Source organism: Acinetobacter sp. YH16056_T, assembly GCF_024605895.1.
GTDB lineage: Bacteria > Pseudomonadota > Gammaproteobacteria > Pseudomonadales > Moraxellaceae > Acinetobacter > Acinetobacter amyesii.
In genome coordinates, this window is sequence record NZ_CP094545.1 from 2,133,243 (window position 1) to 2,363,928 (window position 230,686).

The window sequence follows — 230,686 nt, forward strand, 5'->3', positions numbered from 1 at the left end:
TTGGTGGGTATTGCTTTAAAACAATCGCACATAGGCGGTATTCATTCATCAAGACGATTGCTTTACCTTTATGCCATTCAAACTGATTCAAAAATTTTAGCTGTCTTAAATGGACTAATGACCAACTACAACAGCAGTACACAAAGTGCTTGTGATGACTGGAATACTGAAGAATTGAAGCGCACCTTACACATCAGCAATCAAACCCATAAGGGCTTCCCTATTTTCTTAATCAAAGAGTCGAGCATTAGCAGCCATTACAATCACAAAAACTGCAAAGCGTCCGCTGAACATGACCAAGGTCGTTATCAGCTCAAATTTAATGGCAAGGAATACCCCATTCAACACATAAAAAAGACAGATCCTGACTTATAAGCTGATTAATTCACGCCTTTAAAATTTGAAAATGCGTTTAGGATTTAAGTAAAATTTCATCTTAAATTTATAAATAAACCAAAGTACCATTGAGTAAAAACTGCCAAAATTTTCACAACCATAATGAAAATGAATCAATTCAAATGAATTATATAAAAAGTCATATAGTTCATTGAAAATCATTGGTCGCTACACCTTTTTCCGTTATAATTTAGCGTTTTTAAATTTTATGTCAGCATCTCAAGCCAGCTTTAAAATTTTGTAAGACTTGCTTGATATGCTATTACCAAATCGAAATTAGGAGAGACTTGGTTGTGAGTACTCGTTTTATGACATCAGCTGAAATTCGCGAAGCTTTTTTAAGCTACTTTGAATCGCAAGGGCATACACGTGTCGCGTCGAGTTCTCTGGTACCTGCCAACGACCCAACACTATTGTTCACAAATGCTGGTATGAACCAGTTTAAAGACTGCTTCCTTGGTCTTGAAAAACGTGACTACGTTCGTGCAACTTCTTCACAAAAATGTGTCCGTGCCGGCGGTAAACACAACGACTTAGACAACGTTGGTTATACAGCACGTCACCACACGTTCTTTGAAATGTTGGGTAACTTCTCATTTGGTGACTACTTCAAACGTGATGCCATCACATTTGCTTGGGATTTCTTAACCAACGAAAAATGGTTAGGTCTGCCAAAAGATAAACTTTATGCCACTGTTTACCATACAGATGACGAAGCATTTGATATCTGGAACAAAGAAATTGGTCTAGACGCTTCACGCATTATCCGTATTGGTGACAACAAAGGCGAAAAATACGCTTCAGATAACTTCTGGGCAATGGGCGATACAGGTCCTTGCGGTCCATGTTCTGAAATCTTCTTTGACCATGGTGACCACATTTGGGGCGGCTTACCGGGCACTCCTGAAGAAGATGGCGATCGTTTCATCGAAATTTGGAACAACGTATTCATGCAGTTCAACCGTACTGCTGATGGTGTTCTGCATGCCCTTCCTGCACCTTCTGTAGATACAGGTATGGGCCTTGAGCGTATTTCTGCAGTTTTACAGCATGTAAACTCAAACTACGAAATTGACCTATTCCAAAACCTACTTAAAGCTGCTGCTGAAATCATTGGTTTAGATACCACTGAACTTGAAGCAAAAGCACAAGCAGAAAACAAACCAGTTGAATACCCTGCTTCACTTAAAGTTGTGGCTGACCATGCACGTTCTTGCTGCTTCTTGATTGCAGACGGTGTTAACCCGTCTAACGAAGGCCGTGGCTATGTACTTCGCCGTATTATCCGTCGTGCAGTACGTCATGGTAACAAATTGGGTGCAACAGGTTCATTCTTCCATAAAATGTTGCAGCCGCTGATCGACGTGATGGGCGCTGCTTATCCTGAGCTTGCTGCACAGCAAGCACGTATCGAAGCACAGCTTTTGAAAGAAGAAGAACAATTCGCAAAAACTTTAGAGCAAGGTTTGAAATTGCTTGAAGGCGAATTGGCTCAACTTAAAGGTTCAGTGATTCCAGGCGAAACTGTATTTAAACTTTACGATACTTACGGCTTCCCGACTGACTTAACAGCAGACATTGCACGTGAACGTGATTTAACGATTGATGAAGCTGGTTTCGAAGTCGAAATGGCGGCTCAACGTCAACGTGCGCGTGATGCTGGTAAATTTGCTGTCGACTACAACTCAATTGTCAAAGTTGAAGGCGAGACTCAATTTGACGGCTATGACGCAACTCAAGGCCAAGGTCAAATTGTTGCAATCTACAAAGACGGCGAACAAGTTGATGAAGTTTTTGAAGGTGACGAAGCACTAATCGTTCTAAACCAAACTCCGTTCTATGCAGAAAGTGGCGGTCAAGTTGGCGATACAGGTATCTTCAAAAACGAAACTGGTATTTTTGAAGTTCAAGACACCAAAAAATCAGGCGGCGCATTTGTACACCAAGGCATCGTGACCATGGGTAACTTAAAAGCGGCTCAAGCGGTTGAAGCGATTGTTAAAGCAGATATCCGTGCAGCAACATCGCGCAACCACTCTGCGACTCACCTGTTGCATGCAGCGCTGCGCCAAGTTTTGGGTACGCACGTACAGCAAAAAGGCTCATTGGTTGCCAGCGAACTTTTACGTTTTGACTTTGCCAATGATCAACCTGTTTCATTTGAACAGCTTCAAGAAATTGAACGCATTGTCAATGCTGAAGTGATTGCCAATACTGCTGTTTCAACTGAACTTTTAGACATCGATGCGGCTAAAGAAAAAGGCGCGATGATGTTGTTCGGTGAGAAATACGGTGACGAAGTACGTGTATTGTCTATGGGTACAACCAAAGATGAGAAAAACTTCTCTATCGAACTTTGTGGCGGTATTCACGTAAAACGCACAGGTGACATCGGCCTATTTAAAATCACTTCTGAAGGCGGTGTTGCTGCAGGCGTACGCCGTATAGAAGCTGTTACAGGCACAAAAGCAGTTGAAGTAGCACAAAAAGCGGATCGTGATATTCATGCAATCAACGATTTGCTAAAAGCTCAAAAAGACCAAACTTTAGAAAAAGTAGAAGCGCTTTCTCACACTGCATCTAGCTTGCAAAAACAAATTGAACAATTGAACCAAAAATTGGCAAGCTTCCAAGCCGCTGAGTTATTGAGTCAAGTTCAAGAGATTGCTGGCCGTAAAACATTAATCACCACGGTTCAAGGTGTAGATGCGAAATCACTTCGCAACTTGCACGACGGTGTGAAATCTAAGTTAGACAATGCTGTGATCGTGATCGCAGCGGTTGATGCCGACAAAGTGAGCCTCATTGCTTCGGTTGCTAAAGAATACACTGCTGCTGTAAAAGCAGGTGACATCATCAAACACCTTGGTCAAGAACTTGGCGGTAAAGGTGGTGGTAAACCTGATATGGCTCAAGGTGGTGCGCCTTATAGCGACAAACTTGAAGCGGTAATGACTGACCTCGTTGCATGGTTAGCTGCAAAATAAGACCAAAAGTCCTATAGCTCAAAGTGACTCACCTCCTTTGAGCAAATCAACAGGTTTAAGCAGTGTGTTTTTTAATGCTGGATCCTGCTTAAACACTGTTGATGCGTGAAAGCGCAAACTCAATCATCATGTTGAAACCAATATTCAACCTCTGGCTAAATGATGAAAATGGAGTCTAAAAGGCTGGGTTCATGTGAATCCCCTGCAGACACAAAGTATCTATTTGAACTCCTCCTACCTTGGAGTTCATAAGCTACGTGGTATATTAAAATCGCGCCGAAGTGCGGTCTTAAAATATGTGTAAGTGCTTTAAGTCTTTAGACTTATTTACTTGGTAAGGATAGTTATGGCATTAATCGTTCAAAAATATGGCGGTACCTCAATGGGTACTCCAGAGCGCATTTTAAATGTTGCTCGTCGTGTAAAGCGTTGGCATGATCACGGTCACAAAGTTGTGGTTGTTGTATCTGCAATGAGTGGCGAAACCAATCGTCTACTTGCTTTAGCGAAAGCCATTACCGAAACACCTGATCCACGCGAATTAGACCAAATGGTGTCTACGGGTGAACAGGTAACGATTTCTATGTTAGCAATGGCACTTAACTCTATTGGTGTTGAAGCTAAATCACTTACAGGTCGTCAAGTTGGTATTAAAACCGACAGCGCATTTACCAAGGCGCGTATTGAAGCGATTGATACAGATGTATTGACTTCAAACCTTGACGCTGGACGTGTCATTGTAGTGGCAGGTTTCCAAGGCTTTGATGCCGAAGGTAACACTACGACTCTAGGTCGTGGTGGTTCTGACACTTCAGGTGTTGCATTGGCAGCTGCACTTAAAGCTGATGAATGTCAGATTTACACAGACGTTGATGGTGTTTACACCACTGACCCTCGTGTCGCTCCAAAAGCGAAAAAAGTTGATCGTATTTCTTTTGAAGAAATGCTTGAAATGGCATCACTTGGTTCTAAAGTCCTTCAAATTCGCTCTGTAGAATTTGCCGGTAAATACCAAGTGCCTTTACGCGTATTATCAAGTTTTGATAATGACGATGATGGCGCATTCGACGAAAACTTTAAACAAAACGTCGGGACACTAATCACCACTGAAGCGGAAGACAACATGGAACAACCAATCATCTCAGGTATCGCGTTCAACCGTGATGAAGCTAAATTAACTATTCTTGGTGTACCGGATAAACCAGGTATCGCTTCAAACATCCTTTCACCAATTGGTGATGCCAATGTTGAAGTGGATATGATTATCCAAAACGTGGAAGAAGACGGTACAACTGATTTCACTTTTACAGTTAACCGTGGTGAATTACCAAAAGCGAAAGCTATTCTTGAAGCGACTGCACAAGAAATTGGTGCACGTGAAGTTGCAACTCGCGCAGACATCGTTAAAGTATCGATTGTTGGTGTTGGTATGCGTTCACACGCTGGTGTAGCAAGCAAAATGTTTACTGCTCTTGCAAAAGAAGGCATTAACATTTTGATGATCTCGACTTCTGAAATCAAAATTTCAGTGATTATCGATGAGAAATACTTAGAGCTTGCTGTACGTGCTCTACACACTGCATTCGGTCTAGATCGTGAAACAGGTGAATCAAGCGCGCGTGCTTAATTAACCTTGCTGTGTGTCAAAATTTGTCATTGTTAGACAGATTTTGAAAAACATCGTAAAAATTCAGAGCCACTATAGTTTTTTTTATAGTGGCTCTGTTATATTAAACCTGAGGATTTTAAAATTTACTCAGTTTGCGACTGTCACAATGATTGTTTCAGATGCACTGCTAAATTTTTTTGCTTTTACAAGTTATGAATTTTACATAACAGATCATTTGCAGGTTTTGCATTTTGCAAGGAGAGAAACATGCTGATTCTGACTCGTCGTGTCGGAGAAACATTAATGATTGGAGACCAAGTTAGCGTGACTGTACTTGGTGTTAAAGGTAATCAGGTTCGTATTGGCGTGAATGCTCCAAAAGAAGTATCTGTTCATCGTGAAGAAATTTACCAACGAATTCAACATGAACGCGCAATGCACGAACATCTCCAAAACATTGATCAAGAATATCAGCCATCTTTTGAAGAAACTGATTATTCACAAAACAACTATAATCGCTAAGATTTAAGTTGTTAAATGATAAAGCGGCTCATTAGGCCGCTTTAAATTTATCTAGAACATGCGTTTACTATATAAGTTCAACTGAGCTTAATTACTGCCCTTCTAGAACTTTACGTACGGGGCCAAAACTGCGGCGATGTTCATCAATCACCCCATACTGTGCAATCGCTTCGAAGTGCGCTTTGGTTGGATAGCCCTTGTGTTTCGCAAAACCATACTGTGGATATTTTGCATCCAGTTCAACCATTTCGTGGTCTCGAGTCACTTTTGCCAAAATACTCGCAGCCGAAATCTCTGGATGAATCGCATCACCGCCCACGATTGCATCACAGCTCATTGCTAAACCGGTTGGGACTTTATTACCATCGACCAACACGTGTTCTGGCTGTACATTGAGTTTTTCCACTGCACGACGCATTGCAAGTAATGATGCTTGCAAAATATTGATCTCATCAATTTCTTGTGCAGAACTTTCAGCAATCGCCCAAGCCAAGGCTTTTTCTTGAATCTCAATAAATAACTTTTCACGTTTTTTTTCAGTGAGTTTTTTAGAATCGTTTAAACCTTCAATCGGGTTATTTGGATCTAAAATGACAGCTGCCGCAACAACCGAACCCACCAATGGACCGCGACCCGCTTCATCTGCACCAGCAATTTTCATATATCTCTCACTCAAAATAAAATACGACCCTTAATTTGGATTTACTGATACTCAGCAAAACCATTGTCAGGGTCGTATAAAATGTTCTAAATCTTAGTTTTTAAATGTTTCAATCACGCAAGCATTTAAAGTATTTGTCACGATTTTAGCCGCAAGATTTGCTTGTGAAGTTTTATCCATTGCTGCTACAACCAAATCCGTTGCAGTCACGCTAGTTATCGCTTTCTCGCCTACACATGAACACACTTCAGTTTGTAGTTCAGATTTTTGAGTTTCTGTTAATAATTTTGAACCTGTTTTCCAGTAGCTGTTGTTATTTAGCTCAGTCACGCATTTCGCTTGAACACCCACTTTAACCGCCATCATTGCCAAGCTGTTTGCTGAAGTTGTACCTGTAGAACTTGTACCTGTTGTACCAGTCGCAGCACATGCAGAAAGAACAAGCGCTAATGGCGCTAGAACAGCAACTAATTTTTTCACGAATATTTCCTTTGTTCTGTTAATTAACGCGCATATTGTGCCCCAAATCACACACCATCCGATATGACTATTTAAAATAAATTCGGTAATTGTGTAGTTAATCATCAAAGCCTGTGTTGCATATTCACAACACAGTGTCCCGATTTTAAACGACGCATATTTTTGTGGTCTGTATTAGAATCTGCATAAGATTGAACGCTTAAATAATCAACATGAGCAATAACACACAATACTACACTCGAACAGCTCAGGTCTTACATTGGCTGATGGCGATCATATTCATCGTGGCATGGTTAATTGGCTTTTATAGTGGCAATTTTCTGAGTTATGACGTCGATGGTAGCTTTAAAGGGCAAGTCATTACCCTCCATAAAAATATTGCGACTACGATTATTTTTCTGGCGGTGATACGAATCTTTTGGCGCTATACCCACCCCACACCTGAATTACCTGACAGTATGTCATCCGGCATGAAAACCTTGGCACATTTGGGTCATTTAGCACTGTATTTTGTACTACTGGCTTTACCGATTACAGGTTGCTTATTTAGCTGGAGTGCAGGTCACCCTGCCCCTGTCTTGTATTTGTTTGAAATACCACGCTTGGTCCAAGATAATCCTGAATTACTTGCCATCGTGAAACCATTACATATTTGGATTTCTTGGGCAGCAGGCTTGCTCTTAGTGGTTCATATTTTGGCAGCACTGAAACATCATTTTATTGATAAAGACCATGTGCTCAAAAGCATGACACGACAACCAAAACCCTAACAAAGACAAAATAAAAGCCACATTATGTGGCTTTTATTGTGAGCATCATCTTTTAATTCAGCACTTGCTGAGCACAGCCACGCATACTATTCAAAACCGCTTTAGAAATCAGTTTATTCTTTTCAGTTTCATTCACTGCAGCAGTCATCAGATCTTTCGCACCAATATCATCCATAGCATGCTCACTCACGCACTGACAAATCGCAGCTTGATTGTCTTTTTTCTGTTGAGCACTCATAAACAACGCAGCACCTTTCCAAATTTTAGAAGTATTTAATTCTTGCGAGCATTGATATTCAATCACAGGCTTTAGCATACGCTGACTTAAACTTGATTTATCTGCACTAGCAGCGGATGAAATCAATACTGCGGCTAAAAATGTAATCGATGAGGCAAATATAGAGCGATTTGAATGAGATAAAAGCATGATTTAAACATAAAAAAGGCAGTGAATATTCACTGCCTGAGATTATACGCTGATTATTAATTCAACGCTTCAATCTTTTTAATCCAAGCTTGTTTTTCAGCATCTGAAATAAATGATGCTTCAAAAGAGTTGATTGCCAGTTGCTTTAACTCTGCATTGCTTAAATCAAGTGCTTTGGTGATCGCAACAAAGTTATCATTCATATAGCCACCAAAATAAGATGGATCATCTGAATTGACGGTCACATGCACACCTTGTTGCAATAGTCGGCGAATATTATGATCAGCCATATCATTCACAACACAAAGTTTTAAATTACTCAGCGGGCAAACGGTTAATGGCATTTTCTCTGCAATTAAACGCTGCATTAAGGCTGGATCTTCTTCTGAACGTACACCATGGTCAACACGATTTACTTTCAGTAGATCCAAGGCTTCCCATACGTATTCTGCTGGACCTTCTTCCCCTGCATGCGCAACGATAAGAAAACCTGCTTCACGTGCTTTGGCAAAAACACGTTCGAATTTTGATGGTGGATGACCCACTTCACTCGAATCTAAACCAACACCAATAATTTGATCTTTATATGGTAAAGCTTGTTCTAATGTTGCAAATGCTGCGTCTTCAGATAAATGACGTAAGAAACACATAATCAGATGTGAGCTAATGCCCAGTTTTACTTTGGCATCATCACAAGCGCGTTGTAAGCCATTCAAAACCGTTTCAAAAGCAACGCCACGATCTGTATGAGTTTGTGGGTCGAAGAACATTTCAGTATGAACCACATGATCTTCTGCACATTTTTCTAAATATGCCCATGCCAAATCATAAAAATCTTGCTCATGAATCAGTACATTTGCACCTGCATAATAAATGTCTAAAAAAGACTGTAAATTATGGAAGTTATACGCTTCTTTTAATTCTTCGACTGATTGATAAGGGATTGCAATATTGTTGCGTTGGGCAATTGCAAACATGAGTTCAGGCTCAAATGTCCCTTCAATATGCACATGTAGCTCTGCTTTTGGCAAAGCGCGAATCAGCTCAAGTTGATCCATCTTTTATCCTCATAAAAATAAAAAAGGGTGCAAACTGAGTTTACACCCTTTCGCTATTTGACAGTATTAACCGCCAAATGCAGCAAATTTTAATGCCCAAAGTGCAGCAATAATCCAGACCATATACGGTACAGTTTTCGCTTTACCTGTCAGCAATTTAACTAATGCATAGCTGATGAAGCCCATTGCAATACCGTCTGCAATTGAATAGGTAAACGGCATAAATACAATTGTTAAGAATGCAGGGACTGCTTCAGTAATATCATCCCACTCAATATGAACGATACCTTGAATCATCAACACACCAACAAACAATAATGCTGGCGCAGTTGCAAAACCTGGTACAGACTGAGCAAGTGGTGCTAAGAACAATGCCAAAATAAACAATACAGCAACTACAACTGCAGTTAAACCTGTACGACCACCGGCAGCAACACCTGCTGATGATTCAATATAAGGCGTAGTCGAAGACGTACCCAATGCCGCACCCGCAACAATTGCAGATGAGTCAGCAAATAATGCTTTCTTCAAACGTGGTAATTTACCGTCTTTTAATAAGCCTGCACGGTGTGATACACCGACCAATGTACCTGTAGAGTCAAATAAATCAACCAAGAAGAATACAAAGATTACGCCAATCAAACTTGCTGTGAATAGACCTTCGAAGTTCATTTGCATGAATGTTGGAGCGATTGAAGGAATAGCACCTACAACACCTTTAAATTCGTTGAAGCCCAGTAGGGTTGAAATTGCAGTAATCACCAAAATACTGATGATGATTGCACCACGTACTTTGAAGTGATGCATAACCACAACCATCAAGAAGCCAAGTAAAGCCAACAAGACAGACGGCTGTTTTAAATCACCCAGACTAACCAATGTTGCAGGGTTATCAACAATAATGCCGGCATTTTTCAAAGAAACCAGTGCAAGGAATAAACCAATACCGCCGCCGATCGCCAGTTTAAGCGACATTGGAATCGCATTGACAATCGCTTCACGGATTTTGAACATGCTGATAGCGATAAAAACAAGGCCAGAGACAAAAACAGCTGCTAAAGCAGTTTGCCATTCCACGCCCATACCCAAACATACAGAATAGGTAAAGTAAGCGTTTAAGCCCATACCGGGTGCTAAGGCAATTGGATAGTTAGCAACAAGCCCCATCACCAAACAGCCAATGGCTGCTGCTAGACAGGTTGCGACAAAAACAGCGCCATGATCCATACCCGTTTCGGACAAAATCATTGGATTGACAATAATGATGTAACACATTGTCAAGAAAGTAGTTACACCTGCAATGACTTCTGTTTTGAAACTGGTTTTGTTTTCGCTCAGTTTAAACAGACGTTCAAGCATGTTCTCGGAAGATGGATTAGGAGTCGTCATGACCTAGCCCCTATGAAGTAAACTTTATGCATATAAGCATTCCACAAAATTAATCATGTCATGTATTCATCATTAATTTTGTGTATGCCTAAGCAACGAATATGCCAATTCGGCAGATTGTAGGCTTTAAAAAATCCTATTTTCAACAACATACAACACGGTACAAATGTTGAAATTTGCAAACAAAAAAGCTGCATAAACCTATGCAGCTCCTCTATTTATGTCATTTAATTCGTATTTAATATCAATAAATACTGATCAAATTAATTTCGGCAAATTATAACACATTGATTTTTTAATGTTTCCACATTTTCATCGCTTTTCAATTTAGTAAATTTAAGACATTGTTTTCTTTATAAAGTTTCAAATTATTATATATAAAAATAAAATATCAATATTTAAACGAACACTTCAAGACCATGCTTGAGCTCAATGCAAAAGCAGCAAGATTGATTTTTTTTAGCGCATATAAGGTGATGCGCTCAAATCATCATTGAACACCTGATTAATTTCTTGCTGTCGCTTTAACTCTGCATTCTTATAAACACTAAACCCTAAAAACACAATGCTGAGTATAAAAATTGGTATCAGTATTTTTTTCATAACAAAATTTTATTCATGTTTAAATATTTAGCTATAATAACAAAAAACTTAAACAAAAAAGTGATGTATTTCACAATTTTATATCTTATTAAGTCATTTAATAAGCTATTTGTTCGATCAATGTTAACTTTGTAATATATTTTAGACTGATAGACAAGATAATAACTGAATGTTTTTTCGAAGCCTTTTCCGGAAAAAGCCTCAAATCATAGATCATTTCACCTGCGAAATTTAAAGCACGATCAATTTCACAGACCCACCATTACATCTCGAATGAAGAAGATAAAAAAAGCCGCTGAGTTCTAAGCAGCGGCTATTCATATTCTTTTCGGTCTAAGTTTTTCAATTTCGAAATTAAGCGGCTTGTTGTTCGTCTCGCTTAAAGACCAATTCGCCCTTTAAGCTACTCTCTGCATCGAAATAATAACCATCGGTATTGAACGACTTGATATCTTCAATACGTTCAATTTTATTTTCCAACAAATAACGCGCCATTAGGCCACGTGCTTTTTTGGCATAGAAGCTGATGACTTTATATTTGCCGTTCTTTTGATCCAGAAAAACAGGTTTGATGATTTCGGCTTTAATTTTTGATTCTTTGACCGACTTATAGTATTCATCTGAAGCGATGTTGACCAAAAGTTCAGAGCCGGCTTTTTCCAAATCGTCATTGATGAGATTGGTGATGGTATTGTCCCAAAACTCGTACAAGTTATGTCCACGTGGGTTTTGCAACTTGGTCCCCATCTCTAAACGATATGGCATCATTAAATCCAGTGGACGCAATAACCCGTAGAGGCCCGAGAGCATACGCAAATGGATTTGTGCGTATTGAAGGTCTGTATTTGCAAGTTGATAAGCATCTAAACCCGTATAAACATCACCTTTAAAGGCAAAGATTGCTTGACGTGCATTGGCAAAATCAAAATCAGGCTGCCAATCTCGGAAGCGTTCAACATTTAAAGTCGCAATTTTCTCACTGACACTCATCAAGCTTGAAATTTCACTTGCCGATAATTTACGTGCGACTGAGATCAATTCTTCAGAATGATCTAATAGCCGTGGTTGAGTGAATTTTTCAGTCGGTAAAGCGGTTTCGTAATCTAAAGTTTTTGCTGGAGAAATTAAAGCGAGCATAAACATCCTGATTAATTTTTAATTAAACAAACTATAACAGTAGAGCAATTTCAAAGCCAATCTGTGTTTTAGATAATATTAATCTGTAAACTATAGTCTCTCCCGCTTTCACATTTTAGTAATTATGTCAGAACAAATGTTCATTCAAGGGCCGATGGGTCAACTTGAAATTTTTGTTGATTATCCACAGGGTGAAGTGAAAGGATTCGCGGTAGTTACACACCCTCACCCATTGCAAGGTGGCACACCACAGCACAAAGTCCCTGTGCTTTTAGCGCAAATGTTCTTAGAACGTGGCTATGTAGTCTATCGCCCAAGTTTCCGTGGTTCTGGCCAAAGTGCAGGAATACATGACGAAGGCAATGGTGAAACCAAAGACACCATGCAAGTTATTGAATTTGCGCGTAACCTACATCCAAACCTACCATTTTATGCAGGCGGTTTTAGTTTTGGTGCAAATGTCATGACTAAATGCTATGCCCTATTGCCTGTAGAATTACAGCCTGTACAGACTATTTTATGCGGACTACCAACTACAACAGTTGCAGGTGTACGTCACTATGTGACGCCGCATATTAAGGGTGATATTTTATTTATTCACGGTGAAGAAGATAATGTCACACTATTATCTGACCTAATTCAATGGGCCAAACCGCAGCGCCATTTAATCACGGTTTTACCCGGTGCAAACCACTTTTTTACGGGTTATCTAAAACAGCTTCGTATCGCGATTTCACGCTTTTTAGTCTAGAAAACAAAAAATGAGTCAGCTTATCTGGCTCATTTTTTTTGCCTATTGACTGCTTAATTCAACAAATATTCCAGATAAATTCACCTATATCACTTTTCGATTTATCCATCATTTAAATGCATTGGTGATCATTATCTATTCAACATGTAATGACCTAAGCCGACGCTCGTTTAATTTTGATTACGCCTCAATTTTTTATCGAAAAACCAATAATTTACTTGTTTAAATGACTAACTACAGAAATAATACCCCAAAAAATTAAGATAAAATTTAGAGGGAAAAATGAAATTTATTGTTGCTGTGATTTTAAGTCTAGGCATTGCAGCTTTGGTTTATTATTTTAATTCAACGCCCTCCACAACAACGAATTTGCCTGCATCTACGGTTGCAACCAATGATGGTCCCAAAGCCTATTTGACTGCGTCATACAAGATGAATGTCAATGGTCGTGATTTTAGCTTAAAGATGGTCTATGACTTTCCCAACAGCCAAGTGTGTGAAGCCCAACTCAACAGCACTGACACCATGAATATGATTTCAACCTTTAAGCAACGCTGTTCAAGTGACTCGGTGTGTAAAGAAGCTGAAATTTCGTCTTGTTCATCTTTTACCGATCAAAAATATAAAGATATGCTCGATAAAAACTATCATGACACCCATTATATTTATTTAAGCGATAGTAAATTGACTGATCAACGTGGTGTGATCGTGTTTTGGGGACTCAATGAACAAGAGTCAGAAAAAATGTGTGACTATGTGAAAAAGAGCAATCGAACCATTAATCCAATCAATATTGAATGTCTATAACCTTGTTCAATACATTCTGTTAAAAAACAAAAAAGCAGCGCTATGCTGCTTTTTTATGGATGATTTTTAATTCAAATTTTCAGATCATTTCGTCATTTGTTTCCATTGAAACTCACTATATGACTCTTCTTCTTTTAAACTGTTTTCGACCGCTTGAGCCAATTGGTTCAATAGACTTTGCTCAGTAATACGATCTAACCAATCTTGGTCTTCATCTGGATAAGAGGTAATTTCACAGACTAGACGACCGGATTCATCCTGCCCCTGACATGTCACTGAAAGTGGCAATTCATGCTGATCGACACTGACTGCAATCTGATCACCACTTTGCGATAACGTTTGAAAGCCATATTTCTCAAGCTTACTTGCTAAAAACTCAGCCACTTGAGTTTGCGTATCAGCACTGCTTTCAACTCGATTTGAATCGCTATGGGCGGTGAATTGTAGTTTTCTCATGTATCTATCCAAAGACATTCTTGTTGTATGGTTTTAGCATAAGCAATTAAAACCAAACAGCCAAGCATTTGCTTGGCTGTTGTTGAATAAATATACAAATTTAGTGAATTATTTATTCACTTACCGCAATCGTTAAACCAGCTTGAGTCGCTAGCTCTGTAAATGTCGGGAAGCTGGTCGCAACAGTTTCTGTACCCACGATATTAATTTCACCCGAAGTACGTAAACCTGCCATTGAGAAGCTCATTGCAATACGGTGGTCATGATGTGATTCGATTTGACCACCTGTGAAGATTGCACCCCACTCACCCGCTTTGCCTTGACCTTCAATGATAATGCCGTCCTCGGTTGGCGTACAATCGATACCCATAATTTTTAGGCCATCTGCCATCACTTGAATACGATCCGACTCTTTCACTCGAAGTTCAGCTGCACCAGTCAAAATGGTTTGACCCTCTGCACATGCAGCAGCAATAAATAACGCTGGGAATTCATCAATCGCCAATGGTACTTGATCTTCTGGCATATGAATGCCTTTGAGTGTACGTGAACCACGAATACGAATATCTGCAATCGGCTCACCGCCAGCGATACGTTCATTTTCAACAGTCAGGTCAGCACCCATCTGTTTTAAAATTTCGATCACACCTGTACGTGTTGGATTAATGCCGACCGCTTCAAGTGTGACATCTGAACCTTCAGTAATCGCTGCACCCACCATAAAGAATGCTGCAGATGAAATGTCAGAGGGTACTTGAATGTCTGTACCGACTAACTTGCCGCCACCTTGAAGTGAAATGCGGTTGCCTTCTGTTTTCACGTCATAACCAAATGCACGAAGCATACGCTCTGAATGGTCACGTGTTGGTTCCGGCTCAGTGACAACAGTTTCACCTTCCGCCCAAAGACCAGCCAACAAAATACCGGATTTTACTTGTGCAGATGCCATTGGTAAGTCGTAGTGAATACCTTTCAGGTTTTGACTTCCGGAAATAGACACGGGCGGCGTACCACGCTCACCTGTAGTTTGAATTTGCGCACCCATTTCACGTAATGGTTTGGCAATACGTTCCATTGGACGTTTTGATAATGACGCATCACCCGTCATCACCGAATCAAACTTCTGTGCCGACAACATGCCTGAAAGCAAACGCATTGAAGTGCCTGAGTTACCCATATACAAAGCGCCTGCAGGTGCTTTTAAACCATGCATACCTACACCATGAATGGTGACTTCGCCGTTTTTAGGGCCTTCAATACTCACCCCCATATCGCGGAATGCTTGGAGGGTTGCCAAGGCATCTTCACCTTCAAGGAAACCAGTGACATGCGTTGTGCCTTCTGCAATAGCACCAAACATGATAGAGCGATGTGACACAGATTTATCACCTGGCACAGTAAATTTACCTTGGAATTGCTTTGGACCCGGTAAAATTTTGAATTGCTGTGTCGTCACTTTATTTTTCTCCATCAGTGGTTTCTTTGCGAGCATGTGATTGAAATGTTGGCGTGCCGCTTGTGCATGCCCCAACAGTCCCATCAACGCTTGTGAGTTTTCATCTTCAATCAGTTTGCGAAGAATAGCCAATTGTTTTTCGAAGCCATCTACCGCATTTAAAATTGCCTTTTTATTGGCAAAAAAGATGTCATGCCACATATGTGGGTCGCTTGCAGCAATGCGTGAGAAATCACGAAAACCGCCAGCGGCATAACGGAAAATATCTAAATTGTCTTCTCGGTTCGCAAGTTGCTCAACCAAGTTAAATGCCATCAAATGCGGAAGATGACTGGTATGGGCCAACACTTCGTCGTGTTTTTCCACATCCATGCAAATCACTTCCGCTTTGGCAGCTTGCCACAATTGAATCAGTTTCTCTACAGCCCAATCTGCACTGCTTGGTAAAGGTGTCAAAATCACTTTGTGATTAGCAAATAAATCTACCTTACCTGCATGCACACCTGTTAGTTCAGCCCCCGCAATCGGATGCCCCGGTACAAAACCAGCAGGTAATTTCTCACCATAGACTGCTTTCGCTGCATCAACGACATTGCCTTTGGTACTTCCAACATCGGTAATAATCGTCTGTTCGGATAGATAAGGCTTGATCGCTTCAAGGACTTTTTGTGTCGCACGTACAGGCAAAGCCAAAACAACGAGATCTGCACCTTTGACCGCTTCGGCAGGATCGCTATAACCCTGCTGAATAAGTCCTAAAGCTTTTGCATCTTCTAAAGTTTTTTGTGAACGCGTAGACGCCACAATTTCCTTAGCCAAACCTTCAGCAATCATGACGCGAGCTAGGCTTGAGCCAATCAGCCCAAGCCCAATAAAAGCAACTTTTTCAAATAGTGGCACAGACATGACTTAAGCTTTAGCCTCTAAGCCCAAAACTTTAGCCAAGGCAGCTAAGAATTTAGCATTTTCAGCTTCAGTCCCAATTGATACACGTAAATGCTCAGGGATACCAACTGGACGAACAATCACACCTTCTTTTAATAAAGCATTGAACGTCTGTGCAGGATCTGCTTTTACATTTACTAAAATGAAGTTGGCACGTGAAGGCACATACGCTAAACCTAAAGCATCAAAGCCTGACTCAAGTTGAGCCATACCCGCTTTGTTCACTACGCGTGATTTTTCAATAAATGCTTCATCTTTAAGTGCAGCAACTGCAGCCACCATTGCAAGATGGTTTACGTTAAAGGGTTGACGAATACGATTAAGGAAATCCGTCACTTCAACTGAAGCCAAGGCAAAACCAACACGTAACGCAGCCAAGCCATAACATTTTGACATGGTACGGCTAACGATTAAGTTTGCGTATTGATCTAAGAATTTTAAGCTGTTGAAGTTTTCTGGGAAATATTCCACATAAGCTTCATCTAAAACCACGATCACATTTGCAGGTACTTTTTGCATGAACGCTTCAAATTCAGCTTCTTCAAACCATGTACCTGTTGGATTATTTGGGTTCGCAATAAAAATTAATTTAGTATTGTCTTTAATTGCCGCAGCCATTGCATCTAGGTCATGTGAAAAACCTTTTGCAGGCACTTCAATCGCTTCAGCATTAATGGCTTGTGTCACCAGACCATACACAGCAAATGCGTGTTGGCTATACACCACAGAGTCTTGCTCTGAAACAAAAGCACGAGCGAAAATTTCTAGAAGATCGTTTGAACCATTACCTAACGTAATGCGGTCATGTGCAATACCAAATTGTTTTTCAACTTGGTCTTTCAAAATAAAACCGCCACCATCCGGATATCGACCAATTTCTGCAAGTTCAGCAGCAACCGCTTCTTTCACTTTGTCAGAACAACCCAATGGGTTTTCATTTGATGCGAGTTTTACGATATCTGTAATACCCAACTCACGCTCAAGTTCACTAATTGGTTTACCTGGTTGGTAAGGCTTTAGCTTTGCAATGCCTTCATTGGCTGGGACAAACGTCATTTTACACTTCCAGTTTTTTCAAATGATGAAGGTGATCAACTCCTGATGGAATTGATCACAGTTGTGATCTTAAAGAACAGCAATCGGATATGAACCCAATACACGAATTTCTTTAACCAATGGACGAATTTCTTCAATTGCCGCTTTCACGTTTTCTTGCTCAACATGACCTTCCAAGTCCACAAAGAATACATAAGCCCATTTTTCAGGCAAGGCAGGACGTGTTTCGATACTTGTTAAGCTAATATTATGCTTGGCAAACGGTGCAAGAATTTCAAGTAATGCCCCCGCACGGTCATGCGCAGAAATCAACAATGAAGTTTTATCATTGCCAGATGGTGGCACTTTTTCACGACCAATCACCAAGAAACGTGTGGTGTTTTCAGGATTGTCTTCAATATTGCTATGCAAAATCTCGAGGTTATAGATGTTCGCAGCAACTTCAGAGGCAATTGCCGCAGAGTGCCATTCATTACGAATACGGCGTGCAGCTTCTGCATTTGAACTGAGTGCAACACGTTCTACACCCGGATAATGTGCATCTAACCAACCACGGCATTGCGCCAAAGTTTGTTGATGTGCATAAATCTGTTTAATGCTGTCTTTTCGTGTATTTTCAGACACAAGGAATTGGTGATGAATACGCAGTTCCACTTCACCAATAACATTGAGATGTGAAGATTTAAAGCAATCTAAAGTATGGTTCACTACCCCTTCAGATGAGTTCTCTACAGGCACTAAACCATAGTGCGCACTGCCTGCTTCTACTTCGCGGAATACTTCATCAATCGTTGGAAGAGGGCGAACAACAGCGTCTTGACCGAAATGTTTTAAAACAGCCGAATGTGTATAAGTCCCAACTGGACCTAAGAACGCAATACTTTGCGGTGCTTCAAGGGCTAAACAAGCCGACATGATCTCACGGAATAAACGTGCCATTGTCACATCAGACAATGGGCCTTCGTTACGATCCATAACTTTACGTAAAACTTGCGCCTCACGTTCAGGACGATAAAACAATGGATTCTCTTCTGCAGCAAATTTTGCTTTTGCCACAGCTTCAGCTAGTTTCGCACGACGGTTGATAAGTTGTTGAATCTGCATATCAACAGAGTCGATATCTTCACGAATTTGAGCTAAGTCCAGAGAAGTCGGAGTGTTTTGATCATCGTTGATCATTGTTATGTCGCCCTTCAAAAAAATTTTGCAAACAGTATAACAATAGTTAGCTTTCAAATGTTGCGCAATACGACTTTGATGGTTTCAGCCTTAAAAACAGACAGTTGATTAAAGCTTCATCAGCTTAACTTAAGAGCCAAAACAGCCAAACTGATAGGTAAAGCCATAATTAAGGCAAATCTTACCTTTTGACGGCTTTATTGATCATTCATCTTGAGCAGCACAATAAATAGACCTTCTCTTTTCCTCCAAATTTGCATCAGATCCATCCCCTTGTATAAGCCCATCAATCAATTTGTTTCATTGGTCATTTCAGTTTTAAATTTTGCTCTCAATACTTGAAGCAAAATAAAAATTTCAAAACTTGGCTTTCATGGCATAGAAATAATTTGAAACTTAAAGATGATCTATATAAACACTTGGTCATTGATCGTTTTTTCAGTGACTTAATAGGCACTTTCATCTAGTGTTTACAGTCATTGACGCATTTATTACAAAAGACACAGGTAATTTTTTTCGTTGCTTTGTAGTCTAAATATCAGAAAAAAAATAACAGACCCATAGGTACAAGTATGCACAAGAAAATTGCAGTGTTAGTGACCTACGATTTTGAAGATATTGAGTACCTTGAGCCTGTGGAGGCCTTTCGAGCCGCTCGGCACAGCATTATCAATATCGAAGATCAGGTTGGAAAAATTGTTTACGGTATTAAACGCCGTTCCCAGATCACCATTGACCAGAGTATCGACGACGCCTCTGTACATGATTTTGATGCCTTATTTATCCCCGGCGGTTATTCCCCCGAGAAACTGGCTTTAGATGACCGTTTTATCTATTTTGTTCGTAATTTTGCAGATAGCCAAAAGCCGATTTTGAGCAGTTGCCATGGTCCACAGCTGTTATTAGAAGCTGGTGTCATACAAGGTCGCCATTTCGCCCAATCTGAAACGCTGAAATCTGCTTTGTTAAACGCAGGTGTGGTGGTGTCGGATCAATCGGTCGTGAATGATAATAACCTGTATATATCGTCGCGTAGTACTTCAGATACGTCTGAATTTATTGAAGTCTGTCTGCAAGTTTTGGGGCAACCGTCATTATCATAGATCTCAATATATTCACTCAAACTCAACCGCATAATCTAATTCACACACGCAAATCTATAGAAATACATCGTCTCTATAGAAATACATCCTAAAAAAAATAGCGAAGTCTTCACTTCGCTATTTTAATTTCAGCCTGATAATTTGCTTATCGACCTAAAATACTTCGTGCCACGATTTCTTTCATAATTTCATTGGTGCCACCGTAGATTTGCTGAATACGTGCATCGACAAAGAAACGTGAAATTGGATATTCCGTCATATAACCATAGCCACCAAATAATTGAAGTAGATTATGGGCCACTTTCATTTGCATATCGGTAGAAAAGCTCTTGAGTGCTGCTGCAGTTTCAACATCAAGTTTGCCTTGCATATAAAGCTCAACATTTTGATTATAAAATGCCGCTGTAGCCAATTCGTCAATCTTAGCCTGCGCCAATACAAAACGAGTATTTTGAAACTGTCCAATCGCCTGTCCGAACGCTTGACGCTCTTTGACATACTGCGTTGCCACATCAATGGAACCACGAATCGCACCAATTGCAGTCGAAGCAATCGCAGTACGTTCACGCGGTAACTCTTGCATCAAGTAAGCAAAGCCTTGTCCAGCTTGACCCAAAAGTTGCTCTTTCGGCACTTTGACATTGTCATAAAACAACTCTGAAGTGTCTTGCGCATGCAGACCAATTTTGTCGAGGTTAGTACCCTTCTTAAATCCATCCAAATGTGTATCGACTAAAAGTAATGACACGCCTTTGGCACGTGCTTGTGGATCGGTTTTCGCCGCCAATACCACTAGGTCTGCATGTTGACGGTGGTGTTTCAAAAAGTATGCTGGCATTAAACGAATCCATTATTGATATAAAAGAACGCTAAATCAAAGGCTTTGTAATGATTTTCAAGCTTTTTGGAGAAGTTGCAGCTTCTCCTAAAGCCTCGCCTGATCCGATGCCGTAATCGACAATTATTGCCTTCTATACCCACAGTGAAAAATTTACCAATCAACTGTTTGCATTCTTTAAAGGTCGTAACAAAGCTATCCCAATGGTCACTTGATATACATGTATAGCTTACACCTAACTGCTTCAATTTTAATTTAAGTCGTTTTGCAGTGGCTAAATCTCGGTTACCCCATACATAAGCAACAATTTCACCTGTTTCTCGATGATAGGCATAAATTAGCCATTGTTTATTTTGCTTATGACCAACAAAAGTCCAAAACTCATCTACTTCAAGGGTTTCATAATGACTTTGCTGTGCTCGAAGTTGATATTTTGATTGGCTAAGTGTCCGTAGAACTTTACCGATACTTACTCTTTCAATTTCTGCTATATCCCTGACACCACTGCCTCGCACCATGAGGTGTAATATTTTGGTTTTGATACCTGAGTGACAGCCTTGATAACTGAGAGCATGATCACCAATAAATTGACGTCTGCATATTTTACATTGGTAATTTTGCTTACCATCTACTTTTGTGCCATTTTTCTTTATACTGTCACTTAGGCAGGCTGGACACTTGATTTCTAGAGTTATTCGCATTTCTCTATTTTATCAAAATCCAACCTGCTTTTTTTCAGCATACTTTTTGAAACACCACCAAGGTTTTCGAACCGTTGAGCAGATAATGATCACCCTGCAAAATTGCACTACTGCGCATAGACTGTAAGTCCGAACCTGCACCCGGCTCTGTCATACCAATAGCACCGACCACTTCACCCGTGACCATTTTCGGCAACCAATATTGTTTTTGTTCTTCTGAACCAATGTGCAAAATATACGGCGCTGCAATTTCAGAATGGCATGAAATACCTGTCGATAATGCACTAAAACCTGCGCGAGCAGATTCTTCAACTAACATCAGTGAATAATGCGTTGGGACGCCATAGCCGCCATATTCTTCAGGCACATCGACACATAAAAAGCCATTTTCACCCAAGGCATTCCATACTGATCGCGGCATAATGCCTTCACGTTCCCATTGCTCATAATGTGGTGCGACATGCTCTGCCATAAAACGGCGAAAGTTATCTCGAAATAATTCTAAGTCTGCATCATAAGCCAGCATGTGTTTCTTCCTTGGTTAAGTTTGTTGTTTTGTTGAACTCCATCCTATTGCAGTTTAGAACAGCCGTCATGCCTAAAAACTAAAGCGTTCAAATTTGGCTTTAGTCCTGCATTAAAAAAGGAAGCCGAAGCTTCCTTTTTAAATGACATCTTTTACATCACAGCATCTGCCTTAGGCATGATGTGCATTGCCTTCTTCTTGCATCTGACGGTCAATTTCTTCAGGATTTGCTAAAGCAAAATCCAGTTTTTCTTTGTCTAATTGACCCACCCATTTTGCAACCACAATCGTTGCCAAAGAATTACCTACAAGGTTCGTTAATGCACGTGCTTCTGACATGAAACGGTCAATACCAAGAATCAATGCCAAACCAGCAACAGGAATATGCCCCACAGCAGAAAGTGTTGCAGCCATGACAATAAAGCCTGAACCCGTCACACCCGCAGCACCCTTAGATGAGATGAGTAGGACCAACAACAACGTGATCTGATGCGAAATATCAAGCGGTGTATTGGTCGCTTGTGCAATAAAGATCGCCGCCATAGTCAGGTAAATAGACGTACCATCTAGGTTAAATGAATAACCTGTTGGAATAACAAGGCCTACTACAGATTTTTCTGCACCAGCAAGTTCGAGTTTTTTCAACATACGTGGCAGTACAGATTCAGAAGAAGACGTACCCAGTACGATCAGTAACTCTTCGCGAATCATACGAATCATTTTGAGGATACTGAAACCGCAAATACGTGCAATTGAGCCAAGTACAAGGAAAATAAACAGCAAACAGGTAATATAGAAGCAGATGATCAACTGACCCAATTGCGCCAAACTACCGATACCATATTTACCAATGGTATAAGCCATCGCACCGAAGGCACCAATTGGCGCAAGCTTCATGATCATGTTTACAATGTTAAAGAATACATGTGCAATTTGATCAATAAACTTCAATACAGGCTTACCTGCATCACCAAGTTTATGCAATGCAAAACCAAATAATAAGGCAAATAATAGAACTTGAAGAATCTCACCCTCAGCAAACGCACCAACAACGGTGTTTGGGATGATATTCATAAAGAAATCTTGGGTAGATTGTGCTGCACCAGATTCAACATATTTAGAAATACCTGAAGTATCTAAAGATGCTGGATCTACGTTCATGCCTACACCTGGTTTTGCAATATTAATCACTGCAAGACCAATAATGAGTGCGATGGTCGAAACGATTTCGAAGTATAGTAAAGCGACGCCACCTGTTTTACCCACAGATTTCATGCTTTCCATACCTGCAATACCACTCACCACGGTACAGAAGATCACAGGTGCAATAATCATTTTAATCAGCTTGATGAAACCTTGTCCTAGTGGATAGAACAATTCACCCCAGCCTTTTACGTATTGCTCGGTACCATTGATAATTTGCGTGCCACTTGGTGAGAAATGCCCCACCAAAACACCCGCAATAATGGCAACGATCACTTGAAAATATAGTGACTTATAAATTGGTTTTTTAGCCATGACATTACTTCACGATATATTTCTGCTTCAAAGAAATATTCAGTTTTTGTCTATTTTCAAAAAATAAACAGCCCAAAACCCCTTTGTCTTCGACAAAAGAGCACCAAAGGTATTTGACTTAGCCAAATACAGAAAAACGAAATATGTATGGTGATTAAATAATCACATCAGGACCTGATATAAAATCAGCGCATTGATCAGGAGATGAAACACATACTAAAGTAGGTTAAATTTTACCTGTTTTTTAAGGGCTTGTTCTGCCACAAATGTTAATTTCGGTTAAATAATAGACCGAGTTTATTAGACGATAGTCTAAAGACATCCTTTTTTAAACCTGTTATGAGGCTGAAAAATACCAACTATAGAAGTAAACTATCCTTAAGTCCTAATTTTAAGCCCAGTATTTGCATGAACAATAAACGAAATATTTACAAAGATTTTGAACATCCTTTTGCGCAATTTGTCCGTATTGTGGGTAAAGGAAAGAATGGTGCACGTTCGCTCACTTATGATGAAGCCTACCAAGCGTTCAGCATGATCTTAAAAGATGAGGTTTTAGACGTTCAATTAGGCGCTTTCCTGATGTTATTGCGTGTAAAAGAAGAATCTGTCGATGAACTCACTGGCTTTGTCCAAGCCTCCCGTGATCAACTCAAGTTTAAAAAGCTTGATGTCGATTTAGATTGGTCATCTTATGCAGGTAAACGTAAACATTATCCTTGGTTTTTATTGGCCGCATTAACGCTGGCAAAACACGGCTACAATGTCGTGATGCATGGTGCTTCAGGTCATACCATTAACCGCCTTTATACAGAACAAGTATTAGAGTATTTGGGTTTTCCTATTTGCCAAAATGATACAGATGTGGAACAGCAGCTCAATCAGCGTCATTTTGCTTATATTCCGCTCGACGTCATTTCGCCAATACTCAGTGATCTAATTTCACTGCGCAATGTGATGGGTTTGCGTTCCCCAATTCACACCCTTGCCCGCCTAATAAATCCGTTTAATGCCAAAGCCACCATGCAAGCGATTTTCCACCCAGCCTATCGTGGATCACACCAACGTGCGGCATTCCAATTGGGTTATCAAAATAGTGCTGTCATTAAGGGTGAAGGTGGTGAATTCGAACGTAACCCCGATGCAAAAACCTTAATTTGCGGCATCAAGGATGGTGAAATGTATGAACATGAATTGCCTAAACTGACGGACAACCGCAGTCCCGTCGAAGAAGAACTCGATTTGGCCGTCTTTAAAGCCGTTTGGGACGGTCAACAGGTACATGAATATGGTGAAATCGCAGTCATCGAAACCATGGGAATTGCACTGTATACCATGGGCGCCGTCGCAAGTTTTGATGAAGCGATGCAAAAAGCCAAAGCGCTTTGGGCAGATCGGTTCTAATATAATTATTGTGGCTCTAGACTAGGAGAGTGAATCATTTCTCTGAATTCACTCTCCTATTTTTTCATATTTAACTGATGTTACGCGCGTAAAAGTAGTTACGCATTTTTAAAATGATTTTTTAAGTCTATTCGACGGAGTCTTGCATCTAGGGTTTGAATAAAGGGATTAGCCTTCGGCTGGAAGTACTTTTGTTTCGGCAAAAGTACCCAAAACCATTGTCATCCACAAAACTCGTTCACTACCGTCAAATTATCCAAAGTATCGCAAAAACATTTTTGATTAGAAGTAGCCCTGTCTCAAACACTTGCGGATGACGTTACCGCGTATCATTCTTTTATTTGAATCAAATTGCGCTTCTAATGTTACTGCGTAACATCAGTATTTAAGTTGATTTCTGACTTTAATTATTTCCCCTACTTATTCAGCTTTAATCGGAAAATAAAAATCCACCCAAAAAGGATAATGTTTTCCAGAGCGATGAATATTTTTCAATTCGAGTTGATCGCCGAGTTTAATTTGAATGTTATTCGACTCATATCGCCCAGACAAATAGGCATCTTTACGTTGCCCTACTAAGCTGGAACAATATTTCTGATGACTTTGAATTTTCGCGGATTTAAAAGCGGCTTTTGCCTTTTGAATTTTAATTCCAATCAGCAACATTGGCGAGCTATCATTTTTGATTTGTGTATATTGAGTTTTTGGTTCAACAAATTTGCTACTTGAAATAACGATAACCTGCATTAAACATTCAATTTTATTTTCAGCAAAAACCTGACCCGACAGCAAAGCAATCACTGTACTCATCAAGTATTTTAATTTTATTGATTTCATTTAAATATTTTTTACTTATTTTTAAGATTTTAAAAAGCCATATGATTGATCTAACCATATGGCTTTTTGAAGTGAATTCGATTAAACGAAACGAATGGGCTTGAACTCAGGTTCTTCCACATGCGAGTCGCAATGCTCATCTTCCTCTTTGGTCCCACGGTCGATATAACCGCTACGTTCGTCTTCTGGCAAATGTTTAATTTCCCATGCATACACCGCTTGCATACAAATTTGACGTTGTTCTTGAGTCAGCGCTACGCCATTTGGCCATTTACCAATTTCAATTGCCGTTTTTAATCGACCAACAATTTCAGGATCGAGTACGGCAAGCATCTGTTCAATATTCATAATTAATCCTGCTTTAATGAGTCAAAATCTTGGTTCCAGCCTAGCTTGGTACGACATGCCATATAGAAGTCATAACCAGGTGGATGTAATAAGTTGAGCTTAAATGGATGTTTGCGGATATGTAAACTATCGCCTATACCCAATGATACACTGTGTTGACCATCGGCACTGACCATCGGCAATACACGGTTTTCACGAATCAAAATTTTAATTTCACTTTGTCCGCCCACGACAATCGGCCGTGACGACAAAGTATGTGGATGCATTGGTACTAAGGCAATCGCATCCATACTTGGGTGGACAATCGGACCACCACCAGATAATGCATAAGCTGTAGAGCCGGTTGGTGTCGAAACAATTAAACCATCACTGTGTTGGCGGTATACATATTGCCCATCAATATTTAGTTCAAAGTCGATCATGTGTACCGATTTACCCGAGTGCAGCACAATATCATTTAAAGCCACAGCATCATAAATCGACTCGCCTTTCGAGCGAATTTCCATTTCCAACAAGAAACGTCGGTCTAGCTGAAACTCACCTTTGAGCACTTGATCTAACTTGAAAATCACTTCTGTCGGTTTGATATCGGTCAGGAAGCCCAAACGACCACGGTTCACCCCAATCACAGGGGTATTATATTTCACCAAGGCACGTGCGGCATGAAGCAATGAACCATCACCTCCGACAACGATCACCAAATCGACAACTTCACCCAATAAATTACGGCTGACCGTCTGAGTATTATTGTAGGGAACCAGCTGCGCTGTTTGCGTATCAAATACAGGATGTAATCCCAAACTCAAAATATGATCGTGGATCAAACATAGGGTTTCGATCACTGATGATTTGTCTGGACGACCAATCAACCCAATGTTTCGAAATGATTTATGTGAAATTTGCACCTGCGCTTTTGCTCCGCTTCGCCTCATTGGTATCATATCACTAACAGAAATGATTTAAAAAAACTTTAAAGTTTCGACTTTAGTGAAGTAGCTTCCAATATTTTGCATACATATAACAGTTTAAATATTGCAAAATACTGAAAAGCTTCGCATGATTAGCAAAATTTCTCAGGGTATTATCACTATTTATGAAGTCTGAACGTGGCATAGGCATAATTGCACTGATTTTTTCGCTGTTGATTATCGGCGGATTTCTCGTGTTCAGCATTTATCTTATTCGTCTAGATAATATTGTACGGGATAAATTCGAAGGTCAACGTTGGGACATTCCAGCCAAGGTATTTGCTCGTCCTTTAGAAATTTATACCAATGCGCCTGTAAGCCAAGCAGACCTCAACCAAGAACTGAAACTTTTGGGCTATAACGCTCAAGACAGCTATGCGAAAACAGGGAGTTACGTTACTTCTGGCAATGTGACCTATATCCATACGCGTGGTTTTGACTTTGGTGATAGTGTCGACCCTGAACAAGTCCTTAAAGTGACCTTTGGTGAAGATCAAATCACTGAAGTGAGTGCAACCAAGCCTTCAAGTAGTGGTATTGCCCGCTTAGAGCCGATGTTAATTGGTGGTATTTATCCTCAGCACAATGAAGACCGTGTGCTGATCAAACTTGATAAAGTGCCTAAGCCTTTAATCCAAGCTTTAATTGCTACCGAAGACCGCAATTTCTATCAACATCATGGTATTTCGATTCGTGGTACAGCACGTGCCATTGTGAGTAATGTCACAGGCGGAAAACGTCAAGGTGGTTCGACCCTCACTCAGCAATTGGTGAAAAATTTTTATTTATCGCCTGAGAGAACCATTAAGCGTAAGGCCAACGAAGCCTTAATGGCCATGCTGATTGAACTTCACTATGACAAAGATGAAATTCTTGAAGCTTATTTAAACGAAGTGAACTTAGGTCAAAACGGTAACTATTCCATCAATGGTTATGGTTTAGCCTCACAATTCTATTTTGGTTTACCCCTACGTGAACTAAATATTGCTCAGCAGGCGTATTTAGTCGGTTTGGTTCAAGGTCCAACTCTATTTAATCCGTGGAAAAACCCTGAAAGTGCGATTAAACGCCGTAATATTGTGTTGAACAATATGGTGGTGATGGGCTATTTAACTCAGGAACAATATGAAACTGAGTCTGCACGTCCATTAAATGTCATTACAAAACCAACATTGGGCCCTTCTCGCTTCCCAGACTATATGGATATCGTGCGTCGTCAACTGCGTACTGAATACCAAGAAAGCGATTTGACCAATCAAGGTCTGCGTATTTTCACCGCGATGGACCCGATTGCTCAAACTCGTGTACAAACTGCATTTAAAGAATCTGTGGCACGTTTAAGTAATGCCAATCCAGCACGCTTGAAAGAATTACAAGGCGCGGTACTGGTGTCTCATCCTGAAAATGGTGAATTGGTTTCAGCAGTCGGTTCAACGCAGGACTTTACTGGCTTTAACCGTACAATGGATGCTAAACGTCAAGTCGGTTCATTGCTAAAACCTGTGATTTACCTCAGTGCGATAGAATCAAACCGTTATAACTGGGCGAGTCAAATCGAAGACAGTCCTATCAGCATTCAAAGTGATGGCAAAGCTTGGACACCGAAAAACTATAGTGGTGGTGCACATGGTGTCGTACCAATGGTCGATGCCCTATCAAACTCTTATAACCTCTCTGCGGTACGCTTAGGTCAAGAGTTCGGTATGTCGACTTTTATTAACCATCTGAAAAAGTTTGGTGTGACTTCTAATATTCCAAGCTACCCTTCGATTTACCTTGGTGCTATCGATATGTCACCGATGGAAGTGATGAGTGTGTATGGCAACTTTGCAACCGGTGGCTTCAAATATCCAGTGAAAGCTATTCGTTCAGTGGTCGATGCCAATGGTCGTTTATTAGATCGTTATAGCTTAACGGTACAACCGACTATTGCACCTGATGCAGCCTTTATCTTGAACTACGGTTTACAACAAGTGATGAGTTCAGGGACAGGCCGTTCTGCTTATGCATCATTACCGGCTTCACTTAAACTTGCAGGTAAATCAGGGACAACCAATGATACGCGTGACTCATGGTTTGCAGGTTATTCAGGTAATTACTTAAGTGTGGTTTGGTTAGGTTTAGACAACAACAAAGTTACAGGCTTAACTGGTTCGTCAGGAGCACTTCCTGTTTGGACCAATGTCATGAAGCAGTTACGTCAAAAACCAGTTAATTTACGTCAACCAGACAGCGTACAGTGGCATTGGTTAGACCGTTATTCAGGTAATTTATCTGCGCAGCATTGTACAGGTGCGATGTATATTCCTCTGTCGCGTAACTCTATTCCAAATCAGGCTACGGCATGTGGTTCGACACAATATGAAGTAGAACCTTACACAGTTGATACTGAAGAGACGCAGCCAACTCAGGAACAAAATGATAGTTTAGGTGACTACATTCGTGAAAGTGATGTCGATAATGATCAGGGTTCATCTGATCAACCTCGCATCATCTCAAGTGGAGAGTATTCAAATTAAACTGCAAAACATTAAAGTTTTAAAAACGTTCAGTATTCTGAGCGTTTTGACGATCATTTTGGCAGGTTGCCAAACCATGAACGAACCTGAGCAAAAGCCGCCTGCTCCACCTGAAAAAAAGGCAGATATCCATGACTCTTCTGGGGTCATTATTACGCCATATGACCATCCAGAAATTAAACGTCAACGTATCGTTATTCCTGAACAGAAAACCCAAATTCAAAAGTTTGATGATGGCCGCGACTTACCTGCATTCAAAAAATTGATGCAAAGTACGCAAACTGCTTATGCCAATGGAAAATGGAATGAAGCTGAAAGTGCGGCAACTCAAGCACAGCGTTTGGCACCACAATCTGCGGAAACTTTTTTATATTTGGCAATGATCGCCAATCGAAAAAATCAACCTGCGAATGCAGAATCGTTGGCACTGCGTGGATTAAGCTATGCTCAAACCAAGCCGATGAAACAACAGCTTTGGAATGTTGTTTTAAAAGCTGGTCAAATGCAAAAGAAAAGCAGCACCATTCAAAAAGCACAACAAGCAATTAAAGCTCTTTAAGCACCCCGTAAAAAAGCTTGATCTTAATTGAGATCAGGCTTTTTTATTTAAAACATACTAAAAGTAAGCTTATTTCCAATAGTTACTTTAAGTCTAAAATATCGACTTTAAATACAAATTTAATTCAATACACACTTTAATTTAAAAACTGCGAATACCTGCCACCCCATAAGCATGATGTTGCTGTGAAATAGACAATAATTCAGGACGCATGCCACCTAAAGCAAAAACAGGGATTTCTATGCCTCGTGCAATCTCAGAAAAATGCGCCCATCCCATACCTTGCGCCTCTGGATGACTTTGTGTCGCCAGAACTGGGCTCATAAAAATAGCCTCACAGCCAATTTTTTGCGCATGCAGCGCAGAAACTTGATCATGACAAGCTGCGATATAGCGCTTCCCAAGCTGTAAATCACCTTTATTTTTTTTCAGCAATTGGTGCTGCTTAAGATGTAAAGCCGAAATATGTGCTTGCACCTCTGTAGAGAGTAATGACCATAGATCTTCATTAATTATCAGTTGTTTTAAAATCACGGTAGGTAATTGATTTAATGCCTCTGCATTTTCTGCGCTGGCATCGACTCGCCAATAATACAACAGCGTCTCTTTAAGCGTTTCAAGTGTTGGTAAATCGGCGGTGATTTTGATCTGTTGCTGCCAATATAAACGCTGCAAAATAGCTTGATTGGCCTTTGGAAAATTCAAACTCATGAGTTGTTGACGCGAATACCAGGCCCATGGCTTTTGGATTTCATTCAGCAACGCATGCGGGACGGTGGCATGAAATAAATGTAATTTCACAATGACATCATCATATTCATGTTGAATAAAATCAAAAGCATGCCAGTCATGTAAACCAATTCCAACCTCTTCAAAAATTTCACGACGACAAGCCTGTTCAGGACTTTCACCCTGCTCGACTTTACCGCCCGGAAACTCATGTTTATTGCCCTGATGTTGTTTTGCTTCACGCCAACCCACCAGTACTTTGTCTTGATGCAATAAAATCGCAATGGCGACATCGATTTGCGGTTTAGACATAGTTCCCTGCTCTCTACTCTGTTCCAATTGATATCTAAGTGTAAGCAAATTTATCTTTTTTATAAAATCCTAAAATTACCGTTGACAGGCCTATTCGATAATGATTATCATTTAAACCATTCAGAAATACACCACGGAGTCGACGGAATGAACGCACCATTTAGCCTTTTTACTCGTAGCAATGAAGCACACCACTCACTGCCAATGCTACATTCAAACAACCTTTTTGCTTTAGGACGTGAAATTCGCATTATGCATGCAGGTGAAGAATATCGACTACGTTTAACACGAAATAATCGCCTTATTTTGACCAAATAATTTCTGATAAAAATAATAATTATCAGCGCAATAAAAATAATCGTGGACACAAGCAGTAAGCCATTCGCTTACTGCTTTTTTAAGTTTTGTACTTAGTTAAATTAAGTTTTATAGCTACTCAAACTTAATTTAAATCGCAACACTCATCTTCCTCTCACAACACTCTTTCGCTAAATTCCTTAGAGCAAATCGTGTTTTTAACGGATTGGAAAAGTGAGTTGTACCTTTAAGCCACCAAGTTCAGATGCATCCACATTTAAATGGCCTTGATGTAACTGTACAATTTTTTGGGCAATTGAAATACCTAAACCTGAACCTTGCGTCTTCGTTCCCAATACACGGTAAAATCGCTCGCCAATGCGTTGCAATTCTGCGACTGTCAGTCCCGCACCTTGATTTTCAATCGTCCAAACCGCCTGCTGTGCTGTTACCGTTAAATCAATCTTTACCTGTCCTTGCTCAGGACTATAGCGAATTGCGTTATCGACTAAATTGCGTAGACAGCTAAACATCAACTCTGGGTTCATAGCAAACTGTACAGACTGGGTCTGTAGCTTCAATTCGATCTGTTTTTCTTCAATAAAAGGCTGTAAAGCGTCAAAGACTTGTAAACTCAGCTGTTCTAAGTCTTCTTGTTTTTTATCTAATTGCTCCGATTGCGTCGGGTCGAGCCGTGCCAAAATCAGTAGATTTTCCAACACGCGCGTTCCTCGATTAACATCGTGCTGTATGCTCAATAAATCCTGCTGAATGTCGGGATATTTTCGTTTTAATACCTGAAGTCGCATTTGAATCGCAGACAGCGGTGAGCGTAATTCATGTGAAGCATCGGAGGTAAAGCGTTGTTCCGCCTCTAAGGCTTGATCTAATCGACTTAATAAAAAATTCAGCTGTGTTTGGATCGGCTCTAGTTCTTGTAATACAGGTTCAGGTAAGACAATGGCTTGTAAGTCATCTACATTTTTTTCAGCGATTTGTTTTGAAAAAAGCTGTAAAACTTTCAATTGACGTTTAATCAAAATATGCAGTAATAGCCATTGGATCAACCAGACAATCAACAGAATCCCTGCATAGCCTAGTACGCTTTGCAGCGTTTCTCTGAGCCGTGTTTTCATCGGTTGAATGATTTGTACGCTTAATCCATCGTCCTGAAGTGCATAGCTACGCCAAAGCGCGCCTTCTCTCCATTGATAATGCAACCCTTGTTTTAAATTGGGCTGATGTTCAAATGCTGTGTGTTGTTCCGATGTGGTTAAGACTTGCGACCCTTGCATGAGTTGATATTGCATATCAAACTCTTCACTGAGTTCATCTATTTGTTCGTCTTGCTTCAGCGTGAGATCAGTAGCAGTGAGCATGTCAGCCACTTCGTCCATCAGGGCATCATGTACACTCATGATGTGATAAAGACCAAATCCCAACATCAGACACAGGGAGATTGCTCCCGCCCAAATTGCACTGAGCAGTGAGGTTTTAATCAGTTGCGACTGTAAGGAAATGCTTTTTTTATCACTCATAGACTTAACTTTGTTGTGGAAGATTCATGCGATAACCCAAACCTCTTAAGGTTTTGATGTAATCACTGCCAATCTTCTTACGCAATTGGTAAATAAAAACTTCGATCGCATTACTTTCAACTTCATCCCCCCAAGCATAGAGTGATTCTTCGAGTTGGCTACGCGTCATAATATGCTCAGGATTTAACATCATCTTATGCAAGATTTGATATTCACGCGATGTCAGCGTAATCAATTCCGCATTTTTACGCAGCGTTTTGGCTTGTACATCTAAACTTAAATCCCCGAAAGTCAGAGAATTATCACGCTGTTGATGATGCAAGCGTAATTGGGCACGTACCCTTGCTGACAACTCTTCCAAGCTAAAGGGTTTTACCAAATAATCATGAGCACCCAGATCTAAACCTTCTACACGATCTGCAATACTGTCCCGAGCAGTAATGAATAAAACTGGTGTAAGCGGATGCAACTGTACGATACGTTTTAAAATTTCATCACCAGTTACTTTTGGTAAGCCACGATCTAAAAGTATGCAATCATATTGATGTTGTTCTAAAGCCAAAATAGCGTGATCGCCGCGATCAACCCAATCGACACTATAGCCATCCATTTCAAGCCATGTTTTTATACTGTCTGCTTGGGATGCATCATCTTCTGCCAATAAAATTCGCATCTTACCTACCCTATTTCTATGGTTCCGACTTCAGTGTATCGAACTTTTGCTCATATCTACTCATATCATAAAAAAACCACAGCAAGCCGTGGTTTTTTATGGAGCAGCACTGAAATGAATAACAGGCTAAATTAAAATTTTACTTGATCGACATCAACTTCAACGCGTTTCGTCGGTTTGTAATCAATGTCGATTTCTCCAATGAGCGTTACCGGTGTTTTAGCTGAAATCGCTTTGCCTTGCCAAAGTTCATCATCAATATCCACTGTAATGCTGCCTGTGCTATCGCGGAACTGATATTTTTCATCGCCCATCGATTTCACAACATAACCTTTCAATTGAACTTTACTATCATCTTTTAAGCCTAAGGCATGTTTCACCGATGTGGTTTTCATCGGTGCAACTGCAGCCTGATTGACTACTGTATTCGCAACTGCCACTGATGCCACACCTGCAAATGCTAAACCACATACCAATTGAGTGAATGTTGTCATCTTCGGTCTCTCTTACTTTGTCTATTTCGATAGCGCTATTTAAACAAAGCAAGATGAGTCGAATCTTAAGCTGCAAAGACGTTTTTATTTATTTGATCGAACCATTAGTTGAGCGGTACGACACGCAGAACTTCCTCTAAAGTCGTCACCCCTGCAAGTACTTTACGCGCACCTGCAATTCGTAATGGCTCGACATGTTCTTTACGTGCCTGTGTACGTAATTGGGTTAGATCTGCATTGGCACCAATCAATTGTTTGGTTTCAATACTGAGTGGCATAAATTCATAAATCCCCACACGGCCTTTATAACCCGTTTGACGACATTCATCACAGCCCACCGCCTCGTAGACAAAATCAGGCATTTGTATCGCATATTCAAAGGTCAAATGTTTCCACTCTTGTTCATTGATAAAAGTCTCACGCTTACAATGTGGACAGAGTTGACGAACCAAACGTTGTGCCAAAACCCCTAAAATGGTCGCTGCCGTTAAAAAAGGCTGAATCCCCAGATCATGTAATCGCGTCAAACTCGATGGTGCATCATTGGTATGTAAAGTTGAAAGCACCAAATGACCTGTTAATGCAGCTTGGATTGCCATATTTGCCGTATCATGATCTCGGATCTCCCCGACCATGATAATGTCAGGGTCTTGACGCATTAAAGCCCGTACACCATCAGCAAAGCCTAAATCAATCCCTGTATTCACCTGCATTTGGTTAAAGCTCGGCTCTAACATCTCAATCGGGTCTTCAATCGTACAGACATTCACTTCTTCAGTTGCCAATTGCTTGAGCGATGAATAAAGCGTGGTGGTTTTACCCGAACCCGTCGGACCGGTCACTAAAATAATACCGTGACTATGACTGGTTAATGCTTTCCAATCATCCAACAGACGCCCTTCAAAACCGAGCTGTTGGAAACTACGTACCAAGACTTCAGGGTCAAAAATACGCATGACTAACTTTTCACCAAAGGCTGTTGGCAGCGTCGATAAACGTAGCTCTGTTTCTTGGCCTTTGGGTGTACGGGTTTTTAAACGTCCATCTTGCGGTTTACGTTTTTCAGCCACATTCATCCGACCTAAGATCTTAATTCGCGAGACCACGGCTGTCAGGGTATTTGCGGGCATGTTGTAGATGGTATGCAATACGCCATCGATACGAAAACGCACCTTTCCTGTATCTTTACGCGGCTCGAGGTGAATATCACTTGCACCTTGTTCGAAGGCAAACTGTAAGACCCAATCCACAAGCTTCACAATATGCTGATCATTGGCATCTGGATTTTGTGTATCACCTAATTGTAATAGTGCTTCAACGCCTTTATTTTCACGGTCATAACTCGATGATTTTTGCGAATTACTGACCGCACGACTCACTTGGTAATATTCAACCAAGTAACGCTGTAGTTGGTCTGGACTGAGTAATACACGCTGAATCTTACGTGGTAATACCGTTCTCTCTAAATTGGCAATCCATTCATTTTTATAAGGTTGATCCGTTGCAATCAGCACATGCTCATTTTGTAATTCAACCGCTAAAATGCGATTTCGTACTGCAAATTCCTGAGACATAATGGCTGTCAAAGCAGGCACATCAGCTTTTAGAGGATCGATAATATAAAACGGTACTCCAGACTTTTCTGCCAACCATTGGCAAAGTCTATTCAATGTTAAGGTAGACTGCGGATGACTCTGATCGACTAAATTAAAATTGGCAATCCATTGTAGAGGATGCCATTTCAACTGCTCACGCTGACGGTGCGTGGTTTGAATCAGTATTTTGTCCCGTTCAGTAATACGTCCATCTTTTTGTAATTGGTCTAAACACCAAGAAGTGTCAATTTCAAAATTAAAAGTCATTGTTCTATGTTCCCCAAACATAGGTTCACTATAACAAAACCAGCTGATTAAAACGCAATATTTTTTACTTAAATTATTAAGAAAAATTTAACTTAAATCATTAATTTTAATTAGTTAATTTTTAACATTCCCTTTTTTATGTTTTTCTATACTATATGCAACAGTCACAAATAATAGTGACGTAATTCATAATTTATTAAAGAGGGTAACATGAAATTTAAAATTTTAAGCCTAGCCATTTTTAGTTCCTTAATTCTAAGCGCTTGCGGCGGCGGCTCTTCAGACAATAGTTCTACTTCATCTGAAACTGGATCAGGAAATGGAGCTGAAACTAGTTCCGAAAATAATAAATGGTCAATCTACTCATCATCATATTGGGATGGAAGCGACAATTTATTCGAAAAAACACATTTCAATATTCAAAATAATACTATTTATTTCAATGTTGATTATTTAAGCAATAACAATGAAAATTATGACTTGAAATGGATAATTTCTGATTATTTAACAGACGAAGGCCTTTATACACCAGTGCTGAACAAAACCGAATATGGTTATAAATTTGCCAATTTAATTTCTAAAAATGATAGCCAATGGATTTTCACACCAGCATCTAGTCAAAACTTCAATGGTCTGAAACTGACTCAAAATTTCGAAGTGGTAAATTTAACAGGTAAAGAAATTGGCTATTACGTAGACACATTTAATTATCTTTCAGGTGCAGATACTACGTTAGCAACGAAGTTGGGCACATTCCCTAGTTTCTATTATTCAAAATTAAAAGGAAAAACTTTTCCTCAAGGTTCAACTTGCTTAAGACTGAAAACATCATCAAGTTCAAAAAATTATGTTGAACTCCTTGGTGACAACATTAATGGTTTTGATCCTACTGAATATTTAGATGACGGTTATACCATCCAAAACATAGCTTCTTATCCAGTTTATATTTCGAAAAATCAACCTGTAAATTATGATTTTGATGCTTATGTGCAGTTTAATCAAAATTATCGTTATGGCTCATACTATAAATCAGGGACCACTTACACATTGGCTAATGATATTAAAGACTATCAAGCTGACTTAGATGAGGCGATTCAAAATTATGGAAAGGATAGCCTGGAAGCAAAAGTTGAAACTAACTATGTAGAAGCAATCAAAAATGAATGCTCGCTATTTAACAATATCGCTAGTACTGAAATTGATAAATACTCTAAATTAAAGTAATTCGATTTCAAAAAAGATCAGGTTTAAAACCTGATCTTTTTAACTACTTAGAATTTCGTGTACGACTATTTTATTAGTGTCTACGCAAAAACGCACATTACAACCGCCAAACAACATGCCATATATACGTTCAACATCATGCTGATAAGCAGGACGTGGATCTAAACTCAATACTTGTTCCAGTTCTGCTGTTAATTGTTCGGTTAAATTGCCATTATTCAAAAATACCTGTTTTTGTTGCTCAGCGTGCTCTGACCAAATCACAGATTTTCTTTCTGGCTCATCCTGCGCATAACCGCTTTGCGCATCCATAACTGCATCTGAATATTGAATATAGGGTTTGATATCTAAAATTGGTGTTCCATCCAACAAATCACTACCGACAACATAGACACGTACCGATTTTCCAACTTTTTTCACCCCTTTGAGCTGCACAACCGACAAGCCCATAGGTGACGGTCGGTACATACTTCGTGTCGCAAATACCCCGATTTTTTGATTACCACCTAAACGCGGAGGACGAACTTGCGGACGAAATTTTGTCGAATCTGCATTTTTATTTTCATGAAACTGCCAAATCAGCCAAAGATGACTAAAATCATCAATCCCTTCGAAAGCCAATAAATCGTTATAAGGTTCCACCATTTCAATATAAGATTCGACTTGCACCAAATTCGGCTGACGTGGAATACCAAATTTTTCTCGGTAGGGAGATTTCATATACCCGATAATTGGCATTTTAAGCTCAGACATAATCACTTTTTCTGATAAGTTCAATTAAATATATTCAGTTTATCGAGAATGATTTTAGATTAGAATAGTAAGCTGTTCTAATTTGATAATTTTATTGAGACCTTTAATGGCTGCTTTTAACGTCGAAAAGATTACTCACGTCCACCATTGGAATGACACTTTATTCTCTTTTAAAACCACTCGCGATACTGCGTTACGTTTTAAAAACGGTCAATTTGTGATGATCGGCCTTGAAGTAAATGGTAAGCCTTTAATGCGCGCTTATTCTATTGCAAGCGCAAACTATGAAGAAGAATTAGAGTTTTTCTCTATTAAAGTTCCAGATGGTCCTTTAACGTCTATTTTACAAAAAGTAAAAGTTGGCGATGAAATTTTAGTATCTAAAAAACCTACAGGTACGTTGGTTCTAGATGACTTAAACCCTGGTAAAAACTTATACCTACTTTCTTCAGGTACAGGTCTTGCACCGTTCCTTTCTGTAATTCGTGACCCTGAAACTTACGAACGTTTTGAAAAAATCATCGTTGTACATGGTACACGTTTCATTTCGGAATTGGCTTATCAAGATTTAATCTTAGATGAAATTCCTAACCACGAATTCTTTGGTGAATTAGGCGCGAAAGAAAAATTGGTTTACTACCCTACGGTAACTCGTGAAGAATTCCATACTCAGGGCCGTGTAACTACTGCCATTGAATCTGGTCAACTTTTCGAAAAAATTGGTCTTCCACGTTTCAACCCTGAAACTGACCGCGCAATGCTTTGCGGTTCACCTGCATTCCTAGACGACGTTGCTGCCCTGCTTGACCAGCACGGCCTGAAAGAATCTCCTAAGATGGGCGTTCTAGGCGACTACGTGATCGAACGTGCATTCGTTGAAAAATAATTAGCTGTAAATTAAAAAGCGCATCTCATCATGCGCTTTTTTTTTATCTATATGCCACTAATGACTGATACAGCTATTTTTCTTCTTTTACCTTCAATTCATCAATAATTTTTGCTCTCCACTCTAAACCTTTCTCAGTAGCATCAGGTAATTCATTCGATAAATTAATTTCCACACTGTCATCTGGATATATATGTACAGCTAAATATTTTTTATCTTTTAAATTTTCATTCGTCAATGTGGGGACATTGGTTGCAATATGCTTTTTAGAGCTATTACCTTCTCCCCATTTAATATATTGAGCTCCTGTTATCACTGCTGATCTTTTCGTTCCACTACCTAGCCCTCCACCTAGCTCCTCTCCATTTAATTCAACAATATAAGGAATATAACTTGCATCATAACCATAAGATGTTGTCGTCAACACATAAGTTTTTGTTGAATGAGTATTACACCCTATTAAACTCATTGCTGAAAGCATAATAAACATTAAATTCGTTTTTAAAACTTTCATCATTATCCTTTAAAAAATATTGGGTTTTAATTTATTTAATTAAAAATAATAATCAAAGAAAATTAAAAATATTATCCATTAGAAACGAATAACCAAAAGGAAATTTTATCCTATTTATCACCATCAAGCTGCCAGTACACATACCCATCCATTCCAACATACCTCGAATGGCATCTACTTATTCAGTCAGATACCAAATCGTAAGACCCCAAGGGTTATCTTTAATCTCAGGCATATCTTCTCCTTGATTAAAATGGCGTTTTTCCATGTTATTCGCAGGACTATACCATTCACCTGTTTTAGGGCAAATTTAACCAAATCTTTTGGATAAATCATATGTGTTATTTCGCTATCATTTATCAACACACATCAGACAACACAAATCATTTCAGCTTCGATCAGTAAACTTGCCCCCTTCATTTGCGACTCTTTCAATCAAGTACCAATCTGTTTTCTCATAATATGTTTCATAAGTTTCTGGATCTATTGTAGTGGGAATTACACTACCAAAACCTCTATCATCTTCATTACTATGAGCCATAAATTCTATTCGGTTCGGCACAAATTCGGAAATATATAAATCTGTTATCGCAACTTTTTCATTCGATTTTACTTTAATACTTTGATTTATACGATAAATGGGATATGACACAGGAATATTAATTTTTGAAATATCAAATATTTCATCAACAATACTTTCTTGATTCCAATACGTTGGATAGGTATTTTCAATAATGAATGCCTCGGCCTTAGCCTTTGTATAAAAATCCCAACATTCTTTCACATTTTCATGAGGTAGTTCATCCATCCATTTTTTTGAAAACTCACTCATACCTTTGTCATTCGATCGAATCTCTGATGCGCAATCTAAATATGTTAGATCGCCTTCTTTTATTCTTATATAAGCAAAATCTAAAGTATCCATGGTTTTTCTTAAAAGCGGTAAAACCGTCCCTCCCCAATTGATGTCAACTTGCTCTGGCATTGGAAAATCCAGATAATTATAGGGTAGATTTCTCATATAAACGACAAACAGCAATTCCAAACGATCTAAAAAAGATTGATAGTTATTTCTCATGCTATAAAAAAATTCTTTAGAACTAAAATGTTCTAATAAATATAAAAATTTAGGATCGATTTTAAAATTCATATTCAGCCTAAAATTAATGCCCCGAAGGGCATGTTTTATTTATTCCTCACCATTAAAATACCAGTACACTTCACCCCAATCTGTTTCAGAAAGTGTTGGTAACATTTCACCTCTTAACACATGAACGCGTGAATCTTCTTGTGCAGGGGTTGTCCAATAGCCCGTTTTTGGGGATTTTTCGCCAGCTTTGACTTTTATTACAGTTAGATTCTCTTGGGTTACTTCAGATTAAGTATTATTTTTACGAGCCCATGCAACTATATCTTTAGGATAAAACAAATGTTTATGTAAAGAACTTTCATCCAAATCTAGTAAATAAACAAGAGCTGCTGCTTCAAAAGCCCAGTAACCAACATATGAATAATTATCTAAATTTAAATGACTATTGTACCAAAGTGTATTTTTATGCATTTGATACCAATCAGCCAAATATTCATCCAACAGTTCAATCGCATGATTTTTGTTATTTTTAATTATTACATTATCAATCACATCGCATAATATTGAAAAATTATAACTATATATCCCATCTCTTTCAGTATCTGGATGATTAGAATCCGTTAGTTTTAAAAACTTATTAATCACTTCATCTTCACTAAAAGTTCCTCCATCCTCGCCATTGATTAATTGTTTAATTGTAGATAATAAATTATTTTTATTTAGCAATACTGCTAAGCTAATTGTACTTAATGTAATAAAACCACCTTCACCACCAATAACAACTGATATACGCTGAATTATCAGGAGACTTTCCCTTGGGAGATTCTAGGCAGCCAACTTATAAAAGTCTTCGGCCATTTGATTTGGTGTCTTAAAACCCAAACCCTTTTGAATTCTTCGATGATTATAAAATAACTCAATGTATTTTATAATATCTGCTTTGGCTTCTTCTCTGGTTTGATAGTTGTAATGATGCACTAACTCATTTTTCAGTATTCCCCAAAAGCTTTCAATCGGTGCATTATCGTAACAGTCTCCGCGCTTGCTCATTGAACCTTGAAAACCATATTGCTCAAGTATATTTCGATATTCATGGCTGCAATATTGACTTCCTCTGTCTGAATGCACAATCAGTTCTTTGGTTGGTTTTTGATTGTGAATAGCCATATTTAGCGCATTACAAACAAGCTGTGTTGTCATGCGCTCATTTAAGCTATAGCCAACCACTTGCTTCGTGTAAAGGTCTTTTACCGCTGCTAAATACAGCCATCCTTCAACAGTCCATATGTACGTAATATCACTTGACCATGCTTGATTTGGTCTAGTCATTGAGAATTGTTGCTCCAGCAGGTTTTCATAGATCGCTCGATTATGGTCACTATTCGTAGTCCTTTTAAAACGCTTGTGTCGCTTACAATACAGGTGGTTCAGCGCTTTTATCTGACGTATAGCGTACATACTCATTTTTATACCCTGAGCTTGTAAGTATTTGGTTAATCGAATATAACCATAGCTCTGCCTTGTCTCCTCATGGGCTATTTTCACCAATATCGTCTGTTGATTTCGTTGAATCGTTCTTTTGCTCACGCCTCTCTTGAGCCAATCATAAAAACATGAAACTGAAACATGAAGTAATCGAGCCATTAAGGTAATTGGAAAAGAATATCTTTTTTGTTTCATATAGGCGTACCTTACTGACTTTCTTTGGCAAAGTACGCTGCTGCCTTTTTTAAAAATTCACGTTCCATTTCAGCTATTTTGAGCTGTTGTTTGAGTTTTTTATTTTCTTCGAGTAGAGCGTTTAGATCAGGTGAATACTGTTTTGTACCTGCTAAAGTTCCAGCCTTTGCTTTGGTATTCCAATTTGAAAGAGTTTGCATTGAAATGCTAAGTTGTCTAGGTGTTTCCGAGACATTGCCTTGATTGGCTTCAATTAATTTGATGGCTTCAGCTTTAAATTCTGTGGTGTAAGTCTTGTGTTTCTTGCTCATGGTAAACTCCTGATGAGTGTGTTTAGTTTACCAAGTTAAAACCTCCTGTTTTTTCAGCACACATCAAACTAATTCTTCTATTTCCTCATCATTTAAATAAACTTGTGCTGTGCTCATAAAATATTCTTTTAATTAATACTTCTTTTTTTAGAGATCCAATATTATCAAGTCCCGAAGGCATAAATTACTCTTCACCATCAAACTGCCAATACACATCGCCCCAATCACTTTCAAAATCAGGAAAAACATCTCCCAAGTTAAAGTATTGACGTGAGTTCACTTTAGCAACTGTAAACCAATAACCCTGTTGAGGACATTTTTCCCCAGCTTTAATTGAAAATTTATTATGATTTTCAAGAAAATTTATTACTGAAGTTTTGAGCTTGAATTTGTGATAAAATTCAACCAAATCTTTAGGGTAATATAAGTATTCATGTAAGACAGTATCATTCTCTATCTCTAACAGAATAACAGCGCACGCTGCTTCAAAAGCCCAGTATCCATAATAGCCACCTTCTGATTTATGAGTATCATGCCAAGGCGCACCTGATAAATCTTTGTACCAATTCTTTAAAAACTTACGGACAAAAGCTAAAGAAATTTCATTATCTTGATTTGAAAAGGCTTCACATAATAATAAGTAAGGTTTTGGTACTAATACTGTTGAACAATCATATCTATTTTCATCTGAAAAAGATAAATACTCTTCAATTAGCCAATCTTGAGCAACATTTTCTCTCATTTCTCCGTCAATTAATTTCGCAACTCTAGGTAGCAAATCCTTTCGGTGGAGTAAATAACACAAACTGATTAACCAAATACATGGACAATAGCCATCAATAGTAAATAATTCAAAAACTGGTAAGTTTATATTTTTATGATAACTTCTTAATTTACTTCCATATTGCTCATAATAGTCAATAACTATTTCAATTTGGCTTCTAATAAAAGGTAAACTATTGCCAGCTGTATATTCCAATATAAGCAGATTTAAATAGTCCTCTGCTACGATAGCATAAGAGTATACCCATCTTTCTTCTATTGAATCACCAACACCTGTAGGATTTACTTTAAAAGTTTCAATAGTGTTCAGAGTTTCCGCCTTTAATGTTTCATACATTTGAGGTGTAAGAAATTGTTGTCTTTTTATATTAACTAAATCCATTTTATGCCCAAAAACTGCCCCGAAGGGCATATTTTCACTTATTCTTCACCGTCAAACTGCCAATATACATCCCCCCAATCACTTTCAAAATCAGGGAATATTTCCCCTTGTTTAAAGTATTTACGAGTGTTTTCCTTGGCTACACTGAACCAATAACCTGATTGAGGACATTTTTTACCTGCTTGAATTGATACTTTTTGATATTTAGTTAGGAGGTCAATTTCAGCACTACTAGGTTTAAATGTACGATAGAACTCTATTAAGTCTTTAGGATAATAGAGGTATTCATGAAATTCTTTATCATTTTCTATTTCTAATAGAATAACAGCACAAGCTGCTTCAAAAGCCCAATATCCATAATATCCACCCTCTGATTTATGGGTATCATGCCATGGAGCTCCAGATAAATCTTTATACCATTTTTTTAAAAATTTGTTTAAATGCTTGAATGAAACTTTATTATCTTGGGTCACAAATGCATTGGATAACTCAAAATAAGGATTTGAAAAAAGGACATCTGAACAATCAAAACGGTTATCGTCATTAAAAGCCAAAAATTCCTCTACAATCCAATCTTTCCCTCCATTTTCTTGATCCTCTCCATCAACAAGGTTAGCTACCAACGGTAGTAAATCAGTTCTTTTTAATAAATAACAAAGGCTGATAATCCATATATATACACAATAGTCATCTAAAATTTCGATGTCAAAAACACTAAAATTATTATTTTTATAATAGGCTCTTTGTTTTAAAGAGAGTTCCTTGAATAATTCAATTACTTTATCAAATTCTAAGCGTAAATACTCAATCGGTTTACCAGCAGTATAGTCCAAAATAAGCAAATCAAACTGATATCTAGACGCTATCGAATAAGAGTCTATCCATCCTGCTTCGATATCATCATCATCATTTGATTCACTTAAAAAACTTTCTATGGCGCTGACAAGCTCACTCCTTGTAGATTGATAGTAACTTTCATCTAAAAATTGTTGTCTACGATTAAACTTAAATTCCATCATAAATAAATTTCCAATTATTTATTATTAACAACGATACTAATGTCTTTATCAGTCCAAACCTTTGTAGCTGTATGAATAGAATGTTCTTTATCAGTTACTGTTTGTTTAGATAAGAATTTAATTAATGCAACAGCATGTTCTACTACCTGCAATCCACTAAAAAAAATAACATATCTTTCATATCTTCTTTTTTTCAATATTATTGGAGCTAGCTTAATTCCTACTGATTTAACAAGACGATTTGTTATCCAATGATGGCTCATTTGAACTACTTTTCCACTAGAATCTCTATATTTTTCGCCACCTAAAGTTAGATTACGATTAGTTGAACTAGTGTTAGTACGGTTTCTAGAAGTTCTGCCAGATCTTTGTTGTTGTTGAGGTATTGATTTATCAATACCATTTTTATCATTAGCATCACCTAATAAATCTCTAAGTGAAGCAGCAGGATTTTGGCTACATTTAGCCTCAATAATTGCATATGGTTTTGCGTCATTATTATTTTTCTTCCAAACTCCATCTATACCACGCCCTCTACTTTTAATAGAAAATAGATTTACCATTTCCCCATTATCATTCAATTTATGAGAGTTTTTCGTTCCTATCTTATCATGTGTTGAAGTTCCCCAGCCTTTAATTTCTTGGCAATAGTAATCTGCCATATGCTCACCTAGAATACCTTTAAATTTATTAGATAAATTAGTTATAGCTGTTTGGCCTATTGACGAATTATTGGTACTGTTAGATTTGCCCTGATTTGTATTGTTTGCTTTTTGTCCACCATTTGCTGGAGAATTTGGCTTATTTGTTTGGTTCTTAGAATTTTTATTTGCATCTGCTGAAGTTTTTCTACTTTTTATTAGCCAGCCATCAACTTCCTTTTTAAATTCTTGTAATTGTTTACCTAAATTTTTTCGAATCTGATCAACATTTTTACGAGCTTCAGGGCTTAGCTGATTTAATACTTTAGGGTTTGTCAGTATCTTATCCAAATTTTTTTGTAATGCATTTAGATCTAGACACTTACGTATCAATTGCTCAGGATCACCTTTCCCTAGTTTTCGGATACCATCTAAAATACTATCCATTGGTAAAGCGCCTTTTTTGACACTTTTTAATGACATTTTGACAGCATCCCCACCACCTGGAACTAAGCCAATTAATGCTGTAATAAGATCAAACCATCCAGCAGGGCTAGCTGGATTTGCAGATAAAATGATAATCGCTTTAATAATATCTCTCGCGTCTACCAATTGACCTAAAACAGGTACACACCCAATTACCGTCTCCGCTAAAATTGCCCAACCACCAGTACTTTCACCTTTAAAGAAAGTCATAGTGTCTTTTTTTAAACTTTGTAGCCATCCACCGGGAACAGAATCTACAGAACGTTTATATTTAGCGACAGAGCCCATTATTTCGCTCCATTCTGTAAGTTATTTGTAAGTTTTTGATATGCTTCTTCATCTAATAGTGACCAAATATCATCGTCAATAGTGTCTGTATCTTCAATTTCTGCATCTAGGTCATCGGGAATGTCTTTTTTAAACTCTGACGGATCTTCCCCATAATAAATTTCAGATTTTCCTTTAGGTACATTTTCTAATTTAGCGTACCCTTTATCATCTAAAGTACCTTCTCTGTAACTTCCATCTTCAAAAAAGACTTTAAAAGGAGCCCCTTTAACTGGTGATAAATCATCATAATGGTAGTTCAATTCCATCCAATTTTGCATTTCACCTAATAATGGTAAAGTAATATTTTTTGGTTGAGCCGTACTTCCACCTGTAAATAAATGCTGCCCAGCCTTAACCTCAAACTTTCCACCCGTGGTAGGGAATATGCCAGAACCATTAATCTTGAGCTGTGATCCGCCTCCAGTCAGGATTATTTCTTTAGGACTGGTGATATAAACTACATCTTCCGTGGAAATAATTTGAATACCTTTTCGGGCAATCAGATCTGCCCCATCTCCTTGGGCTTGGATTTCAACTTTGCCTTTGCCTGCATAAGCTCGTAAGCCTTCTTGTGCTGCAAATAGACTGATCTTGCTTTGTGCATGGGCAATTAAGGATTTTTGACTGCTGAGGTTGATGCTATCCCCTGCACTTTGGCTGATCTGTCCATCTGCTGAAAGATGAACATCTTCCTGACTACTTACAGCAATTGAGTTTGGTGCAGATAAAATCATTAAGGCTTGTTTAAAGGCATCCGCCTTTTCTTTACTGCCTTTTTCGATTTGCCGAAGGAAGTTTTTTAAATTATCCAAGACTTCAAGTGGGTCAGTTTGTTGGTTTTTCGCCACTTCACTTAAGGCTTTACTGCTGTTTAAGTTGGCTTCGATTTGTTCTTTCGCCGCTTGTGCGTCGAGGTGCATTGCCGCTGCTTGTTGTTGTGGGTGTGTGCTGACAAGTAGCCCCTGTCCTGCACGTACTGCGCCCCATTGGTCGGTTCTCAGTTCAAAGCCTTCACCTCGCCCTGCACTTTCTGCGGTTTCTTTGGGATGACTAAGGTTACCGAGGTTAAGCTGAGTGGCACCATGGGTACTTTGTAATTGTGTTGATATTTGTCCAGTCGTGTCATCAAAGCGCAGTTGTCCAAAGCCTTCCCCTTGGACTTCCTTACTTTTTATTCCAGCTAGTTTTTTGGTGTTTGGCAGTTTGCCTTTACTATCAAATTGGGTCGGACTGCGCTGTGCTTCATGTATACGTCCCACCACAAATGGTCGGTCGATATTACCGTCAAAGAAATCGATGACCACGATTTCATTAATGCGTGGCAAGAAGCGTGCGCCATAGCCTTCACCGGCCCATGGAGTCAGTACATCTACCCATGCAGAGTCCGTGTCATTGTCATTGCTGCCTGCACCGCCATCATGGCTGTGGTCATCTCCACGGGTAAATAAGAAGCGGACTTTGATACGTCCCCATTCATCGACATGTATTTCTTCACCACTTGGTCCAACGACTTTGGCGCGTTGCGGGTGGGTGCTTGGACGGTGTTCGAGTGGGTTATATGCAGGAACGGTCGCAATATTGCGGCGTTGTAATGTGAGCTGATTGGCCTGACGCTCGGCCTGTTCATGGATCGGTTTAATGTTCCACTGACTTTGTTCAATCAGTTGATTAACTTGTTCAGTAAGGTCTTTGGGTAAGTTATTTTGGTTATAGAATTTCTTTTCTGTAATTAAAAATTGTTTGTCTGCACCACTATGTTGATCAATTTCAGGGTGTTCATTCAGTTCAAACCAATAACCCACTTGGGTATCACGCACGGTCGATTGTGCATTGAATTTTTTTGATTGTAGCTCGTGATAGCGCGTTAGGTTTTGATTCAGTTTTTCAATTTGGCTATTGGATGAAGCGGTAGCTTGGTCTTCGCCTTTTAAGTCTTGCATCCATGCAGGGCTGATATGCCATGCTTGTTCCAAACTTAAGCTGGCATTGTCTTGGCTTTGGCTATGCTGATGTTTACTTTGAACTGAACCTGCGCCTTCTTCTTGGCTGAGTCCATCGGCTTGCCAGCGCTGCACATGGACCGCAGTCGGTTGAATGCTACGCTCACCGATCAAGCTGGTGATGCTGTCTTGTTTTTCTGTGGCGCTAGAGCGATGAAAGCGGATGCTACGACGGCTGAGTGCTTGATATTGGCTATTGTCATCAATCAGGCGAAGTTTTTGTTTTTCAATTGGCGCTGAGGAATGCGGCACTTTCAACTGTGCTTCATCGATGAGCCAGTTGATACCCTCACTGCGCCAAAGACGCGTTAAAAAGTCATAATCGCTTTCATTCGACTGCATGATGAAAGGTCGTACATCATAGTTCTGACTTAAACCGCTTAGATCTAGCGTTAGACTGGCAGCAAAGAGCGGACTTTTGCTTTGCCATTCTTTAAAGAGAGTTTCACTGACATCGCGAACAGATTTGTTCATAAACACACGGCTGTTCCTGCGTTTATGCCACAGCGATGTTGCATCCTCTAAAGTGAGTTTATACAGCGTGAGTGAACCGTCACTCTGGCCTTGGGTGGCTTCGGTAATAATACCCGTGGTGCGGAAGAGTTCGCCCTGATCGGTCACTTGATCAACGGCGACTTGTACGCCAATAAATTGTTTTAGTGGAATAAGTGCATTCGTAGATAGGCAAATCAAAGTCGCTTGCAGGCCTTGGTTTAAGACATGCTCCCCATCAATACGTTGAATAAAAAGCTCGTCATTCAACGCAGGGTTGGAAAATTGCACATGAATGGCACGTTTTTGGGCGGATAGACCCAATTGTTCTAATACAGCAAATATTTTGCCTAACATAATAAAAATTCTAAATTGTAATCATGGAAATAATTTTGCTGCTAGTTTAGTCAAATTCATCAATAAACTTAATGCTTAAAACCATAGAAGATGTTTCGTTATGTAAAATCCACGATTCAAAAATTCACTTAAAAATAAAAAGCGGAGAACCCACTCACTAATTACTTCTTGCATATAAAATATTCACCAAATGGTCTTAGACCATGTACTTGCACCCAACGAACAGCGTCATGCACGCAACTGTAAAAATAGTTTTATCGTCTAATTAACATCGAGCTTAATGATCAATTTTTTAATATTATCTTTAAAAATAGTGGATTAATTTAAATTTAAGCTAGATTAAAAAACACACAAACCTTTCTTTCCTGTCTTGTAATTCACCTAAGATCCCCTATAATTCAAAAAAAACAGACAAGTCTGTCTATTTTGCTGCAAAAACCGAATGAATTTAACATTCAGAGGGTAACAATATAAATGAGAGAAAACGTATAAAACGTTCGAAATTCAAATCATTGACTTAAGCTAACAAAGTGAATGATTTGAACGCACAATTGTCAGCAAAGCGCGATTACCCAAATAATCGCGCTTTTTATTTTCTTAGAATCTTAAAGCATGTGAAAAAAATTGATGGTTAATCATTACAAATAAGTCGTCGCTAGATTTAAAAACCCCGATGCCTACAAGCAAATTTTAAGCGGTCAATTCCAAACGAATTAAGGTTTCAACTCGCTTCCAATAATCTGCTAAATGCATTTGGTTGGGGTCAATTTGGGCTTGGATGGTCATGCCATCCAAAATACTACACAGAAATGCAGCGAGTTGTTCAGTTTGCTGAATGCCCAGATTTTGCAAGGCAGTACTTAGTTTTGATTTAAGCCAGTCTTTATAATCGATCGCAGTTTGTACTGACGAAGGATAAACTTTAGATATTTCTTCTACTGCTTTTTGAAACATACAACCATTAAAATCTGCAGTATGAAACCAAGCATCGTACCAAGCAAAAATGGTTTTAATATGCGAAAGATGGTCTTCTGGATCACATTTTGCAATAGCAGCTTCAAGTGATTCCTGTAAATTAAGATTTCGAATCACGAGACATTCTTCAATTAATTTGGCTTTAGAGGGGAAATATTTATAAAACGTCATTTTAGCAACGCCCGATTCCCCAATAATTCGATCTATACCAATCGAGTTATAGCTATAAGAATTGAAGAGTTGGAGCGCAACGTTAATGATGTCTTGCTTTTTCGACATTTAATTTACCTGATGCACCAATGGGGCCTAAACATAAAGCTTTCAAGGTAGAAAACCTAATTTTTAAACATGATTTTCGCGCGCTATTGTAAAGCATAACTTAATTGGAGTCTGTAGATAAAACCTCAGCACCCTATTAAATACAGTCTGATTTCAGATGATTTATCGAATTAGCAGTCAGGAAAATTTCGTATAAAACTGACTGCTATTTTAATTTCAACTAGCGATTTAACGACTATTCATCTGCGTTAAAAACATGGATAAAATGAATGCCATTAACGGTGGATTTAAGAGTAAGTATTTTAAGAGCAAGGGGTACTCAGAATATCTTTTTGCTTACGCTCTTGCAGTGCTTTTCGAATCACCTGATAACCACCCGTTAAACCTAAGATCGCCATGATTGCGGCCACGATCAAATCTGGCCATAGACTGCCTGTACCAAACACCCCGACTGCAGCCAAGATCACTGCGACATTACCAATCGCATCATTACGGCTACATAGCCAAACGGATTGCATATTGGAGTCACCTTCACGGAAGGCATATAAGACGTATGCACAGATGACATTAGCGACTAAGGCCAGAATACCAATCACACCCATGGTGATTGGTTCAGGAGCGATCCCATTGGCATAGGCATAGAGCACTTTGGCAATCACAACGATCCCAAACGCTGCCATGACAAAACCTTTCACCAAGGCAACTGTTGCACGCCAATATAAACTGGCGCCAAGCACGGCTAATGAAACCCCATAATTTACAGCATCACCAAAGAAATCCAGCGAGTCCGCCCAAAGCGCAGAAGAATGTGCATAAGCCCCACCAATCAGCTCCACCAAAAACATCATGGCGTTAATGATTAAGGCAATCCAAAGTGCGATACGAAATTTACTGTTGGGTTTGTTTGGTGCTGGCTCATGACTACATGTACATGCCATAAATGTGCTCCAATTTTAAAATCAATGGATTTGTATTACTCTTATTCAAAACTATGGACTCACTCCAAGGTCAAGCATGAACGTACAAAAACATTATTTGATTAAAGAATTGTCCACCAAATCTGGGGTAAGCATTGACAGTATTCGCTTTTATGAAAAGAAAAAACTGCTGAAACCTAGCTTCCGCGCAGACAACAATTATCGCTATTATGATGAAGAAATGTACAAACGTTTGGTTTTTATTAAGCGCTGTCGAAACCTCGATATTTCTCTCACCGAGATTCAAACCCTGCTTGAACTTGAGCAATCCCCTACGCAAAGCTGTCATGCTGTGAATGAATTAATTGACAATCACATTCGTCAAGTTTCTGAAAAAATTAAAGAATTAGAAAATTTTAAAATACAGTTAAGTAAGCTCCGTGCTAGCTGTAATGAAACCAGTCAAATTAATGATTGCCAAATTTTAAAACATTTGGAAAACGGAATATCTTGAAAACCCAACTAAAATACTTGGTTGAATCCTTTTTTTAGATCACTACAATAAAGCCATAAATTTTTTATGCCTTTATTGACATGACGATTCAACACGTAACCGAACTCCTCTCACCTGCTGGCTCTTTAAAAAATATGCGCTACGCTTTTGCTTATGGCGCAGATGCCGTGTATGCAGGTCAGCCGCGATATAGCTTACGTGTGCGCAATAATGCTTTCGACCATGACAATTTAAAAATTGGCATTGAAGAAGCTCATGCCTTAGGGAAAAAGTTTTATGTGGTGGTAAACATCCAACCGCATAACTCAAAACTGAAAAATTTCATCCGTGACCTTGAACCTGTGGTTGCCATGAATCCTGATGCACTGATCATGTCTGACCCTGGTCTAATCATGATGGTGCGTGAACATTTTCCAGAAGTGTCCATTCATTTGTCTGTCCAAGCCAATGCGGTGAACTGGGCAACGGTTAAATTTTGGAAAAATATGGGACTGACACGTGTCATTCTGTCACGTGAATTATCAATCGAAGAAATTGAAGAAATTAAACACAATGTACCTGATATGGAAATTGAAGTTTTCGTACATGGTGCATTATGTATGGCTTACTCCGGTCGTTGCTTACTTTCTGGCTATATGAATAAACGTGATGCAAACCAAGGTGCATGTACCAATGCATGCCGATGGGATTATAAAATTCACGATGCAGTTGAAGATGAAACTGGTGATGTTATTCCAGTCACACAAATTAAAGAATCATCATGCTGCAATAATAAAAATGCCGATGAGCAACACGCCCTAGAACAACACCAATTCGGCGAGCCGGTTTTATTACAACGCAATGAAGAAGACATGTTTGCTGCCGAAGAAGATGAACATGGCACTTATTTCATGAACTCGAAAGACTTGCGTGCTGTACAGCATGTTGACCGTTTAACCAAAATGGGCATTCATTCTTTAAAAATTGAAGGCCGTACCAAGTCTTATTTCTACTGTGCGCGTACCGCTCAAATTTATCGTAAAGCCATCGATGATGCCCTTTCTGGTAAACCATTTGACCCTGCTCTCATGTCTCAGCTTGAAGGTCTTGCGAACCGTGGTTATACCGAAGGTTTTCTACGCCGCCATGTACATAGTGAATATCAAAACTATGAAACCGGCTCTTCACGTTTTGATCATCAACAGTTTGTAGGTGAAGTCTTAGAACGCAATGGTGACTCTCTTAAAATCGAAGTGAAAAACCGTTTTGTTGTAGGTGATTCTTTAGAACTGATGACCACTTCAGGCAACATCACCTTCGTTTTAACTGAAATGAAAGATAAAAAAGGTAATCTAATCGACGATGCCAAAGGTTCAGGTCATATCGTGGATATTCCTGTACCTGCCGATGTGGATATGCGATACGCCTTACTGATTCGTAACTTACCCAATTCGACAGTGGATATTTCGGCTTCAACTTTAGCTTATCAGGCTTGAGTTTACTTTATGGCTTTGTTGATTACAGACAAATGCATCAATTGTGACATGTGTCTACCTGAATGTCCCAATGATGCCATTTATGAAGGCTCAAAGATTTATGAAATCGATGTCGCACGTTGTACTGAATGCGTCGGTTTCTATGCGCACCAAACTTGTGTTTCAGTTTGTCCGATTGAGTGCATTGTGCCTCATCCTGAACATGTGGAGACAGATGAGCAGTTAATGGAGAAGTTTAAAGGCTTGAATTTATTTAAATCTTAAATTCGTGATGTGATTGGTATATTAATTGCTTACTCCGCTTTATATTTTATAGAGAAACAACCTTGGGGAAAGTATAAAAATAAGGTTGTAAAACAAAAATAGCTGGGCAACGAATAGGATTCAAAATGTGTGGGGACATTTTTGAATCCTAATTTTGCAGACAAAAAAAGGAACTCCGGTGTTAGCATCCAAAGTTCCTGTAAAACGAGAATATTAAGAAAAATAATATTCAAATGACAACATTCAGCGCGGCCAGCGTGTTTCTCGAAACACACTGGCCTTTCTTTTATTGACCCGAACGGATGATGTAATCAAAAGCAGACAATGAAGCTTTCGCGCCTTCACCTGTTGCAATGATGATTTGTTTGTACGGTACTGTTGTACAGTCACCTGCAGCAAATACACCTTTCACATTGGTTTCGTTACGCTCGTTAATTACGATCTCACCACGGTTTGAAAGTTCAACCGCTGTTTCTTTTAAGAAATCAGTATTTGGTAACAAACCGATTTGTACAAAGATACCTGCCAATTCAATCGTTTTGATTTCATCTGTTGCACGGTCTTTGTAGTTCAGTGCAGTCACTTGTGAACCATCACCAACTACTTCTGTAGACAATGCATTCATGATCACAGTCGTATTCGGTAAGCTGTTTAACTTGTCTTGAAGGACTTGGTCAGCACGAAGCTTAGTATCAAACTCAACTAGCGTTACATGTTCCACAATACCTGCAAGGTCAATCGCCGCTTCGACACCTGAGTTACCACCACCGATCACTGCAACACGTTTACCTTTAAACAATGGACCGTCACAGTGTGGGCAGTATGCAACACCACGAGTACGGTATTCTTGTTCACCCGGAACGTTCATTTCTCTCCAGCGTGCACCTGTTGAAAGAATCACTGTTTTAGATTCAAGTTTTGCACCATTCTCTAAAGTCACTTCAACCAAGCCATTGGCTGTTTCATCTGCACCTTTGATGTCAGATACACGTTGCAAGTTCATGATGTCCACACCGTACTCACGTACATGTGCTTCCATTTCAGCAGCAAACTTAGGACCTTGGGTCTTTTGAATCGACGTGAAGTTCTCAATGTCCATAGTATCCATGACCTGACCGCCCATGCGTTCAGCCACGATACCGGTTTTAATACCTTTACGTGCTGCATAGATTGCAGAAGTATTACCTGCAGGGCCACCACCAATCACAAGGACATCAAATGCTTCTTTGGCATTTAGCTTTTCAGCATCTTTTACAGCAGAGTTGGTGTCTAATTTGGCAATGATTTCTTCCAAGGTCATACGACCTTGACCGATGTGATTGCCGTCTTGGAATACCATCGGTACAGCCATGATTTTGCGTTCTTCCACTTCGTCTTGGAAGAATGCACCATCAATCATGGTTGCAGTTGTACCTGGGTTGTAAATTGCGATCAAGTTAAGTGCTTGAACCACGTCAGGACAGTTATGGCAGCTTAAAGATACAAACACATCAAAGTCAGTTTTAAGACCTAGACCTTTGATAGTGTTCAGTACTTCGTCAGAAACTTTCGGTGCATAACCTGAAGTTTGTAGCAAAGCTAGAATCAAGGACGTGAACTCATGGCCCATCGGCAAACCTGCGAAGAATACACGTGGTGTTTCACCTGCTTTTGCAATACCAAAGCTTGGCGCACGGCTGTTGTTACCATCAAAACGTGCAGTCACTAAATCAGATAAGGCAGCAACTTCAGTTACCAATTCTTTAATTTTGTCTGATTTGTCAGTACCGTTTAAAGTCGCGACGATTTCAATCGGGCCTTCAAGGCGTTCAAGTAAGGTTTTTAATTGAGCAGAAGTATTTTGATCTAACATTGCTAACGTCTCCAGAGGAGTAAATTTATTTGATGAGAGAATGATAGAACAAACCATTAAATAGGTGAAACGGTTTGTTTTTATAAAATTAATCGGTTTTACAAATCAAATAGTTAAATTTCTTTCTAAATCATGAATATATGTTCGCATATTAACATTAAAATGATTTATTCGCACACATATATCGTGATAAATTCCTCATTTTTTTCTTTTTTATTGAAATCACACCAAGCCTGCGCAAGACATACGCACGACCTGATCAATTACAAAATCTTTATAAAGCTTTAAGTTTCATTTCAGCAAGTCGGCTTTAAATCAAAGGAAATATCAGATGATTTGACTGCTTTTGAGTTCCACCAATAAAGCCGCAATCAATCCCTTGCATCAATCAGCCATCGATCTAGAAGTATAAAATCAACAGTGAGCAGAATAATGAAAATTGAATTTGTCTTTGATATTGTTTATCCCATGAGTTATGTCGCATTTCAAAAGTTAAAACAAAACTGGAATGAACATACCGCAACCCGTGTAGAGCTATTGCCGATTCAACGCGTTCCTGAAATTCCTGAACAAGGCTTAGATGTGCTGTAGTATTTAACCACTAAGTATGGCGCAAGTGCAGCAAATCGAAAACTCGAAATGACAAAGTTTGCCGCTTATAGCGAAGATGTGATTGTCAATATTGAGCACATGAAACGTATGCCAAACAGTCAACTGGCTCATCAAGGTATTTTGGCCTTGGACAATATTCTGGATCAATATGCCCTGACTCAAGCCTTATTATTCCATGCATTATTTGCACACGGTCAAAATATTGCTGATATTCAGGTTTTAAAAAGCATCATTGAAGGCATTGGTTTAGATGGCTCAAAAGTACTACGCTCAATTCAACATAAAGATATTGCAGACCGTCAGCATGAAATTACACAATATGTAAAATCAAAGGGACAGCACCCCATTCCTTTTTACCTTGTGGATGGCGAAGTGAATGATCAGACTTTTTCTACACAGGAACTTCGACAACTGTTTCATCGCGCAAGTTAATCTACCCAAGATCAAAAATCCCCATACAATGTGATGGGGATTTTTATTCTGAGCAATGCAATGATCTAAAAAGAAAATAGGCCTGTTAATGAAGTCCCTGCTCAATTCGATTAATCCGTGATTTGAAATGCTGAGATAGTAGATACAAAATTAAGCTCAAAACCAGCGTGAGTACCATCACGACGATCAACACCCAACGTACAACAACTTCTACTACATTGGCTTGCTGAACTTGTTTTTCCACGCTTTGCGCCATCGGTGTCATGGTTTTATCAAATAGCTGATTTTGCATTGCCCAGAGCTGTTCAGGCTGAAAACCGTATTCACGGAATTTTGCTGGATTTTGTTGCTCGGCATTGATTAAGGATTGCACCAAAGGAATTGCTGTCGCACGATCTACAGGCTTATGCATCAAAGCAGCTTGTGCAAGTAAATAGGCTTGCACGGGTTTTGCCAATTGTGCATCTTCCATCTCGAAAGCCAGCTGGCTTTCTTGAATATTTTTTTCATAATGTACCAATTTTTGATCTGCTGCACGGTCATCATGATTAAGGTCATATTGCACATAAGTTAAGCCTGACCAAAGCACGATAAACGATAAAATCCAGCCGACAAATTTCAATACAAAAGATTGGAATCGAATTCTAAAAAATTGAAATTTCTTTAGAAATCCAACCAAGAAAAATGCGCCAATAAATGAAACGATAAGTTTGAGAAATAACCAACCAATAAAGGATAAAAAATTTGAAAAATAGTCGGAGGACTCACCGAGTTGATATGCCAAATCACCTGCACTGACGGGAATATGCAGTTGCTGTACGCTAGAACTTAGGCCAAAAAAGCTATAAACCATATCATGCTGAATAAACAACATCACAGCTGAAACGATCAGCACAGAAACACTGGTTAAGGTCAATAACGTCAAATTGCGTTGACGCTTCTTAATGGTTTGAAGCCCTGTTTCCAGTTGCTGCGGATTTAGCGCATATTCATCAATGGGAGGCAAAGACATACTCCTTCAGATTATATTTTCACCTCCCTCACCGTTTATGAAGAAGGGTTTGAACCACTCGATTCAATTACTAAATGATTCAAATTGTTTTGTAAGGCACGAATACGTGTCGTCGCTTCTTCACGCTTTTGTACACCTTCTTTCTGAATTTGAATCACATCATTAACGGTTTTAATGAGGGTATTTTGCACATGTTCAAGTGTGTCAATATCAATCACTGAACGCTGATTGGCTTTCGCTGTATCGACAGAGTTTTGATGCAACAAATCTGCATTGCGTTTTAACAGGTCATTGGTCGCATCATCAATGCTATTTGCCAATTGCACGCTGTTCTTTTGTTCTTGCAATGAAATCGCCAAGCTAATTTGGTTTTTCCAAGCCGGTAAGGTGATATTTTTAATAGCATAAAATTTATCAACCAACATCAAATTGTTGGATTGAATAATACGAATCATCGGCAAGGTCTGCATCGCAGACTGTTGCAAGATCTGTAAATCACTCACACGTTTTTCAAGATTATTTGCCAAATGATTGAGGTCATAGATTTTTTGCGTAGTGGTTTGATCTTGAACTTGAGTGGTTAAGCTTGCAATTTCCTGTTGAATTTCTTGCTCTTTCAACTTACCTGCGGCGATATACACACCTAATTGTTTATATTCGTCTTGTACGCCTTCAAACATTTTATCTAAGGTATTTACACGCGCTTTTAAGCCATTTTGCGAAGTTTCAATTTCTTTAACTAAAGCATCAATTTGCTCTTTAGTGGTATTAAAGTGCTGATCAAAACTTTGCTTGGCACCTTTAAATTTACTCAGTAAACCACCAAAAAATCCTGAGCTTTTCGATTTATTTAAAATGCTCGTGGTATTCAATTGCTGTGCGACTTGTACCACCTGATTGAGCTTTTGACCTGTCGCATCCAGATCTTTATTTTGCACCAAATTTAATAATTCATCGGTATAGGTCGACGTCTTGGTGGCAATGTTTTTACCATATTCGGCAACACTATTATGACTTAAATCTGCCAATTCCTTACGTGCAGCTTCGACTTCGTGAAAATCGGAAGTTTGTAAGCCAATTTCCTGTAAATTGAGTTGCTGAAACTTTTCTTCAGTCAATTCTTTACTTACTTCAACGGGTAAATTTTTGGCATCTAAATCGGTCATAACTCACCTTATATTTCTAAGACTTAGAGGAATTCTCTAATGATTTTTTTAAAGTTTTAATCAAATTTTCACGGCTATTATCAAGCTTTTCCAATGAACTTGTCGAGTTACTTTGACGACTTTGTTTCACATGATATTGCCATGCCGGAATCAACACTTGCTGAGCTTCCTTATATCGATCTAATAAACCAAAAGAAAGCTGCTGAGAAAGCTGCATTTGTGTAATTGCAATATCATTACTGGCTTGTAAGGTTTGCAACGTATTCACCTTTTTCGATAAGCGTTCTGCAAAGTTATCAAGCGGATGCTGATTTTTAACAAACTGTGGGTATTCCAGCAAAAATTCTTCAGCCGCGACGATATAGCGCGCCATTTGCTCACGTAAACCCTGTAATTGATTAAAACGTGCTTGGGACTTTTGAATTTCTAACTGTAATTTTTGGCTCAGATGATTTGCCCGATCAAGCAATTGATCCAAATTTTTATAATATTCAACTTGTCCTGAACCGTACTCCAAATCAATGCCTAACCATTTTTGCAAGGCATTAAATTTGCGTGTTTTTAAATATTTTTTTGAATTGGCTAAGGCTTGAATCAACTGCTCAATGGTTTGACTAAGTTGCTTCGTCAACTGAGGGTCAACACCATCTAGCAGTACCGACTGTGCTTGAATTAATTGATCTGCATAATGATTTAGACGATATTGATCGGTCAGTAATGGCACAAGGTCATTCCGCTTAATCGAAAGCACTTCCGCCCGATCTACCGTAATATCCTTTAACGGCACCAATACATCAATTTGTGACATAGCCAATTAAACTCAATAAAATCATTTTTATACTACAAGTTTTGCCATAAAAGTCTTGTAGTATTTTGCAAAAAATACATCTATTTCATCAGTCAAATTTCGCCATCAAACTCAACCGTTGCCTATAGATCCGCCTAAGCAGCCATACAGCATCATTTCCACTGATATGATGACCTACACAGATGAATTCAAGCTTAAGACACCCAAAGATTCAATCTAGATTTAAATTAAACAACTGACTCTACATGAATTATTATCAAAATTATCGTAAAATTTAATTCATATACTTTAGAACCAAATAATAGATCAATAATTTTAGAGGCTTAAATGGAACGTTTTTTCCATAATACAATGTATGCTGCACGTTGGATTCTGGCTCCCGTGTACTTTGGTTTATCCTTTGCACTGCTACTGCTCGCGATTAAATTTTTCCAAGAAGTCATTCATGTCCTTCCGCATATTTTAGAATATTCAGAAGCTGACCTGATTTTAGTCATCCTCTCTTTGGTCGATATGACTATGGTGGGTGGACTGATTGTAATGGTGATGTTTTCAGGCTATGAAAACTTTGTTTCGCAATTAAAAATTAATGAATCGACCAATCGCTTGAACTGGCTCGGCACCATGGATGCCAATTCATTAAAACTCAAAGTTGCAGCATCAATCGTGGCAATTTCTTCGATTCATTTATTACGTATTTTTATGGATGCGAAAAACATCCCTAATGACAAAATCATGTGGTACATCATCATGCATTTAACCTTTGTTTTTTCTGCTTTTATGATGGGATATTTGGATAAAATCAGTAAGCACTAATCTAAAAACAAGTCCAATGAAGCCATTTGCGATCATGGCTTCTCGTCAAATTTTAAATCTAGTTATTCATCTAGTTCACTCATTTGCCTTAAACGCTCAAGATCCAAGATCACGATTTGTCCATAATTCCACGCGATCACCTGTGTTTGAACAAATTGCTGTAAATGTTTATTCAACGTTTGCCGTGAAATATTAAAAGACTCTGCAAATTCCTGCTGACTGAGTCTCAAAGGAATTTCCTGCCGACATCCATATTGCTCATAGAGTCGAATCAAATGTCTAGCAATACGCTGCTCTAGCGTTGCCGTTCGCAAATAACGATTATGCTCAAACATCAAATACATGCGTCGACTGAGAGATTGCACGACATTCCAAAGCGCCTGCGAATCACACTGTAAAACCGCTATAAACGTTGTTCCAGAAATGATTGCCACCTCGACGTGTGTCGCAGCAAAATAATCATAATTCAAAGGCTTTTGTTGTAAGAGTGCGACAAAATTAAATACCGACTGACGACGAATATAGTCATTGACAATCAATTCACCATTGTTTTGCAACCAACCAATTTGTAGCGTACCTGAAAGCAAAATATAAATATCTTGCACGATTTGTTGTTGTTTTAAGATGTGCTTCTGTGCATGAAACCGTGAATATTTCACCTGTTGCACAAGCTGTTCTAAAGTCTGATCTCTAAAGCCCTGAAAGATGTCTTCATTACGCAAAATTTGCAACAAATGCTGTTGGGTGGTGTTCTTTTGATCGCTCACGTCTATAAAAAAATGCCTAAGATCTCATTGATCTTAGGCAAGTGCTGAAAAATGTAAAACCATTGTTTTTCGCATTATTTATCTGTTTTTATGCTGTTTTAAATGACGCTCTAATACTTAAGATGCTTTCTCATAAATACGACCTGCTTCAGAACGCAAGTTTGAAATGTCGGTGTTTTGAATATTTTTCAGTACAGTACTCGGCTGACCATTTACATTGACAGGCACATCGCCCTCGATAGTGACACGTGAGGCGATACGTAGCTCATCGCCATAGTCATTGATGGCACGGTGCTGCGTCGCACGATTGTCCCAAATCGCAACATCACCAACCGCCCAGCGCCAACGCACAATATTTTCCCATTGCACGATTTGCTCTTGAAACAGTTCAAATAGGCGTCGTGACTGTGCCGGACTATATCCAATGAAGCGTTTAAAGAAGTGACCCAAAACCAAACTTTTTTCACCTGTTTCAGGATGTACACGCACCAAAGGATGCTCGGTTTCTACTTCTACCGCGGTACGGAATAAGTGGCGACCTTCTTCATTGTACTGACCTTTCGGTGTTGCATAGTCATAACTGTTGCTATGCACCGCGCGTAATTGTTCCGCCAACTTTTGCAGCTCAGGACTTAAATCTTCATAAGCGGTCACGGTATTGGCCCAAACCGTATCGCCACCATGTTCAGGTGCAACTACATTTCTTAAAATTGTGGCTTTAGGATAATTGGGCAAAAACGTAATATCGGTATGCCACGAGTCTGCACGCCCACCACGTGAGTCAATTGACAAAGTATGTGCTGTACCATCTTTGAGTGGCACACTTGGGTGATTCAACGGATTACCTAAAAGTCGTGCAAAGGCTTCTTGTTCTAGATCTGTGAGATCTTGCTGTCCACGCACAAATACAACTTTATATTTTAATAATGCATGATTAAATTCATCGACCACGCTTTTGTCTAAACTTCCAGACAACTGAATGCCAGAAATTTCGGCACCAATACGACCGGTTACAGGTTTTACTTCAATATGCTGATATTGATAGTCTGGATTGTAATGATTCGATTCTAATTGTGTCATAGGGCTCTACCTTATTCTTCAAATTATTAAGCAACGATGGTGTTGTTGAAATAAAGTGTGCCGACTTCGTGCCCATGACTCTGTCAATTATTTGACAGTTTTCCCAAGTTAAACTGCTATGGTTGTAATGAAATCTGCTTAACAACATTTGCACATTTCATATCTAAAAATGCAATAAATAAAAAATAAAAAAGCCATCGGTATCGATGGCTTTGTGTGCGGATTTTATCTGTATATCACAGCGGAATTATAGATAATTCCCTTCACGCTCAGGTTGATAGAGCACTTTAATGATTTTGACTTTCATGGTATGACCATCAGGCTGCGGCCATTCTATTTCCTGCCCTTCAGCCAAACCTAAAATGGCAGCGCCCACTGGAGCCAAAACATTGACTTGACCTTTATCGCCACGAAAATCATGTGGATAGACCAGTGTAATTTCGGTTGCTTCTGTCGCAGGTGCAATGTTAATGAGAACCTTGGCATTCATACTCACCACATTAGCAGGGACATCTTGTGGAGCAACCACTTCAGCGCGCGCCATCTCATCTTCCAAATGCTCCATCGTCGGCGTCAACTTAGACTGATGCTCCAACATGGTTTCTAAGCGATGTAAATCTTGTTCTGAAAGAATAATATTGGGTTTTTTCATATAAAGTTCCTTTGCGACCTTGCCAACAGATCTATAGCGATGGGCAAATTTTTTGTTATCTCTTATTCCGTTATAACAGAAATATAAATGTTTAGATAACTTTTGAATTTTTCTGATGACATAAAAAAAGCCCCCTTGAGGGGGCTTTTCTCAAGTCTGTTTTATTTTGCGTAAACTGGGAATTTAGCGCAAACAGCAGCAACTTTTTCTTTCACTGCAGCAATCACAGCTTCGTCACCTTTGCTGTCTAGAACGTCAGCGATCCAGCCTGCAAGGTCACGTACTTCAGCTTCGCCAAAACCACGTGTTGTTACAGCAGGAGTACCGATCCGGATACCAGAAGTCACGAATGGAGAACGTGGATCGTTTGGTACTGAGTTTTTGTTCACAGTAATGTGAGCAGCACCTAACCAAGCATCGGCATCTTTACCAGTAATGTCTTGTTTAATTAAAGATAATAAGAACAAATGGTTCTTAGTACCGCCAGAAACAACATCATAACCACGTTCGATTAGAACTTCAGCCATTGCTTGCGCATTCTTAACAACTTGTTGTTGGTAAGCTTTATATTCAGGCGCCATTGCTTCTTTGAAGCAGATCGCTTTAGCCGCTACAGCGTGAACTAAAGGACCACCTTGGTTACCTGGGAATACAGCTGATTGTAATTTTTTCTCGATTTCTTCGTTTGCTTTCGCAAGGATTAAACCAGAACGTGGACCACGAAGTGTTTTATGAGTAGTCGTTGTTGTTACGTCAGCAATTTGTACTGGGCTTGGGTAAACACCAGCAGCAACAAGACCAGCTACGTGAGCCATATCTACGAATAAGTAAGCACCAACTTTGTCCGCGATATCTCGGAAACGTTGCCAATCAACAACTTGGCTATACGCAGAGAAACCAGCCACGATCATTTTTGGCTTGTGTTCTTCAGCTAAACGTTCAACTTCTTCATAGTCGATTTCGCCAGTTTCTGGGTTCAAACCGTATTGAATTGCGTTGTAAGTTTTACCAGAGAAGCTAACTTTAGCACCGTGAGTCAAGTGACCACCGTGAGCCAAGCTCATACCTAAAACTGTATCGCCTGGGTTAAGTAGCGCAAGGTAAACTGCAGAGTTTGCTTGTGAACCAGCGTGTGGTTGAACGTTTGCATAATCTGCACCAAACAATTCTTTAGCACGGTCAATGGCCAATTGTTCGATCACGTCTACATACTCGCAACCGCCGTAGTAGCGTTTACCAGGGTAGCCTTCTGCATATTTGTTAGTAAGTTTTGAACCTTGAGCTTCCATTACTGCAGGTGAACAGTAGTTTTCTGAAGCGATTAACTCAATGTGCGCTTCTTGGCGAGCATCTTCATTCGAGATCGCTTGAGCTAATTCAGGGTCAAATTGAGCAATAGAGGTGTTGGCAAACATTAGCGAGGTCCTATTAAATTAGGGCTTTTAAGCCGTGCTAAGATTGGCGCGTATTGTAGCATGAAGTTTTAGAAATGAGAGAGGGAAGTTTGTGCTGTTTTTAAATAAATAATGCCCGTGTTGAATCTGCACGAGCATTATTTAAGTCAAATCAACTTATTGATTTGGCATGAGAGTCTCTACATCTTGCACAAAATTTGCCAGATTATCGGTATAAATAGTAAGATGATCTGCTGTCGCTTGCTCACGATAGTCAATCGATGTTCCCGGCTTAGCAAGGCTAATCATAAATTTAGTCGCATCTGCTGGAATGGTCTGATCGGCTTTACCTTGATAAATGATGATCGGCGTTTTCACCGCTGTCGTTAAAGGCTGTGAACCTTCACTCATAAATTTTTGGATTGGCTTTAAAGTTAAGAAATCAGACTGCGTGCGTCCATAGTTATCCAAAGTCGTGTTCTGACTCGCATAACTGAGCATGTCATCTTGAATTAACTTGGTTAACTCACCTGAACACACTGTTTCAGCCTGAGGTGCAATCGCAGCCAGATGTCCACTAAATACTTTTGAATAATCCACACTGTTTTTATGCCCTTGCATACCCGCAATAATCTGCGCAGTAAAACTGTCTAAAGGTGCATAAATCATACTTTGCACAGTTGCAGGTTTACCTTCCGCTAACTTCTCGCCTGCGTCAAGAATGAGCGCAAGATTATTTGCAGGTGCTATGGCAATCGTTCCCTTATAGTTTAAGTCAGCACGCGATGCGAATTCAGCTGCACCTAACACGGCTTGACCACCTTGAGAATGCCCGATTGACACCCAATCCTTCGACACCGTTTTACCTTGGCTGGTTAAATAACTTCGAGCAGCGACAACGGCATCGGTAATCGAAAAGGCTTCACTTTTTAGATTCAGATAAGGATGGTTTTCACGTCCACTAGGTTCCCCTAATCCTTCATAATCGGGTGCCACAACGACATAACCCTTTGCCAATAACATTTGCAATAAATATTCAGTGCCTTGCAAACCTTGTCGGCTCGGAGCGCATTTATCAGCCACACCGGTCGTTCCATGTGCCCAAGCCACAATTTTCCAACCACCTGCCGGAGCAACAGTTTTTGGGGTAAAGACTAAGGCTGTGGCTTGAACAACTTTGCCATCTACTCCTAGCATTTTATAGGTCATCAAACGGCTGTCTGCACTCACAGCAGACATATTGTCTTGACTATAGGCGGTTGTAGTTACCACTGGATTTTTGATCTGATTGAGATCAGCGTTTGTTTCAGGGTTACTAAATTGTTGGTCATTACTATCATTACCGCAGGCTGCTAAAAATAGCGCACTGCTGACTAAAACCGTTAAACGCAGCATTTTCATTCCATGATCATTTTGTTTGTTGTTTTAAAGTCAATTTTTCATTGAATATGAATCATTAAATACATGGAACAAACTTTTGTTCAAGCCTAATTTTTAAGCAACTACTCTTATTTTAATATACTAAAATAACCTTGAATTAACACTTTGTTTTAACTTGATATTAATCAACAGTATCCGAATACATCAGCCACCCCGATCTCAGAAAAATGGCTGAACTTATATTTCTGATCATTGGATACAGATTGGGCTATTTTTCGGAGGTTAAAGCAAAATGTAAAATCAACAAAAATGCTGTACCCCCTGCCAACTACACAAACATATGCACAAAAGTAAAGCCGAAAAACCACCATGCCATTGATCGTGAACATACTCTAGTGCTTAATCCACTTAGCGACATTTTGGGATATCAAGATGGACAAAAGCCTTTAAAACAAGTCGATTTAGAAGATGGTTTAGCTTTATCCCGCTGTAAAGGTTTTATTTCGGCAGATGCGATAAAAGCAGATTATTTAAACACTGCGCAGCCATCTTCATAATATTCCTACAAATAATCACAGCATGGGTTTGTCAGTGTGGATGTGATAATGTACATTCATAAACATTATTCAACATGCTGGAACTGGACATGCAAGCCATCATTCTCGACACAGAAACCCATACACTAAATGGACAACCCATCGAGATTGCCTATGCTCCAATTCAGGTGGCAGATGCCAAAATTACCCTAGATAAATCTAAAATTTTTGATCAACTTTATCGTTGTGATGAAGCAATTTCTTTTGCAGCAATGGCTGTACATCATATTTTAGAATCAGATCTTGAAGGTCAGCCCCACTACAGCAGTTTTGAACTCCCATCAGAGACGACATACATCATTGGGCATAATATCGACTACGATATTCGAGCGCTCGAAAAATGCGGTGTAGATAGTTCAAAAATCAAAGCCATTTGTACCCTTGCGCTAGCTCGTCGTGTTTGGCCTGATGCAGAAGCGCATAATATTTCTGCCTTGATATATATGATCACCAAAGGCAGTGGAAAAGCCCGTGAAATGATCCGTAAAGCTCACCGCGCAGATATGGATATTATTTTAACTGCCAATATTTTGATGCATATTGTGCATCAATTAAAAATCAACAGCATCGAAGAATTATACGAAGCTTCGGAAGATGCACGCATTCCACGCAGTATTAATTTTGGTAAACACCGTGGTACTGCAATTGCTGAATTACCTGCGGACTATGTGCAATGGCTATTACGTCAAGATGACTTAGACCCGTACCTACGTAAAGCTTTAGAAAATTCTGCTGTCATTACTTTATAAATCATTGATTATTTAATATTTTCTTAATATTACTGTCATTATTACTGCATAGGATTGCCTTAATTCTTTTGAGCTATGGAATTAAGGCATGTTCAACTATCAAAAAACTGAGCTGGGTTTTCAAACATTAAAAGACCGACAGCTCGCATTAAATGCAAGACAACGTCGTCTGCTACTCTTAATTGGTACTGATGACTTTAACCAAATGCCTGTGCATTATCAGCAGCGCATTGCTGAAGTGACATTGCTTGAGCAACTAATGGAACTTGGGCTGATTCAGCCAATTACAGCACATGATCATCTACGCCTTCAAAGCTCAGATTTTTCTGCTTTTAATACTCCTAAAAAAGCGCCTAGCAATACGTCCGATCTCAATACCTTTAGCCTTGCATCCGATTTCACAGCGCAAGAACATGTGACTTTTAATGAACTTTCAATGCCTACAATGGAAGTTCCTCAGACTCAGACTCAGCACGCACTGACGAACAACCTACCAATGGAGGCGATGGGCTCTACACCCCATCAACTCCCACAAGCCATACCTGAAAACATAACATCAAACAACCCTGTATTAGCAGAACAAATCATTGATTTCATCGAGCATGATTTTGATGAGTTACAGAGCTTTATGTGCAGTTACTTACAGCGTTATTGTGGGCTGATGGCAAAAAAATTAATGCTTAATATTCAACAGGCCACGGACATTGCAGAATTAAAAGCCTGTCAGATGCAATGGATCACCTGTCTAAATGAATCCAATATTCAACCTAAACTCTTACAACATGCATTACAGCAAATTAATTACAGTATAAAAAATCTGCAACAACTGGTTTGACTTAGAGACTTTTCCTCACTTCTCATTCAAAAAACAACTTAATGAGGTGAGTTATTTTTCAAACATATCAATATAAGAAATTGAATTATATTAACTTTATTGATTTACTTATTTCTTTTATAGTTTTAACTGCTGTTTTATACGACCTTCCCCTAATGTCAATCAACAGTAAAAAATCGCAAGAATAAAACCGACCTCCTAGCGTTTGAGCATGTCAATGTCACAACAGTTTTGTTTAGAATTTGATTCTTTCGATAATCCTATGCAACTCAGCAAAATTGGCAATTGGGTATTTACCTTCTTAACCTCACAAGACGAATTGCCTAATGTTCAATTGGCCATTACCTATGTCATGCCACGAAAAATTAGTGACGAATTACAACCTCGACGTGTGGTCATTCAAAATACAGCCATTGAAACAATTTGGCGTATAGAACAAGTTGAATGCTTCAACAGCCAAACGAACCAAGAACTCACCTTTACAGCAGCGGAACCTCAAGCTCAATTGGTTTTAAACAGTATCATTGAAGAATTTGCCCGTTATGATGTCCCATTGGTATTCAAGCCGCTTTAATTTAAAGCGAATTCCAACTTATTTTTCATAAAGATTTAAGCTGTCTCAATGATTTAACCAAAGTTACCTAGACAGACATTAAATGAAAAATAATCCATACAGATTAATATTGCTCAATTCGTATACACTATTCCTGCTCAATAATTTTTGACCACGGATAATAAAAATGAACTTAGCCAATTATTCTAATGATCAGGCACTCATCCTTTTCAACCTATATAGCAGCCTAGAACAATGTCTAGATGCGATTGGACATTTGCACCTTGGACCAAAACTGGTGCTGACCGACCATGATGTATCAAAAGATCATATGATCGTACAACGTTTTCAAGCTGGTGTTTTAACTCAAGAAATCCAAGTACGTAAACAAGACGTTGAACTGTCTTCTAGCAACCCGATGACACGCTATCAGTTACTGTCTTATATTTTGAATCAATTTAAAGCAGATCAAATAGCTTAAAGTTCTATCTCTAAAAAAAAACTCACCATTAAGGTGAGTTTTTTATTCATTCAATTTAAGCTTCTAAAAGCTTGTAAATACTGTCCGATTTTTGACTTTCAAAAAGTAATTCGATACTGGGTAGGATGATTTCACCTGCAATAATGATATGTTCAATGCGATGAAACAGCGCTCTTGAATCTTCTTCTGAAGGATTACGCACCAAAGCTTGTGCTTCATAAACCTGACTAAATTGGTCCTTCACTTTAATATCGATCATCTGTGTCATAGTGACGTCTCTACTTGTTTTAATAATTGAATTGTTTATATCACACCTTTACGCAACAACCTGCTTTGTAAATGTTAGATTTCATGGCAATGTAAACTTATTTTACTTTAGTAAATATATATCAATAACATAGATTGACTATTTAATTATTGTTTGACAAAAACACTATATTTTCACATTTTGAAAGACATTAAAAAGCCCGCATTGCTGCGGGCTCTATGTTGGAAGGCTAGTGCTGATTTCTTGTCTGTAATATTCAAAAACATCTTAAATATTACTAAACTCAACGAGCTGTCATTGATCCGTCCAACCTATTAGTAGCGTCTTGCTTATGACCTACTGTGATTTAAATATAGCACTTTTTTATCCCTTGCCAAGGGGTCGTGACACTTCTAAACATTTGATCAAATAAAATACAATTGATATTTTTTCAAAATAAGCGATCATAGCTCTGCCCACTGATTGGGAGTGTTGTGAATAACTCAGCCATTAAATAAAATTCAATAATATCAATAAACCATTATTCTTTTTTCTTACTTTCAATTCAGCCTGTAAATACGCTGACATCAATACTTGACTTAATGCTATGCCTGAAATTCATTTCTGACATTATTAAAAACACTGGTATGTAATGACTACCATCTCCAATTTAAATCTAAGATAAAAAAAGCCCCTGTATCACTACAGGGGCTTTTTTGAATTTGGCGGAAGCGGTGAGATTCGAACTCACGGAGGACTCGCGCCCTCGTCGGTTTTCAAGACCGGTGCATTAAACCGCTCTGCCACGCTTCCATGTGCGCCATAATACGGAGGTTTTATTCATCTGACAAGTAAAAATTACAACTAAACCTTTCAAATGAATATTGTTTCGCCAAATCCTTAAAGTTTAGCCGCGAGCTCCGCACCTTCACGTATTGCGCGTTTCGCATCTAACTCTGCTGCTAGTTTTGCACCACCAATAATATGGTAATTGGCAAGGGTTTTCTCACCCTGTTCGGGCATCAAATGCTTTACCGATTCCTGACCTGCACAAACAACGATCGTATCTACACGTAATAATTGATCATGCCCTGCATGTTCAACCCAAAGCCCTTCATCACTAATGGCTTTGTATTGAACACCACGCAGCATACGAACCGCATTTTTCTTTAATTGTGCACGGTGTACCCAGCCTGATGTTTTACCTAACCCTGCACCGAGTGCAGTTGTTTTACGTTGTAATAAATAAATTTCTCGAACAGGAGGTTCGAGCTCAGCAGCCTGCATACCGCCTTCTGTTACGTAGTTTGGATTTGGATCAACACCCCACTCCCGCTGCCAATCCGCTAAAGGCATTGGTTGTGGCTGATGTGGTGGTTTGAGTAAAAATTCAGATACATCAAAGCCAATGCCGCCTGCACCAATCACAGCAACTTTATTCCCCACAGCTGCGCCCTTCAGCACTTCTGCATAAGACAAGACATTCGGTGCATCACTACCTTCAATTTTTAAGCTGCGAGGAACCACACCAGTTGCAATAACAACTTCCTCAAACCCTTCACGTTCAAGTTGCTCACGGTTTACACGCGTGTTTAAACGCAAATCAACACCCGTTTTTTCGATTTGAACTTTAAAGTAGCGAATCGTTTCGTGAAATTCTTCTTTACCGGGAACGACTTTTGCCAAGTTAAATTGACCACCTACCTCTGCACCAGCTTCAAATAAAGTCACGGCATGACCTCGGCTTGCCGCTACCGTTGCAGCAGACATACCTGCCACGCCACCACCGACGACTGCAATACGCTTCGGTTTTTTGGTTTTTAAATAAACCAATTCTGTTTCATATGCCGCTCGTGGATTGACCAAACACGTCGCACGCTGATTTTTAAAAGTATGATCTAAACAGGCTTGGTTACAGGCAATACACGTATTAATTTCATCGACACGATTAGTCGCAGTTTTATTCACCCAAAATGGATCTGCCAAGAATGGACGTGCCATTTGCACCATATCTGCCTTGCCTGAAGCCAAAATTTCTTCAGCTGTATCTGGCATATTGATACGGTTTGACGCAATGACAGGTATCGCAACATGTTTTTTGACTTCAGCGGTATAATCCACAAATGCCGCACGCGGAACTGAAGTTACAATTGTCGGAATACGTGCTTCATGCCAGCCAATCCCCGTGTTCAACAACGTCACACCTGCTGCTTCCAAAGCTTTGGCAACAGTAATGACTTCAGCCATGGTGTTCCCATCATGGACCAAATCGAGTAATGACAAACGGAAGCAGATAATAAATTTCTCACCCACTTCAGCACGTATCGATTTCACAATATCAACCGCAAGACGCATACGATTTTCAATCTCGCCGCCCCAACGGTCAGTCCGTTGGTTGACATGACGACTTAAAAATTGATTCAGCAAATAGCCTTCTGAACCCATGATTTCAACACCGTCATAGCCCGCTTTTTGAGCTAAGCTTGCGCAGCGTACATAGTCGTCTATCGTGTCTAAAATCTGTTTATCACTCAATTGACGCGGTTTAAAAGGTGAAATCGGAGATTTTATCGGACTCGCTGACACTGCAAAAGGCTGATAGCCATAACGCCCTGCATGCAAGATTTGCATTAAAATTTTGGCACCATGCTTATGCACTGCATGAGTCACCAATCGATGCGGAGCGATATCACCTAAAGTATTCATGGTACCGCCAGCAGGTAACAACCAACCTTGACGGTTTGGCGAAATACCGCCTGTAATAATCAGGCCGACACCACCTTTCGCACGCTCACCAAAATAAGCTGCAAGCTTAGGATAATTATAAAAACGATCTTCCAGCCCACTATGCATGGACCCCATCACGACACGATTTTTAATCGTGGTAAAACCCAAATGTAAAGGTTTTAAAATATTTGCATAGCTAGTCGTTGTCATGCTGAATCCTTATTTTGGCTTTGCAACTTGTTGCATAATACTTTAGCGGTTTTTTTATATTTTGGGATGACAGTTTAGAAAATATTCTTCGCTTTTATGGTCAATACCGCCTGATATATAAATCCTCTAACCATAAAAAAAGCCGTGATATTTCACATCACGGCGTGTTATTTTTAAAAGCATTATTTCCAATGCTTCAGCTTACTGGTTTGCCCAATCCCGACATTAAAGCTATTGGTTGGATCCAACTTTTGATAATGATTTTTTAATGCAGGCTTGGCAACATATAAATGTCCAACATTGTGTTCCGCAGGATATTCAGCACCACGATCATCGAGTAAATGCCACATTGCATGTTCCATTACCAAAGGATCTACACCTTTTTTCACAATATAATCTTGATGAAACACATGGCAGAGAAAATGTCCATAATAGAGTTTATGGATAATTTGCTCATCCATGGCTTTCGGTAAAGTTTCGACCCATTCACGATCATTGCGACGTAATGCAATATCCAGTGCAACAATGTCTTCCACTTCTGAACGATGCGTATCACGATAACGAATGGCAGCTCCTGCCACCGCAAAACGATGTAAAAATGCCTTACGACCTTCTTCATCCGTACATTTAAAATAATTGCCTGAGGTTTTATCTAAAAAATACGTTTTCAAATACGCATCAACTTGATCAACATCCTGATTTTCAATACGAATCATCAAATGATGTTCATATAAATCACGAAATTCATTCATACGTTTTGGCAAATGATTCGGCAAAAATTTAGTCACCAGCTGCAAGACTTTATCCGACAAACCTCGCAAGCCCAGTTTTTCTAAATAGCCATCGACTTTATCTTTCATGGCAAAAGCAGCAGGAACTTTTGCAGTGCCAAATTTTTCAATAAATACAAAAGAATCTTTGCCATATTCAGCCCCAATATCGTATGCCATGCGATGAATGTACTCACCCGCAATCGGGAGGCGTGCAAGATCTTTTAATAGAAAACGACGAATTTCTGTTAAATCATCTTGCGAATTGGTTCCCACATAAAACACCTGACTAGGAATTTTTTCAAAGGTATCTAAACGTACGGCAAAGACGCAGACTTTACCCGCTGAACCTGATGCTTCAAATAGTCGACTCGGATCTGCATTAAAACGTGCAGGTGTATTTTCATCGACTTGTTTAACATCATGTGAGTAGCGTTGATCTGATGCACAGCAACTAGAATTATTCACAATGTCATTGATTTGATAATTTTTATTTTCCAGCGCTGTGAGGATTTCTTCAGGCGTATTGCCAAGATTGACACCTAGATGATTGACCAACTCTAACTCACCTGACTCATTCACTTGTGCATACAGTGCAAGCTCTGTATAGGCAGGACCGCGGCGTACCAAAGCACCCCCTGAGTTATTGCATACACCGCCCAAAACCGATGCCCCAATACACGAAGAACCAATCACCGAATGAGGTTCACGATTATATGGCAGCAAATCTTTTTCAAGTTTGTCTAATGTCGCACCCGGTAGACAAATCACTTGCTTGCCTTCATTAATCACTTGGATGCCAACCAAACGACGTGTACTTATCAGCACCACAGGACGGTCATAGTCATCACCAAACGGCGTTGAACCACCTGTCAGACCTGTATTGGCGGCTTGCATAATCACAATACAATTTGCATCCACAGCCGCTTGCAGCACTTGCCATTGCTCAAGCAAAGAGCCCGGTGTAACCACAGCCAATACTTTTCCTGCACCGTAACGGCGACCTTGGCGGTATAAACGTGTGTCTTTATCTTCAGTTAAAACGTGTTGCTTACCGACGATGTTGATAAAGTTTTGAATGGTTTGTGATGATTGACTTTGCATGCTCGTAGAATTTTCCATTTTCATTATTTTCTCTCCTCGCTAAAGAGGAATTGCATTGTTATGCAATAAAAAATATTGATTTAAATAATTTAAACAACGTAGGTTTATTTGCACATATCAAAAGTTTTTAGTCATTGTTATTAAAATCTATAATGAATATCCCTTCTCCCTTTGGGATGAGTAGCAATGCTACACAAGAGGGTTAGGAGAATTAATTAATCAATAAATACCTCTCCCTAACCCTCTCCTACAAGGAGAGGGAACTTTCATTTTTTAATTTTTTTTGATGACGAATAACTTTCCCAAGAGATCTATTCAAAAAATCACCCAGCCAACTCTTTCTCTAACTTCACCAAACAATCAGATGTAATATCCGCAATGGTTTTTGCACCAGTTAAGGTCATGGCAACACGCATTTCTTTATCAATCAGTTCTAAAAGATTTGAAACGCCCGCTCCACCCGCAGCACCTAAAGCATAAACAAAGGCACGACCAAGCATACAGGTATCTGCACCCAACGCCAGCATACGCACAACATCTAGACCATTACGAATACCCGAATCCGCGAGGATTTTAATATCACCTTTGACTGCATCTGCAATTGGTGGAAGTGCGCGTGCAGAAGATAAAACGCCATCGAGCTGACGGCCACCATGGTTTGACACCACGATGCCATCTGCACCAAAACGCACTGCATCTTTGGCATCTTCAGGGTCAAGGATGCCTTTAATGACCATCGGTCCATCCCAAAATTCACGAATCCACTCAAGGTCTTTCCATGAAATTGATGGGTCAAAGTTATTGCCCAACCAGCCGATATAATCTTCTAGACCTGTTGGTTTGCCCAAGTATTTAGAAATATTCCCCAAGTCATGCGGACGACCTAATAAACCCACATTCCACGCCCAGTGTGGGTGGAAACACGACTGCATATAACGTCGCATCGCAGCATTTGGCCCGCTCATCCCCGAGTGTGCATCACGGTAACGCGCGCCCGGAACAGGCATATCCACGGTAAACACCAAAGTTGAACAGCCTGCTGCTTTGGCACGTTCTAAGGCATTTTTCATAAAGCCACGGTCACGTAGCACATACAACTGAAACCACATAGGACGCTGAATCGCTGGCGCCACTTCTTCAATTGGACATACTGAAACGGTAGACAGCGTAAATGGAATGCCCTTTTTATCTGCGGCAACGGCTGCTTGAACTTCGCCGCGGCGTGCATACATCCCTGTTAAACCCACAGGTGATAAAGCCACAGGCATCGATAAGGTTTCATTAAACAGTTGGGTTTCTAGACTCAGCTGTGACATGTCATTTAGCACACGTTGACGCAACGCTATTTTTGATAAATCTTCTACATTACGCTTTAAGGTATATTCGGCATACGCCCCGCCATCGATGTAATGAAATAAAAATGGCGGTAAACGACGACGTGCCGCTTCACGATAGTCATTGGCAGAAGAAATAATCATGCTTATATCCTGTTTAATCGACTGGCGCGCTGACGACGAGCTTCTTCTTCATCAATCATGCGCACCTGTTGTACTACAAACTCAATGTGTCCACAGACTGCTTTACGTGCAGCTTCAGGATCACGACGTTCAATTGCATTCATGACTTGGAAGTGCTGATCATGCAATTGATCAAATCGGTGTGCTTCGCTATAAACTTTTCGACGACCTAAAACGACATTAAATTGCAACAGATCAAATAGACCACGCATCATCTGAATCAACACTAAATTATGTGATGCTTCAGCAATTGCTAAATGAAATTTGGCATCTGCACGCGCTGCTTCATCGTCATTGCCTAAAGCCTGAAAATGATTGATCTGATCATAATAATGTCGGATATGTGCCAAGTCCTCTGCTGTAGCACGTTGTGCCGCATACCATGCAGTACCACCTTCTAAAATAATGCGCGCCTCTTGCACATCAAAACGGTAGGCAGGGTCTTCACTAATCAAACTGCTGATGGGCTGCACAATTTGATAACTCGACCAAGTCGCTGGTAATTGCTTTAAAAACGTCCCCGCACCCACTTTACTGACCAACACGCCCATGCTAGTCAATTGAGAAATCGCCTCGCGTAAAGAGGTGCGTGAGACGCCAAGTTGTTCACACAATTTCCGTTCAGCAGGCAGACGATCTCCAACTTGCATATTGCTTTGTTCAATCAATACACGAAGACTTTGAACAGTTTTATCAGAGACTTTCATCTGCTTTCCTTAACGTTGTTACACAATTCGTGTTATGGAATCATCCAAGGGAACACATAAGCTTGTAGGGTGATTAAAATCCCCATCATGATTGTGAACGTTATACTGTGTTTTACGGTAAAACGGAATAAATCCGACTCTTTACCTACCAACCCGACTGCCGCACATGCAATTGCAATTGACTGTGGTGAAATCATTTTCCCTGTCACACCGCCACTGGTATTAGCAGCAACGAGTAATACTTCTGGCACACCGATTTGTTGTGCAGTAGTCGCCTGCAATGCTGCAAATAGCGCATTGGCTGACGTATCTGAACCCGTGAGGAATACACCAAGCCATCCTAAAAATGGCGAGAAGAAGGTAAAGGCTTGACCTGTATGTGCAAGGGCCAAAGCCAAGGTCGAAGACATACCTGAATAGTTGGCGATAAAAGCAAAAGACAACACCATCCCAATCGAATAAATTGGAATTTTTAATTCATTAATGGTTTCACCAAAGGTCACAATCGCGTCTTTCGGCTTCATTTTTAAGAAAATAATGGTAATGATCGCAGCGATGACAATTGCCGTACCTGTTGCCGAAAACCAATCAAATTTATAGATGGCATCGTAGTCCTTCATTTCAGGTACGACTGGCGGCATCTTTTGAACCAATTGGTGTAAGAATGGCACTTTGATCGAAATAACCAAATCATGTAAAGCACCGTCTTTGGTAAATAAATCCTTAAACGGTTTAATACTCCAGATCGTGACCATCACCGTTAAGATCGCAAATGGCGACCACGCTTTTGCAATTTGACCCAAGCTATATTTTTGCTGTTTTTGTGCAGCCACATCTTCACTCATCGTCGCATCTTGATCTGCAAAGCGGAAAATATGTTTAGGCTGCCAATATTTAAATAAAATCGTTAATGACACTAAAGAGGCAATCGCCGCGGTAATATCGGGTAATTCAGGACCGACAAAGTTCGACGTTAGATACTGTGCAATCGCAAAGCTACTCGCCCCAACCACAACTGCAGGCCAAGTTTCCTTCACACCGCGCCAGCCATCCATAATCGCCATAATCCAAAACAGTACAATCGGCACCATAAATGGCAACTGTCGACCAACCATCTGACTGATTTCCATCGTATCTACACCAGACACTTGTCCAGCAACGATAATTGGAATACCCATCGCACCAAAAGCCACTGGCGCTGTATTTACGATCAGACAAAGACCTGCCGCATATAAAGGTTTAAAGCCTAAACCTACCAATAGTGCTGCGGTAATCGCCACAGGAGCACCAAAGCCCGCAGCACCTTCTAGGAAAGTACCGAAAGCAAAGCCGACTAATAGCATCTGTAAACGTTGATCTTCAGTAATGGAAAGTATCGAAGAACGGATGATGTCAAACTGCCCTGTTTTGACTGAGATTTTATACAGGAACACCGCACCAATAATGATCCATGCGATCGGCCATAAACCATAGAAAAAACCGTAGACCATCGAAGCCAATGCCATAAGCGCAGGCATGTCATAGGCAAATAAAGACACCAACAGTGCCAGTACAACGGTGATCGTACCTGCCACACTGCCTTTTAAACGAAATACAGCAAGCGCCAAGAAAAAAAAGATAATCGGAATGAGCGCAATTAAACTTGATATCCATATATTCCCCATTGGGTCATATATTTGCTGCCATTGAAGCATTGTCATCTCCTTGAAATGCTTACTAAGATTTAATTATTGAGCAATATCAGCATGTGGTCTTTTTATCATTGGTATGACCAATATAAATATTAAACACATAAAAACTCATACTATTGCTGAAATACTCCGCAATTTTTAATTATTTCAACTCAATCATTCAAGCTTTTCTTGTTTTTGGTATGACCAATATAAAATACAAAAACATTATTTTTCCGTTTAAAAACCTCCATATCAACTTTTAAATATCTGTTTTGTATTTATTATTTACAACTAAACTTTATAAAATATACTTTAGTCTAATAACCACGCTTTGTTTGACCTCAGTCTCATTTCAATGAAAAGCATAAAAACCAAATTAACCCAATAATGGTATGACCATTAATTTAAATCAAATAGATTTCTTTATATTTACATCCTATTCCATTCAGAAAACGCATTTTCCGCCCGCAAAAACTGGATGAAGTATTCACCAATAGATTTCAACGATCATTTTTTTCCACCTCATCGCTTGTATCTCATGATTTTTTAGAAAAACCCCGCAGAAAAGTGCTACAATCATGCACATATATGTATTCTTTCAGGCCACCCATTCTCGGTGCCTATATTTATATCGTTAGGATTAACAATGACTGATAATGCAACTATCTTGCAGAATGTCCCAGTTGGCAAAAAAGTTGGTATTGCCTTCTCTGGTGGTCTAGATACTTCAGCTGCGCTTTTGTGGATGAAACAAAAAGGTGCAGAACCTTATGCTTACACAGCAAACTTAGGTCAACCTGATGAAGACGACTACGATGCGATTCCAAAAAAAGCGGAAGCGTATGGCGCAGTTAAAGCTCGCTTAGTTGATTGTCGTTTACAACTTGCTTTAGAAGGTATTGCGGCTATTCAATGTGGCGCTTTCCACATTTCAACTGGTGGTATGCCTTATTTCAACACGACTCCTCTTGGTCGTGCAGTTACAGGTACGATGCTTGTAACCGCAATGAAAGAAGATGACGTAAACATCTGGGGTGACGGTTCGACTTATAAAGGTAACGACATTGAACGTTTCTATCGTTATGGTCTGTTGACTAACCCATCGCTAAAAATTTACAAACCTTGGTTAGACCAAACTTTCATTGACGAGCTAGGCGGCCGTGCAGAAATGTCACAGTTCCTGATCGACAATGGTTTTGACTACAAAATGTCAAAAGAGAAAGCGTACTCAACTGACTCAAACATGTTAGGTGCGACTCACGAAGCAAAAGATCTTGAATACCTTAATGCGGGTATCAAAATCGTAGACCCAATCATGGGCGTTGCGTTCTGGAAAGATGACGTAGAAGTAAAAGCTGAAGAAGTTTCTGTAACTTTCGAAGAAGGCTTCCCTGTTGCATTAAATGGCAAACGCATCGAAAACCCAGTTGAGTTCATTCTTGAAGCTAACCGTATCGGTGGTCGTCATGGTCTAGGTATGTCTGACCAAATCGAAAACCGTATCATTGAAGCAAAATCTCGTGGTATCTACGAAGCTCCGGGTATGGCACTTCTTCATATCGCTTATGAACGTTTAGTGACTGGTATTCATAACGAAGACACCATCGAACAATACCGTATTAACGGTCTGCGTTTAGGTCGTCTTCTTTACCAAGGTCGTTGGTTCGATTCTCAATCATTAATGCTTCGTGAAACTGCGCAGCGTTGGGTTGCTAAAGCAATCACTGGTACTGTGACTTTAGAACTTCGTCGTGGTAATGACTACACTATTCTAAACACTGAATCTCCTAACCTCACTTATGAAGCTGAACGTTTAACTATGGAGAAAGGTGACTCTATGTTTAGTCCTGCTGACCGTATCGGTCAATTGACTATGCGTAACTTGGATATCACAGATACTCGCGCTAAATTAGGTATCTACACAAACTCTGGCTTACTTGCAGTAGGTACAGGTTCTGCAGTGCCTCAATTAAAAGACAAAAACAAATAAGATTTGTTGAGTCATAAAAAACCGCGCATTTTGCGCGGTTTTTTATTGCCGATTTCAGAGAAGTTCTCAATTTTATTAAACATTAAGCCACATGTGCTGAACGAATCGACTGATAGTAAATTTGATTCCGGCCTAATTGTTTCGCACGATACAACGCCTGATCGGCAATATTTAACAGTTCATCCTTCGTCATATTTTCAGCACGATATACCGTAATACCCAAACTAATAGTGACGTGATTTGAAACCTGTGATTTGGCATGTGGAATTTCTAAACGATCGATTGCTTTATAAATATTTGACGCTACCGCATAAGCACCATGCGCATCGGTTTCAGGCAATAAAACCACAAATTCTTCACCACCATATCGCGCTACAAAATCCATATGTCGAATGGCATTTTTAATGGTTTTGGCAATGGTTGAAATTACATCATCGCCTTTTTGATGACCGTAGAAATCGTTATAGTTTTTAAAATGATCAACATCGATAAATAGCACAGCAAGCGAGGTGTTATTACGTCGAGATTGCTCATAAAAGGTATCAAGCATTTCATCAAAAGTACGTCGGTTTGAAATCTTGGTTAATTCATCGTGCTGACTTAAATGTAAAAGCTCTGTGGTATGAATACGATGGATTTTTTCACTAATATCCGCGCGCAGCATATTCAAAAATATCATCCGTTCACGCGCACAGAGCATCTTACTGATTGCAAAACCCAATACACAGCTTCCAATCAGTACACGCCCCAACACCATCACATCAAATTTCACTTCTAATGAAAAAAGCATCAACATGGTGACCACAGCAGCCAACAAGCCAGACATCAACATTTGGACTGGTTTAACCCCCGTCAAAATATAGCTCAAGATGTAAATCATACAAAGGATCATCATGGCCTGATGTTTAAGTGCTTCGGTATACACGGTCATGGTGAGCCAAGACATTGAAATAACAGCCCAAAACACTACAAACATACTGGCATGTGAAAAATAAGGCTTCAGACGGTCGTAACGAGCAAAGGCATATAAAGTCAGAAGACACAGCGCACCATTGAGCTGTCCAAGCAAACAATGAATAAAATCATGCACAAAATACTGTTGATCAATAATCCAGTAATCTCCGGGAATGATCAGCATGGTGAGCACAAAGTAGATCAACACCCCCATCCAGAAAAAATGACGTATGTTGGTTTGCGCACGATCGAGGTTTAAAGTCCAAAATTGGGTTTCCAGTTTTTTAGGAAACATTTCCCCTACACGACGAGTTTGCCGTGTAATCAGTTCCTCTATTTTTTCTTTATCGTATTGCAACTTTGCAAGGTTATACTTGTATTCCATTTCCAAGCATTTATCTAATTCTTTTAGTCATTTAAAAATACCACAGTTTTATTCTTTATTTATATCTGTTCAGTCATTTGTACAGAAATCTCGTTACCATTTTCACATTATTTGCATTATCATTTGTTTTATTTCCAAGCTTGGAATCGCTGTGAACACGATTACTCTTCTTCAGCCAGATGATTGGCATGCACATTTACGTGACGGTCTAGCCCTAAAGCGTACAGTTCCTGATTTAGCACAACAATTCTCTCGCGCGATTTGTATGCCAAACACCGTACCACCGGTAAAAACCGTTGAAGAAGCAAATGCATACCGTGAACGTATCATGGCACATGTTCCTGAAGGCGTTCACTTTGACCCGCGCATGGTGCTCTATTTCACAGACAACACACCTGCAAGTGAAGTTAAAAAAATTAAAGAATCTGAGCATGTTAATGCCATTAAGCTCTATCCAGCAGGTGCAACCACGAACTCGGACAGTGGTGTCAGTGACATTAGTAAAGTATATGGTGTGATTGAGCAACTCGAAGAACACCAAGTGCCATTACTCTTACATGGTGAAGTGACGCATAACCATGTCGATATTTTTGACCGTGAAAAACGTTTCCTTGATGAAGTACTTTCTCCACTGTTAAAACAGTTCCCTAAATTAAAATTGGTGCTAGAACACATCACCACAAGTGAAGCTGCGCATTTTGTATTAGAACAAGACCGTAATGTCGCTGCGACAATCACACCGCAACATTTATTGTTTAACCGTAATGATATGTTGGTGGGTGGTATTAAACCGCATTTCTATTGCCTACCGATATTAAAACGTCAAACCCATCAGCAAACTTTGCTCGAAGTCGCGACCAGTGCGAACCCTAAATTTTTCTTAGGTACAGACAGTGCGCCGCACTCAAAAAATGCTAAAGAAAATGCATGTGGCTGTGCAGGATGTTATAGTGCACCAACAGCAATTGAGCTATACGCTCAAGCATTTGATCAAGTCGGTAAAATCGACCGTTTAGAAGGTTTTGCAAGCCACTTTGGTGCAGACTTCTACGGACTCCCTCGAAATACCAATACCATTACCTTGGTAAAAGAAGATCAAATGATCCCTGAAAGTTTAGACTATTTGGATGGCGAAAAAATTATTCCGTTGTATGCGGGTAAGACCATCCAATGGAGAAAAGTGTGACAGATGAAACTCGACCAGTCATTGGTCAACGTTTCCGTGGATTCCTACCTGTTGTTGTCGATGTCGAAACAGCAGGTTTTAATTCACAGACCGATGCCTTACTGGAAATTGCAGCTATTCCTATTGTGTATGATGCAGAAGGTAATTTTGTACCGGGTGAAGCCCACCATGCACATATCAATCCGTTTGAAGGTGCCAACCTTGACCGTCGCTCACTGGATTTTATTGGTGTAGATCCATTTAATCCGATGCGTATGGCCATGGCTGAAGATGAGAAATCAGCATTAAAACGTATTTTTAAGTCAGTGAATGAAGTACGTCGTCAACAAAACTGCACTCATGCTGTTTTAGTTGGTCACAATGCCCATTTTGATTTAGGGTTTGTACAGGCAGCTATTGCACGTACAGGAACAAAAAATCAAAATCCTTTCCATAGTTTTTCCGTATTCGATACAGTGACTTTGAGCGCTGTAATGTTTGGACAAACTGTGCTGGCAAAATCATGTATTCAAGCTGGTATTGAGTTTGATGGTAAAGAAGCACACTCTGCACTTTACGATACTCAGAAGACCGCAGAACTGTTCTGTTATATTTTGAACAAACTCGGCCCTCACCTACTTGACACTATGATGGCGGATCAATAAGATACCGCCATCTTCTAAACGTCCCTATCGTCTAGAGGCCTAGGACATCGCCCTTTCACGGCGGTAACCGGGGTTCGAATCCCCGTAGGGACGCCAATTATTATTCAGACTTTCTCCAAGCTGATTATTCAAGTCTATTGAATACACATCACCATCTCTTCTGATTATTCAAAATTTTCATTGAATTCGCTGTGTATTAAAAAAACACCTATTGCAAATAATTCTCATTTCTATTGATTATTTTTGTAAAGTTAATGATAATCGCTATCGTTTTTATCTGCATAATTGTTGACAGCCATGCGCTTTGCCTATTCTCCCCTCAATCTCGCAATTTTGACTGCTTTAGCATCTCAAGCTTATGCCAATGAAATTGATACAACTCAATTTATTCAAAGCAATAATCTCAAAATGTCGCCGATTGAAGTTGAAGTCAAAGCCAAGCCAGAAGTAGGTAAAACCATCTACACCAAAGAAGATTTAGAAAAAACGCCGAATAGTTCGAAAAATATCACAGACTTTTTAAAAGTTAATCCAAATGTGCAGTTTAGCCGTGAACAACGTTCTGCAGATTCACAGGCTGAGCTACGACCATCCGAGATATCTATTAATGGCGCGCAAACTTACCGAAATAAATTTGTAATTAACGGCGTCAATACCACCAATAACCTTGACCCTCTGGCAAGCGGCAACTCCTATTCAGGCAAGCTTGATGGTGGCTCACAAGGGATGGCCCTAAATACCGATTTAATTTGTAAATTAGAATTGATCGATAGTAATGTTTCTGCAGCATACGGCGAATTTACAGGTGGTGTAGTTAATGCTGAAACTTGTACCCCAAATACTGAAATTGGCAAAATCCACGGCTCCGTTACTTACGACTACACGGAAAGTGATTGGTCACGTTATCATTTTACCGATGAAGAAGAAGCTGCAGAGTTTGAAGATCCAACATCATCAAATAATAAAGAATATAAAAAACACGGCTTAAGCCTGAATCTATACAGCAAACTCTCTGAACAATGGGGCATCAATAGTTATGCCTCTAAACGTGAATCCATCGTTCCAGTAATGAGTGGTTTAGAAGATCGCAGTAAAGTCAAAAGCGAGCGTAATAATATTAACTTAGGGACTACCCTTTTTTACACACCTTCGGACACAACCAAAGCGAAGTTTGGCTTTGATTTAGGGGATTTGGACAGTCTAAATTTCGTTGATAAGCGAATAAATTCAAAAAGTATTAGCAATACAGAAACGTTGACATTTTTTGGTGAATTAGAAAGTAAACTCAATAATTCAACATTAAAACAAAATATTAGCTATCAAACGCTAAGCCAAGCACGTGAAAATGATTCAACTACCGGCATTCTTTGGAAGCAAACACCAACTAAAAACTGGAGTTCCAATCCTGGTGAAGGTGCCACAAGTAGTGATATTGAATTACACCAAGATACATTTTCGTATAGTCTAAAAAATGCGTTGATACCATTCAGATTGGCAACAGCATGCAACAATTAAGCTTTGGTATGGGCTATGACTATTCTAAAGTTGCATGGGAACGGCCTAACGATGCCTATATGTATAATCAGCCTAAGACTTTTACATCTAGTTCAGGCATTAGCTGTACGGCAGGTGATATTCTTTGTGATGAAGCAACGGATGAAAATAACTATCAAGGCCAATATCAAACAAATGGCAAGTATTATCAAAAAGGTAAAGTTAATATTGACCAACAACGTGTGCATACCTTCATTGAAAACACATCGACTTGGGATAATTTTTCAGCGCGTTTAGGTTTACGTGCAGATTATGATAGCTTATCGAAAAATTTAAATATTGCACCTCGTACTGCCTTTAACTATAAACCGCTAAAAAATGATCTTCTGTCCTTCACTACGGGATGGAATCGATATTATGCAAACTATACCTTAGCCACTGAACTGCAAGATCAACTTGCATTTTTGGAATACAATTTAAAACGCACAAAAAATCAAACTGAAGACTATTGGACTCAAACTGGGTTATCAGATTTAATATTAGCTAATTCCAATGTTCAACGTGCCAATTTAAAGACCCCTTATGCTGACGAAATTGTGTTTGCCATTAATAGCCAAGTTAAAAACTGGAACCTTGGTCTGAAATGGGTGAATCGTGATAGCAAAGATGAAATCACAAAAAATCGTTTTATTGATCCAACCACCAGCAACACCATCGATCATTTTGAATATAGTAATAGTGGTAAAGCAAAAGCTGACATTTACACACTCACACTCAGAAATATACTGCCAGTCGTATATAAAAACTCTCTGCACGGGTTTAACTTTGGCTTTGATTACACTGAATCAGAAAAAAATTATTTAGACTATTCTGAGTCATATAACGTTAACAGTAATACGACTGCTGAAGATCGCGATATTATCTTTAACGGCAGCCTCATCCAATTTAATGAACGTCCTGTTGAAAATTTCAATCAGCCTTGGACTGCTCGTTTTGGTTGGGACATTGAGTTTTCAAATTTACCATTAAAGATTAATAACTTTTTAAGCTACAACTCTGAATATAAAGATACGTATAAACTAAAAAACAAAGTTGAGCATGATGGTGTCCTGTTGGAAGCCTATGCTACAGATACGATTAGACCTCGATTTAGTTGGGATATGCGTACCACTTATGATTTCAATTTCGCTAAAGACCTCAAAGCAATATTCGGTTTAACCATTAACAATATTACCAATCGACATAATATCTATACCACCCCAGGTATTAGTGAGTCGACCAACAGACTTAGATCTGAAATTGGGCGACAGTTCATTGCTGATGTCACATTTAAATTTTAAACTTTCCCCTATCAAGAGCGCCTCAAAACGCTCTTGATTCATTTTTAAATAGACGAAAAAATGAAAAAAATAATCTTAATCTTTGGCCTGTGCCTAGTATGTCTCGGTATCTTCATCTACATTTTTAGACCAGAAGCCAGCCTACCGATAAATCCTTCAAATACTGTTGAGCACGATGCCAATCATACAAATCAAACAGCATTGAATGATGACCAAGAATCTTCTATTCCCGAAACCAACGATCATGACACTCAAATACAAGCGAAAAAACCAAAAAAATTGAGCGAAGAAGCAATACAGTATTACCGAACAGCAAGCAAATACGGTTGGGAGTCAATCGTTCGTGATTTTGAAAAAGGAACCATCCTAAAAAGCAAAATGCCTAAAAGGGAAAAAGAAAAACTTTGCGAAATTGCACTGAGTCATAGCACTGCCGATCAAACCAAACGCTTATTTAAAGCAAATTGCAAACCACTCAATGGCCGTTCATCCTCTATGATTATTAATTGCGCATTAACCAATGCAGAAGGCAAAATAGATCAAAACGAAATCATTGAAAAATTAAAACTCTACAAGTCGGAAAATGTTTTACAAACACACGTTACGTATAAATTTGGCCCGTATGAAGAAAAAAGCTCTTTGCAATCTAAAACAATTGGTTGGGGGCTTGAAGACGTTTCTGATTATTTGCTGAGTATTGGTGTCGATTACACGGGCGTGGATGGTAATTTAATTTTAGACAATATCAAAGGCCGTAACCCTTCTGTGAGTTTGGTTCAAAAACTACTGAATGCAGGAATCGAGCCCAATAGTAACGTTTATAAACAAATGGAACAGAATGACTTTTCAACCAAATATCCTGACGTTTACAATTTATTAAAAGCACACAAACCATGAAAAACATCGTTATTACCAGCTGCCTGCTAATGAGTATGCATTGCTTTGCAAATGCTCCATTACCACAAAATCTCTCTACCAATGCACCATCAGTGAAAAACATTCAAGACTTTAAAAAGATCAAAGGGATGACAAATGATACGTCTCGTTATTATAAATTTATAAACATATATGGTTGGTCAGCCATAGTGCAGGAATTTGAAAATAAAAATATTCAAAGCAGTAAAATGAAAAATAAAGAAGTTAAAAAAATGTGTGACACAGCGCATCTTATACTTCCACTTCAAGATATCAAGCGACTGATTGCTGCTAATTGCAAACCCAGCTCAAACGATGTGACTTTTAATACCATCAATAGGACTTTAAAAAATGGCGATGGTTCTATTAATGAACAAGAAATTATTGCCAAGTTAGAATTTTATAATGCATTAGGATTATTAAAAACACATCAAACATACGGCCGTGGCTATCGTGCAGAAACATATAATTTACTCTACAAAGCTGCCGGTTTTGGTTTGCCTGATGTTTTTGATTATCTCCTGAATATCGGACTCACAGTAAAATATACCGATGGTAACTTACTAAATACACATTTTGATGGTCGCTCCCCTCAACTCGCTTTAACCCAAAAAATTTTAAAACTGGGTGTCGAGCCAAATGCTTCAACCATCACAATCATGCAACAACGGAACTTTAAACAACACTACCCCGACATTTACCAAATCATACTGTCCAATCTAGAACAGAAAAACCACAAACTTTAATTAATTACAGCCTGACTGGTTTTGTTTATACTTCAGCTTGATCTATTTTGATGTAAGAATACCCTATGTTTAAAAAGTTGCTCTTGGTTTTAGCCATCTTATTTCCATCTGCACTCTATCTGTATATTGTGAGCCGCGATGACAACAAAGCCCCTGTAGCTGAACAAACTCAAGTACCTGCAACTTCTGAAGCTGAGTATCAAACTCCTGACCATTAATCCAATGGTCAGTGCTAAAGATTTAAATTTTAGATCAGTATTATCACATTATAAGAAAAATTCGATTTATCAATCATTTCACTGCATTCAATCATAAAATATACCTTTCGTTCAATTTTCATTTCACTATGCAATCTCCCTCTGAACCTTCGCAACACTCGTCTGCTGAAGGTAAAAGTCCATCGCTTAAACGTGCGATGACGACTCGACACCTTGTGATGCTCTCACTTGGTGGTGCAATTGGTACTGGTTTGTTTATGGGTTCAGGTGAAGTTATTTCACAAGCTGGGCCTTTAGGCGCTGTTCTTGCCTATATTATTGGCGGTTTGATTGCCTACATGGTCATGCTCTGTTTGGGTGAACTTGCCGTACATTTACCTGTTTCTGGGTCTTTTGGTGCTTTTGCGACAAATTATATTGGCCCTGGTACCGGTTATATGGTGTCTTGGATGTACTGGTTGGGCTGGTCTGCCACCTTAGGTACAGAATTTACTGCGGCGGCTATTTTGATGCAGGAATGGTTTCCACAAACCTCTATTTGGTTATGGACACTGATCTTTGCTGCTGGTGTACTGATTTCTAATCTAAGTTCTACACGCGCATTCGCAGAGTCAGAATTTTGGTTATCAATGGTGAAAGTTGCAACAGTGTTGATTTTCATCATCCTTGGTTTTGCCTGCATCTTTGGTTTCGTGCCTTTCCAAGGCTATGAATCAGCTCCAATGTTCCACAATTTGACTGAACATGGTTGGCTGCCAAATGGTTTGTTCCCACTGTTTGCCACGCTATTGATCGTGAACTTTGCCTTTAATGGTACAGAAATGATTGGTATCGCTGCAGGTGAAACTGAAAACCCTGAAAAGAATGTGCCTAAAGCCATTCATGCTGCGGTATGGCGCTTAATCATTTTCTTTGTCGGCACTATTATCGTCATCAGTTCACTGTTGACCTATACCGATGCAGGTTTAAATGTTGGTGGACATGGCGGCTTAAGTAGTAGCCCATTCGTTTCCGTATTTAACCTGATGGGCATTCCCTATGCAGAAGACTTAATTCGTTTCGTCATTATTACAGCTTTACTGTCTACAGCTAACTCTGGTTTATATGCTGCATCGCGTATGATGTGGGCACTGTCTGCACAAAAACAATTACCACGTGCTTTCGGCAAATTAAGCAAAACAGGTGTGCCTTATATTGCTGTATTGGTCACTATGATCGGTGGTTTACCAGGTCTATTGTCAGAACAATTTGGCGCAGATGTGATCTTCAAAAACTTGATGGGGGTTGCCGCTTTCACTATGGTGATCGTGTGGATGAGTATTTGTTGGAGTCAATTTAACTTCCGTCGCCAATGGCTGAAACAAGGTCATAGCGTGTCAGAACTTAAATTCCGTACACCATGGTTCCCACTGGTTCCAATCCTTGGCTTTGTCTGCTGTACCGCAACAGGTTTAAGTATGGCTGCAGATCCTGAAATGCTTTCAGGCTTTATTGGATGCTTGATCTTTATGGCGGCATGTTATGCAGGTTATTATTGGTTATATCATAATCAAGATTAAGCTGATTTAATGATTAATCTTTAAAGCGAATCCAAAGCCATTGGGTTCGCTTTTTTATTTTCAAAGCCTTTCTTTTCTATAATTTATTAATCGTTGATTTATATGTTTAAATAACAGACAAATGAGCTGAGATTTAAATTTTTTCTTTGACTCACATCATGTTTATTCATACTATGACAGCACCTTAAAACGTCCCTATCGTCTAGAGGCCTAGGACATCGCCCTTTCACGGCGGTAACCGGGGTTCGAATCCCCGTAGGGACGCCAATTCTTCTGTCAGTTCTGACAAACTTAAAGTTTATTTATCTATAATTTATATTAATTGATTGCATCATCATTGCATTCTTCTCTACAATTACTCGCTTCATTATTTGATTCTCCTTTTTCTCTATGCAGTCATCACATTCTCCGAATGATGCTTCGCATCAGGGCAATTCTGCGCCGTTAAAACGCGCTATGAGTACTCGACATCTGGTGATGATTTCGCTTGGCGGCGCAATCGGTACTGGTTTATTTCTTGGTTCGGGTGAAGTCATTGCACAAACGGGGCCTGTAGGTGCCATTATTTCGTATTTTTTAGGCGGTATTATCGCCTATATGGTGATGCTTTGCTTAGGCGAGCTCGCTGTACATATGCCAGAATCTGGTTCATTTGGCGCTTATGCTAAACGCTATATCGGACCTGGTACGGGTTATACCATCACTTGGCTCTATTGGCTGACATGGTCAGTAACGCTAGGAACTGAATTTACCGCTGCTGCACTTTTAATGCAGGAATGGTTCCCAGACAGCTCTATGTGGATGTGGACCCTAATCTTTGGTGCTTTTGTATTCTGCTTGAATATGATTTCAACCAGATGGTTTGCTGAATCTGAATTTTGGCTAGCTTTAGTCAAAGTGATTACCGTTGTAGCCTTTATTATTTTAGGTCTATTGGCCATTTTTGGTGTTTTAGGCTATAGAGGCTATGAAGCTGCACCACTGTTTAGCAACCTCACTGCACAAGGCTGGTTCCCTGAAGGTTTGTTCCCAATCTTCGCTACAATGTTGATTGTGAACTTTGCATTCTCAGGTACTGAACTGATTGGTGTTGCTGCGGGTGAAACCAAAGATCCAGCGAAAAATGTGCCTAAAGCCATTAACACGGCGATTTTCCGCTTATTGATTTTCTTTGTGGGTACCATTGTTGTTATTACTGCACTATTACCCCATCAAGAAGCCGGCTTATCTGCCGAAGGTGTAAGTAGTTCACCTTTCGTAACGGTATTCCAGCACATTGGTATTCCTTATGCAGAAGACATTATCCGCTTTGTGATTATCACAGCGCTACTTTCTGCTGCAAACTCTGGTTTATTTGCTGCATCTCGAATGATGTGGTCATTGTCCTATAGTAAGCAATTACCTGCAGTGTTCTCTAAAGTGAACTCACGTGGTATTCCTTATGTTGCAGTAATTGTGACCATGATCGGTGGTATGCCGGGCTTACTTTCTGAGCAATTTGCACCAGAAACCATCTTCAAAAACTTGTTAGGTGTTGCGGCATTTACCATGGTGGTAGTGTGGATGAGTATTTGTTTAAGCCAATTTAACTTCCGTCGTCAGTGGTATAAAGAAGGCAAAACTGCAAAAGATTTAGCTTTTGCTGCACCACTCTTCCCAATCGTGCCGATACTCGGTTTTGTATTCTGTCTGATTACCTGTATTAGTATGGTATTTGACCCAGAAATGTTGACTGGCTTTATCTGCTGTATGATCTTCATCGTGGCATGTTATATCAGCTACTACACCTTGTATCACAACAAAGATTGATCTGCGTTGTCATACCAAACACAATAAAAGAGTAACTTCGGTTGCTCTTTTTTTATGGCTATATTTTAATAAAAGTAGAATAAAAATTGTTCCGTCGATGGGGTGCAATATGCAGATCATCTTTATCCATGGCATGAATCAACAGCAACAAACTGCACGTTCGCTCGAACAGCATTGGCTTGCACTGTTGTCTCAAGGCTTAAAGCAAAGCCATCAAGAGACTTTTTTATCGTATATACAGCACCATATGCGCATGCCTTTTTATGGGGACTTACTCACGCGTTATCATTTGCAGAATATGCTTCAAGCCAGCACCTTGACGCCTCAAACGTGGCCACATTTTCCGTTTATCCATCGTACTGAACTCCCAGAAAAATCACCAAAAGTACTTGAGCATCACGCTGTACAAAATAATCTACCTGACATCACCCTCAATGATGCTATTGGATTAAGCCAATCATTCAAATCGATCACTGCACTTGGCAAAGATCTTGCGCTACGCGATTTTGCAGTTTTAATGAATTATTTCCCAAAATTACATGCCACACTTTTGCATAAATTTTTGGTCGAAACTTATCTTTATTTATCCAATCCACATTTTATTCAGGCAGTTCACACTCGTCTGCATGAGCAATTACATCAAACGAAACCTACCCTGTTGATTGCACATTCATTAGGTAGCGTGATTGCGTATCATTTTTTACTGCTACATCCTGAACTCAACATACAGCGCTTTATCACCTTAGGCTCACCTTTGGCTTTTCGTGTCATCCAAGCCCACTTACCTCAACCTTTACAGCGATCTGATGCAATTTCAGGCGATTGGTTAAACTTTTATTCACATGATGATTTTCTCAGCGCTTTTCCGCTGAGTCAGGCACCATTTGATTTTCAACCCGCCATCATGAACCAGCAAATTCAGACATCGATTGAACACCCACACGATATTGCAGGATATTTAACACATCCAGAAGTTATTGCTACAATTTTACAAGTGTTGAAAAAATCGACATAAATAATGTATTTTTCAAACATTTTTAGCAAATTGTTTTAATTTTATGCACTCAACAACAAAAACTGAATTTATTTATAGAAAAGCGTTTGACACCCCCCGATTTTCACCCTAATATACGCCCACCTCTGAAACGTCCCTATCGTCTAGAGGCCTAGGACATCGCCCTTTCACGGCGGTAACCGGGGTTCGAATCCCCGTAGGGACGCCAATTTTCAGAAGTACATTTTATTAAGTCCCTATCGTCTAGAGGCCTAGGACATCGCCCTTTCACGGCGGTAACCGGGGTTCGAATCCCCGTAGGGACGCCATTATTTAGTCTAAAAACTTAGACTGAAATGAACGGTTTTAAAATTTGCTTTCTGTACTGTCCCTATCGTCTAGAGGCCTAGGACATCGCCCTTTCACGGCGGTAACCGGGGTTCGAATCCCCGTAGGGACGCCATATTCGAGTTGGTTTTAACCACTCATTAAAAAGCTCAAGCATTGCGACTTGGGCTTTTTTATTGCCTTAATTTCTAAATATTTCTTTTAAAAGTTTTGAATCATAAATGGCCTTAGGGGCAATCACCTGCTCATTTAGCGGAATATTTTGACCATAGCGCTGCCGCATTAGATGCTGCACTTCATTTTGTTTTAAATCAAATTGTTTCAGTTGTTGTAATGGAGAAAGTTCGATTCCTAAAGCATGCTGATAAGCTTTCCAAACAATTTCAGAACAGTAAATTGCACGGTCATCCCATTCAAAATAAATATCATAGGGTTTGCCCAAGTACTTTTCTGCATGTTGTACCAACTTCGTTTTCTGCGGCACATTTAAGGGTTGTTTGAGCCTTTTCACCACATAGTGAGCATTCTCCCCACGCGCGATCCATTGATTTAAAGCGGTATATTGCACAGGTTGAATGGCTTCAAGCACCCAGGTTTGGTTATTTTTATTTACGATCATGCCCATGTGACTATAGGGCGAATGTGTGGCCTTTTGAATGCTTAAACTTTGTTGTGACTTTGAGATATGAAAAATAATATCTCCCGTCTGAAATACGGACTGGGCATAGAGGGCAGAACTGAGCCCCGAAAGAATGACCGTTAATATTAAAATTTTAGACATTTTTATTGTAAGCAATATTGATATGAATGAAGGCAACCATAACAGGAATATATGTCGGTTGCCCTGATTCTAAAAATTCAAAGATTGATTAAGCCGACTTACGTGAATTGACTTGCCCTTTAATGACCGCGGTTAAATTGCCTTTAAGATATTTAAAAAACACTTTTAACGGCGAAAGTTTAGGATTTGGCTGTTTGCCTTCACCAATCGATTTAAACTGAGCGGCATACCAAATAATTTCCATAATCGCCATTTTATCTATCATCGGTATGCCAGTTTTAATTTTGTCCACACCGTAACGAACATCCTGACCCGCCAATAAACGATCAGCCAAATCGACTTCAACAGCGAATGGACGTGCAATACCAATAAAATCACAAGCTCCACTGTCTAGTGCAGCATTCATGCCTTGCACGGTTCTAAACCCGCCGGTAACCATTAACGCGCATTTCACTTCTTTACGGATATTGTCCGCAAAATCGAGGAAATAAGCTTCACGAGCAATGGTACTGGCTTTACGTTTTTCTGCTTTAGCACCGGCCATCGCTGGCGCTTCATAGGAACCGCCCGAGATTTCAATCATATCAATCCCTGCGGCATCGATTGCCTTAAAGACCTCAATCACATCTGTTTCGCTAATTCCGCCGCGTTGGAAATCAGCAGAATTCAGTTTGACCGAAATGATAAAATCATCTGTCGTCGCAGCACGAACTGCCTTATAGATTTCAAGCAAAAAGCGCATGCGATTTTCATTTGAACCACCCCACTGATCTTGACGTTTATTGGTCAGTGGCGACAAGAACTGACTAATTAAATAACCATGCGCACCATGCAATTGCACGCCTTCGAAGCCTGCCTTTTCACAAATGTGTGCAGCACGTGCAAAACGCTGAATGATATCTAAAATTTCATCTTCACGAAGTTCGCGCGGTGTTCCAAACGTTGTAGCTAACATCGGACTAAATGGCACAGCAGACGGTGCAACCGTTTCTTTATTTAAACCTTTAGGACATTGACGACCCGGATGTGAAAGTTGAACCAATTGCACCATGCCGTGCTTTTTCCCCAACTCAGCCCACTGTGTTAACTGCGCCAAATCACGCTCAGTTTCAGCGACCACAACCCCCGGCTCATTTTTAGCACGGAAATCCACCATGACATTACCCGTAATGGCACAGCCTAAACCACCTTTCGCCCAAGCTTCATATAATCCAAAATGTAGGTGATTGGGTTGGCCTGCGGTATTGGCCAATGCTTCACTCATTGCACCTTTGATGATGCGATTTTTAAACGTGGTATTACGAATTTTAAAGCTTTCAGCTAAATGGCTCATGACAATGTCCAAAATGAAATAATAAGTCCTGAGCATTTACTCTAATTATTATTTTCTAAAGGTCAAGGATATTTTGACAATGACACTTGTCAAAATATCCATATGTTTGATTTTAGTATTGGCTGGCTGCAATTAATTTACGGGTATAGTCCGTTTGTGGTCGTGCAAATAGATCTGCAGTGTCTTGAAACTCCATGACTTTGGCATGTCGCAGTACCAACACTTTTTGACACAGGGCTTTGACCACGTGTAAATCATGACTGATAAATAAATAACTCATATTAAATTCTTGCTGCAAACGCCGTAGTAGCTTCACGATGGCTTTTTGTGTCGTCCGATCTAGTGCCGATGTGGGTTCATCGAGTATCAATAATTTAGGACGTAATACCAACGCACGTGCTAAGGCGACTCTCTGCCGTTGCCCACCGGATAACTCATGTGGATAACGCTGCTTAAATGAGCTGGCTAATTCGACTTTCTGCAAAGCTTCATCTATACGCTGTACAATTTCATTTGCAGATAAATGCTGTAAGGCCAAACCTTCGCCAATGGTTTGCTCTACATTTAGCCGTGGATTTAAACTACTGAATGGATCTTGAAAGACAATTTGAAATTCACGACGTAAAGGTCTGAGCTGTTTTTCTGAAAGTTGATGGATGGCGTGTTGATTTAACATAATTTCGCCATCACTTTCTATGAGCCGAGCAATAGCCAATGCTAGGGAGCTTTTCCCAGAACCACTCTCTCCAACAATACCGATCGACTCACCTTCAGCCACTGTTAAATCCAAAGCCTCTACCGCAACGACATAATCTTTGATGCGGTTCAATAAGCCTTGTTTGACTGGGAACTTCACTCCTAATTTGTGTAATTTTAAAAGTGTCTGCGTTTGTGAAACCTGTATTGCTACACCAAAATCATGGTCTAACAGATTTTGGGTATACGCCTGCTTCGGTTGCTCAAAAATTTCCTGAACATCTCCTTGTTCCACCACTTGTCCACGATTCATCACAATCACATGTTCGGCATAGCGCTTGACCAAATTCAGGTCATGGCTAATTAAAATCATGGCCATATTACGCTGCTGTTGTAGCGACTTTAATAAATTTAAGATTTGCGCTTGCAAAGTGACATCTAAAGCCGTGGTTGGCTCATCAGCGATTAAAATATCAGGATCTAAGGCCAATGCCATGGCAATCATGACACGTTGTCGCTGCCCCCCAGATAACTCATGTGGGTATCGTCTTAACTTATCTTCAGCATCAGGAATACCAACATCATTTAATAATTCTATAACCCGCTGCCGAGTTTTTGCCTTCGACCATCCCTGTAACAACAGTGACTCACCAACAATCTTTTCAACCCGATGTAAGGGATTTAAGGCCGTCATCGGCTCTTGAAAAATCATGGCAATTTTCTGTCCACGAATGTTTCGGTGCTGCTCAGGACTCAGTCCAAGAATATTTTGTCCATTCAGGCTGACGCTGCCTGTGACCTGCAGATCACTTGGCAACAAACCGAGTATAGCTAGGCTGCTAATCGATTTACCTGAACCGCTTTCTCCAACAATGGCTAACGTTTCACCTGCATGCAATTTAAAATTCAGGTCTTCAACCAAGACCTGTGCTGCATGTGAAATATGTAAATGTTCCACCTCTAACACGATGGGATGTACATTAACTTGATGATTATTGACGTCTAGGATCGAATGCATCACGTGTCGCCTCCCCAATGTAGATCAATAAAGACAGCACGATCGCTAAGGTAAAGAATCCCGATAAGGCAAGCCATGGTGCATTCAGATTGTTTTTCCCTTGAAGCAATAACTCACCTAATGACGCTGCATGAGGCGGTAAGCCATAACCTAAGAAATCTAGGGCTGTCAGTGCCGTAATATTTGCCGTGAGCATGAAAGGTAGCTGTGAAAGACTGGAACTCATCGCATTTGGTAAGATATGCCGAAACATAATGGTGCTATCTGTAACGCCAAGACTCCGTGCTGCACGGACATAATCAAAATTACGAGCACGCAAAAACTCTGCACGAACCAAGCCGACCAAAGTGGGCCAGCCAAACAGCAGCATAATGACAAAGAGCCAATACACACTCGGCGTAAACATGCTGACCAAAATCATCACCATGAATAGCATCGGTAGTCCGCCCCAGACTTCTAAAATCCGTTGACCAATGAGGTCTACCCAGCCACCATAATAGCCCTGTATCGCCCCAACCATGATGCCCAATATGGCTGAAGCAAAAGTTAATGCAAAACCAAACAAGAGCGACACACGTAGTCCATATAAAATACGTGCGAGCACATCACGCCCTTGGTCATCGGTACCAAGCCAATTTTGTGCAGTTGGTGCAGATGGTACGGGCACAGCCAGTTCTAAATTCGGTGTTTGATAGGAAAATTTAATTAGTGGCCATACAGCCCAGCCTTTCTCTTCAATCAGTTGCTGAACGACAGGATCTTTATAATCAGCCTCAGTTTCAAATACCCCACCGAATGCGGTCTCTGGATAGCTTTTTAGTACGGGCACATATAAAGAATCATCGTATTTGACCAAGAGCGGTTTATCATTGGCAATAAACTCGACAGCTAGAGACAACATAAAAATCAAGGCAAAGCTGATAAAGCATGTAAAACCTAATTTATTGTCTTTAAAACGTTGAAATCGCGCTTGCATGATCGGAGACATTATTTTGCCCCCTGCGAATCAAAATTAATTCGTGGATCAATCATTTGATACATGACATCACTGATTAATCTTAAGATCAGCCCCATCAAGGTAAAAATAAACAAGGTGCCAAAAATCACTGGATAATCGCGTTGTACGATGGCTTCAAACCCCAACAATCCCAGGCCATCTAGATTGAAAATAATTTCAATAAATAGATTTCCCACAAAGAAGATGCCAATCAAGGCTTCTGGTAGACCAGCAATAACAATGAGCATTGCATTACGAAATACATGCCCATACAGCACACGTGATTCGGTCAAACCTTTAGAACGAGCAGCAAGAACATATTGCTTATTTAGTTCTTCCATAAAAGAGTATTTGGTCAGATAAGTTAAGCCAGCAAAACCACCAATCACCATGGCAAACAAAGGCAACGCCATATGCCAAAAATAATCTGCAATTTTGCCAAATACACTTAACTCAGTAAAATTCTCTGAAACTAAACCTTGTAGAGGAAACCACTGAAAATATGAACCACCTGCAAAAAATACAATGAGTAAAATGGCAAAGGCAAAAGCAGGAATGGCGTAGCCGATAGCCAATAAAATAGACGTACTTTTATCAAATAACAGACCATGTTGACGGGCTTTTTTAATGCCTAATGGAATAGACACCATATAGATCAGCAAGGTACTCCATAAGCCAAGGGATAAAGATACTGGCAGTTTTTCCCAAAGCAGCTGAGTCACAGGCTTATCTTTAAAGAAACTGGTACCAAAATCTAGCGTCACATACCCCTTTAACATGAGCCAAAAACGTTCGAACAATGGCTTATCGAAACCATATTGCGCTTCGATTTTTGCCACCATTTCTTCACTGAGGCCTTTAGCACCTTGGTATTTACTGCCTGTCGTCGCAGTTTCACCACCACCTGTGTTTCCCATACCTTGAAAGGACTCAGCTTGCTGTATGGCTTGTTCAACAGGTCCTCCCGGTGCAATCTGAATCACGACAAAGTTAATCAGTAAAATGAAAAACAATGTTGGAATAATCAGGAGCAATCTTTTTAAAATATATGTGCCCATGTTGCTTTCACATTCCTTGTCATTCAGGTGTATTTATTGCTGCCGTAGATATTGTGTTATTTGCTTGGCTTGAGCTGCATCACTCCACCAATAGTCAATCCCTGCAGAAAGTTTAGGTTTGACATAAGGTTGCTTATACATATGCCAATAGGCAAACCAGTTTTCACTTTGCCCAAACATTGGAATTTGATAATAACCCGCTCTGAGCAGGCGGTCTAAAACACGCGTACGAATAATCAATTCCTCCCGATTTGGAGTATTGATCACCTGTTGAATGAGCTTATCGATCACAGGATTTTCAATCCCTGCATAATTATAATTACCCACTTGATCGGCTGCTTGACTGCCCCAAAGTTGAGCTTGCTCACCTGCTGGAGTGAGCGATTGAGGCATTTCATCCACGATCATATCAAAGTCAATATTTCGCATACGCTCGGTGTATTGCGGCCCATCGACTTGTCGTAATAACACCTGAATACCTAAACGTTTCAAATTTCGTATAAATGGCATTAAGGTTCGCTGCAAATCTTGTTGCTGAATCAAAAGTTCAAATTTCACAGGCCGAGATTTTGCATCCACCAATCTGCCGTCTTGATAACGATAACCCGCATTCAATAACAGTTGGCGTGCATGCAGCAGATTTTTTCGATTAAATCCACTGCCATCAGAAATGGGATATTGCCAATTGGATAAGACCCCCTGTCTTTGAATAGGATCAAGTTGCGATAACATCGGTTTTAAAATATCCAACTCTTGGATAGAGGGTTTCCCCTTCGCTTCTAGCACACTATTACTAAAATAACTCTGCAAACGCTGATACTGCCCATAAAATAATGCTTTATTTTGCCATTCAAAATCATAAGCATAGGTTAAAGCTTGTCGAAAGCGAATATCACTAAATGGCGCACGACGAGTATTAAATACGAGACTTTTTGTGGGAATCGGTCGTTCATGTTTAAAGCGATATTTGACAATTTTACCGTCTTTAAAAGCAGGAAAATTGTACGCTCCCACCCAATTACGTGCAGTCTTTTCCTCATATAACGTAAATTGACCTGCTTTAAAGCCTTCAAAGGCAATGTCAGGACTGCGGTAATATACATATTTCAGATGGTTAAAATTATATCGACCACGATTAACAGCTAAGTTCTGCCCCCAATACTCAGGATTGCGCTTGTAGCGAATACTCCTACCTGCATCGATCGTCTCAATTGTGTAAGGGCCTGAGCCTAATATGGGCTGCAATGTAATTTGAGTAAAATCTTTTTTTGCCCAATCTTTTTTGGAATAAATCGGCATTTGCGCCAAAATCATGGGCATATCAGTGTTGTGTCCAGATTTAAAACTCATCCTCACCTGATATTTAGATAAAACATCTGTTTTGTCCAAATCCGCTAAGTACATTTGTAGACCGGGATTTGATTTAGTTTGAAAGGTATCAAAACTAAATTTAACGTCTTCAGCAGTGAGTTCAGAACCATCACTAAACCGTGCTTTTGGGTTTAAATGAAAAATAACAAAATTAGTTTTTTTCGGGTCAAATGTCACCTTTTCGGCAAGCAATGGATACATCACACCAGGTTCATCTAAAGATGAACTCATCAAGCTATCAAAAAGATAATTGATACCTTCAACAGAACGCCCTTTTCCATTCATGCTGTTTAAATTATCAAAACTCCCAATACTCGAGGTCGTGATATATCCCCCTTTATTGGCAAGAGGATTGGCATAGGGCATTGCCTGTAATTGATGATATTGAGGGCTACTATGTATGGCAAGAAAAGGCGTGGTCTGCAACGCAGCCCACGCCCCTGTTGAAAGTATGCTCAAAGTCACACCAAACACGTAACGCGAAGTTGAAGCAGAATACATTCAACTTAACTCCTTAATGTTTGGACTCAGTTTGGTACTTTAATGACTTCACCAATACGTAACTGAGCAGACGGTTGTATATCATTCATTTCAGCAAGTTTTGATGTATCAAGTCCATAACGGCTTGCTAAACCAATCAATGTATCGCCGCGTTTAATACGGTATTCACTGATAGTTTTAGGGACTTGTAAATTTTGACCGACACGAAGCCCAGCACGCGGATTCAAGTTATTTAATTCAGCCAATGCTGCCACAGTTAAACCTGTCCGACTAGCAATCGAATTTAAAGACTCGCCTGATTTCACAGTATAGCTTTCAGTATTTGTTGGTTTCACATTGCTCGTAGAGGATTTAGCTTCCGTTTTTTTGGTTTCAGTTGCTTTACTAGCTACATCAGCAGGTAGTTCACCATCTACTTTTAAACGCTGCCCTACACGAATCGCACTATTGGTATTTAGGCCATTTAATTCAGCTAAATAACGTAATTGAAGATGATATTTCTTCGCAATCACACCCAATGTTTCACCTGATTTCACCACATGAATATCGGTCGCATCAACGGAATTCGTTCGTGTATTGGTTTTGCTTTCAATTTTGGTCGCCTCAGCTTTGGTTTCTACTTTAACCGGTGCGACATCACCTGTTAATTTTAATTTCTGCCCAACGCGTAGACCAGAACTACGCTCTATACCATTTAAATTTGCGACATAGTCCATGCCTAAATCATAGCGACTAGCAATGCCTGTCAGTGTATCGCCAGACTGCACCACATATGTATCCGGAACAGTTGAACTTGCAGGAACTTTAATGCTTTGCCCAGCCATCAGCCCACTATTTACCGACATATCATTTAGACTCGCCAATTCTGACAAACTGATTTTTGACCGCGTCGCAATACTGTAAAGGGTATCACCACGCTGCACTTTATAGCTTTCAACTTTATACGCAGGATCAACTTTGACATTTTCAATGCGATTCACGACTTTGCTTTCGAGCTTCTCAACTTCTGCTACAGCTTGTAATGGCACATTAATTTTTTGTCCCACCATCAAGCTACTGCCAGCCGTTAAACCAGTTGTTAAATCTGCCAACTCTTGATTTGACAGCGCATAACGATCTGCAATGAGTTTTAGATATTCACCACGTTTTACCGTGTAGGATTTGGTTTGAACTTTTGCAGATTTTTCGACAACTTGAGCTGCTTTCTTGTCAGCTTCCAATTTTGCTTTAGATGCTGGCGTTTCTTTTAAGGATAATTTCTGCCCAACATATAAACCACTCGTGGTGGTTAAACCATTGTAATCGGCGAGTTGCTTCGTACTTAAACCAAATTGACTCGCAACAGCTGTAAGACTGTCATTTGCTTTCACCACATAGCTATCTGCGATAGGCTTAGCTTTCGATTCTTCATTATTTTGCACAATCGGTTTCGCATCATATAAATAGATGGTCGTACCGACATACAAGGTCGAATCTGGCGAAATTTGGTTCCAAGCTGCAATATCACGCCAATTCACGCCATTTTTCATCGCGATCAACGCTAATGTGTCGCCCGCCAAAACTGTATAAGTACTGCGTTTACCTTTAGGTGGTACAACTACAATTTCAGAATCTGTACGAATGACATTTTTACCTTGGTTGCGTTTGGCTTCTTCGGAATCTGCACCTGTATTTTCAGCCACGCTTTTCGGGTAAGAGAACCCTTTCGTCAGTTCTTTACCTTGTTGGTCTGCAATTGACTGACTGGTCTGAATCGCAGTCAACTTAATCTTGCCATCATAAGGATCGACAATTTCAGTGCCTTTCGGCGCAATAGCTTTAATTTCCTGAACGACTTCTTCTTGTTCTGCTTTAGTCGCTACTGGTTTTAATACCTCATCGACTGTTTTGGTCTCACCTTCAGCTTTAATAGCCGCCATGATTTGCTCACGCTCATTTGCGCTGAGTGGTGGCTCGACAGATACGGCTTTCACAGGCGTCGAAGGTGTTACAGCGACTGGAATACGCGGCGCACTTGGAATATCACTATTCGATGCAAATGCAGCCAAAGCAGATGATCCTATTGGCGTTTTGCCTTTCGTTCCTGATGGAACACTCGGCGTTACCGTTGTAGCGACTACAGGTGGTTTGGCAGAAGCTGTCACTGTCGGCTGTGTTTTAAGCGTAGGTGGCGTCACTTTAGCGGGCTGAATAGTTTTACTATTTAATTCCGGCGGAGTAACACGTGACGGTGTTATTTCAACATTATTTTTTGGTAAGTTATAAGTTGAATTACTTGCCCAATAACCTGATGAACCACCTGATTGTAATTTTTTCAAACGTGCATCAACTGATGGACTCACATCCGCAGGAATTAAAATCCGCATTGGGCTGCTGCTATCAATCACATCGCCACGATGACCAGGGTTTAGTGCATAGAGTTCTGCACGGCTTAAACCGGTAATAGATGCAATTTCATTTAAATTTGCAGGCCCTACAGCCACTTCACGAAAGTGTGGACGGTTGGCAATTGGTGGCAAACTTACGCCATAGGCACTTGGATTTTTAATAATTTGAGCAACAGCCAAGAAACGTGGGACATAGTTCATGGTTTCTTGGGGCAGTTTTAGCGACCAATAATCCGTTGGCAAACCTGCCGCACGGTTACGGTTAATCGCCTGTTGAATGCGGCCCGGCCCTGCATTATATGCAGCCAAAGCCAATTCCCACGAACCGAACTGGTTATGTAGCGCACCTAAAAACTCATAAGCTGCACGCGTTGATTCCACTACGTCACGACGACCATCATACATTGAGGTTTGTTTTAAGCCGTAAATACGTCCAGTACTTGGAATAAATTGCCATAAGCCCGCTGCGGCTGCACTTGAGGTTGCTGCTGGGTCATAAGAACTTTCAATCACTGGTAATAACGCCAACTCAGTCGGCAAACCACGACGTTCTGCTTCTTTAACCGTGTGATATAAATAACGGGACGCACGCGCACTTAAACGATCAATATATGGTTGACGTGAAATAAACCAACCACGCTGCGCTTCAATTCGCGTATCCCAGTGGTTCAAATCCATTTTGAAACCCACAGTCATACGCTTCCAGACATCACCATGCTTCAGTACTAAAAGGCGATCGCCTTCTACGGCACGCATGTCTGTTGCAGAAAGTAAATCTTCGAGTGAATCTAAACTATTGGCATCGAGAAAGTTTGAGCCAACTTGTTTACTTGCTGAGTTCTGCTTAGTCGTTTGCGATGAAGAACAGCCCGTCAGACCAAGAGCTGCGAGCGCAGAACCCAAGACTGTAAATTTAAAAATTTGTGGTAACGTAGGCTGCCAGACAGTCGCAGTTGATTTATACATAAAAAAATCCAGACAACTCATATAAAATTTATTTTTTAGATATGCCATTGTAGTGAAGCAGAACACAGACACAAGGCGTTAATTTAACGCTATTTCAGTATAAATGTTACAAGAAATTAAAAAAATCGCCAGAAATGGATTTCTCTCTGTCATTTGCGTTATACAATATACGGTTCTGAATGCTTGTTTTTCTCCGGATTTGATTTATGTCTCAAACAATCACGCTTTATGTTGATGGTGCATGTAAAGGCAACCCTGGCTTAGGAGGTTGGGGGGCCTATATCATCCGTGAAACTGGAGAAGAAAAACTCTGCGGCGGCGAAGCTGAAACCACCAATAACCGTATGGAATTGACTGCTGCAATTGAAGGCATTCAACACTGTCCGTCCGATGCAAAACTGATTATTTGGACAGACTCTAACTATGTCAAACAAGGCATTACCGAGTGGATACATGGTTGGAAAAAGAAAAACTGGAAAGATGTTAAAAATCCTGATCTGTGGAAATTACTGGATACAACTTGTCAGGGTCGGGAAATTGAATGGAACTGGATTAAAGGGCATGCAGGCCATCCGGGAAATGAAATGGCTGATCAATTGGCCAATCTAGGCGCAGAAAAAACCCTCGAACGCATCAAACAAGCAGCATCTACAGCTGAAGCACCTAAAAAAAAAGCTGAACCTGACTGGCTATTAAATGATCCGTTTGGACTTGAATTTGCTGATAGCGAGGATGAAGCAGAAGAAATCTCTGCTGAGAAAACTATTGACGCAGAGCAGATTGATGACATTGCGATAGAACAACAAACAACTGACACTGCTTCAACGTTGAATGAAGCTGCTCCTACACAGTATAAACAAGCTGCTGAAATCCATCCAATGATTTTCATTACACCAGCAACAGTTGATGTATCTGGCCCACGACAATTAATTTTGGATACGGAAACCACAGGTTTCTATTTCCAAGATGGCGACCGTATTATTGAAGTCGGTGCAGTGGAAATGATTAACCGCAAACTGACCGGTAGCTCAATTCATATTTATATCAACCCGCAAAAACCTGTCGGTGAATCTGAAAATATTCACGGAATCAGTGATGACTTTCTAAAAGACAAACCACTGTATGCTGAAATTGCTGATGTCTTATTTGACTATCTAAAAGGCGCAGAAATCATTGCGCATAACGCAACCTTCGATATGAACTTCCTTGATATGGAGTTCAAACGTGCCGGTTTTGTGGCCTTATCTGAAGTTTGCGAAGTCACCGATACCTTGGCTATGGCCAAAGCCAAGCATCCAGGCCAGAAAAACTCACTCGATGCATTAGTGCGTCGTTACGAAATTCCACAACGTGACCGTACCTTCCATGGTGCCTTACTCGATGCGGAAATTCTGTCTGACGTATACCTAGCAATGACGGGTGGTCAGGTATCCTTTGATATCGATGCACTGACCCACTCGCAAAATGAAGATGGTTCGCAAACCCGCGCCGCTGTTGAAATAGAATTACCAGTGATTTTACCTTCAGCCGATGAACTTGAAGCCCATGAGACATGGGTCAAACAATTTGAAGAAAAACATGGTACACCTTGCCTTTTTGCGAAATAAAATCTAAATTTCGTGTTACTTTTTGTATATAAACAATTCTTACATACGCTATAGTAAAACCATAAACATGGACCGCCTTAAGGGGCGGTTAATAAACAAGATAAAACATCTAGGAAAGGTGCAGATACATGTCTTACCAAACCTCTATCCATTTTGATCCAACGGCTTTGCTGATAATAAAAAATGAGGTTGATAACTCAATCAAGTTAGTCGAATCAGCAGTCAGCACCTTAGTTGAAGATCAAACTTTACCTTTCGGGATTGATGATGCACTGATTCAATTTGAACAATGTGCTCAAGTACTAGCTTTAGTTGATATGCCAAGTTTGGCAAAAATCGCTCAATATTCAGCAGAGTTAATGCGCAAGATCATGGGGAATCCTGCGCAAATTAACACTCAAGAGGTCATCGCACTGAGCGAAGGCACGACCATGCTGAAACGCTATATCGAATTTATCTGCTTGCGTGAAGTTAAAATTCCACAGTTCCTGCTGGACAGTCTTAATCGTCTAGAACTGTCTTTGGGTAAACCTCTAACGTCGGAAGGCCAACACATTGAGTCCCTACTCGATTGTATTACTCCTGACTTTGACTTACCTCAAGCTCCTGCACTTGAAAAATCAAAATACGTTCACCGTCTGTATAAGTTGGCGTTGAATAAATTGATTAAACAAGAAGAAACTGAGCTGGATTTGCAAGCGATTAAATTGGTCGGTACGTATTTAGCAGGTCTTTCAGACAAACATCCAAGCAAACAATACTGGAACTTGGTTTTTGTTGCGTTTAATCAAATTGATCAAATCTTAATTACCGATGCTCGTTTACGTACCTTGGTAAGCATTGAACGCAATATGGCTCAATATTTTGCAGGAACTGAGCGCTTTAAAGCATCCATTTCTGATTTAGCCAATGTCTTAAGTCTAAGCATTAGCCAAGAAGATGACATTTCTCATCATATTCGTGGCAAGTTAAATATCGGTGAAGACCTTCTTACCGACACCCAATTGCAAGTTTTCAGTCGTCATTTATATGGTCCTGACTTCGAAACCATGCATACCATTGGTGAATTGGTTACGACTGAAATGACGCAAATTCGTAATGATATTGAATTTAACTATCAAAATATGACGCCTGAAAAAACCCAAGAACTTCAAGCGAAATTGAACGAATTGGCAAATATTTTCAAAGTCTTGAACTTAAATGAAGCGTATAACGACCTGTCGCGTCAAGCTGCGTCATTAGGTAATGCTGAGATTTTACAAGATGAAAGCTTTGCCCAGCAGTTGATGAACAATATCTTGTCTGCCATGAACTCGATTGGTGTGCTTGAGCGTCATCACACTTCTAGCCGCTTACAACTTCGTGTGAATAATATGAATATTTCACTCGACCGTTTAGATGAAGCACACGCTGCTCTGTTAAATGAGACCAAGGTTTTAATTGATGCTGCTAGCCAATCTTTGGTTCAGTATTTACAAAACCAAGATTTGACACAACTTGAAGCGACTGCAACTCAATTCCGCGAAATTGGTGGTGCAATGTTGTTCCTCAATGCAGATGCGGCTCAAAATGCACTGAACTCAACAGCTCAATTCATTTTGAAACGAGTTGAATCGTCAACAGCCATTGAAGCAAATGAAGTGAATCAAGCATTAGATTCATTGGCAAGCGCAGATATGTTGATTGACAATTTAAAGAACAAACAACCTGTTTTACAGGGCATGTTTAAGGTAGCATTGGACAGTAGCGAAAAACTGAAATCAGCAGCGGCCTAATGTCTAAATTATCACTTGCGTATATCTTCAAACAACAGCAATTGCTAGTCGATGAAAACTTTCAACTTCCCGAAGTTGAACAACTCGCAAGTGATTTAAATATTGGCACGGGTGATCGAGTGATTGCCCGTGACCTACTTGAAAATGAGCCTATTCCTGATGGCTTACAACTCATCCCTATTCGCCAGCTTCTACAATTGTGGAATGTTCAACAATTTGAACAAGCCAGCCGTGCTATTCAACTCTTAGAATGGCGTCGTAATCATAAATTTTGTAGCCACTGCGGCACAGCAACTCAAGTCCATGCCACAGAATACGCCATGGTTTGTCCCACTTGCGGTTATCACCAATACCCTCGTGTCAATCCTTGTGTCATTACCGTCATTACCCGTGGTGAAGATGAAATCTTATTGGCAAAAAATGCAAAAAATGTCCGTGCCATGTATGGACTGATCGCGGGTTTTGTTGAAGTCGGTGAAACTTTAGAAGAAGCGGTTCGTCGTGAAACTGAAGAAGAAGTGGGTTTAAAGGTCAAAAATATTCAATACTTAGCCAGCCAACCTTGGCCCTTCCCAAGTAATTTAATGATCGCCTTTAAAGCAGAATATGCTGCTGGTGAACTTCAATTACAAGAAGAAGAAATCAGTGATGCAGCTTTCTTTAAATTTGATGCATTACCTGAAATTCCTTTCAAAGGCAGTATCGCCCATTCGATGATTATGCATGTCATTCATGGTTCTGCTGTTGCAGATGATACCCAGGCATGGTTATAAGCTACTGCTTTTGAGGAACTTAGAAATAAAAAAAGCCGCCTCAGTGTGGTTTTTTTATTTCTCACTAATCATGTGTATTCACTGCATATTTAAATAATTGAATATTTTTTATCCACAAGCTGGTCGATTTATTCTACTTTTAAATTCAAATTAAAATAACTTACCCACAATATTAAATTCAAAATAATGCCAAAAAATAAATCTATCTGCAAAAGATAAAATATAAAAATCTAATATAAATAAATAAGATAGGAAATTTATGAAACTAAATTTAGCAATTTAGTTGCTTATTTTTAAATAAAATAAATAGTTTAGTAAGTTTATGGTAGATAGTACTTTATTTAATCAAATAATTATGTTAAAAATGCGTTTAAGAAATAGTAATTAACGATAAATAGATCGGAAAGAATATCTATGAAAGTCGTGCAAGAAGAAAACTTATCGCAAGTTGACCATCACATGGAATCTCGATATCAAATCGAGCCAATGTCCTGCTTATTTTTTATGTTAGGTATGCTGATTTGTGCATACGTGTTACATACTTTTATTTTTTAATCTATTCAATAAAAAAAACCGGCATTTGCCGGTTTTTTTATGCCTTTAGGATTATGCGTTGCGTTTTGCAAAGTCATCCATAAAGTTAACCAGTGCTTGAACGCCTTCTAGCGGAACAGCATTATAAATACTTGCACGCATACCACCCACTGAACGGTGACCAGCTAAATTCAGCAAGTGGTTTTCTTCAGCTTCTTTCAAAAATTGTTTTTCCAATTCTGGATTCGCCAAAGTAAATGGTACGTTCATGATTGAACGGAATTCTTTTGCAATTGGATTTGCATAGAAATCGCTTGAATCAATATAACCATAAAGTAATTCAGCTTTTGCCATATTCGCTTTATAAATTGCGTCTACACCGCCCTGCTCAAGTAACCATTCAAAAACGAGGCCAGATAAGTACCATGCATAAGTTGAAGGTGTATTCACCATTGAACCATTTTTCGCTTGAGCTGAATATTTCAAGATACTTGGAATATCTGCTTTCGCTTGATCCAATAAATCATCACGAATAATCACCAAAGTTAAACCAGCAGGACCAATATTTTTCTGAGCACCTGCATAGATTAAACCGAACTTAGATACGTCTAATGGTGCAGATAAAATGCTCGATGAAAAATCGGCAACCAATGGTTTGTCCGTTTCAGGAATGTTGGCAAACTGAAGACCACCAATAGTTTCATTATCTGCATAATGCACATAAGCCGCATCATCAGATAAGTTCCAGGTGCTTTGATCAGTAATCGCAAGTTTACCGTCAATGGTGGTACCCGCTTCAACAACATTAATGTCGCCATAACGCTGTGCTTCTTTCAACGCTTTTTCAGACCAAATACCAGTGTGGATATAGTCTGCTTTGCTGTTTTTACCCAATAGGTTTAATGGGATCGCAGAGAATTGAAGTGATGCGCCACCTTGAAGGAATAACACTTTATAGTTGTCTGGAATATTCATCAGCTTACGAAGATCAGCTTCTGCTTTCTCTGCCACAGCGACATAGTCTTTACTACGGTGGCTCATTTCCATGATCGAAAGGCCTTTGCCTTGCCAGTCAAGCATTTCAGCTTGAGCTTTTTCTAAAACGGCAGTGGGTAATGCAGCAGGACCGGCACAGAAGTTGTACGCGCGCATGAGTTTTCCTTTCAAAGTGAAACACAATAAAATGATGGCATTTAACCATATCTGACGCGTGCTTGCAGTAGTTAAAGCTGAAAATATTCCAATGCTGTCTGACATTTAAAGTCAAAATTTCAATAAAGATCAAAATTAATTCTTCTTAATTCAAATTATTAGATTTACTGATATTTTTTATCCCTTGAAGTGATGCTAATTTAAGGTCTTGATGTGCGAAAATGACGTGCGCTGCGAAGATAAAATTTATTTACACATGTATATGAAACAATACAACAACTTAGTGAATTTACCCAACTTCATCACAATGACTATAATGAACCCATCCTAGCTGTGAGTGTATTTTTATGCCTTTACCTCGAACAGATTATTCTATAAAAATTAAACATACATTTCGTTCAGGTTTACTGCTTGGCCTTGGTTGTTTCAGTGGCTTTTTTAGCCCCACCGTACTTGCGCAAAGTATCAGTTATAGCCAAGCAGAACAAAGTCTACTCACCAGCTCGTATAGTACTCAGGCCAACCAAGCGCTACAACAATCTGCCGAACTTCAAGCTCAGGCCATGAAAGGCCTTGGTTTACCTCGTGTGGATTTAAACGTCCGTGCCTATGCCTTTCATAATGAACTCGATATTCCTCTCGGCGCCTTAAAAAACAACTTAGAACAAACGCTGAGTAATGGCATTAATAATAAAATTGATGAAAGCTTACCGAGTGATTTGGCAGACCCATTAAAAGACAGTCTGCAACAGCCAATCCGTGATGGTGTCGAATTAATTCCAGATTCTTCCCAAGTGGTCTTAGATGATCAAGTGATCCGCCCTACCGTTTCCGTAATGATGCCGCTGTATACCGGTGGGTTAACGTCTAGCACCAAGGAAATTGCCAATATTCAAGCCAAACGCAGCGCGATAAGCAGTGAACAACAACAAGATGTGCAACGTTTTGAATTAATCCAAGCCTACTTCAATGCTCAATTACAAAAAAAATTAGTCGAAAGCAGCCGCTTCAATTTAAATGCGATGCAACAACACTATGCCAATGCGCTCAAAATGGAACAACAGGGTTTTATTAGCAAAGGCCAGCGTATGCAATTTGAAGTGGCGAAGAATAATGCACTCAGAACTTTTCAAAATACTGAAGCGAATCTCCGCTCTAGCTTATTTAAGTTAAACAACTTAATGCAAAGCAGCCAAATTACTGATCTTACAACGCCATTATTTATCAATCAGCAACACAATCAAAATATAACCGCCTTACTAAAAAGTTATCAGGATCAGTCTAGTTTGGTGCGTAAAATGCAATTGGACAGTCAATTGGCTGGTGCTAATGTGAAAGCCCAAAGCGCAGCAAAAAAACCCAACGTCTTTGCCTTTGGTGAATATAGTCTTGACGATAAACAAAACTGGATCGTTGGTGTTGCCGCTCGCTACAACTTATTTTCAGGTATTGATAAAAACAAATCCGTACAAGCTGCTGAACTTCAACGCTATGCATCTGAGTTAATGACTGAGCGTACCAAACAAGAAATTGAAAGCCTGATTTATAGCTCATTTAATGAAGTCACCAGCGCTCAGCAAAGTCACCTGTTGTTACAGCAAAACCTAAAAGCTGCTCAAGAAAATTTAAGAATTCAACAGCTTTCATTTAAGGAAGATACGGGTACGGCCACACAAGTCATTGATGCACAAAATGCATTGAACGGGCTACAAAGTGAAATGGCGCTTAATGCTTATAAATACGTGATGTCACTCGCAACACTGCTACAAAGTCACGGGAGCATTGACCAGTTCCAAAGCTATATCAATCAATCACACACCGACTATATTCGCTAAGCTTAGCCGAGGGGAAACCATATGAATCAGGAACCGACTGATCACCAAGAAGATGCCTCCGCGAAAGCTGAAACATCCCAATCCAATGTCTCGACTTCAGACGTTTCACCTACAGCAAATACTGCTGAGGATACTCAAGAAAAAGTGGCTATCAATACAGATGCAGAGACGAAAAATAGCTCTGTGCAAAGTCGCAATAAATCTGCTTTGATCAAGTTCGGGATTGGCATTGTCTTGGTTCTGCTTTTGGCATTGATTGTATTTGGCTTATGGAAAAGTTATCAGCCCAAGCAGGTTGAATTACAAGGTCGAGTTGAGGCTGAAACCATCCACATTAGTACCAAAGTACCTAGCCGTATCGAAGAAATATATGTGCAGGACGGTGAAAAAGTACAAGCAGGTCAAGCACTGGTTCGTTTAACCAGCCCCGAAGTCGATGCAAAGAAACAACAGGCTTTAGCTGCACTTCAATCTGCGCAAGCACTGCAATCCACAGCTGAACGTGGCTCTCAACAAGAAAATATTGATAGTTTATATGCCAATTGGCAAAGTCTAAAAGCACAGCAACAATTGGCGCAAACCACCTACCAACGTGGTCAAAACCTCTATAAAGAAGGTGTCATTTCACGACAACGCCGTGATGAAATGCAAGCTGCCGCAGTGTCTGCTGCACAAATGACAGAAGCGTCTTATCAACAATATGCGCGTGCAAAACGTGGCAGTACACCGCAACAACAAAGCTCGGCAGATGCCCAAGTCAAGATTGCGCAAGCCGCGTTGGCCGAAGCAAATGCACTTGAGGCTGAAACCAAATTGTTTGCACCGTCCAATGGCACCATTTCAAAAACCTATGGCAAAGTTTCAGAATTAGTTGCGATGGGTGTGCCCGTTGTAAGCCTGATTCAAGATGATAGCTTATGGATTAGCTTAAATGTCCGTGAAGACCAGTATGCTCAAGTGTATCAACTCAAGACCATGCAAGGATTTATACCGGCACTGAACAAATCTGCCGATTTTAAAATTGATCACATCGAAGCCGAAGGTGAATTTGCAACGATTAAAACTACGCGGCAAACGGGCGGCTATGATATTCGTAGTTTTAAAGTCCAACTGAAACCCGCTCAGCCGATTGCTGACTTAAAAGTGGGTATGAGCGTTTTGTTTAAAATTGAAGAGCGTAAATAATGTTTAGGGGCATTCTGCGTGAGTTTCGCTATTTGATGCAGCATAAATGGGACTTGTGTATGGTCACACTTGCCCCTGCCCTTGTGATTTTGCTCTTTACCAATATGTTTGCTCAAGGCAAACCAGATCATTTACCCATTGCGATCATAGACCAAGATCAAAGCAGTTTAAGCCGTAACATTACTCATTTTGCGCAGCTGAACCATACCTTAAAAGTAGCCACCATTACACCCAGTATGGATGATGCTGAAAAGCTTTTAAATCAGACTCAAATTTGGGGCTATATTCATATTCCTGCTGGTGCAGAGCAACGACTGGTTCAAGCAAAAGATGCAGAAGTCAGCATTGCCTATAACCAAAGCTATTTTAGTGTCGGCAATAGTATTTCATCAGCCATGCTGCTAAGTACATTGCAAGCCATGGCCGATTTTAGTGGTCATCAGTATTTAGAAAATACAATTCCCTACCTCGATGCACCGACACCCAATGTCAAAATTTCACCTTTATATAATCCAGGTTTAAATTATGAGTTCTATTTAGAGCCGTACATGATTCCTGCGATTCTGCATTTATTACTGTGTTGCTGTGTCGCATTTTCAGTCGGTCAAGAAATCAAATATGACACTGTAAATCAATGGGTGAAACCGACTTCTGTCTTTCAAGCTTTAATCGCTAAAAATCTCAGTTATGTTTTCATTTTTACCGCTTGGACATGGGCATGGATGTTCTGGCTAATCGTGTTTCGAGGGTGGTTTGTTCAGGGTTCATTACTGCTCATTTTGCTCGGGCAATTGTTTTTTTATACAGCCTATGCCTTTATCAGTTCTACTGTAGTTTTGGCGACACGTGATCTCACCAAATCTTTTGGTTTTATTGCGGTATATGGTGGCTCATCACTGAGTTTTGCAGGGGTGACATTGCCGCTGAATAACGCGCCGATGTTTACAAAATTCTGGGCCAATATTATTCCCTATACGCCTTATGCCAAATTACAAACAGAACAATGGGTCATTGGTAGCCCAATCTCCATTTCAATCACACCGCTTGTCACCCTGATCATTTACTGTCTGTTCTATTTGGTTCTTGCCAGCTTCTTTTTACGGAAAGTACTGAAGGAGCAAAGCATATGAATAAAATCGTGTCATTTCTATCAACTTTGCTCAGACACTATATTCAAACCTTTAAAGATATTGTTAAGCACAGTTCGATTTTTACCACCTTAGTGCTTTCTGTTTTTCTTTACAGTTTTTTTTATCCCATTGCTTATCAAGCGGAACACGCAGAATCGCTCCCCATTATTGTGGTGGATGAGGAACAAAGCATACTCACCAATACGATTATTGGTGCTGTAGCCAATAGTCCCAATGTAGAAATTCGAGCTGTGACTGGTAATTTTGCGGAAGCTGAAAATATGCTCCGAAGTCAGCAAGCTGACGGGATTTTACTGTTGCCGAGTAATCTTTCAAATAGCATTCGCCGTGGTGAAACCGGTGGAATTGGTTTATATCTCAGTGCTGCAAACTTTCTAAAGACGCAAAAAATTGGCTTAGGTTTAGCCAGTTCGATGGAAAATGCTCTCGGCGAATATGCAGAAAAATTCCAGAACATATCCGATTTTAGCCCAGCTTTATCTATCCATAAGATTCCATTGTTTAATCCACTTTCAGGCTACGGCAGCTATATTTTCCCAGCGGTTGCTCCCTTAATTATTCATCAGACGATTTTATTGGGTCTGTGCATGCTGATTGCGACCTATCGACAAAACACCACTTGGCGTCCGAGCTATACACAATTGGCTGGCATCTTCTTGTGTATTTTGACCATAGGAACGTTGGGATGCTTCTATTTATTTGGTTTTACCTTTTGGCTGAACGACTATCCACGGGGTGGAAATTTTTGTGGCATGTTCATTGCTGTGCCCATCTTCCTCAGTTGTATTATTGCGATGACACTCTTTCTAGCCACCTTTCTTGACCTGCCAGAACGTGCAGGACATCTCATCGTTTTTAGTTCTATTCCGCTATTTCTACTTTCGGGAACGGCATGGCCACATGCAGCTATGCCTAAATGGATGCAAATACTCGCTCAAGCATTACCTTCGACCCAAGGCATTCAAATGTTCCTTCAACTCAATCAGATGGGTGTGCCTACAGTAATCGTCATCCCAAAACTGCTTTATCTCACAAGTATTGGACTGATTTTTTTATGTCTTGCTGTCTGGCGTTTAAAGTTTGCCAAAAGATAAAACTGTTTGTGCTGTAAGACATGTCTGGTCTCAAGCGAAATGCGTTCAAACCTATTCATCATAGACTCGAACGCTTTGTATCTAATCATGTCTCAAATTTAAATTCTTGCTGTCATCTATTAGCTGTATGCATTTGGCGTGACAGTCGATGCTTCATCCACTTGAATATCAAAATCATCTGCATCTGAGGTGATCTCAGTAACCAAATCATCTGATTCTTTTTCTGCAGCGTTTTCAAGCCAGAATCCTTTCACTTTATCGTCCTCATCATGACCTGCAAAGACCACACTCATATACAGTTCTTTTTGCGGATAATCATATTTATACACAATTGTTGTGGTCTTACCTTCTCCCAGCCGAGTATTTGCCATTCGCTGAATCACTTGCGCTTCAGCGCTAGGTTGACCTGCAGGAATCAGCTTTTTCATACGTGAAAACAGCTCTGGATCTGCTAGCATCGCATCACGAACATTTTCTTCAACCAATGCCAAAAAGCTGTCTTGATGGGGTTGGTGTAGTGCTGCGAATAATTTTTCTGACTTAGTACGCTGTGAGCTTGTCTCACTTGGTAGGCTTGATTCGAATTTTGCAATCAAGAAATCGCCAATTTTTTCACAAGCCGTTATAGGTAAGATTAAAGCGATGATGACGACTAATTTTTTCAACACCGTACAAGCCCTCTGGTTATTATTAAAATATATAAAGTTAAAATTTATTTCGGATAATCTGTGTGATTTATAGAATTTTCACTGATTTATCTGCCTGACAAGTATAAAGCAAACTTCTATATAAAAATGAAAAATACAGGCTCACATTTAGTTTTTCGATCTTTCTAGGTAAATCAGAGATTTCGTGAAGCGTTTATTAATAACTCAATTTTATTCGTTTTATAAATTAAAATTAATAATCAAATCGTTTATACGACTAAAAATGATAATTTATCGATCAAACAGTTTGGTTTTTATCAAAATCGTTGGCTGTATTCTCATATAAACTGCAAAATATTGTCGTATTTATCTCCCAAATTATTCAGAACTTTTTGTCATGGCGGATTCAGTCTGTCTGCAACATTTGTTCGTGGATGACTGTGGGCTTTTTTCTCCCAAATCTGACATAAGAGCTGATGTATGAAAAAGATTAAGGTGAGCCTTGCCTGGCAAATCGTGATTGCTCTCATTCTAGGTATACTTGTTGGTGCTTTCCTACACTATTCTCCTGAATATCGTGATGCTTTAGTTAATAACTTTTTGACTCCTTTGGGCTCAATTTTTATTAACCTCATTAAGATGATCGTTATTCCGCTTGTTGTGTCGATGCTTATTTTAGGTATTGCCAATACAAGTCACGGTAGTAACTTAGGTAAACTAGGTTTCAAAACGATTATTTATTTTGAAATCATTACCACCGTTGCTATTTTAGTCGGTTTAGTTGCAGCCAACGTATTCCAACCTGGTGCCGGCATTGATATGTCTGCATTGACGCAAGTCGATATTTCATTCAAAGTATCAAGAAACAACACATGAAGTCAGTGAACATTCTCATGGTTTGATTCAAACAATACTTTCACTTATTCCATCTAACTTTTTTGCAGCTTTGACGAGTGGTCAAATGCTCCCAATCATCTTTTTCTCTGTGATGTTTGGTGTAGGTTTAGGTGCGCTTGATCAGGAAGTAAAACAACCTTTAATTAAAGTGTTGACCGCTGTTTCTGAAACGATGTTTAAAGTTACGCACATGATCATGATGTTTGCACCTATTGGTGTATTCGGCCTGATTGCAGCGACTGTTGCGAATTTCGGCTTCAGCTCTCTTGTGCCACTGCTTAAGCTCGCAGTTTTAGTTTATGGTGCAATCTTCTTCTTTATTTTTATAGTATTAGGTGCCGTTGCCAAGTTCTGTGGCTTCAGTGTTTGGGCCATTATCAAGATCTTAAAAGATGAATTGATTCTCGCGTATTCAACTGCAAGTTCTGAAACTGTCCTCCCCCGTATTATGGAAAAAATGGAAGCTTACGGTGCTCCGAAACCGATTACCAGTTTCGTGATTCCAATTGGCTATTCATTTAACCTCGATGGTTCGACCCTATATCAAAGTATTGCAGCTATCTTTATTGCTCAGCTTTACGGGATTGATCTGACAATCACCCAACAAGTGATTCTAGTACTGACCTTGATGATTACCTCTAAAGGGATTGCAGGTGTACCTGGCGTTTCTTTCGTGGTCTTGCTGGCGACTCTCGGCAGTGTCGGTATTCCTCTCGAAGGTCTGGCATTCATTGCAGGTATTGACCGTATTTTAGATATGGCACGTACTGTACTGAATGTGATTGGTAACGCGCTTGCGGTACTGGTGATCAGTAAATGGGAAGGCCAATTTGATACTGAAAAACAAAAAAATTATGCCGCTAATCTAAAAGATGCCGCTTAATTTTATGCCATAAAAAAGGACGCTTCGGCGTCCTTTTTTACAGCTTTGTTTTATTTTTTACCAAACTTTATTTATTTTTTTCACCAAACACTGAAATATTAAAATCTCGAATTTTGTTAGTTCCTGCCGGCTTATCAAAACTTACATCATACTGTACAAGGTTTTTATTGGTATAACCGTACTCATAAGTGACCGTATATAAAGACGGTTTTTCAATGTGCTTAGCCACAATATTTTTGCGTGAGTAATCTTGTTTCGGAATACCTCGTGCAAATTTACGCAGCTCTTTTTCATTCTGTTCAAACTTCGCTTTGAGTTCTGGTTCAAAGTAAGTGTACAGCTTATCAAAATTGCCTTCACGTAATTGATCATAGGCAGCTTGGGCAACTTCAGTCTGTTCAGTACTTGGGTCTGGTATTGCATTTAATGCTTTTTGGCCAATTTGGTCACAACCTGACAACGCTATGACACAACCTAGTAACAAAAAATTTGCCTTCATAACCACACTTATTCCTAATTTAAGCTTTTGAGTATATATAAAACTTCAAAGTTGATATTAAAATTAAGATATCTCTTTAACTTTTCTCTTTCCAACTTGTTGACAATACATTAAATTAAACTCTGTTCACTTACGCAAGGTAAATGAGCTTCACTTTTAATGTATTTAAATAAAGTACCACTGAAAATTCTAAGGGTTTATTTAAGTACCAACTTTAGATGACTACCGATAATTTTAGCCAAAGGATCATCTTGTTTAAATAATACGGTGTAAAATACAGTTTGCTGCTCGTATTCATACTTAAGCTTTGCTTCAATTAGTTCACCATGCACACTATTTTTAATACTTTTATATTCCACCATTTTATAATCTAAAACTTTTTCAAAATATGGAATATATGAAGATATTTCTGGTAATAATGTTGGATCTTCTAACAAAGCTTGATAAAACTTCTCATCTGTTATTTTCTGGATTTGATCTAAATCTTTATCACGTATAGCAACATACAATTGCTCAATGTGTTTAAGTTGCAAAGGTGTCAGCTTATAAGGAATAGATGATTCTTTTTTTATACCTTCATTAAACTCTACAGACGTCGGCTCACTACATCCCATTAATGCAAAACAAATGACTATTCCTTTGGTTCTAATTAATTTTTTGAAATACATTTAAGTCACTATTCTTGTTTATATAAATTTTTGTTAATACTATTCATCTATCAAAAAGGACGCCGTAGCGCCCTCTTTTCTCAATCTTCAATTAGTCTTCTTCAGGCTCATTGAGATCTGATTCATTGTCATTTTGATCAATAATCGTTGAGTCATCTACAAGCTGCTCAGTTTCGATTGCTTCCACTTCTTCAAAAGTTTCGTCTTCTTCAACTGCTTCGATCGCAACAACACCGACCAAGATTTCGCTTTCACCTAAACGGATCAGACGAACACCTTGAGCATTACGACCTGTTTGTGCCACTTCAGACGCACGTGTACGAACCAGTGTACCACCATCTGAAATTAACATCAGCTCTTTAGACGCATCAATCGCTACCGCACCAACAAGTTCACCGTTACGTTCAGATGTTTTAATTGCAATAACACCTTTACCGCCACGTTTCTTAGTTGGGAAGTCATCTACTGGTGTACGTTTACCATAACCATTGGCTGAAGCACAAAGTACTTCACCGGTTTCAGGAACAACCACTAATGACACTATACGGCTAATGAGAACAGAATCAGAGGTATCTTCATCATCAGACTCTACATCCGCATCCTCAGCGTCTTCAGCTTGAGCTGCTGCACCAATGGTCACGCGCATACCACGAACACCTTTGGCAGAACGACCCATTGAACGCACGTCAGTTTCTGCAAAACGAATGGCTTTACCTTCGTTTGAGAACAACATGATTTGTTGTTCGCCGTCGGTAATGGCAACACCGATTAAGGTGTCATCACCATTGAGTTCAATCGCGCGTAGACCGTTTGAACGAACATTCGAGAATTGTTCTAACTCAACACGTTTAATCGTACCGTATTCTGTTGCCATAAATACGTAGAAGTTTTTACGAACGGCTTCTGCTTGCTGTGCAAAGTCATTGATGATTTCATCATCAAGATCAGTGGTAGAAAGCTCTAAGCCCAACTGTTTCAATTGAACACGTAATGCATCAGACAAGTCATCTGCACCGTCTTCAGTCTCAGCAAGTGCAGCTTCTAAACCAGCAAAATGACTATTAATCACTTCATTGGTTTGTAGCTGTGCACTATTGGCTTTTACAAATGCTTTAAAGTCAGCCAAACGTTCTTTAAATTTCTTCGGCGCATCGACCACTGGTAAAATAGCGGTGATGGTCTCGTTTTCATCTAATGGCAATAAGTTCACCATCGGACGACCTTTCGCACCACGAGATGCTTGAGGTACTTCATACACTTTCAAACGATAAACTTTACCCACATTGGTAAAGCAAAGCACTGTTGCGTGGTTTGAAGTCACGATCAAATGCTGGATGTAATCGTCTTCTTTCATTGAAGTTGCAGACTTACCACGTCCACCACGACGCTGTGCAGCGTAGTCTGACAATGGTTGAGTTTTTGCATAGCCTGATTTAGAAACAGTTAGTACCATTTGCTCTTCAGGGATTAAATCTTCACGAGAGAAGTCGATACGTGATTCCACGATATCGGTACGACGTGCATCGCCATATTGTTGAAGGATTAAAGCTAATTCTTCTTTAATCACGTTCATCAATAAGTTGAAATCGTTCAAAATTGCAGTGTATTCAGCAATTTGACCAAGAATTTCTGTATATTCAGCTTGTAACTTGTCTTGTTCTAGACCAGTTAAACGATGTAAACGAAGTTCTAAGATCGCACCTACTTGAGTTGGAGACAGACGATAAATATCACCTGTTAAACCAAATGGACGTGCTGGATCTTCGCCTTCAATTTCATCTGGACGGACAGATACCGCGCCTGCTTTTTCAAGCAATGCAACGACACCACCGCCTGCCCACTCGCCCGCTTGTAAACGTTCGCGTGCTTCGCTTGGGTTTGCAGATGTTTTGATGGTTTCAATGATCGCATCGATGTTTGCAAGTGCAACCGTCAAACCTTCTAAGATATGTCCACGTTCACGTGCTTTACGCAATTCGAACATGGTACGGCGTGTAACCACTTCCTGACGGTGACGGATAAACGCTGCAATAATATCTTTCAAGTTCATTAACTTAGGCTGACCATTATCGAGGCAGACCATGTTAATACTGAATGAATTTTCTAATTGGGTATTTTGGAATAGGTTATTTACAATCACTTCAGCGTTTTCACCACGCTTCAAGTCAATTGCAATACGCATCCCTTCTTTATCTGATTCATCACGAAGTTCAGAAATACCTTCAAGTTTTTTCTCTTTGACCAACTCAGCAATACGTTCAATGGTTTTTGCTTTGTTAACTTGATAAGGAATTTCAGTGAAGACAATCGTGCTACGGCCCGATTTTTGGTCTTCTTCAATGTGATATTTACCACGGATATGCAAACGGCCTTTACCAGTACGGTACGCATCGACAATGCCTGATTTACCGTAAATGATGCCGCCTGTAGGGAAGTCTGGACCAGAAATATGTTCCATTAACCCTTCAATGCTAATGTGCGGATCGTTGGCATAAGCAAGACATGCATTAATGACTTCTGTCATGTTATGCGGAGCCATATTGGTTGCCATACCTACAGCAATACCAGCCACACCGTTAATCAACAAGTTAGGCACACGTGTTGGCATGACTTGTGGAATACGCTCAGAACCGTCGTAGTTGTCTTCCCACTCTACGGTATCTTTCTCAAGATCCGCTAAAAGTTCGTGGGTCAATTTACGCATACGAACTTCGGTATAACGCATTGCTGCTGCACTGTCACCATCGACAGAACCGAAGTTACCCTGACCATCAACCAATTGATAGCGTAAGCTGAAATCTTGAGCCATACGAACAATGGTTTCGTATACAGCTAAGTCACCATGTGGGTGATATTTACCGATGACGTCACCGACTACACGGGCAGACTTTTTGTAAGCTTTGTTGTAGTCATTGCCCAATTCGTGCATTGCAAAAAGCACACGACGGTGAACAGGTTTGAGACCATCTCGGACATCTGGCAACGCGCGTGACACAATCACGCTCATTGCATAATCGAGATATGAGCTCTTCAGTTCATCCTCAATGGCAATCGGTCTAATTTCCGATACGCTCATGCATACTCCTTGTTATACAAGCAGAATTCTGCCCGCATTTATATATCGTAAATCTGTAAAAATTAGTTCAAAAAATACTGAACCAATATCAAAAATCAAGTCGGACAGTATAGCATAAAAACCCTGATTTTTGTGCCAATCATCTTGCACTAGAACCATGATTTTTTGTATTTATTTTAAGCATTTTGATTTTATTTGCTGTGAAAAAAACCTCTACGAATAGAGGTTGTTTAATGTTCAAAATATTTCTTTTCGAAGCTTCAAATTTAGACCCATAAATGTGATAAAAATCACTCTTTATGATATTGCATGACCTCTAATTCTTGAGGCACATGATCATGCTGCAACAATGGGTATGCTGTTAGAAACAAACCTAAAATAAGCGGAAATTCATAAACTTCTTCGATGAAATCTTTATAAGCCAAATCGTACAAAAATAAAAAACTAAGACTTCGACTATGCTCAACTGCATCAGAAATAAGTAAGCCCAATATCACCAAGCCTAATGGACAAATTGGCAAAGCCAAGGTTTTTAGTTTATGTACAATTTCTTGACGCAAATAAGGCGAAAATAGCATAAAGACGACTGGTGCAATCATGAATACCGAAATTAAACGAAAATACGGTTTAGGCGCATCAGGGAAATAGTCACGCCCCCCAGCTAATGCTACGACCAAATAGCAACAACCACCATGCGACAGCCCACAACCAAAATTGTTTCTTTCCATCTTGCATTTCAAGTGGTCGAATATAGAAAAAAGTAAAAATCGCAAAAAACAGCAATAACAATGCTTGGACCGATTCAACTGCTGTAACAGTCATTCCATCAAATAAAGGAAAAGAGATACTTTGTAAAACAGGAAAAAGTAAACAGCAGATCATCAGCACCAATACACTGACTGGTAACTGAAAATCAAATTTCAAAGGGAGACTCAGCCTAAAGGGCAAGTTCAATAAAAAAGCAATGTTAACACAAAATATACAATCCTTTAAGCTTGCTTTAAGTTTAAGATTCAAACTTGAAGGATAAATTTTTATTATTTTATTTTAAATCTTTGTATTTTTTTATAATTTATTAATTTCCATCCTATTACCAAGCGATTGCGCCTGCTTACTTACCATTTAAGTTTTAACATACAAATACCTTACGCTACAGTAGTGTCTAATACCAATAATAAGAAACACTATATGAATTTTGGGTGGTGTTTCAAAAAGTATGCTGACATTAAATGAAGCCATTATTGATGTAAAAAAAGGTTAAGTCGAAAGCTTTAAAATGGTTTTCAATCTTTTTTGAAAAATTACAACTCCTTCTAAAACCGCGCCTAATTCGATGCCTTATTTTGCAATTATTACCTTCAATACCTACAGTAAAAAATTTACCAATACTTTGCTTGCAGTTTTTAAAAGCAGTTATGAAACTGTCCCAATGATCACTTGCAATTCGGGTGTAGTGAATACCTAATTGTTTAAGCTTTGCCTTCAATCGTTGAACTGTAGCTAAGTCTCTTTTACCCCAAACATAAGCAACAATCTCACCTGTTTCTCGATGGTAGGCGTAAATAAGCCATTGTTTATTATTTTTATTTCCCACAAAAGTCCAAAACTCATCAACTTCAAGAGACTCATAATGACTTTGTTTAGGCTGATTTTGGTAGGTCGATTCGGTTAAAGTACGTAAAACTTTACCGATACTGATTCGCTCAACTTCAGCGATATCTCGTATACCACTACCTCTGACCATCAACTGTAATATTTTTCGAGTAATGCCTGAATGACATCCTAGATAGCTCAGAGCATGGTCACCAATAAACTGACGTTTACAGTCTTTGCACTGATAGTTTTGTTTCCCATCTACTTTGATGCCATTTTTCTTTATACTGTCACTGAGGCAGGTTGGACATTTGATTTCTAGAGTTATTCGCATTTCTCTATTTTATCAAAATTCAACCTGCTTTGTTTCAGCATACTTTTTGAAACACCACCGAATTTTGAACTACTAAACTAAGAATCCACTACCCTCATAAGCATGAAACATCTAAGTGCAATTTATATATGTACATTTACGTATAATTAATCGATTAAACATTGCCAAGAAGACCTACTAATTCTTCAAACAATAAAAACGCCCCTAAACCATAAGCTTAGGAGCGTTTTGAACTGCGTTCAGAAATTAGATTTTAGATACTAATTCTGGAACTACAGTGTTCAAGTCACCCACTAACCAGTAGTCAGCTACTGAGTTAATTGGCGCTTCTTCGTCTTTGTTGATCGCAACGATCACTTTAGATTCCTTCATACCTGCCAAGTGCTGAATCGCACCTGAGATACCTACAGCGATGTACAAGTCAGGAGCAACGATTTTACCTGTTTGACCCACTTGCATATCGTTTGGTACGAAACCAGCATCAACAGCAGCACGAGATGCGCCTTGCGCAGCACCAAGCTTGTCCGCTAATGGATCAAGTACAGTGTGATAGTTTTCACCTGAACCAACACCACGACCGCCTGAAACAACTATACGCGCAGCTGTTAATTCTGGACGTTCAGATTTCACGATTTCTTCAGAAACGAACTTAGAAATACCAGCATCACCAGTAGATGCAACAGCTTCAACTGCAGCAGAGCCGCCTTCGCTTGCAACAGCATCAAATGCAGTACCACGAACAGTCGCAACTACAACAGACTCGCCAGACTCTACAGTTGCAATCGCGTTGCCTGCATAGATTGGACGTTTGAAAGTTTTAGGACCTTCAACAGCAATGATGTCAGTGATCATGCTTACGTCAAGTAGCGCAGCAGCACGTGGAAGTACGTTTTTACCTGTTGTTGTTGAAGCAGCAAGGATGTGAGTGTAACCCGCACCGATAGAAGCAACTAATTTAGCAACGTTTTCAGCCAATTGGTTTGCATAAGCAGCGTCGTCAGCAAGCAATACTTTGCTTACACCAGCTACTTTAGCCGCTTGGTCAGCAACTGCTTGAGCGCCTGAACCAGCTACTAATACAGTGATATCACCACCGATTTTTTGCGCTGCAGCAACAACGTTAAGAGTTGCACCATTTAGTGCTTTGTTGTCGTGCTCAGCGATAACTAAAATACTCATGATTTTTATCCTTCTGTATTAGATCACTTTCGCTTCGTTTTTCAATTTATCTACAAGCTCGTCTACAGACTTCACTTGTACGCCCGCTTTACGTTCTGCAGGAGCTTCAACTTTAACAGTTTTAAGCTTAGTCGCAGGATTTACGCCATAATCAGCAGGTGACTTAGTATCAAGCGGTTTTTTACGCGCTTTCATGATGTTTGGAAGAGCAGCATAACGTGGCTCATTCAAACGTAAGTCAGTTGTGATGATTGCAGGAAGTGCAAGTTCAACAGTTTGTAAACCACCGTCGATTTCACGAGTCACTTGTACTTTATCGCCTTCAACTTTAACTTCTGAAGCGAAAGTACCTTGGCCAGCACCTAAAAGCGCACCAAGCATCTGACCAACTTGGTTAGAGTCGTCATCAATTGCTTGTTTACCAAGAAGGATCAATTGAGGTTGTTCAGCGTCTACAACACCTTTTAGGATTTTTGCAACTTCAAGTGCACCTAACTGGCTGTCGTCAGCTTCAACAAGGATACCGCGGTCTGCACCAAGCGCCATAGAAGAACGGATTTGTTCTTGAGCTTCTTTAGGACCAATAGAAACAACAACGATTTCTGAAACAGTTCCTTTTTCTTTTAAACGAACCGCTTCTTCCACTGCGATTTCACAGAACGGGTTAATTGACATTTTAACGTTCGTTAAGTCAACACCACTGTTGTCCGGCTTAACGCGAACTTTAACGTTGGCATCAACCACACGTTTTACAGCAACAAGAGCCTTCATGTAATCCTCGGCTGTTTTAGCAAATGTAAATGTTGAGAAAAGTTATATTAACTCTTCACTTTAAATTTTTTAGGTGCCCTATCTTGCAATGTGTACGGCATTTCGGTCAAGTCACAATTATCGAAAGACCTGTAAAAAAGCGTAATTTCCTTGAACTTATCGTTCACATTTTTTAAAGAATGGTTCAGTTATCCAAAAAAACGCATTATTCAGTTATTTTTTAAGCATTGATTTTTATTATTTTTTTACTTGATTTAGCTCATCAAAAGATCTGATTTAATATCAATTTTCGATCAATCTTTCTGAAATAGAGCTTTCCCTCTACACATTCGGCAACATATCTAAACTTGTCATTTAAGATAGAAGCCTAATGAATTTAGCGCTAATTTCACTTTTCCGAAGCTAATTGGTGGGTTTTTCTCTCTTTCTTATTCTTAATATGTGTCGATACTCACCACATATAAAAAAACCTCCGCCTTCACGAAGGTTTTAGTTAAGGCAATTATTTCTATTTACATTTGCTGTTTTTAATTGGCAATTAACCATGTCGCAGCAAGAGCCAATAAACCGCCTGATGTACCATCGATCCACTTTTGTTTGCGTTCATCAATTTGAGTTTTTTGTGTAATACGTGCAAAGACCACACTCAAACTACAATACACCACAAATATCAGCCCAATAAAAATGAAGGACAAAATCAAACCTTGGCTCACGGTACTCGCTGATTTATCGATAAATTGCGGCAAAATTGCAAAATATATCAACATTCCTTTCGGGTTCAGTAAAGCCGTAAAAAAGCCTTTTTTAATCGGGTTGGACGCTGACTTTTTCTCAATACTTAATTTTTTACTGCTAAATACTGAACGTAGTAAATGCGTTGCCAAATATAAAAGATAAGCAATCCCCAACCAGCGGATTATTTCAAAGAGTAGTGGAAATGACACGATAATCGCAGCAATACCCAATGCCACCAAAATCGAGTGAACCAAGTAACCTGAGCATACCCCCACTGTTGCCATCATGCCTGCTTTTGCATCCTTACCCATCACTTGTGACAGGATAAAAAGCATATCGGGTCCTGGTGTGAAAATAAGGGGAATTACCGTTAAGGCAAACAAAGCAAATACAGACATTTCAATTTTCCCTTTCTATGTCCTGAAAGTGAAATTAGTATGTTTGAATCGCTTTAAAATAGGATATCAAATATTCTATAATAGATATTATTTTTAGAATTATATTCTATTTTATGAAGACATCTTCTAAGTCAATTCTAGTTAAACTAGATCGTATTGATAAAAATATCATTCGCGCACTTCAAAATAATGGCCGCATGCAAAATAATGACTTAGCCAAGGAAATTGGACTCTCGCCTTCTTCTTGTTTACGTCGGGTCAAATTACTCGAAGAAGCAGGTGTGATTCAGAATTACACCACCGTGGTCGATCCACAAAAGATTGGCTTTCAATTGATTTTATTCTCTCGTATTTGGTTGACTGGGCAAGATGCTGAAACCATCGATACTTTTATCGAAGCGATGAAAGAACTTCCTCAAGTCATGGAGTGCTACATTATTTTGGGTGAGTGCGATGCAATGCTCAAAGTTGTAGTTCCTGACCTAGAAAGTTACCGTAAATTTCAGTCTACTCACTTAACCAAGAAAAATGGCATCACTAGTGTAAAGACTGATTTACCTAGCCAAATCATCAAACAAAGCTTCCAGTTACCGTTAGAAGATTTGTAACCAAACAATTGATCTGCCAACGAGCAACTCAAGCATTAGAAACGACGAGGCTGATACTACAAGAATGACAACGTAGTAACGCAGTTATTCACAGCCTCGAATGCAAAAACCTAGCTATGCGGTATTTCATTATATTTTAAGCAAAGAAAAATAATGATTTGCGGCAAATGAACGAACACAATCTAAGGAGCCTTTGAGCTTAATTTCTTAAACAAGAATACGACTGATTGGATTTACAGGCTCTCGCTATCAAAACTGAGCGAATTGATTACTAAGCAGCGAAACGGATTGGCATTTAGAAATTTTTGTTTAGGCAACTAAGCTATGCAAAGAAGATCAATACTCTAACGCGCTGCACAAAAGCAAATCAAGATGTCATGCTGTAAGTAATATAAGGGCTAAACATCCAAATCCAATGAAGATAGCCCATGAGTTGTATATTTTCCGGATAGTTTAGGCTGGCTGATTTTCCAAAAAGTCACGATGGATGTGGCTTAGGTCAATAAGTTCATATTGTGCCAAATCAAAAATACGCCAAATGGTGAGGGCATCTTCTTTACTGTCAAATTTAGCAGTTGCTTTATTGGTAAGCTGCCATTGTTTATCCGAAATCCAAATAAAGTATTGGCCCGTCGCCGCATTAAACGCCTGAACTTTACCATCGGCATTAATCCCTTGTAGCTGCGCACCTTCAGGCAATACAGCTTCTACTTCAGGCAAACTGATTTCAACAAAGTGTTTGATCTGGCGTAAGCCGTATCCTGCAAAAATTTCTTTTTGCTGACCATTTAACTGGTCATATTTTTCTTGAATATCTGAAATCATGGTATGGCCTATATATTTTTAACGGTACAGCAATTTAGTAAATGGCGAATTTCACTTCAGCACTTACGTCAATTCAATAATGGACAATTTTTATACCCGATAATTTGAATTTTTATAATGCGACAATAGTTCAAAATGTCGGTCAATTTTACCAATATTTTTTCACATCCTTATTTAATTTTCATGAAGTAGACCACTTTAGGATGCAAAATGTGAAATCTAGCCTGTGAATTTAAGCAAAATTTAGACCACTGAGTACCAAAGTCGTTTTTGCAATTGTTACGAATCTTTATGCTGTGCCCTTGGATGGGCCTGATCATAAACTTGTGCCAATCGATCAAAATCCACATGGGTATAAATTTGTGTAGTGGTTAAATTACTATGACCCAACATTTCTTGTACAGCACGCAAGTCACCGCTATTGGACAACATATGGCTAGCGAAGCAATGTCGTAATAAATGCGGATGTAAATCGACATTTACACCTGCACGTCGAGCTTGAAATTTAACTCGATTTTCTATTTGTCTTACCCCCAGTGGATTACCTTTTTGAGTGATAAAAACTTGGGCTTCTGGGACAAAATCACCATGCCATGCAGGATATAATTGCAACCAATGCATCACAGCCTCTTTGGCTTTAGAACCAAAAGGTACAATGCGCGTTTTATTCCCTTTACCCGTAATACGTAACAGTTGGCGATTAAAATCAATATCTCGAATGGTTAAGCCCTGCACTTCAGCCAAACGTAAACCACTTGAATAGAGCAGCTCCAAAATCGCTTTATCACGTATCCAAAGCTGCCGTTGAGTTTCACTTTCCGGCTCAGGCTGTTCCATGATTTGTTTAATGGTTTCAATATCGACCAATCCAGGTAAAGGACGTGATTGGCGTTTGAGCTGAAAATCATCTGCAGGATTAAAATTGAGATAATTTCCTTGTTCTGCCCATTTCATAAATTGGCGTATCGAAGATAACATGCGCTGCAAACTACTTGGACTGAGCTGAAACTGTTCCACTTTATGAGCAACAAATTCACGCAGATCTGACTTTTCGACATCATGCAGTGGCAAGTTGCGTATTGTACAAAATTGGAGAAAATCACTGACATCGCGCTCATACGCTTGCAAGGTATGTTTAGACTGATTTTGAATTTCACGTTCCTTCAACCACATAGCCAGTAGTTGACTCTGATCCATCGTCACCTGTCTTCTCCCATTTCAACATGTGCTTTAGCGTTGTGGTACGTTCTCTAAAGCGATCTTACATATCTGTTTTATGAAAAGAGTCTAGCAAAGAACCCCTTAGGCTTACCATCAACACGTTGGTAAAAAGCTTGCGTTTCATTAAGCAAATACCCTTCTACACCATCGACACTGTGCGGATTGACATGGATTAAATCCACTGGGCATTGCTCTTTTAAACTATCCTGTGTGATACGACCAATTTTACTGTGCAATTCTTGAATTTGTTGTTCAGATAATCCTGCTTCTAAATCTAATCCGATCAACAAAGTCGGTGAATCATCTCGAGCTTGATTCAGCATTTGCGCTAAATAAGCAGCTTTTACCACACGCTCTGTGCCGAAAAAAATGCTTAATTGATCAATCATAAACTGCGGATATTCCGCCGGCTGACCAATTAAAACTTCCGTATCTTCCGTAACTTCATAGTTTTCTGAGGGCTGAATATACTGCCCGTTCAGCAAATGTTGAATTTCTTCTGGTACAAAGTCCTTCGTCGCATCAGGTGATTGTGGATTCAATACAAGCCTTGCTCCTAAAGTCATTTCAAATAATGCCTTGGTTGGTAGCCGGATATACGACTCCTCTTCAGATATTGCTAAACGCATTTTTTCCAAGGACGTAAAAAATGGAATGACGCAATCATATGTTTCATCTTCCCATGATTTCAATTGAATACGGTCGCCTTCATCCAAGATCAAATCTTCGGCAATACGTGAATCACGTCCCCCTGTTGTTCCCACACAATACACATTGGCTGCCAATAACTGAGCTAAAAATTCGGGTCGATACGCGGGTTCATGTAAGGCTTTATGAAAAAGTTGTTCTAAGATTTCTTCTTTTATTTCTTCGTTTATTTGTTCCATGTTGATTCCAATCCAATTGAATTATAATTTTTTATTCACTTTTTATTTTATGAAAAAAGCCCTGAATGAATCAGGGCTTTGATTTTAACCTTGGAAGTAACTTAAATCTAAGCGTCCTTCGTAAACTGTTGCAGTTGGTCCAGTCATCCAGACTACACCACCTTCTTGCCACTCAATCTGTAGCTTACCACCTGCCAACTCAATTTCGACTGAATTGGCTAATAAACCACGACGCATACCTGATACTGCCGCTGCACAAGCACCTGTACCACAGGCCATAGTCTCACCGACACCACGTTCAAATACACGTAAGCGTGCATGTTTCTCATCCACAATTTGCATAAAACCAGCATTTACACGCTGTGGAAAACGCTCATGCGATTCGACTTGTGGACCAATTTTAGCGACGTCTGCAGTAATGACATCAGGAACGATCGTCACTGCATGCGGATTACCCATACTCACTACATCAATGGTGAGCTGTTCATTATTCGCCAATGCAATGTCGTATAAGTTTTCAGGCTCTTCCGCAATAAATGGAATTTCATGCGGCAAAAAGCGTGGATAACCCATATTGACGCGCACCCAACCATTTACACCTAATTCAGGCTCTACGATACCTGACTTGGTTTGTACTTTGATTTTGGTTTTGCTGGTCAACTTACGTTCATGCACAAAGCGCGCAAAACAACGTACGCCATTTCCGCATTGTTCAACTTCCGAACCATCTGCATTAAAAATACGATATTTAAAATCGACATTGGGTAAATCAGGTGGTTCTACAATCAAAAGCTGATCAAAACCAATACCAAAATGACGGTCGGCCAAACGCTGAATCGTCACTGTATCTAAATAAGCTCGTTGGCTAATCAGATCGACCACCATAAAGTCATTGCCAAGGCCATGCATTTTGGTAAATTCTAATAACATCTCGAATTTCTCCTTAAGGCAATAAACGTTCACGTTCCCATAATGATTCGATGGTTTCACGCTCACGAATCAAATGAGACTGATCACCGTCAACCATTACTTCAGCAGCACGTCCGCGGCTGTTGTAGTTTGAACTCATGACAAAACCATAAGCACCTGCACCCAATACTGCAAGCACGTCATTTTCTTGAATCGCCAACTGACGTTGCTTTCCTAGGAAATCGCCAGTTTCGCAAATCGCGCCAACAACATCCCAGTCTTTCTTTTCTGTATCAGTACGAGGCGTTACTTCCTGAATATCCATCCATGCTTCATATAAAGCAGGTCGGATTAAGTCGTTCATAGCAGCATCAATAATGGCAAAATTACGATGATTGGTCGGTTTGAGTAAATCAACTTTAGTTAACAACACACCTGCATTTGCAGAAATACTACGACCCGGTTCCATATACACCTTAAGCCCTAATTTTTCTAAAGCCGGACGCATTGCCTGAGCATATTCTTCAACGGTTGGCGGAACTTCGTCTTTGTACGTTACGCCTAAGCCACCACCAATATCAATGTGTTTCAGCTGAATCCCCATCTCTTTCAGTTGATTAATCATCACAATGACACGATCAAGTGCATCAACAAAAGGCTGAGTTTCAGTCAACTGTGAACCGATATGACAATCAATCCCGATAATCTCAAGATTTGGCAATGATGCCGCATACGCATAGGTGTCAAAAACGCTGTCTGAAGGAATACCGAATTTATTTTCTTTTAAACCCGTAGAGATATAAGGATGGGTTTTGGCATCCACATCTGGATTTACACGCAATGAAATCGGTGCTTTCTTACCCATTGCCGCAGCAACTTTTTGGATTCGATCCAACTCTGCATGTGATTCAACGTTAAAACATGCAATACCCACGTCCAATGCTTTTTGGATATCGGTTTCTGTTTTACCCAAACCAGAGAATACAATTTTAGAAGCTTCACCACCGGCTTTTAATACACGTGCGAGTTCACCACCCGTCACGATATCAAAACCAGCGCCCTGCTTGGCAAGTACGTTTAACACCGCAAGATTAGAGTTTGACTTTACCGCAAAACAAATTTGATGGTCGATAAAGCTAAATGCACGATCCATATCTGAATAATGCTTTTCAAAAGTAGCTTTTGAATAAACATAAAGCGGTGTGCCATATTGCTGTGCAAGCTGTTGTAAAGAACATTGCTCTGCATGCAATACCCCATTCGTACGGGTGAAACTCATGAAAGTATCCTTTCTATAAAAGCATTAAGGTGTAGGGTTAGAATTTGATGATTCCGATTCAGTTGCAACAGGAGCCGCTTGTTTTTCCTGCTTTTGCTGTGCAGGCGTATCTGGATAAATCAGATATTTTGCGCGCTTATCTGCATTTGCATCTGAAGGTAAATGCAATGCACCAGACTGACCACAAGCGGTCAGCAGCACAGCACTTGCTAATACAATAATTTTATAATTCATAAAACGATACATAAACGTACCTAATGAAAAGATTTTTCCGAGTATAACGTGATCAACCCGCGGATAAAAGAAAAGCCCTGTAATTCCAAGTGAGCTTTTTGCCATTCTGCACTAAATTTAAGCAAATTTTGATGGTGCTATTTTCAATCCTTATTTGTCTTTATTTCTAGCTCGATCAGGCTATTGATTTCACTGAAATAGCATATCAATTTGAATGCTATTTAATACAAATCGAAACGCTAATAAACAGTCTGTTTTAACTTAAAATAAGTCCATATCCAAATAAAAAAGCTGCCCCCTCAGGAGCAGCTATTTATGTTTTTACATCAGATCAAAAATGTAAATTAATGGTGCTTTTTCTTATAAAAACCAAAATAACCAATAATCAAAATGATGAACCAAATTGGGCTCACCATGAGCGCTTTCATGGTATCTGCTTCTAGCGACAAGACATAAATCATGCCGATGAAGAAGATAATCACAAGCCAGCAAGTATATAAGCCACCTGGTAATTTAAAGGTTGATTTCGCATGCAGCTCAGGACGAGTTTTATAGTAAACGATATAGCTCCAGATAATCATGAGCCATACGCAGATAAATAAAATCGTAGAAAGTGTGGTTGCTAATGTAAAGGCTTCAACAGTGTTCGGTACGAAATACTGTAATGCAGCACCTAACAACAAACAAACTGCCGAGAAATATAACGCATTTGCCGGAACTGCACGTGAGTTTAGACGGCCAAACGCTTTTGGACCTTGCTCTTCACGAGATAAACCAAACAACATACGTGAAGTCGAGAACACACCACTATTCATCGATGACATAACTGATGACAACACAACCAAGTTCATAATAATCGCAGCAGCAGCAATACCGGCTTGGCTAAACAAGTTCACGAATGGTGAAATGCTTGGGTCAATGGCATTCCATGGCGTAACGGACATCACAATCACAAGTGCAAGCACATAGAAAATAATGATACGAATCGGAATCGAGTTCACAGCTTTAGGCAAGTTGTGTTCTGGATCTTTGGTTTCTGCTGCCGTAGTACCGACGAGTTCTACGCCGACAAAGGCAAAAATGGCGATCTGGAAACCTGCCAAGAAGCCAGTTACTCCTGTTGGGAATAGACCACCATGTGACCATAAATGTGTGAATGATGCGATTTCACCTGTCGATGAGGTAAAACCGGTAAAGATCATCCAAAGACCGACACCAATGAGCACCACGATTGCAATAATCTTAATCAGTGCAAACCAGAACTCTAACTCACCAAAAAGTTTAACCGTAACAAGGTTTAAACCCATGATAAATACAATGGCGGCAACACTGATCATCACCCCTTCTTCCGGCGAGAACGGGTTACCTCCATTAAAGAATTGCAGGTAATAAATAATGGCCGATAAATCTGCAATCCCTATAGTGATCCAGCACAGCCAATAGGTCCAACCCACAAAATAACCTGCCCACGGGCCGATTAAGTCAGTTGCAAAATCGATAAAAGATTTATATTCAAGATTTGATAGTAATAACTCGCCTAATGCACGCATGACGAGGAAAACCATAAAACCAATAATCATATAGATAATAAGGATGGACGGACCAGCTAAACTGATGGTCTTTCCTGACCCCATAAATAAACCTGTACCAATCGCACCACCAATCGCAATCAATTGCAGGTGTCGGTTGGACAAGCTTCGTTTCAAATCGCCGCTATCAGCGTGCGATCCATGAATTTCATTTGACATTATTTAATTCAACTTCGCGTTCCAATTGCGACAAATTAACGTAAAAATTTCAGAAAATACAAAATTATTTTTCATCATCTATATTTTCGGATTAAGTGACAAAGTTAATTTATTTTTCTTATATATAAAAATCTTAGCGCCAGTTCACATTTTAAAGCGACCAATAAAACAACAATTTACTTGTAATAACTTAAATTTTATGCAAAAAATATTTTACCGACGATAAAAAAATTATGCCAAATATCATGGAAGTTTCAAACAATGGCATATCAATTGCTACAGATATCAAAAATGTAGCATTCACTCACTCAGGGCCGATAAGAAGAAGATACTATGCAAGAAATTCAAAATATCATGGAAACACTCAGTGGATGGGTCTGGGGCCCGTACATGTTGGTCCTCATTGTCGGAACAGGTGTATTCCTCACCTTCCGACTACTTTTCTGGCAATTTCGCATGTTGCCTTTCGCATTCAAACAAGTCTTTGGCAAGCATCCTAAAGCAGATCAACATGATGGCGATATTTCTCATTTCGCCTCACTTATGACCGCACTTTCTGCCACCATTGGTACAGGTAATATTGCCGGTGTAGCCACCGCTTGTGTGCTCGGTGGTCCGGGCGCAGTGTTTTGGATGTGGATAACCGCGCTCTTTGGTATGGCAACCAAATATGGTGAAGGTGTACTCGCTGTAAAGTTTCGTCATAAAAATGAAAATGGCGAAATGAACGGTGGTCCGATGTATTACATCGAACGTGGACTTGGGCCTAAGTGGAAATGGTTGGCAGTGGTATTTGCCCTATTTGGTACTTTGGCATCCTTTGGTATTGGTAGCTCAGTACAGTCCAATACTGTCGCGCTTGCTGTGCAAAACAGCTTAGGGATCAGCACACTCACCACTGCAATCGTCATCACCATATTCTCTGCCCTCGTTATTTTAGGCGGCATCAAATCCATTTCTAAAGCCTCTTCATTTATTGTTCCAATTATGGCGGTAGGTTATGTATTGGGTGGCTTAATCATTATTTTCACCAACCTTGAATTGGTGATCCCTGCACTAAAAATGATCTTTAGCTATGCATTTACGGGCGAAGCTGCTGCGGGTGGTGCGATTGGTGCTGCGATTCGTTATGGTGTGGCACGTGGTGTATTCTCTAATGAAGCAGGTATGGGCTCAGCACCTATTGCCGCTGCGGCTGCAAAAACAGACCACCCAGCACGTCAAGGTCTTGTCTCTATGACAGGTACGTTCTTAGACACCATCATTGTTTGCTCAATTACAGGTATCGTACTGGTGATGGGCTTCATCATGGCGGGACAAAGCTTTGGTGATCAAACGGGTGCCGTATTAACGATCAGTGTTTTTGACAAACTACTTCCGGGCTTCGGTGGTTGGGTCGTGACTTTCGGTATTATTTTCTTCGCTTATTCAACCATTCTGGGTTGGAGCTATTATGGTGAAAAATGCTGTACTTACCTCTTAGGTGAAAAATCAGTACTGATTTATCGCTTAATTTACATCGCATCAGTCTTTGCCGGCTGTGTCGTAACACTTGATCTCGTTTGGTTATTTGCCGATACCTTTAACGGTTTGATGGCTGCACCAAACTGTATTGCACTGTTATTGCTCTCAGGCATCATTGTGAAAGAATCGAAAGATTTTATTGAACGTCGTAAATCAGGTGAGTTGTACTAATACCTGCATCCTGCTCAACAAAAAGCCACGTGAATTCACGTGGCTTTTTTATTCGGACTGAAAATCGATATTTACTTATTGAATTGTGCCAATTTGACCATCATCAAATTTGTCGTTTTTCGTCTTGCTTTCATTGGCTGCTTCATCTTTTGGATCTGATTCAGTATCTTCAATAAAGCCTTCACCAAATTGGTCACCAAACTCATTTTCAGCATATTCAGAATCTACAGCACTGGCTTCCATCAGATCAGCTTCGATTTCTAGGGCAATTTCCAAAGATAAAGAAAAGAACAATACCCCCTGAATTTTCATGTTCCCTTGTTCATCTTCAAGGTATTCACTGAGGGTTTTATATGCAGGGCTGCTTTCATCAAAAGGCACGTCAAGGTATAAATCACCTGTATAACTATCGATTAAAGACTCACCTTCTAGCCCCATACAAGGGAAATAGTCTATATTTTGCAGGTCAAACCAGTGCATAACATCATTACGCACCGTATTTTTTTCAGGATGTTGATGATCATATTCTTCAAAATGCACAAATAACACATCACGATTTTTTTCACGTGCGATGGCATCGATATGTCGTAATAGTTCAGTCATGTGGTGACCCATTTCAAAAAATATAATGCGCTATTATAAAGTGCTTACTATGTAAAAGTGCAGCTATTGAAAATAAAACGACATCAATTGACCTTCATCAGTCATTTCATGCGATAAAAACTTGGTTTTTCGATGTATTCACCGCTATGCTGTGACTCAATTTGAGTTTGTGCACAGTAAATATTATGGCAAAAGCAAAAAGTGTCTATCGATGTGAACAATGTGGTGCTGATCATCCCAAATGGGCCGGTCAATGTACCGAATGTGGTGAATGGAATTCATTAGTCGAAGTCAGTATTGCTCCCGCCGTTACACACCGTGCACAGCCGAAAATGGGCGGTGGCTATGCAGGTCAAGCTGCTGCTGTGACTACCTTAAATCAAGTTTCCGTTTCGCATGAAACTCGAATGGCAACAGGTATTGGTGAATTTGACCGTGTGCTCGGTGGTGGACTGGTCACAGGTTCAGTTGTGCTGATTGGTGGTGACCCCGGCATTGGTAAATCCACTATTTTGCTACAAACCGCAACCTATATGGCGGCGAGTAAAAGTTCTGCCTTATATGTCACTGGTGAGGAATCTTTGTCTCAAGTGGCTCTACGTGCCCAGCGCCTAGATTTGCCGACCGATCAACTCAAAGTCATGGCAGAAACCTGTGTCGAGCGTATTTGTGAAGTTTTGGCACATGAACGCCCTGCCGTTGCCATTTTAGATTCGATCCAAACTCTATACACCGAGACACTCCAGTCTGCGCCGGGCGGTGTTTCCCAAATTCGTGAATCGGCTGCACTCCTGACCCGCTTTGCCAAAAATAGTGGCACAGCATTGTTTATTGTCGGTCACGTAACGAAAGAAGGTTCTTTGGCAGGCCCTCGCGTGCTTGAGCACATGGTCGATTGTGTTTTGTATTTTGAAGGTCAGTCTGACTCGCGCTTCCGTATGATTCGGGCGGTGAAAAACCGTTTTGGTGCGGTCAACGAGCTTGGTGTATTTGGCATGACTGATAAAGGTCTGCGCGAGGTATCAAACCCTTCCGCCATTTTCCTTAGTCGTTATGATGAAGCCATTCCGGGTTCCATTGTCATGATTAGCCGTGAAGGTACACGTCCACTTTTGGTTGAAGTTCAGGCTTTGGTAGATGATGCGCACGGACAACCTCGACGCGTGGCCTTAGGTTTAGAACAAAACCGTTTAAACATGCTTTTAGCCGTTATGCACCGTCATGGTGGCGTACAAACTGCAGGACAAGATGTTTATGTCAATGTCGTGGGTGGTTTAAAAATCACAGAAACAGGTTCTGACCTTGCGGTACTTTTAGCCTGCGCCTCTAGCTTAAGAGCTAAAGCCCTGCCGCAGCATTTGGCAGTATTTGGTGAAGTCGGCCTTTCAGGCGAAATCCGCCCTGTACCCAATGGACAGGAAAGACTCAAAGAAGCCATTAAACATGGTTTTAAAACCATTATTTTACCGCGTGGGAATGCACCGCAAAAACCTATTTCAGGTGTAGAGATTATTTCTGTCGCACGTTTACATGAGGCGTTGAGTCAGGCAATTACGCTGACCGATGAGTCTTAGTCACGTTGAATCGTTTATTTTGAATGAATTTTCAATTTTTTACCGATGTTCTATTGAAATTCAGTACAAATGGCGGCATAACTAGAAGGCTATTTTAAATTTATATAGATATAGGAAAATTTGATGGAAGTTCGACAGCGTGGTTTGATGACTGCTCTTTTAACAGCAGCCCTTTTGGTAGCGCCGATTGCAGAAGCGAAACGTGCCGGTGGTGGTAAAAGCCATGGTATGAGCCGTCAAGCTGCTCCAACTCAGTCTTATCAGCAACCTCGTCAATCTGCTCCTGTTCAACAGCCTGCAACTGCTGGCGCTCCAGCTAAATCTGGCTCGAATGTGGGCGGAATGGTTGCAGCTGGTGTGGCTGGTGCTGCAATTGGTGCAGTCGCTGCAAATGCGATGGCCGATGACAATAACGGTCAAGCAGCTTCTGAAGCGCAAGCTCAACAACAGGAAGAGAAAGGTGGTATTCCAGGCTGGATCTGGATTTTACTTGCCGCTGCTGTTGCCTTCTTCATTTTCCGTAAGATGGGCGCAAAAAAAAAACTAGCCGCTAACAATCCGTATGCGCCAAACAGCGGTGCAAACAATGCACCGTTTGGCCAGCAAAATGCCGCACCTCGTGCAGGTAATGACAATACGAATATTTTTGGTAATTCTGTAGGCGGTAATTCAGCAGCTTCAAATGCTCCATTTGGTGCAGCTGCAGCAACGAACGCGCCTTTTGGTGCAGCTTATACTAATAGCGGTAATCAATTGCCTGACGGTACAGAACCAGCAACATTCTTACGTGTTGCGCGTCAGCGTTTCAACCACATTCAATCGATGAATACGGCAAGCAACATTTCTGAAATTCAGCGTTACTTAACGCCTGACCTATACCAGTCTATGTATAACGACATTATGGCGAATAAAGATGAAGACGTTGCTGAGTTTTCAAACTTAAATGCTATGGTGGTCGATTCTGCTAACGAAAATGGTCAATACGTTGTAAGTGTGCGTTTTACAGGTACGGTAAGTGAAGACTTAAATAGCCTGCCACAGCCATTTGCTGAAGTATGGCATTTTGTTAAACCTGCGGGTTCTGATCAAGACTGGTTGGTTGCAGGCATTCAACAAGAGCAATAATGTAGACAATTAAGCATTCTTGCATTCTAAAATAGCGACTTCGGTCGCTATTTTTTCGCCTTTAATTCCCCTCTTTTTAAATCAATTTCCACTCAGCATGCTGAAAAATCAATAATTTTGTGAATACATTATTCTAATTATTAATAATAATTGTTATCATTTAGATTAACTTTAATACAATTTCCAAGCGCTTAAGTATTTTATGAATAGCTCACCACCTGAGGCACTTGTGACACCCCTCACATCTGCGCTGCCTAAAACGCGTAAAGACACTCCTTCTCTATTTACCTATCGCTTGATGATTTTCTATCGCTTTGCCCTCGCTTTAGTGGGCGGATATGTTGTCGCGATGCTATCGGCCATCGTGATCGCAGATGTGTTTAGCGAAGACCGTGGAAGTGCAGCCATGAGTGCAACTTTAATTGCATTTATCCTGTGGAGCTGTGCATTTATTTGGGTCTTTATGGTGAATAAAACCCTCAAAGCAACTTTAGGCATTGTGATCCCTGCGGTGTGTTTGTATGCCATTTACATGATGATGGGAAGCTAAAATGCGTGTTGATGCAAAAGTAGAGGGGCCGCGCCAGTCCATGTCTTGGCTGCATACATGGGCCAGCCTAATCTTAGGTTGGTTGCTGTATGCAATTTTCCTGACCGGGACCCTAAGCTTCTTTAAAAATGAAATCAATGTCTGGATGACACCTGAGCTGCATCAATCTGTTCCAGCCAGTTCACAAGTCCAACAAACTCAAGTCGCACTAAAATATTTACAGCAAAATCATCCGAATGCAGGTGCTTGGAATATTTTGCTGCCGAATACGCGTCAAAATGCCACCTTAATTACCGTTCGTGAACAAGGTGAAGACCCTCGCGCACGCCGTGGTGGTAAACAAATCTACATTGATAGTGCTACAGGTGAATTGCTTGAGCCGCGCGATACACGTGGTGGTAATTTTCTTTATCGTTTCCATTTCGAACTATATGGCATGCCACGTATGTGGACGCGATGGTTTGTCGGGATAGCCACATTGTTGATGTTAGTCGCCATCATTAGTGGTGTGATTACTCATAAAAAAATCTTTAAAGATTTCTTTACCTTCCGTTCAGGCAAAGGACAACGTTCTTGGCTCGATGCACATAATGCAACCGCAGTATTTGCGCTCCCCTTCCACATCATGATTACCTTTAGTGGCCTGTTGCTGCTGTTATTTACGATCATGCCTTGGGGGATTGAACGTATTTATGAAAACCGGGGACAATTTTTACAAGAACAAAATCGTGCTTTGGTTCAAGAAAATAAACCTGAAGGACGTAAATCTGCTCAAGGACGCGAAGAACGTGGCGAACGCCCACAGCAAGCCCGTGCCAATTCTGCACAAAACCCAGGTGAAAATCGTGCTGAGGGCCGTGGTGAAGGTCGAGGAGATCGTCGCTCTAAACGTCAAGAACAACCTATCGTTGCTGCGCCGTTGACCAACTTAGCACCAATCGTGACTGCGGTTCAGGCTGAATGGAAAACTAATCCTATTAGTACCGTTAGCATCATTGCACCGAATACAGACCAAGCTAAAATTGAACTACGTGCCTTACATGGTGAAAGTGTCGCGTATCGAAATGTCTATGCAAGCAAACTGTTTGATGGCGTAACTGGCAAAGACTTAACTGACGAAAGTGCCAAGTTAAAGCACCCTTCTGTACCGATGGGTATTTACAATGTAGTGACCACGCTACATGAAGCACGCGGTGTAGACTTAGCTCTACGTTGGCTGCTGTATATTTCAGGGATTGTAGGCACCCTGATGGTCGCTACAGGTCTCATTCTGTGGTGTGTAAAACGTGCGCCGCAACAGCAAAAACAAGGCTTTAAATCATTTGGCTACCGCACGGTTGAAGTGACCAATATTGCAGCGATTATTGGTTTACCCATTGCCTGTGCAGCATTTTTCTATGCCAACCGTTTTATTCCCGTACAGCTTGAAAACCGTTCGGAATTAGAAATTCGTAGTTTCTTTATTGTTTGGCTACTGACGCTCGTTTATGCGATTTTCCGTACGCACCGTCAAGCGTGGCTAGAACTTTTAGCTTTTGCCACAGCAATTTTTGCCTTACTGCCGATTGTAAACTTCATGACTGGTGGTCAAGCGCTTTGGAATACCATGGTAAATGGCCAATGGATGATTGCATCCTTTGATCTTGCAATGTGGCTTTTGGCTATCTTGTTTGCCTATTCATTTTACAAAGTGAAAAAGCATAAAGGACTGCCTGTTAAAAAAGCACGTGGCACAAAGGAGGTTGAAGCATGATGTTCTTTCTCCTGATTTGGGCACTGAGTAGCTTAGGTTTTTTTGCCTTGGCAAGCAGCATGTCTAAACATCAAAAGCAGTTCTACAGCAAAGAGTTAAGTGTGGGCCAAACACGCTTAGCCACGTTAGTCGGCTGGGCGCTATTGATTATTGCCTTGATAATTTGCCTCTCACTTGGCACGCCGAGCAATAACATCAGTTATTGGTTTGGCGCGCTGACCATTGCGGCTTTATTTGTCGGGCTATGTATTAGTTATATCGCTGAATACTTTTGGAAAATTATTGGTGCATTGGTTGTCGTATTTGTATTGTCAACAGTGTTATTGAAATTTTAATTCTTTAGACAACGATCTCTAAACATTGAAAGCCAATCTTCGGATTGGCTTTTTTCATGCCAACCGATTAGGCTATGCCTATTCTGCTCTTTTGGATTAAACATGTCTGAACTTTCAATCTCTCCTGCTTTATATAACCGCGCTATGGCAGGCAATAAAGATGCTCAATTTGAACTGGCTGAAATTTATATGCAAAGTGAAAATGATGAGCATGTTGAACTTGCTGAAGAATGGGCACTCAAAGCAGCTCAGTTAGGTCATGTAGAAGCGATGTATTGGCTGGGTGAAGGCTATGTAGTCTATGCCAAAGATATGCTCGAAGAAGATCCTGAAGAATCTAAAACCTATTTTGAGCATGCGCACCGCTGGTTAGAACAAGCGTCAAAACATGACCATCCTGCTGCAATTTTAGAACTCGCCAATTTTTACCGTCGCGGCGATGTGGTGGAAAAAGATGTCGCTAAATCCATTGAACTGGTTGAACAATCTGCAAAATTAGGTGAAGTTCAAGCCATGCGTGATTTGGCTTTTATTTATGCTAATGGATTAGGCATCGACGCTGATGAAGAAAAAGCAGATTTTTGGAATGAAAAAGCCAATGCGGCCGAACAGCCCAAAGCTTAAATCACAAAGAAAAAGGCCCATCTCATGATGGGCTTTTTGCTTTTAACAAAATGGCTCAGCTCGCCACATAATTATTTACGTCTACAGTAATCACTTGTCGGCAAATGCCCTCTGCCCCACGTTGCTGTTCAAATACCTCTGCTGGCATGGCATCAAAACTGTCAAAGAAACTAATTTCAGTTTCGTCAATGTCATACACCAAAGAATGATTCCCCACGCCCTCTAGAGTATCGTAATACACAATCACAAACTGATTTTGTTCAAAAGCCTGCTGAATTTGTGCATAGCCAATTGCAGGCAATATAGGCAGTTCCAATTGGTCAGCTTCCGCATAGCTGCGTTTTTCACTGTCTTGCAGCTCAGGATCATGCTCTGTGTAAAACTTTACTTGGAAGCCAAACTTCTTTAACCCAACGGCTAAACCAATGGTTGTTGTGCCATGGTCAGCTTCATAAGCGCAAACTTCGATGAGTTGCTGAATGTCTGCATCTATACCTAAGTGCTGCAGCAGCATCCACACCGCATAAATGCCCCCGTTGGCTTCTAAATTTGCCAACTCATCAGGTATTTCCATCGACATATATCAAAACTCAAAATTGCTTATGGACGATGATAAACAAATCGCAGCAGTTTTGCCTGCAAGTTTTAATCCAGACCTGATTTCACATGCACAAAAATAATGTCCAAATCTTGTTTGGGCACAAAATTCTTTTCAACCATTTGAAACTGCGTAGCGCTGATTTTCTTCACTTTACCTGCCCAGCAAAAAGAAACCAACTCTCCTGCATCACGCTCGATAGTCAGTTTAAAATCTTGAATAGGCTTTGCCCAATTGGCACCAGTTTTTAAGATATAGCCCAGCGCTTGAAATGGTGCATGCTGTGATTTAGCCTTTCTGAGTCCTGCCTTAAAGTTTTGATCCATACAATAACTTTTATTATATTCATCAGGATATAAAGCCACAGACCCACCCACTAGCGGTGCATATTGATGCTGTACACGTGTGAGCGCATTGGCTTTAAACGTTTGCTTCCAACTGTAAATCACCTGAGACGACCATGAAATGGTTTCATTCGGATCTTTGGGCAATACTTTTTGCAGCGCTGCATTTTTACAGTTTCTAAGCTTTGCCTCAAAAGTTTTATATTCAACATCTTGCCTGCTCCACGGATTCAGCATGTCTTTTTCCGTAAATCCGCATTGCTTAAAACTCTCAGTCATATCAATCGGGGCTGTTTTCTCATTTTTTTGAATAAAAGTGCGCACGTGCATTTCAGGCTGAATCGTTTTTCCATTCACTTGAACTTTAAAACTTTTGAGCAGCTTTTCTGTATTGGCAAAATCAGATTCAAAGAAGTTTTCTACTTTTGGCAGTGGAAAGAGTATGGTTTCAGTCACGTCTTTATTGCTTAAATTTTTGAACTGATAATCGACCTTGATCATTTTTTTACTAATAAATAGGTCTTCACTGAACATTTGAATGTCTTTATTTTTAAGGTACTGCACCCCTCCCGTTGCCACATAGCCTGTTGAATCGTTGGCATATGTTAGTGCTGAAAAACACAAGCATATGAATGCAGTTAATTTTTTCATTATTAGCTTCCAATTTTTATATTTATAATTGCACTAGAATATCATCGACCATTTTTCAGGAATATACTCAGAAATTAGCCCTATCCCGATAATTATAAGGGCAATGATGCCAATCAAAATAATAAAACTCACTACTTTTATGACTACTCTAAAGGTTAAATTTAAGCCTTTCGTATAATTTTCAATAAAGCCTGAAAATTTAAATAAGGATAAAACCCCAATCAAAATTAAAGGCAGAAAAAAAATATCTTGTGGTGAAAAGTCGCCTCGCCTTGCTGAGACAGCTTGTGAAGATACGAGTAAAACTAGGAAAATATTAAATTTTAATATATTCATGATATGTACGTTATTATCTTTTTATTATCAGATTATTCATCTACATATTAACCAATTTTTGATTGGAACTCACTCTATTTCCAAGTACAATACTGCCCTAGTCGAGGGATGCTGCGACTTTCTTATAGGCACTAAATATAAGATCGCTAGGCTCGACGATTCGGTTGGACACTCGTTCCAATCAACAACGGCATCCGCGAACTGAATGATCAATTGTTTTTATTAAGGAGATCGTGATGAACGCGGTTAATGCTTCATTTACAGATTACAAAGTTGCCGATATTTCACTAGCTGACTACGGCCGTAAAGAAATCAAACTCGCAGAAGCAGAAATGCCAGCCCTAATGGGTCTTCGCAAACGCTATGCAGCGGCTAAACCGCTTGCTGGCGCGAAAATCCTAGGCTGTATCCACATGACTATTCAAACTGCAGTTTTAATTGAAACTCTAGTTGAATTGGGCGCAGAAGTACGCTGGACTTCATGCAACATCTTCTCTACTCAAGACCACGCTGCTGCTGCAATCGCTGCTGCAGGTATTCCTGTATTTGCTTGGAAAGGCGAAACTGAAGAAGAATACATGTGGTGTCTTGAACAGCAAATCAATGTGAACGGTACACCTTGGGATGCCAACATGATTCTGGATGATGGCGGTGACTTAACTGCGCTTGTTCACGAAAAATATCCTGAAGTGATTGCTAAAATCCACGGTATTACAGAAGAAACCACTACAGGTGTTCAACGTCTTTACGAAATGCACCGCGACGGTACTTTAAAAGTTCCAGCGATTAACGTAAATGACTCTGTAACCAAGTCTAAAAATGACAATAAATACGGCTGCCGCCACTCATTAAACGATGCAATCAAACGTGGTACAGATATGCTTTTATCTGGTCGTCGTGCGCTTGTAATCGGTTATGGTGACGTAGGTAAAGGTTCTGCTCAATCACTTCGTCAAGAAGGCATGATTGTACGTGTCACTGAAGTTGACCCTATCTGTGCAATGCAAGCATGCATGGATGGTTTCGAAGTTGTTGCTCCGTATAAAAATGGCGTTCAAACTGGCAAGAAAGAAGACATCAACCTTGATCTTCTTCAAAATACTGACTTGATCGTAACAACAACTGGTAACTACCACGTATGTGACGCTGCAATGCTTGATTCATTAAAAGCTGGCGCTGTAGTTTGTAACATCGGTCATTTCGATACTGAAATCGACACAAATTACTTACGTGGTTATAAGTGGGTTGAAGTGAAGCCACAAGTTCACCAAGTGTATCGTTCAGAAAATGAAAATGATTACCTTATTCTTCTTTCAGAAGGCCGCTTAGTGAACCTTGGTAATGCAACAGGTCACCCTTCACGTATTATGGATGGTTCTTTTGCTAACCAAGTATTGGGGCAAATGCACCTATTCGCTGAAAAATTTGCTGATCTTCCTGAAGATCAAAAACAAGCGGCGATCCGCGTAGAACTTATTCCTAAGAAATTAGACGAAGAAGTTGCTGCTGCAATGGTTGCAGGTTTCGGTGGCGTATTAACGACTTTGACTCAAGAACAAGCGGATTACCTCGGTGTTCAAGTTGAAGGCCCGTTCAAAGCTGAGGCTTATAAATACTAAGTTTTATAAATACCTCTCCCTAACCCTCTCCTGAGCGTGCTTCAAGCACTGCTTTGAAGCTCAGCGCAAGAGAGGGAACTCTTCATTGTGAAAGCAAATTTGTTGTTAACTCCAAATAACTATTACTTTCATAATGGAAGTCCCTTCTCCCTCTGGGAGAAGGTTAGGATGAGGGGATTTTTTTAAATAAAAGTATTTATAAAAAAAGGATTTGAACATGTCAAAACAGATTCCTATTTCCTTTGAGTTCTTTCCGACCAAAACTGATGCGGGCGCGGAAAAACTTAAAGTTGTACACCAAGAACTACAATTATTAAATCCTGAATTTTTCTCTGTAACATACGGCGCAGGCGGTTCTACCCGTGAACGTACTTTGTCTACATTGAATGATTTCAATGGTAAAGGCACGCCTGTTGCTCCTCACCTTTCTTGTATTGGTGACAGCAAAGAACGTATTGCTGAATTGCTGGATTTGTATAAATCGCAAGGCATTGACCGTATTGTTGCGCTGCGCGGTGACTTGCCCTCTGGTCAGGTGGGCTTAGGCGAATTGCCTTATGCAACAGATCTTGTGCGTTTCATCCGTGAACATACAGGTGATCACTTCAAAATTGAAGTGGCGGCTTATCCTGAAATGCATCCGCAAGCAGACAGCTTTGATCTCGACATCAAACGTTTCTGCGATAAAGCCAATGCAGGCGCTAATGCAGCACTCACACAATTCTTCTTTAATCCAGATGCATACTTCTACTTTGTAGAGCGCATTCAAAAAGAAGGCGTAAACATTCCTGTAGCGCCAGGCATTATGCCGATTACCAATGCAAGCAATTTAATCCGCTTTGCTGATGGTACAGGTGCAGAAATTCCTCGCTGGATTCGTAAACAGCTTGCGACTTATGGCGACGACACAGCGTCAATCAAAGCCTTTGGTCATGAAGTGATTGTAAAACTTTGCGAACGCCTGATTGCTGGTGGTGCGCCAAGCTTGCACTTCTATACCATGAACACCACTGACCCTACACGCCAACTTGTGAAAGACCTCGGTCTTGCATAAGACATTTCGACCTATTTGAGAGTAAAACTTTAATGCCACGTTTTTATATTGAAGCTGATTTAACTGTTGATACGACTGTTGAATTAACGGAAACAGTGTTTCATCACTGGGTAAAAGTTTTACGTGCTCAAGTAGGCGAAACAGCCACTTTGTTCAATGGGCAAGGTGGCGAATACCATGTTGAATTGGTTGAAATCGCTAAAAAGTCGGCTGCCGTCCAAGTTTTGCAATTCAATCCAAGCAATCGCACACCACATTTTACGGCACTATTGGGTCAAGTGATGAGCAAAGGCGACCGCATGGATTATGCGATTCAAAAAGCGGTGGAACTCGGTGTTTCTGAAATTCAACTACTCACTTCAGAACGTTGTGAGATGCGTTTGAAGTACGATCGTGATCAAAAGAAACTTGACCATTGGCAAGGCATTGCTATTGCTGCTTGCGAACAGTGTGGACTCAACATTGTTCCTAAAGTACTTCCGCCTCTTTCCCTTGAAAAATGGTTGGAAAGTGACCTACCGACAACAAAATTGGTACTCGCACCCAATAAAGATGAAATTGATGTATTAGCTGATGCTGACCCGCACTTTGCCTTACTGATTGGCCCTGAAGGTGGCTTGAGCGAAGCCGAGATCAGCGCCGCAAATGAGAAAGGTTTTGTGAACTGGTGTATCGGTGAACGTGTCCTTCGCACAGAAACTGCACCTGTAGTTGCACTTTCAATTTTAAATTATAAATTTATTTAATTTTTACTCGATAGTTCATCTGAAAGCATCAATGATGGCATCCTTGATATTGCTTTTTATTTGTAACGCAATTACCCTAGAGTCAATAAAAACAAATGATTTGTTACTAAGAATAAACAAATACTCTCAGGAACAATACAAATACAACGATCTAAATTTGGTTAAGGCAGGGTTTTTATATTCATGACGTATAAACAAGATGAATATATCAAGCAGTACAATCATACTGCTCAAATTGCGAACACGATTCGCCATAGCCGCTATTTTTTAGTCAGTATCCTGATTATTTGCTTATATATTTTTTCGATATATCAAATTTTTTATAAATCACCATCTTTGTATTTCAATATTTGGTTTATTTTTACCGAAGTTTTTGTCAGTTTATGCTGGCTGATCAGCACCGTTTATTTTAAACCTGAACAATATTCACTGATGATTGCGCATCGTTGGCTACAATTTCAGTGTTTTTCTGTCGGCACACTGATTGCGAGCGGTATTTTTTTAATTTTTTATTATTTACCTGCGACCAATCAAAGCTTTGAACCAATTCAAGCCCTGACACTCTCTGCCCTACTCTTGATCGTGACGCAAACCTTTGGTTTGACCTATTTGACGCAAAAACTTAATTATTTCTGTTTAGCCTTTATCCCGTCTATCGTGCCCTATCTGATTGCACAGTTCTTTTTCTTAGATGGTTCAAATCACTTATTTAGCCTGAGTATTAATTTTGGGCTCATTGTGATTCTAATGTGCGCCATGACGTCATATCGCATTCATCGTCGTGTATCGACTTTACATGCTAAAAATAACCTACTGGTCGATAGTGCCAAGCAACAAGTCAAATGGACTGATGAACTGTGTCAGCAGCTCCAAGATGAAGTCAACAAATCACGAGACATCGAATTACAGCTACAACTGGGTAACCAAATCCTTGAACAGAAAGTCAAAGAGCGGACCTTCGACATTGAGCAAATGAACAAGGATTTAGAAAACCAACAAGCCAATTTAGTCCTTGCGCATGAAATCGCCGGTTTACGTCCTTGGGATTGGAATATCAAAGATCGTAAAATCGTTGTCACCAACTATAAGCAAGAAAAAACCCTTAGACATTCGAAAGAGCATCAGCAACAGTTACAACATGTGATCCATCCTGATGATATCCCTCATTTTAAGTCGGCAATGATTCAACATCTTCGTGGATTTAAAGACCGTTATGAGGCCACCTATCGGATTCAAAACAGTCAAGGAAAATGGAGTTGGGTACATGATATTGGACGGGTCATTCAACGCGATCCAGATAATCGTAAGCCATTGCGCATGGTCGGTATTCGACGTGATATCCATCAAGAACGGACATCACAAGAACGTTTAAAACTTGCAGCTAGTGTACTCGAACAAGCCGCTGAAGGAATTTTCATTTTAAATGAAGAACTGTGCTATATCGAAGTCAATCCGTTTTACGAACAATTAACCGGATTTAACTACGACCAAATTATTGGCAAACATCTATTTGATATCACAGCAAATTACAAATCAATTCAACGCAGTATGCACTACTCGATCATTAAACAAGTGCTGAAAATTGGTGAATATGATGGTGAGTTGCACGAAAAATTTCTTTCAGGTAAAGAACTGACGCTATGGATGCATATTAATGCGATTACTGATGATCAAAACCGCGTTACCCATTATATCGGGATTGTCTCAGACCTGACCGAACGTAAATTGCAAGAACAACGTTTATCTTATTTAGAAAATTATGACACCTTAACGGATTTGCCGAACCGTTTTTATTACAACTATCAACTGCATCAATATTTAGTTTCACAGCAAGATTCGATTAAACAGTTGGCCGTCATTCGTTTAAACATCGACCGTTTCCGTCCATTAAATGAATATCTCAGCAACAATGGTGGTGACGAACTGTTACGCCAAGTCGCACAGCGTTTACGTCTAACCAATGCCGAAGCATTATTTGTTGCGCATTTAAATGGCGATGATTTTGCGATTGTGTATGAAATTTCACATATCCGCCCTTCTGTGCAAGAGCATTGTGAACGCATCAATAAAGCCTTTAGCATTCCATTTAATATTTTTGGCCAAGAACATGTCATCACTTTATCGATGGGCGTCGCGTTCTATCCTGAGCATGGCCGTCAGCTAGATTATCTAAATAACTGTGCAGAACAAGCGCTGAGCGAAGCTAAAAATTTGGGAGGCAATACTACACGTTATTATTCCAATGAAAATACCGCATTATTAGAGCAAGGGATCTTCTTGGAACGCGACTTGCGTAAAGCCATTCAAAATAATGAGCTGGTGGTGTATTACCAACCGAAGATCAATTTCCGTGATAAAAATATTTACGGTTTTGAAGCCTTGGTGCGCTGGAATCATCCTGAAAAAGGCTTAATACCACCGGGCTTATTTATTCCTTTAGCAGAACAAACCAGTTTAATTTCCGATATCGGGCGTTTTGTCCTGCAAAAAACCGCGCAGCAAATTCGCTTTTGGAATAATTTGGGTTATCAAAATATTTGTGTATCCGTCAATATTGTTGCACAGCAACTGCGCCGTGGACAATTATTAAATGATTTAGATGAAGCGATAGATGCCAATCAAATTGATGGTGCCAGTCTGGAACTGGAAATTACAGAATCTTCTTTGGTCGAAAATCTAGATTCAGTACGTGAACTATTAAACGAAATAAAAAAACGTAAAATCAATATTTCACTTGATGATTTTGGCACTGGCTACTCATCTCTATCGTATCTGGCTGATTTTCCAATTGATATTTTAAAAATAGATCGCAGTTTTATCTCTAAAATTGGTGAAAATAAACAATTGGCCATCGTTAGTGCCATGATTGCCATGGGTAAAGCGATGGGCATGACGGTAGTCGCTGAAGGGATTGAAACTGAACAGCAGTTACAGTATCTACAAGACTTAGAATGTGACATTGCTCAAGGCTATTTTTTCTCTAAGCCACTGCCACAAGAAGAGGCAACCGTGTTCCTTGAAAATAATATCTCTTCGCCTGCTTATACTTACTTAATATAAGTCACTATGCCTGAGCTATAAGATTGTCTGAAAAAGACGCGACTTCGACTGTCCCAACTGTGCAACTAATGTTATATTCAAGCGGATAAAGCAAGCATTTCAGCTTTATATTGGATAAACAAAACACAATCGAGATACAGATGGACGATCAATCTTTAAAACAGCAGGCTTTGTATTATCACGAATTTCCAACTCCGGGGAAAATCAGCGTTACACCAAGCAAACAATTGGTCAACCAACACGATTTAGCCCTCGCATACTCGCCAGGTGTCGCTGCACCTTGTTTAGAAATTGAACGCGACCCATCTACTGCTGCACTTTACACAGCGCGCGGTAATCTTGTTGCTGTAGTCAGTAACGGTACAGCCGTACTGGGCTTAGGTAACATTGGTCCTTTAGCGTCAAAACCTGTTATGGAAGGTAAAGGCGTTCTATTCAAAAAATTCGCTGGTGTTGATGTTTTTGACATTGAAATTGCTGAAAACGATCCAGACAAAATCGTAGATATCGTTGCAGCATTGGAACCAACTTTCGGTGGTATCAACCTTGAAGACATCAAGGCCCCAGAGTGTTTCTACATCGAGCAAAAACTTCGTGAACGCATGAATATTCCTGTGTTCCATGATGACCAACACGGTACATCAATCATTGTGGGTTCTGCATTACTGAATGCACTTCAACTCAATGGCAAAAAAATTGAAGAAATCAAAATTGTCGCTTCTGGCGCAGGTGCTGCTGCCCTTTCATGTTTGAACTTACTTTGCGCACTTGGCGTAAAAAAAGAAAACATCGTTGTGGCAGATTCACGCGGTTTATTGACGACTAAACGTGAAGGCTTGGATGAGTCGAAAAAGGCATACGTTCAAGACATCGAAGGCTCTCAGCTTGCTGATGTAATGGAAGGTGCGGACATGTTCCTCGGTCTTTCAGCAGCAGGTATTTTGACCAAAGAAATGGTTAAAGTCATGGCGAAAGATCCGATTATCTTTGCCCTTGCTAACCCAGACCCTGAAATTCTTCCTGAACATGCACATGAAGCACGTCCAGACGTGATTATGGCAACTGGTCGTTCAGACTATCCAAACCAAGTGAACAATGCACTTTGCTTCCCTTATATTTTCCGTGGTGCACTAGATGTTGGCGCAACTACGATTAATGAAGAGATGAAGATTGCTTGTGTACATGCGATTGCTCGCATGGCGCATGTCGAAGCTGATGCTGCATCGTATGGTGAAAAATCTGCTTCATTTGGTCGTGATTACCTGATTCCGCGCCCATTAGATCAACGTTTGATTCTTGAAATTGCACCTGCAATTGCACAAGCAGCGATGGATTCTGGTGTTGCAACTCGTCCGATTCAAGACTTCTCTGCATATCGTCAACGTTTATCTGAATTCGTCTACAACTCTGCGTTTATGATGAAACCAATTTTTGCGCAAGCGAAAACTGATCCGAAACGCATTGCATATGCTGAAGGTGAAGATTTACGTGTACTTCGCGCGGTGCAAATTGCTGTTGATGAAGGTTTAGCAAAACCAATTCTTGTCGGTCGTCCTGCAGTCATTGAAGCGAACATCAAGAAATTAGGTCTACGTCTTGAAGACGGCGTGAACATCACTATCGTCGATCAAGAGAAAAACCCTGATTACGATAAGTTTGCTGACGATTACTACAGCATCATGCAACGTAAAGGTGTAACACCTGAATACGCTCAGCGTGAAGCACGTCGTCGCTCTACCCTGATCGCTGCAATGCTGGTTCGTCATGGTGTGGCTGACGGTATGCTATGTGGTACTTATTCTAGCTATGACATTCACTTAGACTTCGTCAGCAATGTGATTGGGCTAAAAGAAGGCCGTAATAACTTCTTCACGCTGAATGCATTAATGCTTGAAGATCGTAACTTGTTTATTGCCGACACTTACATTAACCGTAATCCAACAGCTGAACAGCTTGCTGAAATGACTATTTTAGCGGCTGAAGAAGTCCGCCGTTTTGGTATTACGCCGCGTGTAGCATTGCTTTCTCACTCAAGTTTCGGTTCTGACCAAAATGATCCTAGCGCTCAAAAAATGCGTAAGGTTTATGATATTTTGTCAGAAATTGCACCTGAACTTGAGGTTGAAGGTGAAATGCATGGTGATGCCGCATTGGATGAAAATATTCGTCATTTCGCATACCCGAACTCACGTTTTAAAGGTTCTGCGAACTTGCTGATTATGCCTAATCTGGATGCAGCGAACATTTCGTTCAACTTGTTGAAATCAACTTCAGGTAGTAACGTGACGATTGGCCCAATTCTTTTGGGTGCTGCAAAACCCGTTCATATTTTAACGCCAACAGCGACAACTCGCCGTTTAGTGAATATGACTGCATTGACTGTTGCAGAGATTCAAGAAAACGAAAAATTAGCACTCTAATTTAGTTGACCTGAACACACTTTGTGACTTGAGAAAACCTCTGTTCTGTAGCATGATTGCTCTAAGAATAGAGGTTTTTTCATGCAAGTTTATTTAGTAGGCGGTGCAGTTCGAGATCACTTGCTCGGGCACCCCTATCACGAAAAAGATTATGTCGTTGTCGGTGCAACGCCGGAACAATTACTTGCTCAAGGTTATCAACCTGTGGGTAAAGATTTCCCTGTTTTTCTTCATCCAGAGACCAAAGACGAATATGCCTTAGCCCGTACAGAACGTAAGTCTGGACATGGGTATCATGGCTTTGAATTTTATACCGACGTCAATGTCACACTCGAACAAGATCTCATTCGACGTGACCTCACGATCAATGCGATTGCCATGGATGATGCAGGCCAGATTTACGACCCCTATCATGGCCAACAAGATTTAGAGCGACGCATCCTTCGCCATGTGTCTGATGCCTTCGTCGAAGATCCATTGAGGGTTTTACGTATTGCACGTTTTGCGGCACGTTATAAAGCTTTAGGTTTTAAAGTGGCTGATGAAACACTTGCGCTGATGCAAGAGCTTGCTCAATCTGGCGAACTTGAAGCCCTTACACCTGAACGCGTTTGGAAGGAAACGTCTCGTGCGTTAATGGAAGACCATGCAGATGAATATTTTGAAGTTTTAAGAGCCTGTGGTGCTTTAAAAGTCTTATTCCCTGAAATTGATGCGTTATACGGTATTCCACAGCGTCCTGAATATCACCCTGAAATTGACTGTGGTATTCATACCATGATGTCGTTGCAGCAAGCCTGTCGTGCCAATTATTCTTTGGATGTTCGTTTTGCTGTATTGGTACACGACTTGGGCAAAGCACTCACTCCAGTAGATGAGTTACCGCGCCATATCATGCATGAAGAACGTGGTGTAAAACCCGTTACCGAAGTCTGTGACCGTATGCGTGTACCCACCAATACCAAGCAATTGGCCATCTCCGTATGTAAAGAGCATTTAAAATGCCATCAAGCCCTAAGCTTAAAACCGGGGACATTGTGGCGTCTGTTACAACGTATGGATGTGCTACGCCGTCCTGAACGTGTAGAGGCCTTTGTGCAAGCCTGTGAATGTGATTCACGTGGCCGTTTAGGTTTAGAGGATCGTGCCTATCCGCAAGCTCAATACGTTTTAGATGCCATGCAAGTGGTTCGCAATATTAAAGCTGCCGATCTTCCACCCGATATATCAGGGCCGGATATCGGTGAAATGCTGATTGAAAGACGTATTCAAGCCATTGCGGCACTTAAAACCAGTCAGTATGCAGTTGAAGCTTAATTAGAGCACCTTCGGGTGCTTTTTTAATTTACCTTTTCTATATTTTTAAAACTTTAACTTTTGCAATATTTCACCTTGCCCTTTCAGATATAGATAAGCTTTGAAAAATATCAGCATGCACATCAAGGCTCATTCATCTATGCTCTAAGGAAAACCATCGAGCTGACAATATGCATCCCCAAATTCGTCCGTTACAACTCCAAGAAGATCTCCTCGACATTCATCAACTCACACTCCAATTGGGTTATGAAATACCACTAGAGCGACTCCAACAGCATTGGCAGTTGATTCATTTGGATAAGCATTATCAGACCTTGGTGATGACGGCTGATGACCGCGTCATTGGTTATGCAGGTTTTATCCAACAATACAGTTGGGAGTTTGAGGAAGAATTTATTCGGATTCAGGCTTTTGTCATTGATGCCCGTTACCGCGGTCAAGGTTTAGGGCGACGCTTCATGCAAGCCATTGAGCAAAGCGCTCGGCGACAAGTTCTAAAACGTATTTTAATCAACAGTGGTAATCGTCCGGAACGAGATGCCGCACATGCTTTTTATCAAAATTTAGGGTTTGAAGCCTATAGTTTGGGTTTTACTAAATATTTAAATTGATCGGCCAATTTTACCATCAGCCGATCCAGACATTTTTAAGAAATATCGGCTGGGAAACTAATGACTTTTTCAAGTTTTAACTGATTCGTTGCCACCATTAGCAATCGATCAATACCTAAGGCTATACCTGCACACTCGCTCATATGCGGTAATGCAGCAAGCAAATATTCATCAATCGGCATCACATGCAACCCAAGTTTAGCGCGCTCTGCATTATCTGCCTCAAAACGACTTCGTAAAACATCCGCATCAATCAGTTCATCATAAGCATTCGCTAACTCTAAACCTTCGATATAAAGCTCAAATCGTGCTGCAACCAATTCACCATCTTCGTCCACACGGGTTTTCGCCAAAGAAGCCATTTCCGGTGGAAAATCGGTCAGGAACACTGGCGTATCAAAACCGAGGCTCGGCTCAACATAATGCGAGAACAATAAATCGATATAGCCTAAACGGTCTTCACCCAAATCTAAACTTAAACCTACACGACGACAGCAATCTTTTAAATCTTGTAAAGTAGCTTGTAACGGATTCAAATCCAAACGATCCATAAAGGCATGCTTATAGCTCAAAATAGTCGGACGAACTTCACCAAAGCGTTGTTTCAAAGTTTCATTCAATAAGTCCGTCACTTCAAACATCAAGTCTTTTAAGCTAAAACCCGGACGGTACCATTCCAACATGGTGAATTCACTGTTGTGTTTACGTCCATGCTCATCATCACGGAAAACTTTACAGATTTGGTAAATTGGCCCACTACCACTTGCCAACAGACGCTTCATGGCAAATTCAGGTGAAGTTTGCAAATAATGCGTTTGCTTTTGACCATTCACATGACGCTGAGCTTGTACCGATGCTAAATGCACATCGGTGACACCGGCTTGAGAAAGCACAGGTGTTTCCACTTCAAGCACATTACGTGCTGCAAAAAACTGGCGAATTTGGGCATACATCGTGGCACGTGCACGAAGTGCAGTGAGTTCACAACTTGGCTGAAAGTTCATTTGATTCATGCTGCTGGGCCTCCATGTGCAGCCCATTCACGGCGTAAAGGATAGGTTTTACGTAAATAATCAAAGGCTTTTTGATCCACCTTACCGTCTTTTAGGCAAGCACGTAAGTTGGCATCATCACGAGCGATGTCATAAATATCTTTTAAGTATCGATGTAATACCATCTTAAAGTCAGCACCAGTAAAATACTGCTCACAGACGGGCAACTGACTTTCAAAGGCTTTATTTATAGCTTGATTGAAAGTTTGACAGAATGCTTCATAGATCATCTGTGTGCCACGTGCTTTACCTTCCAAGCTATAGCCGGCAATATGCGGTGTCACCACGTAAATTAAATCTAACAACGCTGCTGAAATCTCTGGCTCATGTTCAAAAACGTCTAAGACTACTTTACGCTGAGTCTGTTGAATATCGGCAATTAAGGCAGCTTCTTCGACCACTGGCCCACGCGCGGAATTAATCAAGATCGCAGTTGGCTTCATAGCAGCAAGCGCAGCAGCATTGATTAAATGATAGGTCGGATGTTCACCCTCTTTGGTCAGTGGCACATGGGTACTAATCGCATCTGCATTTTTTAACAGTTCTGCAAATTCAACTTGTTTCACCTGATCAGATTGCACAAATGGATCATAGCCAATGACATTCCAACCTAATAATTGTGCCATGACAGCCAAACGTAAACCGACATTACCTAAACCAACGATGCCCAAAGTAAATTGTTCATTTGCATTCAACAATTTAGGTTTAACGTAGAGCAATGCCGTAATCACATATTCAGCAACCGCTTGTGCATTACAACCTGCGGCATTTGACCAAGCAATGCCCTGCTTTTCTAGAGCGGTAATATCTAAATGATCTGTTCCAATCGTAGCACTACCGACAAATTTGACTGCGGTCTGTTGAATTAAGTCTGCATTTACCTGAGTCACCGATCGCACCAATAATGCATCGGCTTCTTTAACATCTGCATGGGTCAATGTTCGACCTGCCGCTTGCTTTATTTCACCAAATTCGGAAAAAAAATACTCAGTAAATGCCAGATTTTCATCTGCAACGATTTTCATAGTTCATCTCATAGTTCCACTATGAACATGATAACGCGTTGCTCATGCCATGACTATTCTTCTGCACATAAGGCACAGTGCCTTCAATCTACAATCTTGATGATTAAAAATTATATTAGCGACAATAATCTGACTGCTGATCATCAATTAAGGACAAGGCCGCCTGCCAAGCCGCTTGTATAATGGGCTCGACCATCGGATTTTCAAACTGCTGCAGCGTATGTTCACAAACCTTCGGACTTGGATAATGCAATGTAGCACTCGACAATGCTTTTACTTGAATTTGACAAGCCCGTTCTAAAAAGTAAATTTCATGAAATGCCCGTGCCACACTATCCCCAGTCGCAAGCAAACCGTGATTGCGTAAAATCATGCAGCGATAATGCCCCATATCCTGCACCAATCGTTCACGCTCTTCAGTTGAAAAGGCTATGCCCTCATATTCATGATAAGCAATGTTCTGATAGAACTTTAACGCGTGTTGTGAAATTGGCAATAAACCGTGTTCCTGTGCAGAAACCGCCACGCCATCCGCAGTATGCGTATGAATCACACAATTAATATTTGCACGCGCATGATGTAAGGCAGAATGAATCACAAAGCCTGCGGCATTCACCATCTTCCCTGCATCATAGGCTTCAATAATTTTACCTTCATGATCAATTTTGACCAAATCAGAAGCCGTCATTTTGTCAAAGGTCACACCATAACGATTAATCAGAAAATGCTCAGGTTCATGACTTAAACGCAGGCTGATATGGGTATCAATTAAGTCGGTCATTTTATAATAAGCCACCAAGCGATACAGTGCCGCCAATTGACAACGCGCTTGCCATTCCAGTTCATGAATAAGCTCTGGTTTTTGCATGGGTGAATTCCTTTTCTAAATCGATTGATCTTGTTTTCTGTTTATTGTGAATAATTAATAGCATGTCATATCCATGCTGTATATCAGCTTCGCCTGTAGAAAAAAACTATTCAAAAAATTTAGGCAATAAAAAACCCCAATGTAAAACATTGGGGTTTTTTGAATATGGCGGAAGCGGTGAGATTCGAACTCACGGAGGACTCGCGCCCTCGTCGGTTTTCAAGACCGGTGCATTAAACCGCTCTGCCACGCTTCCATGGCCGCTATCATATAAATAAAAATTCAGCTTGGCAAATTATTTTGCTTTATTTTGAACACTTGGCGAATCGTTCATACAAAATTTAGGCGATTCGAAAATTTTGGATTAGGTCAGAAAAATTGAAGGTGAATAAATATGTATTAAATTGAGATCATAGCTAATTGCATTGCCTAAATTTACACATATAAAAAAACCCTGATGTTAAAAACATCAGGGTTTTTGAATTTGGCGGAAGCGGTGAGATTCGAACTCACGGAGGACTCGCGCCCTCGTCGGTTTTCAAGACCGGTGCATTAAACCGCTCTGCCACGCTTCCATGGCCGCCATCATATAAACAAAATTCAGCAATGGCAAATTATTTTGTAAAAAATACGTCTAATTGAACAAAATAAAAGCAGTTTGTTATTTTTCAGTACTTTCGCCCATTTCATAACGAATTGAATTGATATACCAACATTTTTTTCCCAATGGAGTTAGGACTTCGACCTCATCATCCACTTGCTTCGACAGGAGTGCTCGAGCCATAGGTGAATCAATTGAGATATGCTGCGGATGATGATCATAAATTTCATCTACCCCCACGATTCTTAGTGTTTTTTGTTCGCCGTCTTCATTTTCAATTTCGACCCACGCCCCAAAATAGACTTTCCCTTTTTGTTCGGGTGAATAATCGATAATACGAAGCTCTTCCAAACGTTTTCCCAAATAGCGTACACGTCGGTCAATTTTGCGTAACAATTGCTTATTATATTGATAATCCGCGTTTTCCGAACGGTCGCCAAGACTGGCCGCCCAGTTCACTTTTTTGGTAATTTCAGGTCGTTCTTCATGCCATAAATGTTGAAGTTCAGCGACCAATAAATCGTGTCCACCACGGGTAATTAAGTTAGATTTCATGATGATTTTTCGGCCTTGAGCAAGCGCTGATTTTTACAAAACATGCCTATTTTATCCTCCATTTCTACACAGGCAAAGTATATAAAATTTATTCGCAAACAAAATCAATTATTTATGTTACATATTTTAATATTTTTTCGTACAAAATTTGACAAGTATTTTTTTGCTTATTATTATGCGCACATCTTTCAGGCTTGTTTAATTTTTATCCAGTGTAGATTTTCTACATATTTCCCGAAAACCCCTAGTCATTTTTGAATGACGTCATGACTGCCCAACCCTTATTGAATTTATCAAACTTGAAAAAGTCTGAGGCGTGTTTGCCTTTGCTTTTTAGGGCATAAATTACTTGTAGCGGAGACAACATGCACAGTAGTTCAACTTCTGGGTCGAGGCTTTGCCTTAACTCTTTTAACTCTCTCCCATTTAAAGCGCTTGCACTTAGTACTGTCTTAATTCCTTTTCACAGTATTAATGCCAGCAAAACAGCTCATCAATATGATGCTGTCGTCAACAGTAATAAACTCACTGTTGTTGCCGTTGCCAATCCTGACATTGTTTTTCAGGATGGTAAACATCGACATGGTTTTGGTTACGACCTTGCACGTAACTATGCAGAAAGTTTAAATGTCCAATTAGATTTTAAAACAGTGAATGACAATGCCACTGCTTTAAAAATGGTTGCCAAAGGTCAAGCCAATTTTGCTATGACCACTGCCGAAATGAGTACCATTGAAGCCAAGCATTTGACGTCATTTTCAGCCAGTTGTGGTGATACCGTTTCTTTGAAAAAGAATGGTTTAAACAGCAACTTAAACTGGGTATTTAAAAATGCAGACGATCCACTCAGCCAAACCGCGAGTGGCTTTATTTGCCGTGCCAAACAAAATGGCGCAATTGGACAGTTGGCATCATTCTACAACCATAATGTGGTCAAACAAGATTCTTGGAATGTGATTCAACGTGATTTAAGTAAACGTATGCCGATCTATAAGGCAAGTTTTAAAAACACGGCCAAGCAATACGACCTAGACTGGCATTTATTGGCAGCAATTGGTTATCAAGAGTCTTACCTCAAACCTGACTCGGTATCCCCAACGGGTGTTCGTGGCATTATGATGCTGACCAACAGTACAGCAAAAGCCATGGGTGTGAGCAACCGTACAGATGCGACTCAAAGCATTCAAGGTGGTGCAAAGTACTATGACCAAATGTTAAACCGTTATAGCAACATTCCCTACCCAGATCGTAATTGGTATGCCTTAGTGGCTTATAACATGGGTCCTGGTGCTGTAAGTCAGATTCAAAAGCGCATTAAATCTCAGGGTAAAAACCCGAATAAGTGGGTGAACTTATATGCTTATCTTGACCGTAACAAAGCCAGCAATGGTCGTTATCGTCAAGCCGTGCAATATGTCACGCGTATTCGTGCTTATTTGGAACATATTAAAACCACACCACAACTGGTGAATATCTAATATGTGTCCATCTAACATTTACATGTGAGCGCACAAAAAAAAGCTTACCTTCGGGTAAGCTTTTTTCGTTTTGGACTTAAGCAGTTTGCTCAAGTACTTTTTTGAATAAATCTTTTTGTTCAGTACTTGGTTTTGCAGTTTGCAATGCCATCAATTGTGACATATCACCTTGTACTTTAATTTTGCCCGTCATAAACGCTTGCATCGCTGCAGCCATATCAAACTCAAGGAATACTTTACGTAACGTTTCAGCATCCATGTTCAACGTTGTTTTCGCGTTTGAAGATAAACCTTTTTTAATTGCACCACCGTCTAATGACAATTCAGTATTGCCTGCAGCGTCAGCAACTACAAGGTTAATTGCAAGATTAGCCAATGCAGGTGGTAAGTTTAAATCACCAGCTTGAGCTGTCAGAGTTTCTACAGTTGAAAACCAATCATCAGTTAAAAAAGCAGGCATGATCTTTCCTCAATTTATTTTGTTCGTGTGTGTTGCCGTTCCGGACAACATCAGTGCAAGCATATTTTGCTTGAGGCTTGTTATAGCATGATCATTTGCGAAAAGGCTAAAGTTTTTTGTACGCACCGTTCAATATTTAACTGTTTAACAACAAAATGAGAAAAATCATAAGCATAAAAAAGGCATTCCGTAGAATGCCTTTTGTGTGATGAAGTTTTCGGCTTAATCTGCCATAAACCCTAAGTTCACCATATTAATGCGTTTGCTTTCAGGCTCACCTTCTTCAGTTGAACAACTTTCGCTATTTTTGAAGTCAAATTCGCGTTGTTCATCCAAGGCTTCAAAGTCGAATAACTCACGGTCTGCCAGTTGTGAAGGCGATACATTTTGCAATGCGCCAAAAATACTGTGTAAACGTTTTGGAAATTCTTTATCCCAAGTACGCAGCATGTCATTTAGCATCGCACGTTGTAAGTTTTCCTGTGAACCACACAAGTTACATGGGATAATTGGGAACTTACGCATTTCTGCATACTTGATAATGTCTTTTTCTTCCACATAAGCCAGTGGACGAATCAAAATGTTCTTTTTATCAGAAGACAATAATTTCGGTGGCATGGCTTTTAAGCTACCGCCATGGAACAAGTTCAAGAAGAACGTCGCCAAAATATCATCACGATGATGACCTAAAGCCACTTTCGTCGCCCCAATTTCTTGAGCAAAGCCGTATAACGAACCACGACGTAAACGTGAGCATACTGCACAATACGTTTTACCTTCTGGGGTTAAACGTTTAGTAATGCTGTAGGTATCTTTTTCTAAGATGTAATACGGAATTTTGTTTTCTTCTAAATAACGTGGCAATACTTCTTCAGGGAAACCCGGTTGTTTTTGGTCAAGGTTGACCGCAACCACATCAAAATTAATCGGTGCAATACGCTTAAACTGCAACAAAATGTCGAGCAAGGTATAACTGTCTTTACCGCCTGAAATACAGACCATCACCTTGTCGCCCTCTTCGATCATTTTAAAATCACGAATGGCATGACCGACCTGACGGCGTAGCTTTTTCAATAAACGATAATACGCAGAGCTAGTTGGTAGTTCTGGTTTGAAATTAAATCCTTGTTCGGACTCAACTGGCGAGAACATAGACGAGTTAAACCTAAAAAAAAATACCGCGCAATTTTATCCGATTCGCAGACTTCTCGCATCAAAAGAATGTAATTTCCGAAAAAAGTAAAAATACTGTCATGATCACGTCATCCTCAGCGCATTATTTTATACGGTCGAGTTCATTTTTTAGGCGAAACGCTTATCTTTTGGACTTTTCCACAGTTGTCCACAAAAGCTGTGGATAACTTTGTGGATTTTAAATGACTTGACAAGGTGAGCTGCCCTTATTTTAAGGCTTCTATTTAAATTGATCATTTTTTGATCAATTTATTATCCCTTACTTATCAATGCTTTAGATGTGTCAAGTTATGCTCATTAAAAAAAAATAAATATTTTTTTTGATTATTGAATCATCAAAATGACTTGATTTTTACAAAGTAAAGAAGAAATCAGCCCTCGAAGCCTTTTCATCTGATTTTTTTTTGATAAACTCTATTTTAACTGTTTGGGGACAGAATTTTTTTCTTCACAATAAAATGAAAAACAATACTTGGACTTTGGGGCTGTTATTAAGTGGAAGTGTGGCTATCAGTTTAGCTGCACCGAGCATTTTTGCCGGCCAAACGATCTATCAATTACGTGAAAGTAACGGCACAACGCTACTAACCAATAAACAAGGCCGCTATAGCAATCTGAAAGTCGAGAAAAAAACCTACTATCCGGACAGTAATATCCATAGTTATAGTAACTGGGGCTCAAATGAAGCGTCTGTGTTGCCAAGCTATAGCCGTAATAAAAATGCCTTTGACAATATTATTAAACAAGCCGCGGCCCAACATGGTGTTTCCGAAGGTCTGATCAAAGCGGTGATGCATACCGAATCTGGTTTTAACACCAATGCACGCTCGCCTGTCGGTGCGCAAGGTTTAATGCAACTCATGCCTGCTACTGCACGTCGCTTCAATGTATCAAATGCCTATGATCCACATCAGAACATTATGGCTGGTGCGCGCTATTTATCTTGGCTGCTGAAACGTTTTAATGGCAACACCTCACTTGCCTTAGCTGGTTATAACGCAGGTGAAGGCAATGTCGCAAAATATGGTGGCATCCCACCTTTTCGTGAAACTCAAGACTATGTCCGCCGTGTCACTAGCCGCTACAGCAACCTATATGCTGGTAGTTTAAGTGTCTCGGGTTCGAGCAGTTCAAATAGCACTTCTAATAGTGGTCGGATTATTGCCAGTTCGGACAATTATCATGCTGCTGCCCCTGCTGTTGCCAAGTCACCGGCACGTCAAATTATTCAAACGGACAATGGTAGTTTTACCGATGCACCTTCAGGTTCATTTGCGACAGCAAATGCTTCTGCCTCAGCGCGCATTTATCTCAATGAATAAAATCACTGATTTTGTAAAATTGCATCTGTTTTACTAATTTTTCCTTGAAATTTTAAGACTTTCACCTCATATTGAGTTTAATGATTTTTATTTGTAAATCAGATCATTTTTCTATAATAAGAGGATTTACCCAATGATGCGGATTGGTTTGTTCTTGCTGACCAACCTCGCGGTACTGGTTGTAGCTGGCATAATCTTGTCACTCTTCGGTGTCGGTAGTTACCACGGTGCAGGCGGCTTAAACTTAGGCAACTTGCTCGTTATCTGTTTTGTGTTCGGTATGGTGGGTTCGATGATCTCACTATTCATGTCAAAATGGATGGCGAAAAAAACCACGGGTACAGAGCTGATTGACCCTAATGCACCACGTAGCCAAGCTGAAGCATGGTTACTCAACGAAGTTGCGCAACTAGCACAACGTTCTGGTATCAAAATGCCAGAAGTGGGTATTTTCCCATCGTACCAGTCAAATGCCTTTGCAACAGGCTGGAACAAAAATGATGCTTTAGTGGCGGTTTCTACCGGTCTACTGGAGCGTATGAACAAAGATGAACTCCGTGCCGTACTCGCTCACGAAATTGGTCACGTAGCCAATGGTGACATGGTGACCCTTGCTTTGGTGCAAGGTGTAGTCAACGCCTTTGTCATGTTCTTTGCACGTGTAGCAGGTGACTTTATCGACCGTAATGTCTTCGGTCGTGAAGATGGTGAAGCACCGGGTATCGCATACTTCGTCATTACGATTGTATTAGATATTGTCTTTGGTATCGCAGCGTCTGCTATTGTGATGTGGTTTTCTCGCTACCGTGAATACCGTGCCGATGAAGCTGGTGCGCGTCTAGCAGGTAAACAAGCGATGATTTCTGCCCTATTACGTTTACAAGCAGAATCTGAAATGCCAGATCAAATGCCAAAAGAAATGAAAGCCTTTGCTATTTCTGCGGGTCAAGAACAAGGTTTCAGCTTAGCTGCATTGTTCCAAACACACCCAACGATTGAACAACGTGTTGCGGCTTTACAACAATTAGATTGCCCATAATTCAGCATCTGATGTAAGTCGTAAAAAAGCCTCCCTATGGAGGCTTTTTTTGAGTCTAATTTTTTCTCAGAGCGTTTACTGTTTTATCAATCACTTTTCAGTTGAACAGCCTTTCATTGCTAGCACTCAAGCCACAAATCTGTCCTATCTACAATACCCCATTGGCCTTTAACCATTGCCAAAGCAATGAACCGCCCATGTAAATTGCAAAGATAAACACCAATAAGAAAATCATCCCGAGTATATCTGGGATATGGATCCATAACCATGCAATCACAGGGTTACGCCAAAAAGCCGATTGCTGTTGTTTCTCTTCTAATTTTTCATGTAAAAACGGATGTACCACATGTTGATCTGTACTGATTTGATATTCTTCACGTATATGCGTGTGTACGACATCTAAAGCTTTACGGCTCGGACGAATAAACACATCGAAGATCGTCCCCGCGACAGGAATAAACCCCACGACAGCATCCATAACCGCGAGTTTCATCACACCATTTAATTTGGCTTGTGGTACGCCAATCTGTTTGGCCTTATAGACGGCATAGCAGGTCAAGACGAATCCTGCAATATCACCAGCGACCGGAATGGTACTCAACGCTGCATCTGCACCTACCCCTTGTCGGGTAAATGGAATCCGAACCACAGAGTCCATCATATTGGCAAACTTGGCGAGATCGCGTTCAAGGCGAATGACTTCTTGCTTTGACATTTTTTGTTTTAATGGTTCAGTCATGTTTTATCCAATAAAAACCGTGTAAATCACTGAGATTAAAACATATTAGAAGTCTTCTATCTGTAGCAAAATGCTAATCTCTATAAATTGAGCAATTGTGAAGCAATCATCAAATACACCACCACGCCGGTCGCATCACAAATCGAAGTCACCAAAGGTGCAGAAGCACTTGCAGGATCGAGCTTTAACTTGTTGAGTACAAAGGGCAAACTCATGCCAATTAAACAACCGAGCAATACGATACCCATCATACTTAAAGCCAAGACCAAGGCGACGGTTGCATCACCACGATAGTAGCCTAGAATTGATACAGCAATGGCCATGGTTCCACCGAGGCAAAGCGCGACGAGCGTCTCCCGACCCAATAAATAAAACCAATCACGAATTTTTACATCCCCAGTGGCAAGCGCTCGCACCATTAAGGTTGCAGACTGTGAACCTGCATTGCCTCCACTTCCGACCAATAAGGGTAAGAAAAAAACCAAGACGATATGTGCGGCAATGATGTCTTCATAATATGAAATGCCTAATCCGGACAATAAGCTGCCAAAGACCAATGTCACCAACCAGAACACCCGCTTTTGATACAACTTTAAAATCGGTGCTTTATTAATGCTCATACCTGGTTCGGTACTCACCGCACTGGCTTTTAAAAAGTCTTCAGTGGTTTCAGCCTGTACCACATCCATCGCATCATCATAGGTGACAATCCCCATCAAACGCTGGGCATGATCCACAATCGGCAAGGCCATAAAATCATATTCTGCCAATTTTCGCGCAATGCTTTCTTGATCTTCATCTATCCAGCCGGTCACCACATCTTTGGTCATCACCTGTTGAATCCGTGCATCACGATCGGCCTGCAAAATTTGCCGCAGTGAAATCACCCCTTCTAATTGAGACTGATCATTGGTGACATAAATTAAATACAGGGTTTCACGGTCATGCGGTTCATGGCGTAAGGCCTCTATAGCTTGTTGCATGGTAAAGTCAGCAGGCATACTGACATAGTCTGAACTCATGATTGCACCTGCAGACTCTTCTGCATATGCAGATAACGCCTTTAGATGCTCTTGGGTATCTTGATCAAGTTGTTGATAAATCCGATCTTGTTCTGCATCAGTTAAACTTTTATATAAGTCCGTTGCATCATCAGAATGCATATCATCAAATAGTTCAATTTGTAGACGCAGTGGATAACGTGAAATCAGCTGTCGCTGTGACTCAAAAGGGAAAAACTCAAATACCAAGCCTTGATGGTCTAAACCTGAAAGTAACTCGATTTGATCTTCGATTGGAAATTGCTGAATTAAACGAGCCTGATCAGCGTAGTTCAGAGGCTGTAAAGCGAAAACTGCTGCTGCATAATTTTGTTGTTGCAGCAAAGCGGAAATTTCACGCTGTCTTTGTATTAAATCCGCCATTCAACTCACTCTTATTTTAATCTTTCTATGTAGAGCACATTTTGAAGGATAAACTAAAGAGTTTCAAATCTCTTCAATATGTTCTCGGTGAACGTTGTTTGCGAAAATTCTCTGTGAACATTCCCTGTCGAAAGTTTGGTGACATAAATTTGGCGACATAAAAAGCCACCGCGATGTACTCAAGCTTTCACGGTGGCTTTTACTAGAGCTATACACTGTGCGTGAATTATTTCTAAGTTTCAGACACCGGTTTGATTTTAAAAATAGAGCGGACCATCACATACATAAACGGAATAAAAATCAGCACCAAGACCGTACCGAATATTACCCCACCGAGTACGCTTACCCCAATCTCTTGACGACTGGCTGCACCTGCGCCAAAAGCAAGAACTAAAGGAACCACCCCTGCACCAAAAGCCAAAGAGGTCATCAAAATAGGACGTAAACGTAGTGCTGCGCCTTCCATTGCAGCCTCGATTACATGTTTGCCTTTTTCTTGTGCCATCGCTGCAAACTCTACAAGCAAGATCGCATTTTTACAGGACAGACCGATGGTCGTCAGCAAGGCAATTTGGAAATAGATGTCATTTGGAAAACCGGTCATGTAGCTAAACAAAATATTACCGCCTATCCCGAGTGGAATCGCACTCATGACTGCGGTCGGAATGCTCCAACTTTCATATAGGGCGGCAAGACAGAGGAAAATAAATCCAATCGAGACCAAATATAGCCAAATCGCTTGATGACTTGATTTTTGCTCTTCAAAAGATAAACCACTCCATGCCACATCCACGCCAGGCACCTGATCGACTAAAGCTTTAACATCCTGCATGGCTTGGCCACTTGAGACATTTTTGGCTGTATCCGCTTCCATTTGTAATGCGGTGTATCCCATAAAGCGATTGACGACTTCAGGGCCGCCACTCCAGCCAATGGTTGAAAAATTACTAAATGGAATCATTTCATTTTGGTCATTACGTACATGCCAATAAGCCAAATCTTCTGGTTTAGAACGGAATTCGGCATCTGCCTGCATCATGACGCGTTTAATACGTCCACGGTCAATGAAATCGTTAATATAACTCCCGCCCCATGCACTACTCATGGTGCTATTAATCGCATTTTGCGTTAAACCCATAGCCATCGCTTGTTTTTGATCAATATCAACTTTCAGTTCAGCTTTGTCTGGGTTAGAGCGTTTGTCTAAATTTTCGAAACTACTGAATTGTGCGGATTTCTCTTGCAGGCTTTTAAATTGCTCATCGAGATAAGCACGACCCTCACCATTCATATCTCGCAGCCAAAACTCCAGACCATCGGTTTGTCCAAGACCGCTGACTGAAGACGGCATGCTGACATTGATTTGTGCATTGTTGAACTTTTTAAAATGTTTCATAGCACGTTCACGAATCGCTTGCGCTGAATTGTATTGTCCTGAACGTTCATCCCAATGCTTCAGTGCAATAAAGCCTTGCCCTAAGTTTTGACCCGTACCAGAAAAATTTCGTCCATAACGAATCATCACCAAATCAATATTTTGCTTTTCTTCAGTCAAAAAGTACTGCCGAATTTGTTCACCGATCTCACGACTTTTCGACATCGGTGCACCTTCTTGTAATTTAAGTTGCACACTCAAAATGCCCTGGTCTTCACTAGGAATAAAACTGGTCGGCAAAGCACGATAAAACAAAGCAAATACCGTAATGAGCCCCGCAAACAAAACCACCGTCCATAAGCGATAACGAACCGTGGCTTGTGCAAGTGCTAGATATTTGGTTTTTAAAGTCTCTAATTTGGTGTTAAACCAAATCGCCCAGCGCTGTGGTTTCGGATTGGGTTTTAAAATTAAGGCACATAATGCAGGGGTTAAAATCAGCGCAACCATCAGTGACAAGCCCATTGCAGCCACGAGTGTGATGGAAAATTGTCTATAGATCACGCCCGTTGAGCCACCAAAGAACGCCATGGGAATAAATACAGCGGTCAATACCAAAGTAATCCCGATTAATGCCCCGCTAATTTCATGCATCGACTCGATGGCCGCTTGTTTTGCTGTTAACTGTTGTTCATGCATTAAACGTTCGACGTTTTCCACCACAACAATCGCATCATCGACCAACAGACCGATGGCCAGTACCAATGCAAACAATGTGAGCGTATTAATGGTCATGCCCAAAGCATATAAAATCGCTAAAGTCCCAAGAATCACCACAGGCACCGTAATCGCAGGTATCAGCGTTGCTCGCCAATTTTGTAAGAAGATAAACATCACCAAAACCACCAGTAAAACGGCTTCGAATAACGTTTTCACCACTTCTTTAATCGATTCTTGTACAAATGGCGTGTTATCCCGTGGATAAACGATTTTATAACCGGCAGGTAATTGCTTCGCTAACTGTTCAATTTCTTGCTTAATTAAGGCTGAGGTTTCAAGTGCATTTGCCCCAGAAGCCAATGAGATCCCCATCCCTGAAGATGGATACCCGTTAATGGTATTAACCCCTGAATAATTTTCCGCACCCAATTCAACACGTGCAACGTCTTTTAAATAGACAAAACTGCCGTTTCGTGCAGATTTGACAATAATATTTTCAAATTCTTCAACTGACTTTAAACGTGAACCTGAAGTGACTTTTGCATTGAGATATTGATCCGATACACTCGGCAATTCACCTACGGCTCCGGCTGCAACCTGCGTATTTTGTGATTCAACAGCCGCACGGATATCACTGGGCATAAGGCTATATTGCTTTAACTTCAGTGGGTTGAGCCAAATGCGCATGGCAAATTGCGAACCAAAAACATCGACTTCACCGATACCCTCAATTCGAGCAATGTCCTGCTCTAGATGAGTCATCATATAGTCACCAAGTTCGATATTCGAACTCTTGCCAGTCTCATCATAGAGGCCGATAACCATATGGGTATCACCCAAAGATTTATAGACATTTACCCCTTGGCGCTGCACATCTTCAGGCAGCCGATTGATTACTCCATTTATGGCATTTTGTACTTGTACTTGAGCGGTATCTGGGTCAGTGCCATTTTCAAAACTGATGCTGATCCGGCTTCGACCTGAAGAGTCGCTGCTTGAACTAAAATATAAAAGGTGATCAATTCCTTTAATTTGTTGTTCAAGAACTTGTGTGACACTTTCCTCAACTGTTTCTGCTGACGCACCGCTATAACTTGCGCTGACCGTAATTCGTGGTGGCGCAATATCTGGATAGCGCTCTACCGGTAAATTGAGCACAGCAAATAGCCCGAGCGCCATGACGATGATCGCCAAGACACCTGCAAAAATCGGTCGATAAATAAAAAACTTAGACAGCATCAGTCCATGTCACTTTTCAATTAATGAAATAAAATATGTTGATTGATTTTTTCAAAAAATCTTATTGATAATCAATCACAATGTGCTTGATTACAAGCCTAGACTACATAAAAACCTTGCTTGAAGCGAAATATGTAGAAAATATGGAGAGCCTCCACTTCAGCTATTTTAGTAAATTTATGTGACAAAACCGCCTCTGTCATGAAGTCTTAGCCACTGCCCTGCAATGTATGCCTGCAACTTCATTCATTTAAATAAAAAGATGCCGAGGCAGCCATGCAAAAACAATTAACAAAACAGTTAAATCTAGCCATAACAAGCAAAGTGAAATCCTCATGGGGCGTGTCTTCACTGCTCCTTTTTAGCGTTTTTGGTTTATCTGCATGTAATTCGGATGACGATAAAACCCATGTCACCAAGCCCCCTATTTTGCCTGATACAGGTTTTGTCATTGTTGGGCATCGTGGTGCCAGTGCTTTGCGACCCGAGCATACCCTTGCCGCATATCAAAAAGCGATTGATGATGGTGCGGATTTTATCGAACCCGATTTAGTGCCAACCAAGGATGGCTATCTGGTTGCGCGCCATGAAAGTGAAATTTCAGGGACAACCAATATTAGTACGCTGTCACAATTTGCGGATCGAAAAACCACCAAAAAAATCGATGGTATCGACTATACAGGATGGTTTACGGAAGACTTTAATTTGAATGAACTGACTCAAAATGTAAAAGCACGTGAGCGTATTGCTCAATATCGCCCTAATAACACTCAATATAATGATCAATACAGCATCCCAACGCTCGAACAAATCATTGAACTTGCCGAAGCTCATTATAAAAAAACTGGAAAAATTGTTGGTTTATATATTGAAACCAAGCATCCCACATTTTTCCAACAGCAAAATCTAGCCATGGAAGATCGTTTACTCACAACGCTTGCCAAATACAGTTATACACGTGATATCGCGCCTGTATATTTACAGTCCTTTGAAACCACCAATCTTAAATACTTACGTGATCAACTCACGCAAAAGAAAACCCTCAAACATGGCAAAATTATTCAATTATTAGATAGCCCAACTGCCATACCGGGTGACTTACAGCAACAAAACTCACCTCAAAATTATGCAAGTTTAGCCACTGCAGATGGCCTAAAATCAGTGGCAAAATATGCAGATGGTGTAGGTCCAAGTAAAACCTATATTTTTTCAAACACTGAATTTAAACAAACCAGTTTTGTCAAAGATGCCCATGCTGCTGGTTTGAAAGTCCATCCTTATACACTCAGACCTGAAAATGGTTTTTTACCTGACTATTTAAAATGTAACTCAGTGGCGACCGAACGTTGTGATACAGGTGCGGCTAAAGAATTTGAAAACTTCTATAAAGCTGGTGTAGATGGTGTATTTGCCGATGATCCAGGACTGGCACGTAAAACCTTAACGCAACTGCAAAAGCCCTAATTTTCCTAAAATGAAAAAAGACGCCGAGGCGTCTTTTTTATTGTTCAATGGAAACCTTAAAGCGGGTTTGCCAAATATTCTGCGGCTGACTGCGTTGCCACTGGCTGAGGTGCTGGAGCTGTCGGAGCTGTCGGAGCCGTCGGAGCTGTCGGAGCTGTCGGAGCTGTCGGAGCTGTCGGAGCTGTCGGAGCTGTCGGAGCTGTCGGAGCTGTCGGAGCTGTCGGAGCTGTCGGAGCTGTCGGAGCTGTCGGAGCTGTCGGAGCTGTCGGAGCTGTCGGAGCTGTCGGAGCTGTCGGAGCTGTCGGAGCTGTCGGAGCTGTCGGAGCTGTCGGAGCTGTCGGAGCTGTCGGAGCTGTCGGAGCTGTCGGAGCTGTCGGAGCTGTCGGAGCTGTCGGAGCTGTCGGAGCTGTCGGAGCTAAATTTAGCGGGTTCCAACGGAACTGACCATCATTCATTTCACTAATTTTACCAATACCCGGAAATGGTAAATGTGCAAATGCAACGAAGGTTTGCTCTTGAGCAAAACGTTTAAAAATTGCTAAACGAGTTTCACTGGCTTTGACCGGATCGACATCAAAATCGACAGATAACTTTGGTTGTTCAAACTGTAAATGATAGGAATGAACCACATCGCCGAGGATAGCAAAACTTTTAGCTTGTGATTTTAAGATAAAAGAATAATGCCCCGGTGTATGTCCAACACTCGGTAAAACCTCTAAACCATTAATCACCGAACCAACGCTAAAGGTCTTAAAACTCCGCATGGTTTGATATGGCGCAATCGCAGCTTTAATTTTCACAACGGTCGCTAAATAACCTTCACGTTTTTCGGTAGCTAAAGTGTTGACGGTGCTTTCACTTAACCAATACTGACTTTCTTGTTCATTGACGTAGACCGTTGCATTTGGAAACACAGCCTTACCTTGTTTCGCAATGCCACATGCATGATCAGGATGTAAATGAGTTAAGAAAACACTGCGTACACGATTAAGCTTATAGCCAGCTGCTTCAATATTTTGTGCAATAGAACCTAAGTTCGGTCCAAAACAACTGGCTGCACCACTATCAACAAGACTGATACCGCCTTGTCCATCATCAATCAGGTAGGCATTGACACTGGTTTGTATACCTTTGCTCTGATCAACAGCAAGCTTTTGGAATAAAGCGCGAACTTCTTCTGGTGTTAAATTTTGTTTAAATAAATCAGGACTTAATTCGAGTGTCCCATCTTTTAAAGCAATGACTTTATACGCACCCACTTGGAAAGGATAAAATCCCATGGGCTGAGTCACATTCGTTTTGATTTCCGTTTGAATAACTGCCGGCTCTGCACTGACAACCTGGCTGGTTAAAAGTGTTGCTGCAAGCACAGCAAAACTAAAGTATTTCATTGTTGACCTATATCACTTTTATTATTTCATGCAATGAAGCAAAGGCTTCAAAATTAAAAAATTTAAACGCCTGTATTGTGCCTGAAATTCAGGCAGATTTTAAGTCTAATAATGAATAAACATAGCACTAACTTGATACAGGCTTATGTAAATCCCCTTAAATTTTTAGGCCCAATAAAATAAAAACTGAATGCAAGAAAACTTTAAGCTTGGCATGCTATATTTTCGCCAGTTTTTAAATCTATACGTCTGTACAGTGCTATGAGTGAAATTTCCCCGTTTAAAGGCAAATCTGGATTTAAACGAATTTTAAATGCAACGCAATATTCCCTCGACGGATTCAAAGCTGCTTATCAAAATGAAGCTGCATTTCGACAAATTGTCTGGATGAATATTGTGCTTATTCCTACCAGTTATTTTCTCGATGTGAGTCGTGCTGAACATGCCCTTATGGTAGTGGTGTGCTTATTTGCCTTGATAGTTGAGTTATTCAATTCTGCCATTGAAGCCGTTGTCGACCGCGTATCTTTAGACAAGCATCCACTTTCTAAAATTGCAAAAGATATGGGGAGTGCCGCTCAATTCGTTGCTTTAGCAATTATCTTTTTTACTTGGTTTATTATCCTTTTGCCTTAAATAAAGGCTGTCTCACTCTATTTGCAGGGTTATGCCCTGCTTTTTTTAATTCCTTATTTCTGTTTTTTAAGTAAAATTTACGCGTCCCTATGCACATCTACTGATCCATCGAAATAAGCCAAAAATTCAAACTATGAAATCATTGGCTTAAACAAGATTAGAGGGGGGAAAATAGATACACATTCATTGAGCAGACCGCTTCTTAAGGACGCTTTTACAAGAAAAGATAAAACCTATTTTTTCGGACTTTTAAGCTTGAACACGTTAAAATGCCTTTGAGAATTTTGTGCTACTTTGAAATGAACCATGACTTTGAGCACCACCAGCCTTCGTAAACAACTCCGTAAGCAGCGTCGTAGCCTAAACCTATGGGAGCAACGACAAGCTGAACAACAAGTCCTACAGCGCTTAATCAGACATAGTTATTTTAAGCGCAGTCAGCATATAGGCGTTTATTTACATGCATTTGGTGAAATTCACACTCAAAAGCTTATCCACTACTGTTTTTCGCATCAAAAACACGTGTATTTACCCATGATTTGCAACATGAATCAGCAACTGGTTTGGGTTGAAATCTCACGTCATCAATACATTAGTAAACGTTTTTCTCATCACCCACTCGGTATGAAAGAACCCATGGCAAGTCGTGGGAAGCATGTTTCTCATCTTGACCTTTTAATTATGCCCTTGCTCGCTTGCGACAAGTACGGCACACGTATTGGTATGGGGGGTGGCTTCTACGATAAAACATTAGCAACAGCCCACTCTACCCCCTACCGTTTAGGACTTGGTCATGATTTTCAACTCATTCAAGACTCTTTGGTCCGAGAGGCATGGGATCAACCGCTAGATGGCTTTATTAGCCCATCTCAAACTTTAAGCTTCAAACGTTAATTTGATATTCTTGACACTGAGTTACACTTATAAATCACATATTTAGTCATTTTTTATACATTTTAATTGGCATGACCCTTGTAATTTAAAAAATACACATCACTATAAAAAACATGGCAACACCGTTGTCACTCATTAGGAGTGCCCATGTCTGAGATTATTATGAATGAAGAAAGCTTGGAAACTACAATTCCGAGCGTATTACCGCTCTTAGCGCTACGAGATGTGGTTGTATATCCTCACATGCAAATTGCACTGTTTGTGGGTCGTGAAAAGTCGATCAATGCAGTCAATGTCGCACGTGACAGTGACAATCTTGTATTCGTAGTTGCACAAAAAGATTCGCTTACAGAAGAAATTGATCACGACAATTTATATCAATACGGTACTGTCGCGAAGATTGTGCAAGTTGTGAATCATGAGAATGATGAAAACTGTATAAAAGTACTGATTGAAGGCTTATATCGTGCCAAGTTAGAAAAAATTATCGATGCCGATGATTACCTGACTGCCGAGCATTCATTAAGCCCAATGACGGTTTCTGTTGACTCAGAAACTCAGAATAATCGTGTGGAAGAATTACGCACCTTATTTGCTCAATATGCAGAAGCAAAATTGCGTAACGCACGTGAATTGATTGCAGCAGCCAATAAAATTGATGATTTGCTACAATTATTATTCTTCGTAGCAACACGCGTGCCTTTGAATATTGATGTAAAACAAAAATTCTTAGAGCATGATGAATTTGAAGCACATTTAGCTGAGCTCATGACGTATTTATTACAACAGTCAGAAGAGCAGCAAATTGAGCAAACCTTACATGATTCTGTGAAACGCCAAATGGAAAAGAATCAGCGTGAATACTTCTTAAATGAAAAAATGAAGGTCATTCAACGCGAACTTTCTGATATGAATGGCGGTGGTGAGGATGACGTTGCAGAAATTGAAAAACGTCTAACTGAAGCCGATTTACCTGAACATGTACGTAAAAAAGCTGAAAATGAGTTCCGTAAGCTAAAAGCAATGCAACCTGCTTCGAGCGAAGCTGCTGTCGTGCGTAACTATCTAGAAGTTATTTTAGATACGCCTTGGAACAAAGCCAGCAAAGTCAGCATTAACCTTGCGAAAGCTCAAGACATTCTTGATGCCGATCACTATGGTTTAGACGACGTGAAAGACCGCATTGTGGAATACCTTGCTGTTCAATCACGTGTGAAAAAACTTCGCGGTCCAATTCTTTGCTTAGTTGGTCCCCCAGGTGTAGGTAAAACTTCACTCGGTGAATCTGTTGCCAAAGCAACTGGTCGTGAATTTGTCCGTATGGCGCTTGGCGGCGTGCGCGACGAAGCTGAAATCCGTGGTCACCGTCGTACATATATCGGTGCGATGCCGGGTAAAATTGTGCAGTCTTTGACTAAAGTTGGAGTAAAGAACCCACTGTTCTTACTCGATGAAATTGACAAAATGGCGCAAGACTATCGTGGCGACCCTGCTTCAGCATTGCTTGAAGTCCTAGATCCATCACAAAACAGCAAGTTCAATGATCACTACTTAGATCTTGATCTAGACCTTTCTGAAGTGATGTTCATCTGTACTGCAAACAGCATGAATATTCCAGAAGCTTTGCTTGACCGTATGGAAGTGATTCGTCTACCGGGTTACACCGAAGATGAAAAAGTGAATATTGCTGAACGTTACCTTGTTCCAAAAGCCATCAAGAACAATGGTCTACGTGCGAAAGAATTAACCGTTCACGAAGAAGCCATCCGCGATATCGTACAACGTTATACACGTGAAGCCGGTGTGCGTAGCTTAGAACGTGAAGTATCTAAAATTGCACGTAAAGTCGTGAAAGAAGCTGTTAGTAAGAAATCGAAAAATCTTCAAATTGAAGTGAATTCGAAAAATCTTCCTGACTACTTAGGTCCACACAAATTCGACTTCGGTATGGCCGAAGAAGAAGCTGAAGTGGGTCGTGTAAATGGCTTGGCATGGACATCTGTTGGTGGTGAACTGCTAACGATTGAAGTTGCGGCAGTAAAAGGTAAAGGCAAGTTCATTACCACCGGTTCTCTTGGCGATGTCATGAAAGAATCGATCACAGCAGCGATGACCGTTGTACGTACCCGTGCAGATGAACTGGGTATTGAAGCGATTCGCTTTGAAGAAACTGATGTACACGTGCATTTACCAGAAGGTGCAACACCGAAAGATGGCCCATCTGCTGGTCTAGCCCTAACTACCGCACTTGTTTCAGCGTTTACAGGCATTGCGATTCGTCCAGATATTGCGATGACCGGTGAAACCAGTCTTGGTGGCCGTGCAATGCGCATTGGTGGTTTAAAAGAGAAACTTCTCGCTGCTCACCGTGGTGGCATCAAGCTTGTCTTTATCCCACAAGATAACGTTCGTGACTTGACTGAGATTCCAGACAATGTCAAAGAAGGTCTAGAAATTAAACCAGTGAAATCGATTGATGAGATTTTACCTCTAGCCTTGGTTGATATGCCTAAACCTCTTGCAAAGACACCGATTGTCAAAGCAACTGAAGGTGGCAAAGCTGCTCGTCACTAAGCGCTAACAACTCGCAATAAAAGAAAAAAGCCCTGTTTCGACAGGGCTTTTTTTATCCATTATTCATACTGAATATTCTAAACTTGTCGTTCAAATCCATCGCTATGACAAGACTCAAGACAATAGCTACAACCTTTAATTGGATAACTATTTCAAATTCGACATCAAGATCAATAATAGCCAATAAGAAAGTCTTACAAAATTTGAATGCTATTACTTGAAATATCGCCCTCTATCCCACATATATAGTAGAGAGATATACGCGCTGTATGTTTCTTTATTGGTTCCAATCACGTCTAAAAGCGTGATGATCATTGGAACAAGATGGTCATCTACATCTCCAGGTAGATGACCTTTTATCGCAGTCCACAGGCTTTCGGGGCTGCGTTTTTTATGTCATGTTTTTAAAGACATGCTATTTCAAATTTAAAATGGTTTTAACTAAACCATTGATCACTTGAGCCATCTTGTCTAAGTTTAATTTATCCAGGGTATCTTGCTCGGTGTGATAGTGCTTATTACGATAAAATGCAGTATCGGTGATCATCATCGCCGGCATATCAAATTGCCAATAATTCATATGATCTGAAAAATCCACACCCTGAATAAATGAGGGTGAAATCAAGCGTTCACATTGCAACTGCTTCAATGACTCCATCGCAGCACAATACGATGAGGTTAAGTCACGAGACTGAATATTCCCCACCGATGCAATAAAATTCGTATGTGATGGATAAATCCATTTCAGCCCAACAGGATATTCTTGGGTGACTTTGGGATCAAAATAACCAATCATTTCTAGAATATACACACCTGAAATTTTATCCTTTTCCTTTGCTACCGATTTTGCATGGATAAAACTGCCCATCGACTCTGTTCTAAAATACGGCGGTTCTTCGAGGGTATAAAATACAAATTCAATATTTTGTTTTAAACGCGCTTTTTCAGCCGAAAGAATCCGAGCAGCTTCGAGTACACCTGCAACGCCAGAAGCATTATCATCAGCGCCATGCTGCTCCTCAAATACATCGTAGTGCGCGCCAATGATCACTCGGTTGCTATGCCCTGCATTTAAGGGACAAACCACATTACGGTATGGTTGGCTGTTTACGGTATAGGTTTGAAAACGACAATTCACACCAAACAAACGCATCTGCTCACGAATCCAAGCAGACACCCGGTTTAACTCTTGAATGTTCTTATAGTTACGATATTCAGCTTCATTACCAATAATTTGTTCTAAATAGACTTTTAAATTATCTGGTTCAGCGGTTCTAATATTGTTGGCATACGCCGCAAATGAACACCATCCAAAAATTAAAAGCATTGCTGCTTGCTTGAGCAAAAATAATTTACCGTCCTGCCATGTTTTTTTCATTGTTATTATTCCAATTTTCATCTTTGATCTAATCTGTTTATGCTGCGTATTTAAACAGCAAGCAGAACACGATTTCAATTGCAAATTGTGTCTGAACATACAAAGCGCAAGCGAACCGTTATAATACTCTTTTGTATACTTTCAGGCGCTGTATGAAAATTCGTATTCTGACAATCGGTCAAAAAATGCCAGCATGGGTTCTGACGGGTTTTGAAGATTATTTCAAACGTATTCAGCCATTTGTTCAAACGCAGATCATTGAATTACCTATGGCTAAACGTGGCAAGAACGACTCAGAAGCCGACATTTTAAAATACCGTCAAATTGAAGGTGACAGCATTTTAAATGCCATGAAATCGACTGAAGTGCTGATCGCCTTAGAAGTCGGTGGTCGTGAGTTCAGTACCGAAAAACTAGCTGAAACCATGAAAGGCTGGATGCTTGAAGGTAATGATGTGGTTTTAGCCATTGGTGGGCCAGATGGACATTCTGAAGCAGTACGTAAAGCTGCAGCATGGCATTGGTCTTTATCTAAACTAACTTTGCCGCATCCACTGGTTCGTGTCATGCTCATCGAACAGCTATACCGTGCAATGAGTATTAATCATAATCACCCTTACCATCGTGCGGGTTAATCCGAACTGACATCCAGCGTATACAGCAATTACAGCGTTGCAACAATGAAACAAACCATTGAAATTATCCGAATTGTTACGCTGAATAATTTAGTGCATGATCATCATATTCCTTTAAACAACCAACGGCGACCGCGATGAATTTACAAACACTTCCAGGTTTATTTATTTCCCATGGCTCACCTATGCTTGCCATCAATCCTGAGCAAGTCGGTCCTGCGTTGGAACGTTTAAGCCTGAATCTTCCAAAACCTGAAGCCATTGTTATCATGTCAGCACATTGGGAAAGTAACGCACTAGAAGTAAGTACCAGTGCCCGTCCTGAAACTTGGCATGACTTCCGTGGTTTCCCTGCGGAACTTTATGATATTCGTTATCCAGCACCGGGTAACCCAGAGCTTGCAGAAGAAATCCTTCATTTGCTTGCCAATGCAGGATTATCGGCACATGCCAACAGCACTCGTCCACGTGATCATGGCGTTTGGATGCCGTTGTTGCATATGTATCCTGATGCCGACATTCCTGTGATTGAAATATCACTGCCGATGACCATGTCTGCGCAAGAGATCTATAAAATTGGACAAACGCTTGCACCTTTACGTGACAAGCAAATCCTGTTGATTGGATCGGGCAGTATTACTCATAACTTACGTGAATTGGCTTGGGATGGTCGTGCCGCAGCCGTGCCTGAATGGGCGTCTACATTCCGTAATTTTGTGGTCAATAAGCTCACTCATCAAGATTTTGATGCAGTTCTCGATTGGCAAAATATCCCGTTTGTACAACGCAACCATCCGACCATTGAACATTTTGCACCCATCTTCTTTGCGATGGGTGCAGCCCCCCGCTTCTCTATTGTTCACAGTAGCTTTAGTATGGGTTCGCTGGGTATGGATATTTATCGTTTTGATTAAACGTGAATAAAACGAGATAGCTTGACTTATTCATAATTTATATTAATAAGTTAACAAATTATTATTTATGGATACATTTTGCTACTTATTTGAGCTGAATGTATTCATATTTTTTTAAAATGAATGGGTTATGCTACAGGCTGAAATTCACTTAGAACAGTTAGCGTAATGAAATTAAAATATTTAGCAATTGCCCTCTTCCCTTTAGCCCTTGCAGCATGTCAATCAAGCGATATCCAAAAAGCTGGAGATTTAGCCGTGAGCGTATTACAACAACAAAATGCTGATAAAACTTTAGCTTCATATCAATGGAGCACCTCCACTGAAAATGCACCAAAACCTTTGGTTTTAAATTTTCTAGAAAATGGCACTTTGGGTATTTCAACCAGCTGTAACAGCATGTCAACCCAATGGAAAGTGGAACACAATACCCTCGTGACAGGTAATATTGCATCTACCATGATGGCATGTCCTGATAATGCGATGAAACAAGAAGGACTTGCATCTTCACTCTTTAGTGACCGTAAAGCACCTTTTGTTTTAAATACCACAGATCCACAAAATCCAACGTTAACGATTATTTCTGCAACAGGTGAGAAACTGGTTTTCACTGGAAAATTAACACCTGAAACCCAGTACAACTCACAAGGCGAAACAATTTTCCTTGAAGTCAGCCCTGAAACCAAACAATGTACGGGTGTTGCTCCACAAACTTGCTTACAAGTACGTGAAGTGAAGTACGATGAAAAAGGCTTAAAAACACAAGTTGATAAAGACTGGACTTTATTTTACGATCAAATTGAAGGCTTTAAGCACACTCCTGCAGAACGCCAAATTATTCGCGTAAAACGTTTTGAACGTAAAAACCCTGCAGCTGATCAATCAAAATATGCCTATATTTTTGATATGTCAGTCGAACGTGAAGCCGTAAAAGGTACCTTGTAAGTTACAGCCTTAAAAAAACCGAGGTCATCACCTCGGTTTTTTATATCTACACAACCGCAAACGCTGATTGGATATGCATAGTATTGAAATCACAATGTGCTGTTCAATCAACTCTTTCGCGATGTCAATCTAAAGCTACTTCAAAAGCAAAATGCCCTGCCTGAATTAATCGTGATGAATAGCAATCAACAGACCTATATTTTTAAAGGCATACAGCGAATTGCTGATTTACGTGATTTTGAAGCAGAACAATTAACTCAAAAGACGTGGGTTCTCGTAGAGAATAAGGCTCTACCCGCCCCAATAACTCTCACATTCAACAATGGCCGTATAACATTTTTTAGTGGCTGTAATCGCATTGGCCGCAATTATGATGTAGAAAAGCATACTTTGCGTTTTACAGGAGATGTAGGGAGTACCCTGAAGTTCTGCACACAATTACATCAGCAAGAGCTTCATATAAAACGTTTGCTCAGCCAATCCTTAAATTTTCACTTCAACGTTATAGATAGCAAAATCCAACTTAGGCTCATGAACACTGAGCAACAATTCTATATATTCCAAGCCATTGAGCCATAAAAAAACCGAGGCTTTAGCCTCGGTTTTCAGTTCAACTTACGGAGAACTTAGTAAACGCCTTGAGCAAGCATTGCGTCAGCAACTTTTACGAAGCCTGCAATGTTCGCACCGTTTACATAGTTCACAGTACCATCTTCTTCAGTACCGTATTTCACGCAGTTGCGGTGAATTTCTTTCATGATCGCATGTAGACGCTCATCAACTTCTTCGAAAGTCCAACCCAAACGAATTGCGTTTTGAGACATTTCAAGACCAGAAGTCGCAACACCACCCGCATTCGATGCTTTACCTGGTGCATAAAGAATTTTCGCTTCAACGAATTTCTCAACTGCAGCCAAAGTTGAAGGCATGTTCGCACCTTCAGCAACACAGATTGCGCCATTTGCAAGAAGAGCTTCAGCATCAGCTTCATCTAATTCATTTTGAGTTGCACATGGAAGCGCGATATCACATTTGATAGACCAAGGACGTTGACCTTCTAAATATTCAAAACCGTGCTTAGATGCAAATTCAGAAATACGGCCACGCTTAACGTTTTTCAATTCCATTACTTCAGCAAGAAGTTCAGTTGTGAAACCATCTTTCACGTATACAGTACCAGCTGAGTCAGAAAGTGAAACCACTTTCGCACCTAAGTACATTGCTTTTTCAGCAGCGTATTGTGCAACGTTACCAGAACCCGAAATCGTTACAACTTTATCTTTAAAGCTATCGCCACGAGTTTTTAGCATTTCCTCAGCGAAATACACAGTACCGTAACCAGTTGCTTCAGGACGTGCAAGTGAACCACCGAAAGTTAAACCTTTACCAGTGAACACACATGCTGTGTCGTTGCTTAATTTTTTCATCATACCAGCCATGTAGCCAACTTCACGGCCACCTACACCGATGTCACCCGCAGGGATGTCAGTGTTAGAACCAAGATGACGGTATAATTCGATCATTAATGCTTGGCAGAAACGCATGATTTCGCCTTCAGATTTACCTTTAGGGTCAAAATCTGAACCACCTTTACCACCACCCATAGGAAGTGTAGTTAAAGCATTTTTGAAAGTTTGTTCAAAACCTAAGAATTTAAGAATTGAAAGGTTCACTGATGGGTGGAAACGCATACCACCTTTGAATGGACCAATTGCTGAGTTGTATTGAACACGGAAAGCACGGTTAACTTGAGTTTGACCTTTGTCATCTACCCATGAAACACGGAACTGAATTGCACGCTCAGGCTCAACAAGACGTTCTAGCAAACCGTAGTCAGCATATTGTGGGTTCTTTTCGATGAATGGCCAAAGGCTCGTCATCACTTCTTCAACAGCTTGAAGAAATTCAGGTTGATGTTCATCACGTGTTTTAACGTAGTCTAGGAAGTCGTTAAGGCTGTTATATTTCAACACTTAATCCTCAGCAGATGTATGGATCAAAATTGATCACAATTTTGATCAAAGATATATTTTGGCGCAAAATATTAAATATCTTTTGTAACTAATCAGCAATAGTTTTTTTTAAAAATCTTTAAATTCTTTAAAGAACAGCGATTTAAATTGATTACTCAGATATTTTAGTTATAAATATTATTACTTTTAGGAATATTTTAATGAATTATTTTGCTCATTTATGATGCATCTATAGACCCATTTTTGCGCACAGCAATTCATACTGAAACATGCTAGAATTCAACGTCCTCTTTGGTTTTTCTCTGCCTTCATTTGTACTCGCGACTACCCATGACTTCTGAAATTTCCCTCATCCAACAAATTGATGCCCTATTGCCACAAACTCAATGTGGACTTTGTGGACACCGAGACGGCTGCTTACCCTATGCCAAAGCCATCAGTGAAGGAGAAGAAGCCAATAAATGTATACCCGGTGGTCAACCTGTGGCAGATTCACTAGCAGCGTTATTAAATCGTCCACACTTAACAGCAGAAGCCAGTGTTTGGCCCATCCAAAGTGATGGGCGCCCGCAACGGGTCAAAGCCGTGATTCGTGAGGATGAATGCATTGGTTGTACCAAATGTATCAGTGCCTGCCCTGTTGATGCCATTATTGGCTCAGGCAAATTGATGCATACGGTCTTGACGGATTTATGTACGGGCTGCGAACTCTGCATCCCACCGTGTCCAGTGGATTGTATCGACCTTGTCGAAGAGCTTGATCAAGTGCCATCTGAACCTGTTCGAATCGCAGAACAGAATGATTTACGTCGCCGCTACTATGCACATATTCAGCGTGAGGAAAAGCGCCGAATTCATCGTAAAGGCCCTATTGTACGCGCAGAAATTGATACGGAACTTTTTGCCCAATTTTCGACCCAGACAGACTCAGTACCGGTCATTGAAGTCGTGGAAAAACCTGCTACGCCAGTCGTTCAACTCGATGCAAAAACCACCATTGAACTTGCAAAAATTCGTACACAAATTAAGAAATTAGAAAAACAACTGAGTGTTCGAGACGATGCAAAAAAACGTGAGTTACTCCATACGCTCACGCAACAATTAACACAACTGCAAGGGGCTTAATCATGGCTGTTAAAAACATGACTAAGAAGCAAATTCAAACTTTTTTTGAACGCTTACGTGAGCAACGCCCCAACCCGAAAACTGAACTCAATTATAGTAGTCCATTTGAACTTTTAGTGGCTGTTACCCTATCTGCTCAGGCCACAGATGTCAGTGTCAACAAAGCCACAGATAAACTTTTTCCAGTAGCAAATACTCCTGAAGCTATTTATGCGTTAGGTGTTGACGGACTGAAGGAATATATCAAGACCATTGGCCTGTATAACTCAAAAGCGGAAAATGTCATTAAAGCCTGCAAGATTCTCATTGAGAAGCACAACAGCATCGTTCCGAATAATCGTGCAGATTTGGAAGCCTTACCCGGTGTCGGTCGTAAAACTGCAAATGTGGTGCTGAATACTGCTTTTGGTCAACCGACCATGGCCGTTGATACACATATTTTTCGTTTAGGTAATCGTACAGGATTGGCTGTCGGCAAAAATGTTCTGGAAGTCGAACACCGACTCGTCAAAGTGATTCCTAAAGAATTTATCGTCGATTCACATCATTGGCTGATTTTACATGGACGCTATTGTTGTATTGCCCGCAAACCCAAATGCGATGAATGTATCGTGTCTGATGTATGTAATTGGAATGATAAGTATGAGTTTGGTGCATTAAGACCGATTAAAACCACCCAAATTGAAGATTAATCTCTTCAATTTCGGGCTAGATGGAATTTGTATAAATCAATTGATCGAGTTGATGCTTAATTTTTATCTTGTTCTTTGTTTTTTTTATCAAACTCTTGCTGCAGCTTTGGATGTAAGCGATATTGCTTAGGGTTCAGTTTAGCTTGCTCTGCTTCTTCCACTTGCACCTTACGCAACATTTTAAAGCTGACAAATAATAAGCCCAATAACACCGCCACAGCGATGATGACCATTATAACCAAAGCAAATTTCATAACAGATTCGCCCTAAAAGCCACATAAAAAAAGAGCCCCACTATGCAGTAGGACTCTTTGATTGTCAAAAATTCAAAAAAGTTGAATTATTTAGACTGATCTAAAATCGCGAACAAATCAGTTTGAACTTGATCGATTGGACGAAGACCATTTAATTTGTCATAAGTCGGTGCGTTTTCGCCAGAAGCTGCACGACCTTGGTAGAAACCAACCAATTGCTCAGTTTCAGCGTGGTAAGAACCTAAACGCTTACGAATTGTTGCTTCTTGGTCATCCGGACGTTGAACAAGATCTTCACCAGTTTCGTCATCTTTACCTTCCACTTTTGGTGGGTTGTAAACGGTGTGATATACACGACCAGATGCAGGGTGTTGACGACGACCAGATAAACGTTGAACGATTTCTTCGTCAGGTACATCGATTTCAATTACATGATCGATGCTGATCCCTTCGTTTTCAAGCGCTTCAGCTTGTGGAATCGTACGCGGGAAACCGTCGAAAATGCAGCCGTTGACACAGTCAGGTTGAGCAATGCGTTCTTTTACAAGACCAATAATAAGCTCATCAGATACAAGGCCGCCATTATCCATGACGCTTTTAGCTTGTAGACCTAATTCAGTACCTTCACGAATCGCAGCACGGAGCATATCACCGGTTGAAATTTGTGGGATATCGTAGCGCTTACAGATCAACTGAGCTTGTGTCCCTTTACCTGCTCCAGGTGGTCCGAGTAATATAATGCGCATAAAAAAACATCCTCATTTTAAACATTGTATATGACGCTATGTAGTGATCTAAACCCAAGATTCAGATCATCTTCCAGCATCTAATTATAAGAAAGCCACAAACAAATGTATTGTACCCGCGATAAAACCGGTTACACCACCCAAGACAATTAAAATCCATTCGTCTTCCTGAAATGCAGGACGTAATAGATTTTGAAATTCTTTCGGTGTTAGCTCACGAATACGGTCTCTAAACATTTGAAAGATTTTCTGTGCACGGCTCGCATTAAACGCAGGGTCGCATACAGGCACCATCGTAATTTCAATTGAGCGATCGATCAAGTCTGTCTTGAGTTTTGCGTACTCTTTTGGACCTAAAGACAACTGTAATGAGGTACGAACCAGTGGAGATTCCATAATTTCATTAATATGACGTTTCACAATGCGACGGGTCTTATCTTTCTTCCCGCCATACATCATTTCGGTCATGATGGATTTTAACGTAATTAGGTCTTCTGTGACTACACTTGCGAATACATCCGAAACTTCTTCTTGGCGTTTCATAAACGCCCCTTGAACATTGTACGTTCCAATACGTGGAATCACAGGTTTAATCCAAGGGAATTTACGATCTTTAGTTAATTCAAATAATTGCAAATACTTAACAGGGTGCGGCTCAATGGGATTAAATACCATCCAGATGGCAATCCAGTTGGTCAAAAAGCCCCAGATTGCTGCCCAAAATGGAACCGTCCAATGCCAAGGCACCACAAACCAAACGATCATCTGGAAGATACCAAAGAACATCCCAATCAAGGCACTGATATGCCAAATAAAGTTGATTTCTTTCTGGCCAACTTTAAGGAACATCCGCACCATCAAGAGACGATCCGCTTCCATTTGACTCACCACCATTTCTCGCATGTCAACAAGTGACTCTACGTTCATGGTCAGTTCGGTCACGAGTTCTTTTAAGGTATTTGGCAGCTGTTTATGTGCTTGGGCATAAATACGGCGTTTAATCGAATACGGTAAGTTTTCCCAAAGCACCGCATTTCGGTCTAGCATGACCTCATCAATCAAATGTTCAAGTTCAAAGCCAACTTGTTCACCAATGATGCGCGCCATGTCCTCAGGATCCATTGCATCTAAAAACTCGCGCAAGGAACCCAATTTAGACAATGTATTATCCGTAATAATGCCAGAAATACGTCCAGCTTTTCTTGGCACAATCCCCTGCCATCCTACGGGTAATGGACCTAAATGGAATCCCCAAAAAGTAATCGGGTAAAATACCATTTTCAGTGCCATCCAAACGTGTGCCCAGGTAACGAATGCGGTAACGGGGATAATACTCAGCACAGCCCAAAAATCGGGACGTTGCAAAAAGGTTTGCCACAATTCGTTAACGTACTCAAGCATGCATAACTTCCATATTTAATTTTATTCAGTGAGTGCGGTTATAAAATAAAGTTGATTATTTTCACTACAAACCAAAACTTAAAGTATATGAGATTTGTAGTCTCGGTTCGGTTTCCACAATCACATTACCTGATTTGTCTTCTAATTTTTCACCCGCACCCAAGCCTACACTAAACGTACTAATACGCTCGGCACTCAACATCACATAAGCAAGATCGATACCACCACCTAAACGCGCTTCATCTTCACCATCTACTTTCTTGGAGTCGATGTGGCCCGCATAAGCTCCGATATAATAACCATTTTTATCTTTGCCAGTGAAATGAACTGGGTAACGAAAGCCGACTTGCCCACCAGGTGTTTTATCATCGTTCAAGAAAACACCAGCTTTTGCATAGGCAATGCCATATGGGTTTACCCACTCACCATTCACGTGAATAATTTTTTGAGTAAAACCTGCTCCAACATTCCATGGTTGATAACCCTTACCTGTTAACTTTGCCTCAGGTAAAAATGAATTGTCATTGGCATGTGCGATGCTTCCAAGCATCATAAATGCAAGCAATGGATATAATTTATTCATTGTTTTCACAAACTTCCTTAGTATTATTTTTTGGAATATTCCTTTTTTATACGTTTCGACTTTAGCAGAATAATATGAACTGTTATACACAAAGCCCCATAATTTTCATGTCTGCAAAGTCAAAATATAGACTGCAATCACAGCAGAGTCGTTTTTATTTATCAAAAAAATGTCAGTTGCGCTAGAATATGCCTCTTCCGTTATTTTAGCTCTCAGCCTTTAAGTCGAACGCGTATGAAGCAGCATTATCCTTTAAAAAATGTCCAGCAAGAAAAGCGGATTTATCGTAATCGCGTGGTGATTTCGATAGGGATTGTCTCCTTCTTTATGCTGTTGCTTGTGGCACGTTATGCATATTTGCAAATCAAGAGTTATGAGACCTTTTCAACTGCTGCAGATCAAAACCGAATTCGACTGCAACCACTTGCACCTTCTCGTGGTTATATCTATGACCGTAATGGCGTGTTATTAGCCGATAATTATCCGGTTTTCTCAGCAACCATGAGCCGTGCGGATGTTGAAGATATCGATGATACTGTTGAGCGCCTAACACCCTTATTAGAGCTTACATCTGAAGATATCGAACGCTTTAAAAGTCGAATTAAAACCTCTAAAAAGACTGAACGTGTTTCGATTAAACTGAATTTAAATGAAAATGATATCGCCCGTTTTAGTGAGGTGAAATATCAATTTCCGGGTGTCAATATAGAGACCCAAATGACTCGCTACTATCCACATGGCGAACTGTTTGCCCATGTGATTGGCTACGTAGGTCGTATTAATGACAAAGAACTAAAAACGATTGATAAAGATTTATACGCTGGCTCAAACCTGATCGGTAAAATTGGCGTTGAAAAATCATATGAAGAACTTTTACATGGAATGCCGGGGAATGAGTCGGTTGAAGCCGATGCCTTTGGTAATGTGTTACGTCACCTTGGTCGTAAAGATCCGATTCGTGGTAATGACTTATATTTATCCCTAGATTATGGACTACAAATGGTCGCTTCAGAGCAGCTCGCAGATCGACGTGGTGCAATTGTGGCGATTGACCCACGTACTGGAGAAATTCTTGCTCTTGTGTCCAGTCCTAGTTTTAACCCTAACTTATTTGTTACCGGGATTAGCAGCAAAGATTATTCTGAACTACGTGATAGCCTCGATCAGCCATTATATAACCGTGCTGTACAAGGGGCTTATCCACCGGGTTCAACGATTAAGCCAATGTTTGGTCTAGGTGGTATTCATTATGGTCTAGTGGACTGGAGTACTGCCATTTCAGATCCGGGCTATTTCACGCTTCCGGGTGACAGCCATCGTTTCCGTGACCACAAAAAAACTGGTCATGGCTCAGTCAATTTACACAAAGCCCAAGTCGTTTCCTGCGATACCTATTTCTATGTCTTGTCCTATCGTATGGGCATTGAAAAAATGAATACGTGGATGCGTCAGTTTGGCTTCGGTGAAAAAACCGGTGTAGATTTACCAAGTGAAAGCACTGGGCTATATCCAAATCCTGAATGGAAACTTCGCACACGGAAGTCCAACTGGCTCAAAGGTGAAACCATTTCTGTCAGTATTGGTCAGGGTGCTTTTACTGCAACACCATTACAACTGGCGATGGCGACTGCCATTACTGCCAATCAAGGCTCTCATGTTACACCTCACGTTCTGCGTGAGAGTAAAGGTGCTAAAGTTCACAAAGTCCATAACGCCCCGAATGGTCGCATTCAATTTAATGGTAAGCCAGATGATTGGATCAAAATGCGTGATGCCATGATTGATGTGGTTCAAACAGGAACAGGTCGTGGTATTCGTACCCCAATGTATCAAATAGCAGGTAAAACAGGGACCGCACAGGTTAAAAGTATTGCCCAAGGTAAACGTTATAACGAGTCCTTATTGACAGAGCGTCAGCTTGACCATGGTTTATTTGTTGGTTTTGCCCCTGCGGAAAAACCTGAAATTGCGATTGCAGTCGTTTGGGAAAATGGTCGTCACGGTGGTTCTGCTGCTCAAATTGCGAAACCGATGTTTGACTACTGGTTATTAACACGTAAAAAGAATCCAATTCGTCCTGCAAGCCATCAAATTAGCGGTGGTCTCATGACTGCAGGTCTAAAACCGAGTGAGTTACCAAGCGGCTCGAATATTTTATCAGCCGATCCAAATGCGAGCCCAACAGCTCAGCAGAACAACAGTGCCACTCAACAACCGAATAGTGTAAATACAACACCTCGTGCTGCCAGTGCAGCACATGCAACCGATGAGGAATAATTCATGAAAAATCAATTAAGAATCATTGGTGGTGAATGGAAGCGTCGTCAATTACCTTTTGCCAGTATTGACGGTTTACGCCCTACACCTGACCGTGTCCGCGAGACATTATTTAACTGGCTCATGTGGGATGTTCAAAATGCCAAAGTCCTCGACCTCTGTACAGGTTCAGGGGCATTATCGTTTGAAGCACTCTCACGTGGTGCAGCAGAAGCCGTTTTAATTGAACCTGATCGCACCCAAGCGAAGTTTCTCATGGACAATTTAGAACTCTTAAGGGTGAGCAAACAACGTGTGCAACTCAAAAACATGACGGCTCAACAAGCCATTCCTAATTTGAAAGATCAATTTGATCTGATTTTCTTAGATCCACCATATAGTCTTGATTTATGGCAAGAACTTGCTGAATTGGTCGATCCGTGCATTGCAGACAATGGTTTAATTTATATCGAAGCTGATCGTGATCTTGCTCAGTTAAAACTCCCGAGCAGTTGGCAGCAAATCAAACAAACCAAAGCTGGGACGGTGTGTGCAGGCTTATATAAGAAGGCTTAATGTAAATGCACACAAAAAAGGACGTCAATGCGTCCTTTTTTATTACTTGAAAATCATTAAACCTGTGGTCGAAGTGGACGCTGGCTGTTAAATCCACCCGTGTTTTTAGCTTTATCCACGGGCGTCACTTTAGGACGTTGTTGCTGTGGTTTTTGCTGCTGGGGCTTGCTTGTATTGGGTTTAGCTGGCGTCTGAGGCTTTGAGCTTGGACGCTGCACATTTGACGGATGCTGAGATGAAGGTTTCTGTACATTCGGGTTATGCGCATTTGGTTTATATATATTGTCTGGACGGCTATTCGAATTCGGTCGTGGTGAGTTTGGTCGATGTTGCGGGCTATTCACTCGACCATATGAACGGTCATAACGCTGACTTGAGTCATAGCGCTGTCCGTATGAACCACCATATTGACCTGAATAACCATATTGATTTGCATAGCCATATCGATTCGATTGGTATCGGCCATCATCAAATGGCGCCACGACACACCCTGTAAATGTAACTGCAACCACAGATAGCAAAGCAACTTGTTTAAGCATGTGTAGCACTCCTCTTTGATGAAGAGCATTTTCACTTATCGAAATGAATTCAATCGGAAGTCTGTGTACATATGCTGTATTTAAACATTCATGTTTTATTCATCATTTGACATCCAATTTTGCTACATTTGCTCAGTCAGCCACATTTATATAGAAAAATTCACTACAATAGCGCCACGTATTACAAAGCTGTAATTTAATGACTTGGCTGATTTTTATTCTTGGTGCCATCTTTGCGGGATTCGTACAAGGATTAACAGGGTTTGCATTCGCCCTTATCGCAATGTCATTTTGGGTTTGGATACTCCCCCCACAAATAGCCGCACCCTTGGTGGTCTGCGCTTCAGTTTATAGCCACTTCATTTCATTATCATCAGAACGTAAAAGCATTCCGATCAATAAAAAAATCATTTATCCCTATTTAATTGCAGGAATTTTAGGTGTACCACTCGGTACCTATTTATTAGACAGCATTAATCCAGATACATTTAAATTGGTTTTGGGCGCTTTTTTAATGTTTTGGTGCCCAATTTTATTTTTTAATCCTAAATTTTCATTCATCCAAAAATCAGGGAAATGGGCGGATTCTAGTATTGGATATATTGCTGGAATCTTGGGTGGTCTTGGAGGCTTTTGTGGTGCATTACCCTCTGCATGGCTCATGCTGAAAAATACACCCAAAGCAGAACAACGCTATATTTTGCGACATTTCAATTTAGCCATTCAGCTCGTCACACTCATTAGCTATCTGCTACAAGGGATCATCCATCGTGAACATCTGCCCTATTTAGCCGTGCTGTTGGTAATTATGGCTTTTCCCGTGATTTTTGGTGCCAAACTTTTCTATCGTATTTCAGAACGCCAATTTAAGCATATCGTGTTAGGGCTATTATTTTCTTCAGGCTGCTTCTTGGTGACAATGAGTATCTTAATCTGATAACTCAAAACCTAAAGATATTTGTAGAAATTATTCTAATAAAACGCCTTTTCAGTTAGACATTCACATCTTGTAACAATGACACAGTTCACATTTAAATAAAAATTAGCCAAATGGTAAAAAAGTAATTAATTTTTCTGACGAAAATTAATAGAATATTGCACCTCATAATTTTGCTTAAAATAAAACCATGAAAAAGTTCATCCTGCTTGCAGGTGTAACTCTGCTTAGCGGCTGTATGTTTGGCACGTCCAGCGAAATTAAAAAAGCTGAAAAACTACTCTCACATTTTCAGTGCAATAATATTGAAAGTTCACATATGACTCATAGCTCGATTACAACTTTCCATGAAGAAAAACTAGCATCAAGTAAACAAAAAGTCGTGTCTTATATCGATAGCTATAAGCAAGGCGAAAAGTTATTTCGTATCCCGCTCATCGATGTGGTTGACCAGCAATACATTATTTATAAGGCGGCATGTCAAAATCTGGGCGGTATCCATCCCGATTTTCATGATTAAATTCAATATAAAAGTCTAAACAAAATCATCTAAACGTAAAAAGGACAGCCGATGCTGTCCTTTTTTATTGGATTGTTAGATTAGTAATAGCGTGTATCGACACTGAATTTTTCAGGAAATTTGGCATGTATTTGCGCATAGAAACCCATGATTTCCGCCATATCTTTTTCATAATCACCTGTAGGATAAACAATTTTACCCACACCTGTTTTTTTCTGCGCATAGTCCATATAAGCTAAAGCAATCGGCACACCCGCTTGCATAGCAACATGATAAAAACCAGTTTTCCACTTCTCTTGTTTAGCGCGTGTCCCTTCAGGCGTCACTAACATGACCAATTTCGGATGATGCTTAAATAAGTCAGCCATGAGCTCAACCATACTTTGACGAGCTTCACCATCTTGTTTTGGACGTCGATTAATACCAATCCCGCCCATGGCACGTACAAAAGGCCCAAACGGGAACTTCATATAACTGTCTTTAATCGTGATGCGAACATTTACCCCTAAAGCTTTCAGGGCAAGGCGTGCATAAAGTGCATCCCAATTACTGGTATGTGGCGCTGCAATCATGACACATTGGTCGATATTTAAATCCCAATGGTTATCAATTTGCCACCCCATTAAGTTCAGACTTTTTTCCGCTGTTTTTTCAAACACAATTTGCACCGACAGTTTTTTCTATGCCGCAGAGTTTAACAACGCAAAATAATTATAAAAGCCTATATTGTTTAGTTATTCACCAATTAATATATAAATGTCCTTTAGCGTTCACTTTTAGGTAAATCACCAATATTTCACTATTTACGAATTTTAAAAATCAAATGTCTGTTTTGATGTATTAACCAAACACACAATTGTTAACAGGAATAGGCTATTTTTCTTGAGCAATAAAAGTCACGCTTAGCATTATATTGGGTACATACGGTGTATAAATCTCATGAAAAAACTAATGCTCGCTCTCTGTATGGTCAGTGCAACCTTAACGGCATGTTCAAAAACCAGCAATGAATCTGAAACTGCGACACCACCAGATAATAATGTCATTGCCAATACAGACGCAGCCTCAGAAAGTCCGATTGCCACAGGTGATAACACCGAAAATGCACTTGATTGGGCGGGTGAGTATAAAGGGATTCTACCTTGCCATGATTGCAAAGGGATTGAAACTGAGCTTGAACTCAAACTCGATAAAAGCTACGAGCTTAGCCAAGAGTTTTTAGGCAAACCTGCGAACACTGAAAATAAAGTGAAAGGCAGTTTTAAGTTTTTGCCAGATCAACCTGGGATGATTCAACTTGATGCCGAGGGCGACAATCGAATTTACTTTGTAGGTGAAAACTTTATTGAGCTTCGTGGTGATAAAGGTGAAAAACTAGAAATGCCTGAAGTAAATCTTAAACTCACCAAAAAGCTTGATTAGTGTTTTACTCTAAATAGGATTGTTATAAAAAAATCCCCGCAAGTAGCGGGGATTTTTTGTTTAATCCAAATGTATCAACGGGTTAATTATTTTCCGCCAAATACATAAGAAAGACCTACACGACCACCAACTTCGCTACCACCAGCAACACCAATTGCAGCGCTAAGTGAAGTACGGCCATCACCATAATAGCGAGCACACCTGCAAAAATTGGACGTTCAATAAAAAATTTTGACAGCATAGAACAAGATCACTTTCTGGTGGCGATTGGGCTTAAACACGCAATATTTTTCTTCAAATTAACATAGGCGAGTGGATCTTCCGTGACTGAAAATCAAAAAATTATACTTTTTCACAAAAATATTGTTTTTTCTTCATTTTTTCTCACAGATTTTTGTATTTGCCCTCCCAATTTTGGGATAGCTCCTAGATTCATCTTATTTCTATACTTCTGACATAACAATTTGGATGACAAGGAATTCATGATGAAAAAAACGTTAATTTGCTTAGCCTTAGCAGGTTTACTCAGTGCATGTGGCGGGTCAGACAATGATTCTGGTAGCAATCAGAATCCGCCACCGAGTTCAGCAACACAGATTGGTGTACTGACCGATGGCCCTGTAACTGGGGTTAAATATCTCAGAGCTTCGAGTTCAGGTGAAAGTATTGAAGGTATCACCAATGATAAAGGTGAGTTTGAATATGCTGAGGGTGATACTGTTCGCTTCTTTATTGGTGATGTGCAACTTGGTGAAGCCATTGAAGCTAAAGCACGTATTACCCCACTAGATTTGGCTGAAAGTGAAAATGCCCGTACCAACTTAATGGTGTTTTTACAATCTTTAGATAGCGATGGCGACCATAGTAATGGGATTGAGATTAGTGCAGAGACTCAAGCAGCCTTCAATACTGTAAATCTAACTTTTGAACAAAATAGCACCGATTTCACAACTGAAGTGCTTAGCAAAACAACCCTCACAGTTGACCAACTCGTGACACCTGAAAAAGCTGCAGAAAACTTCCAAGCCACTTTCTATAAAGATATTGCAGGCACTTGGGAAATTGGGCGTACTGAAAGCACTGCTGTTATATTACATATTTTACCAGACGGACGTTATGCGCTAGGTGAAGCAGATGTAGCTGATGAAACAGGGAAGTCTGGTATCGAAACAGGACGACTAAATTGGAATGCTTTAACTTCAGCGCTGAGCCCTGTGATCTCAGTAGATACTAATGGAGACTACGGGCTTTCACATCCAGACAATGATGGTCATTACCGCCTAAGTTATAACGGTACAGATTTAGTGCTGACTGATGTAGGAAGTAATAGCACTTATATTTTAACTAAAGTCAAACAATCATCAGGTTTAGTCGGCACTTGGCAATTTAATCAAACTCATTTATTTGCTTTCTTTGACACAGGATTCTATTTCTTGTTAGACACTGAAGGCGATGATGATTGCGCTAACCCAGGTATTGAATATGGCAAATATTCAATGACAGCCAATACACTTGCCGCAACAGAAGTGTTATATGACACCAACGATTGCGGTGGCTTACAAGACTCTTGGGATGGCAGTAAAGTGAATGCAACTTACAGCATCTCAGGAACAAGCCTAACCTTGCATCCGCAAGGCGAAGACTCTGTTACCCTACAACGTAGTAACTAAACATATTCAAAAGCTGCCTAAGCCAAACTTAGGCAGCTTTAACCAATATGCTCAAAATGAATGGTACAACCCATTAATAAATGCATAAGTTCAATTTGCGAGTTGCATTGGGTTTTTTCATAAATATTTTTAAAATAAGTGCGCACCGAACTGAGGGTAATCCCGCAATGTTCCGCAATTTCTTCTAACTTATAACCATTCAACAACAACTCACACAACTCAAACTCACGTTTAGATAATTGATAAGCTTGCTGCAAATAGGCTTTAGACAAGGCATAGTGCTGATGTTTATCGGTCAGAAATACCGCAATTTGATGTTGTCCTGCATTTTGATGCTGCATATTTTTTAATTTAGAACAAGGTACGATAGTCAGCATTAATTGTTGTCCTTTCGCATCTGACAAAGACAATACACCGCCTACATCTGCGTTTAATGCCGACTGTCCCAACAACGCTGAATGTAATAATTGATCTAAACGACTTTGATCATAAGCATGGGTTTTTAAACGATTATACAAGTCCAAATCTAAACATGAATCGTGTTCCAGCATGCTTTGAGCTAAAGGGTTTGAATAAGTCAAACTCAGCTGATGATCAAGCAAAATTACACCTGTTTTTAAATGATCGAGCACGCTATACAAACTTAAATTTTCTTGTTTAACCAAACTAAACTGACGATGGATTTGTAAGGCACGGCGTAAATGCACACCCAAATGCTTTAAAAAATCCAACTCTTTTTGTTGATACGGCGCTACATCTGGCGCACGGTGTAATCCCAAAACCGCCCAGCGATGTGAACCCTGATCGAGCAAAACAGCCGAGATATAACTAATTCCCGTCGGATTTAAACACCGTTCATAAAAGATATATTCATCACTTTCAGGGTTTTCCCCATAATGCGATAAATCCGAGCTCGCTACTTGGCCCACACCTAAATTTTCCCACAATACTCGGTGTAACTGCATGTCAATCACACGAATCCGCTCATCACGATAGGCATGCAAAGCTTCATCTGGAATATTGTGACTAAATAAAAAATCGTAACTTGGACTAAATTGATCTAAGGCAGTAAAAATGGCGGTTTTACTGTCTGTATATTGAACAATTTTTTCAATTACTTGCGGCCATAAATTCACATCTACAGCGGCATCATAAATACTGCCTATAATTTCGTGTTCTCGGTTATCCATTTTTATCCCCTTTATGCCTACTCCAGCCTGCATTACATTTATTTAATCATTTGTTTTTCTTATTGTTCTAAAAAGAATAATAAGTTTTATTCACAAAAAAAAGTAGTTTAGATACATATCACACATTTAATACGTAAATATAAAATAGCTAGGTGATTTTGTCTTTTCATGTGTGCAATCTCTACATTACAAAAACTGCGCCATAAAAAAACCCCGTATCTGACGATACGAGGTTTTTGAAGTTTGGGTACGCTGAGGTTTACATCATACCGCCCATGCCACCCATACCGCCCATATCAGGCATAGCAGGTTTATCTTCTGGAATTTCAGTAATCATACATTCTGTTGTTAACATCAGGCCAGCAACAGACGCTGCATGCTCAAGTGCAGAACGCGTTACTTTCGCTGGGTCAAGAATACCCATTTCAAGCATATCGCCATACTCTGAAGTTGCAGCGTTATAACCGAAGTTACCTTCACCATTTTTCACAGCATTGATTACAACTGATGGCTCATCGCCAGAGTTTGCAACGATTTGACGAAGCGGCGCTTCAATTGCACGACGTAAAATGTTGATACCCACATTTTGGTCATCGTTTGCACCAGTCACGCCTTCAAGTGATTTCGCAGCACGTACAAGTGCAACACCGCCACCCGCTACAACACCTTCTTCAACTGCAGCACGAGTTGCATGAAGTGCATCGTCAACGCGATCTTTCTTCTCTTTCATTTCAACTTCAGTTGCTGCACCAATTTTGATTACAGCAACACCGCCTGCCAATTTAGCAACGCGTTCTTGAAGTTTTTCTTTGTCGTATTCTGAAGTTGATTCTTCAATTTGAGCACGAATTTGAGTTACACGTTCAGCAATTTGCTCTGCAACACCTGCACCATCAACAATTACTGTGTTTTCTTTAGAAACAGTAACTTTATGCGCTGTACCTAAGTGCTCAAGTGTAGTTTGGTCTAAAGACATACCAACCTCTTCAGAAACTACAGTCGCGCCAGTTAAAATCGCGATGTCTTGAAGCATCGCTTTACGACGATCACCAAAACCAGGTGCTTTAACAGCACAAACTTTGATAATGCCACGCATGTTGTTTACAACAAGAGTTGCAAGTGCTTCACCTTCAACATCTTCAGCAATGATAAGAAGCGGTTTACCTGTTTTAGCAACAGCTTCAAGTACAGCAATTAATTCGCGGATGTTGCTGATTTTTTTATCAACAAGAAGAATGTATGGGTTTTCAAGTTCAGCTGTTAGTGTATCTTGCTTGTTTGCAAAGTACGGGCTGATGTAACCACGGTCAAACTGCATACCCTCTACAACATCTAGAGAATCTTCAAAGCCTGAACCTTCTTCAACAGTAATTACACCTTCTTTACCAACTTTTTCCATTGCTTGAGCAATAAGTTTACCAACAGTGGTGTCAGAGTTCGCAGAGATCGAACCTACTTGTTCAATGGCTTTAGAGTCAGAAGCAGGTTTAGCAGTCGCTTTAATTTCAGCAACAACAGCTTTAACCGCGATGTCGATACCGCGTTTAAGATCCATTGGGTTCATACCAGCAGTAACTGATTTGATCCCTTCATTTAGGATTGCTTGAGCAAGTACAGTTGCAGTTGTTGTACCGTCACCCGCGATGTCATTGGTTTTTGAAGACACTTCACGAACCAGCTGAGCGCCCATGTTTTCAAATTTGTCTTTTAATGTGATTTCTTTAGCAACAGAAACACCATCTTTAGTGATGTGCGGCGCACCGAAAGAACGGTCGATGACAACGTTACGGCCTTTAGGACCTAAAGTCACTTTTACAGCATCTGCAAGTACATTTACACCCGCGATCATTTTTGAACGCGCTGAATCACCAAATTTTACGTCTTTAGCTGACATGGTTTACTCCAAAATTTTTAATATATTTTTCAAATCGAATTTGGTTCGAAAGTTCTGAGATTAGCCTTCAAGTACAGCTAAAATGTCAGACTCTTTCATTACAAGAAGCTCTTCGCCGTCAACTTTTACTTTAGTACCTGCATAAGCACCGAAAAGCACGTTGTCACCAACTTTAACGTCTAACGCACGAACACCGTTGTCAGTTACTTTGCCGTTACCTACAGCAATGATTTCACCTTGAGCTGGTTGTTCAGCAGCAGAAGTACTCAAGATTAAACCGCCAGCAGTTTTAGTTTCTTTCTCAACACGGCGGATAACGACGTTGTCATGTAAAGGACGAATCTTGCTCATTTCTAACTCCATAGACATTTAAAATGTCATTGATAACGATGTGAAGATGACTTCTTATTTCCTAGGTCATCGACAAAATTTTGATATGACACTTTTGTGGGGATGGAATAAAACGCTTCAAGGGCAAATTCTAAATTTTTTCATCTTTTTGTATTTTTTTTCTTCAAAATTTAAATTTAAATGGTTAAAGTTCATCTAAAACATGAGTGCTGAGATTTTCTTCAAATATTTTTAACTTTGAATGATAAAAATAATGTCGCACATTCATCTGCTCATCAATGACATTAAAACTGTTGGCAAGGTTCTCATGTAGGCGATATGACGTCGCTGTGCCTGCATGAATATCCCAAACGGGATGATCAACGCCTAAAGCATAAATTTGATTGAGGTCATAGCTGGCTGGAACATGTAAATGTCCATGCAATAAACCATTCAAACCGTGTTGACTCCACTGTTCGAGCGCCAAACGCCCTTGAACAGGACAATCTTTCACACCATGCGGGTCATTGGGCGGCGTATAAAAAGGTTGATGCGCTATGATTAATTTCACTTTATTGGGCGGCGCATGTTTAAGTAACTCGTCGACATAATGTATTTGCTCGAGCGACACATGCCCTCGCGTATGGTAACGACGACGAATACTATTGATCCCAATTAAGTAGAAATGCTCGGTTTCCAGTACATTTTCCATGGCACCAAAAAATAGTTGATAACGTGCAAAAGGACTAAAAACACGGTTCCATAAATGATATAGCGGAATATCATGATTCCCCGGCACAACGATATAAGGCAGCTTTAAGCTTTCTAAAAATTGCTTACATGCATAAAACTGACGATAACGCGCACGTTGGGTCAAGTCTCCACTGGCAACCACGGCCTCGATACGCTGTTCACGACAAAATTGCTGAATAGCGCGCATACACTCTGGCTTTTCAGTGCCGAAATGCAGATCAGACAGATGCAGTATCATGTGGCACCCGTATCTTTAAGGCTTGTTTTTGCACTCGAATTTTAAGCGGCGGTTTCATTTCTACAATCTCACCATCCACAGCAACGGTCATTTTTTTTCGTTGGGTATGTATGGTGACTTCATCAGCGGCAAAACTATACACATCTGGTGCATTGTCGATATTGCCACGGATTAACTGCCATAAAATTTTAAATAACGTTTTCTTATCACTTTTTGCGACCACCACACCTGCAACTTTACCTGCCTCTGCATCCTTAGCAATTTGCAAGTTTAAATCGGCCAATTGCAATTGATTATTGCCAAAAAAGATCAAGGGCGTTTTGACTGGATAAATATGATGATCCACTTCGATTTCCAATTTCAGCTCTTTACGATCTCGAATGAGCACATCCAAACCTGAGGTATAAGCATGTAATGGGAAACGACCAAACTTTTGATTATAAAACTCTCTTTTTTGTATAAATAAAGGATACAAGCCCAAACTGGCATTGTTTAAATAGATATGTTCATTGATTTGCGCCACATGTACCTGCCGATTATTGCCTGTCGCAATCACCTGTGCCGCTTGAATTAAATCGAGAGGAATATTGAGTACCCGCGCCACATAATTAAATGTGCCCAAAGGTAAGACCCCCATAGGAATATCGGTATGCATCAACTGATGAGCAACAGCATTTAAGGTTCCATCACCACCTGCAGCAACCACAACACCCAAATTATCAGGGTCTTTATGGCGTGCAAATACCTTGCTCATTAAAGTATCAAAACTCGCTTCCTGCCCAAGCTCAAATGACTGTATTTCGAAATTATGATCGGATAATATCCGCACAAGTTCCTCGTAGACTTCATCTTTGTTTGCAGCATGAAATCCTGATTTTTTATTATAGATAATAGATAAAGGCTTGGCTTGTTTAATCACTTTTTATACATCTTGGCCGCTTAGTATTGTATTTTGTCGAATTTAACAGCAAATAATAGCGCCTTTATGTAAAAATCGAATTACCACCATTTATTTAATCAATAATAATTCTCAAATATCAATTACATGCAACTTTTTGTTTTTATTAAAAATAACTATATAAAATATTGTCCATCACGTTAATAAATAAAGTTAAAATTTATAACATTACATGTTAAGTTATTGTATTTTATCTATATTTAATATAAATAGCATTAACTACCAAAAAAAATCTACCACTTCTTTAGTCTTATTTTTTTTATGATTTTATGCTTTAATACAGCCACTTTTTTTCATCTTTTATCTGCATGATGTAACCCATGATGCAGATTATACTTTGTACGGTTAGTACATTTTTGAGATAGGCCTCACCATGACCCAAGTGAACGCACCAGAATTCGTTCGTCACCCTAAGCTAATTGCTTGGGTGGAAGAAATTGCCAAATTAACCAAACCAGCAAAAATCGAATGGTGTGACGGTAGCGCAGAAGAATATCAACGTTATATCGACTTGATGATCGCTAACGGCACTATGCAAGAACTTAACCAAGAAAAACATCCTGGTTCTTACCTTGCTAATTCTGATCCTTCTGACGTTGCTCGTGTTGAAGGTCGTACTTACATCTGTTCTGAAAAACAAGAAGATGCAGGCGCAACAAACAACTGGGAAGCTCCAGCTGAAATGCGTGCTCGTCTGAATGGTTTATTTGACGGTTCAATGAAAGGCCGTACTTTGTACGTTGTTCCTTTCTCTATGGGTCCTTTAGGTTCTCATATTGCTCACATCGGTATCGAACTTACTGATTCTCCTTACGTTGCTGTAAGCATGTCTAAAATGGCTCGTATGGGTAAAGCTGTTTATGACGTACTTGGTACTGACGGTGACTTCATTCCTTGCGTACACACTGTTGGTGCTCCGCTTGAAGAAGGTCAAAAAGACGTTGCTTGGCCTTGCAACCCTGAAAAATACATCGTTCATTACCCAGAAACTCGTGAAATCTGGTCTTACGGTTCTGGTTACGGCGGTAACGCATTGTTGGGTAAAAAATGCCTAGCTTTACGTATTGCATCTTCTATGGGTCGTCAACAAGGTTGGTTAGCTGAACACATGCTCATCCTTGGCGTGACAAACCCACAAGGCGAAAAACACTACATCGCAGCTGCATTCCCTTCTGCGTGTGGTAAAACAAACTTCGCGATGTTGATTCCACCAGCGGGTTACGAAGGTTGGAAAATTGAAACTGTAGGTGATGATATTGCTTGGATCAAACCAGGTGAAGATGGTCGTTTATATGCAATCAACCCTGAAGCTGGTTTCTTCGGTGTAGCACCTGGTACAAATACCAAGACTAACCCGAACTGTATGGCGACTCTTCATAAAGACGTAATCTATACTAACGTTGCTGTAACTGACAACGGTGAAGTATGGTGGGAAGGTCTTTCTAAAGAAGTACCTGCTAATCTAACTAACTGGAAAGGTCAACCACACACCGGCGAAGAAAAAGCAGCTCATCCAAATGCTCGTTTCACTGTTTCAGCTGGTCAGTGTCCTTCTATTGATGCTGACTGGGAAAATCCAGCAGGTGTTCCAATTTCTGCGTTCATCTTCGGTGGTCGTCGTGCAGACACAGTGCCTCTAATTTCAGAAGCATTTGACTGGGTTGACGGTGTTTACAAAGCTGCAACTATGGGCTCTGAAACAACTGCTGCTGCTGTTGGTCAACAAGGTATCGTTCGTCGTGACCCATTCGCAATGCTTCCATTTGCGGGTTACAACATGGCTGACTACTTCTCTCACTGGTTAGAACTTGGTGAAGAAGTTGCTGCTAAAGCTAAAGCTGCTGGCAATAAACTTCCTGGTATCTACAACGTGAACTGGTTCCGTCGTGATGCTGAAGGTAACTTTGTATGGCCTGGTTTCGGTCAAAACATGCGTGTTCTTGAGTGGATCATTGACCGTTGTGAAGGTCGTGCAGACGCTGTTGAAACACCTATCGGCCTTGTTCCAACATACGAACAATTGAACTGGACTGGTTCAGACTTCACTAAAGAGCAATTCGAGCTTGTAACTTCTCAAGATAAAGATCAATGGATCAAAGAACTTGAAAGCCACACTGAATTGTTCAACAAACTTGGTGATCGCTTACCAAAAGCACTTAAAGTACGTCAAGACGAACTTTTAGAAGCTGTAAAAAAATCTGCTTAATTGGCCTTTAATTTCCCTCCTTTAAAAGAGGGATTAAGAAAGATTTAAAAGACCGCCTTGCGCGGTCTTTTTTATATCAACTAAGCCACATCTTGAGCTTTTTGCTTTATACGTATTGCCATTAAGTACTCGTCCAAAACATCAACTTCAGATGCACTGAATTGCAAATATAACTTTGTGCGTCTTTGCAAAATATCTTCAGAGCTTCTCGCCCACTCATGCTCAACCAAATAATCTACTTCTTGAGCATACAAGCCATGCCCGAAGTTTTGCCCAAGCTCATCAATCGAAGTTAAATGATTCAGCAAAATCCAGACACGTGTTCCATAAGCATGCGCCCAACGACTGGCTAGACTGATCGAAACCCCTCGCACTTTTTGTTGGATTTCAGCTATCAACTGCTCGATTGATTCTAAATTTTCCGCACCAGGCAATGCTGTATCAGCAGTCCAAGGTTTGGATCGATGATGAAAAACAGTTTTAAGCTGATCTAATGCCGCTTCTGCTAGTTTTCGGTAAGTGGTAAGTTTGCCACCAAAGATTGAAAGTAATGCAGCCCCTTCTACATCGGTCAGTGCCAAAGTATAATCTCGCGTGACTGCGGCTGGATTATCTGACTCATCATCACACAGCGGACGCACACCTGAATAAGTTGAAATGATGTCCGTTTGCGTCAATTGAGTTTTAAAGTGATCATTTGACACATCAAGCAAGTAATCGATTTCTTCTTGGCTTATCTTTACTCGATTTGGGTCTGCATGATATTCACGATCTGTCGTACCGATCAGAGTAAATTGTTCTAAATATGGGATCGCAAAAACAATGCGATGATCATCATTTTGCATAATAAAAGCTTTATCACCGTCAAAGAGCTTTGGCACAATAATATGGCTACCTTGTATCAGCCGTATACTATAAGGTGACTCTTGCTTTAACCCCTGTTTTATAAAGTCAGCAACCCAAGGACCTGCCGCATTCACCAATACTTTAGCCTGCACATTTTGCAAACCCTTAGCATTTTTTAAACACACTCGCCAAATGCCACCTTTACTATATGCATTTAAACATTCTGTTCGAGTCAGAATCTGTGCACCATGTTCCCGTGCTTGTATCGCATTAAGTACAACCAAGCGTGCGTCATCCACTGCACAATCGGAATATTCAAACCCTCGGGTAAATCTAGGTGCTAAAGGACTAGCTTCCACATCAAATTCAATTCCATTTGAACCTGCAAGCTGTTCACGTTTACCCAAATAATCATAAAAGAATAATCCAGTACGAATCAGCCAAGCCGGACGTAAGTGCGGTTCATGTGGCATGATAAAACGCATCGGTCGAATAATATGAGGGGCTTTTTTAAGGAGAACTTCGCGTTCTGCGAGTGCTTCACGTACCAAACGAAATTCTTTATGTTCTAAATAGCGCAGACCACCATGAATTAATTTGCTACTTGCAGATGAAGTATGGCTCGCGAGATCGTCTTTTTCACAGAGCAAAACACTTAAACCCCGCCCCGCAGCATCACAGGCAATACCAACACCATTAATTCCACCACCAATGACCACCATGTCATATATTGATTGTTGTTCTGTATTCATCGCTCCCTCCCACTCTATCTTTTTATTCAACAATGCTTCGTTTTCTTTGCTTTATTATTTTTCTCATTGATCATGATTTTTTGATCAAGATACCTATTTTGGTCACGATATCCTTACGCTGAGTTTTTGTATTCCTCATTAAATGAGAAGTTATATTTTAAATGTACGTTTAAAAGCCTGCTGGCTCAAGTATGAAATCAATCATTTTAAGGCCCAAACCATTATTCAAAGCAAAATTCATGACAAGTTGTTGATTTGTACACTTTTTAAACAAAACCTCTTTTTTAGTTTACATTTCATGCTTTTCGATACGCATAAGATATTTTCACATAATAAAAAAAGATGGATTTTAAAATGACGGAAGAAATTGTTACTCAATCAAATTTAGATACAAAGACCCGAGTGAAATCCATTCTCGGTGGTTCAGCCGGTAATCTTGTTGAATGGTACGATTGGTATGTCTATGCAGCATTCACCCTCTATTTCGCCCATGCTTTTTTCCCTCAAGGTAGCCAGACTGCACAGCTTCTCCAAGCTGCGGCCATCTTTGCAGTCGGTTTCCTCATGCGACCCATTGGTGCATGGATTATGGGGATCTATTCAGACAAAAAAGGTCGAAAGTCAGGTTTAACCCTCTCCGTCACACTCATGTGTATCGGCTCATTGATGATTGCCATTTCTCCAACGCATGACCAAATTGGTATTTTGGCGCCGATTATTCTTGTGGTTGCACGACTAATTCAAGGTTTAAGTGTCGGCGGTGAATATGGCGCTAGTGCGACCTACCTCAGTGAAATGGCTGACCGTGACCGTCGTGGTTTTTTTCAAGCTTTCAATATGTGACACTGATTGCAGGTCAGTTGACTGCACTGTGCGTACTACTTATTTTGCAATGGTTGCTGACAGAAGAACAATTGCATGATTGGGGCTGGCGTATTCCGTTCTTTATCGGTGCGTGTTTAGCGGTAGTGGTTTTCCGTATTCGACGTGGCCTACTAGAAACCCAGTCCTTCAAAAATGCACAAGAGCAAAAGGACCAGCCTGAATCAGGCTTATTTTCTCTATTTAAGCATTATCCGAAAGAAGCATTCACGGTGTTATTTTTTAACAGCTGGGGGTACATTGGCTTTTTATACCTACACCACCTATTTGCAAAAATATCTGGTCAATACCTCTGGCTTTAGTAAACCTGAGGCCACGCAAATCACCACTTTAGCACTGTTTATTTTTATGTGCTTACAACCACTAGCAGGTGGTCTATCCGATAAAATTGGTCGTAAGCCTTTAATGATCGCTTTTGGGATCTTAGGGGTGCTGTTCACCTATGTTCTATTTAGTGCATTAGGACAAACTCAAGATTATTGGACTGCATTTTGGCTCTGTCTCGCAGGTCTAGTGATTGTCACGGGATACACCTCGATCAATGCGGTTGTAAAAGCAGAAATGTTCCCTGCGCATATTCGCGCATTGGGTGTTGCACTGCCTTATGCTCTTGCAAATACCATCTTTGGTGGTACGGCAGAATTCTTCGCGCTGAGTTTTAAAGAAGCTGGTCACGAGTCATGGTTCTTTATCTATGTGACCATCATGATTTTTATTTCGTTATTGGTCTACGTCTTTATGAAAGACACCAAACACCATTCCAAAATTCAGGAGCATTGATCAGGGTTATTTGAAGATGAGTTATTGATCAATCTGATCAAAAACAGCATGTTTTCCCCATCAAAGCCTCAGTCTATGAGGCTTTGTTTTTTTTCATTTAGTCGTGAAAAATGTATCTGGTCAAAAATATCGCATTTTATAGACTAAAGTCGCATGATTTTCTGCGACAACAGGAGTATAAATTAAATAAATATAGTTCCATCTCCCATTTCGACAAAATATATTGATTTAAACTTTTCCCAAAGAGTTTAAATGGATATGTTTTGCATTCATTCCTTGGAGAATGATGTGTCAAACTCATCTGAGCCAGTTGTTCCTGAACAATTGGATAGAAAAACTCGTGTCAAATCTATCCTCGGCGGATCTGCCGGCAACCTCGTTGAATGGTACGACTGGTATGTCTACGCTGCCTTTACCCTTTACTTTGCACCGCAATTTTTCCCTGATGGTGACAATACTGTAAAACTCTTACAAGCGGCTGCAGTCTTTGCACTCGGTTTCTTAATGCGTCCAATCGGCGCATGGGTCATGGGTATTTATGCTGACCGTAAAGGTCGTAAAGCAGGTTTAACGCTGTCTGTATCGTTGATGTGTGTCGGCTCACTGATGATCGCATGTGCACCAACCTACGATTCTGTAGGGATGCTCGCACCCGCTATTCTACTTTTAGCGCGTTTACTCCAAGGCTTAAGTGTTGGTGGTGAATATGGTTCTAGTGCCACCTATTTGACTGAAATGGCAGGTAAAAACCATCGTGGTTTCTTCTCAAGTTTCCAATATGTCACACTGATTTCAGGTCAGCTATTGGCACTTTGCGTTTTAATTATCTTACAACGCAATTTCTCAGAACAAGCTTTAACTGAATGGGGCTGGCGTGTTCCGTTCTTCATCGGTGCATTACTCGCTATTGTGGTGTTCTGGATTCGTCGCGGTTTAGTTGAAACTCAATCCTCTAAAGAAGCTCAAGAACAAGCTAAAAATGGTGGTCCAAAATCAGGTGCTTTAGCGTTATTTACCAAATACCCTAAACAAGCCTTCACTGTGATCATGTTGACTGCCGGTGGTACTTTAGCGTTCAACACTTTTACCACATATTTACAAAAATATTTGGTCAACACGTCTGGCTTTGAAAAAACCACAGCAACTGAAATTACCACTGCTGCAATTTTCATCTTCATGCTTTTACAACCTGCTGTCGGTGCGCTTTCAGACAAAATTGGTCGTAAGCCAATTATGATCGCCTTTGGTGTGCTTGGTGTGCTGTTTACCATTCCTATTTTCAATGGTATCGGTTCAACTACCAGCCCAACCACAGCATTTATGCTTTGCATGAGCGGTATGGTGATTGTCACTGGTTATACTGCGATTAATGCCGTAGTAAAAGCAGAGTTGTTCCCTGCACACATCCGTGCCCTAGGTGTTGCATTGCCTTATGCCATTGCAAATACACTCTTTGGTGGTACCGCAGAACTTGTAGCTTTGAGCTTCAAAAATGCAGGCCATGAAAACTACTTCTTCTACTACATTACATTCATGATTGGTTTATCTTTAATTACCTATGTCTTCATGAAAGATACTAAAAAACATAGCATGATCACTGACGATTAATTCGCTCAGCCCTGCTATTCCACTTAAGCTCATCAAAGCCTATTTTGATGAGCTTTTTTTATCTCCATTTCCATCTACTCATCGTTTCGGCTGCATCAAAGATTTAATCAAACTTCTTTGGCTTTCTTTGTTTTCGCCATCGAGTCGACAGACGGACTATGGCATACTGAGCATACAAATACACACGGCGAATGAATGATGAAAAATATTTACAAAGTTTTAAGTTTGGGTATTGTTGCAATGTCGATGGCTGCTTGCCAAAGCACTCCACGTGCTTTTAATGGTCAAACGGGCTTTCAAATAGAGTCCAAATCTGCAGATAGCGCAACACTTGCATATACTTTAGCGGGTCGCCAAAACCAACAACTGGATGCCAATAAATTACAACGTGCTTGCCAAAAAGTATTAAATACGCAAAAGACCTATAAATTACAAATCTTAAGCGTGAACGAAATTGCAAATCCTGCTTTGGAAAATACCCAGTACGGCCGTCAAATTGGTAATACACGTGCGAACTTCGGTCTATCAAATACTCCTGATCTACGTAACTCTGAAAACTTAGGCGCGCGTGATGCACTCGATGCTCGCCCTGCCACCTTACGTGTGGTTCGCTATACCTGTTCTTAATCAAATTTGCTGTTCAAAAGATAAAAATAAGACGCTTAAAGCGTCTTATTTTTTATGGGTTTAATATTTATAGGGTTTTATAAAAACTCACATTACGAAACTCAGGTGATTCATCCAAATCAGGCCATGTTGTCGCGCTTCGTTCATCGAGTTTTTCATATTTAGGATGACTAAAGTTTTTCACACGACTGTCTGCCACCCACACTTCAGGAGCAAACTTTAAAAACTCATCCAAAAAGAAACGATTGCATTGGTCATACAGCACATCGGCAGCCAATAAAATATCGACTTGCTCCGCTTTATACAGATCATCTAAATATTCGAGTTCAACATTGTTTAGCTCTGCATTGGCACGGCATGCATCTAGGCTCACTTGGTCGATGTCACAGCAGATCACGCGTTTCGCCCCTGCCATTTTTGCTGCAATCGCCACCACACCTGAACCTGCACCAAAGTCCAACACCACTTTATCTTTGACATGATGGGGTTCAGCCAACAACCACTGCGCCATTGCAAGCCCTGAAGCCCAACAAAAAATCCAATACGGCGTATCATTCCATATACGACGAATGACTTCATTATCCAATTTATCGGTTGGAAATACCGGTGGGATCAACCATAAAGAAATCGGGGTTTCAGGCAACTGTTGAGCATGTAATTCACAATGTGGAATGACTTCATGCAGTGCTTTAAGTAAATGTTCAGGGGCTTTGGGAAATTGGAAAGTACAGCTCATATTAAGCCTTGGAGATGATTTTATTTGAATTTATAAACGTATCAGATACGCGACATCGTCATCTGCTGCTGTGCGAGACAGACCTTAATCGAATGAACACTGTTTCTGCGACACCATTAATCAAAAGGCTGATTATGTCGAGTTCAGCAGATGACAAATGGTTTTGGTTACTTTTGCCGAAACAAAAGTAATATACGAGCTTCTTACATTTATAAGTCACAACGGTAAGACTCCGTTGTGACTTTAAGATCTTTTTATTAAAAGATTAACCCAACGCTTTTTCAGCAGCTTCAACAGTTTGACGAATCAACGTTGTAATGGTCATAGGACCTACACCACCCGGAACAGGTGTATAAGCAGAAGCAACTTCTTCAATACCCACCAATTGGATATCACCTACACCACCGCCATTACGTGGATGAAAGCCAGCGTCAACAACCACTGCACCCGGTTTGATCCAATCTTTTTGAATCAATTCAGCTTTACCTACCGCACCCACAATAATATCCGCTTGCTTTACAAAGTCAGCTAAGTTTTGAGTACGTGAGTGGCAAGTGGTCACTGTTGCATTCGCTTCAAGTAGCATCGCAGACATTGGTTTACCCAAAATTGCAGAACGACCCACAACAACCGCATGTTTCCCTGCGATTTCAATGTTGTTTTCTTTTAAAATGGTCATGATGCCTGCAGGAGTCGCAGAACCATATGCTGCTTCACCCATTGCCATACGACCAAAACCTAAGCAAGTTACGCCATCTACGTCTTTTTCAAGAGAGATCGCATCGAAACATGCACGCTCATCAATTTGAGCAGGTACTGGGTGTTGTAACAAAATACCGTGAACATCTGGGTTTGCATTTAATTTTTCAATTTCAGCAAGTAATTGTTCAGTTGTGGTTTCTTTAGGAAGCTCAACTTTTAATGAATCCATACCAACACGGCGGCAAGCATTCCCTTTCATACGTACATAAGTTGCAGATGCACCATCGTCACCTACCAAAATAGTCGCAAGAATTGGGGTACGACCAGTTTTCTCTTTTAGCGCTTCTACGCGAGTCAACAAGTCAGCTTCAATTTTCTTCGCCAATGCACGACCATCTAAAACTAATGCCACGGCACTTCTCCAAGTGATGATATGAATCAATTTTGCACATAATACATGATTATTTTAAATTTTTTACCTTGTATGCTGCTTTTATGCGCATACAGATGAATCTGCTATTGTTTTTTTTTCAGAGCTTGCTAATATACGCATCAACAAGACGCGGCGGGGTGGCAGAGTGGTCATGCAGCGGACTGCAACTCCGTGGACGCCGGTTCGATTCCGACCTCCGCCTCCAATCTTGTTAAAGCCCGAGTGGTGAAATCGGTAGACACAGGGGATTTAAAATCCCCCGCCCACAAAGCGTGCCAGTTCGAGTCTGGCCTCGGGCACCATTCTTCTACTACTGAAGATGGTGTAATAAAGAACCCAGCGATAAGCTGGTTTTTTTATGTCTAAAATTTAGCAACAGATGTTACGCACGTAAAAGTAATTTCACATTATTTACCGATATTTAAATCTACTCGACAGAGTCTTACATCTAGGGATTGAATAAAGGGATTAGCCTTCGGCTGGAGGTACTTTTGTTTCGGCAAAAGTACCCAAAACCATTGTCATCCGCAAAACTCGTTCACTAGCGTCTACTTATTCAAAGTATTGCAAAAACATTTTTGATTAAAAACAACCCTGTCTCAAACACTTGCGGATGACCTTACCGCGTATCATTCTTTTATTTGAATCAAATTGTGCTTTTGATGTTACTGCGTCAAATCAGATAGGAATACAATAAAAAAGAGGGACATTGCCCTCTTTAATTATTTTAAAACACCCTGCAAATACATCGCGTTTTAAAAATAATCCTTTAGATCACTTCAACCACAATCTTACCCACATGGTCGCCTGTATCCATGGCTGCATGTGCATCTTGGATTTGATCAAACTTAAATGTTTTGTAGATCATTGGCAGGCATTCACCTTTAGACCATAACGGAACAACATTTTCCTGAATGCCTTTGGCAATCTCTGCTTTTTCTGCAGTATTACGCGCACGCATGGTTGAGCCTGTAATGGTCAAACGCTTCATCATGATTTGACCCAGCTTCACATCTTTGGCTTTCGCTCCACCTAAAAATGCGATATAGACCAAACGACCATCACGACGTAATAGATTGAGGTTCTGCGCCAAATACGGTGCACCAACGATATCTAGAATGACATCTACACCTTGCTCATTGGTCGCTTCATTAATCACTTGCTCAAAGTCTTGAGTTTTATAGTTAATGGCATGAGTGATATTTGAAATCGCAGCGACTTTTTCATCTGAACCGACTGTTGCAAAGGTTTTCATGCCCAACGCATTACACAGCATAATGGCTGTGGTACCAATACCACTGGTTCCACCATGAATCAGCACCGTTTCACCTGCTTTGGCTTTACCCATTTGGAATACATTCGCCCAAACCGTAAAGAATGTTTCAGGAATCGCTGCTGCTTGGGTAAAGCTTACACCTTCAGGAATACGAATGGTTTGGCTTTCAGGCACCACGCAATATTCTGCATAACCGCCGCCATTGGTCAGACCGCAGACTTTATCACCCACTTTAAACAAAGTGACCTCTGCACCGACAGCAACCACTTCACCTGCCACTTCCAAACCTGGTACTGACGTTACGCCTTTCGGCATTGGGTACAAGCCTTGGCGCTGTAAAATGTCTGGACGATTGATGCCAAAGGCATGCACTTTAACCAACACTTCATCTGCTTTCGCTTCTGGGATGGCAACACTTTCATAGGCCAGTTTATCTACACCGCCCGGCTCAGTAATAATGACCTGCTGCATGCTTTGCTGTGACATTGTTTTTCCTTTTCAATTATTGACTATTCATCTATCTCTGCACTATTTGAACATAGAAATGCCGCAGAATGAATAAACATGGACTTATGTATAATTTGTAGTGTATTTCGTAAATGAATAATAGGCTAAGCATGTCTCAGATCGTTGAATACAATGAAGATAACGCCAGTGACTATGAATGGTTTGATGGTTTTGCCGTGATTCGCTTCTATGCAGACTGGTGCGCGCCCTGTGTACAGAACTTCCCAGTATTTGAGCAGTGCGCAAGTCAAATGTCAGCGCAGCATACACGGCTTAAATTTGGCAAAGTGAATATTGATTCCTCACCGATACTGACATTGCGTTATAACGTTTATGGACTACCCTCTACCTTGCTGTTTTATCGTGGGCAAGTGATTCAACGTATTGCAGGTGTCAAATCACTGACTGAATTAACAGCCATCATTCAAGATGCGATGCAGTCACACTCAACTCATGACTAAATAGATGTACCTTTTATTTGGATGCAGGCTCATTTGGTAGGCGTACAAACTTCATTAGCGTATTACGCACCAATGGCAACACGATCAAAATGAGCGGAAAAGCCATCATCCACGACATGCTCCATGCGCGTAGCCAAATGCCAAGAAAGCCTTCAACTAAGCCTTTATTCATCAGCATGTTAAAGCAGGAAATTGAACCGCTCATAATGCCGGACAGAATTAGGGGCATCAGCCAAGTCATATGTTTGGGATGAAATTTTGGGAGTTGATTCATCTGTAAATACCTATTATTCGTCTTGGGCTGCGTTCTGGGCTATTACGGTTTGTTTTAGTGTTTTCATAAATTGGCCGAAATGCGGCATGAAATCTTTAAACAAAGGATGGTCTTTATTTTCCAACAAGGTTTCACCAAACAGTTTCAGACCCACAGCAAAGGCTTTGGTCTTTTCATCATCTAACAATTGCGCTTTGGTCAAATGCTCCAGCACCTTAAACATGTCATCATGGTTATAGGCATTAAACTGCAACGCTTCGGTATACGTCGATGGATTGCCCTGTGCATCGGCAATATGTTTGAGCGTAATTTCATATTGATGCTGCTTCATTGTGTCACCTCCATACGACTGATTTCGACGGCTGCCTGATCGATTTTTTCTGCAATGGCATAGACCTGTTCAGGTGTTAGTTCACAGTGCTGAATTTTGATGCGCAGTGATGCTTTTAAGTTTTCCATCGCACGTTTGATATCGACGTACTGTTCGTTGTTATGAATCTGCTTGCGGGTATCAAAACGGCAGAGGATTTTCTCAACTGTGGCTTTTTCGGCATCCAGATGCGCTAAACCTGACTGCGTAACGCTGTATTGCTTACGGCCTTCCGCATTTAGTTCTGCATGTATGTATTGCTGTTCTTCTAGGTAATTCAGCGTTGGGTAAATCGTCCCTGTGCTTGGACTGTAACCGCCGCCTACGATTGCTCCGACATCTTTGATAATGTCATAGCTGAACTTAGGCGCTTGGGAGATGAGATGCAGCACCAATAGTTTCATGTGCCCTGCTTCAAACAGGCGTTTTCGGGTTTTAACTGGACTATCGGTACTGTCGAGAAGGTCTGAATTTGACATTGCAAAGATATACTTTAAGATTAATTAAGATATATCTTATATTAAATTGAAAAAATTACAACCCTACCTTAGATTGATCATAATTTTGTTGCTCTATACAGCTTTAGGATGTGGTGTTTAAGTCCTGTATATGCCTAATCATTTGGCGAGTGTATAAAATAGCCTTGTAAAGCAGTTTACTTGCCCGTTTAAGCGCTATGTAAATAAGTTGATTAAGCGATTCTATTTGAGTGAAATAAGCCCTGCTACAAACTGGCGTTTGCACATTTTGAAGGGGCTGTTGCTAGGCTAGCTGCGAGAAGATCTGAATTTGACATTGTAAAGATACAACTTAAGATTAATTAAGATAAATCTCATGGTAGTTAAAAAAAATTTAAAGCTTTTTATGATAGTTAATGAAATCAGCTATATAATTAAAAAAACTTTTGATTTATAAAAAATGGAAAACTTTACGTTAGATAGAAATTTTAGTCTTGTACCTGAATATTTAGATATTAATCACCTCATACAAGAAATTATGAATTATCGAGGTAAGTTTTTACACTTACAAAACGCGTTCTTACATTGCAAACATGAAGAAATGTTTATTTCTGAGTTAAATACCTCATACAAAGAGCATAAGCATAAATTGGAACGTACTTATTGTTATGGTAAAGCTTTATCAGAAGAATTAGCTTTCGAAATCGGTAATATAAACAATAAAGAATTACATCCAACGTTAAAAGCAATGATTGAAAATATTTCTAGAGAATTAAGAAAAAGTGAAAAATGGAACTTTATTGCTGATGAAGTCAAACAATATTAGATCTCTTTCATAAATCAAAAAACGATCTTCTTTTTGGTTAATATTTGCACTCCGGATTTCTTAGCATTCGTGCATAATCTGCGGATGAAATACATCGATTCAAACAAGCTTTCTGATCCTCAGTTCAAGCGATACACAGGCATCTCATGGTCAACTTTCTATTTGATGGTTGAGCAATTGAAGAAACATGTCCCTGCCAAAGGCAGACCGCCCAAGTTAAGCCTGGAAGACCAGGTTCTGCTCTGTCTAAGCTATTGGCGGGAATACCGAACCTTATTTCACGTTGCGACGAGCTACGGGGTTTCAGAGCCCACAGCCTCAAGAATTGTCCGTCATGTTGAAGACTGCCTGATTCGGTCCAATCTCTTTAATTTACCCAAAGATTTACCCGAGGGCGAAGGCATCGATTGGAATGTTGTGATCGTGGATGCCACAGAAATTCCAATCCAAAGGCCTAAAAAAACAGAAGAAAAGCTATAGCGGCAAGAAAAAGATCCACACTTTCAAAGTACAGGCCATCATTCATTATCAAACTCAAAAAATCCTGAGTTTATGTACGAGTCGTGGTGCCGTACATGATTTCGAACTCTTCAGACGTAACTTGAATCAGATTCCTGCAGGTGCATTTATCCTTGCGGATAAGGGTTATCAGGGAATTTATACAGTGTATCCAAATAGCTTGTTGCCATTAAAAGCAAAGAAGCGCTGTAAACTGGATTCCGAACTAAAAATCTATAATCAGGAAATCAATAAAAGAAGAATTGGAATTGAGCATGTATTTGGCAGTTTGAAAACCTTCAAAATTCTTGCTGAGCGATATCGCAATCGAGGCAAAAGACTAGCATTGAGATTCAATCTAATTGCTGGAATTTATAACTTGGAGCTGAGTGAAAAACGACTTATGAAAGAAATCTATTATGAATTACATAATATTGATATTTGGTCTCTGGAATATATGGATTCAAAGTATAGAGATATCTTCAAATACACCAATGAAATCCTAGATAAATTTGATATTTTAAAACAATCATTTACTTACAAAATTGAAAGCAATCAAATGACAGTTGAGGAAGCGTTTAAATCCATGACCCCCCATAATATTTCTATTCAAGGTAATCAAAATCAAATTCAGACAGGTTCAAATAATCAACAAATAGTAAATCAAAGTCAAAATACTCAAACTCCTGAAATCTTCGACAATCTTAAAGCTTTCATTGAAAAAATTGAGAATGTATCTGTGGCTGAAAAGAATCAATTTCAAATAGAGATTGATGACCTTAAATCAAACTATTCACAACCAACTTTTACAAGTAAATATAACACCTTTATGTCGAACGTTTCAGCGCATGTAACTATTGGTACTGCACTCTGGCAAAGTGGATTAATGCGCTTACTCTCAGCCTGTTTACCAACATAACCAAATAAAAAACCCGCCTTTTGGCGGGTCTTTTTTTAAATCAACTCAATCTATTACAGACGAACCAACTCAACAATTTTCTCAGCTACTTCTTCAGCAGTATCGAATGCATAAGTCACATCAGTGCCTTCGGTCGCATCTGTAATCACAACCACACCAGTTTCACGAACAAGCGCAACTTGCTCAGCAGAAAGACCCGCTTTCGCAATTGCAACCACACCTTGTTGAATCAATAAGCTTTCAATTGCTTGCGCATTTTCAAGGGCTTTTGCAGTAACAGTAACAGCTGCAGGTTTTTGACCTAAACGTGCAGCACGCGCTTCAGCAGTTACAGGTTCGTTGTGTGCAGTCCATTCCACTGCAGACTCAACCATACCCGCACCAACGGTCACGTTGCTTAAACGGTCAATAAAGATGAATGAACCTGTGTAACGACTGTCTTGGTAACGGTCAAATACCACTGGCGCATCAAACTCAATCGTTACATCTGCAATCGCATTCAGTTCAAGCTGTTCAACTTCCGTTTTTTCCAATGTGTTTACATTGGTACGGTAGTTGATTTTCGCAACTTTCGCAGGAATAGTTTGTGTACCAAACTTCACATTATACAGTTTGCCAACTACTAAAGGCGCATCTGTCATCCATACCACAGAGGCACGTGCAGAACGTGAAATTAATGGCTGTTCGCCCGCTTTTACCAACACGTTACCACGTGAAATATCAATTTCATCGTTCAGTGTTAAAGTTACCGCTTGACCTGCAACAGCATGGTCTAAGTTACCGTCAAAAGTCACGATTTCTTTAACAGTCGAAGACTTACCAGATGGTAATGCAGTAATGGTATCGCCAACTTTTACTTCACCAAGTGCAATCGTACCGCAGAAACCACGGAAGTCGAGGTTCGGACGGTTTACATATTGAACAGGGAAACGGAATTCGTGCTTGCTCGTATCATGCGAAATTTCAACAGTTTCCAAAGTCTCCATTAAAGTTTGACCTTGGTACCAAGGTGTAGATGGAGATTTGTTTACAACGTTATCACCATTCAACGCAGAAATTGGCGTGAAGATAATGTTCGCAGGTTTACGATCGCCCAATTGGTTTACGAACTCGTTGTACTCTGCTTGAATTTCATTGAAGCGCGCTTCAGAGAATTCAACCAAGTCCATTTTGTTCACTGCAACCACAATGTTGCGAATACCCAAAAGGCTTGCAATAAATGAGTGACGACGAGTTTGGGTTTGAACGCCATAACGCGCATCAATCAAGATGATCGCTAAATCGGCAGTCGACGCACCAGTCGCCATGTTACGTGTGTATTGCTCATGCCCTGGGGTGTCAGCAATAATGAACTTACGTTTTTCTGTAGAGAAATAACGGTAAGCCACGTCAATGGTAATACCCTGCTCACGTTCCGCTTGCAGGCCATCTACAAGTAAAGCCAAGTCAGGCGCATCACCCGTAGTACCGACTTTTTTAGAGTCACGAGTCACCGCTTGCAATTGATCTTCATAAATCAATTTTGAATCGTAAAGCAAACGACCAATTAGAGTCGATTTACCATCATCCACGTTACCGCAAGTGAGGAAACGTAGAAGGTCTTTATTTTCGTGTTGTTTTAAATACGCCAAGATGTCTTGGCTAATTAAATCTGATTGATGAGACATTGCTCAAAGCTCCACATATTCTTTTGAAATCGGTTTCTGAATCTTTTTAATCCCTCTAAATCTCCCTTTAAGAAAGGGAGACTTGGCTCCGTTCTTTCTCGGGAGTTCCCCCTCTTTCGTAAAGAGGGGGTTAGGGGGAGATTATGAGATTCTTAGAAGTAACCTTCCTGCTTTTTCTTTTCCATCGAACCTGCTTCGTCATGGTCGATCATACGACCTTGACGTTCAGATGTGGTGGCTAAAAGCATCTCTTGGATAATTTCCGGTAAAGTTGTTGCAGTTGATTCAACCGCACCTGTAAGTGGGTAACAACCTAAAGTACGGAAACGCACCGATTTCATTTGTGGCACTTCACCTTCGTTTAAACGCATACGCTCATCATCAACCATGATCAGTGTACCGTTACGCTCAACCACTGGACGTTCAGCAGCCAAGTACAAAGGAACCAATTTAATATTTTCGAGGTAGATGTATTGCCAAATATCCAACTCAGTCCAGTTAGACAATGGGAACACACGAATACTTTCGCCTTTGTTCACTTTACCATTGTAAAGATTCCAAAGTTCAGGACGTTGGTTTTTAGGGTCCCAACGGTGTTTAGTATCACGGAATGAGTAAACACGCTCTTTGGCACGAGATTTCTCTTCGTCACGGCGCGCACCACCGAAAGCCGCATCAAACTGATATTTATCAAGTGCTTGTTTTAAGCCTTGAGTTTTCATAATGTCAGTATATTTTGAGCTACCGTAATCGAACGGATTCACGCCTGCGTCTTTACCTTCTTTGTTTTGATGCACGATCAAATCAAAGCCATGCTCTTTTGCCATGTTGTCACGGAAAGTAATCATGTCTTTAAATTTCCAACCCGTGTCTACATGCAGTAGTGGGAATGGAAGTTTGGCAGGATAGAATGCTTTTAAAGCAAGATGCAGCATGACCGCTGAATCTTTACCGATTGAATACAGCATGACTGGGTTTTCGAACTCAGCAGCAACTTCACGGATGATATGAATACTCTCAGCTTCAAGCTGTTTAAGATGAGTAAGTCTTTCCTCATTTAATGACATGGACAACACCAGCTTAGAATATGTGTACTTATTACACTTTTAAAGATATATATACATTATAGTGATTAAGCTTTCATAACGATTGCTTGTTTTGTGATATTGATATTCTTATTCGTCATATACAAATTGTCTGATACTGCTTATCAATTTTAATTAATTTAATACAATAGACTTATCAATTTCATTATTATTCTAGTCCGAGATCCTTAAGTTTACGCAATTTTTTATCAATTAACTAATCGCTAAATCCTCTAAACAATCGGTATTCAAACTCGCTCAAAGTACCTAAAGTAGCTATATCACTCTCCAATAGTTATTGATATGCCATATAGTCACTATACGCTTGAAACCTTAAAGTCGCTGATAGAAGCAGCAGGTCTTGCTGGCTATATTTATCAGCATTCTTCACACATCCTCGTGCTCCAAGAAGCCTTAAATGATGACGGCAGCCCGCTGAATAACTTTATCCAACATGAGCTGAGTGCAGACCAAATTGGCCTTCAGTTCGGCCTACGACTTTTGGACAATAAACTCGAATTTTTGATTGGGGTGACTCATAGTAACCAAGATCGTGGCTATGAAATTGGCGCTGGCAATTTAAAGGCCGATCAACGTGCATTTAATCTGCTCTATGCTTTTTATAATTTCCCCAAAGCATTTTACTTAATCCACTTCCCGCTCGCAGCCAATAGCACCCAGTTAGAAGAAGAAATTGAAAAGCAACTGTTTCAACTTGAAAGCTTGGGCTTTTTAGACACCGCGATTAAAACCAATCCGATGGGCGAACAAGTGAAGTGGATGAAAACCTTTATTGTTCAAGCGGCATTAGATATGAAAGTACGCATTCAAACTTCATTGTTATAAAAACGGTTAAAGCCACCTAAAAAGCGCTCTATTGAACGCCAGTTCAAATCTCCATATGACATCGAAAGTCACGGCAAAGCCCTCAGCACTGCTGTGACGCTTATAAATTTACATTTCCTAACATTGTTTTCTGTGCCGTTTAACAGGCCATTTCTCTCCCTTGAGCACGACCACTTATATATCTGCAATTAGACTGAAAATTTGATTGATCACAATGACTTAAATCTTAAATGGGTAAAGCAGAAATACTATTAACTTTAGATTTAGATAATCCTGACTTAATTGATCACCTATTTTTAAAGAAAAACTTAGTAATAGCTCACATAAAAGCCGACTTTTTGTTAATCTGATCTGTAATTTTTTTACACAATTTCGACAGATAATGTTATTTTATTTACTGAAAAAAATTCGGCCAGAATTATTTTTTTTGATTTTTTATAAGCATAAATATAGAGATAAATATAATGTGGGAATTGTTTACTCACCCGTCTAATATCGTGTTTAGCATCAGTCTCTGCTTAATGTTCTTGTTTGGACTTTTTGAGATTGTGTTAACAATTTTAGGGGGTGGTTCTCAAGGCTTCTTAGATCAATTCCTACCTGAGGATGTTGGTCATAATGCAGAGCTAGGTGTAGATGCCGATGCAGGTATCGTGACACGTGTGCTCGATTGGTTGTATTTGGGTCGTATTCCACTGTTTGTATGGCTCATCATTTTCTTATGTGTCTATAGTTTATTGGGCTTTGCTATTCAAGCCATCGTTAACCAAATGACCAGTATGATGTTCAGTGCATGGATTATTGCACCAGCCTGTATTTTTCTGTGCATGCCCTTCGTACGTTTTAGCGCAATGCTCATTGCCCGTATTTTACCGCAAGATGAAACCACTGCCATTTATAGTGATGAATTGATCGGTAGAACGGCCACGATCATTTTGGGTGATGCACGACCCCAGTCTCCTGCTCAAGCCAAAGTCAAAGATCAACACGGATTGACCCATTATATTTTGGTTGAACCTGAACAAGATGAAATTTTCAGCCAAGGTCAATCAGTGGTTTTAACCCAAAAAACAAATGTAGGCTTTCAAGCCACCATGCTCTAAATTTTGAATGAATTGATGCTCGATCAGTTCTTCTAACACCATATAAATACATTTAACGCATCATTCCTTCTGTAAATCTCGAAGTCATGATGAGTCAACAAAATACTGATTTTTAAACCAAACTTGTTAGCACTTTAGAGGGTTAACTTGAACTACAACAAAAGAGATAAACGTCCATGTTAGACATTATTCCAAGCGGTATCCTTGTTTCAGTCGGGATAATTTTTGCCGCACTTATTTTTATTGGTTTTATTATTGCTCGACTTTATCGTCGCTCAAGTAAAGAAATTTCATTTGTGCGTACAGGCTTCGGCGGTGAAAAAGTGATTTTAGGTGGCGGTGCTATTGTGCTTCCTGTGCTGCATGAAATTATTCCAGTCAATATGAACACCCTACGTCTTGAAGTACGCCGTGCAGATGACCAAGCGCTGATTACACGTGACCGTATGCGTGTCGATGTGATGGCGGAGTTCTATGTCCGTGTGAAACCAACCGCAGATTCGATTGCTACCGCAGCACAAACGCTAGGTCAAAAGACCATGTCGCCAAATGAGTTAAAGAATTTGGTTGAAGGCAAATTTGTTGACTCATTACGTGCAGTTGCCGCAGAAATGGCGATGGAAGAGTTGCATGAAAAACGCGTCGACTTCGTACAAAAAGTTCAGCAAGTGGTGTCTGAAGATTTACATAAAAACGGTTTGGAACTTGAAACTGTTTCATTAACTGGCTTAGACCAAACAGGCTTTAAATACTTTAACCCACAAAATGCGTTCGATGCTGAAGGTTTAACTAAACTGACAGAAACCATTGAAGACCGTCGTCGTAAACGTAATGCGATTGAACAAGATGCAGATCTTGCAATTAAGACCAAGAACTTAGAAGCAGAACAAGCACGTCTACAAATTTTGCGTGAAGAAGAATATGCAAAACTGCAACAAGAACGTGAAATTTCAATCCGTCGTGCAGAACAGCTTGCAGAAATTGCATCACAAGAAGCTGCTAAAAAACGTGAAGCCGAAGAAGCGCGTATTGCTGCTGAACGTGAAGTTGACTTAAAGCGTATTACTGCTGCACGTGACGTTGAAAATCAAAATATTCAAAAGTCACAAATTATTCAGCAAGCCCAAGTGGAACAAAAGAAAACCATTGAATTGGCTGAGCAAGACCGTGCCATTGCCATTGCTGAAAAATCTCGTGCTGAATCTGAAGCTAAAGCACATGCCGATCAAGCACGTGCTCAAGCGGTAAAAGCCGAAGAAGAAGTCATTACCGTTCGTCAGATCCAACAAGCTGAACGTCAAAAAGCTGTCGAATTAGTCTCTGCGAAAGAAAAAGCGGAGAAAGATGCGATTGCCATTACTGTCGCGGCAGAAGCAGGTAAACAAGCAGCAGCAGATGATGCAGAAGCTATCCGTATTGCAGCTGAAGCCGAAGCTGAAAAAGTTCGCTTAAAAGCCAAAGGTGAAGCTGACGCAAAAGTTCTCTTGGCTCAGGCGATGGAAAAACAATACCAAGTTGATGCTGAAGGTACACGTGCAGTGAACGAAGCAAACAACGTATTGTCATCTGAACAGGTTGAAATGCAAATTCGTTTAGCGATGCTGAAATACTTACCTGAAATCATTCGCGAAAGTGTGAAACCAATGGAAAACATTGATGACATTAAGATTTTGCAAGTGAATGGCCTAAATGGTGGTCATGCAGGTTCTTGCCAAGGTGATGCTCACCACGAAGGTAGTGGTAATGTTGCCTTGTCAGACCAAGTGGTGAATAGCGCCCTACGCTACCGCAGCCAGGCCCCACTGATTGATAGCTTGATGAGTGAGCTCGGTATCCAAGGTGGCGATATTAACGGTTTAACTCAGAGCTTAAAAACCAGCAAAAACTAAGTTTTTGATTGAGATAGGGCTCCATCAAATCTCTTTATTCAGAAGTGATTGCTTGAGCAACACATTCTAAATGAATTAATAAGCAGTGTCCGCACTGCTTTTTAATGGCTTAGATACTTGTACTTATGGGCATACAATTTCTCAAAGAAATGAACAGCATTTTCTGTCTTATCAGGGCGCTTTTAATGGTTTCTAACATTTATATTTCGCATCACAGCCTGATGTTAAATCAATGAACAAATGGCGTATTTCATAAAAATACTCATTTAGAAGCTATAGAGCAAACAGCATAAAATTATGAAACAAAATATTTAAAATCAATTAATTGATATATCCTTCTCATCTTACAGAATAAGATATTTACTTCTATATATTCAGCTCGATAACATTTTGTTCTATCTATTGTTTTTATAAAACTTGGAAATTGCTTATTAAATTGAAAATAGGGCCTAACAAGGTTTTTGCACTTCAAACCATCAACTAAAAAATAATAGCTGACTATAGATGTATATGCTCATGTAGATTTTCTTAAAAAAATTTCATCACTGAGATAGCAAATTTCACCAATTTTAAAGCTCCCCCTTCTCATATTCCTGATCTACCATCCTTTGTATAAGGCTTGAGAAAATTACAAATAAAATAATTTCTATTGAAAATATTAGGCTTCATCCAAGTAAAAAAGCTCTTTGATGATAAAGATCCATTAAAAATCTCAATTAAATTAGTTATTTTCCCTAAAATCAATATACTGCACGCTATACGAAATTATTTTTAAAAATCATAAACCTATGACCATCCCCGCAATCATCACATATTCGGATTATTATGTGTTCTTTACATTTCATAGTTATTGAACAACCAATATTCCATCCGTTTATGCAGCGTCACTGCACCCCAAAGCAGAACACATAGCCATGCCCTTATGGCTTTTGCATAGCGGCTGAAATACGCTTTTTTTTGCGTAAAAAAAAAAGAGAATCCGAAGATTCTCTTTTGATGTTTAAGTATGGCGATTAAACCAAACCTTTGCCTTTCAGCACTTCGTACATGGTCGAACCTAATTCAGCAGGACTACGGGTATAGGCCATTCCGGCTTTTTCAAAAGCAGCAAATTTCTCTTCTGCTGTACCTTTACCGCCCGAAATGATCGCGCCTGCATGTCCCATACGTTTACCTTTTGGTGCAGTCACACCCGCGATATAACCGACAACAGGCTTAGTTACATTCGACTGGATATATTCAGCCGCTTCTTCTTCTGCTGTACCACCAATCTCACCAATCATGATGATCGCTTCAGTTTGCGGGTCGTCTTGGAACAGCTTTAAGCAATCAATTTGGTTCATGCCCGGAATTGGATCTCCCCCAATACCGATACACGTCGACTGACCTAGACCCAGCTTCGTGGTTTGCGCTACAGCTTCATAGGTCAGAGTCCCTGATCGCGAGATAATGCCGATTTTACCCGGCTGATGAATATGCCCCGGCATAATACCGATCTTACATTCACCCGGAGTAATAATCCCTGGACAGTTCGGACCAATTAGACGTGCATTATTACCATAGGTTTCTAGGTAACGTTTAGCTTTTAGCATATCGAGTGTAGGCACACCTTCCGTAATCACAACGATCAGCTCAACACCCGAATCAATCGATTCAATAATTGAATCTAGGACAAATGGTGCCGGTACATAAATCGAGGTTGCCGTTGCACCCGTTTCACGTACCGCTTCTTTCATGGTATTGAATACGGGCAGATTCAAATGTTGTGTACCGCCTTTACCCGGAGTCACCCCACCAACCACTTTTGTGCCGTAAGCAATAGATTGTTCTGAATGAAATGTGCCGTTTTTACCGGTAAAACCTTGTACCAATACTTTGGTGTCTTTATTAACTAATACGCTCATGATCTCTACTCCCTTAGCCTTTTACCGCAGCAACGATTTTTTCTGCAGCATCGGCCAAGCCATTTGCAGAAATCAATTTCAAACCTGATTCATCAAGTAATTTTGCACCCAACTCTGCATTGTTCCCTTCTAAACGAACAACCACAGGTACAGTCACATTTACTTCTTGAACCGCTGCAATAATTGCTTCAGCAATCATGTCACAACGTACAATCCCACCAAAAATGTTGATTAATACACCTTGTACAGAACTATCGGCCAAAATGATTTTAAAGGCTTCAATTACGCGTTCTTTGGTCGCGCCACCGCCTACATCTAGGAAGTTTGCAGGTTGACCACCATAGAGTTTAATGATGTCCATGGTTGCCATCGCTAGGCCAGCACCATTGACCATACAACCAATATTGCCTTCTAAGGCAACATAGTTCAAATCAAATTCTGATGCTTTCAGCTCACGCTCATTTTCTTGCGATTTATCACGTAACGCTGCGATTTCAGGTAAACGGTATAAGGCATTTGAATCGATGCCAATTTTTGCATCCACACATAAAATCTCGCCATTTTCACGTACAGATAACGGGTTAATTTCAAATAAAGCAAAATCATTTTCAATGAATGCTTGATAGGCAGCAGACATGATTTTGACAAATTGATTCACTTGACCATCTTTTAGGTTTAAAGCAAATGCCACTTCACGTGCTTGGAATGGTAACAATCCAACTAAAGGATCAACTTCAACTTTAATAATTTTTTCTGGGGTTTCTTCTGCAACTTTCTCAATTTCCACACCACCTTCAGTCGATGCCATAAAGGTCACACGGCGGCTAGAACGGTCAACCACAGCACCTAGGTACAATTCACGCTCTACAGGATAGACATCTTCAGACACCAAAATACCGCTGACTGGCTGACCTAATGCATCTGTTTGATAAGTGACTAAGCGTGAACCGACCATTTGGTTCACATAATCAGTGGCTTCTTGCGCAGATTTTACCACTTTTACGCCGCCCGCTTTACCGCGGCCACCTGCATGGACTTGGGCTTTGAGTACCGCAAACTTACCACCCAGTTGCTCAAAAGCTTTGACTGCTTCTTCTGCGGTTGTTACAAATACGCCTTCTTGGACTGGCATACCATATTTTTTTAATAACGCTTTAGCTTGATATTCGTGTAGATTCATTGAACAACCTTTTACTCTTTTTTCGCTTTGTTATGACCCATTAAAGCCCAGACATCCGTCAAAGCAGCTTTAACCTTTTTTAAATCTTAAAATATTTCTTATCTTTATTTTTAGATGATTATTCAAATTAAAACAACCATCTGAAACAAAAAAGAGCGGCCTAAGCCGCTCTTTTTACATCTTATTTACGTTTACGCTGAATCGCGTGAATCGCACGTCCATCGACTGCAAGCGCAGCTTCGTGAACGACTTCAGAGAATGTCGGGTGACCAAAAGTCATTAACTGTAGGTCTTCAACACTTGATACAAACTCAAGTGCAATCATACCTTGGTGTACGATATCAGACGCTGCAGGTCCAATCACGTGCATACCAAGTAGACGATCTGTTTTCGCATCAGCAACAAACTTAACAAAGCCTGCGTTTTCACCAGCAGCCATTGCACGACCATTCGCAGCAAAGCCAAATTGACCAGTCTTCACTTCATGGCCTTTTTCTTTCGCTTGCTCTTCTGTTAAACCAACCCACGCCGCTTCTGGGTGTGTGTAGATGACAGAGATAATAGTATCGTAGTTCACTTGAGCTGCGTGACCGTGCATACGTTCAACAGCCATTACGCCTTCTTCCATTGCTTTATGTGCAAGCATTGGACCACGTACCAAGTCACCAATTGCGTATACACCTTCAACCGAAGTTGCACACCAATCGTTTACTTCAACTAGACCGCGTTCAGTGAGTTTAATGCCTGAATCTTCAGCCAATAAACCTTCTGCATATGCTTTACGGCCAACACAAACGATCAATTTATCGAAAGTTTGAGTTTTGTCTTCGCCACCTTGCGTATACTTAACAGTAACTTCACGGCCATTTACTTCTGTACCAGCAACTTTAGCGCCAACACGGATATCAAGACCTTGTTTAGTCAATACTTTTTGGTAGTCTTTTGCCAAAGCTTTATCAGCCATTGGTAAGAATGCATCCATTGCTTCAAATACAACAACTTCAGCACCTAGACGACGCCAAACAGAACCAAGCTCTAGACCAATGACACCCGCGCCAATTACGCCAAGACGTTTAGGCACTTCTGGGAACTCAAGCGCACCAGTAGAGTCAACAATAATGTCTTGGTCTACAGGAGCAACTGGAATATTGACTGGCACAGAACCCGATGCAAGGATTACATATTTAGGTTCTAAAATTTGAGTTTCACCTTCGTGAGATACAAACTCAACTTTCTTACCTGCAAGTAATTTACCTGTACCTTTTAACCATTCGATACCATTGCCTTTAAGTAGGCCATCAATACCCATCGTCAATTGGTTAACAATTTTGTCTTTACGATCAAGCAGTTTTGCAAGATCAAATTTCACTTCACCAGTTGTAATACCGTGGTCATCTAAGTGATGAACGGTATCTTCATAGCGGTGAGATGAATCAAGTAATGCTTTAGATGGGATACAACCCACGTTTAAGCAAGTACCACCTAAAGATGGTTTACCTTTATGAATACGTTTTTCAATACAAGCTACTTTAAAGCCTAATTGAGCAGCGCGGATAGCAGCCTCATAACCACCAGGACCGCCACCAATAACAACTAAATCAAATTGAGACATGTGTATCTCCAAAAATGGGCTTAGAGGATCGCTCTAAGCCCATTGCATTATTCTGAAGTATTAAAGATCAAGGATTAGCTTAGCTGGTTCTTCTAACAATTCTTTGATTGTTACAAGGAAGCCTACTGCTTCTTTACCATCGATTAGACGGTGGTCATAAGAAAGCGCTAAGTACATCATTGGCAAGATTTCAACTTGACCATTTACAGCCATAGGACGTTCTTGGATTTTATGCATACCCAAAATCGCAGTTTGTGGCGTATTTAAGATAGGTGTAGAAAGCAAAGAACCGAAAGTACCACCATTAGTAATAGTGAATGTACCGCCAGTCATATCTTCAATACCCAATTTACCATCACGCGCTTTACCAGCGTATGCACGGATACCATTTTCAACTTCAGCATAGTTCATGCGGTCAGTGTCACGAAGAACTGGAACTACTAGACCACGGTCGCTTGATACAGCAACACCGATGTCGTAGAAACCGTGATAAACGATGTCATTACCATCAATCGAAGCGTTTACAGCTGGGTAGCGTTTAAGTGCTTCAGTTGCCGCTTTAACGAAGAATGACATGAAGCCAAGACGTGCACCATGACGCTTTTCAAAAGCATCTTTGTATTGCGCACGCATTTCCATGATTGGTTTCATGTTTACTTCGTTGAACGTAGTCAACATTGCAGTTTCTTGAGTTGCAGCAAGTAGACGTTCAGCAACACGCTTACGAAGACGAGTCATAGGAACACGTTTTTCGATACGTTCACCAACAGCAACGCTTAATGGCGCAGCAGCAGGAGCAGCTGGTTTAGCTTGATGGTTTGCAACATCTTCTTTAGTGATGCGACCGCCACGGCCAGTGCCAGCAACGTCAGCAGCAGCAATGCCAGACTCAGTCAATGCTTTACGCACTGCAGGAGCTTGATCAGCAACAGGTTGAGCACGTTCAACAACAGGAGCAGCGCCCGCTTGAGTTTGCGCAGCAGCTTGTTCTACTTTCTCTTCTGATTGAACAGCTTGAGTTTGAGCAGCGCCAGAAGCAGCACCTTCTTCAAAAGTCGCAATCACTTCGTTCGATAAAACTGTATCGCCTTCGTTTTTAACAATTGCAGAAATCGTACCGTCAGCAGGAGCTACAACTTCTAAAACAACTTTATCTGTTTCAATATCACAAATCACTTCGTCACGTGATACTGCTTCACCTGGTTGTTTGTGCCAAGTTGCAACTGTACCGTCAGCAACTGACTCTGGGAATACCGGTGCTTTAATTTCGGTTGCCATTATTAAGAATCTCCTGTTATTCAGCTACGATAGCTAAAGCATCATTTACGAGCTGAGCTTGTTGTTTTGCGTGCAAATATGGTGAACCACAAGCCGGTGCAGCAGAAGCTTCACGACCTGCATAACTAATACGAACTTGTTTGCCCGCTTTCATCACGTCGTCATACAGACGCGGAGCGATGAATAACCATGCACCTTGGTTCTTCGGTTCTTCTTGAGCCCAAACCAATTCTTTAACATTTGGATATTGTGCAAGAACTTCAGCAAGACGTGCTTCTGGGTACGGATACAATTGTTCAATACGAACGATTGCTGTGTTGTTCAATTCTTTTTCACGACGTTTTTCAAGTAAGTCGTAGTAAACCTTACCACCACAAAGCACTAGACGAGTTACGTCTGACTTGTTGATGTTGTCGATTTCGTCGATCACAGTTTGGAATGAACCATTTGCAAGTTCTTCTAATGTAGAAGTTGCAAGTTTGTGACGAAGAAGAGACTTCGGTGAAGTCACGATCATTGGTTTACGGATTGGACGAAGTGCTTGACGACGCATCGCATGGTAAATCTGCGCTGGTGTAGTCGGTGTGATCACTTGCATGTTTTCTTCAGCACATAGCTGTAAGAAACGCTCTAAACGAGCTGATGAATGCTCAGGACCTTGACCTTCAAAGCCATGTGGAAGAAGCATAGTCAGACCGCATACACGTTCCCACTTAGTTTCGCCAGACGCGATGAACTGATCGATTACAACCTGTGCACAGTTTGCGAAGTCACCAAATTGCGCTTCCCAAATGACAAGGCTCTTCGGAAGAGTCGTTGCATAACCGTATTCGAATGCAAGAACCGCCATTTCTGACAATAATGAGTCATAAATAGCTGTACGTGGTTGGTTTTCTTTCAAGTTACATAATGGAATGTAAGTTGAACCATCTACTTGGTTATGAAGTTTTGCATGACGGTGTGAGAATGTACCACGACCTACGTCTTCACCTGTTAAACGAACAAGGAAACCTTCATCTAGAAGAGACGCGTAAGCTAATGTTTCAGCAGCACCCCAGTTCAATGGCATTTCACCAGTCTGCATTTTCAGACGGTCATCAATCACTTTAGCAACCTGACGTTGCATCACGAAGCCTTCTGGAAGCTCGCGCATTTTCGCACCAAGCTCTTTTAGACGTTCGATTGGGAAAGTGGTATCCCATTTATCTGTGTATTCGTGGCCTAAGTAAGGTTTCCAGTCCACAAACATTTTTGTGTTTGGCTCAAGTACCAACGCATTTGCAACGTGTTTACCTGCTTCAAGGTCAGAACGATACTGTTCAACCATTGCATCAGCAGAAGCACGATCAAGAACACCTTCTTGTACAAGCTTGTCAGCATAAAGCGTACGTGTAGTCGCTTTTTTATTGATGATTTGATACATCATTGGCTGAGTTGCAGCTGGCTCGTCGGCTTCGTTATGACCACGACGACGGTAGCAGAACATATCGATTACAACGTCTTTACGGAATGTATGACGAAAATCGTGTGCCAATTGAGAAACAAATAATACAGATTCAGGATCATCACCGTTCACATGGAAGATCGGTGCTTGGATCATTTTCGCGATGTCAGTACAGTATTCTGTAGAACGCGCATCACGTGGGTCAGACGTTGTGAAACCAACTTGGTTGTTCACGACGATATGAACTGTACCACCCACGGTATAACCGCGAGTTTGTGACATTTGGAAGGTTTCTTGGTTTACACCTTGACCTGCAAATGCAGCATCACCGTGAACGATGATTGGTAATACATCATCACCACCGATATCTTTACGACGTACTTGACGTGCGCGTACAGAACCTTCAACTACAGGTCCAACGATTTCTAAGTGTGATGGGTTAAACGCTAATGCCAAGTGAACTTCGCCACCCGGAGTCATAACGTTTGAAGAGAAACCTTGGTGGTATTTAACGTCACCAGAGCCTTTTTTATGAAGTGCTTTACCTTCGAACTCACCAAATAGGTCAGCTGGGTTTTTACCCATGATGTTTACAAGAAGGTTTAAACGGCCACGGTGAGGCATACCGATAACCACTTCTTTACAACCGACTGAACCCGCGCGTTGAATAAGTTCATTCACCATAGGAATGAAAGACTCACCACCTTCAACACCGAAACGTTTCGCACCAACGAATTTGTTACCAAGGTATTTTTCTAGGCCTTCAGCTGCAGTTAGACGTTCAAGGATATGTTTTTTCTGGTCTGCAGTGTAGCCAAATTGACCACGAGTACCTTCAAGGCGTTGTTGAATCCAACGTTTTTCTTTGGTATCAACAATGTGCATGTATTCAACACCAATCGAAGCAGT

General features: G+C 40.3%; 198 protein-coding genes, 10 tRNA genes and 9 pseudogenes (2 of these 217 only partly in view). 97 read left to right on the top strand and 120 right to left on the bottom strand.

Annotated features, from left to right (window positions below):
* The 4 genes from MST17_RS10600 to csrA all read left to right on the top strand — a co-directional run.
* Nucleotides 1-375 carry the 3' portion of a hypothetical protein gene (locus MST17_RS10600; RefSeq protein WP_180009413.1) on the top strand. The gene continues 441 nt to the left of window position 1, outside the view, so only the last 375 of its 816 coding nucleotides appear in the window; its start codon lies beyond the left edge, outside the window; it ends in the stop codon at nt 373-375.
* 314 nt (nt 376-689) lie between these two features.
* Nucleotides 690-3,383 carry an alanine--tRNA ligase gene (gene alaS, locus MST17_RS10605; RefSeq protein WP_180009412.1) on the top strand — a complete coding sequence of 898 codons (2,694 nt, stop codon included), beginning with the start codon at nt 690-692 and terminating at the stop codon, nt 3,381-3,383.
* 346 nt (nt 3,384-3,729) lie between these two features.
* Entirely contained in the window at nt 3,730-5,010 is a 1,281-nt protein-coding gene (locus tag MST17_RS10610) for an aspartate kinase (RefSeq protein WP_078189079.1), read from the top strand.
* A 249-nt stretch (nt 5,011-5,259) separates the two neighbouring features.
* Nucleotides 5,260-5,514, top strand: coding sequence for a carbon storage regulator CsrA (gene csrA / locus MST17_RS10615; protein ID WP_078189080.1), 255 nt, complete (start codon nt 5,260-5,262; stop codon nt 5,512-5,514).
* Between the two features lie 91 nt (nt 5,515-5,605).
* On the opposite strand, the gene rnhB is transcribed toward csrA, so the two are convergent.
* Both rnhB and MST17_RS10625 read right to left on the bottom strand, forming a co-directional pair.
* Nucleotides 5,606-6,175: a ribonuclease HII gene (rnhB, locus tag MST17_RS10620; RefSeq protein ID WP_168379347.1), complete on the bottom strand. Its 570-nt coding sequence runs from the start codon at nt 6,173-6,175 to the stop codon at nt 5,606-5,608.
* Between the two features lie 93 nt (nt 6,176-6,268).
* Nucleotides 6,269-6,655 (bottom strand): hypothetical protein, encoded by a 387-nt coding sequence (locus MST17_RS10625; protein WP_180027216.1) that lies wholly within the window; start codon nt 6,653-6,655, stop codon nt 6,269-6,271.
* A gap of 212 nt (nt 6,656-6,867) precedes the next feature.
* Here MST17_RS10625 and MST17_RS10630 point away from each other — a divergent pair, with 212 nt between their 5' ends.
* A complete protein-coding gene (locus MST17_RS10630; protein WP_180027217.1) occupies nt 6,868-7,425 on the top strand; it encodes a cytochrome b in 558 nt (185 codons plus the stop codon).
* Nucleotides 7,426-7,477: 52 nt separating this feature from the next.
* On the opposite strand, the gene MST17_RS10635 is transcribed toward MST17_RS10630, so the two are convergent.
* From MST17_RS10635 to yaaA, 4 genes are all read right to left on the bottom strand, one after another.
* Entirely contained in the window at nt 7,478-7,852 is a 375-nt protein-coding gene (locus MST17_RS10635; protein WP_180027218.1) for a hypothetical protein, read from the bottom strand.
* 56 nt (nt 7,853-7,908) lie between these two features.
* Entirely contained in the window at nt 7,909-8,910 is a 1,002-nt protein-coding gene (locus tag MST17_RS10640; protein WP_180027219.1) for an adenosine deaminase, read from the bottom strand.
* 66 nt (nt 8,911-8,976) lie between these two features.
* A complete protein-coding gene (locus MST17_RS10645; protein ID WP_111885323.1) occupies nt 8,977-10,299 on the bottom strand; it encodes an NCS2 family permease in 1,323 nt (440 codons plus the stop codon).
* Nucleotides 10,300-11,256: 957 nt separating this feature from the next.
* Entirely contained in the window at nt 11,257-12,039 is a 783-nt protein-coding gene (gene yaaA, locus MST17_RS10650) for a peroxide stress protein YaaA (RefSeq protein ID WP_180027220.1), read from the bottom strand.
* Between the two features lie 124 nt (nt 12,040-12,163).
* On the opposite strand from yaaA, the gene MST17_RS10655 reads away from it, so the two are divergent.
* Together MST17_RS10655 and MST17_RS10660 are read left to right on the top strand one after the other, a co-directional pair.
* Nucleotides 12,164-12,790, top strand: coding sequence for an alpha/beta hydrolase (locus MST17_RS10655; RefSeq protein WP_180027221.1), 627 nt, complete (start codon nt 12,164-12,166; stop codon nt 12,788-12,790).
* 282 nt (nt 12,791-13,072) lie between these two features.
* Nucleotides 13,073-13,597: a hypothetical protein gene (locus MST17_RS10660; RefSeq protein ID WP_180027222.1), complete on the top strand. Its 525-nt coding sequence runs from the start codon at nt 13,073-13,075 to the stop codon at nt 13,595-13,597.
* An 84-nt stretch (nt 13,598-13,681) separates the two neighbouring features.
* Here MST17_RS10660 and MST17_RS10665 read toward each other — a convergent pair whose 3' ends face one another.
* The 4 genes from MST17_RS10665 to pheA all read right to left on the bottom strand — a co-directional run bounded on the left by MST17_RS10665 (nt 13,682) and on the right by pheA (nt 18,689).
* Nucleotides 13,682-14,053, bottom strand: coding sequence for a hypothetical protein (locus tag MST17_RS10665; protein ID WP_180020847.1), 372 nt, complete (start codon nt 14,051-14,053; stop codon nt 13,682-13,684).
* Nucleotides 14,054-14,165: 112 nt separating this feature from the next.
* On the bottom strand, nt 14,166-16,415 hold the full coding sequence (locus MST17_RS10670) for a bifunctional prephenate dehydrogenase/3-phosphoshikimate 1-carboxyvinyltransferase (RefSeq protein ID WP_180027223.1): 2,250 nt from the start codon (nt 16,413-16,415) through the stop codon (nt 14,166-14,168).
* 3 nt (nt 16,416-16,418) lie between these two features.
* A complete protein-coding gene (gene hisC, locus MST17_RS10675; protein WP_078189092.1) occupies nt 16,419-17,510 on the bottom strand; it encodes a histidinol-phosphate transaminase in 1,092 nt (363 codons plus the stop codon).
* Nucleotides 17,511-17,579: 69 nt separating this feature from the next.
* The gene (pheA, locus tag MST17_RS10680) at nt 17,580-18,689 is read right to left on the bottom strand and encodes a prephenate dehydratase (RefSeq protein WP_180027224.1); all 1,110 of its coding nucleotides are present in this window, start codon (nt 18,687-18,689) and stop codon (nt 17,580-17,582) included.
* 572 nt (nt 18,690-19,261) lie between these two features.
* Between pheA and MST17_RS10685 the strand changes: the two genes are divergently transcribed.
* Entirely contained in the window at nt 19,262-19,792 is a 531-nt protein-coding gene (locus tag MST17_RS10685; RefSeq protein WP_180027225.1) for a DJ-1/PfpI family protein, read from the top strand.
* A 145-nt stretch (nt 19,793-19,937) separates the two neighbouring features.
* Here MST17_RS10685 and MST17_RS10690 read toward each other — a convergent pair.
* The 4 genes and pseudogenes from MST17_RS10690 to MST17_RS10705 all read right to left on the bottom strand — a co-directional run.
* Nucleotides 19,938-20,600 (bottom strand): annotated as a pseudogene (locus MST17_RS10690) (acyl-CoA dehydrogenase family protein); the annotation flags it as partial.
* Between the two features lie 29 nt (nt 20,601-20,629).
* A complete protein-coding gene (locus MST17_RS10695) occupies nt 20,630-21,331 on the bottom strand; it encodes an IS1 family transposase (protein ID WP_154320143.1) in 702 nt (233 codons plus the stop codon).
* Nucleotides 21,332-21,386: 55 nt separating this feature from the next.
* Nucleotides 21,387-21,857: pseudogene (locus tag MST17_RS10700) on the bottom strand (acyl-CoA dehydrogenase family protein); the annotation flags it as partial.
* 171 nt (nt 21,858-22,028) lie between these two features.
* Nucleotides 22,029-23,375: a dicarboxylate/amino acid:cation symporter gene (locus MST17_RS10705; protein ID WP_180009487.1), complete on the bottom strand. Its 1,347-nt coding sequence runs from the start codon at nt 23,373-23,375 to the stop codon at nt 22,029-22,031.
* A gap of 408 nt (nt 23,376-23,783) precedes the next feature.
* Here MST17_RS10705 and MST17_RS10710 point away from each other — a divergent pair, with 408 nt between their 5' ends.
* Entirely contained in the window at nt 23,784-24,779 is a 996-nt protein-coding gene (locus MST17_RS10710; protein WP_180027314.1) for a glycosyl transferase family protein, read from the top strand.
* A 420-nt stretch (nt 24,780-25,199) separates the two neighbouring features.
* Here MST17_RS10710 and MST17_RS10715 read toward each other — a convergent pair whose 3' ends face one another.
* The 3 genes from MST17_RS10715 to MST17_RS10725 form a co-directional block, all read right to left on the bottom strand.
* Nucleotides 25,200-25,616 (bottom strand): hypothetical protein, encoded by a 417-nt coding sequence (locus MST17_RS10715; protein ID WP_180005248.1) that lies wholly within the window; start codon nt 25,614-25,616, stop codon nt 25,200-25,202.
* 81 nt (nt 25,617-25,697) lie between these two features.
* The gene (locus MST17_RS10720; protein WP_078189099.1) at nt 25,698-25,964 is read right to left on the bottom strand and encodes a YeaC family protein; all 267 of its coding nucleotides are present in this window, start codon (nt 25,962-25,964) and stop codon (nt 25,698-25,700) included.
* A 2-nt stretch (nt 25,965-25,966) separates the two neighbouring features.
* Complete coding sequence (locus tag MST17_RS10725; RefSeq protein ID WP_180027313.1) at nt 25,967-26,905, bottom strand: NAD(+) kinase; 939 nt, start codon at nt 26,903-26,905, stop codon at nt 25,967-25,969.
* 152 nt (nt 26,906-27,057) lie between these two features.
* Here MST17_RS10725 and mrcB point away from each other — a divergent pair, with 152 nt between their 5' ends.
* Both mrcB and MST17_RS10735 read left to right on the top strand, forming a co-directional pair.
* A complete protein-coding gene (gene mrcB, locus MST17_RS10730; RefSeq protein WP_180027312.1) occupies nt 27,058-29,451 on the top strand; it encodes a penicillin-binding protein 1B in 2,394 nt (797 codons plus the stop codon).
* Between the two features lie 76 nt (nt 29,452-29,527).
* A complete protein-coding gene (locus tag MST17_RS10735) occupies nt 29,528-30,010 on the top strand; it encodes a tetratricopeptide repeat protein (RefSeq protein WP_180027316.1) in 483 nt (160 codons plus the stop codon).
* 141 nt (nt 30,011-30,151) lie between these two features.
* Here the strand turns inward: MST17_RS10735 and MST17_RS10740 are convergent, their stop codons facing one another.
* Nucleotides 30,152-31,051, bottom strand: coding sequence for an NUDIX domain-containing protein (locus tag MST17_RS10740; RefSeq protein WP_180009489.1), 900 nt, complete (start codon nt 31,049-31,051; stop codon nt 30,152-30,154).
* A 147-nt stretch (nt 31,052-31,198) separates the two neighbouring features.
* Here MST17_RS10740 and hemP point away from each other — a divergent pair, with 147 nt between their 5' ends.
* Nucleotides 31,199-31,369: a hemin uptake protein HemP gene (gene hemP, locus MST17_RS10745; RefSeq protein ID WP_078189103.1), complete on the top strand. Its 171-nt coding sequence runs from the start codon at nt 31,199-31,201 to the stop codon at nt 31,367-31,369.
* Nucleotides 31,370-31,566: 197 nt separating this feature from the next.
* Here hemP and MST17_RS10750 read toward each other — a convergent pair whose 3' ends face one another.
* The 4 genes from MST17_RS10750 to MST17_RS10765 all read right to left on the bottom strand — a co-directional run bounded on the left by MST17_RS10750 (nt 31,567) and on the right by MST17_RS10765 (nt 35,915).
* The gene (locus tag MST17_RS10750) at nt 31,567-32,886 is read right to left on the bottom strand and encodes a HAMP domain-containing sensor histidine kinase (protein ID WP_180009490.1); all 1,320 of its coding nucleotides are present in this window, start codon (nt 32,884-32,886) and stop codon (nt 31,567-31,569) included.
* Between the two features lie 4 nt (nt 32,887-32,890).
* Nucleotides 32,891-33,559: a response regulator transcription factor gene (locus MST17_RS10755; protein ID WP_180009491.1), complete on the bottom strand. Its 669-nt coding sequence runs from the start codon at nt 33,557-33,559 to the stop codon at nt 32,891-32,893.
* A 131-nt stretch (nt 33,560-33,690) separates the two neighbouring features.
* Nucleotides 33,691-34,053: a NirD/YgiW/YdeI family stress tolerance protein gene (locus MST17_RS10760; protein WP_180009492.1), complete on the bottom strand. Its 363-nt coding sequence runs from the start codon at nt 34,051-34,053 to the stop codon at nt 33,691-33,693.
* 104 nt (nt 34,054-34,157) lie between these two features.
* Complete coding sequence (locus tag MST17_RS10765; protein ID WP_180027311.1) at nt 34,158-35,915, bottom strand: GspE/PulE family protein; 1,758 nt, start codon at nt 35,913-35,915, stop codon at nt 34,158-34,160.
* A 210-nt stretch (nt 35,916-36,125) separates the two neighbouring features.
* Here MST17_RS10765 and MST17_RS10770 point away from each other — a divergent pair, with 210 nt between their 5' ends.
* Nucleotides 36,126-37,139 carry a hypothetical protein gene (locus MST17_RS10770; RefSeq protein WP_168379329.1) on the top strand — a complete coding sequence of 338 codons (1,014 nt, stop codon included), beginning with the start codon at nt 36,126-36,128 and terminating at the stop codon, nt 37,137-37,139.
* 39 nt (nt 37,140-37,178) lie between these two features.
* Here MST17_RS10770 and tsaA read toward each other — a convergent pair whose 3' ends face one another.
* Nucleotides 37,179-37,892, bottom strand: a complete 714-nt coding sequence (gene tsaA, locus MST17_RS10775) for a tRNA (N6-threonylcarbamoyladenosine(37)-N6)-methyltransferase TrmO (protein WP_180005251.1) — start codon at nt 37,890-37,892, stop codon at nt 37,179-37,181.
* 106 nt (nt 37,893-37,998) lie between these two features.
* Between tsaA and MST17_RS10780 the strand changes: the two genes are divergently transcribed.
* Complete coding sequence (locus MST17_RS10780; protein ID WP_078189109.1) at nt 37,999-38,778, top strand: ferredoxin--NADP reductase; 780 nt, start codon at nt 37,999-38,001, stop codon at nt 38,776-38,778.
* 73 nt (nt 38,779-38,851) lie between these two features.
* Here the strand turns inward: MST17_RS10780 and MST17_RS10785 are convergent, their stop codons facing one another.
* From MST17_RS10785 to MST17_RS10835, 11 genes and pseudogenes are all read right to left on the bottom strand, one after another.
* Entirely contained in the window at nt 38,852-39,292 is a 441-nt protein-coding gene (locus tag MST17_RS10785; protein ID WP_180027310.1) for a hypothetical protein, read from the bottom strand.
* Nucleotides 39,293-39,470: 178 nt separating this feature from the next.
* Nucleotides 39,471-39,602, bottom strand: a pseudogene (locus MST17_RS10790) (hypothetical protein); the annotation flags it as partial.
* 78 nt (nt 39,603-39,680) lie between these two features.
* Nucleotides 39,681-40,442, bottom strand: a complete 762-nt coding sequence (locus MST17_RS10795; RefSeq protein WP_257223244.1) for a hypothetical protein — start codon at nt 40,440-40,442, stop codon at nt 39,681-39,683.
* A 228-nt stretch (nt 40,443-40,670) separates the two neighbouring features.
* Nucleotides 40,671-41,108: a DUF1911 domain-containing protein gene (locus MST17_RS10800; protein ID WP_257224052.1), complete on the bottom strand. Its 438-nt coding sequence runs from the start codon at nt 41,106-41,108 to the stop codon at nt 40,671-40,673.
* A 99-nt stretch (nt 41,109-41,207) separates the two neighbouring features.
* Nucleotides 41,208-42,373, bottom strand: a protein-coding gene (locus MST17_RS10805; protein WP_180027447.1) for an IS3-like element ISAba22 family transposase whose coding sequence is annotated in 2 segments (ribosomal slippage) — nt 41,208-42,115 and nt 42,115-42,373 — 1,167 coding nt in all. Because the reading frame shifts where the segments join, the coding sequence is not laid out codon by codon here.
* 184 nt (nt 42,374-42,557) lie between these two features.
* Entirely contained in the window at nt 42,558-43,538 is a 981-nt protein-coding gene (locus MST17_RS10810) for a PoNe immunity protein domain-containing protein (RefSeq protein WP_180010880.1), read from the bottom strand.
* Nucleotides 43,539-43,576: 38 nt separating this feature from the next.
* Complete coding sequence (locus MST17_RS10815; RefSeq protein WP_180009470.1) at nt 43,577-44,557, bottom strand: PoNe immunity protein domain-containing protein; 981 nt, start codon at nt 44,555-44,557, stop codon at nt 43,577-43,579.
* A gap of 14 nt (nt 44,558-44,571) precedes the next feature.
* A complete protein-coding gene (locus MST17_RS10820) occupies nt 44,572-45,972 on the bottom strand; it encodes a hypothetical protein (RefSeq protein WP_180009471.1) in 1,401 nt (466 codons plus the stop codon).
* Nucleotides 45,972-48,863, bottom strand: a complete 2,892-nt coding sequence (locus MST17_RS10825) for a type VI secretion system Vgr family protein (protein WP_257246859.1) — start codon at nt 48,861-48,863, stop codon at nt 45,972-45,974. Before MST17_RS10825 ends, MST17_RS10820 begins: the two co-directional genes overlap by 1 nt.
* Before the next feature lie 690 nt (nt 48,864-49,553).
* Nucleotides 49,554-50,117 carry a TetR/AcrR family transcriptional regulator gene (locus MST17_RS10830; protein ID WP_180027372.1) on the bottom strand — a complete coding sequence of 188 codons (564 nt, stop codon included), beginning with the start codon at nt 50,115-50,117 and terminating at the stop codon, nt 49,554-49,556.
* Nucleotides 50,118-50,419: 302 nt separating this feature from the next.
* Complete coding sequence (locus tag MST17_RS10835) at nt 50,420-51,055, bottom strand: cation transporter (RefSeq protein ID WP_180009473.1); 636 nt, start codon at nt 51,053-51,055, stop codon at nt 50,420-50,422.
* A 76-nt stretch (nt 51,056-51,131) separates the two neighbouring features.
* Here MST17_RS10835 and MST17_RS10840 point away from each other — a divergent pair, with 76 nt between their 5' ends.
* The 3 genes from MST17_RS10840 to MST17_RS10850 all read left to right on the top strand — a co-directional run bounded on the left by MST17_RS10840 (nt 51,132) and on the right by MST17_RS10850 (nt 53,287).
* Nucleotides 51,132-51,548, top strand: coding sequence for a Cd(II)/Pb(II)-responsive transcriptional regulator (locus MST17_RS10840; protein WP_168379319.1), 417 nt, complete (start codon nt 51,132-51,134; stop codon nt 51,546-51,548).
* 80 nt (nt 51,549-51,628) lie between these two features.
* Nucleotides 51,629-53,023, top strand: coding sequence for a tRNA 5-hydroxyuridine modification protein YegQ (gene yegQ / locus MST17_RS10845; RefSeq protein WP_180010889.1), 1,395 nt, complete (start codon nt 51,629-51,631; stop codon nt 53,021-53,023).
* Nucleotides 53,024-53,032: 9 nt separating this feature from the next.
* Nucleotides 53,033-53,287 carry a YfhL family 4Fe-4S dicluster ferredoxin gene (locus MST17_RS10850; protein WP_180009475.1) on the top strand — a complete coding sequence of 85 codons (255 nt, stop codon included), beginning with the start codon at nt 53,033-53,035 and terminating at the stop codon, nt 53,285-53,287.
* A 286-nt stretch (nt 53,288-53,573) separates the two neighbouring features.
* Here MST17_RS10850 and ahpF read toward each other — a convergent pair whose 3' ends face one another.
* Nucleotides 53,574-55,139 carry an alkyl hydroperoxide reductase subunit F gene (gene ahpF / locus MST17_RS10855; RefSeq protein ID WP_257246857.1) on the bottom strand — a complete coding sequence of 522 codons (1,566 nt, stop codon included), beginning with the start codon at nt 55,137-55,139 and terminating at the stop codon, nt 53,574-53,576.
* 432 nt (nt 55,140-55,571) lie between these two features.
* Between ahpF and MST17_RS10860 the strand changes: the two genes are divergently transcribed.
* Nucleotides 55,572-55,730, top strand: coding sequence for a hypothetical protein (locus MST17_RS10860; RefSeq protein ID WP_257222656.1), 159 nt, complete (start codon nt 55,572-55,574; stop codon nt 55,728-55,730).
* 48 nt (nt 55,731-55,778) lie between these two features.
* Nucleotides 55,779-56,183, top strand: a complete 405-nt coding sequence (locus tag MST17_RS10865; protein ID WP_257222706.1) for a DsbA family protein — start codon at nt 55,779-55,781, stop codon at nt 56,181-56,183.
* Between the two features lie 85 nt (nt 56,184-56,268).
* On the opposite strand, the gene MST17_RS10870 is transcribed toward MST17_RS10865, so the two are convergent.
* From MST17_RS10870 to MST17_RS10880, 3 genes are read right to left on the bottom strand one after another with little or no spacing between them, the layout of a single operon-like run.
* A complete protein-coding gene (locus tag MST17_RS10870) occupies nt 56,269-57,189 on the bottom strand; it encodes a hypothetical protein (protein ID WP_180026831.1) in 921 nt (306 codons plus the stop codon).
* Nucleotides 57,190-57,230: 41 nt separating this feature from the next.
* A complete protein-coding gene (locus MST17_RS10875; protein WP_180009477.1) occupies nt 57,231-58,361 on the bottom strand; it encodes a toxic anion resistance protein in 1,131 nt (376 codons plus the stop codon).
* Nucleotides 58,362-58,377: 16 nt separating this feature from the next.
* Nucleotides 58,378-59,169 (bottom strand): tellurium resistance protein, encoded by a 792-nt coding sequence (locus MST17_RS10880; RefSeq protein ID WP_078189121.1) that lies wholly within the window; start codon nt 59,167-59,169, stop codon nt 58,378-58,380.
* A gap of 327 nt (nt 59,170-59,496) precedes the next feature.
* Between MST17_RS10880 and MST17_RS10885 the strand changes: the two genes are divergently transcribed.
* Nucleotides 59,497-59,985: a TIGR00645 family protein gene (locus MST17_RS10885; RefSeq protein WP_078189122.1), complete on the top strand. Its 489-nt coding sequence runs from the start codon at nt 59,497-59,499 to the stop codon at nt 59,983-59,985.
* 62 nt (nt 59,986-60,047) lie between these two features.
* Here MST17_RS10885 and MST17_RS10890 read toward each other — a convergent pair whose 3' ends face one another.
* The 5 genes from MST17_RS10890 to MST17_RS10910 form a co-directional block, all read right to left on the bottom strand.
* Entirely contained in the window at nt 60,048-60,752 is a 705-nt protein-coding gene (locus MST17_RS10890) for a Crp/Fnr family transcriptional regulator (protein ID WP_180026801.1), read from the bottom strand.
* Nucleotides 60,753-60,869: 117 nt separating this feature from the next.
* The gene (locus MST17_RS10895) at nt 60,870-61,832 is read right to left on the bottom strand and encodes a TauD/TfdA family dioxygenase (RefSeq protein WP_180026802.1); all 963 of its coding nucleotides are present in this window, start codon (nt 61,830-61,832) and stop codon (nt 60,870-60,872) included.
* Nucleotides 61,833-62,079: 247 nt separating this feature from the next.
* The gene (gene rnk, locus MST17_RS10900) at nt 62,080-62,484 is read right to left on the bottom strand and encodes a nucleoside diphosphate kinase regulator (RefSeq protein ID WP_078192900.1); all 405 of its coding nucleotides are present in this window, start codon (nt 62,482-62,484) and stop codon (nt 62,080-62,082) included.
* A gap of 161 nt (nt 62,485-62,645) precedes the next feature.
* A complete protein-coding gene (gene glyA, locus MST17_RS10905) occupies nt 62,646-63,899 on the bottom strand; it encodes a serine hydroxymethyltransferase (protein WP_111885761.1) in 1,254 nt (417 codons plus the stop codon).
* A gap of 156 nt (nt 63,900-64,055) precedes the next feature.
* Nucleotides 64,056-65,279 carry an alpha/beta fold hydrolase gene (locus tag MST17_RS10910; RefSeq protein ID WP_180026803.1) on the bottom strand — a complete coding sequence of 408 codons (1,224 nt, stop codon included), beginning with the start codon at nt 65,277-65,279 and terminating at the stop codon, nt 64,056-64,058.
* A 242-nt stretch (nt 65,280-65,521) separates the two neighbouring features.
* Here MST17_RS10910 and MST17_RS10915 point away from each other — a divergent pair, with 242 nt between their 5' ends.
* The 5 genes from MST17_RS10915 (at nt 65,522) to MST17_RS10935 (ending at nt 68,472) form a co-directional block, all read left to right on the top strand.
* Nucleotides 65,522-65,815 carry a hypothetical protein gene (locus tag MST17_RS10915; RefSeq protein WP_180026804.1) on the top strand — a complete coding sequence of 98 codons (294 nt, stop codon included), beginning with the start codon at nt 65,522-65,524 and terminating at the stop codon, nt 65,813-65,815.
* An 89-nt stretch (nt 65,816-65,904) separates the two neighbouring features.
* Nucleotides 65,905-66,603, top strand: coding sequence for a 3'-5' exonuclease (locus MST17_RS10920; protein ID WP_180026805.1), 699 nt, complete (start codon nt 65,905-65,907; stop codon nt 66,601-66,603).
* Nucleotides 66,604-66,691: 88 nt separating this feature from the next.
* On the top strand, nt 66,692-67,438 hold the full coding sequence (locus MST17_RS10925) for a hypothetical protein (RefSeq protein WP_180026806.1): 747 nt from the start codon (nt 66,692-66,694) through the stop codon (nt 67,436-67,438).
* A 217-nt stretch (nt 67,439-67,655) separates the two neighbouring features.
* A complete protein-coding gene (locus MST17_RS10930) occupies nt 67,656-68,012 on the top strand; it encodes a hypothetical protein (RefSeq protein ID WP_180008268.1) in 357 nt (118 codons plus the stop codon).
* 166 nt (nt 68,013-68,178) lie between these two features.
* Entirely contained in the window at nt 68,179-68,472 is a 294-nt protein-coding gene (locus MST17_RS10935) for a hypothetical protein (RefSeq protein ID WP_180004201.1), read from the top strand.
* 55 nt (nt 68,473-68,527) lie between these two features.
* Here MST17_RS10935 and MST17_RS10940 read toward each other — a convergent pair whose 3' ends face one another.
* From MST17_RS10940 to lldP, 7 genes are all read right to left on the bottom strand, one after another.
* On the bottom strand, nt 68,528-68,740 hold the full coding sequence (locus MST17_RS10940; protein WP_078189132.1) for a hypothetical protein: 213 nt from the start codon (nt 68,738-68,740) through the stop codon (nt 68,528-68,530).
* Nucleotides 68,741-69,442: 702 nt separating this feature from the next.
* Nucleotides 69,443-69,532 (bottom strand) — tRNA-Ser (locus MST17_RS10945).
* A gap of 87 nt (nt 69,533-69,619) precedes the next feature.
* On the bottom strand, nt 69,620-71,656 hold the full coding sequence (locus tag MST17_RS10950) for an NADPH-dependent 2,4-dienoyl-CoA reductase (RefSeq protein WP_180026807.1): 2,037 nt from the start codon (nt 71,654-71,656) through the stop codon (nt 69,620-69,622).
* 182 nt (nt 71,657-71,838) lie between these two features.
* Nucleotides 71,839-73,530, bottom strand: a complete 1,692-nt coding sequence (dld, locus tag MST17_RS10955; protein WP_180026832.1) for a D-lactate dehydrogenase — start codon at nt 73,528-73,530, stop codon at nt 71,839-71,841.
* A gap of 323 nt (nt 73,531-73,853) precedes the next feature.
* Nucleotides 73,854-75,008 carry an FMN-dependent L-lactate dehydrogenase LldD gene (gene lldD / locus MST17_RS10960; RefSeq protein WP_180026808.1) on the bottom strand — a complete coding sequence of 385 codons (1,155 nt, stop codon included), beginning with the start codon at nt 75,006-75,008 and terminating at the stop codon, nt 73,854-73,856.
* A gap of 2 nt (nt 75,009-75,010) precedes the next feature.
* Nucleotides 75,011-75,754, bottom strand: coding sequence for a transcriptional regulator LldR (gene lldR, locus MST17_RS10965; RefSeq protein WP_180004196.1), 744 nt, complete (start codon nt 75,752-75,754; stop codon nt 75,011-75,013).
* Nucleotides 75,755-75,786: 32 nt separating this feature from the next.
* A complete protein-coding gene (gene lldP / locus MST17_RS10970) occupies nt 75,787-77,454 on the bottom strand; it encodes an L-lactate permease (protein ID WP_180004194.1) in 1,668 nt (555 codons plus the stop codon).
* Between the two features lie 619 nt (nt 77,455-78,073).
* On the opposite strand from lldP, the gene argG reads away from it, so the two are divergent.
* Complete coding sequence (gene argG / locus MST17_RS10975) at nt 78,074-79,417, top strand: argininosuccinate synthase (RefSeq protein WP_078189146.1); 1,344 nt, start codon at nt 78,074-78,076, stop codon at nt 79,415-79,417.
* Nucleotides 79,418-79,499: 82 nt separating this feature from the next.
* Here the strand turns inward: argG and MST17_RS10980 are convergent, their stop codons facing one another.
* Nucleotides 79,500-80,756 (bottom strand): diguanylate cyclase, encoded by a 1,257-nt coding sequence (locus MST17_RS10980; RefSeq protein ID WP_180026809.1) that lies wholly within the window; start codon nt 80,754-80,756, stop codon nt 79,500-79,502.
* Nucleotides 80,757-80,907: 151 nt separating this feature from the next.
* On the opposite strand from MST17_RS10980, the gene pyrC reads away from it, so the two are divergent.
* From pyrC to MST17_RS11055, 15 genes are all read left to right on the top strand, one after another.
* Nucleotides 80,908-81,942 (top strand): dihydroorotase, encoded by a 1,035-nt coding sequence (pyrC, locus tag MST17_RS10985; protein WP_180026810.1) that lies wholly within the window; start codon nt 80,908-80,910, stop codon nt 81,940-81,942.
* Complete coding sequence (gene rnt, locus MST17_RS10990) at nt 81,927-82,586, top strand: ribonuclease T (protein WP_078192915.1); 660 nt, start codon at nt 81,927-81,929, stop codon at nt 82,584-82,586. Before pyrC ends, rnt begins: the two co-directional genes overlap by 16 nt.
* 20 nt (nt 82,587-82,606) lie before the next feature.
* A tRNA-Glu gene (locus MST17_RS10995) sits at nt 82,607-82,682 on the top strand.
* 201 nt (nt 82,683-82,883) lie between these two features.
* Entirely contained in the window at nt 82,884-84,101 is a 1,218-nt protein-coding gene (locus tag MST17_RS11000) for a Plug domain-containing protein (protein ID WP_180026811.1), read from the top strand.
* On the top strand, nt 84,089-85,420 hold the full coding sequence (locus tag MST17_RS11005; RefSeq protein ID WP_180026812.1) for a hypothetical protein: 1,332 nt from the start codon (nt 84,089-84,091) through the stop codon (nt 85,418-85,420). The genes MST17_RS11000 and MST17_RS11005 overlap by 13 nt, the downstream gene beginning before the upstream one ends.
* A gap of 60 nt (nt 85,421-85,480) precedes the next feature.
* Nucleotides 85,481-86,317 (top strand): hypothetical protein, encoded by an 837-nt coding sequence (locus tag MST17_RS11010; RefSeq protein WP_180026813.1) that lies wholly within the window; start codon nt 85,481-85,483, stop codon nt 86,315-86,317.
* Nucleotides 86,314-87,081 (top strand): hypothetical protein, encoded by a 768-nt coding sequence (locus MST17_RS11015; protein ID WP_180026814.1) that lies wholly within the window; start codon nt 86,314-86,316, stop codon nt 87,079-87,081. Before MST17_RS11010 ends, MST17_RS11015 begins: the two co-directional genes overlap by 4 nt.
* 65 nt (nt 87,082-87,146) lie before the next feature.
* A complete protein-coding gene (locus MST17_RS11020) occupies nt 87,147-87,299 on the top strand; it encodes a hypothetical protein (RefSeq protein ID WP_168379378.1) in 153 nt (50 codons plus the stop codon).
* A gap of 128 nt (nt 87,300-87,427) precedes the next feature.
* Nucleotides 87,428-88,858 carry an amino acid permease gene (locus MST17_RS11025; RefSeq protein WP_180026815.1) on the top strand — a complete coding sequence of 477 codons (1,431 nt, stop codon included), beginning with the start codon at nt 87,428-87,430 and terminating at the stop codon, nt 88,856-88,858.
* Nucleotides 88,859-89,049: 191 nt separating this feature from the next.
* A tRNA-Glu gene (locus MST17_RS11030) sits at nt 89,050-89,125 on the top strand.
* Nucleotides 89,126-89,248: 123 nt separating this feature from the next.
* The gene (locus MST17_RS11035; RefSeq protein WP_180026816.1) at nt 89,249-90,667 is read left to right on the top strand and encodes an amino acid permease; all 1,419 of its coding nucleotides are present in this window, start codon (nt 89,249-89,251) and stop codon (nt 90,665-90,667) included.
* A gap of 109 nt (nt 90,668-90,776) precedes the next feature.
* Nucleotides 90,777-91,682: an alpha/beta hydrolase gene (locus MST17_RS11040; RefSeq protein WP_180026817.1), complete on the top strand. Its 906-nt coding sequence runs from the start codon at nt 90,777-90,779 to the stop codon at nt 91,680-91,682.
* 132 nt (nt 91,683-91,814) lie between these two features.
* Nucleotides 91,815-91,890 (top strand) — tRNA-Glu (locus MST17_RS11045).
* Nucleotides 91,891-91,914: 24 nt separating this feature from the next.
* A tRNA-Glu gene (locus tag MST17_RS11050) sits at nt 91,915-91,990 on the top strand.
* Nucleotides 91,991-92,048: 58 nt separating this feature from the next.
* Nucleotides 92,049-92,124 (top strand) — tRNA-Glu (locus MST17_RS11055).
* Nucleotides 92,125-92,190: 66 nt separating this feature from the next.
* On the opposite strand, the gene MST17_RS11060 is transcribed toward MST17_RS11055, so the two are convergent.
* From MST17_RS11060 to MST17_RS11090, 7 genes are all read right to left on the bottom strand, one after another.
* Complete coding sequence (locus tag MST17_RS11060; RefSeq protein WP_180026818.1) at nt 92,191-92,790, bottom strand: YiiX family permuted papain-like enzyme; 600 nt, start codon at nt 92,788-92,790, stop codon at nt 92,191-92,193.
* Nucleotides 92,791-92,878: 88 nt separating this feature from the next.
* The gene (locus tag MST17_RS11065; RefSeq protein ID WP_180026819.1) at nt 92,879-94,123 is read right to left on the bottom strand and encodes an NADH:flavin oxidoreductase/NADH oxidase family protein; all 1,245 of its coding nucleotides are present in this window, start codon (nt 94,121-94,123) and stop codon (nt 92,879-92,881) included.
* Between the two features lie 112 nt (nt 94,124-94,235).
* A complete protein-coding gene (locus MST17_RS11070; RefSeq protein WP_180008388.1) occupies nt 94,236-95,837 on the bottom strand; it encodes an ABC transporter ATP-binding protein in 1,602 nt (533 codons plus the stop codon).
* On the bottom strand, nt 95,812-96,825 hold the full coding sequence (locus MST17_RS11075) for an ABC transporter permease (RefSeq protein ID WP_180026820.1): 1,014 nt from the start codon (nt 96,823-96,825) through the stop codon (nt 95,812-95,814). Before MST17_RS11075 ends, MST17_RS11070 begins: the two co-directional genes overlap by 26 nt.
* Complete coding sequence (locus MST17_RS11080) at nt 96,825-97,892, bottom strand: microcin C ABC transporter permease YejB (protein ID WP_180008291.1); 1,068 nt, start codon at nt 97,890-97,892, stop codon at nt 96,825-96,827. Before MST17_RS11080 ends, MST17_RS11075 begins: the two co-directional genes overlap by 1 nt.
* 33 nt (nt 97,893-97,925) lie before the next feature.
* Nucleotides 97,926-99,764, bottom strand: a complete 1,839-nt coding sequence (locus tag MST17_RS11085) for an extracellular solute-binding protein (RefSeq protein WP_180026821.1) — start codon at nt 99,762-99,764, stop codon at nt 97,926-97,928.
* 26 nt (nt 99,765-99,790) lie between these two features.
* Nucleotides 99,791-103,117: a LysM peptidoglycan-binding domain-containing protein gene (locus tag MST17_RS11090; protein WP_180008296.1), complete on the bottom strand. Its 3,327-nt coding sequence runs from the start codon at nt 103,115-103,117 to the stop codon at nt 99,791-99,793.
* 206 nt (nt 103,118-103,323) lie between these two features.
* On the opposite strand from MST17_RS11090, the gene dnaQ reads away from it, so the two are divergent.
* The 3 genes from dnaQ (at nt 103,324) to nudC (ending at nt 107,272) form a co-directional block, all read left to right on the top strand.
* Nucleotides 103,324-104,724: a DNA polymerase III subunit epsilon gene (gene dnaQ, locus MST17_RS11095; protein WP_180008298.1), complete on the top strand. Its 1,401-nt coding sequence runs from the start codon at nt 103,324-103,326 to the stop codon at nt 104,722-104,724.
* A gap of 128 nt (nt 104,725-104,852) precedes the next feature.
* Nucleotides 104,853-106,499: a chemotaxis protein gene (locus MST17_RS11100; RefSeq protein ID WP_180011999.1), complete on the top strand. Its 1,647-nt coding sequence runs from the start codon at nt 104,853-104,855 to the stop codon at nt 106,497-106,499.
* Nucleotides 106,499-107,272: an NAD(+) diphosphatase gene (gene nudC, locus MST17_RS11105; RefSeq protein WP_180026822.1), complete on the top strand. Its 774-nt coding sequence runs from the start codon at nt 106,499-106,501 to the stop codon at nt 107,270-107,272. Before MST17_RS11100 ends, nudC begins: the two co-directional genes overlap by 1 nt.
* 606 nt (nt 107,273-107,878) lie before the next feature.
* Here nudC and serC read toward each other — a convergent pair.
* Nucleotides 107,879-108,958, bottom strand: coding sequence for a 3-phosphoserine/phosphohydroxythreonine transaminase (gene serC, locus MST17_RS11110; RefSeq protein ID WP_078192058.1), 1,080 nt, complete (start codon nt 108,956-108,958; stop codon nt 107,879-107,881).
* Nucleotides 108,959-109,305: 347 nt separating this feature from the next.
* Between serC and MST17_RS11115 the strand changes: the two genes are divergently transcribed.
* The 4 genes from MST17_RS11115 to MST17_RS11130 are packed head-to-tail and all read left to right on the top strand — an operon-like array spanning nt 109,306 to nt 114,223.
* On the top strand, nt 109,306-110,793 hold the full coding sequence (locus MST17_RS11115; RefSeq protein WP_180026823.1) for a TolC family protein: 1,488 nt from the start codon (nt 109,306-109,308) through the stop codon (nt 110,791-110,793).
* Between the two features lie 21 nt (nt 110,794-110,814).
* Nucleotides 110,815-111,978 carry an HlyD family secretion protein gene (locus MST17_RS11120; RefSeq protein WP_180026824.1) on the top strand — a complete coding sequence of 388 codons (1,164 nt, stop codon included), beginning with the start codon at nt 110,815-110,817 and terminating at the stop codon, nt 111,976-111,978.
* Nucleotides 111,978-113,108, top strand: coding sequence for an ABC transporter permease (locus tag MST17_RS11125; RefSeq protein ID WP_180026825.1), 1,131 nt, complete (start codon nt 111,978-111,980; stop codon nt 113,106-113,108). Before MST17_RS11120 ends, MST17_RS11125 begins: the two co-directional genes overlap by 1 nt.
* Nucleotides 113,105-114,223, top strand: a complete 1,119-nt coding sequence (locus MST17_RS11130; protein WP_180026826.1) for an ABC transporter permease — start codon at nt 113,105-113,107, stop codon at nt 114,221-114,223. The genes MST17_RS11125 and MST17_RS11130 overlap by 4 nt, the downstream gene beginning before the upstream one ends.
* 119 nt (nt 114,224-114,342) lie before the next feature.
* Here MST17_RS11130 and MST17_RS11135 read toward each other — a convergent pair whose 3' ends face one another.
* Nucleotides 114,343-114,891, bottom strand: coding sequence for a hypothetical protein (locus MST17_RS11135; protein ID WP_180026827.1), 549 nt, complete (start codon nt 114,889-114,891; stop codon nt 114,343-114,345).
* 459 nt (nt 114,892-115,350) lie between these two features.
* Here MST17_RS11135 and gltP point away from each other — a divergent pair.
* Nucleotides 115,351-116,650, top strand: a pseudogene (gene gltP, locus MST17_RS11140) (glutamate/aspartate:proton symporter GltP).
* Between the two features lie 67 nt (nt 116,651-116,717).
* Here the strand turns inward: gltP and MST17_RS11145 are convergent.
* From MST17_RS11145 to MST17_RS11180, 8 genes are all read right to left on the bottom strand, one after another.
* Nucleotides 116,718-117,149, bottom strand: a complete 432-nt coding sequence (locus MST17_RS11145; RefSeq protein ID WP_180026828.1) for a DUF3887 domain-containing protein — start codon at nt 117,147-117,149, stop codon at nt 116,718-116,720.
* Between the two features lie 197 nt (nt 117,150-117,346).
* Nucleotides 117,347-117,817: a hypothetical protein gene (locus MST17_RS11150; RefSeq protein ID WP_180026829.1), complete on the bottom strand. Its 471-nt coding sequence runs from the start codon at nt 117,815-117,817 to the stop codon at nt 117,347-117,349.
* 91 nt (nt 117,818-117,908) lie between these two features.
* Nucleotides 117,909-120,893, bottom strand: coding sequence for a DNA gyrase subunit A (gyrA, locus tag MST17_RS11155; RefSeq protein WP_180026830.1), 2,985 nt, complete (start codon nt 120,891-120,893; stop codon nt 117,909-117,911).
* Between the two features lie 290 nt (nt 120,894-121,183).
* The gene (locus MST17_RS11160) at nt 121,184-121,621 is read right to left on the bottom strand and encodes a hypothetical protein (protein ID WP_257246860.1); all 438 of its coding nucleotides are present in this window, start codon (nt 121,619-121,621) and stop codon (nt 121,184-121,186) included.
* A gap of 497 nt (nt 121,622-122,118) precedes the next feature.
* Nucleotides 122,119-122,820 (bottom strand): IS1-like element ISPa14 family transposase, encoded by a 702-nt coding sequence (locus MST17_RS11165; RefSeq protein WP_257246861.1) that lies wholly within the window; start codon nt 122,818-122,820, stop codon nt 122,119-122,121.
* 246 nt (nt 122,821-123,066) lie between these two features.
* Nucleotides 123,067-123,999: an FAD-binding protein gene (locus MST17_RS11170; RefSeq protein ID WP_111883923.1), complete on the bottom strand. Its 933-nt coding sequence runs from the start codon at nt 123,997-123,999 to the stop codon at nt 123,067-123,069.
* Between the two features lie 18 nt (nt 124,000-124,017).
* Nucleotides 124,018-124,770: an electron transfer flavoprotein subunit beta/FixA family protein gene (locus tag MST17_RS11175; RefSeq protein ID WP_180026694.1), complete on the bottom strand. Its 753-nt coding sequence runs from the start codon at nt 124,768-124,770 to the stop codon at nt 124,018-124,020.
* A gap of 527 nt (nt 124,771-125,297) precedes the next feature.
* Nucleotides 125,298-125,903, bottom strand: coding sequence for a LysE family translocator (locus tag MST17_RS11180; RefSeq protein ID WP_180026693.1), 606 nt, complete (start codon nt 125,901-125,903; stop codon nt 125,298-125,300).
* A 113-nt stretch (nt 125,904-126,016) separates the two neighbouring features.
* Here MST17_RS11180 and MST17_RS11185 point away from each other — a divergent pair, with 113 nt between their 5' ends.
* Nucleotides 126,017-126,511, top strand: a complete 495-nt coding sequence (locus MST17_RS11185) for an Lrp/AsnC family transcriptional regulator (RefSeq protein WP_078190405.1) — start codon at nt 126,017-126,019, stop codon at nt 126,509-126,511.
* 453 nt (nt 126,512-126,964) lie between these two features.
* Here the strand turns inward: MST17_RS11185 and MST17_RS11190 are convergent, their stop codons facing one another.
* From MST17_RS11190 to MST17_RS11220, 7 genes are all read right to left on the bottom strand, one after another.
* The gene (locus tag MST17_RS11190) at nt 126,965-127,336 is read right to left on the bottom strand and encodes a hypothetical protein (RefSeq protein ID WP_218949190.1); all 372 of its coding nucleotides are present in this window, start codon (nt 127,334-127,336) and stop codon (nt 126,965-126,967) included.
* A gap of 279 nt (nt 127,337-127,615) precedes the next feature.
* The gene (locus MST17_RS11195; protein ID WP_180026696.1) at nt 127,616-128,533 is read right to left on the bottom strand and encodes a tyrosine recombinase XerC; all 918 of its coding nucleotides are present in this window, start codon (nt 128,531-128,533) and stop codon (nt 127,616-127,618) included.
* Nucleotides 128,534-128,610: 77 nt separating this feature from the next.
* Complete coding sequence (locus tag MST17_RS11200; protein ID WP_168378269.1) at nt 128,611-129,444, bottom strand: enhanced serine sensitivity protein SseB C-terminal domain-containing protein; 834 nt, start codon at nt 129,442-129,444, stop codon at nt 128,611-128,613.
* Between the two features lie 84 nt (nt 129,445-129,528).
* Nucleotides 129,529-130,374 carry a diaminopimelate epimerase gene (dapF, locus tag MST17_RS11205; protein WP_180026692.1) on the bottom strand — a complete coding sequence of 282 codons (846 nt, stop codon included), beginning with the start codon at nt 130,372-130,374 and terminating at the stop codon, nt 129,529-129,531.
* A 13-nt stretch (nt 130,375-130,387) separates the two neighbouring features.
* Nucleotides 130,388-131,632 carry a diaminopimelate decarboxylase gene (lysA, locus tag MST17_RS11210; RefSeq protein ID WP_180026691.1) on the bottom strand — a complete coding sequence of 415 codons (1,245 nt, stop codon included), beginning with the start codon at nt 131,630-131,632 and terminating at the stop codon, nt 130,388-130,390.
* A 24-nt stretch (nt 131,633-131,656) separates the two neighbouring features.
* Entirely contained in the window at nt 131,657-131,866 is a 210-nt protein-coding gene (locus MST17_RS11215; protein ID WP_372491094.1) for a lipoprotein, read from the bottom strand.
* Between the two features lie 344 nt (nt 131,867-132,210).
* On the bottom strand, nt 132,211-133,614 hold the full coding sequence (locus MST17_RS11220) for an amino acid permease (protein ID WP_078192075.1): 1,404 nt from the start codon (nt 133,612-133,614) through the stop codon (nt 132,211-132,213).
* Between the two features lie 333 nt (nt 133,615-133,947).
* Here MST17_RS11220 and MST17_RS11225 point away from each other — a divergent pair, with 333 nt between their 5' ends.
* Entirely contained in the window at nt 133,948-135,309 is a 1,362-nt protein-coding gene (locus MST17_RS11225) for a sodium:alanine symporter family protein (RefSeq protein WP_180026690.1), read from the top strand.
* A gap of 246 nt (nt 135,310-135,555) precedes the next feature.
* On the opposite strand, the pseudogene MST17_RS11230 reads toward MST17_RS11225, so the two are convergent.
* Nucleotides 135,556-135,912, bottom strand: a pseudogene (locus MST17_RS11230) (hypothetical protein); the annotation flags it as partial.
* Between the two features lie 185 nt (nt 135,913-136,097).
* On the opposite strand from MST17_RS11230, the gene radA reads away from it, so the two are divergent.
* From radA to MST17_RS11260, 6 genes are all read left to right on the top strand, one after another.
* Complete coding sequence (radA, locus tag MST17_RS11235; protein WP_180026689.1) at nt 136,098-137,486, top strand: DNA repair protein RadA; 1,389 nt, start codon at nt 136,098-136,100, stop codon at nt 137,484-137,486.
* A 123-nt stretch (nt 137,487-137,609) separates the two neighbouring features.
* Complete coding sequence (locus MST17_RS11240) at nt 137,610-138,611, top strand: Tim44 domain-containing protein (RefSeq protein ID WP_078192078.1); 1,002 nt, start codon at nt 137,610-137,612, stop codon at nt 138,609-138,611.
* A 202-nt stretch (nt 138,612-138,813) separates the two neighbouring features.
* Nucleotides 138,814-139,161 carry a hypothetical protein gene (locus tag MST17_RS11245; RefSeq protein WP_180026688.1) on the top strand — a complete coding sequence of 116 codons (348 nt, stop codon included), beginning with the start codon at nt 138,814-138,816 and terminating at the stop codon, nt 139,159-139,161.
* Nucleotide 139,162: 1 nt separating this feature from the next.
* Entirely contained in the window at nt 139,163-140,914 is a 1,752-nt protein-coding gene (locus tag MST17_RS11250) for a PepSY domain-containing protein (RefSeq protein ID WP_180026687.1), read from the top strand.
* Nucleotides 140,911-141,249, top strand: a complete 339-nt coding sequence (locus tag MST17_RS11255) for a DUF3325 domain-containing protein (protein ID WP_180026686.1) — start codon at nt 140,911-140,913, stop codon at nt 141,247-141,249. The genes MST17_RS11250 and MST17_RS11255 overlap by 4 nt, the downstream gene beginning before the upstream one ends.
* Before the next feature lie 102 nt (nt 141,250-141,351).
* The gene (locus MST17_RS11260; protein ID WP_180026685.1) at nt 141,352-141,873 is read left to right on the top strand and encodes a tetratricopeptide repeat protein; all 522 of its coding nucleotides are present in this window, start codon (nt 141,352-141,354) and stop codon (nt 141,871-141,873) included.
* Between the two features lie 55 nt (nt 141,874-141,928).
* Here MST17_RS11260 and MST17_RS11265 read toward each other — a convergent pair whose 3' ends face one another.
* The 3 genes from MST17_RS11265 to MST17_RS11275 form a co-directional block, all read right to left on the bottom strand.
* On the bottom strand, nt 141,929-142,453 hold the full coding sequence (locus tag MST17_RS11265) for a cysteine peptidase family C39 domain-containing protein (protein WP_180026684.1): 525 nt from the start codon (nt 142,451-142,453) through the stop codon (nt 141,929-141,931).
* A gap of 65 nt (nt 142,454-142,518) precedes the next feature.
* Nucleotides 142,519-143,466, bottom strand: coding sequence for a DUF4424 family protein (locus tag MST17_RS11270; RefSeq protein WP_180026683.1), 948 nt, complete (start codon nt 143,464-143,466; stop codon nt 142,519-142,521).
* Nucleotides 143,467-143,499: 33 nt separating this feature from the next.
* Nucleotides 143,500-143,802, bottom strand: a complete 303-nt coding sequence (locus MST17_RS11275; protein WP_180026682.1) for a hypothetical protein — start codon at nt 143,800-143,802, stop codon at nt 143,500-143,502.
* A gap of 236 nt (nt 143,803-144,038) precedes the next feature.
* On the opposite strand from MST17_RS11275, the gene ahcY reads away from it, so the two are divergent.
* From ahcY to MST17_RS11310, 7 genes are all read left to right on the top strand, one after another.
* A complete protein-coding gene (gene ahcY / locus MST17_RS11280) occupies nt 144,039-145,421 on the top strand; it encodes an adenosylhomocysteinase (RefSeq protein WP_180026681.1) in 1,383 nt (460 codons plus the stop codon).
* A gap of 217 nt (nt 145,422-145,638) precedes the next feature.
* A complete protein-coding gene (gene metF, locus MST17_RS11285; RefSeq protein ID WP_168378282.1) occupies nt 145,639-146,475 on the top strand; it encodes a methylenetetrahydrofolate reductase [NAD(P)H] in 837 nt (278 codons plus the stop codon).
* 32 nt (nt 146,476-146,507) lie between these two features.
* Entirely contained in the window at nt 146,508-147,221 is a 714-nt protein-coding gene (locus MST17_RS11290; RefSeq protein ID WP_180026680.1) for a 16S rRNA (uracil(1498)-N(3))-methyltransferase, read from the top strand.
* Nucleotides 147,222-147,404: 183 nt separating this feature from the next.
* Nucleotides 147,405-150,281, top strand: a complete 2,877-nt coding sequence (locus tag MST17_RS11295) for an EAL domain-containing protein (RefSeq protein WP_180008366.1) — start codon at nt 147,405-147,407, stop codon at nt 150,279-150,281.
* 140 nt (nt 150,282-150,421) lie between these two features.
* Entirely contained in the window at nt 150,422-152,701 is a 2,280-nt protein-coding gene (locus MST17_RS11300) for an NADP-dependent malic enzyme (RefSeq protein WP_078192090.1), read from the top strand.
* Nucleotides 152,702-152,782: 81 nt separating this feature from the next.
* Nucleotides 152,783-154,018 (top strand): multifunctional CCA addition/repair protein, encoded by a 1,236-nt coding sequence (locus tag MST17_RS11305; protein ID WP_180026679.1) that lies wholly within the window; start codon nt 152,783-152,785, stop codon nt 154,016-154,018.
* A gap of 170 nt (nt 154,019-154,188) precedes the next feature.
* On the top strand, nt 154,189-154,629 hold the full coding sequence (locus MST17_RS11310; RefSeq protein ID WP_180026678.1) for a GNAT family N-acetyltransferase: 441 nt from the start codon (nt 154,189-154,191) through the stop codon (nt 154,627-154,629).
* A gap of 35 nt (nt 154,630-154,664) precedes the next feature.
* Here MST17_RS11310 and epmA read toward each other — a convergent pair whose 3' ends face one another.
* The 6 genes from epmA to greB all read right to left on the bottom strand — a co-directional run bounded on the left by epmA (nt 154,665) and on the right by greB (nt 158,730).
* Nucleotides 154,665-155,633, bottom strand: coding sequence for an EF-P lysine aminoacylase EpmA (epmA, locus tag MST17_RS11315; RefSeq protein WP_373685440.1), 969 nt, complete (start codon nt 155,631-155,633; stop codon nt 154,665-154,667).
* Between the two features lie 5 nt (nt 155,634-155,638).
* Nucleotides 155,639-156,706, bottom strand: a complete 1,068-nt coding sequence (locus MST17_RS11320) for a 4-phosphoerythronate dehydrogenase (RefSeq protein ID WP_180026676.1) — start codon at nt 156,704-156,706, stop codon at nt 155,639-155,641.
* A 115-nt stretch (nt 156,707-156,821) separates the two neighbouring features.
* The gene (locus tag MST17_RS11325; protein WP_180026675.1) at nt 156,822-157,574 is read right to left on the bottom strand and encodes a class II aldolase/adducin family protein; all 753 of its coding nucleotides are present in this window, start codon (nt 157,572-157,574) and stop codon (nt 156,822-156,824) included.
* 166 nt (nt 157,575-157,740) lie between these two features.
* Nucleotides 157,741-157,830, bottom strand: a tRNA-Ser gene (locus MST17_RS11330).
* Nucleotides 157,831-158,059: 229 nt separating this feature from the next.
* A tRNA-Ser gene (locus MST17_RS11335) sits at nt 158,060-158,149 on the bottom strand.
* Between the two features lie 86 nt (nt 158,150-158,235).
* On the bottom strand, nt 158,236-158,730 hold the full coding sequence (gene greB / locus MST17_RS11340; protein WP_180008380.1) for a transcription elongation factor GreB: 495 nt from the start codon (nt 158,728-158,730) through the stop codon (nt 158,236-158,238).
* Nucleotides 158,731-159,095: 365 nt separating this feature from the next.
* Here greB and MST17_RS11345 point away from each other — a divergent pair, with 365 nt between their 5' ends.
* Nucleotides 159,096-160,208: a transglycosylase SLT domain-containing protein gene (locus MST17_RS11345; RefSeq protein WP_180026674.1), complete on the top strand. Its 1,113-nt coding sequence runs from the start codon at nt 159,096-159,098 to the stop codon at nt 160,206-160,208.
* A gap of 76 nt (nt 160,209-160,284) precedes the next feature.
* Here MST17_RS11345 and MST17_RS11350 read toward each other — a convergent pair whose 3' ends face one another.
* A complete protein-coding gene (locus tag MST17_RS11350; RefSeq protein WP_078190434.1) occupies nt 160,285-160,668 on the bottom strand; it encodes an SCP2 sterol-binding domain-containing protein in 384 nt (127 codons plus the stop codon).
* Nucleotides 160,669-160,890: 222 nt separating this feature from the next.
* The gene (ttcA, locus tag MST17_RS11355; RefSeq protein WP_168378304.1) at nt 160,891-161,820 is read right to left on the bottom strand and encodes a tRNA 2-thiocytidine(32) synthetase TtcA; all 930 of its coding nucleotides are present in this window, start codon (nt 161,818-161,820) and stop codon (nt 160,891-160,893) included.
* A gap of 500 nt (nt 161,821-162,320) precedes the next feature.
* Here ttcA and MST17_RS11360 point away from each other — a divergent pair, with 500 nt between their 5' ends.
* Complete coding sequence (locus MST17_RS11360; RefSeq protein WP_180020710.1) at nt 162,321-163,184, top strand: lytic transglycosylase domain-containing protein; 864 nt, start codon at nt 162,321-162,323, stop codon at nt 163,182-163,184.
* A 133-nt stretch (nt 163,185-163,317) separates the two neighbouring features.
* Nucleotides 163,318-164,223, top strand: a complete 906-nt coding sequence (htpX, locus tag MST17_RS11365) for a protease HtpX (protein WP_078190437.1) — start codon at nt 163,318-163,320, stop codon at nt 164,221-164,223.
* Between the two features lie 148 nt (nt 164,224-164,371).
* Here htpX and MST17_RS11370 read toward each other — a convergent pair whose 3' ends face one another.
* The 3 genes from MST17_RS11370 to MST17_RS11380 form a co-directional block, all read right to left on the bottom strand.
* Nucleotides 164,372-164,962, bottom strand: a complete 591-nt coding sequence (locus tag MST17_RS11370; RefSeq protein ID WP_180026673.1) for a DUF4112 domain-containing protein — start codon at nt 164,960-164,962, stop codon at nt 164,372-164,374.
* 80 nt (nt 164,963-165,042) lie between these two features.
* Nucleotides 165,043-166,386 (bottom strand): magnesium transporter, encoded by a 1,344-nt coding sequence (gene mgtE / locus MST17_RS11375; protein WP_180026672.1) that lies wholly within the window; start codon nt 166,384-166,386, stop codon nt 165,043-165,045.
* Nucleotides 166,387-166,618: 232 nt separating this feature from the next.
* On the bottom strand, nt 166,619-169,720 hold the full coding sequence (locus tag MST17_RS11380; protein ID WP_180026671.1) for a multidrug efflux RND transporter permease subunit: 3,102 nt from the start codon (nt 169,718-169,720) through the stop codon (nt 166,619-166,621).
* Between the two features lie 276 nt (nt 169,721-169,996).
* On the opposite strand from MST17_RS11380, the gene MST17_RS11385 reads away from it, so the two are divergent.
* Nucleotides 169,997-171,184 (top strand): glycerophosphodiester phosphodiesterase, encoded by a 1,188-nt coding sequence (locus MST17_RS11385; RefSeq protein ID WP_180026670.1) that lies wholly within the window; start codon nt 169,997-169,999, stop codon nt 171,182-171,184.
* A gap of 272 nt (nt 171,185-171,456) precedes the next feature.
* Here the strand turns inward: MST17_RS11385 and MST17_RS11395 are convergent.
* Together MST17_RS11395 and MST17_RS11400 are read right to left on the bottom strand one after the other, a co-directional pair.
* Nucleotides 171,457-171,594 (bottom strand): annotated as a pseudogene (locus tag MST17_RS11395) (hypothetical protein); the annotation flags it as partial.
* 138 nt (nt 171,595-171,732) lie between these two features.
* A pseudogene (locus tag MST17_RS11400) lies at nt 171,733-172,575 on the bottom strand (MBL fold metallo-hydrolase); the annotation flags it as partial.
* 261 nt (nt 172,576-172,836) lie between these two features.
* Between MST17_RS11400 and MST17_RS11405 the strand changes: the two are divergent.
* The 3 genes from MST17_RS11405 to lon all read left to right on the top strand — a co-directional run bounded on the left by MST17_RS11405 (nt 172,837) and on the right by lon (nt 176,679).
* Nucleotides 172,837-173,211, top strand: coding sequence for a diacylglycerol kinase (locus MST17_RS11405; protein WP_168378310.1), 375 nt, complete (start codon nt 172,837-172,839; stop codon nt 173,209-173,211).
* Between the two features lie 306 nt (nt 173,212-173,517).
* On the top strand, nt 173,518-174,105 hold the full coding sequence (locus tag MST17_RS11410; protein WP_180026669.1) for a 5-formyltetrahydrofolate cyclo-ligase: 588 nt from the start codon (nt 173,518-173,520) through the stop codon (nt 174,103-174,105).
* A 147-nt stretch (nt 174,106-174,252) separates the two neighbouring features.
* Entirely contained in the window at nt 174,253-176,679 is a 2,427-nt protein-coding gene (gene lon, locus MST17_RS11415; protein ID WP_180026668.1) for an endopeptidase La, read from the top strand.
* A gap of 415 nt (nt 176,680-177,094) precedes the next feature.
* Here the strand turns inward: lon and MST17_RS11420 are convergent, their stop codons facing one another.
* Nucleotides 177,095-178,006, bottom strand: coding sequence for a M20/M25/M40 family metallo-hydrolase (locus tag MST17_RS11420; protein WP_180026695.1), 912 nt, complete (start codon nt 178,004-178,006; stop codon nt 177,095-177,097).
* Nucleotides 178,007-178,209: 203 nt separating this feature from the next.
* On the opposite strand from MST17_RS11420, the gene rlmH reads away from it, so the two are divergent.
* From rlmH to MST17_RS11440, 4 genes are all read left to right on the top strand, one after another.
* Nucleotides 178,210-178,692 (top strand): 23S rRNA (pseudouridine(1915)-N(3))-methyltransferase RlmH, encoded by a 483-nt coding sequence (rlmH, locus tag MST17_RS11425; RefSeq protein WP_180026667.1) that lies wholly within the window; start codon nt 178,210-178,212, stop codon nt 178,690-178,692.
* A gap of 137 nt (nt 178,693-178,829) precedes the next feature.
* Nucleotides 178,830-179,606, top strand: a complete 777-nt coding sequence (locus MST17_RS11430) for a dioxygenase (RefSeq protein WP_180026666.1) — start codon at nt 178,830-178,832, stop codon at nt 179,604-179,606.
* A gap of 168 nt (nt 179,607-179,774) precedes the next feature.
* On the top strand, nt 179,775-180,551 hold the full coding sequence (locus MST17_RS11435) for an META and DUF4377 domain-containing protein (protein WP_180026665.1): 777 nt from the start codon (nt 179,775-179,777) through the stop codon (nt 180,549-180,551).
* Nucleotides 180,552-180,647: 96 nt separating this feature from the next.
* The gene (locus MST17_RS11440; protein WP_180026664.1) at nt 180,648-181,130 is read left to right on the top strand and encodes an META domain-containing protein; all 483 of its coding nucleotides are present in this window, start codon (nt 180,648-180,650) and stop codon (nt 181,128-181,130) included.
* 47 nt (nt 181,131-181,177) lie between these two features.
* Here MST17_RS11440 and gdhA read toward each other — a convergent pair whose 3' ends face one another.
* Nucleotides 181,178-182,524, bottom strand: coding sequence for an NADP-specific glutamate dehydrogenase (gene gdhA / locus MST17_RS11445; protein ID WP_257246863.1), 1,347 nt, complete (start codon nt 182,522-182,524; stop codon nt 181,178-181,180).
* Between the two features lie 330 nt (nt 182,525-182,854).
* On the opposite strand from gdhA, the gene MST17_RS11450 reads away from it, so the two are divergent.
* Nucleotides 182,855-183,649 carry an RnfABCDGE type electron transport complex subunit B gene (locus MST17_RS11450; RefSeq protein ID WP_180003967.1) on the top strand — a complete coding sequence of 265 codons (795 nt, stop codon included), beginning with the start codon at nt 182,855-182,857 and terminating at the stop codon, nt 183,647-183,649.
* Nucleotides 183,650-183,651: 2 nt separating this feature from the next.
* Entirely contained in the window at nt 183,652-184,341 is a 690-nt protein-coding gene (gene nth, locus MST17_RS11455; protein ID WP_180020700.1) for an endonuclease III, read from the top strand.
* A 56-nt stretch (nt 184,342-184,397) separates the two neighbouring features.
* On the opposite strand, the gene MST17_RS11460 is transcribed toward nth, so the two are convergent.
* The 4 genes from MST17_RS11460 to MST17_RS11475 all read right to left on the bottom strand — a co-directional run bounded on the left by MST17_RS11460 (nt 184,398) and on the right by MST17_RS11475 (nt 187,325).
* Nucleotides 184,398-184,595: a hypothetical protein gene (locus MST17_RS11460; RefSeq protein WP_180026662.1), complete on the bottom strand. Its 198-nt coding sequence runs from the start codon at nt 184,593-184,595 to the stop codon at nt 184,398-184,400.
* 86 nt (nt 184,596-184,681) lie between these two features.
* Complete coding sequence (adk, locus tag MST17_RS11465; RefSeq protein WP_078189866.1) at nt 184,682-185,341, bottom strand: adenylate kinase; 660 nt, start codon at nt 185,339-185,341, stop codon at nt 184,682-184,684.
* An 84-nt stretch (nt 185,342-185,425) separates the two neighbouring features.
* Entirely contained in the window at nt 185,426-186,742 is a 1,317-nt protein-coding gene (locus tag MST17_RS11470; RefSeq protein ID WP_168378316.1) for a hypothetical protein, read from the bottom strand.
* Between the two features lie 64 nt (nt 186,743-186,806).
* On the bottom strand, nt 186,807-187,325 hold the full coding sequence (locus MST17_RS11475) for a hypothetical protein (RefSeq protein WP_078192958.1): 519 nt from the start codon (nt 187,323-187,325) through the stop codon (nt 186,807-186,809).
* A 234-nt stretch (nt 187,326-187,559) separates the two neighbouring features.
* Here MST17_RS11475 and mrdA point away from each other — a divergent pair, with 234 nt between their 5' ends.
* Both mrdA and rsmD read left to right on the top strand, forming a co-directional pair.
* Nucleotides 187,560-189,602 carry a penicillin-binding protein 2 gene (mrdA, locus tag MST17_RS11480; protein ID WP_180026661.1) on the top strand — a complete coding sequence of 681 codons (2,043 nt, stop codon included), beginning with the start codon at nt 187,560-187,562 and terminating at the stop codon, nt 189,600-189,602.
* 3 nt (nt 189,603-189,605) lie between these two features.
* Nucleotides 189,606-190,157 carry a 16S rRNA (guanine(966)-N(2))-methyltransferase RsmD gene (rsmD, locus tag MST17_RS11485; protein ID WP_180026660.1) on the top strand — a complete coding sequence of 184 codons (552 nt, stop codon included), beginning with the start codon at nt 189,606-189,608 and terminating at the stop codon, nt 190,155-190,157.
* A gap of 56 nt (nt 190,158-190,213) precedes the next feature.
* On the opposite strand, the gene MST17_RS11490 is transcribed toward rsmD, so the two are convergent.
* Nucleotides 190,214-190,696: a hypothetical protein gene (locus MST17_RS11490; protein WP_180026659.1), complete on the bottom strand. Its 483-nt coding sequence runs from the start codon at nt 190,694-190,696 to the stop codon at nt 190,214-190,216.
* Nucleotides 190,697-190,895: 199 nt separating this feature from the next.
* On the opposite strand from MST17_RS11490, the gene MST17_RS11495 reads away from it, so the two are divergent.
* Entirely contained in the window at nt 190,896-191,633 is a 738-nt protein-coding gene (locus MST17_RS11495) for a sulfite exporter TauE/SafE family protein (protein WP_180011853.1), read from the top strand.
* Nucleotides 191,634-191,823: 190 nt separating this feature from the next.
* Nucleotides 191,824-192,153 (top strand): hypothetical protein, encoded by a 330-nt coding sequence (locus MST17_RS11500; protein WP_078192963.1) that lies wholly within the window; start codon nt 191,824-191,826, stop codon nt 192,151-192,153.
* A gap of 80 nt (nt 192,154-192,233) precedes the next feature.
* Here MST17_RS11500 and MST17_RS11505 read toward each other — a convergent pair whose 3' ends face one another.
* Entirely contained in the window at nt 192,234-192,812 is a 579-nt protein-coding gene (locus MST17_RS11505; RefSeq protein WP_180007486.1) for a 1-acyl-sn-glycerol-3-phosphate acyltransferase, read from the bottom strand.
* A gap of 280 nt (nt 192,813-193,092) precedes the next feature.
* On the opposite strand from MST17_RS11505, the gene MST17_RS11510 reads away from it, so the two are divergent.
* Complete coding sequence (locus tag MST17_RS11510) at nt 193,093-193,575, top strand: copper resistance protein NlpE (protein WP_180007485.1); 483 nt, start codon at nt 193,093-193,095, stop codon at nt 193,573-193,575.
* 115 nt (nt 193,576-193,690) lie between these two features.
* Here the strand turns inward: MST17_RS11510 and MST17_RS11515 are convergent, their stop codons facing one another.
* The gene (locus MST17_RS11515; RefSeq protein WP_257222683.1) at nt 193,691-193,816 is read right to left on the bottom strand and encodes a hypothetical protein; all 126 of its coding nucleotides are present in this window, start codon (nt 193,814-193,816) and stop codon (nt 193,691-193,693) included.
* Nucleotides 193,817-194,060: 244 nt separating this feature from the next.
* On the opposite strand from MST17_RS11515, the gene MST17_RS11520 reads away from it, so the two are divergent.
* On the top strand, nt 194,061-195,245 hold the full coding sequence (locus MST17_RS11520; RefSeq protein ID WP_180026658.1) for a hypothetical protein: 1,185 nt from the start codon (nt 194,061-194,063) through the stop codon (nt 195,243-195,245).
* A 38-nt stretch (nt 195,246-195,283) separates the two neighbouring features.
* Here the strand turns inward: MST17_RS11520 and MST17_RS11525 are convergent, their stop codons facing one another.
* The 5 genes from MST17_RS11525 to MST17_RS11545 form a co-directional block, all read right to left on the bottom strand.
* Entirely contained in the window at nt 195,284-196,435 is a 1,152-nt protein-coding gene (locus MST17_RS11525; protein WP_004972128.1) for a helix-turn-helix transcriptional regulator, read from the bottom strand.
* A 259-nt stretch (nt 196,436-196,694) separates the two neighbouring features.
* A complete protein-coding gene (gene groL / locus MST17_RS11530; RefSeq protein ID WP_180026657.1) occupies nt 196,695-198,329 on the bottom strand; it encodes a chaperonin GroEL in 1,635 nt (544 codons plus the stop codon).
* A 60-nt stretch (nt 198,330-198,389) separates the two neighbouring features.
* Entirely contained in the window at nt 198,390-198,680 is a 291-nt protein-coding gene (gene groES, locus MST17_RS11535) for a co-chaperone GroES (protein ID WP_078189876.1), read from the bottom strand.
* Between the two features lie 184 nt (nt 198,681-198,864).
* Nucleotides 198,865-199,650, bottom strand: a complete 786-nt coding sequence (locus MST17_RS11540) for a metallophosphoesterase (RefSeq protein WP_180026656.1) — start codon at nt 199,648-199,650, stop codon at nt 198,865-198,867.
* The gene (locus MST17_RS11545; protein ID WP_078192968.1) at nt 199,631-200,569 is read right to left on the bottom strand and encodes a diacylglycerol kinase family protein; all 939 of its coding nucleotides are present in this window, start codon (nt 200,567-200,569) and stop codon (nt 199,631-199,633) included. Before MST17_RS11545 ends, MST17_RS11540 begins: the two co-directional genes overlap by 20 nt.
* Nucleotides 200,570-200,981: 412 nt before the next feature.
* Between MST17_RS11545 and MST17_RS11550 the strand changes: the two genes are divergently transcribed.
* Complete coding sequence (locus tag MST17_RS11550) at nt 200,982-202,814, top strand: phosphoenolpyruvate carboxykinase (GTP) (RefSeq protein ID WP_180003944.1); 1,833 nt, start codon at nt 200,982-200,984, stop codon at nt 202,812-202,814.
* Nucleotides 202,815-202,894: 80 nt separating this feature from the next.
* Here MST17_RS11550 and glpD read toward each other — a convergent pair whose 3' ends face one another.
* Nucleotides 202,895-204,412 carry a glycerol-3-phosphate dehydrogenase gene (gene glpD / locus MST17_RS11555; protein WP_180026655.1) on the bottom strand — a complete coding sequence of 506 codons (1,518 nt, stop codon included), beginning with the start codon at nt 204,410-204,412 and terminating at the stop codon, nt 202,895-202,897.
* Nucleotides 204,413-204,754: 342 nt separating this feature from the next.
* Here glpD and MST17_RS11560 point away from each other — a divergent pair.
* The 3 genes and pseudogenes from MST17_RS11560 (at nt 204,755) to MST17_RS11570 (ending at nt 208,309) form a co-directional block, all read left to right on the top strand.
* A pseudogene (locus MST17_RS11560) lies at nt 204,755-206,074 on the top strand (MFS transporter).
* A 288-nt stretch (nt 206,075-206,362) separates the two neighbouring features.
* A complete protein-coding gene (locus MST17_RS11565) occupies nt 206,363-207,682 on the top strand; it encodes an MFS transporter (RefSeq protein WP_078190125.1) in 1,320 nt (439 codons plus the stop codon).
* Nucleotides 207,683-207,880: 198 nt separating this feature from the next.
* Complete coding sequence (locus MST17_RS11570) at nt 207,881-208,309, top strand: hypothetical protein (protein ID WP_078193296.1); 429 nt, start codon at nt 207,881-207,883, stop codon at nt 208,307-208,309.
* A gap of 67 nt (nt 208,310-208,376) precedes the next feature.
* Here the strand turns inward: MST17_RS11570 and MST17_RS11575 are convergent, their stop codons facing one another.
* Nucleotides 208,377-209,045 (bottom strand): methyltransferase, encoded by a 669-nt coding sequence (locus MST17_RS11575; protein ID WP_180020683.1) that lies wholly within the window; start codon nt 209,043-209,045, stop codon nt 208,377-208,379.
* Nucleotides 209,046-209,310: 265 nt separating this feature from the next.
* Complete coding sequence (folD, locus tag MST17_RS11580) at nt 209,311-210,159, bottom strand: bifunctional methylenetetrahydrofolate dehydrogenase/methenyltetrahydrofolate cyclohydrolase FolD (protein WP_180026654.1); 849 nt, start codon at nt 210,157-210,159, stop codon at nt 209,311-209,313.
* 152 nt (nt 210,160-210,311) lie between these two features.
* On the opposite strand from folD, the gene MST17_RS11585 reads away from it, so the two are divergent.
* Both MST17_RS11585 and MST17_RS11590 read left to right on the top strand, forming a co-directional pair.
* A tRNA-Cys gene (locus tag MST17_RS11585) sits at nt 210,312-210,385 on the top strand.
* A gap of 11 nt (nt 210,386-210,396) precedes the next feature.
* A tRNA-Leu gene (locus tag MST17_RS11590) sits at nt 210,397-210,482 on the top strand.
* A 467-nt stretch (nt 210,483-210,949) separates the two neighbouring features.
* Here MST17_RS11590 and MST17_RS11595 read toward each other — a convergent pair.
* Nucleotides 210,950-211,942: an NAD(P)H-quinone oxidoreductase gene (locus MST17_RS11595; RefSeq protein WP_180026653.1), complete on the bottom strand. Its 993-nt coding sequence runs from the start codon at nt 211,940-211,942 to the stop codon at nt 210,950-210,952.
* Nucleotides 211,943-212,073: 131 nt separating this feature from the next.
* Here MST17_RS11595 and MST17_RS11600 point away from each other — a divergent pair, with 131 nt between their 5' ends.
* Entirely contained in the window at nt 212,074-212,424 is a 351-nt protein-coding gene (locus MST17_RS11600; RefSeq protein ID WP_180026652.1) for a co-chaperone YbbN, read from the top strand.
* A gap of 13 nt (nt 212,425-212,437) precedes the next feature.
* Here the strand turns inward: MST17_RS11600 and MST17_RS11605 are convergent, their stop codons facing one another.
* The 3 genes from MST17_RS11605 to MST17_RS11615 are packed head-to-tail and all read right to left on the bottom strand — an operon-like array spanning nt 212,438 to nt 213,547.
* Nucleotides 212,438-212,698, bottom strand: a complete 261-nt coding sequence (locus tag MST17_RS11605; RefSeq protein WP_180026651.1) for a DUF2798 domain-containing protein — start codon at nt 212,696-212,698, stop codon at nt 212,438-212,440.
* Between the two features lie 13 nt (nt 212,699-212,711).
* Nucleotides 212,712-213,029, bottom strand: a complete 318-nt coding sequence (locus MST17_RS11610; protein ID WP_180026650.1) for a DUF3861 domain-containing protein — start codon at nt 213,027-213,029, stop codon at nt 212,712-212,714.
* A complete protein-coding gene (locus MST17_RS11615) occupies nt 213,026-213,547 on the bottom strand; it encodes a PadR family transcriptional regulator (RefSeq protein ID WP_180026649.1) in 522 nt (173 codons plus the stop codon). The genes MST17_RS11610 and MST17_RS11615 overlap by 4 nt, the downstream gene beginning before the upstream one ends.
* Before the next feature lie 107 nt (nt 213,548-213,654).
* Here MST17_RS11615 and MST17_RS17160 point away from each other — a divergent pair.
* From MST17_RS17160 to MST17_RS11630, 4 genes and pseudogenes are all read left to right on the top strand, one after another.
* A pseudogene (locus tag MST17_RS17160) lies at nt 213,655-213,839 on the top strand (hypothetical protein); the annotation flags it as partial.
* A 147-nt stretch (nt 213,840-213,986) separates the two neighbouring features.
* A complete protein-coding gene (locus tag MST17_RS11620) occupies nt 213,987-214,352 on the top strand; it encodes a hypothetical protein (protein ID WP_180026648.1) in 366 nt (121 codons plus the stop codon).
* An 84-nt stretch (nt 214,353-214,436) separates the two neighbouring features.
* Nucleotides 214,437-214,832: a transposase family protein gene (locus tag MST17_RS11625; protein ID WP_071851480.1), complete on the top strand. Its 396-nt coding sequence runs from the start codon at nt 214,437-214,439 to the stop codon at nt 214,830-214,832.
* Entirely contained in the window at nt 214,780-215,769 is a 990-nt protein-coding gene (locus MST17_RS11630; protein WP_257246864.1) for a transposase family protein, read from the top strand. Before MST17_RS11625 ends, MST17_RS11630 begins: the two co-directional genes overlap by 53 nt.
* Before the next feature lie 53 nt (nt 215,770-215,822).
* Here MST17_RS11630 and cysN read toward each other — a convergent pair whose 3' ends face one another.
* Nucleotides 215,823-217,436 carry a sulfate adenylyltransferase subunit CysN gene (cysN, locus tag MST17_RS11635; protein WP_180026462.1) on the bottom strand — a complete coding sequence of 538 codons (1,614 nt, stop codon included), beginning with the start codon at nt 217,434-217,436 and terminating at the stop codon, nt 215,823-215,825.
* Between the two features lie 152 nt (nt 217,437-217,588).
* Complete coding sequence (gene cysD / locus MST17_RS11640) at nt 217,589-218,503, bottom strand: sulfate adenylyltransferase subunit CysD (RefSeq protein ID WP_078189893.1); 915 nt, start codon at nt 218,501-218,503, stop codon at nt 217,589-217,591.
* A gap of 321 nt (nt 218,504-218,824) precedes the next feature.
* Here cysD and MST17_RS11645 point away from each other — a divergent pair, with 321 nt between their 5' ends.
* From MST17_RS11645 to MST17_RS11655, 3 genes are all read left to right on the top strand, one after another.
* Nucleotides 218,825-219,367: a hypothetical protein gene (locus MST17_RS11645; protein WP_180026463.1), complete on the top strand. Its 543-nt coding sequence runs from the start codon at nt 218,825-218,827 to the stop codon at nt 219,365-219,367.
* A gap of 464 nt (nt 219,368-219,831) precedes the next feature.
* The gene (locus MST17_RS11650; protein WP_180007473.1) at nt 219,832-220,470 is read left to right on the top strand and encodes a YqiJ family protein; all 639 of its coding nucleotides are present in this window, start codon (nt 219,832-219,834) and stop codon (nt 220,468-220,470) included.
* A gap of 176 nt (nt 220,471-220,646) precedes the next feature.
* Complete coding sequence (locus MST17_RS11655; RefSeq protein WP_168379214.1) at nt 220,647-222,359, top strand: flotillin family protein; 1,713 nt, start codon at nt 220,647-220,649, stop codon at nt 222,357-222,359.
* A 1,013-nt stretch (nt 222,360-223,372) separates the two neighbouring features.
* Here MST17_RS11655 and sucD read toward each other — a convergent pair.
* From sucD to MST17_RS11680, 5 genes are all read right to left on the bottom strand, one after another.
* Nucleotides 223,373-224,263 carry a succinate--CoA ligase subunit alpha gene (sucD, locus tag MST17_RS11660; RefSeq protein WP_168379215.1) on the bottom strand — a complete coding sequence of 297 codons (891 nt, stop codon included), beginning with the start codon at nt 224,261-224,263 and terminating at the stop codon, nt 223,373-223,375.
* Between the two features lie 13 nt (nt 224,264-224,276).
* Complete coding sequence (gene sucC / locus MST17_RS11665; RefSeq protein ID WP_168379216.1) at nt 224,277-225,443, bottom strand: ADP-forming succinate--CoA ligase subunit beta; 1,167 nt, start codon at nt 225,441-225,443, stop codon at nt 224,277-224,279.
* A 181-nt stretch (nt 225,444-225,624) separates the two neighbouring features.
* Nucleotides 225,625-227,055, bottom strand: a complete 1,431-nt coding sequence (gene lpdA / locus MST17_RS11670) for a dihydrolipoyl dehydrogenase (protein WP_078189903.1) — start codon at nt 227,053-227,055, stop codon at nt 225,625-225,627.
* Between the two features lie 60 nt (nt 227,056-227,115).
* Nucleotides 227,116-228,333: a 2-oxoglutarate dehydrogenase complex dihydrolipoyllysine-residue succinyltransferase gene (gene odhB / locus MST17_RS11675; protein WP_078192990.1), complete on the bottom strand. Its 1,218-nt coding sequence runs from the start codon at nt 228,331-228,333 to the stop codon at nt 227,116-227,118.
* A 16-nt stretch (nt 228,334-228,349) separates the two neighbouring features.
* A protein-coding gene (locus MST17_RS11680; RefSeq protein WP_180026502.1) for a 2-oxoglutarate dehydrogenase E1 component crosses the window boundary here: on the bottom strand, nt 228,350-230,686 show its 3' portion. The gene runs 486 nt beyond the window's last position; only the last 2,337 of its 2,823 coding nucleotides appear in the window; its start codon lies off the right edge, out of view; the stop codon is at nt 228,350-228,352.

Bases quoted from the DNA above. Each gene is read 5' to 3' on its own strand.
- MST17_RS10610 (WP_078189079.1), top strand. From the start codon at position 3,730: ATGGCATTAATCGTTCAAAAATATGGCGGTACCTCAATGGGTACTCCA.
- csrA (WP_078189080.1), top strand. From the start codon at position 5,260: ATGCTGATTCTGACTCGTCGTGTCGGAGAAACATTAATGATTGGAGAC.
- rnhB (WP_168379347.1), bottom strand. From the start codon at position 6,175: ATGAAAATTGCTGGTGCAGATGAAGCGGGTCGCGGTCCATTGGTGGGT.
- MST17_RS10630 (WP_180027217.1), top strand. From the start codon at position 6,868: ATGAGCAATAACACACAATACTACACTCGAACAGCTCAGGTCTTACAT.
- MST17_RS10635 (WP_180027218.1), bottom strand. From the start codon at position 7,852: ATGCTTTTATCTCATTCAAATCGCTCTATATTTGCCTCATCGATTACA.
- MST17_RS10640 (WP_180027219.1), bottom strand. From the start codon at position 8,910: ATGGATCAACTTGAGCTGATTCGCGCTTTGCCAAAAGCAGAGCTACAT.
- MST17_RS10645 (WP_111885323.1), bottom strand. From the start codon at position 10,299: ATGACGACTCCTAATCCATCTTCCGAGAACATGCTTGAACGTCTGTTT.
- yaaA (WP_180027220.1), bottom strand. From the start codon at position 12,039: ATGCTCGCTTTAATTTCTCCAGCAAAAACTTTAGATTACGAAACCGCT.
- MST17_RS10655 (WP_180027221.1), top strand. From the start codon at position 12,164: ATGTCAGAACAAATGTTCATTCAAGGGCCGATGGGTCAACTTGAAATT.
- MST17_RS10660 (WP_180027222.1), top strand. From the start codon at position 13,073: ATGAAATTTATTGTTGCTGTGATTTTAAGTCTAGGCATTGCAGCTTTG.
- MST17_RS10665 (WP_180020847.1), bottom strand. From the start codon at position 14,053: ATGAGAAAACTACAATTCACCGCCCATAGCGATTCAAATCGAGTTGAA.
- MST17_RS10670 (WP_180027223.1), bottom strand. From the start codon at position 16,415: ATGTCTGTGCCACTATTTGAAAAAGTTGCTTTTATTGGGCTTGGGCTG.
- hisC (WP_078189092.1), bottom strand. From the start codon at position 17,510: ATGACGTTTGTCCCAGCCAATGAAGGCATTGCAAAGCTAAAGCCTTAC.
- pheA (WP_180027224.1), bottom strand. From the start codon at position 18,689: ATGATCAACGATGATCAAAACACTCCGACTTCTCTGGACTTAGCTCAA.
- MST17_RS10685 (WP_180027225.1), top strand. From the start codon at position 19,262: ATGCACAAGAAAATTGCAGTGTTAGTGACCTACGATTTTGAAGATATT.
- MST17_RS10695 (WP_154320143.1), bottom strand. From the start codon at position 21,331: ATGCGAATAACTCTAGAAATCAAGTGTCCAGCCTGCCTAAGTGACAGT.
- MST17_RS10705 (WP_180009487.1), bottom strand. From the start codon at position 23,375: ATGGCTAAAAAACCAATTTATAAGTCACTATATTTTCAAGTGATCGTT.
- MST17_RS10710 (WP_180027314.1), top strand. From the start codon at position 23,784: ATGAACAATAAACGAAATATTTACAAAGATTTTGAACATCCTTTTGCG.
- MST17_RS10715 (WP_180005248.1), bottom strand. From the start codon at position 25,616: ATGAAATCAATAAAATTAAAATACTTGATGAGTACAGTGATTGCTTTG.
- MST17_RS10720 (WP_078189099.1), bottom strand. From the start codon at position 25,964: ATGAATATTGAACAGATGCTTGCCGTACTCGATCCTGAAATTGTTGGT.
- MST17_RS10725 (WP_180027313.1), bottom strand. From the start codon at position 26,905: ATGATACCAATGAGGCGAAGCGGAGCAAAAGCGCAGGTGCAAATTTCA.
- mrcB (WP_180027312.1), top strand. From the start codon at position 27,058: ATGAAGTCTGAACGTGGCATAGGCATAATTGCACTGATTTTTTCGCTG.
- MST17_RS10735 (WP_180027316.1), top strand. From the start codon at position 29,528: ATGAACGAACCTGAGCAAAAGCCGCCTGCTCCACCTGAAAAAAAGGCA.
- MST17_RS10740 (WP_180009489.1), bottom strand. From the start codon at position 31,051: ATGTCTAAACCGCAAATCGATGTCGCCATTGCGATTTTATTGCATCAA.
- hemP (WP_078189103.1), top strand. From the start codon at position 31,199: ATGAACGCACCATTTAGCCTTTTTACTCGTAGCAATGAAGCACACCAC.
- MST17_RS10750 (WP_180009490.1), bottom strand. From the start codon at position 32,886: ATGAGTGATAAAAAAAGCATTTCCTTACAGTCGCAACTGATTAAAACC.
- MST17_RS10755 (WP_180009491.1), bottom strand. From the start codon at position 33,559: ATGCGAATTTTATTGGCAGAAGATGATGCATCCCAAGCAGACAGTATA.
- MST17_RS10760 (WP_180009492.1), bottom strand. From the start codon at position 34,053: ATGACAACATTCACTCAATTGGTATGTGGTTTAGCATTTGCAGGTGTG.
- MST17_RS10765 (WP_180027311.1), bottom strand. From the start codon at position 35,915: ATGACTTTTAATTTTGAAATTGACACTTCTTGGTGTTTAGACCAATTA.
- MST17_RS10770 (WP_168379329.1), top strand. From the start codon at position 36,126: ATGAAATTTAAAATTTTAAGCCTAGCCATTTTTAGTTCCTTAATTCTA.
- tsaA (WP_180005251.1), bottom strand. From the start codon at position 37,892: ATGTCTGAGCTTAAAATGCCAATTATCGGGTATATGAAATCTCCCTAC.
- MST17_RS10780 (WP_078189109.1), top strand. From the start codon at position 37,999: ATGGCTGCTTTTAACGTCGAAAAGATTACTCACGTCCACCATTGGAAT.
- MST17_RS10785 (WP_180027310.1), bottom strand. From the start codon at position 39,292: ATGAAAGTTTTAAAAACGAATTTAATGTTTATTATGCTTTCAGCAATG.
- MST17_RS10795 (WP_257223244.1), bottom strand. From the start codon at position 40,442: ATGAATTTTAAAATCGATCCTAAATTTTTATATTTATTAGAACATTTT.
- MST17_RS10810 (WP_180010880.1), bottom strand. From the start codon at position 43,538: ATGGATTTAGTTAATATAAAAAGACAACAATTTCTTACACCTCAAATG.
- MST17_RS10815 (WP_180009470.1), bottom strand. From the start codon at position 44,557: ATGATGGAATTTAAGTTTAATCGTAGACAACAATTTTTAGATGAAAGT.
- MST17_RS10820 (WP_180009471.1), bottom strand. From the start codon at position 45,972: ATGGGCTCTGTCGCTAAATATAAACGTTCTGTAGATTCTGTTCCCGGT.
- MST17_RS10825 (WP_257246859.1), bottom strand. From the start codon at position 48,863: ATGTTAGGCAAAATATTTGCTGTATTAGAACAATTGGGTCTATCCGCC.
- MST17_RS10830 (WP_180027372.1), bottom strand. From the start codon at position 50,117: ATGTCGAAAAAGCAAGACATCATTAACGTTGCGCTCCAACTCTTCAAT.
- MST17_RS10835 (WP_180009473.1), bottom strand. From the start codon at position 51,055: ATGGCATGTACATGTAGTCATGAGCCAGCACCAAACAAACCCAACAGT.
- MST17_RS10840 (WP_168379319.1), top strand. From the start codon at position 51,132: ATGAACGTACAAAAACATTATTTGATTAAAGAATTGTCCACCAAATCT.
- yegQ (WP_180010889.1), top strand. From the start codon at position 51,629: ATGACGATTCAACACGTAACCGAACTCCTCTCACCTGCTGGCTCTTTA.
- MST17_RS10850 (WP_180009475.1), top strand. From the start codon at position 53,033: ATGGCTTTGTTGATTACAGACAAATGCATCAATTGTGACATGTGTCTA.
- ahpF (WP_257246857.1), bottom strand. From the start codon at position 55,139: ATGTTAGATCAAAATACTTCTGCTCAATTAAAAACCTTACTTGAACGC.
- MST17_RS10860 (WP_257222656.1), top strand. From the start codon at position 55,572: ATGAAAATTGAATTTGTCTTTGATATTGTTTATCCCATGAGTTATGTC.
- MST17_RS10865 (WP_257222706.1), top strand. From the start codon at position 55,779: ATGACAAAGTTTGCCGCTTATAGCGAAGATGTGATTGTCAATATTGAG.
- MST17_RS10875 (WP_180009477.1), bottom strand. From the start codon at position 58,361: ATGACCGATTTAGATGCCAAAAATTTACCCGTTGAAGTAAGTAAAGAA.
- MST17_RS10880 (WP_078189121.1), bottom strand. From the start codon at position 59,169: ATGTCACAAATTGATGTATTGGTGCCGTTAAAGGATATTACGGTAGAT.
- MST17_RS10885 (WP_078189122.1), top strand. From the start codon at position 59,497: ATGGAACGTTTTTTCCATAATACAATGTATGCTGCACGTTGGATTCTG.
- MST17_RS10895 (WP_180026802.1), bottom strand. From the start codon at position 61,832: ATGACACAATTAGAATCGAATCATTACAATCCAGACTATCAATATCAG.
- rnk (WP_078192900.1), bottom strand. From the start codon at position 62,484: ATGAAAAAACCCAATATTATTCTTTCAGAACAAGATTTACATCGCTTA.
- glyA (WP_111885761.1), bottom strand. From the start codon at position 63,899: ATGTTTGCCAACACCTCTATTGCTCAATTTGACCCTGAATTAGCTCAA.
- MST17_RS10910 (WP_180026803.1), bottom strand. From the start codon at position 65,279: ATGAAAATGCTGCGTTTAACGGTTTTAGTCAGCAGTGCGCTATTTTTA.
- MST17_RS10920 (WP_180026805.1), top strand. From the start codon at position 65,905: ATGCAAGCCATCATTCTCGACACAGAAACCCATACACTAAATGGACAA.
- MST17_RS10925 (WP_180026806.1), top strand. From the start codon at position 66,692: ATGTTCAACTATCAAAAAACTGAGCTGGGTTTTCAAACATTAAAAGAC.
- MST17_RS10930 (WP_180008268.1), top strand. From the start codon at position 67,656: ATGTCACAACAGTTTTGTTTAGAATTTGATTCTTTCGATAATCCTATG.
- MST17_RS10935 (WP_180004201.1), top strand. From the start codon at position 68,179: ATGAACTTAGCCAATTATTCTAATGATCAGGCACTCATCCTTTTCAAC.
- MST17_RS10940 (WP_078189132.1), bottom strand. From the start codon at position 68,740: ATGACACAGATGATCGATATTAAAGTGAAGGACCAATTTAGTCAGGTT.
- MST17_RS10950 (WP_180026807.1), bottom strand. From the start codon at position 71,656: ATGACAACGACTAGCTATGCAAATATTTTAAAACCTTTACATTTGGGT.
- dld (WP_180026832.1), bottom strand. From the start codon at position 73,530: ATGCAAAGTCAATCATCACAAACCATTCAAAACTTTATCAACATCGTC.
- lldD (WP_180026808.1), bottom strand. From the start codon at position 75,008: ATGATTATTTCTTCTGCCAATGACTATCGTGAAGCGGCACGTCGTCGT.
- lldR (WP_180004196.1), bottom strand. From the start codon at position 75,754: ATGAAAGTCTCTGATAAAACTGTTCAAAGTCTTCGTGTATTGATTGAA.
- lldP (WP_180004194.1), bottom strand. From the start codon at position 77,454: ATGACAATGCTTCAATGGCAGCAAATATATGACCCAATGGGGAATATA.
- argG (WP_078189146.1), top strand. From the start codon at position 78,074: ATGACTGATAATGCAACTATCTTGCAGAATGTCCCAGTTGGCAAAAAA.
- MST17_RS10980 (WP_180026809.1), bottom strand. From the start codon at position 80,756: ATGGAATACAAGTATAACCTTGCAAAGTTGCAATACGATAAAGAAAAA.
- rnt (WP_078192915.1), top strand. From the start codon at position 81,927: ATGGAGAAAAGTGTGACAGATGAAACTCGACCAGTCATTGGTCAACGT.
- MST17_RS11000 (WP_180026811.1), top strand. From the start codon at position 82,884: ATGCGCTTTGCCTATTCTCCCCTCAATCTCGCAATTTTGACTGCTTTA.
- MST17_RS11005 (WP_180026812.1), top strand. From the start codon at position 84,089: ATGCAACAATTAAGCTTTGGTATGGGCTATGACTATTCTAAAGTTGCA.
- MST17_RS11010 (WP_180026813.1), top strand. From the start codon at position 85,481: ATGAAAAAAATAATCTTAATCTTTGGCCTGTGCCTAGTATGTCTCGGT.
- MST17_RS11015 (WP_180026814.1), top strand. From the start codon at position 86,314: ATGAAAAACATCGTTATTACCAGCTGCCTGCTAATGAGTATGCATTGC.
- MST17_RS11020 (WP_168379378.1), top strand. From the start codon at position 87,147: ATGTTTAAAAAGTTGCTCTTGGTTTTAGCCATCTTATTTCCATCTGCA.
- MST17_RS11025 (WP_180026815.1), top strand. From the start codon at position 87,428: ATGCAATCTCCCTCTGAACCTTCGCAACACTCGTCTGCTGAAGGTAAA.
- MST17_RS11035 (WP_180026816.1), top strand. From the start codon at position 89,249: ATGCAGTCATCACATTCTCCGAATGATGCTTCGCATCAGGGCAATTCT.
- MST17_RS11040 (WP_180026817.1), top strand. From the start codon at position 90,777: ATGCAGATCATCTTTATCCATGGCATGAATCAACAGCAACAAACTGCA.
- MST17_RS11060 (WP_180026818.1), bottom strand. From the start codon at position 92,790: ATGTCTAAAATTTTAATATTAACGGTCATTCTTTCGGGGCTCAGTTCT.
- MST17_RS11065 (WP_180026819.1), bottom strand. From the start codon at position 94,123: ATGAGCCATTTAGCTGAAAGCTTTAAAATTCGTAATACCACGTTTAAA.
- MST17_RS11070 (WP_180008388.1), bottom strand. From the start codon at position 95,837: ATGCATTCGATCCTAGACGTCAATAATCATCAAGTTAATGTACATCCC.
- MST17_RS11075 (WP_180026820.1), bottom strand. From the start codon at position 96,825: ATGTCTCCGATCATGCAAGCGCGATTTCAACGTTTTAAAGACAATAAA.
- MST17_RS11080 (WP_180008291.1), bottom strand. From the start codon at position 97,892: ATGGGCACATATATTTTAAAAAGATTGCTCCTGATTATTCCAACATTG.
- MST17_RS11085 (WP_180026821.1), bottom strand. From the start codon at position 99,764: ATGTATTCTGCTTCAACTTCGCGTTACGTGTTTGGTGTGACTTTGAGC.
- MST17_RS11090 (WP_180008296.1), bottom strand. From the start codon at position 103,117: ATGTATAAATCAACTGCGACTGTCTGGCAGCCTACGTTACCACAAATT.
- dnaQ (WP_180008298.1), top strand. From the start codon at position 103,324: ATGTCTCAAACAATCACGCTTTATGTTGATGGTGCATGTAAAGGCAAC.
- MST17_RS11100 (WP_180011999.1), top strand. From the start codon at position 104,853: ATGTCTTACCAAACCTCTATCCATTTTGATCCAACGGCTTTGCTGATA.
- nudC (WP_180026822.1), top strand. From the start codon at position 106,499: ATGTCTAAATTATCACTTGCGTATATCTTCAAACAACAGCAATTGCTA.
- serC (WP_078192058.1), bottom strand. From the start codon at position 108,958: ATGCGCGCGTACAACTTCTGTGCCGGTCCTGCTGCATTACCCACTGCC.
- MST17_RS11115 (WP_180026823.1), top strand. From the start codon at position 109,306: ATGCCTTTACCTCGAACAGATTATTCTATAAAAATTAAACATACATTT.
- MST17_RS11120 (WP_180026824.1), top strand. From the start codon at position 110,815: ATGAATCAGGAACCGACTGATCACCAAGAAGATGCCTCCGCGAAAGCT.
- MST17_RS11125 (WP_180026825.1), top strand. From the start codon at position 111,978: ATGTTTAGGGGCATTCTGCGTGAGTTTCGCTATTTGATGCAGCATAAA.
- MST17_RS11130 (WP_180026826.1), top strand. From the start codon at position 113,105: ATGAATAAAATCGTGTCATTTCTATCAACTTTGCTCAGACACTATATT.
- MST17_RS11145 (WP_180026828.1), bottom strand. From the start codon at position 117,149: ATGAAGGCAAATTTTTTGTTACTAGGTTGTGTCATAGCGTTGTCAGGT.
- MST17_RS11150 (WP_180026829.1), bottom strand. From the start codon at position 117,817: ATGTATTTCAAAAAATTAATTAGAACCAAAGGAATAGTCATTTGTTTT.
- gyrA (WP_180026830.1), bottom strand. From the start codon at position 120,893: ATGAGCGTATCGGAAATTAGACCGATTGCCATTGAGGATGAACTGAAG.
- MST17_RS11160 (WP_257246860.1), bottom strand. From the start codon at position 121,621: ATGGAAAGAAACAATTTTGGTTGTGGGCTGTCGCATGGTGGTTGTTGC.
- MST17_RS11165 (WP_257246861.1), bottom strand. From the start codon at position 122,820: ATGCGAATAACTCTAGAAATCAAATGTCCAACCTGCCTCAGTGACAGT.
- MST17_RS11170 (WP_111883923.1), bottom strand. From the start codon at position 123,999: ATGAGTATTTTAGTTATCGCTGAGCACGACAACAAAGCACTAAATGGT.
- MST17_RS11175 (WP_180026694.1), bottom strand. From the start codon at position 124,770: ATGAAGGCTCTTGTTGCTGTAAAACGTGTGGTTGATGCCAACGTTAAA.
- MST17_RS11180 (WP_180026693.1), bottom strand. From the start codon at position 125,903: ATGTCTGTATTTGCTTTGTTTGCCTTAACGGTAATTCCCCTTATTTTC.
- MST17_RS11185 (WP_078190405.1), top strand. From the start codon at position 126,017: ATGAAGACATCTTCTAAGTCAATTCTAGTTAAACTAGATCGTATTGAT.
- MST17_RS11190 (WP_218949190.1), bottom strand. From the start codon at position 127,336: ATGATTTCAGATATTCAAGAAAAATATGACCAGTTAAATGGTCAGCAA.
- MST17_RS11195 (WP_180026696.1), bottom strand. From the start codon at position 128,533: ATGGATCAGAGTCAACTACTGGCTATGTGGTTGAAGGAACGTGAAATT.
- MST17_RS11200 (WP_168378269.1), bottom strand. From the start codon at position 129,444: ATGGAACAAATAAACGAAGAAATAAAAGAAGAAATCTTAGAACAACTT.
- dapF (WP_180026692.1), bottom strand. From the start codon at position 130,374: ATGTTATTAGAATTTACCAAAATGCATGGCCTTGGCAATGACTTTATG.
- lysA (WP_180026691.1), bottom strand. From the start codon at position 131,632: ATGAGTTTCACCCGTACGAATGGGGTATTGCATGCAGAGCAATGTTCT.
- MST17_RS11215 (WP_372491094.1), bottom strand. From the start codon at position 131,866: ATGAATTATAAAATTATTGTATTAGCAAGTGCTGTGCTGCTGACCGCT.
- MST17_RS11220 (WP_078192075.1), bottom strand. From the start codon at position 133,614: ATGTCAAATGAAATTCATGGATCGCACGCTGATAGCGGCGATTTGAAA.
- MST17_RS11225 (WP_180026690.1), top strand. From the start codon at position 133,948: ATGCAAGAAATTCAAAATATCATGGAAACACTCAGTGGATGGGTCTGG.
- radA (WP_180026689.1), top strand. From the start codon at position 136,098: ATGGCAAAAGCAAAAAGTGTCTATCGATGTGAACAATGTGGTGCTGAT.
- MST17_RS11240 (WP_078192078.1), top strand. From the start codon at position 137,610: ATGGAAGTTCGACAGCGTGGTTTGATGACTGCTCTTTTAACAGCAGCC.
- MST17_RS11245 (WP_180026688.1), top strand. From the start codon at position 138,814: ATGAATAGCTCACCACCTGAGGCACTTGTGACACCCCTCACATCTGCG.
- MST17_RS11250 (WP_180026687.1), top strand. From the start codon at position 139,163: ATGCGTGTTGATGCAAAAGTAGAGGGGCCGCGCCAGTCCATGTCTTGG.
- MST17_RS11255 (WP_180026686.1), top strand. From the start codon at position 140,911: ATGATGTTCTTTCTCCTGATTTGGGCACTGAGTAGCTTAGGTTTTTTT.
- MST17_RS11260 (WP_180026685.1), top strand. From the start codon at position 141,352: ATGTCTGAACTTTCAATCTCTCCTGCTTTATATAACCGCGCTATGGCA.
- MST17_RS11265 (WP_180026684.1), bottom strand. From the start codon at position 142,453: ATGTCGATGGAAATACCTGATGAGTTGGCAAATTTAGAAGCCAACGGG.
- MST17_RS11270 (WP_180026683.1), bottom strand. From the start codon at position 143,466: ATGAAAAAATTAACTGCATTCATATGCTTGTGTTTTTCAGCACTAACA.
- MST17_RS11275 (WP_180026682.1), bottom strand. From the start codon at position 143,802: ATGAATATATTAAAATTTAATATTTTCCTAGTTTTACTCGTATCTTCA.
- ahcY (WP_180026681.1), top strand. From the start codon at position 144,039: ATGAACGCGGTTAATGCTTCATTTACAGATTACAAAGTTGCCGATATT.
- metF (WP_168378282.1), top strand. From the start codon at position 145,639: ATGTCAAAACAGATTCCTATTTCCTTTGAGTTCTTTCCGACCAAAACT.
- MST17_RS11290 (WP_180026680.1), top strand. From the start codon at position 146,508: ATGCCACGTTTTTATATTGAAGCTGATTTAACTGTTGATACGACTGTT.
- MST17_RS11295 (WP_180008366.1), top strand. From the start codon at position 147,405: ATGACGTATAAACAAGATGAATATATCAAGCAGTACAATCATACTGCT.
- MST17_RS11300 (WP_078192090.1), top strand. From the start codon at position 150,422: ATGGACGATCAATCTTTAAAACAGCAGGCTTTGTATTATCACGAATTT.
- MST17_RS11305 (WP_180026679.1), top strand. From the start codon at position 152,783: ATGCAAGTTTATTTAGTAGGCGGTGCAGTTCGAGATCACTTGCTCGGG.
- MST17_RS11310 (WP_180026678.1), top strand. From the start codon at position 154,189: ATGCATCCCCAAATTCGTCCGTTACAACTCCAAGAAGATCTCCTCGAC.
- epmA (WP_373685440.1), bottom strand. From the start codon at position 155,633: ATGAACTTTCAGCCAAGTTGTGAACTCACTGCACTTCGTGCACGTGCC.
- MST17_RS11320 (WP_180026676.1), bottom strand. From the start codon at position 156,706: ATGAAAATCGTTGCAGATGAAAATCTGGCATTTACTGAGTATTTTTTT.
- MST17_RS11325 (WP_180026675.1), bottom strand. From the start codon at position 157,574: ATGCAAAAACCAGAGCTTATTCATGAACTGGAATGGCAAGCGCGTTGT.
- greB (WP_180008380.1), bottom strand. From the start codon at position 158,730: ATGAAATCTAACTTAATTACCCGTGGTGGACACGATTTATTGGTCGCT.
- MST17_RS11345 (WP_180026674.1), top strand. From the start codon at position 159,096: ATGCACAGTAGTTCAACTTCTGGGTCGAGGCTTTGCCTTAACTCTTTT.
- MST17_RS11350 (WP_078190434.1), bottom strand. From the start codon at position 160,668: ATGCCTGCTTTTTTAACTGATGATTGGTTTTCAACTGTAGAAACTCTG.
- ttcA (WP_168378304.1), bottom strand. From the start codon at position 161,820: ATGTTCTCGCCAGTTGAGTCCGAACAAGGATTTAATTTCAAACCAGAA.
- MST17_RS11360 (WP_180020710.1), top strand. From the start codon at position 162,321: ATGAAAAACAATACTTGGACTTTGGGGCTGTTATTAAGTGGAAGTGTG.
- htpX (WP_078190437.1), top strand. From the start codon at position 163,318: ATGATGCGGATTGGTTTGTTCTTGCTGACCAACCTCGCGGTACTGGTT.
- MST17_RS11370 (WP_180026673.1), bottom strand. From the start codon at position 164,962: ATGACTGAACCATTAAAACAAAAAATGTCAAAGCAAGAAGTCATTCGC.
- mgtE (WP_180026672.1), bottom strand. From the start codon at position 166,386: ATGGCGGATTTAATACAAAGACAGCGTGAAATTTCCGCTTTGCTGCAA.
- MST17_RS11380 (WP_180026671.1), bottom strand. From the start codon at position 169,720: ATGCTGTCTAAGTTTTTTATTTATCGACCGATTTTTGCAGGTGTCTTG.
- MST17_RS11385 (WP_180026670.1), top strand. From the start codon at position 169,997: ATGCAAAAACAATTAACAAAACAGTTAAATCTAGCCATAACAAGCAAA.
- MST17_RS11405 (WP_168378310.1), top strand. From the start codon at position 172,837: ATGAGTGAAATTTCCCCGTTTAAAGGCAAATCTGGATTTAAACGAATT.
- MST17_RS11410 (WP_180026669.1), top strand. From the start codon at position 173,518: ATGACTTTGAGCACCACCAGCCTTCGTAAACAACTCCGTAAGCAGCGT.
- lon (WP_180026668.1), top strand. From the start codon at position 174,253: ATGTCTGAGATTATTATGAATGAAGAAAGCTTGGAAACTACAATTCCG.
- MST17_RS11420 (WP_180026695.1), bottom strand. From the start codon at position 178,006: ATGCTTTTAATTTTTGGATGGTGTTCATTTGCGGCGTATGCCAACAAT.
- rlmH (WP_180026667.1), top strand. From the start codon at position 178,210: ATGAAAATTCGTATTCTGACAATCGGTCAAAAAATGCCAGCATGGGTT.
- MST17_RS11430 (WP_180026666.1), top strand. From the start codon at position 178,830: ATGAATTTACAAACACTTCCAGGTTTATTTATTTCCCATGGCTCACCT.
- MST17_RS11435 (WP_180026665.1), top strand. From the start codon at position 179,775: ATGAAATTAAAATATTTAGCAATTGCCCTCTTCCCTTTAGCCCTTGCA.
- MST17_RS11450 (WP_180003967.1), top strand. From the start codon at position 182,855: ATGACTTCTGAAATTTCCCTCATCCAACAAATTGATGCCCTATTGCCA.
- nth (WP_180020700.1), top strand. From the start codon at position 183,652: ATGGCTGTTAAAAACATGACTAAGAAGCAAATTCAAACTTTTTTTGAA.
- MST17_RS11460 (WP_180026662.1), bottom strand. From the start codon at position 184,595: ATGAAATTTGCTTTGGTTATAATGGTCATCATCGCTGTGGCGGTGTTA.
- adk (WP_078189866.1), bottom strand. From the start codon at position 185,341: ATGCGCATTATATTACTCGGACCACCTGGAGCAGGTAAAGGGACACAA.
- MST17_RS11470 (WP_168378316.1), bottom strand. From the start codon at position 186,742: ATGCTTGAGTACGTTAACGAATTGTGGCAAACCTTTTTGCAACGTCCC.
- MST17_RS11475 (WP_078192958.1), bottom strand. From the start codon at position 187,325: ATGAATAAATTATATCCATTGCTTGCATTTATGATGCTTGGAAGCATC.
- mrdA (WP_180026661.1), top strand. From the start codon at position 187,560: ATGAAGCAGCATTATCCTTTAAAAAATGTCCAGCAAGAAAAGCGGATT.
- rsmD (WP_180026660.1), top strand. From the start codon at position 189,606: ATGAAAAATCAATTAAGAATCATTGGTGGTGAATGGAAGCGTCGTCAA.
- MST17_RS11490 (WP_180026659.1), bottom strand. From the start codon at position 190,696: ATGCTTAAACAAGTTGCTTTGCTATCTGTGGTTGCAGTTACATTTACA.
- MST17_RS11495 (WP_180011853.1), top strand. From the start codon at position 190,896: ATGACTTGGCTGATTTTTATTCTTGGTGCCATCTTTGCGGGATTCGTA.
- MST17_RS11500 (WP_078192963.1), top strand. From the start codon at position 191,824: ATGAAAAAGTTCATCCTGCTTGCAGGTGTAACTCTGCTTAGCGGCTGT.
- MST17_RS11510 (WP_180007485.1), top strand. From the start codon at position 193,093: ATGAAAAAACTAATGCTCGCTCTCTGTATGGTCAGTGCAACCTTAACG.
- MST17_RS11515 (WP_257222683.1), bottom strand. From the start codon at position 193,816: ATGCTGTCAAAATTTTTTATTGAACGTCCAATTTTTGCAGGTGTGCTC.
- MST17_RS11520 (WP_180026658.1), top strand. From the start codon at position 194,061: ATGAAAAAAACGTTAATTTGCTTAGCCTTAGCAGGTTTACTCAGTGCA.
- MST17_RS11525 (WP_004972128.1), bottom strand. From the start codon at position 196,435: ATGGATAACCGAGAACACGAAATTATAGGCAGTATTTATGATGCCGCT.
- groL (WP_180026657.1), bottom strand. From the start codon at position 198,329: ATGTCAGCTAAAGACGTAAAATTTGGTGATTCAGCGCGTTCAAAAATG.
- groES (WP_078189876.1), bottom strand. From the start codon at position 198,680: ATGAGCAAGATTCGTCCTTTACATGACAACGTCGTTATCCGCCGTGTT.
- MST17_RS11540 (WP_180026656.1), bottom strand. From the start codon at position 199,650: ATGATACTGCATCTGTCTGATCTGCATTTCGGCACTGAAAAGCCAGAG.
- MST17_RS11550 (WP_180003944.1), top strand. From the start codon at position 200,982: ATGACCCAAGTGAACGCACCAGAATTCGTTCGTCACCCTAAGCTAATT.
- glpD (WP_180026655.1), bottom strand. From the start codon at position 204,412: ATGAATACAGAACAACAATCAATATATGACATGGTGGTCATTGGTGGT.
- MST17_RS11570 (WP_078193296.1), top strand. From the start codon at position 207,881: ATGAAAAATATTTACAAAGTTTTAAGTTTGGGTATTGTTGCAATGTCG.
- MST17_RS11575 (WP_180020683.1), bottom strand. From the start codon at position 209,045: ATGAGCTGTACTTTCCAATTTCCCAAAGCCCCTGAACATTTACTTAAA.
- MST17_RS11595 (WP_180026653.1), bottom strand. From the start codon at position 211,942: ATGTCACAGCAAAGCATGCAGCAGGTCATTATTACTGAGCCGGGCGGT.
- MST17_RS11600 (WP_180026652.1), top strand. From the start codon at position 212,074: ATGTCTCAGATCGTTGAATACAATGAAGATAACGCCAGTGACTATGAA.
- MST17_RS11605 (WP_180026651.1), bottom strand. From the start codon at position 212,698: ATGAATCAACTCCCAAAATTTCATCCCAAACATATGACTTGGCTGATG.
- MST17_RS11610 (WP_180026650.1), bottom strand. From the start codon at position 213,029: ATGAAGCAGCATCAATATGAAATTACGCTCAAACATATTGCCGATGCA.
- MST17_RS11615 (WP_180026649.1), bottom strand. From the start codon at position 213,547: ATGTCAAATTCAGACCTTCTCGACAGTACCGATAGTCCAGTTAAAACC.
- MST17_RS11620 (WP_180026648.1), top strand. From the start codon at position 213,987: ATGGAAAACTTTACGTTAGATAGAAATTTTAGTCTTGTACCTGAATAT.
- MST17_RS11625 (WP_071851480.1), top strand. From the start codon at position 214,437: ATGAAATACATCGATTCAAACAAGCTTTCTGATCCTCAGTTCAAGCGA.
- MST17_RS11630 (WP_257246864.1), top strand. From the start codon at position 214,780: ATGCCACAGAAATTCCAATCCAAAGGCCTAAAAAAACAGAAGAAAAGC.
- cysN (WP_180026462.1), bottom strand. From the start codon at position 217,436: ATGTCTCATCAATCAGATTTAATTAGCCAAGACATCTTGGCGTATTTA.
- cysD (WP_078189893.1), bottom strand. From the start codon at position 218,503: ATGTCATTAAATGAGGAAAGACTTACTCATCTTAAACAGCTTGAAGCT.
- MST17_RS11645 (WP_180026463.1), top strand. From the start codon at position 218,825: ATGCCATATAGTCACTATACGCTTGAAACCTTAAAGTCGCTGATAGAA.
- MST17_RS11650 (WP_180007473.1), top strand. From the start codon at position 219,832: ATGTGGGAATTGTTTACTCACCCGTCTAATATCGTGTTTAGCATCAGT.
- MST17_RS11655 (WP_168379214.1), top strand. From the start codon at position 220,647: ATGTTAGACATTATTCCAAGCGGTATCCTTGTTTCAGTCGGGATAATT.
- sucD (WP_168379215.1), bottom strand. From the start codon at position 224,263: ATGAGCGTATTAGTTAATAAAGACACCAAAGTATTGGTACAAGGTTTT.
- sucC (WP_168379216.1), bottom strand. From the start codon at position 225,443: ATGAATCTACACGAATATCAAGCTAAAGCGTTATTAAAAAAATATGGT.
- lpdA (WP_078189903.1), bottom strand. From the start codon at position 227,055: ATGTCTCAATTTGATTTAGTTGTTATTGGTGGCGGTCCTGGTGGTTAT.
- odhB (WP_078192990.1), bottom strand. From the start codon at position 228,333: ATGGCAACCGAAATTAAAGCACCGGTATTCCCAGAGTCAGTTGCTGAC.